Raw genomic sequence first — 230,686 nt, forward strand, 5'->3', positions numbered from 1 at the left:
ATTTACGTACCAGCGGCAAGACAAGCAGAATCAGTGGAAATGCCACCAGCCACGACAGTCCCCAAGCATGTAACCATAACGAGATAAAGGCATCGCTCCAGCCTTTATTCAGCAACATATTAAAGCAGGAAATCGCACCGCTCATAATGCCGGAAAGAATCAAGGGCATTAACCAGTTCAGATGTTTTAGGTGAAATTTTGGGAGATTGTTTTTCATAAATGACCTTTAGAATACTTACTTTTCTTCACTTTGGGCTTTCACTATCTGTTTCAGGGATTTCATAAACTGGGCAAATTGCGGCATGAATTCCTTGAAGAGTGGCAACTCTTTATTTTCCAGCATGACTTCACTAAACAGTTTTAAGCCAACAGCAAATGCCTTGGTACTCTCCCCATCCAACAACTGACTGGCTTGAAGTTTTTCCAGTATTTTAAAGATGTCATCGTGATTACCCACCTGAAACTGTAGCGCCTCAGTATAGGTGGATGGATTACCTTGAGCATCAGCCAGATGTTTAACAGTCACTTCATATTGATGTTGTTTCATGTCCTGCTCCTACAGTTGACGGATATTAATTGCAGCCTGTTCAATCTGGGCAGCAATATCACTGATCTGCTCTGGACGAAGTTCATTTTGCAGTTTGAATCGTAGTGAAGCTTTCAGGCTTTCCATTGAATTATGGATATCGATATAGCGCTCATCTTCTTGAATGCGGCGACGGGTTTCAAAACGGCTAAGAACTCTTTGTAGAGTTTCCTGATTATCTTTCAGATGCTCACGGCCTTTGCCTGTAATGTGGTATTGCTTGCGTTCATCAGCACTCATAACCACTTGGGTATATTGCTGTTCTTCAAGATAGTTAATCGTCGGGCAGATCGTGCCTGTACTCGGTTTATAGTTCCCCCCAACCAAAGCAGCAACATCTTTGATAATGTCATAGCTGTACTTAGGCGCTTGAGCAATAAAATGCAGCACGAGCAGTTTCATTTCACCTGCTTCAAAGAGGCGTTTACGAGGTTTTGGAGAGTTTTCTCGCTCTTCTATTAATGCAAAATCAGAAGTTCTAGACATAGCAAAGATATATCTTAAATTTAATATAAGATATATCTTATCATAGATAATATTGAATTTATTTCAAGTGAAGCAATAAAAGTTAAATTTAAGAAGAAAAATAGGCACGAAATACTTGTGAAAAACATCCTTCCTTATAAAGCCATTTTCTCAGTTGAGATTACAACAATTAACTAGGAACCTTTTGTATAGTTACTGTCTTATCTAAATGTATAAAAATAGATGCTTTATAATCTTAGTCCCTCAACTTAAATTTTAACTTTTATATTCTCGCACCATCCGATCACTGACATCTTCCGGATAGCAAAGTGGCGCATAACCTCCAGCACGATTATAAGCACTTCGTTTACCGCAACGACTACCATTACGCGCTGTATTATATGGACAAGGACAATTTCCCGGATAGCTTTCAATTGACTGTTGAATAATCTTCCGTTTAATTGCTTCCGCACTTTGGCTGCTCTGCTTGGCTTCTGCTCCAAAAGCTACACATAGTCCAATTAGTAATAATATTTTCTCATACCTTCCCTCCATCTACGGAGCATTGTATAAAGCTACATATAAATTGAAAGATCACATTTTGAATAACCGAATGATTTTCAAACATCCAAAATTCAGGCAATAAAAAACCCGCCTTACAGCGGGTTTTTCTTAAAATCAGTCCAGTCTTATAAACGAACCAATTCCACAATTTTCTCAGCCAATTCTTCAACTGCATCGGCTGTATAAGTTACATCTGTACCTTCTGCAAGGTCAGTAATGACTACTACACCAGTTTCACGAACAAGTGCAACCTGTTCAGCAGTCAGACCCGCTTTCGCAATTGCAACTACACCTTGTTGAATCAACAGGCTTTCAAGTGCTTGAGCATTTTCCAGAGCTTTCGCAGTTACAGTGACCACAGCAGGTTTTTGGCCTAAACGTGCAGCACGTGCTTCAGCAGTCACAGGTTCATCATGCGCAGTCCATTCAATCGCTGCTTCAACCATACCCGCACCGACTGTCACATTGCTTAAACGGTCGATGAAGATGAAAGAACCGGTGTAACGGCTTTCTTGATAACGGTCAAATACTACTGGAGCATCAAATTCGATAGTCACGTCTGCAATCGCATTCAGTTCCAGCTGTTCAACTTCCAGTTTTTCCAATGTGTTGACATTGGTACGGTAGTGAATTTTTTCAACTTTTGCAGGAATCGTTTGTGTACCGAACTTAACGTTATACAGCTTACCCACTACAAGCGGCTGGTCATTCATCCAAACCACAGATGCACGGGCAGAACGTGAAATTAAAGGCTGCTGGCCTGCTTTAACCAGCACGTTACCACGTGAAATATCAATCTCGTCATTCAGGGTTATCGTAATCGCCTGACCTGCAATTGCATGATCCAGATTGCCATCAAAAGTGACGATTTCTTTCACTGTTGATTTCTTACCAGATGGCAGTGCAACAATTTCATCGCCAACTTTCACTTCACCCAGTGCGATGGTACCGCAGAAACCACGGAAGTCGAGGTTCGGACGGTTGACATATTGAACTGGAAAACGGAATTCGTGCTTGCTGGTATCGTGTGCAATTTCAACGTTTTCCAAAGTCTCCATTAAGGTTTCACCTTGGTACCAAGGTGTATTTGGAGATTTGTTGACAACGTTATCACCATTTAACGCAGAGATCGGCGTAAAGATGATGTTGGCAGGTTTACGGTCACCTAACTGGTCCACGAACTTGTTGTACTCAGCCTGAATTTCATTGAAGCGTGCTTCAGAGAATTCAACCAGGTCCATTTTGTTCACTGCAACCACGATATTACGAATACCTAACAGGCTCGCAATAAATGAGTGACGACGTGTTTGAGTCTGAACACCGTAACGCGCATCGATCAGGATGATGGCAAGATCCGCAGTAGACGCACCAGTTGCCATGTTACGGGTGTACTGTTCGTGTCCCGGAGTGTCGGCAATGATGAACTTACGTTTTTCAGTAGAGAAATAACGGTAAGCTACGTCAATGGTAATACCTTGCTCACGTTCAGCTTGCAGACCATCGACCAGCAGCGCCAAGTCAGGTGCATCACCTGTAGTCCCGACTTTTTTCGAGTCACGTGTTACGGCTTGTAGTTGATCTTCATAAATCAATTTTGAATCGTAAAGTAAACGACCAATTAAAGTTGATTTACCATCATCCACATTACCGCAAGTCAAGAAACGAAGAAGGTCTTTGTTTTCGTGTTGTTTTAAATACGCCAAGATGTCTTGGCTAATTAAATCTGATTGGTGAGACATCGCTCAAACTCCACATATTCTTTTGAAATCGGTTTCTTTTAATCCCCCTGTTTCCCCCTTTGTAAAAGGGGGATTATCTCCTCTCTTTCTTAAAGAGAGGTCGGGAGAGATTAAATTAGAAGTAACCTTCCTGCTTTTTCTTTTCCATCGAACCTGCTTCGTCATGGTCGATCATACGGCCTTGACGTTCAGATGTGGTCGCTAAAAGCATTTCCTGGATAATTTCCGGTAAAGTTGTTGCAGTTGATTCAACCGCACCCGTTAATGGGTAACAACCTAAAGTACGGAAACGAACCGATTTCATTTGTGGCACTTCGCCTGGATTCAGGCGCATACGCTCATCATCAACCATGATCAGCGTACCATTACGCTCAACGACTGGACGTTCAGCAGCTAAGTACAATGGAACAAGTTTAATATTTTCAAGGTAGATATATTGCCAGATGTCTAGCTCAGTCCAGTTAGACAATGGGAATACACGAATACTTTCGCCTTTGTTCACTTTACCATTGTAAAGGTTCCAAAGTTCTGGACGCTGGTTTTTAGGATCCCAACGGTGTTTAGAGTCACGGAATGAATAAACACGTTCTTTGGCACGTGATTTTTCTTCGTCACGACGTGCACCACCGAAAGCAGCATCAAACTGATATTTATCCAGTGCCTGTTTCAGACCTTGGGTTTTCATAATGTCAGTATATTTAGAGCTACCATAGTCGAATGGGTTTACGTCCGCATCACGACCTTCTTTGTTCTGATGCACGATCAGATCAAAGCCATGTTCTTTGGCCATGTTATCACGGAACTTGATCATGTCTTTGAATTTCCAGCCGGTATCTACATGAAGTAGCGGGAATGGAAGTTTTGCAGGATAAAACGCTTTCAGTGCTAAATGCAGCATAACTGCTGAATCTTTACCGATTGAATAAAGCATAACCGGATTTTCAAACTCGGCAGCAACTTCGCGAATGATGTGAATACTCTCAGCTTCAAGCTGTTTAAGATGAGTAAGTCTTTCCTCATTTAATGACATGGACAACCTGCGTATTACACGTGTACTTATTACACTTTATAAAATTTATATTCATTATAGTGATTAACTTTTCATAACGATTGCTTGTTTTGTGATATTCATATATTAAAACGTCATATAAAAATTCACTAATATCAACTATCAGTTTTTATGAATCTGACAGTTCAGCTAAATAAAGACAATTGATTGTTTAGTAAAAGCACTCTGGAAGATTACTTTCAGCAATGAAATGATATATTAATCATCTAAATGCACAGTTCACATCTCGGCCAAAAAAAATTAGAGTAGGATTAGTTCCTCCAATTTAAAAACTATGTATGCCTTATAACGAATTTGATTTAGATACTTTAAAATCCCGTCTGAAACAGGCAAAACTTGCCGGTTTTATTTACCAGCACCAACAACATATTTTGGTTCTTCAGGAACCTTATACTGAAGATGGCAGTCCATTAAATATTTATATCCAGCATGAACTGACAGCGGATCAGATTGGCCTGCAGTTTGGCCTGCGTAAGCTGAATAATCAATGGGAATACCTGCTCGGTATGACTTATAGTAACCAGCAGGCAGGTTACGAAATAGGTGTCGGCAATCTGAGAGGCGATCAAAAAGCTTTTAACCTGCTTTATGCTTTCTATAACTATCCTAAAGCCTTCTTCTTGGTGGCCTTACCTTTGTCTGCAAATACTCAGGTATTGGAACAGGCTCTTGACGAACAACTATTTAATCAGCCTGAACTTAAATTTCTGGAGGCTGCAGTAAAAACCAATCCAATGGGCGAACAGGTGCAATGGATGAAAAACTATATTCTGCAACAAGCCCTAGAAATGAAAGTCCGTATCCAGACCGCCATCCTTTAATACTTTTATACATATAAATAGAGATAGAAAAGCAGACGTCCATCAATTGCTTTTCTATTCTTTAGATAAAACCTCAGATTCGCCCTACCTATATAAATAGTCGACATTTATTTGTAGCTAAGAAAAGCTCATCACATATTGTTAAATTTTAGATTTTATCAAGCTATCCCAATAGGGAATTTTGTTGTTTTTTGCTTACAATTTTATTAATAACTGTTATCTTTAACAGGGTCATAAAATTTCTATAAAACCATAATTAGAGACAGAAACTCATGTGGGAACTGTTCACTCATCCTTCCAACATTGTATTTAGTATCAGTTTAAGTCTGATGCTGATGTTTGCTGCCTTGGAATGTGTCTTGCTGATGCTGGGAGGTGGCTCCCAAAATATGTTCGAACAATTTCTGCCTGAAGAACCGCTTCACCCGGAAGTAGGTGTTGATCAGCATACTGGCCTGTTCAATAAAGTATTCGACTGGCTTTATCTGGGTCGCCTGCCTCTCTTTATCTGGCTCATTATTTTCCTGACCAGTTATGGTCTGAGCGGTTTATTGATCCAAGGCCTGTTCGAACGATTTACCAGTCAGCTTTTAAATGCATGGATTATTTCCCCTGCCTGTTTATTTTTATGCATGCCGATTGTACGTGGGCTGTCCGTGCTCGCTGCTAAAATTCTGCCCCAAGATGAAACCATCGCGATCTATAGCGATGAGCTGATCGGACGAACCGCCACGATTATTCTGGGAGATGCCAAAGCTAACTCCCCTGCTCAGGCCAAAGTTCAGGATCAGCATGGTAAGACCCATTATGTGCTGGTCGAACCTGAACGCAATGAAATATTTAATCAGGGTCAGACAGTAGTTCTGACTCAAAAAACTAAAAATGGCTTTCAGGCTATTGAACTTTAATTAAACCAATTTCCTATAAAAACTAAGCTTGCCCAAAGAGACTTTATAATAATGCTAAATTTTGATTTATATAATGTTTTGGTTATTGCGGGGATTATATTCGTTGGCCTTGTCACCTTCGGATTAATCATTGCACGTTTATACCGTCGTTCCAGTAAAGAAATTTCTTTTGTGCGTACCGGTTGGGGTGGTGAAAAAGTGATTCTAGGCGGCGGAGCTTTGGTGCTACCGGTGCTACATGAAATCATTCCAGTGAATATGAATACTCTGCGTCTGGAAGTTCGTCGTGCCGATGATCAGGCGCTGATTACCCGTGATCGCATGCGTGTCGATGTAATGGCTGAATTCTATGTGCGCGTAAAGCCTACTGCAGATTCGATTGCCACTGCTGCACAAACGCTTGGTCAAAAGACCATGTCACCAAATGAACTGAAAAATCTTGTGGAAGGTAAATTTGTCGACTCTTTACGCGCCGTTGCCGCTGAAATGGCGATGGAAGAATTGCATGAGAAACGCGTCGACTTCGTACAAAAAGTACAGCAAGTGGTATCTGAAGATCTACATAAAAATGGTCTGGAGCTTGAAACTGTTTCTTTAACAGGTCTGGATCAAACCGGCTTTAAATACTTCAATCCGCAAAATGCGTTCGATGCTGAAGGTTTGACCAAACTCACTGAAACCATTGAAGATCGTCGCCGTAAGCGTAACCATATTGAACAGGATACAGATCTGGCCATTAAAGCCAAAAATCTGGAAGCTGAACAAGCACGTCTGCAAATTATCCGTGAAGAAGAATATGCCAAACTGCAACAGGAACGTGAAATTTCAATTCGCCGTGCTGAACAGTTAGCCGAAATTGCCGCTCAGGAAGCTGCAAAAAAGCGTGAGGCGGAAGAAGCCCGTATTGCTGCTGAACGTGAAGTAGAACTGAAACGTATTTTGGCGGCTCGTGATGTTGAAAATGAAAACATCCAGAAAGCCCAGCTCATTCAAAAAGCTCAAGTTGAACAGAAGAAAACCATTGAACTGGCTGAACAGGATCGTGCGATTGCGATTGCAGAAAAATCCCGTGCTGAATCTGAAGCCAAAGCTTTAGCTGATCAGGCACGTGCTCAAGCGGTTAAAGCGGAAGAAGAAGTCGTCACTGTCCGTCAGATCCAGCAGGCTGAACGTCAAAAAGCGGTTGAACTGGTTGCAGCTAAAGAACAGGCTGAGAAAGATGCGATTGCTATTACCGTCGCAGCAGAGGCTGGCAAACAGGCAGCAGCTGATGATGCGGAAGCAGTTCGTATTGCCGCTGAGGCCGAAGCTGAAAAAGTTCGCTTGAAAGCCAAAGGTGAAGCGGATGCAAAAGTCTTACTTGCTCAAGCGATGGAGAAACAGTATCAGGTCGATGCTGAAGGTACTCGCGCTGTGAATGAAGCAAATAATGTACTGTCATCTGAACAGGTGGAAATGCAAATCCGCCTAGCCATGCTGAAATACTTGCCTGAAATCATTCGTGAAAGTGTTAAGCCTATGGAAAACATTGATGACATCAAGATTTTGCAAGTCAATGGTTTACATGGCACACATGCGGGTTCTTGTCAGGCAGATGCCCATCATGAAGGCAGCAATGTTGCCCTCTCCGATCAGGTGGTGAATAGTGCTTTGCGTTATCGTAGCCAGGCACCTTTAATTGATAGTCTGATGAATGAATTAGGCATTCAGGGCGGTGACATCAATGGCATGACCCAAAGCCTAAAAGCTAAAGCTGGTGTAGATAACTAAATACTCAATTTTCGAGTTATCATCTAGTTAGATTTTAATTTTCTTTTGTAGCAATTATAAAAAAGCCCTCAATAATGAGGGCTTTTTATCAGCTCAACAAATTAAGCCAAACCTTTTTCTTTCAATACCTGGAGCATGGTTGAACCCAACTCTGCAGGACTACGTGTATACGCCATTCCCGCGCGTTCAAAAGCTGCAAATTTCTCTTCAGCAGTTCCTTTACCGCCAGAAATAATGGCACCTGCGTGACCCATACGCTTACCTTTCGGCGCTGTTACACCAGCGATATACCCTACCACTGGCTTGGTCACATGTGACTGAATATACTCAGCTGCTTCTTCTTCCGCAGTACCGCCAATTTCACCAATCATGATAATGGCTTCAGTTTGCGGATCTTCCTGGAACAGTTTCAAGCAATCAATCTGGTTCATGCCTGGAATCGGATCACCACCGATCCCGATACAGGTAGACTGACCTAAACCAAGTTTTGTGGTTTGTGCAACCGCTTCATAAGTCAAAGTACCTGAACGTGAGATAATACCGATCTTACCTGGCTGGTGAATATGACCCGGCATGATGCCGATCTTACATTCACCTGGCGTAATGATGCCCGGACAGTTTGGACCAATCAGACGCGTGCCATTACCATTGGTCTCCAGATAACGTTTGGCTTTCAGCATATCCAGTGTTGGTACGCCTTCAGTAATCACCACGATCAGTTCAATACCTGAGTCAACAGCTTCTACAATAGAATCGAGGACAAAAGGTGCAGGCACATAAATCACAGAAGCATCAGCTTGAGTTTCTTGCACCGCTTCACGCATGGTATTAAATACTGGCAAATCCAGATGTGATTGACCGCCTTTGCCCGGTGTTACTCCACCAACCACTTTAGTGCCATAGGCAATAGCCTGTTCAGAGTGAAATGTACCGTTCTTGCCTGTAAAGCCTTGGACTAAAACTTTGGTGTCTTTATTAATTAATACGCTCATTGTGATACTCCTTAAGCTTTTACTGCAGCAACAATTTTTTCTGCAGCATCGGCCAGGCCATTTGCAGAAATCAATTTCAAACCAGATTCATCCAGTAACTTGGCACCAAGCTCGGCATTGTTCCCTTCAAGGCGAACAACTACAGGCACAGTGACATTCACTTCCTGAACCGCTGCAATAATTGCCTCAGCAATCATGTCACAACGTACAATTCCACCAAAAATATTAATCAAGACACCTTGTACAGAAGAATCTGCCAAGATAATTTTAAACGCTTCAATTACACGCTCTTTGGTTGCACCACCGCCCACATCCAGGAAGTTGGCTGGCTGGCCACCATACAGTTTGATAATGTCCATAGTTGCCATCGCAAGACCGGCACCATTGACCATACAACCAATATTGCCCTCTAAAGCAACGTAGTTCAGGTCAAATTCAGATGCTTTCAGTTCACGCTCATTTTCTTGTGATTTATCACGTAAAGCAGCAACTTCAGGCAGGCGGTACAGTGCATTCGAATCAATACCGACTTTGGCATCGACACAGAGAATGTCACCATTTTCACGTACAGAGAGTGGGTTAATTTCAAATAAAGCAAAATCATTTTCAACAAAAGCTTGATAAGCAGCTGTCATGACTTTAACAAATTGATTGATCTGGCTATCTTTTAACTTAAGTGCAAATGCCACTTCACGTGCTTGGAATGGCAATAAACCCACCAAAGGATCAACTTCTACTTTAATGATTTTTTCAGGATTTTCTTCTGCAACTTTTTCAATTTCGACACCGCCTTCTGTGGATGCCATAAAGGTAATACGACGGCTAGAACGGTCAACCACCGCACCCAAATACAATTCACGCTCAACCGGATACACATCTTCAGACACCAGAATGCTATTGACTGGCTGACCGTTTGCATCGGTTTGATAGGTCACTAAACGTGAACCAATAATCTGATTGGCATATTCAGCTGCTTCTTCAGCCGACTTTACCACTTTTACCCCACCCGCTTTGCCACGACCACCTGCGTGAACCTGCGCTTTTAATACCGCAAACTTCCCACCAAGCTGCTCAAAAGCATGTACTGTTTCCTCAGCATTGGTAGCAAGAATACCTTCTTGTACAGGCATCCCATATTTTTTTAATAACGCTTTTGCTTGATACTCATGTAAATTCATTGATTAACCTTTTACTACTTATTTGACTTTGTTATTACACGTATTCCCAATATTTCTTGGTTCACATCAATCAATATTGGTATTTTTGGATCTTAAATTTTACTTATCTTTATTTTTAGATGATTATTCATTCAAAAACAACCACCAAATGTAAAAAGAGCGGCCGGAGCCGCTCTTCGAAGAATTACTTACGCTTACGTTGGATCGCGTGAATCGCACGACCATCAACTGCAAGAGCAGCTTCATGTACGACTTCAGAGAACGTTGGGTGACCGAAAGTCATCAACTGTAGATCTTCAACTGAAGATACAAACTCAAGTGCGATCATACCTTGGTGAACGATGTCAGACGCAGCAGGTCCAATCACGTGCATACCCAGCAGACGATCAGTTTTTGCATCAGCAACAAACTTCACAAAACCAGCACCTTCACCAGCTGCCAAAGCACGACCATTTACAGCAAAACCGAATTGACCAGTTTTCACTTCATGACCTTTTTCTTTAGCTTGCTCTTCTGTTAAACCTACCCAAGCCGCTTCCGGGTGAGTGTAGATGACAGAAATGATAGTGTCGTAGTTCACTTGAGCAGCATGACCGTGGATACGTTCAACAGCCATTACGCCTTCTTCCATTGCTTTATGTGCAAGCATTGGACCACGTACCAAGTCACCGATTGCGTATACGCCTTCAACAGAAGTTGCACACCAGTCGTTTACTTCAACCAGACCGCGCTCAGTCAGTTTGATGCCTGAGTCTTCAGCTAATAGGCCTTCAGCATAAGCACGACGGCCTACACAAACGATAAGTTTATCGAAAGTCTGTTCTTTGTCTTCACCGCCCTGGCTGTATTTAACAGTCACTTCACGACCATTAACTTCAGTACCAGAAACTTTCGCACCGATACGGATATCAAGACCTTGTTTGGTCAGTAATTTTTGATAGTCTTTCGCCAATGCTTTGTCAGCCATTGGCAAGAATGCGTCCATTGCTTCAAATACAACAACTTCCGCACCTAGACGACGCCATACTGAGCCAAGCTCAAGACCGATTACACCGGCACCGATTACACCAAGACGTTTAGGCACTTCTGGGAATTCAAGCGCACCAGTTGAGTCTACGATCAGGTCTTGGTCTACAGGAGCAACTGGAATATTTACTGGTACAGAACCAGATGCAAGGATGACATATTTAGGCTCTAAAACCTGAGTTTCGCCTTCATGCGGTACGAACTCAACTTTTTTATCAGCAAGTAATTTACCAGTACCCTGTAACCATTCGATGCCATTACCTTTAAGTAACTGTGCAACACCACCAGTCAATTGCTCAACGACTTTGTCTTTACGCGCCAGCATTTTAGACAAATCGAAAGCAACTTCACCCGTTGTAATACCGTGGTCATCTAAATGCTTAACAGTATCTTCATAACGGTGAGAAGAATCTAGAAGTGCTTTGGAAGGAATACAACCGACGTTTAGGCAAGTACCGCCTAAAGAAGGTTTACCTTTATGAATACGTTTTTCGATACACGCAACTTTAAAACCAAGCTGTGCAGCACGAATTGCAGCTTCGTAGCCACCTGGGCCACCACCGATTACAACTAAATCGAATTGTTGAGACATTATTCTCTCCAAAAATGGGCCTAGAGGATCACCCTAAGCCCATGGATTTATTCTTTAGAATTAAAGATCAAGGATCAGACGAGCTGGTTCTTCTAACAATTCTTTGATTGTTACAAGGAAACCTACAGCTTCTTTACCATCGATTAGACGATGGTCATAAGAAAGCGCTAGGTACATCATTGGCAAGATTTCAACTTGACCATTCACTGCCATAGGACGTTCCTGAATTTTATGCATACCCAGAATCGCAGTTTGTGGAGTGTTCAGGATTGGAGTTGAAAGTAATGAACCGAAAGTACCACCGTTGGTAATTGTGAAAGTACCACCAGTCATGTCTTCAATCGCAAGTTTACCTTCACGCGCTTTACCAGCGTATGCACGGATACCGTTTTCAACTTCAGCATAGTTCATGCGGTCTGTATCACGAAGAACAGGAACCACTAGACCACGGTCAGAAGAAACTGCTACACCGATGTCATAGTAACCATGGTAAACAATGTCGTCACCATCGATCGATGCATTCACTGCTGGATAGCGTTTCAGTGCTTCAGTCGCAGCTTTAACGAAGAATGACATGAAGCCTAGACGCGCACCATGACGTTTTTCAAACGCTTCTTTATACTGGTTACGCATTTCCATGATTGGTTTCATGTTTACTTCGTTGAACGTAGTCAACATTGCTGTTTCTTGAGTTGCAGCAAGCAGACGTTCAGCAACACGTTTACGCAGACGAGTCATTGGAACGCGTTTTTCAATACGTTCACCAACCGCAACGCTTAACGGTGCAGCAGCAGGTGCTGCAGGTTTAGACTGATGGTTCGCAACATCTTCTTTAGTGATGCGACCGCCACGACCTGTACCAGATACGTCAGCAGCATTGATACCAGATTCAGTCAATGCTTTACGTACTGCTGGAGCCTGGTCTTGAACCTGTTGACGCTCAACGATCGGTGCATTACCCGCTTCAGTTTTTGCAGCAGCTTGCTCTACTGATGCTTCAGTTTCAGATTGAACTGCTTGAGTTTGAGTTGCGCCAGATACAGCACCCTCTTCAAACTGTGCAATCACTTCAGCAGAAAGCACTGTATCGCCTTCATTTTTAACGATTGATGCAATTGTACCGTCTGCAGGAGCAACAACTTCTAAAACAACTTTATCAGTTTCAATATCACAGATCACTTCATCACGTGATACTGCTTCACCTGGTTGTTTGTGCCAAGTTGCGATCGTACCGTCCGCAACTGACTCTGGAAATACCGGTGCTTTAATTTCGGTTGCCATTATTTAGAATCTCCTGGATTATTCAGCATCGATCGCTAGAGCGTCGTTAACGAGCTGAGCTTGTTGTTTTGCATGCAAGTATGGTGAACCACACGCCGGTGCAGCTGAAGCTTCACGGCCTGCGTAACTAATACGGATTTGTTTGCCCGCTTTCATCACATCGTCATATAAACGAGGCGCGATGAACAACCAAGCACCTTGGTTTTTCGGCTCTTCTTGTGCCCAAACTAGTTCTTTCACGTTTGGATACTGAGCAAGAACTTCTGCAAGACGTGCTTCTGGGTACGGATACAATTGTTCAATACGTACAATTGCAGTGTTGTTCAATTCTTTTTCACGACGTTTTTCAACCAGATCGTAGTAAACCTTACCACCACACAGTACCAGACGGGTTACGTCTGCTTTGTTGATGTTATCTACTTCGTCGATCACAGTCTGGAATGTACCGTCTGCCAGTTCTTCCAGGTTAGACACCGCTAACTTGTGACGAAGCAATGATTTAGGTGACATAATGATCATTGGTTTACGGATCGGGCGGATTGCCTGACGACGTAACGCGTGGAAGATCTGTGCAGGTGTAGTTGGAGTCATCACTTGCATGTTGTCTTCAGCACATAGTTGCAAGAAACGTTCCAGACGTGCAGATGAGTGCTCAGGACCTTGACCTTCGAAACCGTGTGGTAGAAGCATAGTCAGACCACATACACGTTCCCATTTGGTTTCACCAGATGAGATGAACTGGTCGATCACCACCTGTGCACAGTTTGCAAAGTCACCGAACTGAGCTTCCCAGATGATCAGGCTCTTAGGAAGAGTCGTTGCATAACCGTATTCAAATGCCAGTACTGCCATTTCAGACAATAAAGAGTCATAGATCGCAACACGCGGTTGGTTCTCTTTGATATGGCAAAGCGGGATATAAGTTGAACCATCTACCTGGTTATGCAGTTTTGCATGACGGTGTGAGAATGTACCACGACCCACGTCTTCACCAGTTAAACGAACCAGATAACCATCATCTAGCAGTGATGCATAGGCTAGAGTTTCAGCAGCACCCCAGTTCAGCGGCATTTCACCAGTTTGCATTTTCAGACGGTCGTCAATCACTTTAGATACCTGACGCTGCATCACGAAGCCTTCTGGAAGCTCACGCATTTTGCGGCCAAGCTCTTTAAGACGTTCTAGATCACAAGTAGTATCCCACTCATCTGTGTATTCATGACCCAGGTACGGTGTCCAGTCTACGAACATTTTTTTGTTCGGCTCTAGAACCAATGCATTGGCAACATGTTTACCTGCTTCAAGATCAGAACGGTATTGTTCAACCATTTGATCTGCAGTAGCGCGATCAAGCACACCTTCTTGAACCAGTTTGTCAGCATAAAGCGTACGAGTGGTCGCTTTTTTGTTGATCACTTGGTACATCATTGGCTGAGTTGCCGCTGGTTCGTCCGCTTCATTATGACCACGACGACGGTAACAGAACATATCAATCACAACGTCTTTACGGAAAGTATGACGGAAGTCATGTGCAAGCTGAGCAACAAACAACACAGCTTCAGGATCGTCACCATTTACATGGAAGATCGGTGCCTGAATCATTTTCGCGATGTCAGTACAGTATTCTGTAGAACGTGCATCACGTGGATCAGATGTGGTGAAACCAACCTGGTTGTTCACTACGATATGAACTGTACCACCTACTGTGTAACCACGAGTCTGTGACATCTGGAAAGTTTCTTGGTTTACGCCCTGACCTGCAAATGCAGCATCACCGTGAACAATCACTGGTAACACGTCATCACCGCCAATGTCTTTACGACGTACTTGACGTGCACGTACAGAACCTTCAACTACAGGTCCAACGATTTCAAGGTGAGATGGGTTAAACGCCAATGCCAAGTGAACTTCACCACCTGGAGTCATTACGTTAGAAGAGAAACCTTGGTGATACTTAACGTCACCAGAACCTTTCTTGTGTAGTGATTTGCCTTCGAACTCACCAAACAGGTCAGCCGGGTTTTTACCCATGATGTTAACCAGAAGGTTCAGACGACCACGGTGTGGCATACCGATCACCACTTCTTTACAGCCTACAGAACCGGCACGCTGGATCAATTCATTCACCATAGGAATGAAAGACTCACCACCTTCAACACCAAAACGTTTTGCACCTACGAATTTATTACCGAGGTATTTTTCCAGACCTTCAGCCGCAGTTAAACGTTCAAGAACATGTTTTTTCTGATCAGCACTCAGGCCATATTGACCACGTGCGCTTTCAAGACGTTGCTGGATCCAGCGTTTTTCTTTGGTATCCACGATGTGCATGTATTCAGCACCGATAGAGCTACAGTAAGTCGCTTCCATCGCTTGGACCATTTCGCCCAAAGTCGCTGCTTCCTTACCAATCGCAAGGTTACCGGTATTGAATATAGTGTCTAGATCAGACTGAGTTAAACCGTGCGCAGAAAGATCAAGATCTGGCACAACTTCACGCTTAGCCAGACCTAATGGATCCAATTTTGCTTTTTGGTGGCCACGGTTACGGTACGCAGCAATCAGCTGTAAAACGCCAATTTGACGACGTTCATGCTCTGAACTTACTGTCGATTGGATAACAGGCTGAATACGGCTTGAATTGCGACCTAAAAGTAGGAATTGCTCACGTACATTGCTGTGTGGTTGATCACCTTTTGGGAATTTATCGAAGTACGCTCTCCAGTCAGCACCCACTGAGTCTGGAGCAGTGAGGTACTGCTCATAAAGTTCTTCAATATACGCTGCACTATCAGCGGAAAGTTCAGTGTCAAGACGCAGAGCGTCAGCAACTTCTTGCATTTGTGGACCCATTTCCTATTGCAAAAACATTTTCAGGATGCTTTTTAAGCAAAACCCAGGATTAGTAATGTCAAATTGATAATTCAACATTAGTCCCCCATAAGGCATAAGCCATGAGGCGTTATCACCACACCAAGAAAATTCTTGATATGTTTAATGAACAATAACGCCCCTCAGCGGCATCATCACTCATTGAATACCCGATCGTGACCGAGCAATTTTTTGCAAATCGACTTAGAAAAAACAAAGATTTAAACTATATTTTTTCTAAAGCGACTTTGACTTACATTTATATACCAGTTTCTACTTTTTCCGTGTTTAAAAAATGTACATCGGCCCACACATTTTTTAAATATAGTCTTGTGCTAAATGCTATCACGATCTCGACTAATCAATTGATTTTTTTGACGAGGAACGCATGTTTTTTAGTCAAATACTTCCGTCAGAAATTACTCTAACATAGGGAGCTTTAAATGAAAAACACATTCAGCGTAGACTAAAGTCCTACATCTTTTTGATAAACAAAAAGAGAGTAAATCTTCCAATCCACTCCCTTTGCAACTTTGCGTTATATAATAACATTATTGAAAATCTTTTTCAGTCCAGAATTACATCTAAAAATCATAAATACCTCAAACAACATCATAATAGTGCATAAATCCGACCAGAATGCTCTGCAATGATTCATCACCCGATTTGATCACATGAGATACAGCCCCAATAACAGCAGTTTTCACTACCACTGTTCGTTTATGGAGCCCTATAAAGCAAAAAGCACACCAAGTGGTGTGCTTTTTGAAAAACTGTCTATTGCAGTCTAAATTAGCCAGCCATATCTAGAAGCATGTTACGGATGTGACCGATTGCTTTAGTAGGGTTCAAGCCTTTAGGACATACAGATACACAGTTCATAATACCTTTACAACGGAACAGAGAGAACGGATCGTCAAGACGAGCCAGACGCTCTTGAGTACCTGTATCACGCGAATCAATGATGAAACGGTATGCATTCAACAATGCTGAAGGACCCAAGAACTTGTCTGGGTTCCACCAGAATGATGGACATGAAGTTGAACAACATGCACAAAGAATACATTCATACAGACCGTTCAAGTGTTCACGTTCTTCAGGAGACTGCAGACGCTCTTTAGGAGGTGCAGGCTGGTTGTTGATCAAGAACGGATGAATCTTGTTGTACTGATCGTAGAACTGGTTCATGTCAACTACAAGGTCTTTGATTACTGGAAGACCAGGTAGTGGACGAATCGTGATTTCATTTGGTAAATCGTTCAGGTTCCAAAGACATGCCAAACCGTTTTTACCATTGATGTTCACGCCATCAGAACCACAGATCCCTTCACGGCATGAACGACGGAATGTCAAAGATTCGTCCTGTACTTTTAATGCAAGAAGCGCATCAAGCAACATACGGTGCTTATCAGTCAGTTCAAGCTTAAAAGTTTGCATATACGGTGCTTTATCCTTATCAGGATCGTAGCGGTAGATATGAAATGTACGAGTACCTCTACTCATCTTTAATCTCCTGATTAGAATGTACGTGGTTTCGGTGGAATTGCATCAACCGAAAGCGGTTTGTAACGCACTGGCTTGTACTCAAGACGGTTGTCAGCAGAGAACCACAAAGTGTGTTTCATCCACTCATCGTCACGACGGCCATATGGATACTCTGGGTGATCTGGTGGTAATTCGAAATCTACCACAGTGTGAGCACCACGACATTCTTTACGTGCAGCAGCTGAAATCAAGGTCGCTTTAGCAACTTCATACAGGTTTTCAACTTCTAGAGCTTCAATACGTGCAGTGTTGAATACTTTAGATTTGTCTTTCAAGTGAATGTTGCGAACACGCGGCTCAATTGCAAGAATTTGTTTTACACCTTCTTCAAGCAGCGCAGTTGTACGGAATACACCCGCGTGGTCTTGAACGATGTCACGGATTGCATCAGCAACTTCTTGAGCATTCTCACCAGTTGTTGATTCATCCAACTTACGAACACGCTTAATTGTGTTTTCAAGCACAGTTGTAGGAAGCGGTTCATACTCATCACCGTGGTGCTTAGTCACGTAGTCGATGATGTGCTGACCAGCAGCCTTACCAAATACAACCAAATCAAGCAGTGAGTTTGTACCTAAACGGTTTGCACCGTGTACAGATACACATGAACATTCACCGATCGCATAGAAGCCTTTCACTGGTTTAGTGAAGTTGCGACCTTCTTGGTTAGTAGAATAGGTATCAGTATTCTTGTCGTAGTTCGTTACTAGAGCTTCAGATTCTGGAGACTCAGGAACAACTACCTGACCATGAATATTTGTAGGAATACCACCCATTTGGTAATGGATTGTAGGTACTACAGGAATTGGCTCTTTAGTAATGTCAACGTTCGCGAATTTCTTGCCAATCTCGAATACAGATGGCAGACGTTTCATGATGGTGTCAGCACCCAAGTGAGTCATATCAAGAAGGATATAATCACCTTTAGGACCACAACCACGACCTTCTTTGATTTCCTGGTCCATAGAACGTGATACGAAGTCACGAGGAGCCAAGTCTTTCAGAGTCGGTGCATAACGTTCCATGAATGGTTCGCCGTCTTTGTTACGAAGGATTGCGCCTTCACCACGACAACCTTCAGTTAACAATACGCCTGCGCCCGCAACACCTGTCGGGTGGAATTGCCAGAATTCCATATCTTGTAATGGAATACCCGCACGAGCAGCCATACCAAGACCGTCACCAGTGTTGATATATGCGTTAGTCGATGCACGGTAAACACGACCAGCACCACCTGTAGCGAACAATGTTGCTTTTGCTTGGAATACGGCAATTTTACCTGTTTCTTGGTCAATTGCTGTTACACCAAGGACATCGCCTGCTTCGTTACGAATAAGATCAAGTGCGATCCATTCTACGAAGAATTGAGTACCCATTTTCACGTTGCTTTGATAAAGCGTATGAAGAAGCGCATGACCTGTACGGTCGGCTGCAGCACATGCACGTGGAACTGCTTTTTCACCATAGTTTGCAGAGTGACCACCAAATGGACGTTGGTAAATTGTACCGTCTGCGTTACGGTCGAATGGCATACCTAGGTGTTCAAGTTCGTAAACGACTTGTGGCGCTTCGCGAGTCATGAACTCGATCGCGTCTTGGTCACCTAACCAGTCAGAACCTTTCACTGTGTCATAAAAGTGGTAGTGCCAATTATCTTCTTGCATGTTACCAAGAGATGCACCAATACCACCCTGTGCAGCAACAGTGTGTGAACGTGTTGGGAATACTTTAGTCAGTACAGCAACTTTTAAACCAGCTTGAGCAAGTTGGTAAGATGCACGCATACCTGAACCACCACCACCAACGATGACAGCATCGAAAGTTTCGTGTGGAATATTTGTGTAATCTTCTTTAGGGTTAATTGCGCCCATGATCTCTTCCTATCAAGCCCAGAAAATCTGGATTGCCCAGATTGCGTATGCTAATACAGCGATAATCACTGCCGAAGTCAATACAATGCGTAAACCTGATGCTGATGGACCCATTTGACGAGTAGTCACATAGTCAGTGAATACTTGCCACATACCAATCCATGCATGTGCAACAAGAGAGAAAACTGCCAATAAAGACATAATCTTCATTGGAGTTGTCATCATAAAGCCATACCACTGTTCGAAGTTGAAACCACCATTACAAAGGATCCAACCAAAAACAACAACAGTATATACAGCCAATACAACTGCACTCACACGTTGAAGAAACCAATCGCGAGAACCTGAACCCGTTAAACCAGTAGCACTTTTCATTAGAGTACGATCCATACAAATGACGCAACGATACCGATTGCTGACAAGATTAATGCGATAGTAGCTGCAGTACGACCACTTTGCAGTTCTTCTGCTACACCAACGTCAGCAAGTAAATGCTTAACACCAGCGATGAAGTGGTAGATTAAACCAGCGACAAATACCCATACGATGAAGCGAACAATGAAACCATTCATGATTTCTTGCACTTGCGCAAAACCTTCTGGAGAAGACAATGACTTGTCCAAAATCCATAGAAGTACCGGTACGAGTAAAAATACGATGACACCTGAAAGACGGTGTAGAATTGATGCAATAGCCACGGGTGATTTTAAGTTTACTTCTAAAACTTGACCCATGGACAAATTGACAGGTCTGTTGCTTTTCACAGCGGGCATCCTGTAGTTAAAAACTCCATCCGGAGTTTGTTGGAATTAATTCGAAGGAAAGCTGGCATTATCAGGCAAATACATGCCTAAACATAAAACGACACTGAATTATAAAACGTGAACTATTAAAATACAAACAACTGTATTTTGCTTTTTAAATAAAAAACCTTTAAATAAGAATCATTAACAACAACTTTAAACTCTCCCCTACTTGCTTTATCTTTATATTTTCATTCTAGATATTTGTTTTTTAATAATTAACTTGATTAATTTAGTCTGTTATCTAGCCAAGCTTCGACTAAGTAGATTTAGACTAAAGATGAACAGCAAAAATGTAATTTCGCCTCTAAGTCCTTATTAATTCCAAGTAAAATCATAAGGATATATTTCACAAATAAATAATGACTATTTATATAAAGGCATCTCAATTTAGAATTTTTATACTAAAACCTACTTATCTCTTTGTAGATCATAGTTTTTTTGATGTTTTTAGACATTTTATATTCAAAAAAACACTTATTTATTTTTGTTTAAGTTGTATTAAACAAAGTGAAGCAAATTTACGAGCTATTTTTTAGCCGATTAAACAGAGCCAAAAAGAAAATTTATTGCTTTTATTTATAATTCAAGTTTGAAGTAAAAACTTAAGGAAATCGATGTAAGTTACGAGATTTATATAATTTTAAGTTTCAGCCTTAGAATATTTTCTCAATTTCTCCTTTATTTTTTGCTAGGAAAAAACGCTTACAAATACGGCAAAGACCATATTTTTTTCTGCACCTTCTGTTCAATTTGACTTATTATAGAGGTTTGGTACTGTGATTTTATTAAACTTTTTATACCAAGATAAATGACTAAACCACTGTGAGAATGTCATTTTTCATCCATAAGTATAATTGACAAAATTTCAGTAGCCACTAATCTTATAGCAAATTTTTGATCCGTCCGTTTTGTGCATTAAAAGATTGATAGGCAACTCGGATATACATTCACCAGGACAGGAGATCTATTGAATGTCTGAAGCAACTGGCAAGAAAGCCGTTTTACAGCTTGATGGCAAAGAAATTGAATTACCAATTTACAGCGGCACATTGGGCCCAGATGTAATCGACGTTAAAGATGTGTTGGCTGCAGGTCACTTTACTTTTGATCCTGGTTTTATGGCAACAGCTGCATGCGAGTCTAAAATCACTTTCATCGATGGTAATAAAGGTGTTCTTTTACACCGTGGCTACCCAATTGACCAGTTAGCAACTAAAGCTGATTACCTAGAAACTTGCTACTTACTTCTTAATGGCGAGCTTCCAACAGCTGAGCAAAAAGAAGAATTCGACGCTAAAGTTCGTAACCACACTATGGTTCACGATCAAGTAAGCCGCTTCTATAACGGTTTCCGTCGTGATGCTCACCCTATGGCAATCATGGTTGGTGTTGTTGGTGCGTTGTCTGCGTTCTATCACAACAATCTGGACATCGAAGATGTTAACCATCGTGAAATCACTGCGATTCGTTTAATCGCTAAGATTCCTACTTTGGCAGCTTGGAGCTACAAGTACACTGTTGGTCAACCATTCGTTTACCCACGTAACGATTTGACTTACGCTGAAAACTTCCTGTACATGATGTTTGCTACTCCAGCAGACCGTGACTACAAAGTAGATCCAATCCTTGCGAAAGCAATGGACCGTATCTTCACACTTCACGCTGACCACGAACAAAATGCTTCTACGTCTACAGTACGTTTAGCTGGTTCTACTGGCGCTAACCCATATGCATGTATCGCTGCTGGTATCTCTGCACTTTGGGGTCCTGCTCACGGTGGTGCGAACGAAGCTGTTCTTAAGATGCTTGATGAAATCGGCACTGTAGAAAACGTTGCTGGCTTCATGGAAAAAGTGAAAACTAAAGAAGTTAAACTCATGGGCTTCGGTCACCGTGTGTACAAAAACTTCGATCCACGTGCGAAAGTAATGAAAGAAACTTGTGACGAAGTTCTTGGTGCTCTTGGCATCAACGATCCACAGCTTGCTCTTGCTATGGAACTTGAACGTATCGCGCTTTCTGACGAATACTTCATCAAACGTAACCTTTACCCTAACGTAGACTTCTACTCAGGCATCATCCTTAAAGCGATTGGTATCCCAACAGAAATGTTTACTGTGATCTTCGCGCTTGCACGTACAGTTGGTTGGATCAGCCACTGGTTAGAAATGCACAGCGGTCCTTATAAGATCGGTCGTCCTCGTCAGCTTTACACTGGCGAAGTTCAACGCGACATCAACCGTTAATTCAGTTAGCGTTGAAAGACGTAAAAACCACCCTTCTGGGTGGTTTTTTTATAACTGACAAAAACTAACACAATAAAGATGTGAAAAAATTAAAATAGCAAGCCTGAAGAATTTTCAATTTCTGCAAATTTCTAGAAAGTACTCTTATATCGTTAAGGATTGAGTTTTAATGCTGTTTTACCTGCTTCCTTTTATCCTGAGAATGGTTCGTTTTGATCAATTTAAAAGCCGGAATTTGACTTCAGGGGAAATCAAGCTTTGCCAGCAAGTCTTTGCTGACCTGATTGACTATTCAACAGTCCGCGTCATGAATCACCCTTTCCTGCCCTGGCAATCCAAGCATGTGATCATGGCACCAAGTGGTTATATTCATGTGCGTAACCTGAATTATCGGGCTGATTATTCTAAAGAAAGCCGTTCTTATCAGGCGCTTTTCATTCATGAAATGGCACATATTTATCAATATCAGCGAAATATTAATGTGTTGTTTAAGGGTGCTTTTTTGCAGGCCGCTTATTTTTTAACTATGGGAAAATATAATCCTTACAAATATCAATTTAATCCCAACAAATCCTTTTTAGACTATAACATTGAACAACAGGGAGATATTGCACGCGATATTTTTCTAAAAAAAATCCCCAATATTATTTTAAAAAATCAGTTAAGCAGATGATATTGAATATTTTTCACTCAAGTATTCTGTTGATTTATATTTTTGGAAAATAAACTCATTTAAATCCAATTGAGTATTTTTGTGCATTTACCAGAATAAAAAAGCACCATAATAAGTCATTTCTGATCATATCTTTGTGTATCTGTTTCAATTCTCCTGAAACAGCTCTAGCATCTGCCTCAAATTTCGATAAAATAAGCCAAGTATGATATTTTTAGCTCGCAAATCAAGATTTAATGATCATGCGGTCATGACTTTTTTAATTTTGGCCATTTGGCATTTTGTTCGTATCAAACTGCACTCAGCTGGATAATTAGAATTTTAAAAATCAGTGATTTAGTGTATTCACCTATAGGAATAGGACTTAATTGGAATGAAAAGTTTTAAAATTGCGATTGCTCAATTCTCTCCACATGTGGGCAATTTAGATGCAAATACGCAGACAATGATAGATTTGGCAAATCAGGCCAAAAAAGATAATGCTGATCTTATTATTTTCCCTGAACTTTCAACTTTAGGTTATCCGGCTGAAGATTTATTAATTCGTCCAAGTCTGGCTAAACGTACAAAACTGGCGTTTGAGAAACTGACTGAAGTAAAAGATATCGTCATGGTCTTCGGTTTTGTCAATCAGACTGAAGATGGTGAACGTTATAACTCAGCAGCCGTCATGAAAGATGGTGAAGTTTTAGGGGTTTATAATAAGCAGACTCTGCCAAACTATGGTGTATTTGATGAGAAACGCTATTTTGGTGAAGGACATCAGCATCTGGTCTTCGAATATCTGGGACACAAGTTTGGTGTTCTGATCTGTGAAGATGTCTGGTCATTATCTACGGTTCAACAGCTGGCTCAATTGAATATTGATACTGCACTGGTTCTGAATGCTTCTCCATATGAAGTCGGCAAACCGCAACACCGTATCTATGCCATGGCTGCGCTGGTCAAACAGTTGAATATCAATCTAGTGTACTGTAACCAGGTAGGTGGCCAAGATGATCTAATCTTTGATGGTACCAGCTTTGTACTCAATAAATCAGGCGAAGTGGCTCTGCAAGCACCTAGCTTTGAAAAAGGCCTGTATATCGCTGAATATGATGCAGAAAAATTAGAGTTCAGCAAAGGCACGATTACTCCAGCCCTAGAAACTATGGCCGAGATTTATCAAAGTCTGGTGATGGCAACCCGTGATTATGTACAGCGTTCAGGTTTCCCAGGTGTAATTCTGGGTCTGTCTGGTGGTATTGACTCTGCCCTTACTCTTGCCATCGCAGCAGATGCGATTGGCCCTGACAAAGTTCAAGCAGTGATGATGCCTTATACCTATACTGCTCAGATCAGTGTAGAAGATGCCACTAAACAGGCAAAAACCATGGGTGTAACTTTCGGTATTGCCGAGATTAACCCGATTGTAAGTGGCTTCTTGCAAACCCTGTATCCCTTCTTTGGCAATGCCCCTGTAGATGCCACTGAAGAAAACCTGCAAGCACGTGCACGCGGTACGCTATTAATGGCGCTGTCTAACAAGTTCGGCAATCTGGTTCTGGCAACCGGTAATAAATCCGAACTTGCCGTTGGCTACTGTACGCTATACGGCGATATGGTCGGCGGCTTCGCGGTATTAAAAGATGTTTATAAAACCATTGTATTTGAACTGGCAAAATACCGTAATAGCATCGCCGAAACTCCAGTGATTCCTGAGCGTGTAATTACCCGTCCACCATCTGCAGAACTTCGTCCAGATCAGGTCGATCAGGATTCATTACCAGCTTATGAAGTACTTGATGCGATTCTTTATGCTTATATTGAAGAAGATCTGAGTCAAGATGACATCATTGCCAAAGGCTTTGAAGCTGAAGTTGTGAAAAAAGTGATTCGTTTGGTGGATATTAACGAATACAAACGTCGTCAGGGTGCGATTGGTCCACGTATCAGCTCGCGTTCTTATGGTCGTGAACGTCGGTATCCGGTCGTTAATGGTTGGAAAGCAGGTATCTAAGTTTTAACAAAACTAGATTAGCTATAATGCCCAAGTAAATGCTTGGGCATTTTTTTATCTTTAAGCAATAAATAGAGTTAAGAAATTAAAAGAAGATTCAAGAATTTAAACAGACAGATATTTAGAAGAACTTTCTCTTAATTTTTTATTGATATTTTTATGGCACAAAAAAAGAGACCAAGCTGAGAGCTTGGTCTTTTAAAATGGTGGCTATGACGGGACTTGAACCTGTGACCCCCGCATTATGAGTGCGGTGCTCTAACCAACTGAGCTACATAGCCGTAAACTGTGTGCGCATTATCGTAATTTCAGGTGCTATCGTCAAGCATTTTAAAACACAAATGTTCAGTCTTTATGCAAATGAAGAATAAACTCTTAAACTTTAAACAATATTAGATTTTTTATTTGGTATTTCACATATTCTTATGAAGAACTTTAATGATTGGAGCTTTCACCGATGTACAAAATTAACATACTGATTCTTTTGCTTAGCACTTTAGCAATCACCGCCTGCCAGGTGATTTCTCCTATTTTTGTCAACTACAATGGAGTACGTCGCGATGTGGCACAGTGGATTAATCATCAACAATTCATGAGCATGCAACAGAAACGCACCTTGGCGCAATTAAGTCGGGCTCAACAGCAAATCAAGCGTTATCCGGAATATGATCAGACTCAACGACTGGCCATTGCCAAAGAAAATCAGATTGCATTCTATTGTGCACGTTTGCATGTGAACGAACATAAAATCCAGCAACTGCAACAACAAATTTTCGCACCTGAGACGCAGGCGATTTTAAATCAATATGAACAACTGGCACCACAAATCAAATTGGACCCGGCATCCATTCAATGTGATTGACAATCAGCTTGAATATTTCTGTAAATCCATATAATTCAATTATTTAAAATCAATAAACCATGAAACTTAAAACTCAGAAACCTGCGTTTAACTGTTTAATCTATTAGACATTATACCTATGTATTTACTTGGTTTTATTTTTATACAATACAGGCTATGATCAAAGTATAAACAACAATTCGTACACGATTTTAACGCGTCATATTTTTATAAAACTTATTTCCGATAAGGAGAATTCTAATGTCATTTGAACATATTTTAGTACCTGTTGATGGTTCAGAAACTTCCTACGCTGCAGTCGATAAAGCCGTCGAAATTGCCAAAGCATTTAACAGTAAAGTGACAGTGGTTCAGGTGCTGGCACTTGATCCCTATATCGCAGCTGAATACATCACAGCAGCTCAAACCAATGACTTGGTTGAACGTGCCCGTACTGCGATTCTGAAGACACTTGACGAAGCAAAAGCAAAATTTGCTGCGGCAGGTATTGATGCAGAGACTCAGCTACTCGAAGGTCAGGTGATTTATAGCGAAATTGTCAAGGCGGCAGAATCCTTGAATACTGATCTGATTGTGATTGGTTCACATGGCCGCACTGGCTTCAAGAAACTGTTCCTAGGAAGTGTTGCGCAAAGCATCTTGGGACAGGCCAATGTTCCTGTAATGGTCATCCGTAAGTAATAAAAAATCCCCACTTCAATCAAGTGGGGATTTCTCTTTCAAACAAATCCATCCCATTGATACTGCTTTAAACTGACCCGATTTCCAGCACATAGAATCCCTTCTGCGCCTAACTTTTGCTGTTGAATATTATGTCCATATTCATCCAGTTTATTGAGACTGATCTTACCTTGAGCATTCAGGACACGATGCCAGGGCAAATCGGTTTCTGTATCAAGCTGACTTAAAACCCTACCCACCAGACGCGCATGTTTGGGTAAGCCAGCCAGTTTAGCGATCTGTCCATAGGTCGCTACCTTCGCATAAGGAATCTGGCTGACCACACTCAGAATCATTTGTGCCATTTCCTGGCTTGCACTTGATGTCATAGGCTTTCAGTCTTGATAGAAAATTCTAATAATTAGAAATTCTCCGGATTCTCTAAACGTTTCACTTCTTGTACTTTGTCAGGATGATGTACCGTTGCTACACCATCGGCATCTTTCTTATCAATCAGCATTTCAGGCTGGAAGATAGTGATGGTTTCATTTCCATTTGCATCCTCGCCTACAATATACTGAAAACCGCGACGGTTCATCTTGTGGCACATCCGCTGATACCAACCCTTAAAACCTTGGGTTTCTTCATTCGGGTTGTAATAAAAGGCATTCATCACGGCTGGCAAACCTAGGCCACAAACCACCCCGGAAAGAAGTACCACAATGAAGGTATATCCAATCAGAATACTGCTATACGCTTCCAGTTGTGGAATATTGGCCACTGCCAGAATCAGGGCTAAGGAAATCCCGCCACGTACCCCACCCCAAGACAGAATGGTTAAACTGCCGTTATAACTCTTCTTGCGCATTCTAGGGAATAATGCAAAAGACAGATGATTGGCCAGGAATCGCGCCAAATGCAGAATTATGAAAGCAACAATTCCGCCTAGAACCAGACTGGTACTTAGATCAATAATGAACAGTTCCAGACCAATCAAGGTGAACAGGAAGGAATTGATAATCCCCTCTACCGTATGCCAGAAATGGTTTACATCACCGATGTCTGCATCAGCCAGAATTTCTTTCCATTTATTACCGACGATCAAGCCGCCAATTACACAGGCAATTGGTGCAGAAGCATGCGCCAGTAAAGCAATCAGATATGAACCACAAGCCAACAGTGCAGTAGTTAATATCAGTGATTCCATTTCATGTTTACCGCGCAGAATACGTAGAATCGCCAGACCAAAACCGATCCCGATCAAGACTGCCACGACAATTTCATAAAGCAATGTTTGCAGGACGGCGAGTACGGTAAAGTTTTCACCTTGCAGTACATTCAGTAAGGTCATAAATAATGCAATACACATCGCATCATTAAACAGCGACTCACCTTCCAGCTTCACGATCAAATGATGGGGTGCGCGTACCGAACTGAGTACACCTTTAATCCCAATTGGATCCGTTGCTCCGAGCGCAGCACCCAGCAATAGTAGGACCAATATATCGACGTGGTTACCAATCAGGAACTGATAACCGTATAGCGCAATACCAAAGAAAACTGCACAGAAAACTAATGCCAGACTGGCCAGAATACCAATCGGCCGCCAGTGATTGCGTAAATCTGAAACCTTAAACTTCAATGCGGATGATGTCAGAATGAAACAGATCACCCCATTAATCAGGAAGTCATAAAAATCGACATGGCGGACTGCTTTCTCAATATTATCAATATTGATGCTAAAAAATGGATTACCCTGTAGCAGACTTGCACACCATTGCAGGATAAAAACAAAAATAGCGGAAACAATCGGCACACCAATGGCTTGAGGAAAACTTAGAACACGTTTGTTGAACATGGTAGTGGCAATTGACAGAGCAAAGACCACTGTCAACAGTTGTAAAAAAAAGAAACTTCCCATTAGGTTTCCTGAGGTTAGGCAATTTGCAGCCGTGAGCTGAAAGATTTACTTGAAATATAAATTTAAAAAAACAGTATATTTTAGCGGATCAAGTTTAGTCCCATTTTTTTTCGAATTAAGTTAAGTTTCTTTTCAATATTCACAACTGATGATTTAACATACAGCCTTAAAGCACTTTATTGCTCACTCCTCCTTTCTATTTAGAAATTTTCTCCCATGCATCAAACTGTCAAAACCATATTCCGTCTATGTCTCGCTGCTGTCATTTTTCTGGTCACACTCTCCTTGATGTTTACCTGTGTTGCCAAAGTTCAGGAAATCCTGAAAGCAGATCAATATTATCAGCAAGCCGTGAGCATTCCTTTAAAAAGCAGTGCCAAAGCGCAATATGTACTGGTGTCTAATAATCAACGTCCAGACAACGCGCTGTTTATCCTGATTGCCGGAAATGGTTATGTAGCAAAAATTAGCTGTGAGCATTATGCTGCCCTATGTACTGATGACTATAATCAGTCACATACCCGGCAGATTCAAAATGTTAATTTAGTAAAAGTGAGAAATTATTTTTATATTGAAAATATTCAGTTCCAAGATAGTCGAACTGGTCAGATCACTAAACTCAGCTATTCCAGAAATGAATTGAAGCAATTTTATAATAATGACATCAGCGATTTAAAATATATTCTCTTTGCGATTTCGCTATTTGCCTTGGCTGCCTTATTTGTCAGTATCAAGATTTTGAAAAACTTCCGTCGTTTTCTGGAAAAATAACTATTCAATCATTAGGGGAGCATTAGCTCCCCTTTTTTTGATCTTTAATTTTAGATATTTTGATTAAAAGTATCGCAAGCAGACATTTGTCCCGATTTCAAACCAGTATTAAACCATTTTACCCGCTGTGCACTGGTACCATGCGTAAAGCTATCCGGTACGACATGGCCTTGTGCCTTTTTCTGCAGATAGTCATCACCGATCTTGTGTGCCGCATCCATGGCTTCCTGCACATCACCCTGCTCCAGGAACTGAGTACGCTCATGGTTATGATAAGCCCATACCCCAGCCAGACAATCCGCCTGTAGTTCTTGACGTACAGAAAGCTGATTGCCCTGAGCTTGAGTGGCTTGTTGACGTGCCTGCTGTACCTCTGAAGAAATACCTAAAATGGTCTGGATATGATGACCCACCTCATGTGCTACCACATAGGCTTGAGCAAAATCGCCTGCCTGATCATTGCGAGATAACTCGGTTGAGTTCTGTTCCCCGCTGATTCCCATTTGAGTACGCATATCTTTAAAGAATGCCGTATCAATATAAACTTTCTGGTCTGCCGGACAGTAGAAAGGTCCCATAGCCGATTGCGCTGTACCACAACCAGAATTTACTACCCCACTAAATAGAACCAGTTTAGGCGGAGTATATTGCTGGTTCAGCTGCTGCTGAAATACTTGAGACCAGGTATCTTCTGTATCGGCAAGAACAGTTCCTACAAAATCGATCGCTTCTTGCTGCTCTGGCGTTGGATTTTCCAGTCCCCGTGTTTCTGCACTAGAAACACCTTGCGTGACCTGCTTGGTGGTTTGATAGGCTTGCTGTGGATCAACACCAAAAAATTTCCAGGCCACAAAAGCAATAATCAACCCGAGAATACTGATTCCACCGGCTTTGGCACCACCGCCACGACGGTCTTCTACATTGCTACTAACACGACGTCCTTTCCAGCGCATAGTGAGATTCCTTATAGTTTAAAGTCAGCTTATTTTAACGGGCCTGATTTATGCCTGCTTTGATTTTGATCTGATTTTTTGAATAAAGCCAATCAGGATAAATACGATTAATCCTGCCACAAAACCAATCACCAGATTAATCAGTGTAGGCGTAACAGCCCCTACAATACTGCCCAGACTAGGAATGTGCTCTACATAATCAACCGAATCTTCAGTGAAATGATGAAACCATGGAATGGTATGGGCAATAATCCCCCCACCGACCAGGAACATTGCAATCGTACCTACAATCGTCAGGGTTTTCATCAATTTAGGGGCAAAAGCCAGCAATCCACGGCCTATACTTTGCTTGAAGCTGGATGCCTGCTTAGTCAGGTACAAACCTAGATCATCAATTTTAACAATCATGGCAACGAAGCCGTACACCCCGACTGTCATTAATATGGCAATCCCTGCCAGTACGATGACCTTGGTGGTAAAAGCTGCGGCTGCCACGGTGCCCAAAGAAATCACTACAATTTCCGCTGACAGAATGAAATCAGTTCGGATCGCACCCTTAATTTTCTCTTTTTCAAATGTAGCCAAATCGGTTTCGATCGTAGTGAATTCAGCCTCAGCATCTTCTTCAGTCTTAGCTTTCTTATGCTTTAAGCTATGCAGGACTTTTTCTACGCCTTCATAACAGAGAAATAGACCACCAATCATCAGTAAAGGATTAATTAACCAGGGTGCAACCACACTAATAAGTAAAGCCAAAGGAACAAGAATCAGCTTATTAATAAAAGAACCTTTGGCTACTCCCCACACCACAGGAAGTTCACGTTCTGCCCGTACACCGCTGACTTGCTGGGCATTTAATGCCAAGTCATCCCCCAAGACACCTGCTGTCTTTTTTGCAGCCATCTTGCTCATCACGGCAACATCGTCTAAAACAGTCGCAATATCATCCAATAATATTAATAAGCTGCTCGCCATTCTTGTTATCCTTATCACCTTTAGACATATTTTAATGAAAATATTAAAAAAATATTGTATTCACTTGTTTAATTAATAAGATTTTTTACTACGGCTTTTTTTTCTGGCTGACATTCAAAAACAGAATGCCGTACAATGTGGCCATTCGTTAAAATATTGATGTAGTACAGACTACTTTTTGGAATAGATAATGAGTAATCAAGATAATCGTCCAGTAATCTTGACTGGCGACCGTCCTACCGGACAGCTTCACCTTGGCCATTTTGTCGGTTCATTACGCTCTCGCGTAGGTTTACAAGATTCTCACCATCAACATTTGTTACTCGCTGATGCTCAAGCCTTGACAGATAATGCAGATAACTTTGAAAAAGTACGTCGCAATATTATTGAAGTGGCGACAGATTATCTGGCTGTCGGCATTGATCCAACTAAAACTACAATCTGTGTTCAGTCTTGCCTGCCAGCCTTAAACGAACTGACTATGCTCTATCTGAACTTTGTGACAGTTTCACGTCTAGAGCGCAACCCGACTATTAAATCAGAAATTCAGATGCGTGGTTTTGAGCGTGATATTCCTGCAGGTTTCTTATGCTATCCAGTGGCTCAAGCAGCAGATATCACAGCCTTTAAAGCCACTGTAGTTCCAGTAGGCGAAGATCAGATTCCAATGATCGAACAAACCAACGAAATCGTACGTCGCCTTAACCGTCAGATTGGCCGTGAATTACTGCCTGAATGTAAGGCGCTGCTTTCTAATGTGGGACGCTTACCAGGTTTTGACGGCAAAGCAAAAATGTCTAAATCTCTAGGCAATACCATTGTGTTGGATGCTTCTGATAAAGACATCAAAAAAGCTGTCAATGCGATGTATACCGATCCGAATCACCTGCGCATCGAAGATCCTGGCCAGGTTGAGGGCAATGTGGTATTTACTTACCTTGATGCATTCGACACCAATAAAGAAGAACTGGAAGAACTGAAAGCACATTATCGCCGTGGTGGTTTAGGTGATGGTACGGTGAAAAAACGTCTGGAAGGTATTCTGAAAGAGTTGATCGGTCCGATTCGTGAACGTCGTATGGAACTGGCTAAAGACCCGGATTACATTATGGATATTTTGAAAACGGGTACAGACAAATGCCGTGATATTACACAGGCCACTTTAGATGAAGTGAAAACAGGCTTAGGTGTTTTCCATTTCTAAGCTAGACAATATTTAAAAAAAAGCCCTTCATATGAAGGGCTTTTTTTATTTAAGGCCAAAATGCGCAAAAATAAGGCAAATTTCCACACAGATTCTTCATAGTTTTAACCTTACTTAACATCTATTAACATGAATACTGATGAGTCACATGAGAATGAGTCCTACTATACTTACATACAGTAAGGAATCAAATTTAACTCTCTCCACAGTTAATCTTGATTTAGTTTTGAAAGAAACTTCCTTTTTCTACGCAATGACAACCCCAATCATTGCGTTTTTTTTGTCTGAAATTTTTGAAAAAATAAAAAATCCTGCCAGATGAGCAGGATTTTATTGTGTCTTGAATATTAATATTTGAACAAGCCTTTTTCTAATGGAATTTCAATTCCAATAGAGGCACCGCCATCCTGACCATTTACATCTGAGTCACTTATCCAGGCATTAATTTTAAGTGGCATTTCTGGTCGAATATAATGCGACCAGGTGACATCTAATGCTTTAATTTCATCATCAAAAGCAAAAGCAGCATTATTTGCACTTGCACGTTCGGACTGATTCACTTCAGCAAACAATACCCGCCCAGATAAACGGTTCATCGGATCAAAACGGATATCACCACCTACTGAAACCATCTGTGCATCGCCACCTAAAGCATGTGCCAGCGGATAACCATGCTGATAAAAACCATCAGTGTAAGTACTGTGATTATAAGAAACCCCACGTACTTTACCATTGGTACGTGTATCTGCCCATTCTGTATAAAGTTGATATGGCATATTTCTTACAGTTGCAGAATAGTCTATTCCAGCCAGATACATTTTCTTCGCAGGCAGACCACCCGCTTCATCTTCACCAACATATTGCCCATAGAAGCCCATAGGCACCTGTGTCAAAGGAAACAGATTCAAGCGTGCATCAAAACCCGCAATCTGGTTCGATGGGTCAGGTTCACCCGTACCACCATTATCTTTATTCCCGACAAAAGCATCCCATAATGAACTTAAGCTTTCAGGACGTCCTTCCCCACCCCATTGAATCGCACGAGAAGCACCTAGCTCCAAGTAAGACAAAGGTTGTGCTGTTACACGAAGACCAATAAGTTTGGCATCTGGAACGGCAGTATAATCATCCAATTGGCCTGCAAAAGCCTGATATTGCCACGGTCCAATCCAGGAAAGCCATTTAGTTTCAAAAGCCGTTTGTTCTGCACGCTGTGCCATAAAGCCATATACTGGGCGGCTAGCATCGCCACGAATCAAGCTGCCATCATGTCCTGGACCCCAATAGGTCGGAATTTGGCCAGCAATCAGCCATTGATTCCAGAGTTTCCCTGCTAGATAAGATCCTTCCAGATTCACATCCTGATCATTCTCAATTTGTCGATCTTTTTCGGCATTAACCCGGAGCTTGGCATCCCAGTTTTCGCCACCTGCATTAAACTCTAAAGCTGCCTGAAATTGTGCCTTTTGCTGATCGCCAAAGGCTTGAGGAATATCTTTTGGATCACTTTCCGCAAATAAGCCTACTTTGAGCTGCTGATTGTCTGCTGTTAATTTTGCCAGAACTGAATCAATAACACGTTGTTGTACTTTGTTACTCACTTGTGCATTGGATAGAGCTCGTTGAATTTCATCACCACTGAGCGGCCAGGTCGAGGTACTGATCTGGATCACCCCTTGCTGGTTTAACCAGTTCAAGTCAGTACGAAGATTTGCATCATTCAGAACCAGCCCTTGAGCAAAAACAGGAAGTGAAAGTGTCGTAAGAAGTACACTTAATAATGGTTTTTTTAGAAACATGGGATCAATATTCTCAAGTTTATTTTTGCCTAACCATAGATATTTCAAAAACAATATTCAATGGCGAAACTGTATCAGTATAATATGAAACCCTAGATTTAATTGACTTTTAAAATAATAAATCGCTTCGAAAAATGAGATAGAAATACAAAAAATGAAATCACTAATATAAAAAAAATAGATCTAAATAGTGCTGGGTTTTAATTTTATTTAAGATAAATACTGAACACATAAAAAAGGCAGTTTTAAAAACTGCCTTTTTTCGAATAAGTCATTAGTGTTTATGACGCATATGCGGGAATAAAATTACATCACGGATACTTGGTGCATTCGCAAAGATCATTACTAGGCGGTCAATACCAATCCCTTCACCTGCTGTAGGAGGCAGACCATATTCCAGGGCTTCAATAAAGTCAGCATCATAGTGCATTGCTTCATCATCACCCGCATCTTTCTCAGCGACCTGCGCCTGGAAGCGTTCAGCCTGATCAATCGGGTCATTTAATTCCGAGAATCCATTTGCCAGTTCACGACCACCGATAAAGAATTCAAAACGGTCTGTAATATGCGGGTTTTGATCATTACGACGTGCTAATGGGGAAGTTTCTGCTGGATATTCAGTCACGAATGTAGGCTGACGTAGTTGAGTTTCTACCGTTTCTTCAAACACGATCGTTTGCAGTTTACCCAGACCAAAACCTGGTTTTACCTGTTCTTTCAGTTCTTCCTGAATGAATTTCGCCAGGAACTCACGGTCATTGACATTTTCTGGAGTGAACTGTGGATTGTGCTCAAGAATGGCATCAAACATTGAGATCTTTTTGAATGGTCCTTTGAAGCTAAAGACTTCATCGCCATAAGGCACATCAGTGGTACCCAGAATATCAATTGCCAATTTTTCCAGCATTTGCTCAGTCAATTCCATCAGGTCTTTGTAATCTGCATACGCCTGGTAGAATTCAATCATGGTGAATTCAGGGTTATGACGAGTTGAAACACCTTCGTTACGGAAGTTACGGTTAATTTCGAACACACGTTCAAAACCACCCACAACCAGACGTTTCAAATAAAGCTCAGGTGCAATACGCAAGAACAATGGCATATCAAGCGCATTATGATGCGTTTCAAATGGACGCGCAGATGCTCCACCAGGAATTACGTGCATCATCGGGGTTTCAACTTCCATAAAACGTTTGTCGTTCAGGAAGCTACGAATACCGGCAACAACTTTGGCACGAACTTCAAAAGTTTTACGGGTTTCTTCATTTACGATCAGATCAAGATAACGTTTACGATACTTCACTTCAGTATCAGTTAAACCGTGGAACTTGTCTGGAAGTGGACGTAATGATTTAGTCAGTAATTCAAAATGCTCGATATGAACATACAGGTCGCCTTTACCAGAACGACCAATATAACCTTCAACCGCAATGATATCGCCCAGATCCAAGCCTTTGATCGTTGCAAGTACTTCTGGCTCAAGCTCTTTACGTGGAACATAAAGCTGAATACGACCGGTCATATCTTGAATCACGATAAATGAACCGCGGTTTAACATCACACGACCTGCTACTTTTACATGAACGTGTTCGCCAGCTTCAATTTCTTCTTTAGATTTATCAGCAAACTGGTCTTGTAAGTCTTGCGCATAATGTTCACGTTTAAATGTGTTTGGCCATGGGCTAACGCCAGTTTCTTTTGCGTGGTCTTGAATCTGCTTTAACTTGGCATGACGCTGTGCGATTAAATCGTTTTCGGAAATGATTTGTTCAGAAGTCGATTGAGCGTTATTTTGCGTCATCTCTGCCTCGGATAAGATTAGTTAAAAAATAGAAGTTGCATAGAATAGCAGAAATCTGCATCAAATCGTAGCGTAAAGACTTCCCACACGTGGCTTTTCTTGAGAAAAATTTCTGGATATATGAAATTCTTAAAGGCAAATGCTTTGCGTTATTTTCAGTTTCGAATTTTATGATTGGTTTTTTAGAATATTGCCAAACTTTTATTAGATGAAAGTCCAAGACCTCAACCTTCTGTACGAATTATGCCTTTTTATCCAGTATCAGCTTAGACCAATAGCTAACTGCTTCCTCGAAATAGACGTTTTACAATAATGACCATATTAGAAGGTGGTGTTTTAACACCCTGACCACGACTTTGCCATGTCCGATAAAAATGAGTAAAAATATGTCTAAAATATTGTTTTTTCATGGCTTGGATTCGTCAAAACAGTCCACGAAATTTCATGCAATCGATGCAATACATAAATATTGTATAGATGTGGATTATCGCAATCTGAGCTACCAGTCGGTAGCCGATTTCTACCACGAAATGGTTGAAACCATTAAACCGGATATTCTGGTCGGACACAGTCTGGGCGGATATTGGGCACTAAAAATGTCACAAGCTCATCAGATCCCTTGTGTGATCGCGAATCCTAGCTTGCAACCGAATTTTCGCGATGATTATCCTGCGATTTGTGACAGTGATTTGCAGCATGATATTCCGCAAATGGCCTATCTGGAATTAGGTGATGAAATTCTGGATATGCATGCAGCACAGGCACAGCTTGAAGACTATATGCAAATTCATGCCATTGAAGGTGGCCACCATCGTCTGGAACACCCTGAGCAGATTAACGACCTAATTCAGGAAATTGAATATCATTTTATCCGGCAATAAAAAAGCCCCAATAGTTGGGGCTTTTTGATCATCCAGACTTAAGCAACTGCAGCTTCAGGCTGAGATTTATCGTCAAGTACTGACCAGATATCTAAACCTAATTCACCGTGTAAATCTGGCAGATCAAGGAAGATACTCGCACCTAGAACCTGATGCTGACATTTTTCAGCCAACTCATGTACTGCTTTCAATGTACCACCAGTTGCCAGTACATCATCCACAATAATCACTTTTTGTCCCTGAACTTCTGCAGACATTTCCAGACGGTCCAGACCATATTCAAGGCTATAACCTACACCTACGACTGGAGGCGGCAATTTACCTGCTTTACGAACCAGTAATAAGCCTTTGCCAGTACGCTGCGCCAACAGGCTTGCCAGCACGAAACCACGTGCTTCTACTGCCACAAAGCTGTCTACTTCAGCAAGCTTTTCTTCAGGAATGCTGGCAATCAAAGCATCAGTTAATGGACCCAGATTATTCATGAATAATGGAGTCAAATCAAAGAAACAAATGCCTGGTTTTGGGAAATTCTGGACAGTACGAATGTGAGACCACAGAGAAGTAGACAAATTGCTCATGGGAGATCTTTAAACAAGGAAAGGAATAGGTGAATTTTAAACTAAATTAACAATGTGTAACAACAACGACTGTGCAATATTAAAGCAGAAAATAATAATAACCAATTGATTTAAATATATAAATTTATTTTAAAAAATATTTAATAAAGACTTTGCTAAGTCTAAGTTAACTGATTTTAATCATTTTTTCTGCCCGACTTTGGTCTACAGCTTAAAATCTAAGTCAGAAGCGTATTTTATAAAACTAAAAATACAACTCTTTGCCTAACCTTAAATATATTTCTAGTAATGAAATATCTAGAGACTGACCTTTCTGCTGTTAATTTCACTGATTAAACTTTTATTCGCTTTACTTTATGAATAGAACTGCGTAAAAATTTAGCCAAATATGTTTACTATTAAAAGTCATATTCTTTAGGGTCTTGCCATTTGTGGATTTTAAGCTGACAGCTACAGTTGGTCAGTTTTGGAGAGTTATATGAAAAAATATCAATGCATCGTTTGTGGATGGATTTATGACGAGGCAGAAGGTTGGCCTCAGGACGGAATCGTTCCTGGTACCAAATGGGAAGATATTCCTGATGACTGGACTTGTCCGGATTGTGGTGTTTCTAAAGTCGATTTTGAAATGATTGAAATCTAATCATGTTCTTTTAAAGACCATATTCAATGGTCTTTTTTATGTCCTTTATACCTGAAAAAAACTAATTTAAAAAAGCATGGAGAATCGTATGCATCCTATCGTCATCATTGGTTCGGGCATGGCGGGTTATGCTGTTGCCCGTGAGTTTCGCAAACTCAACCCAGACCATGAACTTGTCATGATTTGTGCTGATGATGCGACTAATTATGCAAAACCTACGCTTTCTAATGCTTTAGCAGGAAACAAAGCACCAGAACATATCCCTTTAGGTGATGCAGAAAAAATGTCAGCGCAGCTGAAAATGCGCATCGAAAAAAATACCTGGGTCAAAACGATTCATCCTGAACAGCATCAGCTCACTTTAGAAAAAGATGGTGAGGAAAGCACACAGGATTATTCTAAATTGGTGTTGGCTGTGGGTGCCAATCCGGTCCGTCTTGCCATTGCTGGTGATGCGAGCGATGACATTCATATGGTCAATAACCTGACTGACTATAAAGCTTTCCGTCATAATCTGGCAGCCCGTGAAGATAAACGTGTGGTGATTCTAGGCGCAGGCCTGATCGGCTGTGAATTTGCCAATGACTTGCAGCATACCAATCATCAGGTCACCGTGATTGATCTGGCACCTCAACCGTTGGGTCGCTTATTACCAGCTCATGTCGCAGATGCTTTCCAGCAAAATCTTGAAGAGACAGGCATTCATTTTGTACTGAGGACAACAGTCGAAAAAGTCTCTAAAGTTGAAAATGGTGATTATCTGGTCACACTTGCCAATGGCCAGTCGGTAGTGGCTGATGTGGTGCTGTCTGCTGTGGGCTTACAACCAAATATTTCTGTCGCAAAAGAAGCCGATATCCATACCAGTCGTGGGATTCTGACCAATACAAAACTAGAAACCAATCAGCCAGACATTTATGCAGTAGGTGACTGTGCGGAAGTAAATGGAATGCTTTTGCCATATGTCATGCCAATCATGCAGCAGGCTCGTGCTCTGTCTAAAACATTAAATGGCGAACATACTGCAGTCCACTATCCAGCGATGCCTGTAGCGGTCAAAACCCCAGCTGCGCCATTGACTGTCCTTCCCGCTCCGGTTAATGTCGAAGTAACTTGGGAAAATGAAGAGTTTGATGACGGTATGCTAGCCAAAGCCTTTGATGCTAGCGGTACTTTACGTGGTTTTGTCTTACTCGGGGCCACTGCTGCCAAACAACGTCTGGCATTGACCAAGCAGGTTCCTGACTTGATTCCAGCTACAGTTTAGATGTTTAATACAAAGGACATTTTTTAAGCGAAATGTCCTTTAATCAGGAAATACATCATGCATAGTGCCCTGCAGTTCAATCATTCTCCGTATACCGCTTTCATGCGTGAAACCAAGGTCGATCTTGGCAATGGCATCGAATTGCACGTAGAAGTCGGCGGAAATCCTGAACACCCGACTATTCTGCTGATTATGGGGCTTGGGGCACAGATGCTGTACTGGCCGGACTTCTTCTGTAAATCACTCATTGATCAGGGCTATCATCTGGTGCGTTTTGATAACCGGGATATTGGTTTATCTTCCAAGATTCACCATAAAGGGCCTCGCTTAAACACCTTAAAAATGATGAGCCGTTTTGTACTGGGTTTAGGCAATCAGGGCGCGCCTTATACGCTGTACGATATGGCAGATGATGTACATCTTCTGATTGAAAAAATGGGATTAGGTCAGGTCTATGTGCTCGGTGCCTCTATGGGCGGCATGATTGCCCAGATTCTGGCCGCACGTTATCCTGACAAAGTTAAAAAAATGGGTTTACTGTTTACCAGTAATAACCAGCCACTGTTACCTCCGCCTTTTCCAAAGCAACTCTTTAGTTTAATTGACAAACCCGCTTCCACAGATGAAGATGGCATTGTCGATCATAGCTTGAAGCTGTTTAATATTATTGGCTCGCCGGGTTATGTGAATCATCTGGAAGCGATTCAGACCGCCCGTAAGTTATATAAGCGAAGTTACCATCCAGCGGGTGTACTTCAACAGTTTTTAGCAATATTATGTACGGGTTCATTGCTGCAACTGGACAAGCAAATCCAACAAGAGACCCTGGTGGTTCATGGTGCTCGTGACAGATTGCTGCCTCCTAGTCATGGTAAGGCTGTTGCAAAAGCAATTTCAGGGGCTAAATTTGAATTAATTGATGGAATGGGGCATGATATCCCTCCGCATTTTATTCCATATCTTAGCGAATTATTTGCTGATCATTTTAAATCATAAACATTAGGACACTATGGCTGCATTACCATCCCTAAGACAGCTGTCATACCTCGTAACACTGTCTGAGACGCTGCATTTTACAGAAGCTGCTCGCCGCTCATTTGTTACCCAGTCAACTTTGTCTGGCGGTATTATGGAGCTGGAGCGTTTACTCGGTGGCGTTCTTGTTGAACGCGATCGCCAGAATGTACGTTTAACGCCGCTTGGTGAACAAGTGGTTGCACGTGCCCGTGTTCTACTGGCTGATGCTCAGGACTTAATGCGTTTAAGTCGTGAAATGAGTGAACCATTAACCGGTGATCTGCATCTTGGCGTTATTCCAACCATTGCCCCTTTCATCCTGTCGCAATTTCTGGATGAAGTGCATCAGCAGCTACCGAAAATTCAGCTACATTTACATGAAGCTCAAAGTGAGAAAATTGTAGAGAAACTGGAGCATGGTAATCTGGATATGGTGGTGCTAGCGCTGCCTTTCGATACCCGTAGCCTGAAAGTTGCTGAAATTGCCAAAGAGAATCTGTATCTGGTACATCACAAATCTGACCAGAATGCGGCTCAAGCCAAGTCTCTGGAAGATCTGGATCTGTCTCGCCTGATGCTGTTGGAAGAAGGCCATTGCTTGCGTGATCATGCATTGAGTGCCTGCCCGATTGGTGAGCGTAAAAATGATCATCGCCTGAAAGCAAGTTCATTACCGACGTTGATCGAAATGGTGTCTGCTGATCTTGGTTTTACCCTGTTGCCAGAAATTGCACTGCATACCAATATGATCAAAGCCAATCCGGATCTGCGCATCAATCCAATCAATGCTGCACCAAGCCGTACTCTGGCGCTGGTCACTCGTAAGAGCACACCGCTACAAAGCGAATTCGATGTGTTATTACAAATTTTGCAAAAAATTACTGCTCACGATGCAGCTTAATTAAGCCCTAATAAAGAAGGAGCACTTAGATTGCTCCTTTTTTTATTGCCTACGTCTTCTGATAAATTTAATTTTTATAAATTCAGTCAATTAAAATGATTCAAAACCAATTTTTAAACTTTAACTATTTATAATATATAAAAATTAAATCCCTATTTCTGGGGATTGGCATTGATAATAATTTAAGCCAAAATACATCTGTATATTAATTACTCTCAGGATAAGATTTCTTTGGCCTCATTTTTGCCTGCACCGGTATTATTGATGCAACCTTATCCACCCCCGCTCTCTTCCAATCCTGATCTTGCATTGCTACAGCTCGGTTATCAACCGGATATGCTGTCCTATACCGATCATCTGTCTGCTCAATCCCATATTGAACAGTATCTTCCCAATCTCGTGTTATATGAGATTCATGAGAAAGCACAACTTAAGAATCTTCATACAATTCAAGCACGAATCCAGATTCCTCATCTGATTGTAGTTTTAGCTGATGATTCAGCTGAAATGATTAATTTATTCTTGTCATCTGGCGTGGATCGATATCTGATTGCATCGCATCCTGTTTCAAAAATAGTAGCGAGCCTGAAAATTATCCTACGCGGTGGTGCCGATTTACATCCTGAATTAGCCCGTTATTTAGTGAGTCAGGAAACAAAAATACATTTTTTAAATCAGACTGAAGTACAGATTTTAAAGTATTTCAGCCAAGACCTGACTTTGGCCGAAATTCAAAACAGATTAAGTCTGCACGATTACCAGATTTATGCTGCTATTCGCAAAATCTATCAAAAACTCGCGAATCCATTTATCCATTCTCAAAATTAACAAAATATAAAAAAGGCTGAATTATCAGCCTTTTTAGTTTGCATAGAGTTATTTAAAGGTTTCCAGCAAGGTACGCTGTGCATTATGCGGTTGTTCACCTTCTGCAACTTGGGCACGCACCCAGGTTCCATCTCCTTGTAACAACCAGGCCTGCTGATTGTCTTTCAGGTAATTTAATAAACCTTGCTGGTAAATGCGTTTCTTTAATGCTTCGTCTTCAATCGGGAAACAAGCTTCTACACGATTAAACAGGTTGCGGTCCATCCAGTCCGCGCTTGAGCAATAAATCCGAGAATTACCATTATTGCTAAAATAAAACACGCGTGTATGTTCAAGGAAACGGCCGACGATTGAACGTACCCGGATATTCTCTGAAAGTCCCGGTAAGCCTGGACGCAGACAGCAAATCGAGCGGATAATCAGATCAATCTGTACACCTGCTTGAGAAGCTTCATACAGTTTATTGATCAGTTGCAGCTCAGTTAAAGCATTGACCTTCACGATGATCTGGGCTTTCTTGTCCGCTTTGGCATTGGCTATTTCATTATCAATATAGTTGATGAGCTGGGCATGTAAGGTAAATGGTGCATGGAGCAGCTTTTTCAGCTTGGCCATTTTCCCCATTCCGGTCAATTCCTGAAAGATACGATGCACATCTTCACACAGATCCTTGTCCGTGGTTAAGAGACCATAGTCGGTATAAATTCGCGCATTGCCGGCATGATAATTCCCGGTACCCAGATGTACATAACGCACCAGCTTGTTATTTTCTCGGCGTACCACCAGAATCATTTTGGCATGGGTTTTATAGCCGACAATGCCATAGACCACGACAGCCCCCGCCTCTTGCAGTACATTAGCAACTGCAATATTGGATTCTTCATCAAAACGAGCACGCAGCTCGATGACTGCAGTCACTTCCTTACCGTTACGGGCCGCTTCTGCCAGCACCTGCACGATCTCGGAATCTGGACCACTACGATACAATGTCTGCTTGATTGCCAGTACCTGAGGGTCACGTGCTGCTTCACGTAACAGCGTAATCACGGGTGCAAAAGATTCAAATGGATGATGTAGCAAAATATCCTGCTTCTGCATGGCACTGAAAACATTTTCAGATTTCTTCAGTACTTTAGGCAGAATTGGCGTATGTGAATCATAACGTAAATGTGGACGTTTGAAGTTGGACAGTAACCGCGCCAGATTAACCGGTCCTGCCACTTTATAGAGCTGTTCTTCATCCAGATCAAATTCTTCCAGCAGATATTCATAAATATGCTGCGGACAATTTTCAGTCACTTCCAGACGGACTGCACGACCAAAACGGCGCGAACTTAGCTCGCCTTTTAAGGCTTTGGCCAGGTCTTCAACATCTTCATTTAAGGCCAGATCGGCATTCCGGGTAACACGGAACTGATAGCAGCCAGTCGCGGTCATGCCCGGGAACAGGTCAGACACATGTTCATGAATGATGGCGGATAACATCACATGATGTTCTTTACCATCAGTCAGTTCATCCGGTAAACGCACAACACGTGGCAATGAACGTGGCGCAGGAACAACCGCAAGATCGATCTGACGGCCAAAGGCATCTTTCCCTTCGAGCGTCACAATAAAATTCAGGGATTTATTCACCAGACGTGGGAATGGATGGGCCGGATCAAGGCTAATAGGCGTAAGCACTGGAGCAACCTGTTCCTGAAAATATTTTTTCACCCAAGCCGATTGTGCCGGTGTTAGCTCTCCACGACGCAGAAAACAAATATCTTCCTCACGCAGTTTCGGCAAAATCTCTTCATTTAAAATACGGTACTGACGTTCAATGGCGGCATGCGCAGTTTCGGCAATCTGTTCTAATACTTGTTTTGGCGTCAAACCATCCGGACTGCGGCTTTCATTGCCCAAATCCAGTTGTTCCATGACGCCAGCCACACGAATTTCAAAAAACTCATCCAGATTACGTGAAAAGATCAGTAGAAAATTCATGCGTTCCAGCAAAGGATGCAATGGATCGACCGCCTGTTCCAGCACACGCAAATGGAAATCTAGAATAGACAGTTCACGATTAATGTAACGATCATTATAAGTATATTCGGTTGGTGCCGAAGTCGAACTGGCTGCCGTATTCATATCAAACCTACGCTATTTTCAAGTCTTGCTTATTTCTTTTAGTATGCTTCAAATTAATGACATTTTCATAAAAAAAGCCCAAATATTTGGGCTTTATCTTGATATTTTTATTTAAGGGATTTCAGCATAGCGCATATAACGTTGAATCATACGTTTACGTGCTTTTAGTGCGGATGCATTACGATGATCTTCAAAATATTTTGGATTGGTGAGAATCGCTGCCAGGAAGATGGCCTGATCACGGGTCAGGCTCTCTGCGGTCTTACCGAAATAATGTTTGGCTGCTGCTTCTGCTCCATAGATATTGTCTCCAAACTCAATCGAGTTAAGATACACTTCCAGAATACGCTCTTTAGACCACATGCGCTCCATCATCCAGGTCGCGACAGCTTCCTGACCTTTACGCAGGAATGAACGCTTGTTAACGAGGAACAGGTTTTTAGCCAGCTGCTGGGAAATGGTTGACCCCCCTGCCACGACACGACCTTCATTCTTGTTACGGCTGAGTGCAGTCTGAATACCATCCCAGTCAAAGCCATGATGGTGCATGAATTTTCCATCTTCTGCCGTAACAACTGCCCGTTTCAGATTGGTACTGATTTCATCATAAGGACGCCACTGATGTTGAATGGGCTTGGAGGGTTCAGTCCAGTAGTCAATTCGCATCATCATGGTGGTATTCACCGGATTGGTTCGCCACCAGGCTAAACTTGCAAAAATCCACAGTTGAACAAGTAGAATCACACTGACAATCACGAGAAGGGCGCGGGTCAGAAAGGCTTTCATGTCAGTGCGTTACTCCTGAAAATTCAATTTTTCGTGTTAAGCTTATTCGAAATATACAATCACAGCAAAAAATAGCATGCCTGAATATTCTCCCCCAACAACACATCACAAACTTGAAATGCAGCTCTGGTGGATGACCGCACTCCTGATCTGTATCAATGTCGGCCTGTTTGGCTGGCAAGTGCTGAATGGAATGGACATCACACAGCCAAGTTCTCCAGATGCAATTCGCTGGGGAGCAGATTATGCACCTTTAACGTATTTAGCGGAACCCATACGCCTGTTTAGTAGCATGTTTTTTCATTTTGGCTTAATTCACCTGATGTTGAATATGTGGGCACTGTATATTTTTGGTAGTATCGCTGAACAAATTTTTGGCCGGGTCTATTTCATAAGTCTTTACATTTGTGCCGGTCTGATGGGCAGTTTACTCAGTGGATATATGAGTATCCAGGACAGTTATGCCTTAATCGAAGGCGGTGTAGCCAATCCTGGCTTATTACCAGGTGTTAGTGCAGGTGCTTCGGGTGCAGTCATGGGTCTTGGTGCCTCTCTGACTGTTCTATCTTTACTGCCAATGTTGCCCCGTCAGCCTTTTATTCTGGATAAAAAGACACTGGTAATGATCATGGGTCTTAACCTGGCGATGGGCTTTATGATCAGCGGAATTAACAATGCCGCACATATTGGCGGCATGATCATGGGGGCCGGACTAACAGCGCTCTGGTATCTCGGTCAGAAAATGCAGCGTAGCCGTTTGGTCAGCCTGGTTGCCTTACTGTTCAGCGTTGCTGCCTGTGTCGTACTGTATCAATATAATCTGGCCCTGCTTGAACCGATCCGCCCACTCTGGCAAGAAATTTTACAAATGCTACAACAGCAGTTGGCGGATCAACCCGTAAGATAAATCTTATTGATTCATCTGACGCAGGCTTTGCAAGGGCGGAATCTCGGAAAGATAACTCAGACGATAACGCCCGATCAGGGTACATAACACAGTCATAAACACAGGCAGGATAATCCAGATTTCCCAATGGGGCTGAATGATCAGATCCATCTTATAGCTGGCAATGGCGCTGATCACTTCTGCAAACAGACATGAAACAATACCTGCGAATAGTCCGATAAAACCGATTTCCAGACTCATCATGGTTTTCAGCTTCTGTTTGGAACTGCCAAAAGACCGAAGCAAAGCCACTTCACGTTTACGTTCATCCATGAGCAAGTTTAAGCAAGCCATCAGTACCAGAAAACCGGATACGCTGACCAGCACAGCCAGAATGGTAATGATCTGCACCAGTACATTCACAATTCGTTTGATTTCTTCCAGAATCAGGCTGACATCAATGAATACCGTATTGGAAAAACGCTGAACCAGATTCACCAGTTTATCTTTATCTGTTTCCGGTACATAGAAGCTGCCCAGATAGCTGCCAGCATTGGCATCCATAGTATTCGGTGCAAAGATAAAGAAGAAGTTTGGACTAAAACTTTCCCACTCTACCGTTCTGAGATTCACCACTTTGGCTTCGAGTATGCCTTCAGGCAAGCTAAAGCTCAGCTTGTCCCCCAGTTTGATCCCGAGTTCCTGTGCAGTATTGGCTTCGACCGAAACTTCACCCGGCTGTTTCAATCCTGCCTCCCCCTGAACAATCACATTATCCTGAGGATAACGGTCCGACTGAGTCAGATTCAGTTCACGTCTTAAGGTATTACTCTGCTTGACCAGTTCAGCAGCAAAAGGATGATCATTTTTCGCCACCAGACGCCCACGAATATTGGGATACAAGGGCGTACTTTTCCAGCCATTCTGTTCTAACTGACTTTTTAAGTCAGGCATGTCAAAAGGCGGTAGACCATAGACAAACTGGTTGGGTGTCCCTTCCGGTAACTGTTGCTGCCAGCGATCGAGCAGATCGGTACGTAGCACAGCCAGCACACTGATCAAGCTGAGTCCAAGGGCTAAAGCAGTAATTTGTAAAGCGGTCTGATACGGTGTCCGCACATAGGCAGATAGATTGAATTTCAGATTACGCAGCAGTTTTAAAATACTCCAGACCGTAAAATACAGAACAGCACAAAGCAGAATAATGGCCCCAATCACCCAAGCTGTCAGCACGATATTTTCCGTTAAAATCACACTGAAAAGAATCAGACTTAAGGTTCCGGTCAGTAACATCCACAACATCGGATGGACGGATTTTTCCTGCTGACGAATGACCCGAATCGGAGGAGTATTTAAGAGTTGAAACAGACTCGGCATGACAAAGCCCAGTAACACCACTGCACTGGTCAGCATGGCAATTGGCAAGGGCCCCAGCAGCATCGCCGTAGCAGAGAACTCAAGCTGCAAGTTTGGAATCAGCTGTAGCATGAGCTGCAGCAAGCCATAACCCAATGCAACACCTATCACGCTACCAATCAGCATGGCGATTAAAAGCACTAAACCCAGCAAAGCCAGATAAGCGGCTAGAATCTGATTTTTAGTCGCGCCAATACAACGCATCAGGGCAATATGATCCTGGTTCTGCTGTACATAACGTTGTGCGGTTAAAGCAATGGCAATCCCGCATAATAAAATGGTGAGAATATTCGCCAGTTGCAGAAAAGTATCCAGATTGGCAATTGGTTTCATTAAACGGGTATTGCCTTCGCTGGCATTACGCAAGCGCAGACTGCCCTGCTGTTCCAGTTCTTGTCCCTCAACCTCAGCATCTGCTTCATCTGAAGTCCCATTTTCAGATTTTATCTTCTGCTTGAACCAGGTTTCATATTGCCGGGTATCGGCTGGATTACCCGCCATTAATAAACGGTAATCGATCCGGCTACCGACCTGAATCGCATTGGTGCGCGCCACTTCTGACTGAGCAATAATTACAGTCGGCGAAAAGCCAGAAAAGCCGAGCTCCTGATTCGAATCCTGCTCGATTTTTGCAGTAACCTTAAATTTAGCATCGGCAATATTCAGTTCATCACCCAGTTTGACCTTGAGTAGATCCATGGCCCGTGAACTCAGCCAGATTTCCCCCGCTTGGATTTTGTCTGCTGCAGGTTGAACCCGTAGCTCTCCTCGTAAAGGAAAAGCCCGATCAATAGCCTTAACATTGACCATGACAAACTGATCATTGGTATAAGCCATCGTACTGAAAAATGTGACTTCAGATTGTTGTAAATCGAGCTGCCTGGCCTGATCACGCCATTCCTGAGCTAGCGGCTCATTATCAGAAAGTACCAAATCTCCCGCCAGCATTTCAGCTGCCTGTAAAGCAACGGCGTTCTGAATCTGTTCATTACTGAACTTTAGTGCCGTTGTGGCACTAATCGCTAAGGTCAGCGCGATGATTAGCAGATAAATTCCTGTCGTATTAAAACTTTGTCTGAGTAAAGGACGAAACAGATGCTGCATATCAGCCTCCACTCGCATGTTCAATCAACTGACCATTGACCAGTTCAAAATGACGCTGGCATTGCCGGGCCAGATCAGGATCATGGGTAACCAGAATCAGCGTGGTGCTTAATTCACGATTCAACTGAAAGAGCAGCTGTTCGATTTCTTGGGCAGTTTCCCCGTCCAGATTACCTGTCGGTTCATCAGCAAAAATGATTTTGGGCTCACTGACCAGGGCACGGGCAATGGCAACACGTTGCTGCTCCCCACCCGACAGCACTTTCGGTGTTTGCTGAGCCTGACGGTCTAATCCGACTTTTTGTAGCAATGCCAGCGCCTTCTGCTCGGCATCACTATATTTAAAATCGGGCTGTAAACGTAAAGGCAGCATGACATTTTCAAGCGCAGTAAGATGAGGCAAAAGCTGAAAAGACTGAAATACAAAGCCAATATTTTTTAGCCGGACTAAAGCGCGCTGTTCTTCATTCAAGCTCGATACGAGCTCCCCACAGACCGTTAACTGCCCGGAACTGGCCTGATCCAAAGTGGCCAAAATGCCCAGTAAAGTCGACTTTCCTGAACCGGAACGTCCGGTAATGGCGACCTGTTCTCCAGTCAAAATTTCCAGCGAAAGATCTTCAAAAATAGTCAGTTGTTTTTGTGAAAGTTGTATCTTTTGTGTCAATTTCTGGGCAGAAATAATCGCTTGTGGCATGATGGTCGAATCGTTGCTGCTTTGAATCATACGTGTCCTATATGAAAGATCTAAATCAGAAAAATCGTGTATTGCCTTGCCTGGTATTCTTTGGACTGTGCCTGATTCCTTTTAGTCTGTCGGCAAAGACCATTATGATTGTGGGTGACAGTATAAGTGCTGGTTATGGCATGCAACCACAGCAAGGTTGGGTACATTTATTACAAAAGCGTTTGGACCAACACTATCCGAAACAGCATAAAGTGGTCAATGCAAGTGTGAGCGGTGAAACCACTAGCGGTGCCTTGGCTAGACTACCAAAACTGCTACAGACGCACCGTCCAGATGTTGTGGTGATTGAGCTTGGCGGGAATGATGGCCTGCGTGGGCAGCCACCCCAAATGATTCAAAAAAATTTAGCAGCTCTGGTACAACAAAGTCAGAAAGCCAAGGCGAATGTGGTTGTTTTTGGAATGAAAATGCCACCAAATTATGGCCAGGCATATAGCAAGGCTTTTGAAAATAACTATAAGGTGGTCAGTCAGCAGTATAAGGTCAAACTACTACCCTTCTTTATGCAAGGTGTCGCTGGCAATAAAAGTCTGATGCAACAGGATCAGATCCACCCTAATGCCAAAGCCCAGACTATTTTATTAAATAATGCTTATCCTTATATTAAAGGCGCCCTCTAAGGCACCTTTAACTAAATCAAATCTTAAAATTTTCTTAGAAGTCAAAGAAAGTTACTTCACCAGTTTCAAGTGAATATTCTGCACCAATCACCTGTAGCTTACCTTTAGCAATCAGACTTTCCAGAACTGCAGAACCATGACGTAACTGGTTTACTGATGCAAATACATTTGAGCGCACTGCATGTTTAGACAGTTTATTCAGGTCATCTTTCAGTTCAGTCTGCATTAGAATTTCAACTGATGGACGTACACGGTTCACAATGGACATCAGATTTGCAGATGGCGGCGTTGCCGGATTGGTTAATGCTTCAATTGTTGAATGAATAGCGCCACAATGCGTATGACCCAAAACAATCACAATCGGACAGCCAAAGCTTTCTGCTGCGAATTCGACACTGCCGACTTGAGACGGTGCAACAATATTACCTGCTACCCGAATGACAAACAGATCACCCAGACCCTGGTCAAAAACCATTTCTGCGGGTACACGTGAATCTGAACATCCTAAAACAATAGCAAATGGTTCCTGACTTTCTGCCATCTCAGCACGTTGCTGATGCGATAATAATTTTAAATGCTGCGTTTCACCATTGACAAAGCGCTGGTTACCCTTTTTAAGACGATCTATAGCTTCCTGAGCTGTGAGCATTCTTTTTTACCATCGATGTTTTTAGTGGGAATATCTTACTGCTAGATTTTTTGAATGTCACTTGCAAAAAAAATTAGCTGTAAAATTTTTAGCGCTTTGATGATTTCTTGTTCTGGGAATTTTTTCTGTGAAGTTCATCACGTTTTTTGGGCAGTTTTTCTGCTCCAGCTAATAATTAACAGATGTACAATATTAAGGAATGCTTTAAAATAAGTGAAAGATTACGATTTGATTCATCTATAAATTGCAAATCGATAACACGGAAGTATTTTGAGCGTTTTTGCTCAGTTTTTTCAGGGGACAGTGCTAATGAAGAAAATAATAAAATTGCGCTCAAAAATTATCTATTCCACTTTAGTCGCTCTGGGTCTTAGCCTATCTAGCCTGAGCCATAGCCAATATCTGTTTACGCCGCCGAAAGCCAAGTCTGCCGAAGTTTTACAGCTTTATCTGAGCCAGCAACGCATTCAGGCGGGTCTACAATCTAAAACCTTAAAAGTTGGTGAGGTGACCTGGAGTTATAGTGAAGGCGGGGCAAAAAACAAACCCTCGATTATCCTGATTCATGGTCTGGCAGGCACACGCGACAACTGGAACCGCGTCGCCCAGTTTTTGACCCCGTATTATCATGTCATCATTCCAGATTTGCCGAGCAATGGCGATACCCGGATTCCAGCAGATTTTGACTTGTCTGTACCCAATGTCACTTCGCAATTACGTACCTTTGTCGAAACTCTGAAGATTGAAAAAAATCTGCATGTCGCTGGCCATTCTCTAGGCGGTTCAATTGCGACAGTTTATGCATCCCAATACCCTTTCGATACCCAAAGCCTGTTTTTGGTGAATAGTGCTGGCATCTATAAAATGGGCAATACGCCTTATACCAAAGACCCGCATGCACTCAAAGACCTGATTGTCAGTAAACCGGGCGATCTGGAAGATGTCTCCAAACAGCTGATGCAGAATCCACCAGCGTTGCCTTACCAGTTAAGACATGCACAAGAAAAATTGCTGATTGCCCGTTCTGAGCAAACCAGCAAATCGATTGATCAGGTGGTGATGCTTAACCGGCTGTATACGCCTGATACATTTGCCCGTCTGACTCGTACAGTGGAAGCACCTACCTTGATTCTATGGGGAAAACAGGATCGAATTATTAATGTCGAAGTGGTGAAAGAGCTCTATTCACTGCTGAAACGTGCCGAAACTCCGGTAATTTTAAATAATGTCGGTCATATGCCGATTCTGGAAGCAGAAAAACAGGTCGCCCAACATTATTTGCCTTTCCTGGCCAAGACACAGACCCTAAAAAATCCACTAGCTGATAAACTCATTCCTTTCAATTAAGTTTCAGAGAAGTTATGCAGAAACACCCGATGATTGAGCAGTTGATTGATGCTCAACTTGATTTTCTTGATCAGGTATTTTCTCAATCTGAAACCATTCAAAGCGAGTTTCATGAGTTTTATCTCTGGTTGCGCAAGCAGTCGCTTAAAGATCTGTGGAGCTGTGAACTGATCAATCAGCTGCTACAAAAGCAGATTCTGGATACTGCTGCCAGTTCTTTTCTGATTGAGCAGATTGCCGAACATATCCGGTTCGCATTGGTTCATCCAGCCAATGATACAACCAAAATTGCAGATGTCATTCCGGTACTGACCATTGATAAAATTGCACAATATGTGGCCAGCAAAAGTGGTCACCGTCAGCGCCTGATCAAAGCGGTGGTGAATAACCCTGCTTTTTCAGCGATGATTACGCAACTGATCCAGCATTCAATTCAGGATTATCTGGACAATTCTGTAATAGCCAAGAGTGTGCCGGGCGTTTCCCGTTTTATGAAAATGGGAAAATCTGTTCTGGAAAATGTTACGGATACCAGTCTGGACAATACAGTTGCCCGTTATCTGCAAAAAAATATTTTAAAACTCAGCCAGATGAGTGAGCATGTGCTGAACCAGCACTTTGATGATGACAAGCTGTACCATTTTCAGGCCAATCTCTGGCATAAGATCAAAGACATGCCACTGTCCGTGCTTAAAAACTATATTGAAACCCAGGATCTGAACCAGACGGTGAGTTTAGGGCACGAGATCTGGGATCATATGCGCCAGACGGAATATATGCAGCAGCAACTGCATGACGGGATTTATACCTGGTATATACGCAATCAGGAACATACTTTTGATCAATTATTACGAGATCTGAATATTGATGAATCGCTGATCCAGACTGAACTGAATGAATTGCTGACACCGATTATTCAGCAGATGATTCATCAGGGCTATTTGCGTGAACGTGCCCGTGCCTATCTGGAAAAATTCTATTATGCTGAAAATACCTTAAAAATTTTAAAGATTGAAGACTAAAAAAAGCCGCTTCAAAGCGGCTTTTTTTACTTATAAAATTAGAAACGTGTCGTTAAACCAACGAAATAAGTACGACCTTGAATTGAATAATAATCTTCAGAACTATCGGTAGTTTCCATGGATTCATCAAATAAATTTGATATACCAGCACGCACAGTGACATTATCATTCAAAGTGTAGTTCGCATTCACACCATATAAGGTATAGGCTTTTGCCCACGCATTTGCATCTGTTGTTTCTGTTGTATATTGCTTACCAATATATTGCAGGTTCATTTGCAAAGCGAGTGCATCAGAAGCTTGTAAATCTAGTGCTGAATGAACTGACAGCTCAGGTGTACTGATTAATGCCGCACCAGTATCTAGATTTTTAGATTCAAAGAAATAAGTTGCATTTGTTGACCAGCGTGCATAATCAGTCAGATTAACTGCAAAGGTGCCTTCTAGGCCACGAATACGAGCTTTTTCAGCATTATCAGGTGCGATATACCATACGCCTTTCGGATAACGCGGGTCATTAATTTGTTCAGCAGGAATATGCTTAACAGGCATGTTCACCAGTTTGTTATCAAAATCGGTATGGAAATAAGTTAAACCACCTGAATATTTTTCGTCATCATATTGGAAGCCTAATTCATAGTTTGTTGATTCTTCTGCTTCCAGATTAGGATTACCAGTATTATAGCAGTTTACAAACGGATTAGTATTTGCATCATAGCTACTTTGGAAACCGGTAGGATTAGTTACAGGATCATATGTTCCAAATTGAGAAGTACAACCTTTACCACGTGAACCTGTACTGAAACCTGGCGCAGTTTGAACAAGATCAGGAGCACGGAAAGCCGTAGAAACGCCGCCTTTGAATGTTAATGCGTCATTGAAATGATATACACCGTATACACGTGGGCTGAAGTTCGCATCATAGCGTTCATCTTTATCCAGACGACCACCAATTGTCACATCAAAATTAGGTGTAATACTTAAAATATCTTCAAAGAATAGCGCCCAAACATCAGCCGCTACTGTTGAATCACCTGTGTAATCATTACCATCAATCGAAGGTGCACCATTTGAATCAATACCTAAAGTACGATCATTGGTTAATTCTTCAGAACGGAATTGACCACCTACAGTTAATTTATGCGGCACAACAAAATCAAACGGTAAATTCACTTTAGCATCAACAACAGTTAATTCTGTCTTTTGAACAGTTGGGCTAAATACCCCATCAACTTCTGTTGTAGTACTGCGATCATATTTATTTTGATAAACACTTAGATTTGAACTTCCCCAAGAATATATTCCATCCCAAGCCAGACCAAGACGTTGAGATTCTGTTTCATTTTTATCACCAGCTGAACCTAACCAGAATTCCCCATCAGAAACATTTGGTGCATAGGTCGGATTCGTATTGGTTTGACTACCATAACTACCAAAAAGCTCAAACTGATGATTATCTGTTGGGCGGTAAACAAGACTTCCTTCAACCGTATCATTACGCATACCAGTTGTTGAACTTTCAAGATCTTTAACATTCTGGTCAGCTTCACGTTCAGTACGACCTGCTGTAATACGAGCACTCACTGTATCTGTGATTGCACCACTCGCAGTTGCTGATATTTGAAGAGTATCGCCTTCTGTACTATCTGCAGGTTTTTCTAAATTGATAGTCGCTGAGCCACCCCATTCTTGAGCTGTCTTTTTGGTAATAATATTAATTACACCGCCCATCGCATCTGAACCATATAAAGACGACATTGGGCCTTTTACAACTTCAATTCGCTCAATATTCTCTGGATTAATCCAGTTTAAATCCTGGCGTTGTAAGTCTGTACGATACGCTGTACGTGATGAATTACCAATACGGCGTCCATCAACCAGAATCAAAGAGTATTCAGAAGGTAAACCACGAAGTTTAATTTTCGCACCTTCACCATTTAGACCCATACCACCTGATACACCAGGTACTTTTGCCAGAAGCTCAGAAATACTTTTTACTGGTTGCTTGGCAATTTCTTCTGCGGTGAGGACTGTAATAGAAGCAGGAGCATCTTTTACATTTACTTCAGAACCACTTGCCGTTACAACAATAGTCTGCAGTTTTGTAGCTTCAGACTGCGCGACTGGTTGTTGCTCTTCAACTGATTTATTTTGTGCTTGTACTGAAGCAGCCAATGTTGAAAGTACAGCAAAAGCTAAAGTCGATTTCATAAACGGCTTGTTCATATCCGAAGGTGCCCCACAGGTAATTTATGAATAAAAAGTGATGAATTTGTGAAGCATTGTAACGAAAAAACATATAAATGCAATTGTTATTAATAATTATTATCATTAACTTTATTATTGTTAAAAAAACCTCGAATATTCGAGGTCTTTTTTAAGTTAAACTTAAATAGCTTAAAGACTTATTTGAAATAAGCACCTTCAGCTTGGGTATGGTCAGTCTGGTCAACGACACGTGCCAACTCAGGAATGTGCTGTTTCAAGGTCGTTTCAACGCCTTGTTTTAAAGTCACATCAATTGCTGAACAACCCTGGCAACCACCACCAAATTTAAGAACCGCAGTTAAGCCATGCTCAGGATCTTCAACCACTTCGACCAGTGCACAGTTACCACCATGACCTGCAAGACCCGGGTTAATTTCTGACTGAAGCACATAGGTAATACGTTCTTCTACAGAGGCATCAGGACCGACACGTGGCACTTTAGAGTTTGGTGCACGGAAAGTCAGCTGACCACCAAAACGGTCTTTATTGTAGTCAATAACTGCATCTAGCAAGTATGGAATTGACGGAGAGTCAATATAGGCCGGAAAATCTGGATATTCCTGCTTATAGTCTGTAGGTACAACCTCATCAGGTGCACTATAAGCCATGCAACATTCAGCGCGCGGTGTACCCGGATTTTCTACAAACACACGTACGCCAATACCTGGTGTATTCTGTTTGTCCAATAGATCCTTTAAATACTCTTGTGCTGTCGGTGTAATCAAAAGATTTGGAATTTCTTCTGCAACCGGAGTGTTGCTGTTCTCAGTCGACATAACAATAATTTCCTCAAGCTGAAGCTGCTATTTTAACTGAAGATGCGGGGTAATTATAAAAATTCAACCAAAATTGTCGGATTTATTATAAAAGTCGCACTTTAGATTTGTTTTAATGGCATGATCATTGTCAAATAGATAGAACCAGAATTACTTATATGCTTGATTTACCTTTTAATCATACCGTCACTATTATTCTGATCACCTGTATTGTTTCTTTTATTGCTTTTTCAAAAGAACAGGTCATGAATCGTCTGATTTTCTGGCCGCCTGCCATGCAACGTGGTCAATATGACCGTTTCATTACCCATGGTTTTATTCATGCAGATGGCACGCATTTACTGTTCAATATGATCACGCTGTTCTTTTTCGGCAGTATTATTGAAAGTTTTTATCGGCAGTATTTATATGATCTGGGCTTTATCCTGTTTTATCTGGGTGGTCTGGTTGCAGCGATTCTGCCAAGTTATCTAAAACATAAAAATGATGCACGCTGGGCCAGCTTAGGTGCTTCCGGTGCAGTATCCGCGGTTCTGTTCGCTTACATTCTGTTTGAACCATGGAAACTGATTTTCGTGTTCTTTATTCCCGTACCTGCGATTATTTTTGCTGTTTTATATGTGGCCTATAGTATCTGGTCTGGCAAGCGCGGCAACAGCAATATCAATCACAGTGCCCATCTTTGGGGTGCAGCGTATGGTGTGGTGATGACGATTATTCTGGAACCACGACTTATTCCGCATTTCCTGAATAAACTAACCCAAATCCCTTTCTAAAGTTTTGAGTGATTAAGGGATAGCAATTATCCCTTTTTTTAATAATTCACATATGAAAATGATTTTCATTTCCAAAAATTATGCTAATCTTGTCGCGAATTTAGAGGAATAAACATGAAATTTAAGACTTTAGCACTTGCCACAATATTAGGACTGACAACTTCCTTTACAGTTTCTGCACAGGTCACTTTCGACTATAAAAACCAAAATATTCAACTTAAAAAAGCGCCAAAAAAGATCGCAGTGTATGACCTGTCTGCATTGGATACCTTGAATGCATTGGGACTCGAAGCACAACTGGTACCTTCTGCAAGTTTCGCAGGTGTTTTAAGCAAGTATCAGCAGGACAAATTTACCAAAGCTGGATCCTTGTTCGAACCAGATCTCAATGTATTAAAAGCTGCGAAACCTGATCTGATTATTGTCGGTGGCCGTTCGGCTTCCAAAGCAGAGGCTGTTAAAAGTATTGCTCCGACTTTAGATCTTTCTCCAGATACTAGCCAATATATTGCCAATCTGACGGAACGTGCCCATGTCTTGGCTCGTGCATTTGGTAAAGAGAAAATTGCTACTGAAAAGCTCGGTAAAATCGCAACGCTGCAGCAACAACTGAAAAAGCAGACTGAAGGCAAAACTGCACTGATGCTGTTTGCAGTCGGTGAAAATTTTATGCCACATGCAGAAAATGACCGTTTTGGCTTTGTTTATGAATTAGCAGGTTTTAAACCGGTATTGGATCCATCTGAACAGTCTGATGCACCCCGTCCAGAAGTCGGCTCTCCAGAAGCATTGAAAGCAGCTGAGAAAAATGTTCAGCGTATTACAGCAGCCGTTGAGAAGAATCCGGATTACATCATTGTCCTGGATCGTGGTGCGGTGAATACCCAGAAATACACTGCTCAGGATAATATTCAAAAACACCCTACCCTGAAAAATGCCAAAGCCTTGGCTGAGAAAAAAGTCATCTATGTGAATGCCGATGCCTGGTACATCACTGGTGCGGGTTTGGACAATACCGCTTTCATGCTGGAAGAACTCATTAAAGGCACAGCGAATTAATTTTTAACCTATTGCTAAAAAGGAAGCTTCAAGCTTCCTTTTTATTTGAAACATCTCGTAATAAATTAAGACCCAAGACTGGAATTTAATGCCAACCCAGGAAGCAACTTAGCAGCGATAATGTATACATCTGTATATTAATTGCTGTAAGTTGCGAGATATTTTGCATGTCCACTTCCCTAGACGGTCTTCAATTTCCCATTTCTGCTTCACAACAAAAACCAAGCACATCGAAAATCGGCCGTAACATTATTTCTGAAGCCTTAGGCGCAGTTGATCCTGTACATGCTACCGCAGCACAGCAGGAAAAGAACTGGCGTAAGCAATATCCAGTACACTTTAAACATCTGGTTGTAGATGGATTACGCTCCGCAGGTGCAGCACTAAGTATTGCCAAGCAAGGTCTAGAAACTGCACATGCCAGTTTTGAGTTTTATCGTGATGGTCAGAAGCATCTACTGAAAGATGTGATGTCCTTGCCTGCGCAGAACCTGAATACCTTCCAGCTGAAAGGCCAGTCTGAAAAAGCCCCAGAATGGTATGTGCCTTATCATGGCAAAAAACTGCAAGGACAAGAACTACTAGATCAGATTCAATCTTGGGAAGATCGTGGTATCGTCGAACCGAGTCATGCCAATGCCTTGCGTGAATGTATAGCCCATCCAGAATGGTTTGACCTATCCGATCGTACCACTGTTCTATTTGGAGCCGCTTCTGAAGCAGGTCCACTGACTTGGCTATCCAAATGGAAAGCCAATATCGTAGCGATCGATCTGCCAAATACTCGTGTCTGGGGCAAGATTCTAGATACAGTGAGTCAAGGCAACGCCACTTTATATGCACCATCAGTTGAAGCGCTGCCAACTGATACTTCACTAGATATTTTAAAAGAAAAACTGGGGGCTAACCTACTCACCCAGATTCCTGAAATTGCCCAATGGCTGATTCAGTTCAAACAGAATCTGGATCTTGCGGCAATTGCTTATCTGGACGGTGAAAGGCACGTACGTGTTTCTATGGCGATGGATGCCATTATGAAATATGTTAGCGAGCAGAAAGCCAATACCAGCCTGATGTATATGTGTACCCCGACCGATGTGTATGCAGTTCCAGAAGAAGTGGTTCAGGCTTCGCAAAGTAAATATCAGCAGCTTTCCAAAATTGAAAGTACCTTAACCAAAGGCATTTCACTGATTTCACGCAAGCATTTTTTCCAGAAAAATAAGCAGGATCTGTTTAAGGTTGGTGATAAGTCTTACGGTGTTTGCGACTGTCTGGTCGTTGAGCAAGGTCCAAACTATGCACTGGCTAAACGCATCCAGCAATGGCGTGCAACGCTAGCACGTGCCAATGGGCAGCAAGTGAGCATCAATATCGCTCCTTCAACAACGACTTATTCAGTGACCAAAAATCCACTGCTGAAAGCTGCGTTTAATGGTGCCAGCCTGTTTGATGTGGAAGCGTTTTCCCCTGAAACCACCAATGCGATTATGGCTGCGCTCTGGATTCACGACCTGCGTAATCCAGAATCTGTGGCCAATCCTGATGTAAAACTCAATCATCCACTTGAGTTAATGATGTCTGGTGCGAATCATGGCGGTTTATGGCGTGTGGCTTATCTGGCACGTACAGCATTGCCGTTTGCTGCGTTGTATGGTTTTGCAACAGATAAACTGCCGAAAGGATTATTAGGTAAGTTGAAGAAGTGATTTTTTCTGAAATAAAGATGAAACTAATTTTATTGGTCAGGCGACATGGATGTCGCCGTTAGGCTGTGATATAGGGACATATCATCAGCCTAACAAAAGATTTTTGTTACCTTGCGAAGTGCACTTCTCATCTTTCAAAAGTAAGACTAAGAAATACTCATTTTTTACATTTAGTTGAAATTAGCTATTAATCCTTCTATTGAAAATACTTTTAGCCTTCTGATTACCCTCCCCCCCTTGCGCAGCAATGCTACTCATCCCATAGAGAGAGCATCCCTTATAATTTTGAAAGTCATTAGATAACAAAAAGTCTCCTATTTCCAGAAAGCAAATCACTATTTCTTAAGGCTAAAACTTTTCTAGCACCCATAAAAAAACGCTGCATCAGCAGCGTTTTTTACATCGAATCTTCTTAGAAAACTTTCAGAAGAATCCAGTACAAACCACCAGATAAACAGATCGTTGCAGGTAGTGTAAACACCCAAGCCGATAGGATCGATTTCACCATCTTAAAGTTTAGGCCAGACTTGTTCGCCACCATGGTACCTGCAACTGCAGAGTTTAGAACGTGAGTCGTAGAGACTGGCATACCGAAACCATCCGCAGCGGCAATGGTCGACATCGCTACCAATTCAGCAGACATGCCCTGACCATAAGTCATATGTTCTTTACCGATCCGCTCACCCACAGTCACGACAATTCGTTTCCAGCCGACCATCGTTCCCAGACCAAGTGCCAAAGCTGTTGCCACTTTTACCCAGGTCGGAATGTATTGCAGGAATGAATCCAGATTGTCGCGATACTCATCAACGGTTTGTTCCTGAACCTCGCTCATTGCCGGTAAAGCTTGTGCTTTATCCAGACGTTTAAACGCTGTGGTGCTCAGGTACATGTCATTACGGAATTCTGAAACTTGTGCTTCTGGAACATCCTTGATGTTGCTGTAGCTACCAACTTTATCACCCAAATGATCGGTCAGACTTGCCAGTGCAGGAACAACCTCAGCATTCAATTCTTTGGTTTGAATGTATGTGGTAATGATGGCACGTGCTTTTTCGTCCGGAATATCTTCATGCTGCGGATAAATCGCATCAGCCGTTTGCGCAGACAACTGGCCAAAAGACTGGATATGAGCTGCATCCAGATTTTTGTTTAATGAATATGCTAAAGGTACACAGCCGATCAGGATCAGCATGATCAGGCCCATACCTTTTTGACCATCGTTTGAACCATGCGCGAAGCTTACACCAGTACAGGTAAAGATCAGAATGGCACGAATCAGCGGTGGTGGTGGCTTATTGCCTTCAGGTGGCTTAAACAGTTCAAGCTGCTTTCTGAAGATCTTTTTCACCAGCAGAAATAGTACCCCAGCAAAAGCAAAACCGATCAGAGGTGAAAACAGCAATGCTTTACCAACTTTCAGCACCTGTTCCATATCCACACCAGAAGCACCACCACCAGAATTCAGCAGGTAGTTCATGATACCTACCCCCAGAATCGAACCGATCAGGGTATGTGAACTTGAAGCGGGAATACCAAGGAACCAGGTACCCAGATTCCAGAGAATCGCAGCGATCAGCATGGCAAAGACCATAGCGAAACCGGCACCTGTGCCGACATTCATAATCAGCTCGACAGGCAATAATGCAATGATTCCGTATGCAACAGCACCACTGGCCACCATTACCCCGAGGAAATTACAAAAACCTGCCCACATGACTGCAACCGGTGCAGACAATGCATTGGTATAAATCACGGTCGCAACCGCATTGGCCGTGTCGTGGAAACCGTTGACGAATTCAAAGCCCAGCGCAATGAATAACGCCGTGCCTAAAAGAATCATTGAATACAGACCGATCGGTGGGACATGAGCTAAATCTGAAGTCAATTGGAAGCCGATATAGATCAGCGTGGAGATAATTAGAGTCAGAAACACCGGCATAAAAAATTTCGGTGTTGGCACATGAACATTGGCCGGCTTATCAGAAGGCGACTGTTGTGCTGAACCTAAGGGAGTTTGATTAGAATTCATGCAAGCAGGAATAGAGGATTCAAGAATCCCCATATTGTTCAGTTAAATTGTGACAATTATATGACAAAGTGCTGTCATATAAACCAGTTTTTTAGACTTTCTCGTTGCCGTTTATCCTGTAACCACATGCTCTAAATTTTAAAAATATACAAATATAATCAATTATTTATTAAAAGAAAAACACTTGAATCGCCCGGCTTTATTCATGTTTTGCAATATATCTGGTCATTCCTACCCGGCTGTCATATTTCCGAGCCTGTCATATTTGATTAAAGATTAGCTTTGTTATATGACACTCTGATGAAAGCTGCTTACATTTTATTTTCCAGTCGCACGCTTTTATCAAGAACTTTAATTTCCAGATTTCCATCTGTTTTCAGCTTTCTATACCGGCTTGAGTGTCTTTATCAAATTTTCAAATCAGGCATATCCAGCATTCTGTATAAGCACTACAGAAAACTGCGCACTAATCTGTTAAGATTGTTGCCGTTTTTGATGCTTACTGAGAAAGTTTGAATGTCTACACTTGCCACCTTAAAAGAACTTCTTGCCAAGAGAATTTTAATTATCGATGGTGCGATGGGTACCATGATCCAACGCCATAAATTGGAAGAAGCCGATTATCGTGGTGAGCGTTTTGCTGATTGGGCATACGACCTTAAAGGCAATAACGACTTACTTGTGCTGACTCAGCCACAGATTATTCAAGGCATTCACGAAGCTTATCTTGAAGCTGGTGCCGATATTATTGAAACCAATACCTTTAACGGCACCCGTGTTTCAATGTCTGATTATCACATGGAAGATCTGGTTCCGGAAATCAACCGTGAAGCAGCACGCCTGGCTAAAGAAGCTTGTGCAAAATATTCAACACCTGAAAAACCACGTTTTGTTGCAGGTGTGATTGGTCCGACATCACGCACGACTTCAATTTCTCCAAATGTAAATGACCCTGCCTTCCGTAATATCACTTTTGACGAATTGAAAGTGAATTACATCGAATCAACCAAGGCCTTGATTGAAGGCGGTGTCGATATCATCCTGATCGAAACCGTATTCGATACTTTAAACGCCAAAGCTGCGATCTTTGCAGTGAAGGAAGTATTTAAAGAACTAGGCACTGAATTGCCAATTATGATTTCTGGTACGATTACCGATGCGTCTGGTCGTACCCTGACTGGTCAAACTGCAGAAGCGTTCTGGAACTCAATGCGTCATGCAGAACCAATTTCGATTGGTTTTAACTGTGCCCTAGGTGCAGATGCCATGCGCCCACACGTAAAAACTGTATCTGACGTGGCTGATACTTTTGTGTCCGCCCATCCTAACGCAGGCTTACCAAATGCCTTCGGTGGTTATGATGAAACTCCGGAAGAGACCGCAGCATTCATTAAAGAATTTGCGGAAAGTGGTCTGATCAATATTACTGGTGGTTGTTGTGGTACGACGCCTGATCACATCCGTGCCATTGCTCAAGCAGTTGAAGGGATTGCCCCACGTCAAGTGCCAGAAATTGAGCCTGCATGTCGTTTAAGTGGTTTGGAACCATTTAACATTACCAAAGATTCATTGTTCGTGAACGTCGGTGAACGTACTAACGTTACCGGTTCGAAAAAATTCCTGCGTCTGATCAAAGAAGAAAACTTCGCCGAAGCGCTAGATGTTGCCCGTCAACAGGTTGAAGCCGGTGCACAGATCATCGACATTAACATGGATGAAGGCATGCTTGATTCGGAAGGCGCGATGGTGCACTTCCTGAATCTGGTGGCATCTGAACCTGATATTTCACGCGTGCCAATCATGATTGACTCATCAAAATGGGAAATCATTGAAGCTGGTCTGAAATGCGTCCAAGGTAAAGCGGTTGTTAACTCGATTTCCCTCAAAGAAGGTTATGACGAGTTTGTAGAACGTGCCCGCCTCTGCCGTCAGTACGGTGCAGCGGTGATTGTGATGGCATTCGATGAGAATGGTCAGGCCGATACTGCTGAACGTAAAAAACAAATTTGTAAGCGTTCTTATGACGTGTTGGTGAATGAAGTAGGCTTCCCGTCTGAAGACATCATCTTTGACCCGAACGTGTTCGCGGTAGCAACCGGTATCGAAGAACACAACAACTATGCTGTAGATTTCATTGAAGCTACTGGCTGGATTAAACAGAACCTGCCAAATGCGATGATCTCTGGTGGTATCTCGAACGTATCCTTCTCATTCCGTGGCAATGAACCGGTGCGTGAAGCGATCCATGCGGTATTCCTGTACTACGGTATCCAGCAAGGTTTAACCATGGGTATCGTGAATGCCGGTCAATTGGCGATTTATGATGACATCGACAAAGAGCTGAAAGATGCGGTTGAAGATGTGATTCTGAACCGTAACCAGGGTGAAAGTGGCAACGAAGCAACTGAAAAATTGCTTGAAATTGCTGAGAAATATCGTGGTCAAGGCGGCGCGCAAAAAGCTGAAGAAAACCTGGAATGGCGTAATGAACCGGTTGAAAAGCGTCTTGAATATGCGCTGGTTAAAGGTATCACCACTTATATCGATCAGGATACTGAAGAAGCTCGCCTGAAAGCCGTTCGTCCACTCGACGTAATCGAAGGTCCATTGATGGCCGGTATGAATGTGGTCGGTGACTTGTTCGGTGCCGGTAAAATGTTCCTGCCACAGGTGGTGAAATCTGCACGTGTGATGAAACAGGCCGTGGCCTGGTTGAACCCGTACATTGAAGCGGAAAAAACCCAAGGTGAAGCCAAAGGTAAAATCCTGATGGCCACCGTAAAAGGCGACGTACATGACATCGGTAAGAATATCGTTGGTGTGGTACTGGGCTGTAACGGTTATGACGTGGTCGATCTTGGTGTCATGGTGCCATGTGAAAAGATTCTGCAAACTGCGATTGATGAGAAAGTTGACATCATCGGTTTGTCTGGTCTGATCACCCCTTCTCTGGATGAAATGGTATTCGTTGCCAAAGAAATGCAGCGTAAAGGCTTTAACATTCCATTGATGATTGGTGGTGCGACGACTTCTAAGGCACATACGGCTGTGAAGATTGCCCCTCAATACCAGAATGATGGCGTGTACTACACAGCTGATGCCTCTCGTGCTGTAGGTGTAGCGACTCAATTGCTTTCTGCCGAGATGAAGCCAAAACTGGCAGCAGACTATGCAGCGGATTATGAAAAAATCCGTACCCGTCTTGCCAACAAACAGCCGAAAGCAGCGAAACTGTCTTATGCTGAATCGGTTGAAAATGGTTTCAAAATCGACTTCGACAAGAATGCGCCATTTAAACCAAACTTCATCGGTTCACAGACTTTCACCAACTATCCTTTAGAAACCTTGGTGGAATACTTTGACTGGACACCGTTCTTTATCTCTTGGAGCCTTGCGGGTAAATTCCCGAAAATCCTTGAAGATGAAGTCGTTGGTGAAGCAGCACGTGACCTGTATGCACAAGCACAAGCAATGTTGAAAGACATTATCGAAAATAAACGTTTCGATGCGCGTGCAACGTTCAGCATCTACCCTGCAAATCGTACCGGTTCAGATACGGTTGCAGTGACTGATGAAGCTGGTAACGTAACGCATACCTTCGAGCACTTACGTCAGCAATCTGACAAAGTAACCGGTAAAGCAAACTACTCATTGGCTGACTTTATTGCACCTAAAGATGTAGCTCAGGATTATCTGGGTGGCTTTACCGTTTCGATCTTCGGTGCGGAAGAATTATCTCAGGAATATAAAGCCAAAGGTGATGACTATAATGCGATTATGGTTCAAGCCTTGGGTGACCGTTTTGCCGAAGCTTTTGCTGAGCATCTGCACCAGAGGATCCGTAAAGAGTTCTGGGGCTATCAGGCAGACGAAACTCTAGACAATGATGAATTGATCAAAGAGAAATATGTCGGCATCCGTCCTGCGCCGGGCTACCCAGCTTGTCCTGAACATTCTGAAAAAGCGCCACTCTTTGACTGGTTAGGTACGACTGAGAAGATGGGTACTTACCTGACTTCTAGCTTTGCGATGTGGCCACCTTCATCAGTGAGCGGTTTCTACTATGCAAACCCTGAAACTGAATACTTTAACGTGGGCAAAATTTCTGGCGATCAGCTGGAAGATTATGCGAAGCGTAAAGGCTGGACACTGGATGAAGCGAAACGCTGGTTAGCGCCAAATCTGGATGATTCAGTGGTTTAATCCCCCCTCGATCCCCCTTTGATAAAGGGAGAAGAATCCATTCTTATCGAATATAAAAAATCCCCTCGAGTGAGGGGATTTTTTTGTTTTTAATCTCCCCTAACCCCTCTTTTTCAAAGAGGGGGATTTCACGTATCAAATTTATTACATGACAGCTCCTCCCTTTTTTAAAGGGAGGTTGGGAGGGATTAAATTGCTATAAATAAAATGAATATTTAGAATGCTTAAATCCATGAAAAATTTAAGATTGACAAATGGCAATAATAAAAAGTTTAGATCTTGGAAGCTTAGAAAGCATCTGTAAAACTTTAGGTGAAACTAATAATGGGCTTTCAGGAACAGAAATTACCAAGTATCTGGCTGAATGTAATATCAAAGATCTTCAATTAAATTCAACAAAATGGAAACGCTTATATGATGCTCTATACTCAAAACAAACTGAAGATCGCTGCTCCAATAATGTCTTAGCTTTTATTAAGTATGTTATGCGTCCTTCACGGCATATCCATAGAAAAGAATGGTTTGAAAATATACGAACTGAATTGAATTATATTTTGTCATTTGAAGGTTTTGAACTCACTGAAAGTGGCGAACTCAAGCAAGCAGACAAAGTTCAAACTTTTGATGAAGCTGAAGCACGAGCACAAAATTTAAGAAAAACTTTATTAGATAGAAAAATACATCCTGATGTCTTAGCCTTCTGTAGAGCAGAACTACTCGTAGATAATTATTTTCATGCGGTTTTTGAAGCTACTAAAAGTATTGCTGAAAAAATTAGAATTAAAACAAATTTAACTACTGATGGTGCAGAACTTGTTGATCAAGCCTTTTCTTATAAAGGTAAAATCCCTTATTTAGCATTAAATAAACTTACCACTGAAAGTGAGGAGAGCGAGCAGAAGGGTTTCATGAATTTACTTAAAGGTGTCTTTGGAACTTTTCGAAATACGACTGCTCATGCTCCCAAAATCACATGGAATATTGATGAACAAGATGCCTTAGATATTCTATCAACAGTATCATTAATTCATAGAAAATTAGATAAAGCCGCTGAAGCAAGAAAGATATATGAAAGTAGTTTTTAATCCCTCCTAACCTCCCTTTGAAAAAGGGAGGAACTACGTGATTCCATAACCGCCATCAAATTCGCGTGAAGTCCCCCTTTATAAAAGGGGGATTTAGGGGGATTCTTTAGGAAGTTCATTCAAACAATATTTATAAATTACATTTGCCACATCATCAATCTGCCCCATCACCTGCCTATTATCAAATCTCAATACTTTTAAACCTAGCTGAGCCAAGGCTTTATCACGAACCCGATCTGCCTCTAAACCACCATCTGTAAAATGCTGACTACCATCACATTCAATGACCAAATTCGCTGCTGGGCAATAAAAGTCCACTATGTAATTTAAAATTGGTTTCTGTCTATAAAACTGCAAACCTAAAATTTGCTTATTCCGAAGTCGTGACCATAATAATTTTTCAGCATCGGTCAGGTTGTTACGTAAGTCACGCGAGGCTTGTTTTAAGTTTTTATTGTAAGGTTTCATTTTTATTCTCATTTTTTAGAATCTCCCTTAACCCCTCTGTTCCAAAGAGGGGGACGCCATGTAAATAAATTACGTGACAGCTCCTCCCTTTTTCAAAGGGAGGTTGGGAGGGATTTAATTTATCAAATATGCGCCCCTTTTCTAACCCATCATTCCAAAATTGTTCGTTATTACATTTTTAAGTCTGCAAAAATCATCACTTTCATGAATAATAGACCAATAAATTTATCTCCCAAATCAATGACTATTGGTGTTCCAATGAAGAAACTCATGAACGGTGCTGAAAACATCGTTGTCGAAATGTGCAAAGGCTTTGTCCTGGCACATCCAGAACTGGCATTTAATGAATCTTATAAAATCATTTCCCGAAAGGAAAAACACCAAAATGTCGCGCTGATCAGTGGTGGGGGTAGCGGTCATGAACCTGCTCATGCCGGTTTTGTCGGTCAAGGCATGCTGGACGCTGCCGTATGTGGTGACGTGTTTGCCTCACCTTCACAGATTCAGGTTTATAAAGCCTTGCAGCAAGTAGCGACTGACAAAGGCGTGTTGATGATCATCAAAAACTATTCTGGCGATATGATGAATTTTCAAAATGCCGCTGTATTAGCAACTGAAGATGGCATCAAGGTTGATTACGTAAAAGTCGCAGATGACATCGCAGTAAAAGACAGCCTATATACCGTTGGCCGTCGTGGTGTAGCTGGTACAATCTTCGTGCATAAGATTGCCGGTGCTGCTGCCTCTAAAGGTTATGAGCTGGCACGTGTTAAAGAACTGGCACAAAAAGCGGCAGACAATGTAATGAGCCTTGGTTTTGCCTTTACCTCTTGTACCGTTCCAGCCAAAGGCACACCAACGTTCATTTTAGCTGAAGATGAAATGGAATACGGCGTCGGTATCCACGGTGAACCGGGGATCCGTCGTGAAAAGATTCTGCCTTCTAAAGAACTAGCTCAGCGCATTGTCGATGACCTGTTCCTGGATCGTCCAAACCTGACTGAAGTTGCAGTTATAGTAAATGGCTTTGGTACAACACCACTGCAAGAATTGTATGTGTTCAATAATGATGTATGTGAACATCTGGCAAGTAAAGGCATCAAAATTTACCGTACCTTTGTCGGCAACTACATGACCAGTATCGACATGGCAGGTGCATCAGTTTCGCTACTAGCTGTGGATGATGAACTGAAAACTTATCTGGATGCAGAAGCCAATACCCCCGCATTTAAAATGGATGGTTCACCTGCACTGCCATTTGAGTTTGCTGCCAAAGACCAAGCTGCTGTACGCACAGTAAATACAGATGTTGAAACACATCCTGAACATGCTGTGATTGCCAATGAACAATTCACCATTGAAAACATGCGCTATGTGGTGGATGTGATGAGTGCCTGTATCATTAAAAATGAAGTGCCTTTCTGTGAGCTGGATGCCCATGCAGGCGATGGCGACTTCGGTATGAGTGTTGCCAAAGGCTTTAAACAACTCAAACGCCAGTGGCATGAACTGGTTCAGGCTGAACAGATGGATGATTTCCTGCTGAACTGTTCTATGATTATCATGGAACATTGTGGTGGCGCTTCAGGTCCAATCTGGGGATCTGCTTTCCGTGCAGCCAGTAAATCCATTAAAGGCAAAACCACATTAACTGTGGCAGATTTTGCTGACATGCTGCAAGCAGCAGTCAAAGGCATTCAGATTACAGGCGAACGTTCATTTGGTCGTGGTGCAGTCGTTGGTGACAAAACCCTGATTGATGCTCTGGTTCCATGTGCAGATTCTTGGTCTGCCAATACTGACAAGACTTTTAAAGAAAACTTTGTTCTAGGTGCTCAAGCGGCAGTTCAAGGTGCAGAATCCACCAAAGACATCGTGGCGCGTATGGGTCGTGCCGGTACGGTCGGTGATCGAAGTCTGGGATATCCAGATGCCGGTGCATATGGTTTAGGTGTGATCTTTAGCGATATTGCTGAGCATATTAAGTAATTTTTTGACTTATCCCTCTCCCACAGGGAGAGGGTGTTTCATTTAATTAAATAGAGGGTTAGATTTCACAGTGAAATTCCCTCTCCTTTTAGAAGATAAGCAGCACTGCTGCGCAAGGAAAAGGTTATTTATACTTTTCCAAAAACTTCTCCAACTCCTCCGTCACCACGACTCTTTTTCTACCCTTTAATTGATCTTTATCCAGCAAACCTTCTGAGTCTATAATCAATACTTTATGCCCATCCTGTTTTAAGCGATCCACGCCTTCAAACAGCATTCGGGCACCGACATCATGCATCAGAGTGAGATTGGTTAAATCGAGGATAATGGTACTTTTACCTTCCGGTTCATCCTGCAAGATTCGTAGCAGCATTTCAGACTCAGTAAATTGCAGCACTCCACGCAGTTCATAAACCACGACGTTATTCTTTTTACCCACCGTATAACGGCTTTGCAGAATGGTCTGTGCTGACGGCGTACCTTCCATAAGGTGCAGCCCCATATCGTGCGACAGATTTTCAAAGATTCTGACCCCACGTACACTATTACCATGCTCATCGATTTTCGGTGAAAAGACCGCAATCCCCACTTGCCCTGGCAGTACTCCAATAATGCCACCTGCCACACCACTCTTGGCCGGAATACCGACTGTGGTCAGCCAGTCACCTGCAGCATCGTACATACCGCAGGTTAGCATCACACTGAGTAATTGCCGGACTAAAGCCCGATCCAGCAGCCGTTTTCCTGTCTTGGGATGCACACCACCATTGGCCAATATACTGGTGATCACCGCTAGGTCTTTGACTGTGACCTTAATTGCGCACTGCTTGATATAGCCATGCACGATTTCTTTAGGATCTTCATCCAGCACACCGACGGTACGTAGCATGTAGCCAATCGACATATTACGAAAAGCTGTTTTAATCTCAGAGTTATACACCTGCTCATCAAAGGACAATTCACGTCCAGCCAGTCCACTTAAAAAACGGCGTAACTGTTCAGCACGTGATACCGTTTTTTTGGCAGGAATCAGAGAATGTGTGGTAATCGCACCAGAATTAATCATCGGGTTTTTTGGAATATTGCGTTCTTTTTCCAACGAAATCTGGTTAAAGGCCTCTCCCGAAGGTTCTACACCCACTTTTTCCAGTACCTGTTTTAGCCCTAGTTCCTTGATTGCTAGCGCATAGGCAAAAGGCTTAGAAAGAGACTGCATGGTAAATTCAACGTCATCATCCCCGGCAGAATAGATGGTTCCATCTACTGTCGATAGTGCAAGTCCGAGCTTGTCAGGATCAACCGCAGCAAGTTCAGGAATGTAATCTGCCAGCGCGCCTTTTTTATTATCATGGCAAGCAGAAAGCACATGATTCAAATAATCCGGTACCGGCGTTTTCATGGCAAATGCTCCCATCTCAATCTTTTATATCATTTTTATTAAAACTGAATACTGAAGACGGTTTTGCTACTTTTATGCAGTTTTATGTTGTGAAAATGGGAGATGGGCAAAAGAGATAGGAGAAATAAATGAATTCCTTGGGCAAGATCAGAAAGCTTAAAATAGATAAATCATAAAGATGAGCACATTATTTTCAGATTACAGGTCTATTTCTATGGAGCAATAAACCTGTAACCGATAACAACCAGCTTGATGTTCCAGGCAGATTATTTCACTTTCGTTTTGCGAATCATCTTATACAACACTTTTGGCGATAGACGTGAAACTAAAACACCTAGTTTTTCTTTAGAGCCACCCACCACGATATATTCTTCGCCACGTTTCAATGCTTCTACAGTCTGACGGGCAAAATCAGCCGGTTCCAGGCCATTTTCAATCGCTTCATCTTGCTTGGCCTGAGGTTTGCCTTCCCCATTTAAGGCATTAAAAGACACATTGGTTTTAATAAAGCCCGGGAAAATCACGGATACCTGAATACCCTGATCTGCCATTTCAGCACGTAAGCTGTTCGCCCACATATGAATCGCGCCTTTGGCTGCTGAATAAGACGCCCGATATTGAGTTCCAAGTAGACCGGCTACACTGGAAATAAAGGCAATCCGGCCAGATTTCTGTTTTAAAAACGTCGGTAAAACCGTTTTGGTCAAAAACACCTGAGAGAAATAATCGACTTCCATAATGGCGCGTTCAGTCTGCATGGTGGTTTCCTGAATCAGGGCACGCTGACTGAGTCCAGCATTATTGATCAGCCAGTCAATGCGGCCTTTCTCACTTAGCACCTGTTCATAAGCCGTGCGTACCTGACTTTCATCAGTAATATCAGCCACCACTGAAATATGCTGATCAGGATTCACCAGTCCTGCACGGACTTTTTCCAGTTCTTCCAAACGTCGTGCGGTCAATACTATCTGTGCACCTTGGGCAGCACATTCTTCAGCCAGTGCCTTACCAATTCCTGAAGATGCTCCGGTAATCCAGACTACTTTTCCCTGTAAATTTTCTAGTTTTGCCATTAAATCCTGTCACCCTCTTTATATGAATGTGTGCCTGGCGGTATTTCATCTTCCAGAAATGCCAGCAACTGCTCAAAATAATAACTCATGGTATCCGCATCATAGAGGCTACCAAGTTTATCAAAACGTTTATAACCCAGTTGTGTGGTCAGGTGAATCACACCATTCAATGTTTTATCCACCACCACATTAAATTTCAGCATCTTTTTCGGTTCACGCACCAAATGCGTCACCCCCTGATCCACCACCTGAATAAAAGCCTTCAGTGCCGGTGATACATACTGATTATTGCCACCTTTCATTTGCTCTACACAGCCTAGCAGTTCCGTGATCAGCATGCGTTCTACCGGATAGCGAACAAAATATCCGTCCTCATTTTCATGGGTCATCTTATACAGATAGTTCACCATGGGAATTAGCCGATCATTACCAAAAAACGAAACCGACCACGGCATATATTTGCGAGTCGTTTCTAAAATCTGTTGAATGACTTTTTCAGATTCCTGATCTGGGGAGCTAGAGAGCTGCACCACACGACCAAAAATCTGGTCAATAATTTCACAGGCAATATCGGCCAGATTTTCACCGAGCAGTTTGGCCAGACTTTCCTGCTCGCCAGCATTAAATCGGGAATGCAGGTCTTTAAAGCGTTGATGGGTATCGGGGTGAATCTTGAGAGAAATGCTATAGCTCATCTTGTTATCCTTTTTTTAATCGTCTGCGATGAGTCGCGTTTTATCAATCTATCATACGTTGAGTTCAGGCAACTGCCAATTGGCGAAAGTTTGCTTTTGGTTAAGCTGCCGCATGCCTTGATTTTTTTGCTACAATAGATGCAATTTTTTATCCACTTTTGATCTGTTTAGACTATGACTGATTCAGCGCAAAATATTGCTACGACCTACGATCCGACCGAGATCGAGAAAAAATGGTACCAAACCTGGGAAGAGCGCGGTTACTTCAAGCCGTCTCAAAAAGGTGAATCATTCTGTATCATGATTCCGCCGCCAAACGTCACTGGTAGCTTGCACATGGGTCATGGTTTTAACAATGCCATCATGGATGCGTTGACCCGTTATAACCGTATGTCAGGCAAAAATACCTTATGGCAGCCAGGTACTGACCATGCGGGGATCGCAACCCAGATGGTTGTTGAGCGTCAGTTAGGTGCTCAAGGCGTAAGCCGTCATGATCTGGGCCGTGAAAAGTTCATCGAAAAAGTTTGGGAATGGAAAGAGCAATCTGGCGGTAATATTACCCGTCAAATCCGTCGTTTGGGTTCTTCTGTAGACTGGTCACGTGAACGCTTCACCATGGATGAAGGTTTATCCAACGCCGTTAAAGAAGTATTCGTGAAACTGCATGAAGAAGGCCTGATTTACCGCGGCAAACGTCTGGTGAACTGGGATCCTAAACTGCAAACCGCCCTGTCTGACCTTGAAGTAGAATCTGATAAAGAAGAACAAAGCTCACTGTGGCACTTCAAATATTTCTTTGAAGATAAATCACTGCGCACTCAAGATGGTAAAGACCATATTGTCGTTGCAACCACTCGTCCAGAAACATTACTCGGTGATACTGCGGTTGCGGTCAACCCTGAAGATGAACGTTATGCGCATCTTGTCGGCAAAAATATTGTATTGCCAATTACTGGCCGTACCGTTGCCATCGTTGCTGATGAATATGTTGAAAAAGAATTCGGTACAGGCTGTGTAAAAATCACACCTGCACACGACTTCAATGACTATGAAGTGGGTAAACGCTGTGGTCTGGCACTGATCAACATCTTCAACAAAAATGCCGAAGTTCTGGCTGAGTTTGAATATATCGAAAAAGCCGGTGAGCAGATTTCTAAAACTATCCCTGCGCCAGCAGACTACATTGGTTTAGAACGTTTTGAAGCACGTAAAAAACTGGTTGAGCAAGCGGAAGCTGAAGGCTGGTTAGATCAGATCCAACCATACACTTTGAAACCACCTCGCGGTGACCGTTCAGGCGTAATCGTTGAGCCACTTCTAACAGACCAATGGTATGTGAAAATTGCACCACTGGCTGAACCTGCTATTGAAGCGGTAAAAGATGGCCGGATCAAGTTCGTTCCTGAGCAATACAGTAACATGTATATGTCATGGATGAACAACATTCAGGACTGGTGTATCTCGCGTCAATTGTGGTGGGGTCACCGTATTCCGGCTTGGTACGATGCTGAAGGCAATGTATTTGTCGGTCGTAACGAAGAAGAAGTTCGCGCGAAACACGGTATTGCACCTGAAGTTGAATTAAAACAGGATGAAGATGTACTGGATACCTGGTTCTCTTCTGGTTTGTGGACATTCTCAACTTTAGGCTGGACTGGCGACGAAGCGAAAGATAAAGAAAACTATTTCTTGAATACTTTCCACCCGACTGATGTTCTTGTCACTGGTTTCGACATCATCTTCTTCTGGGTTGCCCGTATGATCATGATGACCATGCACTTCATGAAAAATGAAGATGGCACACCGCAAGTACCATTTAAAACTGTGTATGTACACGGTCTGGTACGTGATGGCGAAGGTCAGAAGATGTCTAAGTCTAAGGGTAACGTACTTGATCCATTAGACCTGATTGACGGTGTAGATCTGGAAACCTTGGTACAAAAACGTACTTTCGGTCTGATGAACCCTAAACAAGCTGCGAAGATTGAAAAATCCACCCGTAAAGAATTCCCAGAAGGTATTCAGGCTTACGGTACTGACGCAGTTCGTTTCACCTTCTGTGCATTAGCAAACACTGGCCGTGACATTAAGTTCGACATGAAACGTGTTGAAGGTTACCGTAACTTCGCCAACAAAATCTGGAACGGTACTCGTTTCGTGATGATGAACGTGGAAGGTCAAACTGTTGGTCAAACTGCTCGTCCTGATCTTTGGGAATTGCCAGAACAATGGATCGTGAGCCGTTTGCAAAAAGCGGAACAAGCGGTTCAGCAAGCATTCGCAACTTACCGTCTAGACTTAGCTGCTCAAGCGATCTACGAGTTCATCTGGAATGAATACTGTGACTGGTATGTCGAGCTGACTAAACCAGTTCTAAACGATGAAAACGTATCTGAAGAGCGTAAAGCTGAAGTTCGTCGTGTGTTATTGGCGGTGATGGAAGCATCTTTACGTCTTGCGCATCCAATCATGCCGTACCTGACTGAAGAAATCTGGCAAACGCTTGCACCGAAATTGGGGATCTCTGGCGAAACCATCATGCTGGCTCAGTATCCTGTTGCAGATGAAGCGAAGATCAACGAACAAGCTGAAGCAGACATGCAATGGCTGCAAGGTCTGATCGGTGCAGTACGTAACATCCGTGGTGAAATGGGCCTAGGTAATGCGCGTCTGTTACCAGTTCTCCTTCAGAACACGACTGAAGCTGAAAAAGCGCAGATCACACGTATTGAAGCGCTATTTAAAGCATTGGCGAAAGTTGAAAGCATCACTTTCCTTTCTGATGGTGAACAACCACCATTGTCTTCATCTTCAGTTGTTGGTCACGTGTCTGTATTCGTTCCAATGAAAGGTCTGATTGATCCTAAAGCAGAATTGGGCCGTCTGCAAAAAGACCTGGACAAAGTTCAGAAACAGCATGACCAAATTGCGAATAAACTTTCTAACGAAGGTTTCGTTGCGAAAGCACCTGCTGCTGTGGTTGAAGGTGAACGTGCGAAACTAGCTGAATTTGCTGATCAGTTAGCGAAGATTAAAGCGAATATGGAGCAGATTGCGGTGCTTTAATTTCTTATTAAATGTTTAAAAAATAAGCTAAAATCCTCTCAAATTTGAGGGGATTTTTTTTGAATCATAATGATATTTGATAGAATTATTTGATTAAAAATTTATAAATACCCCAACATGACAAATATAGATAAATACGCATTTTCTGCTGATAGACCAATTAGAAATTTAGAACAGGACTTATTAGGTCGAGCTGATTTTGCAAAAAACTTAAGTGATGCTATTTCTCAATGGAAAGGTGATGAAAGTCTAGTTATTGCGTTGCATGGAGATTGGGGCTCAGGAAAATCATCAATTAAAAATATGGCATTGTCTTATTCAAAAAAGCAAGACACCCCACCCACAATTATAGAGTTTTCACCTTGGGAATGGTCAGCTCAGGATAAGATTGTTCAAGCTTTTTTTGATGAAATATCAAAATCTATTGGAAGGAAAGACTCATCTAAAGAAGATCAAAATTTGGCAAATATATTTGCTAAGTATGGTAATCACCTTTCTACAGCTCACACGATTTTTAAAAGTGCTAATCTTTTCGTTCCTTTATTAACTACTGCAATTTTAGGTACAGGACTAGTAAGTAGCTATTTTACTGATAATATACAATTAGTGTTACTCATTACGACCTTAACATCACTCATTCCTATTCTTATGTCAGTTACTGAGAAAGGAAGTGACATACTAGGTAAAATGTCAGAAAATTCTAGTCAAAAGGCTAAGCTAAATGAAAAAACCTTAGTAGAAATTCGTGAGGAATTAATTACCGCTTTGAAGAGTAGGACAACTCCTCTTTTAATCGTTATGGATGATATTGATCGCCTAACAACTGTAGAGTTGCGAATGATCTTTCAATTAATTAAAGCAAATACTGATTTTCCTAATGTAATATTTTTACTTTTATTTCAGAAAGATATAGTTGAAAAAAAGCTCACTGATATAACGCAATCTGGCGAGAACTATCTAGAAAAAATTATTCAAATACCTTTTACAATTCCACAAATTCAATTAAAACAAGTCCATGGAGTTCTAGTTAATCTACTAGAAGGTGTGATAAATAGTCATACTGATGCAGACAAAAAATTTGATCAAAAAAGATGGGTGGAAATTTATCATAACGGTTTAAAAAACTATTTCAATAATTTAAGAAATGTTTATAGATTCAACTCGACTCTATGCTTTAACTTTAATCTTTTTAAAAATAATGATATTTTTGAAGCAGATCCAATAGATTTGATAGCCATTGAATGCTTAAGAGTATTTGAGCCGAATGTTTATAGCAAACTTTCCAACTCTAAAGAAGCTTTTACCTCTTTAGGTTCTGTCTCGAGTAACAATCAAACAGATAAAGTAAAATATTCACGAATAATTGAAGATATTTTCAAGAGCGCATCTGAGAAAAATAGAGAATCTGTCGAAGGTATTTTAAAAACCCTCTTTCCTACTACTCAGTGGATCATAAGTAACTATTATCATGATTATAGTTCATATCAAGAATGGTTTACTCAACTCAGAGTATGCCATAAAGACCATTTTGATAAGTATTTTAAACTTAGTTTTGATAGCGAAAGTTTTTCTACATCAGACTTTATAGATTTCTTGCAACAAGCAAGTAATAGAACACAACTTAAAGAGAAAATCCTTGCCTTAGATGCAAGAAACGTACTAGAAGATTTTTTATCTAAATTTGAAGCTTATAGCAAACAAGTTCCTAAAGAAAATTTCGAATCATACCTTTATGCAATGTTTGATACTTGTGAAGAGGTAAATATTGAATCAAGCAGTTCTATTTTCTTTACAGCACAAAGATGCTTATTCAGATTATCATTCTGGTGCTTAGAAAGTATTGAGAACAGACAAGAGAGAGCTAAACTTCTAATTAATTACATTAATCAATATTCAAATTTCTCTATTATTAAAGATATTCTAATTGAAGAACATAAATCTAGAGATAATAATGCTGATACCCTATTAGATGATTCAGATTTTGAACAACTCAAAAAAGATTTTATTCTTAAATTAAGTCAATTTTGTATCTCAAACCCTGACTCTATAATTAAAAACCCATCATTCCGTTCATTTATGTATCTTTGGATAGAATGGGGGAACTCTTCTGATACTCTTAATTGGTTTGAATCCGAAACTCAGGATATACAAGGCATTCTAAAGATACTTAAGACAATGATCCAAAGTACTACATCTTATGGCGGTTCCTATACTAAACCTCATGTCAAAAGATATATTAAAGCTGATACTGTTATAAAGTTCTTAAACATTCCTCGCATATCAAACATAATCAACTCTGCTGATTTTTCTATTCTTTCAGAAGAGGAAAATGACTTAATCAAAATGCTCAGAAAAGGATTCGAAAATAAAGCTAATGGAAGAGATGATGATTGGGATGGCTAACTCTCACCCCTTTGCGAAGCAGCGCTTCTCATCCCAAAGGGAGAAGTGCTTCTAATTAAGTTAAAGCATCCCATGCCTTAAAAACATTTCTAATCCACTCACCTTTTTGATATACATCAGGCGTTCTTTTTCTACTTTGATTTGCTGCTTGATAGTAGAAGTATCTTCATCAATCTGCTTATACAGATCAGCAATTTGAATCTTACCCTTTGCCTTTTTGACTGCAATTCTGGTTTTCGATGACCAGACCAATCTATGAATTAAGGTATCAATCTGTTCTTGTAACTTCTGGCTCTGCACATCCAAAGCCAGTTGATATAGCTTTACTTGCTCTGCACTTAAACTCTTTTGCGAAGGATCTCGATCTTGCTCAATCTGAAGCTGCATTTTTAGTAAGGCAAACAAATCCTGTTCTGCATAGGCTTCGTTGGCACGCTGCAATAATTCAGTTTTTTTAATCTTTTTTACATCATTCGCTTCACGATCTGGATGAATCGCTGCAGCAATCTTTAAATATACCGATTTCACTGATTGCTCTGCCATTGCGGCTGCCTGTTCCTGCTTTTCCTGCCGGCGTTTTAGTTTGGCCTGCTCGCGGACTTGCTGAAAATGATCAGAAGCCCATTCTTCAAATCCCTCAGCATCTGCCGGATCTGGGACATTTTCATTCTTAAAAAACCTTTCAAGTTCATTGGTCTTTTTTTGGCTTTTCCTGAATTGGGCATGTTCGGCACGCTGCTGATAATAGGTGAAGATTTCATTTACCTTATTGGCTTCTTGCGCTGACATCGCCTGAGAATCTTGCAGATAATCTGCCAGGTATTGAATCTTCTCATCCAGTACTACCAACTCGACCTTGGTAAAATCTGTTTCCTGCAAGTGCTTCCAGAGCTGTTCGAGCTGCTCAAACAGCACACCATGTAATTCATGATAGACCGGCATGAAAGTTTTATGCGTATATTGCTGTAGGTCTTCTTCAGCCTGTTGCCATTGTTTTAACTCCAGCTTCTGCTGTTCGATTTTATCAATCAGACGATCCAGCTTCTTCTGCTGTGGCGAAAGCGCTGTGAATGGCTGGATCATGGTTTTTAAGTCAAAGAGCATGGCAGCAGAAAGACCCAAGGAAATCTTATCTATATTAATTCTTTCAGCATTCGCTACAAAGTTCTTTTCACCTTAGGCTATTGAAATTTGTATCAGAATTAAAAAAAGCAGAGCTAAGTCTGCTTTTTTCACGCGGCTCTTTATTATTCCAGTACCACACGGCCATTTAAGGACTGCACTGGACGGTTATTTGGATGGCCCATTAGCTTGGAAAATTCTGAAATCTGTTTTTCTGAGGCCTGCTGGATTTCTTTCAGAATCAACCAGCGCACGCCTTCAGAACATGGCGGTGTTGTCAGTGATCCACTAAAGCGGTAATAATCCAGATTCTTAGGCAACATCTCATTTACAGGTTGTGGGTTCTTCAAGACAACTTTTTCACCTTGCTTTTTCGGCAGGCGATTCCACATACGTTTTAGCATCGGATTTTCTGTACCCTGCGCAAACATCATCGCCACTACAGCAAGTTCCCCTTGAGCATTGGCATGGACAAAATGAATCTCTAGAGGATAGCTCTTGCCTTTAATCAGGTTTTCACTTGGGCTATGCAGATGAAACTGTTTCAGCACAAAAGTTTCACCATCCAGCTGCAACTCTCCACCTCGGGCAAAGTCCACCTGAACAGTATGACCTTTATTTTCAATTGCGTGAATCATGGTGTTATAGCTAAACTTGAGCGGTTCCAGTTCGGCTTTGACTGTTCGCTCAATATTGATCGGTGACTGGTTCAGTCCATTACAGGCTGAATATTTCTGGTTTAGAGTCGACCATTGCTCAGGCTGCGTATAGTTCCAGTCTGCATCTGCAAATACTGCTGTACTTAAGCCCATAACCGTTAAAAGCGTGAATATCTTTTTCACAACACATCCTTTCTTGGAAGTCAAAATCAATATTTTTAATTTAAAAAACAGATTTTTAGCTTGATCTAATCGCTATATTTTTCAGGGCACAACATACAGAAATTTATAAGTTCCAAGTTATTTGATTACAAATCATTAAATAGTTCTTATTATTCCTAGGAAATTGCTCAGATTTTATCTTGATATATTTCAGCAGGATATTATTTGTACTGCTTAAAAGTTACACAGAGTAAAATGTAAACTGGTTCAAATTTAATTTGTTGAATAATCAATCAATATTTACATGAAATATCTATCTTATTTTCTTAAAATCGCTATATCTTTCACTCATAGCAATCATATTCAAAAAACATAATTTATTTTTATTCAAAAACTTACATAATTACAGCAGCAAACTAACAGCCGAGATTGCTAGACTCGGAACAAAGAGTGATCTGGAATAATAACAATGGACTGGGCCACCATATTTATAAATGATACGACCTGGGAATTTGCCACAGAGATTTTGCTGCGCTGTGTAGTCATGTACGCGATGATTATCCTGTTTCTACGGCTGACAGGTAAGCGCGGAGTACGACAACTTTCGATCTTTGAAGTCACTATCATTCTTGCTTTGGGTTCTATTGCCGGCGATCCGATGTTTACAGAAGATCTTCCCCTGATTCAGGCGGCGCTGATCATGTCAGTGATCATTTTCCTGTATCGTCTGACTACTTGGCTCATGATGAAATTTCAATGGTTTGAAGACCTGCTTGAAGGCAAACCGATTCATATTGTGGAAGATGGTTTACTGGTCATTGATGAAATTAAAAAAGGCAAAATGTCGCATGATGAATTCTTTGCTGAAATGCGTCAGCAAGGCATTGAACATTTGGGTCAGGTGCGTTTAGGTTTACTGGAAACTGACGGTAAATTTAGTATTTTGTATTTCCATTCAGATGATGTTCGGCATGGGCTCCCGCTTTTCCCTAAATCCTGCTGCATTGTCAAAGAAGTCAGACCAGAAGAGCTTTATGCCTGTATTTATTGCGGTCAAGTCCAGCATTTAAAAGAAGCAAAACAAACTTGTCCACGCTGCCATTCTCACCAATGGGCAAAAGCCATGAATAGCCACCGGATTACTTAGAGCTGCTTAAGTCGTTGCAAATGGTCAAAGATTTCTGGCAGTTGCTGAATTTTGTATTGAATATGCCCGGCATCCGGATGGAAACCTTGCATCCATAAAGCATGCATACCCGCGGCTGTTGCGCCTTGAACATCATTAACAGGATGATCACCAATATAAAGACACTGCTTTGGTTGTACACCTAAACGCTCTGCGGTAATCTGGAAAATTTCCGGCTGCGGTTTATTAAAGCCGACCAATCCTGAACTGACAATCTCATCAAAATAATCTGCAATACCTAAACCGCGAAGGGTATTTAATCGGGTCTCATGTCCTCCATTGGATACAATGGCCAAGCGATAACCTTCAGTTTTAAGCCGTTTTAATACTTGTCCTGCTTGCGGCATCTCTACGGCAAAACGGCCAAACTGGTTGAACCAGAACTGCGCTAGCTCATCTAGAGCTGGTGGAGTTAACCAGGATAATTCCTGCAACAATGCATATGCGGCTGAAGCACCAATACTGCCATGGGTGAGCAATTCCTTTTTCGGATAACCGCCATTATCAATGCGTCGTACAATCTCGATAATTTTCTCAAGTTCAACCTATGCTAGTGCCGAAGCATAATACTCTGCCAGATAATGGCTATAGGCCTGTGTCGTCAGGTCACGGTGCGTCAAGGTATTGTCAAGATCGAATAGAACAGCTTGAATGGTCATAATTTAAAAAGGAATAGAATGGTTTCTGTCATGGTAACAGCTGGAAACTTTCAGGATTAGACTTAAAATTGCTAAGTTTTGTTGTTTCAGGCATAAAAAAAGCGATGCCGAAGCATCGCTTTTATTTTGTTATAAAATTAGAACTTATATTCGAAGCCTGTACCAACAAGTAACTGCTTGTCTTCGTCAGAACCTTGTTCAATAGTCAGGTAGCCTGCTGTACCGTACACTTTGACTTGCTTAGATAAAGCGTAGTCCACGCCAGCAAGAAATTGCTTAGCTTCAAAGTCTGAACTTGCATTGTTGAAAGTCACATCGCTATAGCTATATTGGCCTTTTACTGTCCATTTTTTAGCATTTGGCAGGTTATATTCTGCACCAATTAACCATGCTTGCGCATCGTCGATAGTTGCTGCTGCGGCTTGGTTTGCTGTTGGACTAGCAGAAGCATTTTCAATATCAGAAGTTTGATACAATGCACGAAGTGATAGACCATTCTCTAAGTTGACACGACCAATTGCACGAACTGTATTTGCTTCTGCAACAACATTACGGCTTGCTGTAACATCTTGGCCTAAACGAGGAGCTGTATTGTCGGCATTTAGGAAACCACGACCTAAGAAACGAGATGGAATTGCTTTGTCATAACCCAGACCTGCGACAAAAGTTTTGTCTGAGTAAACGACTGAAGAAGACCAAGAGTCACCTAAACCACGGCCAGCGACTGTATAACCGCCTTTAGTAGATTTAATTGTGTCATTACCTTCACCAGTTGCAAGTTGAAGTTTTGCTTCAACTTTACCTTCGCCAACATTGAATACAGGAGTTTCATAAACCAATACGTTATCGATACGGTTTTCACCTGCCATAATACCGTTTACGTCAGCATTGTTTGCTACATAGTTGTTGAAAGTATCCACTACAGCAGAAAGCTGTTTTACAGGCGTATCAATCTTACCGACTTTTAACGCACCTAATTTCTCATCTTTTAAACCAATGAGAATATTACGCGGTACGAATACGTCATTGCTGCTATTTGAACCTTCATCACTATAAAATGTGAATTCAGCTTGGTACAACGCGCTTAAACGGTCGGTTAATTTTTCGTCCCCTTTTAAACCCAAGAATGAGTTATTAGAGTTCAGGTCAGTAATATGACGATCTTCTACGCCATTTTTATTATCTGCTTGTACATGATCTAGAGAAAGATCGATTTCACCATAGAAAGTTGGTGCTGCAAATGTAGTTCCCGCTAAAAGGCTGAGTGCGATTGCTGTTGCTAACTTAGTTTTCATTAAAAAATCCTTTAACTTATTTTGTTACAAATAATACACACGGTGCCTATATTACAAAATTATTAAAAAAATATTTATATATTCTTTTTAATACTTTAGGTGGGGAGTCAATTAACCTATTTATTCATAAGAGATTTTAAATATTTTTTGCTACTTTCATCCATCGGAAAATAGGAATCAGGCAAAAAATCGCGATGATTACGATCAAATTTAGATAGTTTTGGTAACCTAAAGCGTCCCCTAGTAGCCCGCTCAGGCTATAAAGTCCCCCGCTTATAGTAGCCATCAAGGCGACCTGAAAAGTGAAATCAGTCCCTGCCAGATGCTTGCGACTGTATTGCATCACCAAGGTCAACATAACGACTAAGAGCATGGCCGATATCATATCCTCGGCAGCATTAATGAGATAAATGATCCAGTTTGCCACTTTGTTTTGGGCTTCATACTGTGCAGCCAGCCAGGCATAAGCAATTAGACTGAGTATTTTCAGAATAGAGAAAATCATTAAACTCCAACTGCGCGACCAGTATTTCAAACACCAGCCTGCTAGCCCTGCGCCAATCAACGCTGCAAAAGCGCCGAGCATGGTGACATAAATACCAATCTGACTAAAACTCAGTCCCAAATCGACCATCAAAGGCTTTAATAAGGGCCCAGACAGACCATCCGCCACTTTAAGGGTCAGTAAAACCAGCAGCCATGTCGCCAAGGTAGAATCAGCTAAAAAATATTGAAAATAAGCTTTGATTCTAGTCCGAGCAGGTAATTTCTCAGATGATGAAGAAATCATCTTTTGATGATCTGGTTCTTTAAACCATAACACCGGTAAAGTATTCAGAAAGACCAGAGCTGCCAGTAGCAAAAAGGTCATCTGCCATTGCAAAAAGTCGAGTAACCACAGGATTGCCCCGCCTCCAACAATAAAGCCCAAGCGGGAGCCAATCACCTGAAAGGTATTGCCCCAGTGTTGCTGTTCATTTTTCAGAATATTGACTGCCAGTCCATCCGTAGCAATATCCTGAGTAGCACCGATCCCATTCATTACTAACAACGTGATAAAAAAGATCAGCAGATAAAACGGCTGGTTTAAGGCCTGAATTGGCAAGAAGGACAGTCCAATCAGTACAACGACAGAAAGCCATTGCAAAGGGATAATCCAGCTTCGATAATGACCTCGAGATTTTGATCCATGGCGATCAACTAAAGGTGCCCAGAAGATTTTAATCGACCATGGCAGCATGAGTAGGCCAAAGCCACCAATATGTGCCAGAGATACGCCTTCAGCCCGCAGAATGACCGGCAAGGCATGGGTCATAAACCCGACCGGAAGCCCCTGTGCCCAATATAGGGAAAACAATAAAATATAAGTATTCCGCATATTCAGCGCAGGTCCTTAAGGTAAAAATGCTAAAAGCATCCATCATCGCTATACATTTTGCCAATGATCCGGATTTTACAACAGTCTAATATGATAAAAAATAAAGAAAAATACGTTTCAGGATGAGACATCGATGAGTACAACACGTTTCCCCAAACTTCCTCCCCTAGTTCCTTCTCGCGGAGGTAAATTGAGCCAAACCCTGTTTAAACAGCTATTTCTGGCTCAGGGCTGGCAGCTCAAAGGCGAGTTCCCTAACCTGCCTAAAGCAGTAGCGATTATTTCTCCGCATACCTCGAATATCGATGCCTGGCTAGGTTTTAATGCCCTACTTGGTTTGGGTATTCAGATTACGATTTTTGGTAAAGACAGCCTGTTTCGTACTCCACTTAAACCCATTCTGGAATGGATCGGTGTAGTTCCTGTAGTACGCGATACACCGCAAGGTCACACCCGACAAATTGTTGACGTGATTAATAAGACAGACCGGATCTGGGTAGGTATGGCACCGGAAGGTTCTCGCAAGGCGCCAGAAAAAATCCGCAGTGGTTTTTATCATATTGCCAAGGCAGCCAATTTGCCGATTGTGATGTTTTCCTTTGACTATGACATCAAGACCATTCATATCCTCGGTGTATATCACCTGACAGGTGATTATGAATATGATCTGGAACAGATCTATAAGCATTATGAAGGTAAATTTTCGGCCAAAAATCCGGATTGGGTCGCCAAGCCGTTACAAAAGCTTTTGAAAAAAGACTAGGCAAAACTGGCTTTTTTTGATGTGATAGCCTGAATTTTGTTGATTTAATCGCCAGTTTTTTATAATGAAATTAGCTCGTTATGCTCTGATTGGCTGCATAGGTTTAAGCCTTGCAGCATGTGATAAAGCTACTAAAACCCCAACAACCTCTACTCCTCTTCAGGCTCGTGAACCTGTGGTGGCTATTGCGCTCGGTGGTGGTGGTGCCAAAGGCTTTGCCCATATCGGGGTACTCAAAGTTCTCGAATCGCATGGCATCAAACCGAAGATTGTTACTGGAACCAGTGCCGGAAGCTTCGTGGGTAGCCTGTATGCCAGCGGCAAATCTCCTTATCAGTTGCAGCAAATTGCCCTGAACTTTAAGGAATCTGATATTCGTGATTTAACCTTGAACCGTCAAGGGATTATTGCCGGACAGAAACTGCAGGATTTCGTCAATAAAAATGTGGCGAATAAACCGATTGAACAGTTCCCGATTCGCTTCGCGGCAGTGGCAACCCGCCTGGACAATGGCCGTAAAGCTGACTTTATTAAAGGCAATGCCGGACAAGCCGTGCGTGCCTCTTGCAGCATTCCGAATGTCTTTGTACCCGCTGTAATTGGCGGTACAAAATATGTCGATGGCGGTCTGGTTAGTCCAATTCCGGTAAAAACGGCCAAAGATATGGGAGCTGATATTGTTATTGCCGTAGATATTTCTGCACGTCCGGACAGCAATAAGGCGCTCAACATGTGGGGTGTATTGGACCAGACGATTAATATCATGGGTCAGCAAAGCATCAACAAAGAACTCAGTCAGGCCAATATCGTGATCCAGCCTAAAGTAGGCCATATTGGTACGCTGGATTTAAAAGCCAGCAATGAGACCATTCTTGAAGGTGAAAAAGCCGCGCAACTGAAAATCCGTTCAATTGAAAAAGCCATCAGTGATTTTAGGCAGTCTCCGGCTGCATTCAAGCCTGCACGACCGGCAAAATTTTAATCAGAAATTTTTTATATTCATCTGCTGCAGCATCTGCTACATTGGAAGTAAATCATATAAAGATGATGATTAATTAAATACTTAGCAATATAGGTCACGATATGGAATTAGTTCTTGAACCTTGGCACTGGTTTGTATTGGGAATACTTCTTATTCTTTCAGAATTACTCCTGCCCGCTTTTGCTGCCCTCTGGTTCGGGATTGGTGCCATTATGGTCGGCATTCTGTACTGGATGTTCCCGATGATGGGACTGACCACCCAGATCCTGACCTGGATCATCCTGTCTGTTCTTTGTACCTTGCTCTGGTTTAAGTTTATCAAGCCGCTTTCTATCGACAAGACCAAAGCCGGCCTGTCGCGCGAAGCCACCATTGGCCAAATTGGCATGGTGATTCAGACCGATCTTGAACAGGATCAGATCCGGGTCCGTTTTCCGCTGCCTGTTTTAGGCTCAGATGAATGGGATTGCCGCGCTCTGGATAAAGTCCAAGTCGGAGATCGTGTCCGTGTTGTCGATATCTTGGGAAATGACCTGGTTGTACAGCCCCACAGCACTCAATATCAAAACGAAAAAGGTGAATAAATTATGTCTGCTGGCACTATCATTGTTATTGCGTTCTTGGCCTTTGTTGCGATTACCATTTTTAAAGGTGTACGAATTGTTCCACAAGGCTATAAGTGGATCGTGCAACGTCTGGGTAAATACCACACCACGCTTAATCCTGGCCTGAATTTTGTCATTCCTTACGTAGATGAAGTGGCTTATAAAGTCACCACCAAAGATATCGTTCTGGATATTCCTTCTCAGGAAGTAATTACCCGCGATAACGCCGTCTTGCTGATGAATGCGGTGGCTTATATCAACCTGACAACTCCTGAAAAAGCGGTATACGGGATTGAGAACTACTCATGGGCAATTCAGAACCTGGTACAAACTTCGCTACGTTCAATCGTAGGTGAAATGGATCTGGATGATGCCTTATCTTCGCGTGATCATATCAAGGCACGTTTAAAGTCCAGCATTTCTGATGATATTTCAGACTGGGGTATCACCTTAAAGACGGTTGAAATTCAGGATATTAAACCTTCTGTGACCATGCAGACGGCGATGGAAGAACAGGCAGCGGCAGAGCGTCAACGTCGTGCAACCGTGACTAAAGCTGATGGTGAAAAACAGGCTGCCATTCTGGAAGCTGATGGTCGTCTGGAAGCATCACGTCGTGATGCAGAAGCGCAAGTCGTACTGGCAGAATCTTCCCAACGTGCGATTGATATGGTGAGTCAGGCAATTGGCGATAAGGAAATTCCTGTGGCTTATCTGTTGGGTGAACAATATGTCAAAGCCATGCAGGATATGGCCAAGTCTCCAAATGCCAAGACTGTGGTCTTGCCTGCCGATGTGCTGAATACCATTCGCGGTGTGATGGGACGTCACTAAATTTCAGAGATACTTCACAATAGGCAGCCAACTGGTTGCCTATTTTCTTTCAAAATAAGAAAATCTCAGCAAAGATTGTGAATTTATGGTTAAATTTCGCGTTTATTTTTGAAATCCTCTGGATTCGATGTTGCCTGACTTTCGGATTAAAGTCTTTCGCATCTGTCATAATCCTTGTTTCGATCTACTGTCCAACTTAAAAATGGATACCGTATGAGCTCCCTAAATCCAACCTTAATTACCTTTCTTTTTTATATTGTCGGCATGGTCGTGATTGGCCTGATGGCATACCGTGCGACAAACAACTTTTCTGATTACATCTTAGGGGGCCGACGTTTAGGTAGTTTCGTAACTGCACTTTCTGCAGGGGCTTCCGACATGAGTGGCTGGCTGCTGATGGGCTTGCCGGGTGCAATTTATCTTTCAGGCCTGTCTGAAATGTGGATTGCGATTGGTCTGATTATCGGTGCCTGGCTGAACTGGCTGCTGGTTGCGGGCCGTTTACGGGTCCATACCGAAGTCCAGCACAATGCTCTAACCCTACCGGACTATTTCTCGAACCGTTTTAATGATCAGAAAAAAGTACTGCGTGTGGTTTCCGCCTTCGTCATTCTGATTTTCTTTGCAATTTATTGTGCTTCAGGCATGGTGGCAGGTGCGCGGCTGTTCGAAAGTATGTTCGACATGTCTTATAGTACAGCGCTCTGGATCAGTGCGATTGCAACCATCAGTTATGTGTTTATTGGCGGCTTCCTGGCAGTTAGCTGGACCGATACCATTCAGGCTACCCTGATGATCTTCGCCCTGCTCCTTACGCCAATCGTAACCATTCTGACTTTTTCAGATATGTCCCAAGTTACACTCGCTTTGGAAGCGGCACGTCCACAGGCCATGAACTTGGTCGGTGATCTGAGTACCATCGCGATCCTGTCATTAATGGCATGGGGTTTGGGTTATTTTGGTCAGCCGCATATTTTAGTGCGTTTCATGGCCGCCGATTCAGTGAAGTCGATTCCGAATGCACGCCGTATCGGGATGACTTGGATGACCCTTTGTCTGGGTGGTGCAGTGGCCGCAGGTTTCTTTGGTATTGCCTATTTCCAGCAACATCCGGAACTCGCTGCTGTGGTGAATGCCAATCCTGAAACCGTATTTATGGAACTAACTAAAATCCTGTTTAACCCATGGATTGCTGGTGTGGTTCTGGCGGCAATTCTCGCTGCAGTGATGAGTACGCTTAGCTGTCAGTTACTGGTGTGTTCAAGTACCTTGACTGAAGACTTCTATAAATCATTCCTGCGTAAAAATGCCTCACAAAAAGAGCTGGTGTGGGTCGGTCGTTTGATGGTGCTTCTCATTGCTTTACTGGCAATCTGGATGGCTGGTAATCCTGAATCTAAAGTACTGGGTCTGGTGGCGTATGCCTGGGCAGGTTTTGGCGCTGCTTTTGGTCCATTGATTATTCTGTCTCTGTTCTGGAAACGTATGACTTTAAATGGTGCTTTGGCAGGTATGGTTGTCGGTGCATGCATGGTGATTCTGTGGAAAAATACTATTGGTGGAACAGGTCTTGGTTTTATTCCAGCCGGCATTTATGAAATTATTCCAGGCTTTATCTGTTCATGGATTGCGATTGTAGTTGTAAGTCTACTCGGCAAAGCGCCAACAGCTGAAATTACCACACGCTTTGAACAGGCAGAACGTCTGTATAATGAAAGCAAATAATTTAATATAAAAGAAAAGAGGACTTTAAGTCCACTGCTGTCCCATAGTTTACTTTAAATAAAAAAACCTGAGTCCTAACAGTTAAAATATGAGTGCAAACAAACACTTTAACGACCAGGATTCAGGTTTTGTCACATCAGAATACCGTATTTCATGAGCTAATTAAACCTGTTGTGCGACAGGATTTTGAACAACTTGCTAAAGTACACCATGTTGGACAGAAATTTAGAGCAGCTTCCCGGTGGGATCAGTTTATTGCCATATTGATGTCTCAATTCTCTTGTAGGCAAAGTCTGAGAGATATTCAATCCAATTTGGAGTGCCAACAGGAAAAGCTAAGTCATCTCGGAGCAAAGTCTATTCCCCGAAGCACGCTGGCACGAATCAATGAGCAGCAGCCTGCTGCCTTGTATCAACAGCTATTTTACAAGTTGCTTAAATACTATGACCACTCAAAAGTCGCTCATAAATTTCGCTTTAAGAATCCCTTGTATTCCTTGGATGCCAGTCATATTGACCTGTCGCTTTCCTTATGTGAATGGGCCAAAGTTCACGACTCAAAAGCCAGCATGAAACTCAGTATAGGATTGAATCACAGCAATGATATTCCTGAGTTTGTTGCAGTTGAAAATGGCAAAGAAAATGACATGGTACAAGGCCGCAAATTCCAGTTTCCTGCTGGCAGCATTGTAGTTTTTGATAAAGGCTATGTCGATTACCAATGGTATGCAAATCTGACTGCTCAAAACATTGGATTTGTCACACGTTTTAGGCCTAAATCTGTGTATCAGGTGATCCAGCAACATCCAGTGCTTGAATCCAAAGGTATTCTAAAAGATGAAACCATTCAGCTGAATAGCGCACATGCCCTAAAAAGAAAAGCCCCAGTGTTAAGAAGAATTGAATATAGAGATCAGCAAAGTGGCAAGCACTTTAGCTTTCTCAGCAATAACTTTCATTTAGCCGCCTCCACCATTGCGGCGATTTATAAAGATCGTTGGAAAGTTGAGCTGTTCTTTAAGGCGATTAAGCAGAATCTCAAATTAAAAGCGTTTCTAGGCCGCAGCAGGAACGCAATTCAGACACAAATCTGGATTGCGATGATCGCCTATTTATTGGTGAGTTTCGCTCAACATTTAGGAAAAACAGGTTGGACAGTTCAACGTTTACTCAGAATAATTCAAGTGAATTTGTTTGAAAGAAGAACTTTAAAAGCTTTATTTTCACCCGATAAAATACCCATAAAACAAGAGGAAGCTCATTTGAGCTTCCTCTTGTGAAAAATTGTGGGACAGCAATGACTTTAAGTCCTCTTTTTTATGCTCGTTTTAAGCTAATTTCAGGAAGATTAATTTATTTAAATCAGCTCTTACGTGTTAGCAGGAACTGGGTAATCTGCATCAGGTCATCAGCTTGACCTTCAAAATGATTCAGTGCAGTCATCGCCTGATCATGTAACTGCTGTGCATAGTCTTGAGCTTTCTCTAAACCCATCAATGCAGGATAAGTTGACTTCTCCACTTGTTCATCCTTGCCCGCCGTTTTACCCAGCACTTCTGTATCAGAAATAATATCCAGAATATCGTCCTGTACCTGGAAAGCTAGACCAATCGCTTGCCCGAATTCACGCAGTTTTGGAATGGCCACATCAGCCCCTTCAAAGATCGTCACCGCTGCCATCATAATCGCTGCACTGATCAAGGCTCCGGTTTTATTTCGGTGAATGGTTTCCAATGCTTCCTGATCAATTTTTTTGCCTTCGGCCTGTAAATCCAGTACCTGACCATTGACCATTTTCGAGGAAGCAGTCGCCAGAATCTGCATCTGCTTCAAGACAATCGCTGGTTCTACTGCAGGCCCCTGATCAAATAGACGACTACCCAGAATTTCAAACGCCATAGATTGCAAAATATCACCTGCCAGAAGAGCCGTATCTTCACCAAAAGCAGCATGACAGGTTGGCTGACCACGACGTAACAAGTCATTGTCCATACATGGCAGATCATCATGGGCTAGCGAATAGCAATGAATAAACTCGATCGCAACTGCGGCACGGCGTACCGCAGCATTATTCTGATTTGGTTTTAATGCGGCAGTGGCATAACAGAGTGCTGGACGTATCCGCTTTCCTCCTAGCATTACGGCATGATGTACTGCCGACTTTAACGGTTCCGGAATGGAAAAGGCTTCCAAAGCAGTCAGTAAATCGTGTTGAATCCGTTGTTGTGCTTGAGTTAGTGCATGGGTTGATACGTCAGTGATAGATGACACATTCGCCTCGAATACGTAGCCAGAATAATAAAATGACAGTTTATAAGTGCCTGTCTGTTATCAGGCATTGTACCTAGAATTGCTTTGAATTTTCAGTCTTAAATCCAAATGTTGTTTCATAATTCTGTATAGAGACTGAAAATAATCAAATCAGAAATATCTTTTTTAATAAAAAAACCACCAGAGAACTGATGGTTTTACTTAGGCTAATTTTCTCAAGGAATAATTTTAAGAGAGAACATCTTCAGGGACACGCACCCAACCTTCCATTAGCACACGAGCACTACGACTCATAATGGCTTTTTTCACTTTCCATTCCCCATTTTCCTGCACTGCTTGCGCACCCACTCTTAAGGTACCGGAAGGATGACCAAAGCGGACTGATTCACGCTCCCCGCCACCTGCAACACGATTGACCAAGGTTCCCGGAATTGCAGCAGCGGTTCCAATCGCGACAGCCGCTGTCCCCATCATGGCATGATGCAACTTACCCATCGATAAGGCACGGACCAGAATATCGCTATCTGCTTCAGTGACTTCCTTACCACTAGAGGATGTATAAGTCTTTGGCTGAGCCACAAAGGCGATCTTTGGCGTATGCTGACGTGTAACAGCTTCACTAATGTCCTGAATCAGACCCATCTGTTGAGCAGCATAGGCTCGGATAGTTTCAAACTTCACCAAGGCAGCTGCATCATTATTGATATGGTCCTGTAACTCGGTACCGTTATAGCCTAGATCTTCTGCCTTTAAGAAAACTGTCGGGATCCCGGCATTAATCATCGTCACTTCAAAGCTGCCAATATTCGGTACTTCCAGCGTATCGGTTAAATTTCTGGTCGGAAACATTGAACCGCCCTCGGCATCATCATCGGCAGGATCCAGAAATTCAATCTGTACTTCGGCTGCTGGGAAAGTTACGCCATCCAGCTCAAAATCGCCTAGTTCCTGAACCTGACCATTCTGCATCGGTACATGGGCAATAATGGTTTTCTGAATATTCGCCTGCCAGATTCGCACCGTACACAACCCATTTTCAGGAATACGTGCAGGATCGACCAGACCATTGGAAATCGCAAATGCCCCAACTGCAGCAGTCAGATTGCCACAATTACCACTCCAGTCTACAAAAGGTCGATCAATAGATACCTGTCCAAACAGATAATCCACATCATGATTTTCCTGCTGGCTTTTAGACAAAATCACGGTTTTGCTGGTACTTGAACTGGCACCGCCCATACCATCAATCTGTTTGCCATATGGATCCGGGCTGCCGATCACTCTTAATAATAGCTGATCCCGAATTCGACCTGCCTGCTGTGCAGCAACAGGTAAATCGTCCAGTTTAAAGAACACCCCCTTACTGGTACCTCCGCGCATGTAAGTGGCTGGGATTTTGATTTGGGCAGCGAAACTCATGAATACTTTCTTCCTCTGGCTTGTCTTTATTCTGATCAAAATTATTGAATATTTGTGAGACGAGTATAATCGGTTTAAAGCCAAGTAGCTGCCTTGCCCGACCTAAGTATAAAAAAACAGCATTTGTGTCGAGTTAAAAAAACAGCAAACTCATCAGTTACATTTTCAATAAAATTAATATATTGATTCACATATCTTTTATTCTATTTATTTTTATAATTTTTTTTTATAAATACGATAATAATATTTCATCCAGACGGGCGCTCTAGGCTTCTTATCTTTGTTCCATTACAATCTTTATACCTATTTCTTACATTGTCGGGCTGAACACTTTGAATAACGAGTCTTCACAACTTCAGCGTGGCTTAAAGAACCGTCATATTCAGTTGATCGCCATGGGCGGTGCAATTGGCACAGGCTTATTCTTAGGTTCCGCACAGGTGATCCAATCTGCGGGCCCTTCTATTATTCTTGGCTATGCCATTGGTGGCTTAATTGCATTCTTAATCATGCGTCAATTGGGTGAGATGATTGTTCATGAACCTGTAGCAGGTTCATTCAGCCATTTTGCTTATAAATATTGGGGTAAATTCCCTGGTTTCCTTGCGGGTTGGAACTACTGGATCTTATATATCCTGGTGGCTATGACCGAGCTCACCGCCGTTGCAAAATATATTAATTACTGGTGGCCTCATATTCCAGCCTGGACCTCAGTCCTGTTTTTCTTCATCGTAATTACGCTGGTCAATCTCGGCAATGTGAAATTCTACGGTGAATCAGAATTCTGGCTATCCATTGTGAAAGTGACTGCGGTCGTTTCCATGATTGTCTTTGGTCTCTATCTGATCCTGACCGCTGATGCATCTTCAGGGGCTTCTTTCAGTAACCTTTGGACAGCGGGCGGCTTCTTCCCGAATGGTTTCGAAGGTCTATTCTATATGCTGGCCTTCCTGATGTTTGCCTTCGGTGGAATTGAATTGATCGGAATGGCAGCAGCAGAAGCTGAAAATCCAGAAAAAACTATTCCAAAAGCGATTAATCAGGTTGTATTCCGTATTCTGGTGTTCTATGTAGGTGCATTGACGATTCTGTTGTCTTTGGTACCTTGGAACCAGTTAGAGCTTGGCGGTCTGGATAAAAGCCCGTTTGTAATGATCTTCAGCCAGCTGGGGATTGACTGGGCAGCACATCTGCTGAACTTCATCATCCTGACAGCGGCACTCTCTGTTTATAACAGTGGTATGTATGCTAATAGCCGTATGCTTTATGGTCTGGCACAGCAAGGTAATGCCCCTAAAATCTTCAAGACTGTGAACAAACAAGGCGTTCCAATTCCTGCAGTTTTGTTCTCTGCCCTGCTGATTTTCGGCTGTGTACTTCTAAACTACTTTGTTCCTGAAGATGCCTTAAGTCACCTGATTTATGTGGTGGTAGGTGCATTGGTACTGAACTGGGCCATGATTAGCTTGACCCACTTCAAGTTTATGCAAAGCATGAAGCAGTTAGGACAAAAGACCAGTTTCCCTGCATTGTGGTCACCTGCAAGTAATATTCTGGTTTTAGCTTTCATTGCAACCATTCTTTACATCATGTGGACACAAGGCTTTAAAGAATCAGTACTGATGCTTCCGATCTGGGTAGTGATCATGTTTATTCTGTTTAAGGCACTGCGCCCTAAGAATTAATCAAAAAATCTTTTAATCGATGATTTTTAAAGTTATTGCTTCGGCAATAACTTTTTTTTTGCGTTTTTTACAGTACAATAGCCTTCTTTTCGCGCCCTTAGCTTAACTGGATAGAGCAGTTGCCTCCTAAGCGACCGACGTGGGTTCGAGTCCCGCAGGGCGCACCACCCTTTCAAAATGTGATCTATACTTCAAAAAATTAGCGTTAATCTTCATATTTTTAGAATATTTTTTATACAAAAAATCATTTTTTCTCCATTATTTTATTTCTTTTACTTTCAAATACTTATTTCAAAATAAGGCCATTTTTTGGTGCAAAAACTCTATTTTGGTGCTTTTTTAGACTAATTAGTTTTTTCTAGAGCATTTACTCTTATTTTAATTGTGCTATTTTTGTCACATGGAGTAACAAATGATTGCGGATAAATACCCGAAATCTCCAAGAATTTAATAAGTGCAAACAACAACGCTAGATATAAATTTGTACCTCAAGGAAAGACGTAAATGAAATTAAAAACATTAACTACTGCAATGATTCTTGCAACTGTGCCTATGACAGGCGCATTTGCAGCAGCACTAGATCGTTCAGGCCAATCAATGGCGGCCTTCCTGCAACCAGGTAATTATTTTGAAGCAGGTATTTCAGTCCTAGATCCAGATGTATCTGGTAAAGAAGCTGGTACAAGTGAAACACGCCGTAATATCGAAGATATGGCTGGTGATTACTATTTCCCAAGCGCAGCCTTAAAATTCCAACCTACTGAAAAATTCTCAGTCGGTATTTTATATGACCAACCATATGGCGCTGATGCAGAATACCAAGGTACCAATGTCTTTACTTCAAACCCAGGTACAGACACTATTTTATCAACTGGTGCAATAAATAATATTGTACGTGCTAGAGCAGTTGAAGCTCTTGAAGCTCTAGGAGCGCCAGTAAATGAGCAAACTCTAGCAGGTGCTGAAGCACAAGTTAGAAATAGCGCTGAATTCCAACAATTGTCTGGAGCTTTGGCTGCAGGTAATAATTTCTTAGGCGAAGGCAATACTAAAGTTGAAGTAGATACTCAAAACCTATCTTTAGTTTTTGGTTACCAACCGACTGAAAACTGGAATATCTACGGTGGTGGTGTCTATCAAACCGTTAAAGGGAATCTAAGCTTACGCGGTCAAGCATATAGTCTTTTCAATGGTTATGATGCGACATTTAAAGAAACAAGTGGTACAGGCTGGTTAGCAGGTTTAGCCTTCCAAATCCCAGATATTGCTTTAAAAGCTTCTGTAACTTATCGTTCAGAAATTGACCATGATGTTTCAGCTTCTGAAGACTTATCACTTTTAAACTTCCCTTTACTAACAACTGTATTAGGTGGTTTAGGTGTTTCTCCTGCCCAGCTTGCTACTTTAGATGATTCAGGCAAAACTAAAATTACTACACCTCAATCTGTAAACTTGGATTTCCAAACAGGTGTAATGGCAAATACTGTAGCTTTCGCTAATGTACGCTGGGTAGACTGGTCAAACTTTTCTATTCGCCCTTACCAATTTGGCAATGTAAGTGAAGCTGTAGGCCCTCTAGTAGGTCGTCCAGATGGCTTTAATCTGGTTGAATATGAAGATGACCAAATTTCAGCAACTGTAGGTGTAGGTCGCAAGTTTAATGACCTATGGGCTGGTAACGTATCAGTAGGTTGGGATTCTGGTGCAGGCAACCCTGTATCTACACTTGGTCCAACTGAAGGTTACTGGAATGTTGGCCTAGGTCTTCAATACAGCCCAACACCAGCCACTTTCATTGCTGGTGGTGTAAAATACTTCATGTTAGGTGATGCAAAAGCACAAACAGGTGCACAAGCCGGTGGTCCTGAATATGTTGCTGAATTCGAAGATAACGATGCATGGGCATACGGTCTGAAAATCGGCTACCGTTTCTAATTCCTGATAGTTAATAAAGACCACCTTCGGGTGGTTTTTATTATCCCAATTATATTTTTATACACCTGTATACTATTCGATGCTTTTATCACCAATCAAATTTTGCCTAAATTCAGTTTTGAATATATTTTAATAAAAATTATTATTTGTTTATTTTCATTAAGTTAATCAAAGAAATATAGTATAAATACTCTAAGCAATCATTTTTTATAACCGCCATAGTTCATTTCTTGGACGAAGTGGAGCATTTACTCTTTTTAAATTTGTGTTACTTTTCCACAACTTTTATTAATATTTATGCAACATTGTCAAGGATGAGCCATGAAGCTTAAGCCAATCTCTATCGCTATTCTTCTTTCTAGCCTGCCTACTTCTCTCGTGTTCGCTGCCGGTTTAGACCGTTCAGGCCAGTCTATTCAGGCTTTTTTACAACCTGGTAACTATGCAGAAGCAGGAATTTCTGTTCTTGATCCAACTGTGAAAGGGACATCTAAAGTATCTGCTTTTGAAGGTGAAAAAATTAACGACATGGGGGAAGATTACTATTTCCCCTCTGCTGCAATTAAAGTTCAAGCAACAGACAAAATTTCTTTAGGCTTGATCTATGATCAACCTTTTGGAGCAGATGCAACATACGCTGAAACTGCTGGTTCTTTTGGTAATGGTGTAGAAGGTACATCAGTTGATGTTGACACACATAATTTAACTGCCCTCATTGGTTATCAACCTACAGAAAACTGGAATTTCTATGCTGGTCCAGTGTGGCAAACTGTTGAGGCTGATATTAAATTACGGGGGGGTGCTTATTCTTTATTAAGTGGCTATAACATTCAGCTTAAACAAGAAGAAGCCTTTGGATGGCTTGCTGGATTTGCTTATCAAATTCCTGAAATTGCATTAAAAGCTTCTGTTACCTATCGTTCAGAAATTAAGCATAAAGCAAAATCTTCTGAACAGTCTGATTTAGCTCTTTTAGGACAACAACTTCCTGATGCAGGTCATCCTTTAAGTCCAGCAAAACCATTATTGGCGACTTTAGGTGAAAGAGAAAGCACTGTTGAGGCGGTTACACCTCAGTCGGTAAATATTGATCTACAGTCAGGTATCGCTCAAAATACTATTGCTTTTGCAAATCTTCGTTGGGTTCATTGGGACCAATTTGCTGTGACACCATCTTTACTCGCTCAAGCTTCAGCCTTGGCAAAAGGAAAAGCACAAAATCTGATCGATTACTCTAATGATCAATGGTCAGCAACAGTCGGTGTAGGTCGCAAATTCAATAATAAATGGTCAGGTTCAGCTTCTGTAGGTTATGACTCAGGTGCAGGCAACCCTGTAACGACTTTAGGTCCAACTGAAGGTTACTGGAATGTAGGCTTAGGTGCTCAATATAGCCCTGCTGAGAATTACTTTATTCAGGCTGGCGTAAAATATTTCTGGTTAGGCGATGCCCAAGCACAAACTGGCGGTACTATTGTAGGTGATTTTGAAGACAACCATGCCATGGGTTATGGCCTAAAAATCGGCTACCGTTTCTAAGCAATAAAGAGTTTTACTCTAATAAAAAAAGGCACCCTTTGGTCATTGCTGTCCCACAATTTTTCACAAGAGGAAGCTCAAATGAGCTTCCTCTTGTTTTATGGGTATTTTATCGGGTGAAAATAAAGCTTTTAAAGTTCTTCTTTCAAACAAATTCACTTGAATTATTCTGAGTAAACGTTGAACTGTCCAACCTGTTTTTCCTAAATGTTGAGCGAAACTCACCAATAAATAGGCGATCATCGCAATCCAGATTTGTGTCTGAATTGCGTTCCTGCTGCGGCCTAGAAACGCTTTTAATTTGAGATTCTGCTTAATCGCCTTAAAGAACAGCTCAACTTTCCAACGATCTTTATAAATCGCCGCAATGGTGGAGGCGGCTAAATGAAAGTTATTGCTGAGAAAGCTAAAGTGCTTGCCACTTTGCTGATCTCTATATTCAATTCTTCTTAACACTGGGGCTTTTCTTTTTAGGGCATGTGCGCTATTCAGCTGAATGGTTTCATCTTTTAGAATACCTTTGGATTCAAGCACTGGATGTTGCTGGATCACCTGATACACAGATTTAGGCCTAAAACGTGTGACAAATCCAATGTTTTGAGCAGTCAGATTTGCATACCATTGGTAATCGACATAGCCTTTATCAAAAACTACAATGCTGCCAGCAGGAAACTGGAATTTGCGGCCTTGTACCATGTCATTTTCTTTGCCATTTTCAACTGCAACAAACTCAGGAATATCATTGCTGTGATTCAATCCTATACTGAGTTTCATGCTGGCTTTTGAGTCGTGAACTTTGGCCCATTCACATAAGGAAAGCGACAGGTCAATATGACTGGCATCCAAGGAATACAAGGGATTCTTAAAGCGAAATTTATGAGCGACTTTTGAGTGGTCATAGTATTTAAGCAACTTGTAAAATAGCTGTTGATACAAGGCAGCAGGCTGCTGCTCATTGATTCGTGCCAGCGTGCTTCGGGGAATAGACTTTGCTCCGAGATGACTTAGCTTTTCCTGTTGGCACTCCAAATTGGATTGAATATCTCTCAGACTTTGCCTACAAGAGAATTGAGACATCAATATGGCAATAAACTGATCCCACCGGGAAGCTGCTCTAAATTTCTGTCCAACATGGTGTACTTTAGCAAGTTGTTCAAAATCCTGTCGCACAACAGGTTTAATTAGCTCATGAAATACGGTATTCTGATGTGACAAAACCTGAATCCTGGTCGTTAAAGTGTTTGTTTGCACTCATATTTTAACTGTTAGGACTCAGGTTTTTTTATTTAAAGCAAACTATGGGACAGCAGTGACCCTTTGGTGCCTTTTTTTATTTCAAACTTAAAAATTAAGCTGGAATATTACGTACTGATGCGTTACGGATTGCTTCTTTCAATGCGTCATAACCATGAATTGGCGGGAATTGCGGGAATTCTGCAATCACATTCGCTGGCGCATCGAACAGGAAGCCATGATCTGCTTCACCTAGCATCGTGGTATCGTTATATGAATCACCGGCTGCAATCACACGGAAGTTCAAGCCATGTAATGCTTTTACGGCTTGACGTTTTTGGTCCGGCTGACGAAGTTTATAAGCAGTGATCATGCCCTCTTCATCAGTTTCCAGCTTATGACAGAAAATCGTTGGCCAGCCTAGTTGCTTCATTAGAGGATGAGCAAATTCATAGAAAGTGTCAGACAGAATAATCAGCTGAAAATGAGTACTTACCCATTCTACAAATTCCTTGGCGCCTTCAAATGGCCCCATATCCGCAATCACAGCCTGAATATCATTTAAACCTAAACCATGCTGTTTTAAAATATTCAAACGCTGGGTCATCAACACATCATAGTCAGGAATATCACGTGTCGTTGCTTCGAGCTCTTTAATACCTGTTTTTTTAGCGAAATTGATCCAGATTTCTGGAACCAAAACGCCCTCTAGATCTAGACATACGACTTCCATGAAGCATCCCCTCAGTTGTATTGAAAAAATTTTGCCCTATCATAGCTGAAGAAAAAGATTTTGCACTGTTCTTTTTTAAATCTGTTTTTTTCATAAGTATTTATTTTTTAGTGATAAGTAGCTTTGGGCATTTCTATTAAAATAGAATAAATCTGAAATAAATTCATATAGGCCACGTCATTTCCAAGCCTATGTCGCCAGGACTCATATGACCAAAATCCCCACTATTGCTATGGTAGATGCGCTCGCATCTGAATATGCAGATAAATCACCAAGTGAAATTTTAGCGCTTGCTCTCGACCAGGAAGGCGAAATTGCAATTTCATTTTCTGGTGCAGAAGATGTTGTACTGATTGATATGGCATCGCATTTAGGTAAACCTTTCCGGGTATTTAGCCTGGATACAGGGCGTCTGCATGCTGAGACTTATCAATTTATTGAAAAGGTTCGCCAGCACTATAATATTGATATCGAAATCTGCTTCCCGGAAACAGATGCAATTCAACAACTGACGACTGAAAAAGGCCTGTTCAGTTTCTACCGTGACGGCCATCAGGAATGTTGTGGAATCCGCAAGGTACAACCTTTACGTAAAAAACTGGCAACTTTAGATGGTTGGATTACCGGTCAGCGTAAAGACCAAAGCCCGGGAACACGTAATGACATTCCAGTGGTTCAATCTGATGAAGGTTTTTCTGGTCCAGGCAAACAGCTGATTAAATATAATCCCCTTGCCAACTGGTCTAGTGCAGATGTGTGGAATTATATCCGAATGATGGAAATTCCATACAACCCACTACATGAAAAAGGTTTTATCTCCATTGGCTGTGAACCTTGTACCCGTTCTGTGCTGCCAAATCAGCATGAACGTGAAGGACGCTGGTGGTGGGAAGAAGCCACCCATAAAGAATGTGGCTTGCATGCCGGGAACTTGAAAAAATAATCTTAAAAAACCATCCGTTCGTCGGGTGGTTTTTTTGTGAACCAATCGGCTACAGAAAAATCAGTACCTTTATGCGACAAAATCGCTATACTTTGTAATGTGATACCAATAATTCTAACAAGGTTGCTTATACATGAGCAGCTGAAGAAAATGCAGTGAGGCAATCTACGCTATGCGTCCATTACATCCGATTGACTTTATTTTTTTGTCTTTAGAGAAACGGCAGCAGCCTATGCATGTAGGCGGGTTATTTTTGTTTCAAATTCCTGACAATGCACCAGCCTCTTTTATCCGGGATCTGGTGACTGATATTCGCAATTCCAAATCCTCACCGATTCCTCCATTTAATAACTATTTAAACGGTTTATTTTGGGATGAAGATGAAGAGTTTGATTTAGATCATCATTTTCGTCATATTGCCTTACCGAAACCTGGGCGTATCCGCGAGCTGCTGACTTATATTTCCCAAGAACACAGCGCACTGATTGACCGCGCTAAACCTTTATGGACCTGTCATATTATTGAAGGCATTGAAGGCAACCGTTTTGCCATGTACTTCAAGATTCACCATGCGATGGTAGATGGTATTGCAGGCATGCGTCTGGTAGAAAAATCACTTTCCCATGATCCACATGCGAAAAGTATTGTGCCACCTTGGTGTGTAGAAGGTCCACGAGCAAAACGTCTGAAAGCGCCGAAAGTCAGCCGCATGAAGAATGTTCTACAGGCGATTAAAGGCCAGCTGGAATGTACGCCACGAGTGGCTTATGAATTATCGCAAACCGTACTGAAAGATATGGGGCGTAATCCGGATTATGTGTCCAGCTTTCAAGCACCAAGTTCTATTTTAAATCAGCGTGTCAGTGCCTCACGTCGTTTCGCAGCCCAATCTTTTGAATTCTCACGTTTACGTCATATTTCTAAAGCTTTAGGTGTAACGATTAATGATATCGTGTTAGCGATCTGTTCAGGTGCCTTACGCGAATATTTACTCACACAAAATGCCTTGCCGAAAAAACCATTAATTGCAATGGTGCCCGCTTCTGTACGTAGCGATGACTCCGATGTTTCCAACCGTATTACCATGATTCTGGCGAATCTGGGCACGCATAAGGATGATCCTTTGGAGCGTCTTAAAACGGTACGTCGCAGTGTACTCAGTGCTAAAGAACGCTTTAAGCGCATGAATGCCAATCAAATTCTGAACTATAGTGCCTTTGTCTACGGCCTTGCAGGATTCAATATTGCATCTGGCTTAATGCCAAAACGTCAGGCATTTAACGTGATCATTTCCAATGTCCCTGGTCCTCAGGAACCTCTGTACTGGAATGGTGCGCGCTTGGAAGCCTTATATCCGGCTTCGATTGTACTGGATGGACAAGCATTGAATATCACCATGACCAGTTATATGGACAAACTTGAAGTAGGTCTTACCGCTTGCCGTAATGCTTTACCCAAAATGCAGAACCTGCTGACTCATCTTGAAGAAGAAATTCAACGCTTCGAATGGATTGTGAATGGTGAATCCGTCCCAAAGTTGAAAGCGGTCAGTTAGCCGCGGACGAATAAAATCTGGCAATGGACTGCTAAAAAGTGTGTGAGCACTTTTGCCAATCATTTAGTAAAAAATAAAGGGGCAATTTAAGCCCCTTAATTTTATTCTTTTTACAGTTTGAATGAAATTTACACAACTGCAATCTATTTTGGTTTAATTAACTTTTAATAGTACGACACTGTTTTAATAACTGATGGCAAACAGAGCGAATCATAGAAGCTGTAATCTGAACTTCATTCCCGCGTTCATCCACAATATACCCTGCATGCACAGCCTTTGGTTCTAATACGTGTTTCAAGCTTTTATTGATTACAACTTTACTCATACTCATCATAGACTCCTTTTGCTAAGCCTAGAACTGGGAGAAAGGCTTTGGCTAATTTGATGTTTCTAGTATTGTAAATATCAGTAGAGTTGTAAAATTTCAGATGTAACAAGTGTTTAACGATATTCTGTTACAATTTCAGCTGAGAATGATATCGTATTGCTCTTGCGTGTATAAATTTTCGACCTGGAATTTAATTACACGATTAATAAAGTGTTCCAGATCCGCCACAGCCGGGGCTTCTGCAGTCAACAGCCGATCAATCACTGCCGGATGGGCAACCACAGTAAAGCCACTTTGTGATTCATAAGCGCGAGCATAGCGCAAGATTTCCCGAAAGATTTCGTAACACACTGATTCTGCTGTTTTCACATATCCACGTCCCTGACAGGTCGGACAGGACTCGCATAACAAGTGTTCCAAAGACTCACGGGTACGCTTACGCGTCATCTCCACCAGCCCCAGTTCAGACACCTGGGTGATCTTGGTTTTGGCATGATCACGTTCCAACATTTTCACAAACTGGTTCATCACTTCTTCACGGTGCTGGGCTTCCTGCATGTCAATGAAGTCGATGATGATAATACCGCCCAGATTACGCAGACGCAGCTGACGTGCAATGACCTGTGTGGCTTCCATATTGGTTTTAAAAACCGTATCTTCTAGCGAGCGACCACCGACATAGGAGCCGGTATTGACGTCAATCGTAGTCATGGCTTCGGTCTGATCAATCATCAGATAACCACCGGACTTCAGTGCTACACGGGTTTGTAAAGCTTTTTGCAGATCTTCTTCGACATTGTACAAATCGAAAATTGGTCGCTCGCCCGGATAATGCAGTAAACGATCTTTCATATTCGGCACGAACTCATCCACAAACTCTTTCAACTTGCCGTGAATTTCGCGTGAATCGATATAGATCTTTTCGGTTTCTTCATTGGCAAGATCACGAATAACACGCTGTGGCAAAGGCAGCTCTTCAAAGATCAATGAAGGCACTGCGATGACTTTTTGTTTGCGCTGAATGTATTCCCAGAGTTTAGCCAGATAAGCCATATCCTGTGCAATCGCTTCTTCCTCAATGCCGTCAGCGGCAGTACGGACAATGACGGAACCTGGCAGCTTGTGTTCTGCCTGAATACGCTCAATGATCGAGCGTAAACGATTGCGTTCATCTTCGGATTCTATGCGCTGCGATACGCCAATATGATTGCCATATGGCATCAGAACTAAATAACGTGAAGGAATAGAAAGATCAGTAGACAGACGTGCGCCCTTGGTGCCGAGCATGTCTTTCATCACCTGAACGGTAAGAATCAGACCCGGCTGCAACAGCTCGAATACATTCGGTGTTGGCTGGTTACGTGGCCAGACCATGTCATTGATATGCAAAAATGCCGTTCTGGACAGGCCGATATCGACAAAAGCGGCCTGCATGCCCGGCAAGACCCGGACCACTTTACCTTTATAGATATTCCCGACCAATCCGCGCTTGGCCGTACGCTCGACAAACAGTTCATTCACCGTGCCGTTTTCAATCAACGCCACCCGACACTCCATCGGTGTGACGTTAATCAACAACTCGTCAGACATAACAACACTCAAAACATTATAAGAATTCTTTTTCAGCAGTTAATTTAGTGCCTTAACCGTCTGCAATAACTGTACTGTTTCATATAGTGGCAACCCCACTACATTAGAATAACTACCTTCTATTCTTGGAATATAACGCGCTGCAATTCCCTGTATTGCATAGGCGCCTGCTTTCCCAAGCGGCTCACCTGTTGCCCAGTAACTTTCCATATCATGGCTATTTAGTGGCTGAAATTCAACCTGTGTACGGACTACTATACTGTATTTTTCTTCTTTTGTGCGGACGCACACCCCAGTATACACATCATGCCATCTTCCTGAAATTTTCTCCCACATTTCAAAGGCATGCTGTTTGGATTCAGGTTTCCCCAAAATCTCATTATTAACCCCTAAACTGGTATCCGCAGCAATAATAATGGCATCCGGATACAGCCTGGCCACCGCTTCCGCTTTGACTTGCGCCAGACGTTCGACATAGGCTGCAATGGACTCATTTTCCAGTACAGATTCGTCTACATCTGGGCTACAGATCTCAAAGTTCAGCCCGAGTTGCTGCAAAAGTTCACGGCGTCGGGGTGAGCTGGAAGCGAGGATTAAATGCGCCATTTTCTCAAAAAGTAATAAAGCACTGGCCATATGATGACACTAGTCAGCATGGGAATCCAATGTCGTGCAAATGAGAATTGTACGCCGGTCGAAATCTGGGCAAAAAAGATAATCATCAAATGTGCCAGAATCGCAATTGTCGTGATGACCCATAAATTAGCAAAGGTCAGAATACGGCGCTCACGGGTCAGGAAGCGTGCCACAAAAGCAATGATGATAAAGCTGAGTGCATTGAGACCTAAGGGCGCATCAAGTAGTAAATCAATGAAGATCCCGGTGGCAAATGCAAACCAGATCCCGCACCAGGTCGGTTGACACAATACCCAGAACAGCATGACCATTAACATAAATAATGGACGCCATCCCGAGGTCTCGTAAGACAGTGGATAGACTGAGAGGACAGAAGCCACAATCACTGAAATGACAATAGCAAATAAAGGATCACGATGTGTTTTAGGTCGCATCTTAGCGATTGACATGCGGTTGCTCCATCGCTAATGAGTCAGAGAACAGCACGACGACATGATGACCACCCGCCAGTTGCGCAGCTGGTGTCACATCAATTTGGGCAAATTCCCCTGAATTATGCCGTTTCACGTTGGATACCGTTCCCACCAGATAACCTGCCGGAAAATGCTGTCCCAGACCTGAACTGTAAACTTTTTCACCAACTTTGATATTGGCGCTGGTCGGTACATATTCCATTTTCAAGCGTCCCAGATCCCCGGTTCCCGAGACAATGGCACGCATGCCGGTATGTTCCAGACGTACAGACAAGGAGTGTTCTTTATCAGAGAGCAGCATGACCCGGCTACTATGCGGATAGACATCAATAATCTGTCCCATAATCCCCATGTCATCCAGTACGGTCTGACCGACTTTCAGCTTGTTATTGGAACCACGGTTGATCACGATGATATGGCGCAACGGATCAGCATCGGTACCAATCACCTCAGCAATTTCCATACGTCCATCAAGAATCAGAGGGGTATCTAAAAGACCGCGCAAACGGGTATTTTCTGCAGAAAGCTCTGCAATTTTTTGTAGGCGAACTTGCGCCTGCAATAGCTCAGCCCGCATCGCGGTGTTCTCACGACGCAGTTGTGCTTCAGATTTGGTTTGTTGATTCAGCCATTCTCGCGACAGTACCGGATAGCTGGCCACGGCATAAATGGGATTATAGGCCGCGTACAAGACATCCCTTGCAGGTTGAACAACATGTGGCATGCGCCAGTCAAAGAATAGCACCACCAGACATGTTATCAGTGCAATGATAAAAGAGCGAAAAGATGGCGGTTGTCGAGAAAACAGATGTGCTTGCACCCGCCGAATCCTTGTCTTAGCCTACAAATAACATGTCATGATTTGGATTGTCGAAGAATTCGAGTACCTTACCACCACCACGAGTCACGCAAGACAGTGGATCTTCAGCAACCACCACAGGCAGACCTGTTTCTTTTGCAAGTAGCTTGTCCAGGTTACGCAGCAATGCACCACCACCGGTCAATACGATCCCGCGTTCAGCGATGTCAGAAGACAGTTCAGGAGGTGTTTGTTCCAGTGCAGATTTCACCGCAGACACGATGTTTTGTAGCGGATCAGAAATCGCTTGAGTGACTTCATCCGAGTTCACCACAATCGCGCGAGGCACACCTTCAGCCAGGTTACGGCCACGGACTTCAATTTCCAGCGGTTTTGCACCTTCATCTGGAAGTGCCATGCCGACTTCTTTTTTGATCACTTCAGCTGTGGTTTCACCGATCACGCAACCATGTGCCTTACGCACGTAGTTAATGATCTGTTCATCAAATACATCACCGCCAATACGCAGCGAGTCTGCATATACACAGCCCTGTAATGAAATTACTGCAATCTCAGTTGTACCGCCGCCCACATCAACAACCATCGAACCACACGCCTGCTCAACCGGCATGCCTGCACCAATTGCAGCTGCCATCGGTTCTTCAATCAGACGTACTTCACGTGCACCCGCATTATAAACTGCTTCACGGATCGCACGGCGTTCAACCAGTGTCGATTTACATGGCACGCAAACCACCACGCGTGGCGCTGGCGGGAATAAACGTTTTTCGTGTACCTTACCAATGAACTGATTTAACATGGTTTCGGTCACTTCAAAATCCGCAATCACACCGTCTTTCATCGGACGGATTGCAGAAATATTTGCTGGGGTACGACCAAGCATTTGTTTCGCGTCAAGACCTACGGCAGCAACAATTTTATGTGAACCACTGTGACGGATGGCTACAACCGTCGGTTCATTTAATATAATGCCTCGTCCTGGCGCATAAATAAGTGTATTTGCAGTACCTAAATCAATAGCGAGATCTGGCGAAAACAAGCCTATTAGTCGTTTTAGAATCACGGGGACGTTCTCAGTTAAACTTTATATGGACGCAAGGTGGCCACTTTAACTAAATGTGATGATTTGGACAAGTCAATCGCTTATCATAACGCATGATAATTTGAATTTTTTTAATACTGATTAGGTAATATTATGTCTACATCGGATGCACAGTCTTCTGCAGATTTAAATGCAGAAACAGTTTCAGCTATTGCCAACCTCGCAAGGTTATCTCTTAATGATACGCAATCTGCTGAATATGCTCAAAGTTTAAATAAAATTTTAGGCATGATGGAAACCCTGAAAGGCATCGATACTGACGGTGTTGAACCACTGAAAAGCCCTTTCGACCACCCACAGCCTTTACGTGAAGATGTCGTGTCGGAAAGCAATCATCGTGAGGAATACCAAGCAGTTGCACCTGCTGTACAGGACGGTTTGTATCTCGTCCCACGCGTGATTGAGTAATTACTACCCAGTTCATTCTTTTTATTAAATTAAACGTAAAGAATTATTTCTCATGACAGATTTACACCGCTTATCCATTCGTGAACTGACTGAAGGTTTGGCAAATGCTCAATTTTCATCCCGCGAATTGACTCAACACTATTTAAAGCGCATCGAAAAAATTGATGCACAGGTCAAGGCTTATGTGACCGTGACTGCTGAACAGGCATTGGCTCAAGCTGATGCTGCCGATGCTGCAATCAAAGCCGGCAATGCGACTGCCCTGACTGGCGTGCCCATTGCACATAAAGATATTTTCTGTACCCAAGGCATTAAAACCACTGCCGGTTCTAAAATGCTGGACAATTTTATCTCTCCTTACGACGCGACCGTTGTAGCGAAAGGTAAAGCTGCGGGCTTAGTCACACTTGGTAAAGTGAACATGGACGAATTCGCCATGGGTTCAACTTCCGAGTCATCTTACTTTGGCGCGACCAAAAACCCTTGGGCACTTGATCACGTTCCAGGCGGTTCTTCAGGCGGTTCTGCTGCGGTTGTTGCTGCGGATTTAGCTCCATTTGCAACCGGTACTGATACCGGTGGTTCAATCCGTCAGCCGGCTTCTTTTTGTGGTCTGACTGGTCTAAAACCAACTTATGGCCGTGTATCACGTTTCGGTATGATCGCTTACGCATCATCTCTAGACCAAGGCGGCCCAATGGCACGTTCGGCTGAAGACTGTGCTTATCTGATGAATGTCATGGCCGGTCATGATGCCAAAGATTCAACATCAATGGACAAAAATGTTGATGACTACGTTGCCAACCTGACCGGTACTTCTGTAAAAGGTCTGCGCATCGGCATTCCAAAACAGTACTTCAATGTTGAAGGTCTGGATGCAGACGTGAAAGCACGCGTTGAAGAATCACTGAAAAAACTGGAAGAAATGGGCGCCATTCTGGTTGAGATTGATCTCAACATGACTGAAGCTTATGTTCCAACTTACTATCTGATCGCACCTGCGGAAGCATCTTCTAACCTGTCTCGTTATGACGGCGTACGTTATGGCTACCGTTGTGAAGAGCCAAAAGATCTTCTCGACCTTTACAAACGTTCCCGTTCAGAAGGGTTCGGTGCTGAAGTTCAGCGTCGTATCCTGATCGGTACTTATGCCCTGTCTGCTGGTTATTACGATGCTTATTATGTAAAAGCACAAAAAGTACGTCGTTTAATCCAGCAAGATTTTTTAAAAGCATTTGAATCTGTAGATGTCATCGCTGCACCTTCTGCACCGACTACTGCATACCGTATCGGTGCAAACCTGTCTCCGGTTGAAATGTACTTAGGTGACATCTACACCATCGCGGTCAACCTTGCAGGTCTTCCTGCGATTAACGCGCCTGTTGGTTTTGATAAAGACAACTTGCCAGTTGGCTTACAGTTGATTGGTAACTACTGGTCAGAATCTCAATTGTTGTCTGTGGTACACCAGTATCAACAAGCAACGGATTGGCATACAAAACGCGCTGCAATTGCTGAGGAGAATGCATAATGGCTAAAAACGCTGCTAAACCAAAATCTAACCTGATTGATGGTTGGGAAGTCGTTATTGGTATCGAGATTCACACTCAGCTTGCGACGAAATCAAAAATTTTCTCTGGCTCATCAACTGAATTTGGTAATGATCCAAACACTCAGGCAAGCCTTGTTGATTTGGCAATGCCGGGCGTGTTGCCAGTATTGAATAAAGAAGTGGTTGATCTTGCGATTCGCTTTGGTCTGGGGATCGATGCTTATATCGACCAGGCTTCTGTATTTGCACGTAAAAACTACTTCTACCCGGATTCTCCAAAAGGCTACCAGATCAGCCAGATGGATAACCCGATTGTAGGCCTGGGTCATATCGACATCCAGCTTGAAGATGGCACAGTTAAACGCATTGGCGTGACTCGTGCCCACCTTGAGGAAGATGCGGGTAAATCGATCCATGACCAGTTCGAAGGCATGTCAGGCATCGACTTGAACCGTGCCGGTACGCCGCTTCTAGAAATCGTATCTGAACCGGATATGCGTTCGGTTGAAGAAGCTGTTGCTTATATTAAAGCGATTCACACGTTAGTACGCTGGTTAGGCATTTCTGACGGTAACATGGCAGAAGGTTCGTTCCGTGCGGACTGTAACGTGTCTTTACGTCGTCCGGGTCAACCGTTCGGTACACGTTGTGAATTGAAAAACCTGAACTCATTCCGTTTCATTGAACAGGCGATCAATGTTGAAATTGAACGTCAAATGGAAATTCTGGAATGGGACGGCACTATTGATCAGGAAACCCGTCTGTTCGACCCTGTGAAGATGGAAACCCGTTCAATGCGTTCTAAAGAAGAAGCGAACGATTACCGCTACTTCCCTGATCCAGACTTGTTGCCTGTGGTGATTCCAGATGCGCAAATCGAAGCGATTAAAGCGCAAATGCCTGAGCTGCCTGCGGCACGTCGTGCGCGTTTCGTGGCTGACTTCGGTGTGACTGAGTATGATGCTCACGTACTGACACTGACTCGTGAAATGTCAGAGTTTTACGAAGATGTGGTGAAAGCTGCTGGCGGCGCTGCACAAGGTAAAATTGCTGCAAACTGGGTAATGGGTGAATTCTCCGGTGCTTTAAACAAAGCTGGCCTAGACCTTGCCGACTCTCCTGTGTCGAGTGAGAAATTGGGCGGTATGATCGCGCGTATTGTTGATAACACCATTAGCGGTAAGATCGCGAAACAGGTGTTCGGCTTTATGTGGGAAGAAGGCAAAACTGCGGACGAAATTATTGCTGAGAAAGGCTTGAAACAGGAAACTGATACAGGCGCAATTGAAGCAATTATTAAGGAAGTGCTGGCTGCCAACGAGAAGATGGTTGAAGAGTATAAATCTGGTAAAGAGAAAGCTTTCAACGGTCTGGTGGGTCAAGTGATGAAAGCGTCACGTGGTAAGGCTAACCCTGCTCAAGTGAATGAATTGATGAAGAAATTGATTGGTTGATCTGATCTTTCTTTAAAAGAAAACCCGCTTTAGAGCGGGTTTTCTTTTTATTTATCACTTATAATTAAGGTAATAATTTTTTCGAGAACTAAAATAATGCAAAGAGGTATTATTATTCCTCCAGCCTTAATGAAATGTGATGTAGAAAAAAATAGTGTCTTTATTGAAAGGTCATATAACACTCAAGAATTACAATACTTTTCTTTGTATTGGGACAAAATAGCGATACCTGAACAACGAGCTATAAAATTAGGACTTCCTTTCGAACAGGATTATGTTGAAGCAGGGATTTTAGAGCTTGTTAAGTCCCCATTTAACTCAGGCGAAATGGCAAATATACTTCAAAAATCTCATACATATGTGGCTAATATAAAACTTCAAGATCCTGAAAATGATTGGACTCTCGTAAATATGCTCGACTCCAAAGACAATGATCCAATTCAATATAGTAATAAAGATGTTTTAAAAGTTGAGCTAAGAAAATTATTACCTGTTCCGCGAAAAGATATAGCTATTCACGATTTATTAGATTTCAAAACACAAAGAAATGCTGAATTGATAGCATTACATAATTCTTTAGATGAGATATATGAAAAAATATTAAATAGCGAAGATAAAGACTTAAGAAGGAAAAAAGAATTTTATGATCTAAAAGTAGCAATTCATAACTTAGACAGAACTCTCACTGAACGTTTTCGCTTTACCTCTCGAGTCGATCATTCAGTAAGTTTAGAATTTAATGAAAGTGTATTAGCTGAAATGATAAAAACTGGGATTATTGATATTGCTTCAACTACATTTCCTGTTTTAACTATTGCTAATACATTAAGATCAATGCTCAAGTTTAAATTTTCAAAAGAATGGACTTTAAAATCTGCTGAAGGCAATTTAAAACTCGATTACTTAGTTAGAGCTAAGCAAAATAATATTATTTGAGTTGGGTAATTTTTATGGCCATCAAAAAAGTAACCTCAATCGCCAAACTCGAAGACTTAGGACGCATTCAGCTGTCTAAATCCTTTTTCATGCGTGATTTCCTTTATAGCGAAATCGCCAATTGGTACGGTGTACCCAACTTCCCAGATCATCCTGACATCGCCATTCGTACAGGAACAGAACTCTGCCAACAACTGCTCGAGCCACTACAACAAAAGTTTGGACGTATTGCCATTCGTTCAGCTTATCGCTCACCAAGCGTGAATCAACTCGGCAATGAAAAAGGACATAACTGCGCAACTAATGAGAAAAACTTTGCCAGTCATATTTGGGACTATCCCGATGTAAAAGGCTATGGTGCGACGGCGTGTATCGTTATTCCATCATTCTTAGAATTGTATGAAAAAGACCAAAGTAATTGGCAACAACTTGCTTATTGGATTCATAACCATTTGAACTATAACCATCTGCAATTTTTCCCAAAACTATGTGCTTTCAACATCGGTTGGCATGAACAGCCAGTACGGGAAATTTATAGTTATATTCAACCGAAAGGTTATTTGTTGCGGGGTGAAGCTATAAATCCGGAGTTTGAGAAGTTTTATCCTGTTTTTTTGTAATTCTCCCTCACCCCCTTGCGAAGCAGTGCTTCTCATCCCATAGGGAGAGGGAGCATCAAATAATTTTATGACTGCATTAATTTAATAGTGAATAATCTCCTCTCCTTTTAGGAGAGGGTTAGGGAGAGGTGAATTTAAAGAATCCCTCTAAATCTCCCTTTTAAAAGGGAGACTTTGTCACCTCATCATTTTGATACGTGTAGTTCCCTCTCCTGAGGAACTTTTAAAGCATTACTTTAAAACGAAGCGTAAGAAAGGATGAGGACTAGGGAAAAGATTTAAAACATGCTATAAAATCAAAAACAAACCGAAGAAAAATAAAAACATGTCAAATTACATTATCTTATTCAGCATTATCCTGATCATTCTTATATTCATCATTGGCGCATATCAGTCAAGACAATGCAAACCCATCAAACCACGGAGGCACACAGCCAGAGAAAGCAAACTTGCCAACCTTGCCGATGGTATCGAGCTAATTTTCACGCCCATTTTCTGGATCATTAAACTCATGATCGGGATATTCAAATCATAAAGCCGTTGTTAACGATTTTTTTGAATTTGCTCATAAAATCGTGTCTGTCCCATATTGAAAATCACTCAACAGGAATACAATCTGCACATTCTCCCATCCCGCCCTTACCATGTCGAAAAACCTCGCTACGCTGATTGGCTTAAGTGCCATTTTACAGTGGTCATCTATCGTGGGATTGCTCAAAAAGATCAGTTTTAGTATTGGACCTGACCTGGCTGTACTTATGATGTATAGCTTAAGCACCCTGCTCTTACTGGCTGTTTTTGGCGTTCCCAAACTCAAAACCATACCCAAATTTTATCTGCTAAGTGCAGCTGCATTATTTCTGGTGTATGAAATCTGTTTTGCCTATGCCGTAGCACTTGCACAAACTGCACAGCAAGCCATTGAAATTAGTTTAGTGAATTATCTTTGGCCGAGTATGACCATCGCCATGCTGATTTTATTTCATGAACTGAAATTTCACAGCTTAGTGGTGGTGGGGCTCAGTATTAGTCTGGCAGGTATTTTTTATATCCAGACAGGCAACGGCGATATTCATTTAGCAACCGTCATTCACAATATACAAGCCAATCCAACCAGTTACATTTTGGCATTTATTGGGGCGAGTTTATGGTCGTTATATTGTGTATTTACCAAAAAATACAGCCAAGGACATAACCCGATCGTGTTCTTTTTCGCGATGGTAAGTGTGGTTCTCTGGAGCAAGACGCTGCTGTTAGATCACGAACAACTGCCACAACTTCTTAATATTGACTTGAATATTATGCTGTATATGTTGCTGGTTTCTGTCGTAACTGGCTTGGGTTATGCAGCGTGGAATATCGGAATTAACCAAGGTAATATTGCGATGCTGGTCGCGTTATCTTATTTTAGCCCGATCTTTTCGTCTGTCATTTCGATGTGGGTACTGAATACCAGTCTATCCCACACCTTTTGGATCGGTACGATGATGGTTACCTTAGGTTCATTTATTTGCTGGCTGTCGACCAACTGGGATGAAATTCGGGACCGACTGTTTCCAGGCAAGCTCTATAAAACTTAAACCACATTTTTGCGGTTTAAGTTTGGCTGCATCTGCAATCCATTAACGGGTGATGCCTAGTTTATTCCACACGTCAGGGGTCAAAAATGTCGTGACCAGTTTGCTCATATCGATATATTTGAGTACACCATTCAGCTGACTTTTGATTTCGGGATTTTTCAGTATTTCCTCACCTGTGACCTGCCCAAGCTCCTGGAAACTTTCACCCACTGCTTGTACTCCTTCAGCCTGAATCACCGCTTTGGTTTGGGTTGGACATTGCTCAACCAGAATCCGCTGTAAAACTGTCGCTAAATTTCTGTCGAGTGTTTCCTTTTGAGTTGCAGTTACATTGCTAAAAGCTTTCAGATCGGGATGATTACCCAATGCCACAAAGGTCCATTGCAAGACTGTGGTTTTATCAGTGGCTGTCGTCGATTTCATCAAACAGTCACTAAGCTGATCAATCGTTGGACCGGCTGTCACAATCTGAGTTGTACCCAGCAATGCTGTGGTCATGAAGACTGCCCGAAGACCCGATAAAGCTTTGAACCCCATATTCCTTTCCTTTTTCACCCGTTCAAACTGCTTGAACAATGCAGTTTCTTTGTAGCATGTAAAAGGCTGGAAAACCTGTAGAACTCTGTAACCTGAGAGATAAAAAAAAATCCCGACATCAGTCAGGATTTTTGGAATCGAATGAGGAAATCAGACTTACCAGATTTTTACCCGTTTATCTTCTTCCAGATACATTGGATCTTCTTGCTTGACGCTAAAAGCTTCATAGAAAGGTTTCTGGTTAAGTAAGGTTGCACGGCCACGAATAGCCGCTGGTGAGTGTGGGTCTGTTTTTAATAGCTGCAATGCCAGTTCTGGACGAACTTTGGCACGCCATGCCTGCGTCCAGCCAATATAGAAACGCTGATCTCCAGTATAGCCATCAATCACCGGAGCAGGCTTTCCATTCAGTGACAGTTTATAAGCTTCATAAGCAATTGCCAGACCTGAGTTATCGGCAATATTTTCACCTAAGGTCAGTTCACCATTGACGTGATAGCCCGGTATCGCTTCATAGGCATTGTATTGCTCAACCAGAGCTTTGGTTTTTTCCTTGAACTTTTTATCGTCTTCTTCAGTCCACCAGTTTTTCATATTGCCATCTGCATCAAAACGGCTGCCCTGATCATCAAAGCCATGACTGATTTCATGCCCAATTACTGCCCCGATCGCCCCATAGTTCACGGCATCATCGGCATTCATATCGAAGAATGGCGGCTGTAAAATCGCAGCAGGGAAAACAATTTCATTGCCCATCGGATTGTAGTAAGCATTTACCGTTTGCGGCAGCATATGCCATTCTTCACGATCAACCGGTTTACCCAGTTTATCCAGCGCGATGTCATAATTGAAACTGTTGGTACGACGCAGATTACCAATCAGGTCGCCATCTTTAATTTCCAGCTTGCTGTAGTCACGCCATTTATTCGGATAGCCGATTTTTACTCTAAAGCTTTTCAGTTTACGATGTGCCTGTGCTTTGGTTTCTGCCCCCATCCAGTCCAGTTTTTCCAGATTCTGTTCAAATGCCAGCAACAGGTTTTCTACCAGTTTTTCCATACGCTGTTTCTGTTCAGGCTGAAAATGTTTTGCGACATAGACTTGTGCCAGACTTTCACCGAGTACAGCATTGGTCATATCAACCCCACGTTTCCAGCGTGCCCGTTGCTCGGTCACACCGCGTAAGGTTTTGCTGTACATTTCAAAGTTTGCATCAGCAAATTCCTGGCTTAAGTAAGGCGAAGCACCATCAATCAGATGGAATTTGAAATAGGTCTGCCATACCTCCAGTGGTGTGCTGCTTAAAATCTTGTTTAAATCTTCAAAATAACTTTTTTGCGCCACAATCACGGTTTTGGTTTTTTTGTCTAAACCCGTCGCTTTAAAATAGGTTTTCCAGTCAAATTCTGGCACCAGGCTTTTGACGTCTTTTAATGTATAGACGTTATACATTTTTTCGAGATTACGGTTCTGCACGTTATCCCACTGAATTTTGGCAATTTCAGTTTCTAAGTTCAGGATAGATTGTGCATGTGCAGCCGCTTCTGCTTCCGTTTCACCCGATAGCGTCAACAGCTTAGCAATATGTTTAACATAAGTTTCACGGGCACTTTTCAGTTTTTCATCGTCTTTTAAATAGTAGTCACGATCCGGTAAACCTAAACCACTTTGGCCCAAAAACACCGCCATTTGATCAGACTTTTTCAAGTCAGGAATCACGCCAAATTCAAAAGGTGTAGTGACACGGTTTTTTGCATAGTCTGCAAGCAACAAAGTGAAATCTTTCTTGCTTTTTATGGCCTCAATTTTGGCCAGATTTGCTTTGAGCGGCTGGATGCCTTTTGCATTTAAAGTTTCCGTATCCATAAAGCTGGCATATAAGCTTCCCACTTTCTGCTCATTGCTGCCATATTCCGATTTGGTTTTCGCCAGCTCTTCTACAATATCATGTAATTGCTGGGTCGAGTTTTCACGCAAAATTGTGAATGCACCCCAGTTTGGCATATCAGCCGGAATTTCCTCATGCTCTAACCAGTGCCCATTTACATGCTGATAGAAGTCCTGTTGTGGTGCGATTTTTTTATCAAAATGTTGAAGATGAATCCCCGAGCCAAGTGCTGCAATAGCGGTTTGATCTGAAGCATAATTTGCAGAGGAAATGGCTAATAAAGCACTTACCAATGCGGTTTTTAGAAAAATTTTCAAAGCTTGCTATCCTCGCGCTTCACTGCGCAGTTGAATTTATCAATGCGTGTTGACCTAATAATCAAACACTTAAATCTTTATAAGCAGCATATATGCCAATTTTTAAACTGGTCTTGGCTCTGCATGTTAGTCGTTTAGATAAAAAAATAGGCCTGTCTCTTTTCAGATGAGCAGACCCGTTTTTTTAAATCCTGTTACCAAATGGAGATTCGTTTTTCAGGTGATAAATACATCTTGTCCCCTTCTTTAATCTCAAAAGCTTCATAGAAACTTTGCTGATTGCGGACAGCGCCATTGCCACGTACATGACCGGGTGCATGGCTGGCAAGATTCAGACTATTTAACAGATATTCAGGATTACTTTTGCTACGCCAGACTTGTGCCCAACCCATATAAAAACGCTGATCTCCACTAAAGCCATCAATAACAGGTGCTGTCTGACCCTTGAGCGATAAGCGGTAAGCCATATGAGCGATCCCTAAGCCTAGGTTGTCAGAGATATTTTCACTTTTATTTAATTCTGCATTCACCTTATGCCCTGGCAGAGCTTCGTATTGTTTATATTGCTCGACTAAGGCTTTGGTACGTTCATTGAACTTTTTACGATCGTGCTCGTTCCAGGTTTCTTCACCCTTGCCTTTGGCATCGAAGCGGCTTCCTTTATCGTCAAAACCATGACTAATTTCATGTGCGATAACAGCCCCGATGGCACCATAATTCACTGCAGGATCATGACTATCATCATAATAAAATGGTGCCTGCCAGATGGCCGCAGGTAATACGATTTCATTCAGCTTGACATTATAGTAAGCATTGGCTGTTTGTGGCGACATGTGCCAGGCTTCTGGATCGATCGGTTCTCCCACCTTATCCAGTTCACGCTGGTAATTGAACAGCCGGGTCCGCTGGATATTCCCAATCAGATCATCCTTACGAATCTCTAGGGCTGAATAATCCCGCCATGTTTTCGGATAGCCGATTTTGATATTGATGCTATCCAGTTTATGCCGCACTTGTTTTTTAGTATCCGAACCCATCCAGTCTGCCTGATCCAGTTTCAGATGAAAGGCTTTACGGACATTTTCCACCATTTCCAGCATGGCCGGGCGCTGGCTTTCATTAAAGTGCTTTTCTACATAGAGCTTGCCAAGCACATTACCTAAAATACCGTTAGTTAGTTCCAGAGCGGACTCTTTCCGTGGAGAACGTGCTTGTACACCCTCTAGCGTTTTGTCATAAAATTCAAAATGATGATTTTGAAAAACTTCTGTTAAAAATGGCGAATAACTATTGATCAGGTTGAATTTCAAATAGGTTTGCCAGGTTTCAATTGGAACGACCTTCCATAACTGATCCAGCTGACGCAAATAATTAATCTGCGAGATCGCAACCTCTTTTCTTGCACCTTTTAAGCCCAGTTCTGAGAAATAATTCATCCAGTCAAAAGAAGGCATATAGTTAATAATATTTTTAGTTTCAACGAGATAGGTTCTCACCTCATCATTGCGCAGCTCCACAGCGGACCAGCTAATTTTTGCCAGTGCCTTTTCCAAAGCCAGGATAGTACGAGCATCTTCAATCGGCTTAGGCTGACCGGCAAAATTCAGGGTATTGGCGATATAAAGCAGATAAGTATTGCGAATTTCCTGTTGTCGAGGCTGCTCACTCAGGTAAAAATCACGGTCAGGCATCCCCAAGCCACCTTGCCCTACATACATCATCGCCTTGGAAGAAGCTTTACGGTCCTGATAAAAACGGGTAGAGAATGGCAAATTCAGATTGATTTTTTCCGCATAGGCAAAAAATTCTGCCAGATCTTTTTTGGTCTTGATTCTTTCAATCCGCTGCAGGTCTTGTTGCAATGCCTCAAGTCCGAGCTGTTCAAGCCGATTAGTATCCATATAACTGGCATAGAGATCTGCGACCTTTTGTTCATTGCTACCTTGCGGATGCTGTTTTTTGGCCAGCTCATTAAAAATGTCAAATAGCTGCAGGGTTGATTTCATACTCACTTCAGCAAATGCACCCGACAATGCCTGATCTTCTGGAATCTTTGCGGTTTTTAGCCAGTTTCCATTCACAAATTGATAAAAATCCTGCTTTGGATCAACCGTCCGATCAATCGCATTCAGATCAATTGCCGATTTTAATGAAGTTGTACTCACTGCATGGCTCACAGGTGAATGTAGAAATGCACCCACAAGAATCAAATGACTTAAAATATGTTTTCTCAAGCGATAAATCTCATTATTGTGTATGTTAAAAATCAATTAGTTTTTCTTGCTCTGTCCATAAGCACAAAACTGATAATTTTTAAGCAAAAGATGTACCAATAATTTTTAAAATATGCCGTTGAATGGGCTTGTATTTAACAAGAGAGATAGAGGAGAAAATCTGAGATGGAGGTGGGAGATTTACTCTGAAATAAGGTTCGATTTGCAATCTAATAATAATTAATTTTTATTCCTATCAATAGGATAACTATTTATCTTCTATCATTGATCTTCAAAAGAAAAATATTATTTTTAAATTCTCCTATACTTAAGAAATACTATTTTCAATATCACTAATACTTAAAGTAGATGACTTTTCATGTGCATCTACTCTGCCAAATAAATGATCAAACTGAATGTGAAAATAATAGACTTATTTTAACTGTCTCAACTGATTCTTTGCCCCAGTATGGTTATAGTTGGTGGCCAGATTCTGCAGTACTCGTTTGGCCTGAACCTTGGAATTTGGAATACGGTTGGCATAGGCTGGAATACTGTTTAAACAGCGTGCCACTAACATGCCGGATTCGGTATAGACACGTGTTCCTTCTGTACCCTGTAATTTGCCATAGTTATAGGCACGCTGGGCATTATTACAGGCATTGTTCAGGTTCTTACCGCTATTGATATCACGGCGTGCAGCTACATACAATTTCATCTGTTGCTGTTGTGGCGTTTCGATACTAGTTGTACGAGCGGCAGGAACAGCAACCACTGCCGGTTCAACAGCAGGTATTTTTAGCTCTTTCTTATCAGCTTCTTTTTTATCTAATTCCTTTTTCTCATCTTTGACTGAGGTTTTGGCTGCATTCTTTTCAGCAATTTTATTAGACTTAGTTGTAACCTTATGGCCCTGATAGAAATGACGCGCTTCAGCTGAGCTTTGAAGTTTGCTCAAGATCCGGACTACACGGGTAGTATTATTCTTATATGGCTGACGTTCAGAAATCGGCTCAATAGAAACAACCCAATTTTGCCCTTGGGGCATCGTACATTGATAGGCACCAATACCCTGAGTGACATAACGGTTTTTGTTTAAACGGTTCTTCTGGGCAGAATCTTTTACTGAAGCCAATTGGCTCTTATACAGTAGAGAAAACTTGCCGCCCCGTTCATGACAGTACTGGCTTAAAGTGGTTCGTGGATAGAGGGATTGTGGCTCTAAATGCTGCTTGGATTTTTCCCATGAATAAACATATTCTTTTGCCGAACCGTCAGCCTGATTCAGGTTTCTTTTAACGATCAGTTCTTGAGGACTTGCATAAGGATGCTGCATATCTGATTTCATTTGCTGAATACTGTTACAGCCAGCCAGACTTGCTACACATATTGTTGGAATTATTAATTTTAGCTTCACTGCTTATCTCCCCCAGGCCTCTATAACATATAGCAAATGTGCTAAAACAACAATCTCAACAGATTGATAAATATAAAAATATAGCGAGACCTATCACTAAAAATAGGAAATAGAATGCCTAATCCATCTAGCTTATAGCCGGATAAATTGATCGAATTAACATTCTCCAAGCCAGTAAATACGCTGGATTATTCGCCAATTAGAAGATAGAGCAGTAGAAAAAAAGATATAAAAAAACCGAAGAAACAGATCAGTTCTCCGGTTACTCATTCAACAAAAATTAGAGATATTATTATCATGGATGATAACGGCAATTATGCTCTCTATCGCTGTCTGAATGAGATTATAATTTGAATAATTTCCTTTACGTACACTAATTATTTTTATACGCCATATTATTGGAAATTAAACACCACCCTGGCTGGCTTTTAAAATTGTCGATGAATATAAGAAAAAATTAATCGAGATGGGATTCAAATGCTTTCAAACGTTTATAGATGGAGAGCAATTCAATAATCGTAGGCCAAGATAAAATCAAATACTGGAAAGATTCACGAACCTTACCGAAAACATTCAGGATCTGCATCATCAAACCGAGTGTAATCGCACCCGCGGCAATACTTGGAAACAAAATAAATAATCCGTAAATATTATCCAATTGCAAATACCAGATGCGGACCATATTGAAATAGGCATAGTGGAAATACAGCCGGAAATAATTCTTACGTACCCGGCTAAACAGTTCTTGCAAGGTAAGCGGGTGAGCACGATCGGCATAATCTTCACCATAAACCAGCTCTTTACGATAAGCCGCTTCTACTTTCTGATTATTGAATTCCAGTCCAGGGAGTTTCATCCCGACAATCATTAAAATCACGGTACCCAGAACTGCCCATCCGATCGACGCCCACATTAATGCATGCGGTATTTCACCGACAATCGGCAGTACTTTTACATGACTAGATAACTCATACAGAATTGGCAGGAATGCCATTAATAGCATCAGAGATTCGATGAGCGAGACACTGAGCTGTTCCGTAGTTTTGGCAAAGCGCATAGTATCTTCCTGAATACGCTGTGAAGCCCCTTCAATATGACGTAACTTTTCCCAATGCGCCGTATAGTAATTATTCATCGCCGTACGCCAGCGGAATACATAATGACTGACAAAGAACAGGTTAAATACCGCCAGCGTGACATAGACCATGGCAATATAAATAAAGGTCAATGCACCTTGATATAATAGGCTGACATCTCCGCCCCCTTGGGTGAGCATATTCTGGATCTGATCATAGAACGGGCTATACCATTCATTTAATACGACATTAACCTGCACCCCAAACCAGATATTGAACAGGATAAAAGCCGAGCCCCACACAGACCAGCGCTGCCAAGGATGTTTCGTTTTAAAGTACCAGAAGGTCGCGAATATCGCGGTACTCACAAAAAACCAGAGATAGAACCAGAGAAATTTTGGCGCCCAGAAGCGGCTGATTCCTATCGGCATTTTAAGATCATGATAACCTTCAGTCATACCCAAATAGACACCCCAGCCTGATCCACCACTATGCCAAAGGCCAAGATTGATCAGAAACCACAGTACCAGACTACTAAAGAACCACACTGGTTGTGGAAAAAATGACTTAAACATTGGGGCTTAATTCTCCTTATAGATGTACGGGTCATCCAAATGACGCACAGTTTATTCTTATTTTCAGACTTTCAACGAACTGCAGCATAAATTTGCAATTCAATGTAAAAAATTACATACAAACACAAAATCGCTAAAGCCGAATTAATATCAGATTATATGATTCTTGCTTTAATACTAGCGCATAACGTACGCAATATAATGGAGGAGATCATGACTGGCCTGTCAAAAAGTGACAAGTAGATTTTGCGTTAGATTGACTATTTGGTACCGTTTGTCTTTTTCTCTTCTTTTCGTCGGTAAATAGACTGAAAATATTCAAGTTTAAGAAACACAAATCGTTTGAAAATTAAATCTTAATCTTTAGCCCTTTAATTTACTGACTTAAGCGCTTTTTAAGAAAAATTGACCGACTTGTTGACTTATGTCTCGGTTTTTCAAAAATTAGTTAAATTTGCAAAAATCATGTTAAGATTAAAAAACAGCGAAGTATCAATATTTGGGAATAAAAATATGGAAAGTTCTGTGATTGAATTACTTAAGCCAGTGACCTTGGAAAAGGAAAACTGTCACCCGATTATTTTTGAAGCTGGTACTGTTTTAAAAGTTGTGATGCAAACGCCTACTAGTCTTTTGGTCAGTAATGATGATGACTTTAACTTTACTATTCCATTGAAAGATGAGAACGATGTCTGGAGAGAGCTATAAGCGATCTGCTCTCCTCTTTATGGGGTTATGTCTACCTAGTCTCTTCAATGATATAACCCTAACTCTTCTTTGTAGCACCAAGATTTTATAATTTATCCTTCCTTTCAAAATTGGCTCTAATAAAAAATTAATAGGCTGCGCTATATTCCTATTTTATATTAAATGTGTTTTTTAATATTTCTAATTTAATGCCTATTATTTAATAGAAAAGCTGATAAATTAATTTTTAAAAATATAAATCAAAACCATTTTTTACATTAAATAATCAAAATAATCTTATTTATAGCACTCAAAATTACTCAATCACTTAATATGCACAACCTTAAATATCATTATTAATATATTAAAAATCACTGAAAAATTATTTTACAAATATACAAAGAATATCAACCTTTCCTGCTGAATATTTCCAAATTTTACAAAGTAACTTTACATGTCAAAAGTGTTTCTTTTCTGCGCCTAAAGCCATTTTGAAAAATAGAATATGTTATAAAACTAATTAGAATAAAAATCACACAGTTTAACTCTAAATTTTAATCTATTTTATATCATGTACTTAGGTGAATTTATGTCAGGCATACATAGGAAAAAAGATCTAGAAGATTCATCTAGCTCATCTTTTTATATATCGCCAAAGATGATTTTAAATGATTGCAACCTGAATATGGACTCAGATCAGGTTGTTTTATTTCTTGATATTGACGGAACAATCTCTGAATTTCACCCAGATCCAGATAAAAGTATAATTCATCCTGAAATTATAAATATATTGGAAAATTTACAACAATATATTCAGCTGATATTAGTTACTGGTCGTTCTATTTTACAAGCTCAAAAACTTATTTACCCTTTGCAATGGAATATCGCTGGATCACATGGTCTGGAATTAATCTATCAAGCTGATTTAAAGACATTAATCTCTTTAAATAAGCCGCAGCTACAAGCCCTAAAACAGTATATTCAGGAACAGGCAGCTCAAATCCCTGATCTGCGTATCGAGGTCAAAGATTATTCTGTTGCGCTACATTTTCGTGAACATCCTCAACTAGAAGATCATGTGCATGCTTTTGCGCTGGAATGTCTCAACCAGTTTTCCAACTTTGAGTTAAAAGCTGGCAAGTATGTTTTTGAACTGGTACCCAAAGGCGCCAATAAAGGTTCAGCGATTCAACAGATTATTCAGCAATACCATCTCACTGATCATTATCCCATGTTTATCGGCGATGACCTGACTGATGAAGCCGGATTCAAGATCATCAATGCCCTTCTCGGCTGCTCAATCAAAGTAGGTTCTGGCCAGACCCTGGCACGGTACAGACTGGAAAATGTCTCTCAAGTTCAGGCCTTCCTGAAAGAATTTTTAAATGTAATTGAAGTACAAGAACAAAAACGATTGGAGAAATCACATGTCTAAACTCATTGTGTTATCAAACCGTGTGAATCTACCTAACCCAGAAAGTACGAAGGCTGGTGGATTGGCTGTTGCATTGCAGGATGCATTGCAAGATATAGGCGGTATCTGGGTTGGATGGAATGGCTCCAGAGTTGACCAGAACAAGGAACAGAAATTTCAGATTCTGAAACATCAGAATGTGGAATATCATACCAGTGCACTAAGCGAAGCCCAGTACCAAGGTTATTATTGTGGTTTTTCTAATAATGCTCTATGGCCATTAATGCATGACCAGCATCAACGTGTTGAATATCAGCCGCAGGATTTTAAAACCTATAAAGATGTCAATTTGCGTTTTGCCAAACACCTGAAACAGGTGGCTTCACCGCATGACATCATCTGGATTCATGATTATCATTTTCTGAGTGTTGCGCATTACTGCCGTAAACTAGGCATGCGTAACCGGATTGGGTTCTTCTTGCATATTCCTTTCCCGGAACTGAAACTTTGGCAAACGCTACCTCCTTATCAGGAACTGGCTCGACATCTGGCAGATTTTGATGTCATCGGTCTGCAAACTCCACGCTATCAGGCCAATTGTATTGATTTCCTGGAACAGGTATTAAATATCCAGCATCGCAATGATGAAATCCTGAGTTATCAGTCTAAACGGATTTATGTGAAGGCTTATCCAATCGGTGTACACCCGGCGCAGATTCAGAAGCAGGCTGCTGAGAGTCAAGTCACTGACCTGCCCTTTGATCTGGATAAAGCACATGCTCATAAGACCATCATTTCGGTTGACCGGATTGATTACAGTAAAGGGCTACTGGAGAAAATTCATGCATTCCAAGAGTTGCTGGATGAACAACCTGAATTTAAAAATCAGTTCCAGCAATTGCAGATTGCCTGCCCATGCCGACTGGATGTTAACAGCTATAAAAAACTCTATGAACAGTTCCAGGCTGCAGTGCAGAATTTAAACCATCAGCATGGCAATGCAAACTGGCTGCCTTTTGACTGTAGCTATTACACTTTGGGCCATGAAGCCCTGATGCAGCTCTACCGTAAGGCGGATATTTGCTGGGTGAATTCAATCCGTGACGGGATGAATCTGGTCGCCAAAGAATATATTGCTGCGCAAGATCCATTAGATCCAGGCGTATTGATTCTGTCTAAATATGCCGGGGCTGCCGAGCAAATGAAGGAAGCCTTACTGGTCGATCCTTATGATCAGGACAGTATGGCCAAAGCCTTGAAAAGAGCCTTGCGTATGCCGAAGTCGGAACGTTTGGAACGTTACCGCTATTTACAGCAAGGCTTGAAGAATTTCGATATCATTCGCTGGCGTGATCAGTTCCTGTCGGACCTGAAAAAATCACAAAGCCTGCGAATTTATCGACCAGTGGCCAAAGGCATCTCAACCCAGTTCAATATGCATGCCTAAGATCTAGAAACCTATAAAAAAACACCAGCTTTATGCTGGTGTTTTGTGGTCTAGGCCGGCAATAAGACCTTCTGCTTTTTCTGATTCTTTATGACCGGCAGTCAGATGGTTCAAGATTACAATACTCATTAAAGCACCTGCAATGACTGTAAACACTAAACGCAAGCCAATAATTTCACTACCGAAACCTACCAGCGCTGGTCCGATCAATGAACCGGTATAAGCAAATACCGATACATAGGATAATGCTACATGGGAAGCCATAGATTTTTGACGGCCCGCACGAGAGAACATTAACGGAACGATGTTAGCGCTACCTAGACCCAAGATCGCATAACCAGTTAAAACGACTTGCCATACTGGTGCAAAGATCACCATAAATAAGCCTGCTGCAGCCAGCAAAGCACTTAGTAAGATAGTAGTTTTTTCACCCAAGCTTTGAATGATGAGATGACCGCTAAAACGTCCAAGTACCATCAAGCCAGCAAAGAAACTATAAGCCAAACCGGTATGCGCCGCAGGTACGTTAAACTGGGTTGCCAGATAAATACCGCTCCAGTCCATCGCTGCGCCTTCAGACAGGAAGGATACAAAACAGATCAGACCAATACCTAAAATTGCGAATGTTGGTAGCGCTTTTTTCGCAGGTTTTGCAGTAGCTGTATTAGTTTCTTCTGTAGTTGATGACTGACCACCTAAGCAAAATGGAATTGCCAGCATCGCAATCGCAAGCAACATCACACTTACGACCAGTGCGCCAGTTAAAGGTGCCAGACCAAATCCCATTAACGTGGTCATGCCCAATACACCAACCAGACCACCCAAGCTACATACGCCATGGAAACCCGACATCAAGCTTTTATCCATGAGTTTCTCAATCTGGGCAGCCTGAATATTTACAGTCACACCCAAAGCACCAGCACTGGCACCAAAGAAAAACAAGGTAATTGCCATCATCAAGCTGGTAGGGCTAATCGCTAGCGCTGGCAAGATGAACAGAAATGCAGCCAAAATAACAGCCAGCACTGTACGGCAGCCAAACTTACTTGCCATACGACCTGCCAATGGCATTGCCAGCATTGAGCCAACTCCGGCACATAGCAAAAGCAAACCAAAGTCAGCATGATTCAGTAATAAGCGCTGCTGCGCATAAGGAATTAATGGCGCCCAGGCAGCTGTACTAAAACCTAGACTAAAAAAACACAGTGCAGTGGCGATTTTCTGCCAGAGATACGGTGATGGAGACTGAAGACGAGAAATTAACTGTGAATTTAACATTGTCATTCCAAAAGAAAGAGCTCAGGCATCCATTACCGATCATCCATAGAAAAACCCCGCGGACTTATAGCTGAAAAATATAAGTAGCAGGGCTTAATTTGTGTGAATTATAAACAGAATTTTTCTAAATGAAATAGCTTTTAGAGATGAATTTTTAAATTTTTTACAAGTAATTGATTGTATAAAATTTATAATTTTATAGTTTTATTTGGCTTTGTTGCACAAAGATTTGAAATGCAAAGCAGTTATTAAGTAGATAATTTAAATATATTATTTTGTTATTGTGTTATGGGGTTTAGATCTTTTATTCAAAAAAACAGTATAATTTCTCTAATACTTCTAGGTTTATATAGAGGTTTATACTTAAGGATACAATATGACTTCTTTTTATAATGGAGGCACCAGCCAAGAGATTTTTAATCTGATTGGTCAAGCTGCTGCCTTAGAGGATATCATAGATGCGATTACCGCATGGTTAGGGGACAAAATCCCGGATGCACTGGTATCTGTCATGTTGTATTCGGAACAGGAACAAACGCTTAATTTAATAAAAGAACCAGCCTATTTTTCCAGAGAATATGTAGAAGCTTTAAAAGATCTAAAAATCGGCCCGAATGTTGGCGCTTGTGGTGCAGCTGCATATCATCGTCGTTTAGTGGTCTGTGAGGATTTACTCAATGATCCGAACTGGGTCGCATATAAAGATCTGGTTAAACAAAATGGTTTAAGAGCCTGCTGGTCGGTACCAATTGCCAACGGGAGTGGCAAACTTTTTGGCTCTTTTGGTACTTATTATCGTTCGATCAAGTCTCCTACTCCCAATGAAATTGACCTGCTGCAATATGCAGCTTCGCTGATTGCCTTAACTTTTGAGCTGTATGAAGAACGCAAAAAAAGAAATCAGCTCAAAGATAAATATCAGTCATTTTTCTCTTTTCATCCCGATGCAATTTTTGAGCATAATCTGGATGGCAATATTGTAGATGCCAATCTGGCCACCAAATTTTTTAATGAGGTTGGTGTTAAATCGCATATCGGAACTAAAATTGACCATTTTATTGAACCAGAGCATCGCCCTCTTGCCTTAGAAGCCTTTGAGCAGGCCAAGCATGGTTTGACTGGACACCTTGAAGTTCAGGTACATAACTCGGCAGGACAGAAATACTGGCTCGATTTAACTTTTTTGCCAATTAAAGTGAATGGTGAAATTGTCGGTATTTTTAGCGTGGCACGCGATATTACTGAACGCTATCAAAACAATGAAATGCTGAGATTAATGAAACGTAGTGTCGATGCAAATCCGCATGGCATTATTTTAACCTCGGCAGAAAATGACCAGCCTATTGAATATGTTAATCCGGCCTTTGAGCAGATTACCGGTTATAGCCTGGAAGAACTCAAAGGGAAAAATTGCCGCATCTTGCAGGGACCCGATACTTCAGCGGAAAGCGTCCAGCAAATCAGCGAAGCCATTCAGAATAAATCTGAAATCAAGATTGTCCTGAAAAATTATCGTAAGGATGGGCACTGGTTCTGGAACAAGCTGAATCTCGGCCCGGTCTTTGATGAAAATCATAAATGCACTCATTTTATTGCCATTCAACAGGATGTGAGTCAGCATGTTGCCCAGCAAGAACTAATCGCTTATCAGGAATCACATGACCATTTAACCGGCTTTATTAACAATAAGCTGTTTGAAGAAGTGATACAGGAAAAACTGCATTTAGCTCAGACAGGTTCTGCAAATCTGGTGCTTTTATATCTGGATCTGGATGATTTTGAACCTTTGAATCAAAGCCTCGGTCATGATATTGGCGATAAAATTTTAAAACTGGTGGGCAATCGTCTGAGTCAAAATCTGCAGCCTGAAGATGTGATTTCCAGATTTTCAGGGGATGAGTTTGCAATTTTATTAACTCAAATGACTGATCTCAAGCAAGTTGCTATACGTGCCGAAGAAATCATCGCTGGATTATCTCAGCCTTTTCACGTAGATGGTTATGACATTCATCTGAGTGCCAGTATTGGTGTCGCTGATGCTGACCCAGATATTAAGTGTGTTAAGCAGTTTATCAATGCTGCTAAAGATGCCATGCGTGACGCCAATGCTGAAGGGGGTAATACCTGGCACTGGTATAATTTCACGAAAGAGCCTTTACCGAAGATAGATTATGTACAGCTTCGTCATGAACTGATGGTCGCTCTGCATGAACAGCAGTTTAAACTGTTTTATCAGCCGATTCTGGACAGTGAAACGGGCAAGGTCAAATGTCTGGAAGCTTTGATCCGCTGGCAACATCCAGAAAAAGGCTTTATTTCTCCTGCCGATTTTATTCCTTTTGCAGAAAGGACCGGTCAAATCGTCTCGATTGGCGAATGGGTACTTAGACAGGCTTGTGAGGAAGTGAAAGCCTGGAATATGCAACATGAGACTCAAATTTCGGTTGCCGTCAATCTGTCTCCCTTACAGTTTAAAAGAAGTGGATTCCTGAGCGATCTGCAGCAACTCTTGGCGGAAATTGACTTCCCGCATGAGTTACTAAAACTCGAAGTGACTGAAAGCATGCTGATTGCCAGCGGTGATAAGTCGATTGAGATCTTAAAAAATGTCCGGGTTTTGGGCATTAAAGTGTCGGTGGATGACTTTGGCACTGGTTATTCGAGTTTAAGTTATTTACGTAGTCTTCCGATCGATGAGATCAAATTGGATCGCAGCTTTGTCCAGCATTTACCCGGCAATCCACGAGATGAGGCCATTATTGAAGCCATGATTACCTTAGCGCATAAGCTGGATCTGGAAGTTGTTGCGGAAGGAATTGAAAATCCTGAACAGGCTGAGTGCTTAAAGTCACATCATTGTGATTATCTGCAAGGTTTTTACTATGCAAAACCTGCCCGACTCAATCAATTGGAGTTAATCAGTTCCTGATGAGTATGCCCTGTTTGAGCTGTACAGTTTCAGCTTCTAAGTAAGCTAACTCTTCTAAATGATGGGTCACATAAATCATGGGTAGATTTAACTCATCTTTCATCCGTTTTAGAAAAGGTAAAATCTGTTGTTTTAACTGCTGATCCAGGCCTGTTAAAGGTTCATCCAGCAATAAAAGATTCGGTGAAGACAGTAATGCTCGACCAATAGAAACGCGCTGCGCTTCTCCACCTGAGAGCTGGTGTGCTCTACGATATATTAAAGGTTTTAATTCTAATAATTCTACGATGTCTTCAAACTGGAATTTTCGATCTGCTCTAGATACCAGTTTTTCTGCATAACATAGATTCTGCTGCACGTTCATATGTGGAAACAGCAAAGCATTCTGGAAAACTAATGCAATCTTGCGCTGATGCATTGGAATATTAATTTTCTTTTCTGTATTGATTAAATCCTGCTGATTAAACTGAATATATCCTTGGTCAGGTTTCAATAACCCGACAATATTTTTAAGCAAAGTACTTTTTCCACTTCCAGATGTACCGACGATCCCTAACAGTTGCTGCGACATTTCCAGTTTAATATTCAACCCGAAATCGGCTTGTTGATAATGAAAATTACATTTCAACATTTCAGCCTCCCAATTTCCGTTGATAGTTTTGCAAAATAAAATAATTGGCAATTAAAGCAATAAATGCCAAGAAAATAGATAAAGCCACCAGACGCATCGCCATTTCCTCACCATTCGGTTGTTGCAGTAAGGAATAAATTGCGATGGGAATAGTGCGGGTTTCATCCGGAATATTGCCCACAAAAGTAATGGTGGCGCCAAACTCACCCAGACTTCGGCTAAAACATAAGATGCTGCCAATCAGCATACCGGGAATTGACAGAGGTAAATTGATACTCCAAAACACTTTCCACGGTGCTGCGCCCAATGAACCTGCAATGTGTTCGAGTTGTTGATTCATGAGCTGAAATGATAAACGGATCGGTTGCACCATCAATGGGAATGCGACAATCATCGAGGCTAGTACTGCTCCTTTCCAGTTAAATGCCAGTTGCAGCCCGAGTGTATTGAGATATTGGCCAATCATGCCTTGATTGCCAAACAGCACCAGAAGCAGATAACCCAAGACCACAGGTGGCAGCACCATCGGCAATTGCAAACATGCTTCAACCACAAACTTAAGCCGAAATTCATATCTGGCCAAAACCCAAGCCAATGCTACTGCAAAAGGTAAGCAAAATAAGGTCGCAAAGCTGGCCACCTTGGCAGACAGGTAGAGCGCACTGAGTTCTTCTGGACTTAACATCTTGCAGTTATTTCTCCAGCCATTGTCTAGGGGTTCAGCCTAAATCCATATTTTTGAAAGATGGCTTTGGCCTGCGCACTTTCTCCTATAAATTGCTCAAATTGAACTGCTTCTTTATTCTGTGCGCCTTGCCGTGTCAAAGCTAAAGGATAGACAATCGGACTATGTGAATTTGCTGGGAAAGTACCGATGATTTTCACTTTTCGACTGATCAAGGCATCAGTTTTATAGACAATCCCCACTTCACATTCACCGCGTTCGACGAAAGCCAAAGCCGAGCGTACATCATCCGTTCCAACAATTCGTCCTTTCAAGCCATTTAACCAGTTCAGTTTGGTCAGACTTTGCTTGGCATATTTCCCGGCAGGCACTGACTCCATTTGCCCGGTACATACATAACCTTTAAAAGATTGGGCAAAATTAATATTAGATTGGGGTTTAAAATGAATAGTCAGATGTTTGGGACTAATGGCCACCAACTGATTTAACAGGATGGGATGAACTGAACTGGAATTTATCAGTTTCTTTTGTACCAGATAATTCATCCAATCCTGATCAGCTGAAAAGTATAGATCACTACTGGCTCCTGCTTCGATCTGTTTGGCTAAAGCAGAAGATGCACCAAATACGGAAATAATCTTAGTTTGCGGATGTTGAGCTTGGTAAATTCTGGAAATTTCGGTCACAGCATTATTTAGACTCGCTGCGGCGTAAACCTTCACTGTTCCTGCATGGACTGAGGACAACATCGTGGCAATGCACATGGTTAAAAACAGAGATTTTTTCATGTGCATCTACCCTCATCAGTGAATAAATAAGCCTTGAACAATATCCCCTTCTTTCAGGCTTTTCCCTGCCGGAATTCGAACCAGACAATTGGCCTGCATGAGATTGCTCAGCATATGTGATTGCTGTTTGGACAGACTTTTAACTTGTAAAACCGATTGCTCAAAACTGGCGGACATTCTTAAAAAACGTTCTCTAGTATCCATTTTCAGATCATGGGTGAGTACAGCATTAAACCAGTTCGGCTGAGATTTGTGTCCTTGTAAGGCATTTAATAAAGTTGCAGTGTAGATCTGCATGCCGACATACACTGCTGCGGGATTGCCCGGCAAACCCAGCAGATAACAATGTGAACTATCATTGCGCTGTAACTGGGCAAAGAGCATCGGCTTGCCCGGCTTCTGTTTTACTTTCCAGAATATCTGGTCGAAACCTAAATTTAGTGCTACAGGCCGAATGAAATCATAATCTCCGACAGATACACCGCCTGTGGTTAAAATCAGGTCATGGCTTGCAGATAATTCTTGAATGAGCTTCCGTACTGCCGCCTCAGTATCTGCAACATGAAAAATTTCAACCTGCTGCCCGGCTTGCTGAAACCAGGCTTCAATCAAGGGACCGTTGGCATCAAAAATTTTACCCGCTACAAAGTCTTCTATACTTTCAGCAACTTCATCACCTGTAATGACTACAGCCACTTTAGGATATTGAAAAACCTCAACAGTATTGATCCCCGCCATGCTTAAAGAGGCAATTGCACCGACTGACAGTTGCTGACCTTTATTGGCCAATAATTGCCTGACTGAAATTTCTTCGCCCACATCGCGAATATCAGCATGAGCTTTGAGCTGTTCCATAATTTTGATTCTGGATGAATCGATCACTTGAACAATTTCCTGACGTGCGACCGTAGTAGTCCCAAGCGGAATTTTAGCGCCAGTAAAAATCCTGAGTGCCTGACCATCCTGAAGTTGCAGTTCACCCTGTTGTCCTGCCCGAATTTCACCAATCAGTTGGAATTCGCGTTCTGGTTGAATTGCAGATTGGGTACACAGTGCATAACCATCTACGGCACTTTGCGAAAATAACGGTAGATTAATCCCAGAATAAATATCTTCTGCCAGATAACGATTTAAGGCCTGATTCAACTTCAGTCGTTCAGTTGCTAACACTTGAGTATGCTGCAAAATTAATTCCAAAGCCTGATCTACTGTAATCAGACCATGTTCTGCTCCGCATCCAGACATTATTGATAACCGCCTTGATGTGGAATATTTTTTTGCACATCAAATAAATGTACCAACGCTGGTAGTACAGCAATTAAAGATTCTTTGGCGCCCTGTCGGCTGCCCGGTAAAGTCATTACCAAACTGTTATCAATATAGCCAGCAACGCCACGACTTAAAGCCGCATACGGCGTGCGTTTCTGTCCAAAACTGCGTGAAGCTTCCATGAGTCCAGGAATTTCCCGTTTCAGTAAAGGCTGTAAAGTTTCAACCGTTAGATCTTTAGGACCTAGGCCTGTTCCACCCACAGTTAAAATCAATGGATAATCATTTTTCTGTTGATGAACCAATGCCAATAACTGTTCAGGCTCATCTGGAATTACCTGATAGGCAATATTTTCAAAATTGGCTTCTTGTAATATTTCTAGGACATTTTGCCCTGCTGTATCCGGTTTTTTACCGGCCGCGACTGTATCTGAAAGCACAATGATGGATGCTGGCAATGTTTCTTTTAAGACACGGGTAAAATGCGATTTACCGCCTTTTTTCTTTTGCAATTTACATTGATCCAGACATAAGTCTTCCGGTTCACAATGCGGTTTGAGCATGTCGTATAAAGTCAATCCAGCCAGACTAACGGCAGTCAAGGCTTCCATTTCCACACCGGTTGGACCAATAGTTTCTACTGTGGCAATAATTTCGACATGTGCATCAAACAGTTCATATTCTACATCTGCACGATAAATTGGTAAGGGATGACAAAGTGGAATCAGTTCATCAGTACGTTTAGCCCCTAAAATCCCGGCGATACGAGCTGTCTTTAGTGCATCACCTTTTTCTGTATTGCCATTCCGTAATAATTCAATGCAATGTGGCGGTGCGTGCAGAATCCCTGTAGCTACTGCAGTCCGATAACTTTCTGCTTTCATCCCGACATTTTTCATTGCATGTTCCTATAGTTCATTTCTTCTCTAAACGTATGTCTGTTCTGACTTATATCGGCCATTGATAGATGAATGGCGTATTCTCTTTGGCATGATGACAATGTTGATGCGTCTCATCTGAATGTTTTGGATGATGATGCATGTGAGTAGGTTCTACATCTTTACGGATACAACACCCCTCAACATATTGACTGCTGCCATCCATATAAAACTCTTCTTTCCAGACTGGCACTTCATGTTTAACCCGCTCCACTGCTTCCTCACAAGCAGCAAAAGCTTCACGTCGATGTGCAGCATAAGCAATTGCAATAATGGCTTTTTCGCCAATATCTAGTGCCCCAATTCGATGAATTACCCGCACATAGGACACACCGTATTTGGCCTGGATTTCCTGTTCAATCTGGCGAATCATTTTTTCTGCAACAGGTGCATAGGCCGTATATTTCAGTGCCTTGACTGCTTTACCTTCATGGTGATTGCGTACTGTTCCAATAAATACACCGACTCCACCACATTCAGGAAAAGACTGGATCGAATCAAAACTTTCCAGATCTAAAGCAGTATTCTGAATCCTAGAAAATTGCTTGAATTCGCTCATTTCAACCTCCTGCGACAGGTGACAACAGCACCAAAGTACTGTCAGCATTAAGAGGTGTCTGACGTGAAATGATGTCTTCACCCATGGCACAGGCACAGCGTTCGATCATGGCAAAAGCTTCAGGATAATCTTGCCCCACCTGATTCAAAACCTCAGATACAGTACTTTGAGGTTTGCAGATAATTTCGAGATCTTGCGGTAACTGTCGTTCTACCGCACCGAAGGCTTCAATTCTGACTCTGATCTGTGACATCTTAGCCTCCTATCATGTGCATACTAATTTTGCGGCTGCTTTGATTCATACTTTGATTTTTCAAGCGCTGCTCTATGGCATGAAAGCCCTGTTCTTTGTTCCAGATATATCGGGATAAAGCACCATACAAATTCAACTCACTTAGAGCTACAGATGAATTTAGTGATTTGATTTCCTTTTTAAGATTCAAGCCTTGAGGTGCAAACAGGCAGTTATAAAATTCACCTTGTGCAGTCAATCGCAAGCGGTCGCAGCTACCACAAAATGAATTGGTAATAGTTGAGATAATTCCAATCGGATGGCCATCAATCAGATACTGGCGTGCGGGTTCCGAAGCTGATTGGGCAGAATTATTAGTTTTTTGAGTGAGCGTAAATTCAGTCGCCAAAGTTTCTAAAATGTATTGTTCACTGACTACATGCTCAGTAGACCAATTGTGATCACCATCAAGTGGCATAAATTCGATAAAGCGCAGGACAATGTTTTGCTGAACTGACCAGCGCGCCAATGGCAGGATCTGATCGTCATTTATACCTTGCATCAATACGGTATTGATCTTAATCGGTAATTCAGCAACTTGTGCTGCCTGTATCCCTTCCAGCACAGGTGCTAAATCTTTTTGAGTGAGCTGCTTAAACTGATCAGCATCCAGACTGTCCAAACTAATATTCAGGTCATCTAGTCCCGCCTGCTTTAAGGCTTGTGCATATCGTTTTAAGTAATGCGCATTGGTGGTTATGGAAATGCGTTGTAGTCCCAGCTTTTTCAGCGCTTGCAGTTGTTCAACAAAATGCACCACGCCCTGACGCATTAAAGGCTCACCACCGGTAATGCGGATATACTGGATGCCATGACGCACCATAAAATCGCAAAATTGATACAGCTCTTCAAAACTGAGCAGATCGTGTTTTTTCATCCATTCCGGATGTTCAGGCATACAATAAACACATTTAAAATTGCAGCGATCAGTCACTGAAATCCTTAGCTTGCGCTTGCCACGACCGAACTGATCGACAAACAAGGCATCATTTTTAAGCTGTGTCATCATATTCATGTTGAACATCCATCTTCAGGCATTGGGTGGGTTGTTGCACACATGCAGTGCGCGAAACTCAAATCGCCCAATCTTGTAATAATTAGATTTGCAATAAGTGTTCCAACTTTGTGCCAAAAGTGAAATATTCAGTTTTTAGTGCAGAAATTTGAGCTGTTGATACTGTTGCAGTTCATCCAGCGAGTTAATACTGTGAAAAAATAGCGCACGATTTTTAAAACGTGCCACTTGTGCGTGCAAATCAGCAAAACAGTGTTTAAGGCTGCGCTGTTCCTGTTCAAGATGTAATTTCAGGGTTGCCAGACTGCTGCGTTTAACCAGACAAAATGGATAAAGTGGCTTGCCGTTAATTTCCACATAAGCCACTTCAGCCAGACTGTTTTTGGCTAGAGCCTGATGCAACTTGAGCAATACTCTGGAAGGAATATAAGTTAGGTCACAAGGGACAAACAGCACATAATCCGACTGCACATGCGACCAGGCACTTTTCATGCCCATTAACGGCCCCTGAAATCCCGGCTCATCATCTTGATAATAATGAACACTGGGAATAAGTTTCTGATAAATGGAATAGTCGCGATGGCTGTTAATCCAGACCTGTGCAACATTCGATTTCAGCTGTTGGTGAATTTTGATCAGCTGAATCTGGTCATCGAATTTCTGCAACAGTTTATTGATGCCATTCATGCGTCTTGCCTGTCCACCCGCCAGAATCACCAGATCGGTACGCGGATAGGCTGTTTTATTATTTTCTCTATCGGCTCCTTTTTTCATTCTACCGTCTCCAATTGACATGTTTTAATCAGGCCACGGATTTCAGGTAAACACGAACCACAATTCCCTCCGGCTTTTAAACATGCGGTCACCTGTTTTTCATCCGTAATATTTTTAGTTTTAATGGTTTCAATGATGCGGTTTTTACCGACTTTAAAACAGCTACACACCAGTGGACCTTCATTATTTGCCATCAACATCGGCTGTCCGGCAAGTAGAGCCTTACGGTGCATAGCGCTTAAACGTTCACGTTTAAACAGACTTGCTACCCAGTCGCGGTCCGGCAATAAAGCCTTCGGTGCAATATATAGGCTGGCAATCACATGACCATCCTGAAGTATCACGCTATGACTGATGTGGGCGGTCTGATCTTCGAGATTCAGCCATTCAAAACTTTCATCCTGAAATGGCAATAATTCTTTTAAATGCTCAGTGGTGTAGCTAAATTTTTTCCGGTCCGCCAGTTCATAACGTATTGCATTGCTGGTAGTGATTTTAGTCCACCACACGGTAGCTTCAATCGACGGCTGTACGATTTTTTCAAAGCCTTGACGCACATAAAATACGCCTTGCCACTGGCTATAAAATGGATGGATGATAACCGGAGTATGCTTGAATTCTGGCTCACCCGAAATAGCATCCACTACCGGATTCACCACCTTGCCAATCCGGGCATCGGATGCGACCTGATCATTCCAGTGAATCGGGGCAAAGACCTGTCCACGGCGGATATTGTCACTAATAGTCGCACGCAAGACACAATTGCCCCACTGCGATTTCACCTCAACCAATTCACCATCCTGAATCCCGTATTTTAGTGCATCATTCGGGTGAATTTCACAGTAAGGTTCGGCACGGTGCGTACTCAAATTCGCCGATAAACCGGTACGGCTCATGGTATGCCATTGGTCACGAATCCGGCCAGTATTCAAAATTAAAGGATATTCACTAGAGGTTTGATGAACCGGATTGACTGCTGAAATTGCAATGAATTTGGCTTTACCATCTGCATGGCTATACTGGCCTTCGCTATAGAGTCGAGCTACTGAATCTTCTGCCTGATCTTTTCTCCATACTGGCCACTGTACCGGTTTCAGTTCATCATATTCAGCTAGGCTTAAATCGGTTAGGCCTTTTAAATTAAAATAGCGGAAATATGGCGTTTCAGATCGCTGACTTAAATCAGAGTTTTGCTCAGCAGATAATTGGGCATGCTCCAGAAAAATGTCATGGCTATTATTAAAATCAAAACCTGTGAAACCCATCTTCTGAGCCACTTGACTGATCGCCCACCAGTCAGCTTTGGCTTGCATCGGTGCATCTAAAAAAGCACGCTGTCTGGAAATACGACGTTCTGAATTGGTCACGGTGCCATCTTTTTCCCCCCAACCTAAAGCAGGTAACAAGACATCAGCATATTGTGTGGTATCCGTATCCTGACAGATATCAGACACCACCACGAATTCACATTTGTCCAGGGCGCGTTTGACCTGATCGGCATCTGGCAAGCTGACCACCGGATTGGTGGCCATAATCCAGATCGCCTTGATCTTGCCGCTTTCAACGGCCTGGAATAAATCGACTGCTTTCAGTCCTGCTTGTTTAGCAATATACGGGCTTTGCCAGAAATTTTGTACCAGCTGCTGATGTCCCGGATTTTCTAAATCCAGATGTGCAGCCAGCATATTCGCCAGCCCACCCACTTCACGACCACCCATCGCATTTGGTTGACCGGTCATGGAAAATGGCGCTGCACCGAGTTTGCCGATTTTACCCGTGAGCAAATGACAGTTAATAATACTGTTGGCTTTATCGACGCCACGTGATGACTGGTTTACGCCCATGGAGAACAACGTTATTACTTTGTCTGTCTGGGCAAACTTTTCAAAGAATTGAGTGAGTTTAACTTCTGAAATACCGGTACGTGCAGCCACATCCTCAATCGAAGCTTCAGTAGAACTGCTCGCTAAAGCCTGTTCCAGCCCCTGGGTATGTGCCGCAACAAATGCTTGATCAACGTAACCATGCTGATGCAAGTACTGTAATAAACCATTAAATAGCGCCACATCCTGACCCGGCAGAATTGGCAAATGCAAATCTGCTGCTTCACAGGTGCTGGTAAAGCGTGGATCAACCACGATCACAAACAGGTCGCGCTGTTCTTTGGCTTTCATGATACGCTGATACAGCACTGGATGGCACCAAGCGGTATTGGAACCGACCAGTACCACCATGTCAGTATGTTCGAAATCTTCGTAACTGGCTGGAACCAAATCTTCGCCAAAGGCACGTTTATGTGCCGCAACCGCAGAGGACATGCAAAGACGTGAATTAGTATCGATGTTTGCCGTACCGAGATAGCCTTTGACGAATTTGTTCACCACATAATAATCTTCGGTTAGCAACTGACCGGAAACATAAAACGCAATACTGTCTCGGCCATATTGATCGATGCATTGCTGGAATTTATTGGCAATGGACGAAACTGCAGTATCCCAACTCGTGACTTCACGTGAGCCTTTACGTCCGATCATCGGTTCTAATACACGAGTTTCAAGTCCTAGGGTATCGGCCAGATTACTGCCTTTAATGCACAGCTTGCCGAAATTGGAAGGATGGTTGGCATCGCCTTCAACAGTCACTTTCGGGCCTGATGTGGTCGGTGTTACATGTGCAGTCACACCACAACCCACGCCGCAATATGGACAGGTGGTTTGAGTCGTCATCGTTTTTAATTCTGTGGAGCTATGCAGTTCCACCACTGGGATACTATTCATTGCTGCTGTGCTCCTAAATTATCTAAGTTCACTTATCTCGCCAAATCTATAATGTCTAGCTTTTATAAGTTTGATTTAAATTTTTTCTTGGTATAAAAGCTTTAATCCTCCCCAACCCTCCTTTGTTAAAGGAGGGAGGTTCCCCTCTTTTTAAAGAGGGGTTAGGAGAGATTTATGTGATGAATTACCCTGCTTTCTTTAATGCAAAATCCCGACCAAACAGCAGTTTATTTCGAATCGAAGTGATCGGTGTCTGATCTGCAATCAGCTCGGCATACCATGCACCATCCTCAGTATCGCCAAACAGCACTGCACCAATCACTTTATCCTTTTGAATAATAATGCGTTTATAGATCTGACGTTTCTCGTCATTCAGTACGATATCTTCAAAATCATCTTTTGGTTCGAAGTCACCTGCAGAGAACACATCACAACCACTCACTTTCAGCTGCGTCGGAACCGTTGGTGCCTTAAAGGTCAAGCTGCCATGCTCGGCCAGATGTGATGCACAAATAAACGCCTGGCCCCAAAGTGGTTCAACCAGACCAAAGGTTTGACCACGGTGCTCGATACATTCACCCACCGCATAAATACTTGGGTCAAAAGTCTGCATGGTGTCATTTACCAGCACACCGCGATTACAACGCAGACCAGCACTTTGCGCCAATGCAATATTTGGACGAATACCCACTGCGAAGACCACCAAATCAGCAGCCAGCACGGTGCCATCTTTTAGTTTCACCTGGGTCACATGACCTTCTTCACCCATCAGGCATTCGGTATTCGCTTCAGTCAGAATAGTGATACCTTTCTGCTCAATTGCAGTTTTCAGCATCTGGCTGGCTTTGCTATCCAGCTGACGATCCATAATGCGATCCATCAGATGCAATACTGTGACATTCATGCCTTGCTGTTTCAGGCCATAAGCAGCTTCTAGGCCCAGTAAGCCACCGCCAATCACCACCGCATTTTTCTTGGTTTTGCAGTAGTCCAGCATGGTATTTACATCATAGATGTCGCGGAAGCTGAGTACGCCTTTTAAGTCGCTACCTGGAATTGGCGGAACGAATGGCTTGGAACCCGTCGCCAGAATCAAACGGTCATAACTGATCACTTCGCCTTTTTCGGTATAAACCTGCTTACGCGGACGGTCGATGCGAACCGCCGGATCACCTGCAATCAGACGGATACCTTTGTCGGCATACCAAGCATGCGGATGCAGCATAATGTCATCAATGGTTTTTTCACCAGAAAGCACTGGCGACAACATGATGCGGTTGTAGTTACCCCAAGGCTCTTCACCAATCACAGTAATTTCATAACGGTCTGGTGCCATATCCAGCAGGTCTTCCAGACAACGCATGCCTGCCAGACCATTACCGACCAGTACCAGTTTCATTTTTTCCGGTGAAACACCGTTATTGGTGATATAGGTTTTTTGTGGCACTGGGCTAATGAATACTTTGCCGTTTTCAATCTTGCTTGGAAAAACCAGTAGTTTCTGGTCTTTATCTTCCAGACAGCGGCCAGTCGCCAGACTGAAATGCTGCTTGTAAATTGGTGAAGCGACAACACGCTCGCCTTGCAGATCACCAATGATGCCGCGCGACATCACAAATGCTTTACTAAATGGATCCTGGTTACTGAGTGCATAAACACGCTTTTCTGAACCCACACGGAATATCGCAATTTGCTGACCTTCCACCAAGGCTGCAACGCCAGTATTAGGCGTGATGTCATCCAGTGCACACACTTCAACCCAATTCAGTTCATTCATATCTTTAAACATTGTCATATTCTTGCTCCTTTATTCTTTGAATCAGGCCTCAACTACCGGAATACGGCTGGCATCACGTTCAACCTCAGTTTTTGGACGAATCTGTCCGCGCACTTGTGCAAACTGGATATGAGGATCGTTTTGCTGTTCAGCTTTGGCATTGATAAAGGTTTTAAAGCGTTTACGCACTTCAGGATCTTCAATCGCAGTACGCCATTCGTCTTGATAAGTGCCCACCACATGCTCCATACGGCGTTCTAATTCCGCTGCCAAACCAAGTGAGTCATTCACAACGACATCTTTCAGGTAATCTAAGCCACCTTCGAGGTTGTCACGCCATACCGAAGTACGTTGCAGACGATCAGCCGTCTGGATATAGAACATGAAGAAACGGTCGATATAGCGGACTAAAGTTTGTGTATCCAGATCTGATGCCAGTAGTTCAGCATGACGCGGTTTCATACCGCCGTTACCACAGACATATAGGTTCCAGCCTTTTTCAGTGGCAATCACACCGACGTCTTTGCTTTGTGCTTCGGCACATTCACGAGTACAGCCAGATACCGCCATTTTTAGTTTGTGTGGAGAACGCAGGCCTTTGTAGCGGTTTTCCAGATAGATCGCCAAGCCCACAGAATCATCTACACCATAACGGCACCAAGTGCTACCAACACAAGATTTAACAGTACGCAGCGATTTACCGTAAGCATGCCCCGATTCAAAACCGGCATTGATCAGTTTTTCCCAGATTTCTGGTAATTGATGGAGTTGCGCACCAAACATATCGACACGCTGGCCCCCAGTCAGTTTGGTATACAGACCATATTCTTTAGCAATTTGACCAATGACGATCAGACCATCTGGTGTGACTTCACCGCCTGCCATACGAGGAACGACAGAGTAAGTACCATCTTTTTGAATGTTACCGAGGTAGTAATCGTTACTGTCTTGCAGGCCGGCATGGCTTGGTTTCAGGACAAAGTCGTTCCAGCAAGATGCCAGGATGTTTGCCACTGTTGGCTTACAGATATCGCAGCCCAGACCATGACCATGTTGCTGGATCAAGTCATCAAAGGTCTTGATTTCATTGACACGAACCAGGTGATACAGCTCTTGGCGTGAATAAGCAAAGTGTTCGCAGAGATGATTGTTTACGGTAACGCCTTGACGTTGTAACTCAGATTTCAGAACTTGCGTCACTAGCGGTGCACAGCCACCACAAGCCGTTGCGGCTTTGGTGCATTTTTTCAGAGCGCCGAGTGAAGTTGAACCATCGGCAATCGCTGAACAGATATCCGCTTTAGATACGTTATTACATGAACAAATGGTTGCGCTATCTGGAAGTAGATCTACCCCGCTGCCACCCGTTTTCGCTGTTGCCTGATCAAATCCTGGCATGATCAGACTTTCTGGATTTTCTGGAATTTCCAGACCATTTAGCATCATTTGCAGCAGGTCGTTATATTCTTTGGCACAACCCACCAGCACTGCACCCAGCAGTTTGGTTTTTTCTGCGTTTACGACAATTTTCTTGTAAATCTGTGCTGCTTCATCGGCATAGAAATAGCTCAGTGAACCTGGTGTCATGGCATGTGCATCGCCAACTGATGCAACATCCACACCCATCAGTTTCAACTTGGTGCTCATGTCTGCGCCAGCAAATGCTGCACATTCTTCTTGCAGGACATGTTTCGCAGCAATACGTGCCATGTCATAGCCTGGAGCAACTAGACCAAAGGTTTTATTTTGCCAAAGCGCACATTCGCCAATCGCATAAATGTCCGGATTTGATGTCTGGCAGTAATCATTGATCACGATACCACCGCGCTCACCAATCGCCAGACCGTTTTGACGTGCCAATTCATCACGTGGACGAATACCGGCAGAGAACAGGATGATGTCAGTTTCCAGTTCAGCACCATCGCCGAACTTCATTACGTGTTTAGCATTGACACCATCTTCAATTGACGAGGTTGCTTTTTGGGTATGGACTTTAACACCCAGATCTTCGATTTTGGTGCGTAATACTTTACCGCCAAGATCATCAACCTGAACTGCCATCAGGCGTGGTGCGAATTCAACCACATGTGTTTCCAGATTCAGGTCACGCAGCGCTTTAGCTGCTTCCAGACCCAACAAACCACCACCAATCACGACACCGTTTTTGGCATTCAGACTCGCTGCACGGATTGCATCCAGATCTTCAATGGTACGGTAAACAAAGCAGTTTTCACGGTCGTTGCCTGGAATTGGTGGAACAAAAGCATAGGAGCCGGTAGCTAAAACCAGTTTGTCATAAGCAATCACATCGCCATGATTAGTGGTGACTGTTTTATTAACAGTATCGACTGCAGTCGCTTTGGTACTTAAACGCAGATCAATTCCATACGCATCTGCAAAGTCGTTACGGCAAAGGGTTAAATCCTTGGCTGATTTTCCAGTGAAATATTCAGTTAAATGCACACGGTCATAAGCCAGACGCGGCTCTTCTGCCAGAATCGTGATTTCAACGTCATCACCCGCATGCTCAAGCACAGATTCAATAAATTTGTGTCCTACCATGCCATGGCCAATCATTACCAGTTTCATATTCCTTCTCCTAAATTTTCTAAATCTTGTATCTTGTGTTTTAAGCCAGGTTGTTTCGTTCAAGGACAGCTTCTTCATACAGCTTTTGCTCTTTGGCCTTATGCTCAACCGAGAAGCGAATCATCAGAACAAAACTTGCTGCAATCACGACCAGGCCGCCAAGTGCCATCAGACAGGTTTGAATATCCAGCATGCCTTTGAGTAAGAATCCTGCTGCGACCGCACCCACGTTACCGCCTGCACCGATAATGCCGGCCACACCGCCTAAAGCATCACGGTCAATAAATGGCACCAGCGCATATGTTGCACCACATGCCATGTGGGTAAATAATGCGAAGACAGTCATTGTGATGATGGCCAGCATGGCACTGTTCATTTGCGAGAATAAAATCAGGAATAAACCTTCCATCAAGATCATGGCAAACAGTACTTTGGTACGTCCGTCCAGGCCTTTTTTGATGGCAACTTTGTCTGAAACGATGCCACCCAGTGCACGGGCAAATAGTGCTAGCAGACCGAAGATCCCGGCCGTCATGCCTGCTTCTTTTAAACCAAAGCTAAAGTTTTCTACGTAGTACATGGCTACGATGTTATGAATGAAGATTTCGATACCGAAACAGGCCGCATAAGCGCCAAATAGAATCCAGACACGGTAGTTACGTGCAGCATGCATCAGAATTGCCATGCCACCTTTTTTCTCGCTCCCAACCTGAATTCCTGCTGCGCGCAGTTCTCTAAAATTGCCTTGTGGACAGTCCTGAGTGAATTTCCAGTACAATGCACCGACAATTAGCATCATCAGACCAGGAACGATCAGGGCAATTCTCCAGCCCATCGCCTGTTCAACACCGAACATCACCAGCGCAGCCAGAAGTAATGGCATCAAGGCTTGAGTCGCACCACCACCGGCATTGCCCCAACCTGCACTTGCTGCATTGGCTGTACCGACCACATTCGGCGCAAACATGATGCTGGTGTGATATTGGGTAATCACGAAACTGGCACCAATGGCACCAATCAGTAAGCGGAAAAACAGGAAGGATTCATAGCTATTCGCAGAGGCCACACCAAAGACCGGAATACTGCCGAGTACGAGTAATGCAGTATAGGTTTTCCGTGGACCATATTTGTCACATAGGGGACCGACAATCAGTCGAACCAGAATGGTGATCGCGACTGCTGCAATATTGATATTGGCGATTTGATCTTTGGTTAAGCTGAATTCACCCGCGATCACAGGCATCAGCGGTGCACAGGCGAACCAGGCAAAGAAGCAGACAAAAAACGCGAGCCAACTCATATGGAAGGCTCTCATTGCTGCGCTGCTGAAATTCAAAAGACTTATTTTTGTTGCTTTCTTTTCATATAAATTTGAAGACATCACCATCTCCTTCCAGAACTGAACGTATAGGCTTATCTGCTATGCGAATCGCTGCACACCAGATGCGATCAGAACGGACGTCATTGGCCGTCTTACAAATTTCTTTAGAGTCGTCTTTGACTCAAATTCTATTAAGCACAAAGCGTGCCAATAAAATAATTCTATAAATAAGTATTTGTATTTATATTGTTTATCTAAAAATACTTTTATATTTTTTCTAAATTATAGTGACTTCGAACCAAGCTCTCTCTTATTTTTCTCAGCATATTTATATCTGGGTTTTAAAATTGCCACTTCACTGCACTATTTGGCACAGCTTTAGTGCAAGGAAGAACATAATCAAACTAGATATTTTTTAATTAAAGAAAAACTTGTAGTTAAATCTTAAACTTTTTAAATGAGTTAGCTAATTAAGAAACCTAATATGTCTAATACAATTAAATTTGGAAATTTTAATTTCAGATTGTCTACTTCACTTGAATTTCGGACATATAGAGAAAAATATAAATTTATTCCATATTTTTTAAATGATTAGGTGGTAGCAACATTAAATAGAGAGCCAATCCAGAAACTGAATAGCATGGCAACGATGCCCCAAATCATGACACGCAGTGCGCCTTTCCACATGCCACCACCACCCGCATAACTGGCTAATGCTCCCATCATTCCCAGACTAAGTACTCCCACCAGCATCACGCCCTGATCTAGCAGGTGTGAAGGCAAAACTAAAATGGATACCAATGGAAATAAAGAACCCACCGTAAATGCTAATGCTGAAGAAAATGCCGCCGTAAAGGGCCGGGCAGCCGTCTGTTCCAGAATCCCAATTTCATCACGCGCATGCGCATCCAAGGCATTATGTGCAGTAAGCTGTTTTGCTACTTCTTCGGCCAGATCAGCTTCTAAACCTCGCTTGATATAAATGTTTTTCAGCTCTCTTAATTCATGTACGGGATGCAGATTTAATTCCCGCTCTTCCATGGCGAGATCATTTTTTTCAATATCCTGTTGCGACTTGACCGAGATATATTCCCCAGCTGCCATCGAAGCTGCACCAGAAATCAGGCTAGCAACACAAGCAATCAAAAGTGTTTGTGACGAAGCACCACTGGCTGCCATCCCGACAACCAGACTGGTCACGGAAATAATTCCATCATTGGCACCAAGCACGGCAGCACGTAACCAGCCAGAACGTTGTATGTAGTGTTTTTCATGATGATGGGAATGAGGCATGTTTTTCTCGTTCTTCTAGCGGATGAAATAAGATTTTAAATTTTAGTCACTTATTATTTTATCATCTTACTTTAAGCTAAATATTTCAAATATGAATGTTCACTTTCAGAGATATTTTCGAGTTTTATTTACTTATTTTTAAAAAATAAAAATTATTTATAGAGAAAGCTTAAATAGATTTTAGCCAGCGGCCGCCATAAGCAACTCACTGGCTATACCTTAAAGGATGAACTTCTGATTATTATCAATGACCTCTCACTTTATATAAGTAATAAGGCCAAACGCTTAAACTAAATACATGGCATTAATCACTGATATCAAGACCATGCCTTAGCCTCGGATGGCAGCTTCAATTGCAGCGACATCAATTTTCTTCATGGTCATCATGGCATCAAAAGCTCTTTTAGCAACACCACGGTCTGAACTGTATGATGCTTCAAGCAAAGCTTTAGGGATGATTTGCCAAGATACCCCCATTTATCCTTACACCATCCGCATTCGCTTTCCTGACCGCCATTATTGACGATCGCATTCCAATAGCGGTCAGTTTCTTCCTGATCCTCTGTGGCAACTTGAAATGAGAAAGATTCATTATGTTGAAATACAGGCCCTCCATTTAAACCAATACATGGAATACCCAGTACGGTAAAGTCTACTGTGATGACATCACCTGCTTTACCAGAGGGATAATCTCCAGGTGCAAGAACGATGGCACCTATAGATGAATTTGGAAAAGTTTCTGCATAAAATCGTACAGCTTCTTCAGCATCATGATCGTACCAAAGACAGATGGTATTCTTTGCGATATTCATGATCTCACTTTTTCTTTCAGAATAGGTTTTAGAATACTTAAGAACTCTTAAATATCTCATCTATTAGTTGAGTCCTACTCTTCCCATCTTTCACCTAAAACGAGAATAAGCCTGTTTTAGAATTGTATATTTATCAATCTAATTGACTGAAAGCGTCATCAAAAAGAATAGTTTTAAAGAGTCAAGAGGAAACCTTTATCACCACTTAATCATAATATGTGATTCTCTTTTTTGAGAATCGATCAAGCTGCTTTAAAAATCCTTCGAAATAATCTTTCTGCTTTTCTTCAGTTCGATAACCTGCATATAAAGTCCGGCGCAGTCCATTCGGTGCTACACACTCCAAACGGCATGAAGTCACCCAGCCCTTTTGTTCATATTCATTCACTACCCAATCTGGCAAGGCTGCAATTCCCCGACCACTGGCAACCAGCTGAATCAACATTTGAGTTAAGTCGGTGGTTCGAATCTGTTTCGGTAAAATATTCGCTGGAATAAACAGATGTGACATGATGTCCAGACGGTGCTTATCCACTGGATAAGTAATCAGTGTTTCTTCTGCCAATTCCTGGATGCTAATGTTTTGAGCACGCACTAAAGGATGGGTATTAGAAAGAACCAGACGCGATTCATATTCAAAAATCGGGAAATACTCTATGCCCTTTAGTTCAATCGGATCGGCGGTAATAAGTAGATCGAATTCCCCAGTTTGTAACAGTTCATGCGGATTGGCCTCAAAGCCAGAAGCGAAATCCAAATCTACATCTGGATATTGAATACGATATTGATTCAGTAAAGGCATCAACCAGTCGAAACAGCTATGGCATTCGGAAGAAAAAATGATCCGTCCAGTCTGCCCATGCACAATACGAGTAATATCACTCTGCGCAACATGGACTTGAGGCAAAATATCATCTGCCAGCTTCAGCAAGCGCTGCCCGACATTGGAAAAACTCACCGGGCGACTACGGCGATTAACGACTTCGACTCCGAACCATTGATCCAATTCACGAAGCTGATGGGACAAAGCTGAAGGCGTGAGACAAAGATCTCCTGCTGCTGCAACCAGTGAACCATGTTCCCGTAGCGCGACTAAGGTTTTTAAATGACGAAGTTCTAACATGAATGACCTGAAACTATCTAATCTGATCCAATCTTAATTAAATAAGCTTACCCTATTTTGAACTTTAATATTATTAAATTTCATTTTAAAATTTATAGGATGAATTTTTCTCAACCAGTAAAATCTACCACTCTTATCGATACAAAATAAAAACCTCCGAAATTAGGAGGCTTTTACTTCAGTTAGAGTTGGCTTTGTTGCACAAAGATTTGAAATGCAAAGCGCCCCTAATTGAGCCAAATTTAAGGCGTAATTTGGGTAAGTGGTCGACCTAATTCCGTAAATCGGTTGAGGACTGCTACACGTGCATGAATTTCATTCACCTGACTAGGAAAGCTTCTTGCCATTAATTTATCGCCTAATAATTTGATGCAATGCATCTTGGTTTCCACCAAACTGCGGCGATGATAGCCTGACCATTTTTTCCATAATGTCCTGCCTAAACGTTTAACTGTTCGAAGTAATTCATTTCGCTCTAGCGAGCTACTCTTTCTATCTTTCCATGGTTTCGCATTTTTTCTAGGTGGAATCACCGCATGTGCTTGCCGATCTGCAATGACCTGACGGCATTGCTTGGTGTCATAAGCTCCATCGGTATAAACAGAGTCAATCTGCTCATCTTGTGGAATCTGATTAAGTAAATCACCAAGCACCTGTGAATCACTGACATTATTGGTCGTGAGCTGAATAGCGCGTATTTGTAGGGTTTTGGCATCTATACCAATATGTAGTTTACGCCATTGGCGACGATATTCAGCTCCATGTTTCTTGCGTTTCCATTCGCCCTCACCTAGAAACTTCATGCCTGTAGAGTCTACAAGTAGATGCAGCCCCTCGCTACTTTTTTGGTAGCTGATTGCAATATCAATATGCTTTTGTCTTCTACAAAGCGTACTGTAATCTGGTGCGGTCCAATTTAATCCGCAAAGTTCAATCAGACTTTGCACAAAGCCAGTGACCAGACGTAAAGATAGACGGAATAAGGATTTAATCATTAAGCAGCATTGGATAGCTGCGTCGGAGTAGGTTTGATTTCGCCCTTGTTTGCCTTTTGATGGAGCATACCATTGCGTAGCAGGATCAAACCAAATGGCAATATTTCCGCGACTCATGAGTACTCGGTTATATGCGGGCCAATTGGTTGTGCGGTAGATTTTATGTGTAGGCTTCTTCATTTGAAAATTATATCGCTGAAAAAGCCTTTACAGATAGGTTTGTGCAACAAAGCCGTTCTTAATATAAAAAAATGTGGTACATAAAAAAGCCACTTATATAAGTGGCTTTTTTATAACAAGAATTTTGGTGGAGATGGCGGGAGTTGAACCCGCGTCCGCCAACACTACGCTCGAGAATACTACATGCTTAGATATCGTCTATTGTTTTAACACCAAGAGACCCGACGAACAGGGTTCAAGGTGCGATCCTCTAGATTTGGTATAAAGCCCCGAGGCTTGACTCTATACGGACTTGTGTGCGTTCGCTTCAGTCGGGATCTCTAACCACAAGTATTCAGAGATGCGGACAAGCAGCCCTTAGGCTGCTAGAGCGTAAGTTTCGTCGTTTGCGACTATTTAAATGCAAATTTTATTTACGAGAGAAAATGCGCTCTCGGCATGCATCTATGAGTTTCATCATCGGCGTCGAAGCCAAGAACATCCCCAAAGTACAAGCTCATCATAGCATAACTGGCAAAAAATACGATGCATTTTCTACACAAATACACTTTTGAATGCGCCTGATTACATAATTGCGCTAATATTTCATAATTCAAGTCAGCATTTAAAAAAATTATGAGCTATTTATTGGCACTCGACCAGGGAACGACGTCTAGCCGTGCAATCATCTTTAATGAACACGGACAGATTCAGGCAACAGCTCAACGCGAAACCCATATCCAGACCCCACATTCCGGCTGGGTTGAGCAGGATGCACAGGAAATCTGGAGCTCGCAAATTGCAGTGGTACAACAGGCGCTTGCTACTGCCCGGATTCTGGCCAAAGATATTAAAGCGATTGGCCTGACCAACCAGCGTGAAACGACTGTGGTATGGGATTGTCGTAATGGGAAGCCTCTTGCACCAGCGATTATCTGGCAGGATCGTCGTGCAACAGACTGGTGTAATCAACTGATACAGCAAGGTCAAATGGATCAGGTCCAACAAAAAACCGGTCTACGGATTGATCCTTATTTTAGTGCCGGGAAACTGGTCTGGTTATTAGAACATGTGGATGGCTTACGTGAACTTGCAGAACAAGGTCATGTCGCTTTTGGCACTATTGATAGCTGGCTGATCTGGAACCTGACTCAAGGTGCTGAGCATATTATTGAAGCGAGTAATGCTTCCCGCACCATGTTGATGAATCTGCATACTCAACGCTGGGATGAGGAACTACTCGACCTATTTAATATCCCTTCTTCAGTCCTGCCACGAATCATCAGTTCCGATTGTCATATTGCAGATACAGCACCGGGTTTGTTAGGAGCCACCATTCCCATTACCGGCATTCTGGGTGATCAGCAATCTGCCTTGTTTGGCCAGTCTTGTTTCGAACCCGGTATGGCAAAAAATACCTATGGCACTGGCTGTTTTATGCTATTTAATACCGGCCATGACATTCAGCTCAGCCAGAATAAATTGCTTTCTACCCTCGCCTGGCAGGCACAGGAACAGACCAGTTATGCCTTAGAAGGTAGTGTTTTTATGGCCGGTGCAGTGGTGCAATGGCTACGTGATGGGCTTGGCATCATTCAGAAAAGCAGTGATATAGAGAAGCTGGCCTGTAAAGTAGAAGATACTGACGGCGTGGTCTTAGTTCCTGCCTTTACCGGACTGGGTGCACCGCATTGGGATAGTGAAGCGCGTGCCCTGCTTTGTGGTATGTCACGAGGAACCAATAAGGCTCATATTGCCCGTGCTGCATTGGAATCGATTGCCTTTCAGGTCTCCGATGTACTGACTGCCATGCAATCGGATATTGCTCACCCTTTAAAAGAGCTACGCGTCGATGGTGGCGCCAGCTGTAATGATATGCTGATGCAGTTTCAGGCTGACCTGCTGAATGTGCCTGTCTTGCGTCCAAAAATGCTGGAATCCACCGCTTGGGGTGCAGCAGCGATGGCAGGTTTAAAGTCAGGGGTATTTTCTAATTTAAATGAAATTTCTCAATCCTGGCAGCTAGATCGCGCCTTTGAACCGAAAATGCAGTCCGATGAACGTGAAGCCCATTTGGCCAAATGGCAAAATGCCTTAAAACGGGCCAAATCAGATTTATAATCCTATAAAAAACCGCTAAATATTTAGCGGTTTTTTTTAATTTTGGAAAATATTAATGTGATGGCATTCCACCGACACCCGCTTTCGGTCGTGGAGCTAGCCAGACAATTAAGGCTGCAAAAATAAAAACCATCGCCAAAATCAAAAATAGATGATTGGCTGACAGGGTTAAGGCTTCTTTATCCACCAGACTGGAAATATAACCCAAGGCACTGTCTGAACTCATGCCCTGAGCTATTAGGGTATTTTGAGTTTCTTCAACATTCAGTTTACCGACCAGCTCACTGCGGGCCACTTTACTATGATCATCCCAGATCGTGACTGCAATTGAAGCTCCGATCGCTCCAGCCATAGTCCGCAGAAAGTTCATTAAACCAGCCGCTGAAGCCATTTCCTGAGGCTGGACTGAGGCCAATGCCATATTGGAGAGTGGAATGAAGAAGAATGGCACCGCAAAACCTTGCAGAATCTGTGGCCAGGCCAATGCCATAAAATCCGCATCCGTGGTCCAGAATGCCCGCATCAAAGTCACAACGGCAAGCAAGGTCAAACCGAAACTGGCCAGAATGCGCTGGTCATATTTGGTCGCCATCTTCGCCACAATCGGTGACATCAACAGGCTACCAAAACCCATGGTCGCAGTCAGATAACCTGCCCAAGTGGCCGTATAACCCAGATTGATCTGCACCCATTGCGGAATAAGAACAATACTGGAAAAGAAAGCACCGAAGGCAAAGGCCAACGACAGCACAGCAAAGGTAAACCCGCGATATCGGAAAATCCGGATATCTACAATCGGATGCCGTTCGGTCAGTTCCCAAATGGTAAAGATGATTAAACCGACTATGGCAAGCACCGCCAAGGTCCCAATAAAGGAACTGCTAAACCAGTCATGTTCATGACCGAGATCTAACATTAATTGCAGCGCACCAATCCAAAGAATCAGTAAGAACAAACCACCTTTATCAATCTTCAAAGCATTGGTTTCAGTTTCGGCTGGTTTTAATAGCTTCAATGCAGCCAGACCACAGAACAGACCCACCGGGATATTAATAAAGAAAATCCAGTGCCAGGATAGGTTATCACTAATCGTACCGCCAAGAATTGGACCAAGAATTGGACCGACTACGGTGGTCATCGCCCACATACCCATCGCTTGGGATTGTTTTTCAGGTGGGAAGATGCGTAGCAATAGAGTCTGACTCAGCGGCATGATTGGACCGCCAAACAGCCCCTGCCCGATCCGGCAAAATACCAGCATTTCCAGACTGGTTGAAATCCCGCACAGAATTGAAAAAATGGTAAAACCCAGCAGGCAGACACCAAACAGGCGCACGCTACCAAAGCGACCCGCCAGCCATCCTGTCAAAGGTACACAGATCGCTTCTGCGACTGCATAAGACGTAATGACCCAGGTGCCTTGCGAGCTGGAAACTGCCAGACTACCGGTAATATGCGGCACCGAGACATTGGCAATGGTCATGTCCAGCACGACCATGAAATTGGCCAATGCCAGCACAAAGGCCGCCAGCATCAGCTTGCCGCCAGTCAGATTCCCATATGGAACATATTTATTCATCGGGAATTACTTCTTGAAGTGGATTTCAGCTTCCATCGACAGACCCACACGTAGCGGATGCTCAGCCAGCTCTTTCGGATCCAGCTGAATACGCACTGGCAAACGCTGTACCACTTTGATCCAGTTACCCGTTGCATTCTGAGCCGGAATCAGAGCAAAAGCTGAACCTGTACCGCCAGAGAAGCCAACCACAGTGCCGTGATATTTCACCGATTTACCATACAGATCAGACGTCAGTTCAGCTTTCTGCCCGACACGGACTTTTTCCAGCTGGCTTTCTTTGAAATTGGCATCAACATAGAGCTGATCTACTGGTACGACCATCATCAGCATTGTACCTGGCGCAACACGTTGACCCACCTGAATTGAACGGCGTGAAACCACCCCATCAAAAGGTGCTTTAATTACAGTACGTTCTAAGTCTAGCTCGGCCTGTTTCAGTCTGGCTTCAGCCACAAGTACATCAGGAGTCGAATTTTCATTCGCACCTTGAATCAAGGCTTCATTCGCCGCTAAATTGCTTTGTGCGGCTTTCTGGCTGGATCTTGCTTGTGCCAGACCCGCTTCAGCAGAAGCTACGCCAGCTTTGGCCGTATCCAATGCAGATTGTGCTGTACTGAGTTCTTCTTTAGACACTGCACCGCTCGCACTGAGTTTTTCACGACGCGTATATTCATCTTGTGCTTTATGTAAAGCTGCCTGAGCCTGAGCCAGCTGGGCTTCGGCACTGCGAATTGCATCATCACTAACCCCAATCTGTGAGCTTAAAGCCCCGCTATTGGCCGCTGTCTGTTTGTACTGGCGCTTGGCTTTGGTTAGCTCTGCACGTGCCTGAGACACTGCAATTTTGGCATCACGGTCATCGATTTTGGCAAGGATATCGCCCTGTTTGACTGCTTGAGTATCATGGACAAGTACTTCAGCGACCTGACCACTCACCATAGACGTAATAGAAGCCGTTTCAGCACCCACATAGGCATTTTCAGTACTGACTGAATTGTTCAGGAAGAATTTCCAAACCAGAAATAGCACCAGTGCAATCACTATAAGAATGGCAACAATACTCAGGGCCTTTTTACGTTTATTTTTTAAAGCTTGATCCGAAGTTGTATCTGATGCGTTTTCTGGCAGGGTGTCTTGTACATCTGTCATTGATTTTTTCCTAAATCCAACAGACTTGGTCACGCAGCCACACTGACCAGTACTGACATGAATGTATAGATTCACATCCCGTTTATTGATCAATGGGTAAAATGAGAAAGCCGTATTAATTTAATTTTCATGCATTCTAATAATAAAAATTAGAAAATATGCAAAAAAATATTACTCGGAAGTTTAAAAAACTAAGCCCCTATTCCAGGAATAAGGGCTTAGTTCGGGCCCAGAGTGAGCCAAAATCGAGAAGATAAATTTAATTAATAGGCATATGAAGCAATCGCTGTAGCAATCGGCTTGTCATCATCATTGACCATGGTCATGCGCATGGTGCAACCCTTACGCCCCAAACGTAAGGTTTCTGCACGGGCAATAAAATATTTGCCACGACCGGGCGCCAGATAATCCACGCGCATATCTACCGTCGCCAGACGTGATACCTTTTTAATCGTATCGGCAATGGTTTCCGGTTCGGCTTTCTTGTACAGTTCCCCCATCGCCACAATTCCGCCAATACTGTCGAGTATGGTGGCTGCAAGACCGCCATGCAGAATCTGAAAAGCCACATTGCCAATCATGAAATCCTGCATTTCAACATATGCTTCGATCTGACCATCAACCACCCGCATGGTCATGCCATTATGCTTAAAAAAAGGAGAGGTATTAAAAGCGTGTACCAACTGGTTTAAGACCACTTCAATATCCACTTTTGCACCTAAATGTATATTACCTGTCCAATTTCTTTCTGTCTTAGTCATAAGTCTGCCCGAAGCTACAACAATAAAAAACCGCTAATTTATGCCCAAAAAATTCAGATAGGGTTACAATAGGGGCCTAGTTTAATACTGATTACTGAGATTTTTATGACCTATACGTTCAATCGTCCCGCGTTTCCTGCAACTCGCATGCGTCGTATTCGTAAAAATGAGCATTTACGTTCTATGGTACGTGAAACCCATCTCAGTGCTGATCACTTGATTTATCCAGTATTTGTGCTGCCGGGACAAAACCAGACCCAAGACATTCCAAGTATGCCAAATGTGCAGCGCCTGTCTGCTGACTTGTTGTTAAAAAAATCAGAACGTTTACTGGAACTGGGTGTTAATAAGCTGGCGCTGTTCCCGGTTACACCACAAGAAGATAAAAGCCTGACTGCAGAAGCGGCTTGGCATGAAGATGGTCTGGTACAGAAGACTGTTCGCCTGCTGAAAAAAGAATTACCGGAAATGGTGCTGATTACCGACGGCGCGCTAGACCCTTATACCACGCATGGCCAGGACGGCATCATTGATGAAACCGGTTATGTGCTGAATGATGAAACGGTTGAAGCACTGATCAAACAGACTTTAAGCCATGCCGAAGCCGGTGCTGATATTGTCGCGCCAAGTGACATGATGGATGGCCGCATCGGTGCAATTCGTCAGGCCTTTGAACAGAATGGCCATATCTATACCTCTATTATGGCTTATTCAGCCAAATATGCGTCTAGCTTCTACGGTCCATTCCGTGATGCGGTTGGTTCTGCCAGCAACCTGAAAGGCGGCAATAAATACAATTACCAAATGGATTTCGGTAACCGTGCCGAAGCACTGCATGAAATTGCCCTCGATATTCAGGAAGGTGCAGATATGGTCATCGTTAAACCGGGCATGCCTTATCTGGATGTGGTTCGTGAAGTCAAAGATACCTTCGGCATACCCACCTTTATTTATCAGGTTAGTGGTGAATATGCCATGCTGGCTGCTGCGATTCAGAATGGCTGGTTATCTGATAGCGTGATTCTTGAATCCTTGATGTGCTGCCGCCGTGCCGGTGCAGATGGTATCTGGACGTACTTCGCGGAAGAAGCTGCGCTCAAACTGAAAGACATGAAATAAAATAGAAGGACCTTGGCGCAATGCATATCGCCATTATCGGAGCAGGCATCACCGGCTTGATGTCAGCTCTGGAATTGCTTGAACAGGGATGTTCTATTACGATTTTTGATCAACACGCGGCTGGACAGGCAGCTTCTTGGGCCGGAGGTGGCATTCTCTCCCCGATGTATCCCTGGCGTTATCCCGATGCCGTCAATGCCCTCGCCCGCCATGCCAAACCCTTGTATCAAGCCTGGAACCAGAAACTGCAACCGATCACCGGGATTGATTTCCAGATTCATGAAACCGGTATGCTGATTTTTGATGAAACGGATTTTGAAATCGGACTGCGCTATGCCGAGCAATATCAGGATCCACAGCAACATGCCGAATATCTGAATCAGCCTCAAATCCAGCAGATTAATAGTAAAGTAGATCCAAAATTTAAACAGGCGATCTATTTTCCAGAACTTTCCAATATCCGCAATCCGCGACTATTACAGTCCATTATTGCTTACCTCAAGCAGCATCCGCGTGTCAGCTGGCAAGAGCATTGCAAAATCACTCAGCTAAGTATCCGGCAAGATCATGTGCACAGTGTTTCTACTGAAAATGGCCTGAGCTTTAAAGCAGATCAGTTCGTCATTGCCACCGGTGCATGGTCTGCACACTGGTCTGAACAGCTCGGTCTGGATATTCCAGTTCATCCGGTTCAAGGACAAATGCTACTGTTTAAAACACCAGAAAACTGGCTGCCAACCATGTGCATGAACAATGTCATGTATCTGATTCCACGTCGTGATGGTCATGTACTGTGTGGTTCCAGCATGCGTCAGGTCGGTTTTGATACTTCGCCTTCTGCTGAAATCCGTCAGGATATTTTGGAAGCCTGCCTGGAAATGGTACCAGAATTGGCTGATTTCCCAATTGTGAAACAGTGGGCTGGTCTACGACCAAGCTCTCCTCATGGCATTCCCTATATCGGCAAAATTCCTCACCTAGACAATCTCTGGACCAATTTCGGCCAGTTCCGTAATGGCTTATGTATGGGCGCTGCTTCTGGAAAACTGCTGTCTCAGTTAATCCTGGAACAACCGACTATCGTAGATCCACAGCCTTATAGTCCGATACAGCGTTTACAGCTGCACTCTTTAACGGTTTAAAATTTCAATCAAGGCTTCTTTCAGGGTCGGATAGCTAAATTCAAATCCGGCTTCCTGCAAAGCTTTGGGCTGGACATATTGACCATTCAGAATCAGTTGTGACTGTTCACCCAGCATCATTTTCATACTGCAAGCTGGTAAGGGCAATAAAGGTTTTCTTTTCAGCACCTGTGCCGCGATCCGGGCAAACTGCGCCTGACTGACTTTTTCTGGAGCAACTACATTAAATACCTGTTGCTGGGTTGGCTGCTGCATCAGAAATTCAATCGCACGCATGACATCCTGTAGGTGCACCCAGGTCACCGGTTGGCGCCCATGGCCAATCCGGCCAAACATATTCAGCTTAATCGGCAATAACATCTGCGGAAGAATCCCGCCTCCTTGACCAAACACCACAGCAAAGCGAACAATTTTGGTGTCCTGCCCGGTATAGGACAAGGCCAGTTTTTCCCATTTCTCACACAGTTCTGACATAAAAATGGATTGTGGTGGACTTTGTTCAGTACACACCGTATCCCAGCGTTCTTGCGGATCGATTCCGTAGTAGCCAACCGCTGAAGTCGAAATAATACGTTTGGGCTTGATCTGATTTTTCTCCAGATAGTCATATAACTGCTTGGTGGTATTTAATCGACTGTCCAGCAATTTCTTTTTGCGTGCAACTGTCCAGCGACCCTGACCGATACTTTCACCGGCCAGATTAATCACATAGTCAATTTGATGTTTTTTCAGTTCTTCCAGATCATTAATCCAGTGAAAATCAGGATGTTCTTCTCGCAATTTTTTCTGTCGGGTCAGGCCGATCACTGCATAATCACGAGCCAGTAAAAATTTCACCAGATGGCTGCCAATAAAACCGCTGGCGCCTGTCATAAGGACTACAGGTTTATACATGGTTATTCTGAGCCATTATTATTGTATTGCCCAAATTATACGTCACTTATGAATCAGAATGTTGGATGAAATAGGCTGGATCGGTAAATGAGGAATTGTTATCAGGCTATACGGAAAACTTCTGATTTTCTATCAGCCTGATTTAGCATCTTGAATTTGATCTCAACGATTTTGATATAAAGCGTAGGAAATTTTAGCCAAACATTTTATCAGCCATACGCTGTGCCTGTTTGCCATAAAACCAGTAGGTCAGCAGATAAAGCGGAATCGCGATGAGCAGGAACATAATCACGACAATGCTCATAAATTGTGGCTGTTGCAGATATAGTAAAAAGTCCTGCCAGGCATTCGGATTGGAACGCGTCGCAATGGCAATCCCTAAAATTAAAAATGCCAGGTTATAGCCCCAATAAATCAGGCTAAATCCCAAGGTGAATTTTTTACGCTCTACCTGGGTGGGCGCCCGTTGTTCCTTTTTTAAAAACTTAAACAGTACCCAGATCATCGCCACCAGATAAGGCACAATGGTTAATACTGCGCCCATGCCAGTCGGCATCAACGCCGCCACAACCCCGCAAATGCAGGTAAAAATAAAGCATAGGAAGAAAAACCAGAGAAAATAGCGAGTTAGAGACACCATCAGCAGGACTCAAGGACGATTAATCAACTAGTATAAAAAAAATTAATTTTTTTTTCATTTTATTGTCAACCTAAAGCGAGATGCTGACGTTATATAGGGTACAAGGTTCGGAAATTTGGACTGGCATCCACAAATTTTCGTTCTCTTTGCTAAAGCAATAAGTCCAGTGTTTTAGAAAATTTTGAATAGCAGCCAAAATTTTCACTATACACAAATCTTTGACCGACGATTTCATCATCACTCGAATCGTCGGTTTTTATTTTTTGGACGAACCGTTTTTAGCAATTCGCCTGCAAATTTTTATCAGTTTCTTATGCAGCATAAAATAATGATCGGCTGCATTTTTTCAAGTCTGTTTTTAGCAATTTTTATAAAAAATATTGGTTCTGCGATTCAGATGTTATGAAATTGCCTGAAGTAAAATTTAAAATAAAAACGCTGTATTCAATACTTTATATATGAACATCACATTTTATTGATTTCACTAGTATTATTCTGATATTCAAAACTACGCTGAAAATAGTTTCAATGACGTGTAGCAATGAAATAGATCAAAATATTTTTTTCAAGTAGATTTTTAGCTGGGCTTTTTTCTATAGTAGGAAGGCAAAAATAAAGGTGGGTATACATGGCAGTTCATTTTCTACATACTTCTGATTGGCATTTGGGACAGTTTTTCCATAACCATGACCGTGAATTTGAACATGCACAATTCCTGAATTGGCTCCTTGAACAAATCAAGGAAAAACAGCCACATGCCCTACTGATTGCTGGTGATATTTTTGACGTCATCAATCCTGCTTCCAGTGCCCAAAGACAGCTATACCAGTTTCTTGCTGATGCCCATGAACTGGCACCGTATATGCAAACCCTGATGATTGCCGGCAACCATGATTCAGGTTATCGAATTGAACAGGTTCAGCCTTTATTGACCAAATTTAATGCCAAAGCGGTGGGTATTGTCGGCCGGACTGCGGACAATGCTCTTGATCTGGATCGTTTGCTGGTTCCGATTTATGACCAGCAGCAAGAGATTATTGCCTGGTGCCTAACCTTGCCTTATTTACGCAGTGCCGAAATTACCGGCATTAATGAACATACCCATAATAGCCAGAATGCCATCAGCTATCTGCACCAACAGTTGATTGCCGAAGCCAAAGCACGTAAGCAGCCACATCAGGCACTGATTCTCATGTCACATGCGCATATGCAAGGCGGTGAAACTTCCGATTCCGAACGCCCCATTATTGTCGGCAATGAAGAAGCTCTCTCAACGGCGTTATTTGATGAAGTCATTGACTATGTCGCTCTGGGACATCTGCACAAACCACAAAAAGTCGGTCAGCCGCATATCCGCTATAGTGGCTCCCCGATTCCCTTATCCTTTAGTGAGATCAACTATTCGCATCAGGTCGTTGAAGTCAGAATCGATCCTGAGCAAAATGCTGAACAGCGTTTTCAGTTTGAAGCACTGAAAGTTCCTCGTACTGTCGAGCTGTTTAGAATCCGGGAAAATCTGGAAAATCTGCTCAGCAAATTAAAAGCACTGCCGACTGGGGAAATTGAGCATCTGGCAGCACGACATTTTCTGGAAATTGAATACACTACCGATGCACCGCCACCGGTAGATTTACGTCAGCAGATTGAACAGGCACTGCCGCCAAATCGTTATCGTCTGCTACGCATCAGCCGAATTTATCAACGACAAGCAGAAGATCAGGCTGATAGCTCTAAAATTGACTTGGCACCTCCAACACCTGAATCACTGTTTTTCAATATCTGGGAAAAAATGGGCTATAGCCAGGATCATTCGGTGCAGCAGGATTTTCAGCAGTTACTGGTCGAAGCCCAACATGAACTTGCACAAAAACAACAAGCTTAGGATCAGCCATGAAAATTATCCGTCTGAGCCTAAATAACCTCGCCTCTCTCGCTGGTACACATCATATTGATTTTGAATCGAATCCACTGGCACATGCCGGACTGATTGCGATTACCGGAAAAACCGGTGCTGGTAAATCTACTCTGCTCGATGCCATGTGCCTGGCGCTGTATAACGAAATTCCACGTTTAAAAGGTGCCACAGGTAGTCTGAAAGATGCAGGTGGACAGGATGTCTCGATCAAGGATTCCAAAAATATTCTGCGCCGTGGTTGCGTACAGGGTTTTGCCGAGCTTGAGTTTATTGCCTTAGACCAAAAACGTTATACCGCACGTTGGGAAATTCGTCGTGCCCGGCAGAAAGTGGATGGTAATTTAAAGGTCGATCGTGCCATTACCTGTCTGGATGATCAACGGATTCTAAACCAGAAGATTTCTGAATGCACGCCGCTGATTGAAAAACTGGTCGGCTTGAGTTTCGAGCAGTTTACCCGTGCGGTTCTATTAGCACAGTCTGAGGTTGGTGCCTTTTTAAAAGCCAAAGATAATGAACGTGCCGATTTACTCGAATATCTGACCAATTCTCAGATTTTCAGTCTGGTCAGCCAGAAAGCATTTGAAAAACACAGTGAAGTGAAGCAGAAACGCGCTGACCTGGAAAAATTAATCGGTCATCTGGAACTATTATCTGAAGAAGATATTGCTGCCTTACAGCAGCAACACACTATTTTAAAACAGGCGGTTGAGCATCTAAACCAGAGCGAAAAGGTACTGGAAAATGACCTAAAATGGCATCGCCAACAGCATTATCTCTATACTGAAATTCAGGCCAAAAAAGAAATCTATACGGTTCAGCTGGATGCTGAACAGAAAATGGCACCGCAAAAACAGTTATTAGATCAACTGGACCAGTTTCAGCAGATTCGGGAACAGTTTGTCCAGCAACATCAGTTTCAGAAGCAGCGTAGCCATTTACTGACTGAGCAACAAAACTTTGTTGCCGAATTCACGTCAGTGCAGCAGCAGCGTGATAGTGAACAGCACAAGTTGCACCACATTCAGCAACAGCAACAACAGCAGCAACAAGACTTTCAGAAGATCAAACCTTATCTGGATCAGGGACTCAAGCTGGATCATGAAATGCTGTCGATTGGCGAGCAGTATAAACAGCTTCTAGCTGAACAGCAGACCTATAGAACCCAGCAGATTCAGCCTGTTCAGAATCAACTGGTGCAGACTGAACAGCATTTACAACAGGTTCAGGCTCAATATCTACAGATTCAAAAGCAACTGGAACAACAGGGCTTCTTAGCGGTTTTCGATGACGAACCGCAGGCGACTCTGCAACGCTTACAGGATTATCAGGAACTGCACCAGAAATTCATGCGGCAGCACCCGGCACTTTTCCAATCCAGCCGGCCTGAATTGGAACAGCAGCAACAGGCTTTATCTGCTAGCTTGCAGGAACTCACTCAGCGTTATACTCATCTGGATCAGCTTGAACAGCAGATCCAACAGTTCCAGACCCAACAACAGCAACTCAGTACCCAGCATTCGAAGCTTGAAGCTTTAATGCGCACCGCACAGCAAATGGTTGGCTTAGAAGCTGAAAGCCTGCAATTGAACCGAGATTTAAAAAACCATCATGATCGCTTAAAGCAACTAGAAACTGAACTTGTTCAATTACAGCAACAACGCCAGGAAGCAGAACAAGCCTTCGAACAGTTGCAACAAGTACTGGCTCAGCAACGTTTATTACAAGCACAAAGTGTGCAGGAATTACGTGCACAGCTGAAACCAAATAAACCTTGCATGGTCTGTGGCAGTCATGAGCATCCTTTTGTACAGCATCAGGAACTGCTAGAAAATGCTTTGCAACAGCTACATGATCAGCAGCTTCAGGAAGCTCAGAAAAAACTACAGCAACTGACTCAGGCATATCAGCAAGCACAAATCCAGCAATCTCAACTACAAACCCTAATTGAGCAACATCAGCAACGCAGCAGTCAACTCAATACGACCCTTGCACAGCAAAAGGCTCAACTGAGTCAGGATTTGCAACACTTCGGTTTACAGTTTGATCTAAGCCAGAGCACAGATCATTTGCAGCAACAGCTTGGCCAGCATGTGCTTCAACTTCAACAAGAACAACAGCAGCTAGCACAAACCCTGCAAAATCAGCAAAGTGACTGGAAACAATGGCGCCAGCAACAGCAACAGCTGGATCAGCTACGTTTTAGCATGCAGCAGCATTCACAGTTAGAACAAATGATTCAGCCGGTTGTTAATTTACTGCCTGAGTCCTTGCAGAAATCCTGGATTACTGATACCTCATCAAGTTGTCAGCAGTTATCTCAACAACTGCAACAACGTCAGAAACAGTCTCAGGAATTCAAAACCCTAGAGACTCACATGCAAAGCTTAAATCAGCAGATTGAAAAGGCACGTGATCAGCTCAGCCTGCATCAACAATATGATGGACAGTTACAGCAAAAGATGAATACGGCGCTGAATATGGGTAAAGCGCTACGTGAACAGCTCAACCACCTGACCCTTACCCATGCCGGACAGATTTATCCTAAGGCACAGGAATGGCGTGACCGTTTGGAGCAACAACAACAGGCGTTGGATGAACAGCTACGGGCACAGAGTCTGATGACCCAGCGGCATGATCAGCGTTTACAACAGGCTGAGCTGAAAAAGCAGAGTTTCATCACCCAGATTCAGCAACTGGAACAACAGATCAAGCAATGCCAGCAATCTATTCAGGACTGGCAAAATACACATCCTGCGTTTGACGCTGAACATATCCAGCATTGCCTGAATATTGACTTGCAACAGCATCAGCAAATTCGTCAGCAATTACAGGCACAACATCAGGCGGTTGAAAATGCCAAAACAGCTTGGGACATTCTGGAAGAACAATATCAGCATCATTTGAAATCCAAGCCTGAACTTAGCTTTGAAGAAGTTGAACTGCGCTTAAGTAGTCTGGCACAGGAAAAAGCTGAACAGGAAAATGCCTGTAATGAAGTAGCCACCAAATTAAGAATACATGCCAATAACCAGTCGACCTTACAACGCTACCAGCATCAGATTGAACAGGTCAAAGCTGAAGAATATCGTTGGGGCCGGATCTATGATCTGATCGGCCATAAGGAAGGCACCAAATTCCAGAAAATCGCGCAGGAACATCATCTGGATATTCTGGTCGAATATGCCAATCAGCAACTACAGCCTCTGGCTCCGCGTTATCAGCTGTACCGGATTCCAGACAGTTTGAGTCTGGCGATTATCGATCTGGATATGAACAGCGAAGTGCGTCCCGTCCTGTCACTCTCTGGCGGTGAAACCTTCCTGGTCTCTCTGGCTCTGGCCTTGGCGATTGCCAATATGGCTTCCGGCTCAATGAAACTAGAATCGCTATTTATTGATGAAGGTTTTGGTACTTTAGACCCGGCTTCCTTACATATGGTCATGAATGCACTGGATCATTTGCAGAGTCAGGGCCGTAAAGTAGTGCTGATTTCACATGTGCAGGAGATGCATGAACGGATTCCGGTTCAGATTCAGGTTAAACCGGTCGGTGCCGGTGCCAGTACCATTCAGATTATAGGTTAAAGCATGAACTCCACCCCGAACAAGCTCTCGCCCCATTTCAGCTTACAGCTCGAGAGCTTGCGGGGGATCAGCGCCATTGTGGTGCTATTTAGTCATAGTTTTCAGGCCTTTATTGCACCTTTTGATCTGAGCTTATATTCCTGGGTACGTCTATTAGGCCAGGCTGCTGTGATGATCTTTTTTGTGCTTAGTGGCTATTTAATCGGGACTTCGGTCCAGAACAACATCCAAAAACATGAAAATTTTAATCTGCGGCAGTATATACGGCAGCGTTATCGCCGTATTTTACCGCCCTTTCTGTTTGCATCCGCTTTCAGTCTGATTCTATATGTACTAGCACCTACATTTTTTGCTTCACATAGCCATGAGTTCCAGAACAGTTTCGGCATGATGATACGGACTGCCTATAACATTGATACTCAGGATTTTTTGGGTTCTTTATTCTTTCTAAACGGCTTTATTACACCGACGGTATCTGCCAATGCACCGCTCTGGAGCCTGAGCTTTGAAGTCTGGTTTTATGTGCTGGCCGGATTTCTGCCTTTTTTAAAAGATTCTGGAATCGCTAAAATCGGCTTTTTTATCTTGCTTCTAGGGCTTTCCATACTGAACTTTCAGTTTCTGTTTTATTTTCTGCTCTGGCTGGTTGCCTTTGCCAGTTCATTCCGGCAGATCCAGCTGCGTTTTTTGAGTCGACTACAACCCGTTAAATTAGTGCTCTTTGGTTTGGCGTTTATGATTGCCTGTGCGGATGCTTACCAGTTTCATGTCATTGAACAGGCTGACTTATATCGTGTAAATTATTTTGTGCCGTTTAACCTGTGTATGGGACTCGCCTTTGTCTGCTGGATTGTGCAGCTGCAACATCAACAAAGCCAATTTCAACTAGTTTGGCCTCAGTCTGCAAATTTCTCCTATACACTCTATGTCACCCATTTCCCTTTACTGCTTTTTATTCTAGGCTGCTTTCCTGCAACGCTTGATCATGGTCTTGAAGGTGCCGTTTTATCCTTATTTATGAGCATGTGTAGCTTAATTTTCTTTGCCTGGCTCATGGCCCTATGGCTGGAACCCCAAAGAAAAAAAGCGTTATCAACTACTCTGCAATAACGCTTTTCCATAACTCAATTGTCTGTATACATCAGTCCGTTTTTTTAGGACGTGCGCCAAACAAGGCTGTTCCCACACGTACCATGGTAGAACCTGCTGCAATCGCCTCGGTCATGTCGGCAGACATCCCCATACTTAAAGTATCCCAGTCTTCAGGTTTTGCATGATGGCTTTTGACCTGTTCGAACAAGGCTTTGGCATCTGCAAAGGCCTGGGTATTTTCTGGCGCAGGAATAACCATCAGACCACGTAAGCGCAAATTCGGTAATTGACTGATCTGTGCGACCAGATCAGCTACTTCCTCAGGTTGACAACCGTCCTTGCTATCCTGTCCATCAATATTGACTTGCAGACAGATATTAAGCGCAGCTTGAGAATCACTACGCTGATTAGATAAACGTTCAGCAATAATCAGACGATCCACCCCATGCACCCAGGCAAAATTTTCTGCCAGATGTTTGGTCTTGTTGCGCTGCACATGCCCAATAAAATGCCATTCAATATTCAGATCTTTGAGTGCCGTGATTTTTTCCAGTGCTTCTTGTAAATAGTTTTCACCAAAGGCACGCTGACCAGCCTGATACATTTCTGCCAGCACAGGGCTAGGCTGAGTTTTGGAGACGGCCAGAAGTTGCACCGAATCCGGCTCACGCCTCGCCAGAGCACAGGCGGACTGGATCTGAGCTAAAACCTGATTTCGTGACTGTTGCAGCATTTTCATTGATGGGGTTCTCATTTCGTGCGGATTTTTTTCCCTTGCTCATCAACTAAGTGTTGGTTAAGCTGTGGGAAAGCCTTATTATTCTAGCAAAATAAATAATATTTTAATGAACTCGGGGACCTTATGGATATTACAGAACTGTTAGCCTTTTCTGCTAAAAATGGTGCGTCGGATTTACACTTATCAGCAGGTTTGCCACCCATGATTCGTGTGGACGGGGAAGTACGTCGCATCAACCTGCCTGCACTGGAACATAAAGAAGTACACAAACTGGTGTACGACATCATGAACGACAAGCAACGCCGTGATTATGAAGAAAATTTGGAAACTGACTTCTCTTTTGAAGTTCCAGGCGTGGCCCGTTTCCGTGTGAACGCATTTAACCAGAACCGCGGTGCAGGCGCAGTATTCCGTACCATTCCATCTAAAGTGCTGACCATTGAAGATCTAGGCATGGGCCAGATCTTTAAAGATATCTGCGAATATCCACGGGGTATTGTACTGGTAACAGGACCAACCGGTTCGGGTAAATCAACGACGCTGGCGGCGATGCTGGACTATATCAATGACAACCGCTATGACCATATCCTGACCGTCGAAGATCCAATCGAATTTGTACACCAATCAAAAAAATGTCTGATCAACCAGCGTGAAGTGCATCGCGATACGCATGGATTTAATGAAGCATTACGTTCCGCATTACGTGAAGACCCGGATATTATTCTAGTCGGTGAGATGCGTGACCTTGAAACCATCCGTCTGGCATTGACTGCTGCGGAAACCGGTCACTTGGTCTTCGGTACCCTGCATACTACCTCAGCAGCAAAAACCATTGACCGTGTGATTGACGTATTCCCGGCCGAAGAAAAAGACATGGTCCGTGCCATGTTGTCAGAATCTCTACAAGCCGTTATTTCACAAACCCTATTGAAGAAAAATGGGGGTGGTCGTGTGGCTGCACACGAAATCATGATCGGTATTCCAGCGATCCGTAACCTGATCCGTGAAAACAAAGTGGCACAGATGTACTCTGCGATTCAAACCGGTGCCAACTATGGCATGACCACGCTGGATCAAAGCCTGAAAACGCTGGTATCGAAAGGCATTATCAGTCCGCAAGTCGCCCGTACTGCAGCAAAACAGCCTGAATCATTCTTATAAAAATAATTAATTTTTTGGGGTTTTATCATGGACTTTAACGGCTTACTCAACTACATGGTAGAGAAAAAGGCCTCGGATCTGTTCATCACAGCCGATGTTGAACCCTCTATCAAAATTAATGGTCAGATTGTACCGATTGGCTCGGTGAAATTACCGGGCGCGGCTGTGGGACAGCTACTTAACTCGATCATGACCGAGAAGCAGCGCAAGGAATTTGCTGACACACGCGAATGTAACTTCGCCATCAGCAACCCGGACAAATCAGCACGTTTCCGTGTCAGCGCTTTTCAGCAACGCGATCAGCCAGGCATGGTATTGCGCCGTATTGAAACCGTCATTCCGACTATGGATGAGCTGAAGTTACCGCCTATTCTAAAAGAACTGGCGATGACCAAACGCGGAATCATTATTTTTGTGGGTGCAACCGGTACGGGTAAATCGACTTCCCTCGCCTCTTTGATTGGTTACCGTAATGAAAATTCCAAAGGTCATATCATTACTATTGAAGACCCGATCGAATTTGTGCACCAGCATAAGGGTTGTATCATTACTCAGCGCGAAGTCGGTATTGATACCGACTCCTTTGAAGTGGCATTGAAAAATACCTTACGTCAGGCACCAGACGTGATTCTGATCGGTGAGATCCGTTCTCGCGAAACCATGGACTATGCGATTGCCTTTGCAGAAACTGGTCACCTGGTTTTTGCGACCCTGCACGCCAACAACGCCAACCAGGCCATCGACCGCATCATTCACTTCTTCGAAGCCGACCGTCACAGCCAGCTGTTTATGGATCTGTCCCTAAACATGAAAGCCATTGTGGCACAGCAGCTAATTCCAACTATCGATGGCAATGGCCGCCGTGCAGCGATTGAAATCCTGATCAATTCGCCATTGATTGCGGATCTGATCCGTAAAGGTGATGTGCATGAGATCAAGGACCTGATGAAGCGTTCCCGTGAACTGGGCATGCAAACCTTCGATCAGGCACTGTATGACCTGTATAAGGCCAAGCAGATCAGCTATAAAGATGCGCTGAAACATGCGGATTCACCCAATGACTTACGTCTGCAAATCAAACTGGCAGAAGAAGGCGGCAGTCATTTATTACGTGCACATTCCAATATCACCTTTGATGGCCAGTCCTGATCAGATTGAGCACATAAAAAAACAGGCTTCAAGAAGCCTGTTTTTTGTTTCAACCGGAGTGCAAATTATTTTTTACGAAACACTTCCTGACAGGCCGGCGCATCGCAGTAGCCATACAGATTCAGAGAGTGACCGGTTAATTCAAAACCAAATTTTTCAGCAACATCATGCTGCTCTTTTTCAATCGTATCATTGATGAATTCAACGACTTTGCTGCAATTCAAACAGACCAGGTGATCGTGGTGATCTTCCTGCATGATCTCGAAAACGGAATGATTGTTTTCAAAATTATGACGCTCAATAATACCCGCGGCTTCAAACTGTGTTAACACACGATACACAGTTGCTAAACCTACATCTTCACCCTGATCGAGTAAAGTCTTGTAAATATCTTCCGCACTTAAATGATGTTGTCTTGAATTTTCTAATAGTTCTAATATTTTAATTCGTGGAAGGGTAACTTTCAGTCCAGCTTTTCGTAAATCTTGGTTTGAAATAGTCATGTAAAAAGGTCTCTCAACAAAATCAAAGTTGGAATAGGCAACAAAGTTTAGATGCAGTATGATCTATCCTTGGATCAAATGCATCATAATTAATTTGGGATAGTGTAGCAAAATGCAAAAAATCATGCTGACGTTATTCGTCACTTCATTGCTTGTCGGCTGTTCGACATTAGGTGTGTACAAAGTTGATATTCCTCAAGGAACACCTTTAACTCAAGCACAAGCCTCTAAAATTCAGGTAGGAATGAGCCACCAACAGGTGCGTTTCCTGCTCGGTAGTCCAACAGTATCTGATCCGCTCAATCCGCTACGCTGGGACTACATCTACAACTATACCCCAGGAACCTATGCTAAAAAAGCCAAGATCCCAGCAGCCCAAGGCCAGCATCTAAAAATTTACTTTAATCAGTCTGGTATCGTAGAGCGTATTGAAGGTCTGGAAACCATTCCAGAATCTCAGCCAGGTCTACCAGGTTCCAAAGAAGCGATCTTAAATGCCCCACCACTATAATCGGTTTTGCATAAAAAAACCCCTGTATGATCAGGGGTTTTTTTAATTAAATAGATTGATTTATCAAATAATCAGACCATCTGTTCAATAAAGCCACATTCCACTAATCTGAACGTTTATTTTGCTTGAAACGGTTACCTTTGGCATAACGACCCACCGGATTCTTTTCAGCGCGCTTACGGCGGATATCCTTGGGGTTGATGGTTAAAGCACGATAAATTTCTACCCGATCTCCTGCTGCCAATGGCTGGGTATGATCCTGTAGCTTAACGCCAAAAATGCCCAGACTCAGAGGTTCAGGCAATTCCACCTGTGCACGGATGCCACTTTGGTCAATTGCATCCAGTGCAGTCATGCCGGGCTGGAAAGGTACGGCAATATGAAACTGTTGTTCCAGGGTAGCATAGGCTACCCAGATCATTGCCTCAGTCATCAGAAAAATTGTCCTAATACAGCAACAATCGCCAGAATAATTGATACTGGCAAGACAATACGAACCGCAATACGCCAGATGTTATATACCGCTTCTGAGCTGAAGTTCATCGATTTACGCAAATGACTAATCTTCATGATCCAGCCAGCAAACAAGGCATAAATCAGACTGATCACCAGTCCCCAAAGAATCAGCAGATTATTGAAAATCGGTGCAACATTTGGAATTAACCAGACCAAGGTGGCAGCGATCACAATCGCCCACTGAATGATGATATTCATTTGGCGTTGCTGTAACTGCTCACGTGCCATTTGCATAAGCAAAGCAGCGGCTGCGACAATGGCTGCGATTAAAGCAAATGCAGGGATTTCAGCTTTTACTGCAAAGAAACCAAAGGCGATGATCGCTAATAGCTGCGCGACCCAAATCGGTAAGGCTGTTTTAGTCGCAACATCCTGCTGTTTTACGACAGCCAGACTTGATTGCCAATACAGCCCCATACCTAGACCACTCGCCACCAAAGCCAATACAGTGGCATTGCCCCACTCTACGAATTGGACGGGTGTTACCTGCCAAGCCGGTAATTCAGTTCCCATCACATTCGCCATAATCAAAGATGCAAGTACGCCGATCGCAGTGATCCCAACCAGAATTAAACGTGGCACCAGCGATAATATAAATGCAGCAATTGCCAGCACCGCAAAAATCACTGGCTGCTGAACATCAAGATTAGCAACTGCAATCACATTAGAAGCATGATTAAGCATCGCACCCGCGAGGAATGGAATAAATACAACTGCCAGCCAGCCGACGATCCGCCAGCGCTGAGAACTATCAGCTTCACGGGTAAGGCTCGACAATGCCTGTAGTGCAGTGGTTTTTGAGCGTTTCGCCAGAGCAATTTCCAGATAACAGACTGGAAGGGCCAGAATTAGCATGGTCGCTAACCACAACATCCAGAAATCAAGCTGACGGTCAATCTGAATACCTGTTATCGGTGCGAGTGTCGCAATAATAAGAAAGGATAAACAGAAAGCCATCAGAGGCGATAACCATTTTGACATAGCATTGTCCTGCATGATGTATTCCTATAAAAATCTAGCGCTATTTTGCCTTGTGAGGCGATGAAAATCAAAAACAAAAAAGCAAACCACCATGCCCGTGATTTGCTGCGCAAATTTATTATTAAGCTTTATTTTTTATTTTCCCGATTTGTCTTTATTCTAAGAACAATCGAGTTATGAGAAGAAACGGGCAAACCAGTTTTTACCCTTTTTCTTTTCTTTATCTTTAATGATTCCCATCATATTTTCTTTTACCGCACCGACATAATCCGCGTCATCGTGCTGAATATGATTGATCAGCCATTTAGATAATACTTCATGTAATTCCGCTTCAATAGATTGGCCCAATTCAAAACGGTCACGATAAGATTCAATCTTTTTAATAAACAGGTCATGCACACGTTTATGCGGCACACGATATTTATAGCCCGCTTCTTCCTGGAGTGATTCTTCAAAGGTAAAATGCGACTGGGTATAATCAATAATATTTTCTAGAATCTGTTTAATACGAGCACGATCGGTATTGGCATCAATTCCATCAATCTCATTGATATAATCGAGAATTCGTTTGTGCTGATCGTCAATCACATCGATACCAGTATTATAATCTGGAACCCATTTCATTTTCATTACGACCACCTATTGATATTAATGATTTATCGCTTGAAAAAGATCATATATCTAATTGATTTAAATAAAAATGAAGTAAATCGGTTGGTTTTCAGTTTATTTTCTATTTAATTAATGTAAATCATTGTTTATCCAGTCAATTATATTTTAAACCCGACCACAAGAATAAAGTATTTTTTGATCGATTTTATATTTCATGGTTTATTTATTTTAATGATTTCACTATAAAATAAATATCAAATTCAAAAAAAAACAGGAGCGATATCCTGTTTTTTAATATCGAATTTTAACCAGATTTAATATAAATCTGCTTTAGTCACCCGTTTTAGCGAAGGATTCAGACGCTCTCGTTCCAGACGGGCGACATGGGTCAATTGGGAACGATATTTGGCCCCATCTCTGAACAAAATCATTTCACCCTCCTGAAAGGCTGTCCATTCTTCATTCTGCGTTAGCGGCTCTGTGGTAATCACAGCGACCCGATCTTCAGGCGTGGTGACCTGACTAAAATCCACTTCAACTTCGATATCAATCAGTTGAGCTGGCTTAAATGGATATTCACGAACCAGCCAATGCAGTTTAGTCGTTGCATAGGTAAATAATGCCTGACCATTGGACAGACAGAAATTAAAAGTGCCATGCTCTGCAATGGATGGAGAAATCTCAGCCAGCAAATCAAAGACCTGATCCAGCTTCGGTTCATCATAACCAAAACGTTTCACCAGCTGATCCAGCAAATAACAGAAAGCACGCTCACTATCAGTGTTACCGACTGGCGTAAAACGTCCCGAAAGTTCAGGTAAAAAATCTTTTAAATCACCATTATGAGCAAAGATCCATTGTCGTCCCCATAATTCACGGCTAAACGGATGCGAATTTTCCAGATTAATCTTGCCCTGTGTAGCCTTACGGATATGCGCAATTACATTACGGGATTTGATCGGATAATTACGCACCAATTCTGCAATCGGTGATTCAACAGCTGACTGATTATCAACAAATAATCGGCAGGCCTTATCCTCAAAGAAAGCAATTCCAAAACCATCAGAATGATCTGAGGTAATCCCCGCCCGCTGAGAAAAACCTCGAAATGAAAAGGTAATATCTGTTGGTGTCGCACAATTCATTCCCAGTAGCTGGCACATAATCTTCATTCAGGTCACAGAGTATTCTTAAGGTTATTGTGCATCACAGGCTGAACCTTTTCAAATCTCGATCATTGCAATGCTATGCGCTAAAAATGCTAATAAACTATTTTTTTATATTTAATTTAGCAAAAGGAGTTTCAGTTTTAAAGCTCAGCTTAAAAATGCATATCTTAAATTTAACTTTAATATTTATAGTGATCAAAATATTAAAATAAAAGAAATAAAAAAGAGCCTCAAGTGAGACTCTTTGATATTCAATTTATCTTTATGGACGATGTGGATTAGAACGATTGGTAATTAAAGTTCCCACACCATGATCAGTAAAGATTTCTAACAGGCTGGCATGTGGTACGCGACCATCCACGATATGTGCACTGATCACGCCGCCTTTTACTGCGTCAAGCGCACAGCCGACTTTAGGAATCATGCCGCCATAGATCACACCTGTTTCGATCAGACGATCAACCTCCTGAGTCGTTAAACCGGTCAGCAGATTTTTATTTTCGTCGAGCACACCGGTAATATTCGTCAGAAGAATCAGTTTTTCTGCCCCTAATGCTTCTGCCACTTTACCCGCGACTAGATCGGCATTGATATTGTAGGTATTGCCTTCTTCATCGACACCGAGTGGTGCAATCACTGGAATGAAGTCACTGTTGGTAAACATTTCCAGTACGTCAGTTTTTACACCCACCACTTCACCGACCATACCCAGGTCTACTTTCTGGATTGAACCGTCTTCAGCCGTCTTTTCCATTAATAGCTTTTTGGCACGCAGCAAGTTGCCATCTTTACCAGTTAGACCAATTGCACGACCACCATGTTTGTTGATCAGGTTCACAATTGATTTGTTTACGCTACCGCCTAGAACCATCTCAACCACTTCCATGGTTGCCGGATCTGTCACACGCATACCGTCAATACGGTCAGATTCACGACCTAGCTGTTTCAGCATAGAATCTACTTGTGGACCACCGCCGTGTACCACAATCGGGTTCAAACCCACGGTTTTTAATAAAACGATATCACGTGCAAAAGAGCTTTCCAGCTCAGGATCCGTCATCGCGTTGCCACCGTATTTTACCACCAGGGTTTTACCCGCAAAGCGTTGGATATACGGCAAAGCTTCAGTCAAAATTTGTGCTTTGTCGATGCCTGTATGCTGATTTGGCATTCGCCTCTCCTTATTGAGCATCTAAAATGTCTTGAGCGATCTGTGGATAACGGTCACGCAACATGGATACAAACAGATGTCGAATTTCATTCAGGCCCTGTGCATCATTGGCATCAAAGCGCACCGTGAAATATTCACCTGTATTGGATGCTCGAATGATGCCAAAACCATCATCAAAATCAAGACGTATCCCGTCAATTTTACTGATTTGTGCATTTAATTGCGTAGATTGCTGCTCAACAAAGTTTAAAAGCTCAGCAGGCTGCACCTGATGAGTGGAAATATATAAGTCTTCTGTTCCATGACGTTTTGGATAAGCACGCAAGGCTTCACTTAAAGTTACACCTTTCTGGTCCAGATATTCCATGACCCGAAGCGCCGCATAAAGACCGTCATCATAGCCCCAGCCACGTCCGTCATTAAAAACATAATGCCCCGCATATTCACCACCAAAAATGGCCTGATGCTGGGACTGTGCCAGATATTTTCGCAGGAATGAGCTGCCAGTACGAATCATCACCGGTTTTCCGCCCAGGCGTTGAACTGTATCGCGAATCAGGGTTGAACATTTAACGTCATAAACAAACTGACATGCTTCTGTCCCAGTCATACAAATTTCTGCGAATAAACAGAGAAGCTGATCAGCACTAATAATGACACCCTGCTCATCCACCAATACCAACCGGTCCCCATCACCATCTAGGGCAATACCCAGATCCGCCTGCTGTTGCATGACAACCTGACGCAAGGTTTGTAAATGTGCTTCCTGAGAAGGATCAGGCGCATGATCAGGAAAATGCCCATTTGCTTCACAACGTAAGGCGGTAACTTCACAACCTAGTTTTTGCAGTACCAAGTTGGCACAGCGTCCTGCTGAACCGTTCAGACCATCCAGCACCACTTTAAAAGGACGCTTCAGCTGAATATCTTCAAGCATTTCCTGCTGATACTGCAGACAAAATTCGGGAATAATTTGGTGAGGCAAATCATTCAAACACGATGAAGAACTATTTACATGAAGTTTTGCTTTTTGTGCGACCTGCTGAATCATCTCGGGACAAGGCGGCTCCCCTGCAATAATCCATTTAATTCCATTATCTTCTTTAGGATTATGGCTGGCCGTGACCATCACACCATTACCATCAAACTGACGCGCTGTGTAGTACAGCATCGGACTGGAACAACAGCCGATAATGGCGGCTTCAATAGCATAGTCCTGAAAAATACAGCGTATGGTTTCAGCAAAAGCCGGACTGCTGATTCGGGCATCATAGCCAATCGCAACCCGAGTCTGTCCCGCAGCTTGATATTGCTGAGCCAGACCATGCGCAATAGCATCAATCACACCTGTACTCAGTAAACTGACTTTACCCCGGATATCGTAGGCACGAAAAATGTGAGCCGGAAAGGGTTGATTCATGGATCCCATAAACTGTTCTTTTCACTATTGAATATAAGGAGATAAAATAATGATTAAGCAATCATCATGACTTTAAACATTTGTTTTTGTTTTAAGACTCTGTATTTTTATATGAATTGAATGTGACAATCAATTATAAAAGTATAATTATTAATCTTTTATGTATTTAATTTGTATAACTAGTAAAATAAATAAACCCAACTAAAAATGATTTCTTGCATTATTTATCACCTATTTTCTTAAATTCTAAATGATTTTATTTTTCTATTTAAATGATACTAAAAATTTATTTAAATATTTTTCATTAAAATTAAATTCAAGAATAAAGTTTATTAAATAGCTCTGTCATTTTTTTATTATTTTTATGATTAAAACTACAAAAAAATGACTTAACCCAGAACATCTAAGTTAAGTCATCCTTTAATTTTAGTTTTTACCAGTATGACCGAAACCGCCCGCGCCACGCTCGGTTGCTTCAAACTCATTCACCAGATCAAACTCAGCCTGTACCACAGGGACTAATACATATTGGGCTAAACGCTCACCAGGTTCCAGGCTAAATGCAGTCTGACTGCGGTTCCATACAGAAACCATCAGTTCGCCTTGGTAATCTGAATCGATCAAGCCAACCAAGTTACCTAAAACGATACCATGTTTATGACCCAAACCAGAACGTGGCAAGATCAAGCCAGCAAATGCTGGATCTTCAATATAAATCGCCAAGCCAGTTTTCACTAAAATCGTTTGCCCTGGTTCAATCACAGTCGTTTCGTTGACACATGCACGAAGATCGAGTCCTGCTGAGCCAGTCGTTGCATAAGTCGGCAATGGCCATTCCTGACCCAGACGTGAATCAAGGACTTTCACCTGAACTTTCATGTATTTATTCCTGTTGTTTAATATCAAAAAATTTAAAGAATCAAAATCGTAGCGTTCTGTTACTTTTACCGTTTAATCAAGGCACGTAAATTATCCAGATAATGCTGAGCCTGCTGTTTTGGGTCGATATTACCAGCCAGTTTTTTCTTGCGGCCTAACCATTCCAGTTCATCTTCTGGAAGCTCATCCAGAAAGCGGCTTGGGGTCATCTGTTTCATCTGACCACCCGCCTTACGTTGCTCAGCCAAGGTAATAGTCAAGCCCTGACGCGCACGGGTAATTCCCACGTACATTAGACGGCGTTCTTCCTCGACTGTTTCCGCAGCAATCGAGTTTTTATGCGGCAGAATTTCTTCTTCCAGTCCAATTAAGTAGACATAAGGAAATTCCAGACCCTTGGATGCATGCAAAGTCAGCAAGTTTACCTTATCGGTATCTTCCTCTTCCTGCTGCTGTTCCAGCATATCGAGAAGCACCATCTTACGAATAACACTTTCGATATTTTTTTCATCAACATCTTCTGCACGATTAATCAGGCTCTGAATACTGCTATACAGCACTTCAATATTATCAAGCTTGGTTTTTTCCTGTGCCGGAGTCGCTGCGGATTCCTTGATATAGTCAATATAGCCTGCTTCAACCATCATCTGACGGATTATTGGTACGGGTTCATCATCTTCCAGCAAGTTACGGGTAAAGTTATTAATAAAATCTGAAAATTCTGCCAGTTGTGTGGTTGCTTTCTTTGGAATCGCCATCGTCAGCCGCTGATCGCCTGCCGCTGACAGTAGAGACAGATTATTTTCCTGGGCAAACAGACCGAGTTTTTCCAGCGTCACCGGGCCAATGGCACGTTTCGGCGTATTAATAATCCGCAGGAAGGCACTGTCATCTTCCGGGTTAATGATCAGACGCAGGTAACTCATGATGTCCTTGATCTCTGCACGCGCAAAGAAAGACTGGCCACCTGAAAGTTTGTAAGGAATCTGCATCTGGCGCAACTGGGTTTCCAGAATACGTGCCTGGAAATTACCGCGATACAGAATCGCGTAATCTTTCCAGTTTTTACCATTCATCAGCTTATGCGTGATCAGGTCTTTGACTACGCGTTCTGCTTCATCATCATCATTACGACAGGTGATGACCCGAATCACTTCACCGTGACCTTTATCTGACCAAAGCTTTTTATCAAAGATATGCGGGTTGTTGCCAATCACGGTATTGGCAGCTTTCAGAATACGGCTAGTGGAACGATAGTTCTGTTCCAGCTTGATCACTTTCAGATTCGGGAAATCCTGTTGTAACAGCGCCATATTTTCAGGTTTAGCACCACGCCAGGCGTAAATCGACTGATCATCATCCCCTACAGCGGTGAACTGCCCCATGACCCCGACCAGTAATTTCACCAGAATATACTGTGCAGTATTGGTATCCTGATATTCGTCGACCAGCAAATAGCGTACACGGTTCTGCCACTTATCCCGAACTTCGGCATTTTCCTGTAGCAGACGCGTTGGCATAACAATCAGGTCATCAAAATCGACGGCGTTATAGGCACGCAGATTACGCTCATAAAGTTGGTATAAATGCGCGAACTGAACATCTTCCGGGGTTTCACAAGTCGTGTGAGCCTGTTCTGGTGGAATCAGATCGTTTTTCCAGTCCGAAATCATCTTCATGGCTTTAGCAATCAGTTCTTTGCTTTCTGCACCTGAAAGATTATCGCGATGCATCAGATCCATCAGAATCCGCTTACAGTCATCGGCATCCAGAATCGAGAAATTATTTTTTAGCGGTGTGTGTTTGAGCTCTAAACGTAATAAATTTAGACCAAAAGTATGGAAGGTCGAGACTGAAAGGCCTTTGGCTTCTTCTCGGGTCAGCAATTTGGTGACACGCTCTTTCATTTCACGTGCTGCCTTGTTGGTAAAGGTCATTGCCGTGATCCGGTGGGCCGGAATACCACAATGCTTGACCAAATACGCGATTTTTCTTGTAATTACCGAGGTCTTGCCTGAACCCGCTCCGGCAAGTACTAACAAGGGTCCTTGAGTATATTTCATGGCTTCAAGTTGCTTGTCATTTAACTGACTGGCGAGTGACATATGGCTTCCTCTTCTAGATTCGGCTCCGATTATAGTCATCTCATGCCCAGATGCCTAATTGAAAATTCATTTTCCTGCGTCATCTTTCAGACATAAAAAAACCACCCGAAGGTGGTTTTTCTGCAAAATCAGTGATTACTGAACGGCATATACTGCGATTTCAACACGACGGTTTTGTTCTTTACCAGCCGCAGTTGAGTTGTCTGCGATCGGGTTCGCTGAACCAAGACCTTGTGCATTAATACGAGTACGTGCTACGCCTTGACCAGCAAGGTAGTTCGCAACAGATTGTGCACGTGCTTGAGACAATGGAATGTTGATTGAGTCATTACCAGTGCTATCTGTATAACCAGTTACCAAAATACCGCTTTGGCTGTCTTCAGTCAGAACTTGAGCAACTTTGTTCAATGTTGCATAGAAGTTTGGTTTGATGTTTGACTTGTTAGTGTCAAATGTAATCGCACCAGGCATTACCAGGTTGATTGAACCATCTGGATTACGGTTAACGTCTACGCCTGTACCCGCAGTAGCCTGACGTAATTTTTTCTCTTTATTGTCAAGATAAACACCAGCAGCACCACCTACAATTGCACCAATTGCAGCTGCACGGTTGTTTTGACGGCTAGTATTGGCATTACTTTTAGAAATACCATAACCTGCAGCAGCACCAATTACTGTACCCAAAGCTGTTTTGTCGTACTCAACACCACCCAGGTTATTGCCAGTAGTTTGACAACCTGTAAGTGCTACTGCCCCTGCTACAGCTGCTGAAATTAATAGTGCACGCATTGCATGCCTCCTTTGTAGTGTAATTTGTATCTTAGATCAGATAATGATTTAAAAATAATGGGATAACCATTGAATTTTTGTTAATAATAAATCTTTTAGTAATATTTTGTAATGTTTATGTGTAACCAATTTCCTGAATTTCATCATAGTTTCTTCATAGTTTAACGATCAGACTTTCCTATTCGCTCAACTCCCTCTATATTGTTCAAAATGTGATGAAATTTAGACGATTATTCTCTGGGACTGTTTTTATATGTCATCTAAAAGCAAGCAACAAACGACTTTAAAAAAACTTACCCGTGGCCTCACGGTGACATCCGTCATGACTGGCAGTACTTTTTTCCATGGGCCACCCGTACTGGCTTTGGGGCTGACCAAACTTTTTAAGAAATCTTCTAAGATTGATGAAACCAATATCAAGATTACCAATAGCTGGTTAAGCGTAAATAACTGGCTGATTGACAATGTCCTGAAAAATACCAAATGGCAAATCAGCATTGACGAATCTCTGGATCTGAACATGCAGGGTCGTTATTTAATGACCTGTAATCATCAGAGCTGGGTAGATACCACAGTAAACCAGTATTTCGGTTTAACGCGTATGCCTCTCACCCGCTTCTTTACAAAATGGGAACTAATTTTTATTCCATTTGTAGGTCAAGCCTTTAAAATTCTGGGCTTCCCGATGATGAAACGGCATAGCAAGGAACAGATTGCCAAAAACCCTGCCCTGAAATACCGGGATATGGAAGAAGCACGCAAGGCATGTGAACAACTGGTTAGCCAGCCATTTACCTTGCTGAATTATCTGGAAGGCACACGCTTTACCCCAGAAAAGCATGAACAGCAAAAATCGCCTTATAAGCATTTATTGAAGCCCAAAGCAGGTGGTCTTGCGCTGGCACTGAACATCCTGGGGGACAAAATTGATGCACTGGTGGATATGACTATTGTTTATCCTGACGGTGTGCCAGGTTATGGGGAATTCTGGTTAGGCGAAGTTCCGCGTATTGCCGTGAACTTAAGAAAAATTGACATTCCGGACTGGGTACTCGGCGGCAATTATGAAGATGATGCAGATTACCGTGCACGTTTCCAGCAATGGGTAGACCAGATCTGGACTGAAAAAGACCAATTAATTGAGCAAATGCAGCAGAATCTGATTTCCGCTTCTGCCTGACATTTGCCAGAGAGACTATGAAGAACGACAACCCGGACCTCGTGTCCAGCTCATTTAAGTTTATTCGCAAAGGTACCTGGGGCTGGAAAATTGCACTGATTTACGACATTTTCATGATGGTTGTCATCATCATCAATTTGTTCTGTCTCTGTGCCAATGCCATTCTGATGAGCGATTTTGGGCACTGGTTGTTTGATTTCATTCGTCTGCCTGATGTCCTGCAGTTTTATAAAAGTGAATTACGTCCCTGGGTAGTGATTACCGAGGGATGGTTTACCACCTTCCTGATTATTGAGCTCATCGTTCGCTGGTTCATTGCCATTATTATGCGCCACCATGCCCGCTGGTGGTTCTTTCCCTTTGTGCACTGGTATGAAATTTTATCCATCATCCCCCAGCTACGTTTTTTGCGTTTGTTACGTGCAGTCGCGATTGGCTACAACCTACATAGCCATGGATACAAAGTCATACCGGCAAGCTGGTATAGACGGGGTAATTTCTACTATAACCTGCTGATGGAAGAACTTTCGAGCCGTGTAGTATTGACGGTACTGGATGGCATTAAACGTGAACTCAGCACCAGCACATCACATAAACAATTAATTGATGATTTGGTGGAACATCACCGTAAATTACTGGCTGTTGCTTTGGCAGATATCTTGCAAGAGTCTTTGGGCAAGGAATTACAGGCACAGCGCTTCATGATTTCAAAAAATGTCGGGCAAGTCGTCAATCAGGCCATTGAAGATACACCTGAACTCACCCAGCTTCTGCGTCTGATTCCCATTGTAGGCGGGCGGCTGGAACGTCAGATCCAGAGTATTGGTCAACGTCTGGGAGAAAATATCACCCAAGGTCTGATCGATCCTTTTACACATAACGGATCACAAGAAAACCCGACTTTTGCCATGATTTCAGATAAGATTAGCCAGATTCAGATTGAACATAATCCACATATTGATAAATTGGTCGAATCGGCTGTTTTTGAGACACTTGAAGCCATTCAAAAACAGGTCAAAGTGAAACAGTGGCAACAGATTTTAGAAGAACACGAACAAAATCAGGGCTCAATCGATAGATAAGTTTTCATTTGTGGAATCGGCTAAGATAAGTGGATTCTATTCGTATAAAAAAATAACTTGGATCGCTAGAGAATTAACGAAATTTGTTCTAGGATTTGCACTATTTACAACATCGCTTCGACATAAAACAGCAAGTCAGAAGTATTAAGGAAAAATTATGGCTGACATACGGATAAAAGGCAGAATGGTCAATGCGCTACGCATTAGCCTCGATACCAATGATCATGATGCAATCCGCCAGCAACTGAAACCAAAATTACAAGCGGCTTTTCCGCCAGGCACATTGGCGGTGATTGAAAGTTCAGTCGACCAGGAACTGATTGCCCTGATCCAGTTACTGATTGATCTCGAAGTTCAGCCTATGGCAGTGACTGAAGGGATTCTAGGGGATCAGGCTCGTGCAATTCAGTTCCCTGTTCTGCCACCTGACCGTCAGTTGCAGGAAATTAAGGCGACCAAAGAACAGGTCGTGGAAGTCAAAACTGAATCTACTGCTGATGATGAAAAAGCTGATGCTGTACCGATCGTCGCGCATGTGACTTCTTATCATGATGAAATTCTGCGCACCGGCCAATGCATTGTGCAGAATCAGGGTGACATTATTATTACGGCTGGAATAAACAGTGGTTCAGAAGTGATTGCTTCAGGCAATATCCATATTTATGGCAGTGCGCGCGGCCGTGTGATTGCAGGTGCGGGTGGCAATACTGCAGCGCGTATTTTCTGCCATGCGCTGGAAGCCGAACTGATTTCTATTGCAGGTACTTACTGTGTGGCCGACGACATTCCACCGAATGTTGCGAAAAAACCCGTGCATATTTACTTGAATGATCAACAAGAGCTTGTATTTGAAGCTCTACAATTTTAATGTATAAATAAACACCAAAAACCCCATTTTATAGGGGATTTGAACCATAACAGGAGTGGATTCGGTGGCGAAAATTGTTGTCGTAACATCAGGCAAAGGTGGCGTAGGTAAGACTACAACAAGTGCATCTTTTGCAACAGGTTTAGCCCTACGTGGCCACAAAACTGTGGTAATCGATTTTGATGTAGGCTTGCGTAACCTTGATTTGATTATGGGCTGTGAACGCCGTGTAGTATATGATTTTGTAAATGTTCTCAATAACGAAGCACGATTACAACAAGCACTGATTCGCGATAAAGATATTGAAAATTTATATATTTTACCTGCTTCACAAACACGTGATAAAGATGCTTTAACTGATGAAGGCGTAGAACGTGTAATGGATGAGCTTTCACAGGAATTTGATTATATCGTGTGTGACTCACCTGCAGGTATTGAACGTGGTGCCATTTTAGCCATGTACCATGCAGATGAAGCCATCATTGTGACTAACCCTGAAATTTCTTCAGTACGTGACTCTGACCGCATCATTGGCATGTTAGATAGTAAAACTAAAAAAGTAGAACAAAACGAAGGTCGCATCCGTAAACACCTGTGCATTACCCGTTTCAATCCGGAACGTGCCGATAAACAGGAAATGTTAACGATTGACGATATTTCTAAAGATATTTTACGTGTTCCAACCTTAGGTGTTATTCCTGAGTGTCCAAGCGTTCTACAGGCATCGAATGAAGGTAAACCAGTGATTCACTTTACCGAATCTGCCGCAGGTCAGGCTTATGATGACCTTGTAGCACGTTTCCTGGGTGAAGAGCGTCCTTACCGTCATATCGAAGTAAAACCTAAGGGCTGGTTAGCACGATTATTTGGAGCGTAAACATGGCTGGATTCTGGAGTAAACTTTTTAGTAGTGAGGATAAACCATCAAGCGCACAAACCGCGAAAGACCGTTTGAAAGTCATTGTTGCTTCTGAACAGGGTTTAGGGCGCCGTTTGAGTCAGGATAAAATTGACCAGATGAAGACAGAAATCATGCAAGTGGTAAATCGCTACGTCCGCGGGGTTGATGAACAGCACATTCAGATGCAGGTACGTTCTGAAGCAAATATTGAAATGCTTGAAATGAATATCAATTTACCTGAAGAGCGATAATCTGAATTTTGATTAGTCAAGTAAATTGATTCAAGGCAAAATATGAGCCTCAACAAAGCGCCGCTTTGTTGAGACGCAAGACAAGAAGTTTGGCTTCGCGTTGACTTGATAGTAATTACTATTTTACCTAGTCTCAAAACGTGAAGTGATACTTCGAATGGACAAAGTGCATGATAAGACTTTGCCTCTTGCGAACTCATATTTTGCCTTTTTTCATGCCGAAGAATTACATCAAGGAGATTGCGATGGCATTATCTCAACCAGCGACCTTTAACGAAGAATGGTCAGATGAGCGTGTATATGCCTACCTGAATCAGCTTCCTCCTGCAGGCGTCAATGCAGATTTCCATGTGCTTTATCATGCATTCAAGCATATGCGCCCTTTTGACTATGAGCGCCTGCTAACCAAATTTGTCGCAGACGGTCGCGATCTTAACGCCACCAATCCTGAAGGACAGCGCATTCATGACGTAATTGCCACTTATCCACGTCAAAGTGCCGAGTTCCTGGCAGTATTAGAAAAATTTGCATAAGTTGAAATGCATAAAAAAGCCTGCTTAAAGCAGGCTTTTTTATCACTCGAGATTCTGGATTTAAACCAGAATCTCGCGCTTACCATTGGCACCCATTGAGCTGACAATGCCATTTTCTTCCATCTGGTCAATGATCCGTGCAGCACGGTTATAACCTAGACTGAACTTACGCTGCAAAGATGAAGTTGATGCTTTGCGGGTTTCCAAAACAAAAGCCACACACTGGTCATACAGCGCATCTCGATCCGATCCACCATCTCCACCATCTTCAAAACCACGACTAGACGGTTCTTCATCAAATGGAGTCAGGATCTCATCCACATAGTTAGGCGCTCCACGTTCACGCCATGCATCACAGATCCGGTTCACTTCATCATCGGCAATAAAGGCCCCGTGTACGCGCTCCGGCTCAATTTTACCCGGGCCAAGGAACAGCATATCACCATGACCGAGCAAGTCTTCTGCACCACCTGCATCGAGAATGGTACGTGAGTCAATTTTCGAGTTCACACGAAGTGCGACACGTGTTGGAATATTGGCCTTAATCAGACCGGTGATGACATCTACCGATGGGCGCTGAGTTGCCAGTAACAGGTGAATACCAGCAGCACGGGATTTCTGTGCCAGACGGGTAATCATTTCTTCGGCTTTTTTACCAACCTGCATGATCATATCTGCGAACTCGTCCGCTACGATCACAATTGAAGGTAGTGGTGTCAGACGTGGCGCACGCTCCCCTGCCACAGATTCACTGGCTTTCCAGGTTGGATCAAATAGCTCTTCACCATTGGCAAGCGCCTCTTCCACCTTACGGTTATAGTCGCTGAGCTTACGGATTTTCAGGAAAGACATCAGTTTGTAACGACGTTCCATTTCATTGACACACCAGTTCAAGGCACTGACCGCATCTTTCATATCGGTCACAACTGGGGTTAACAAGTGTGGAATATCATTATAGTTGGCCAATTCAAGCTGTTTTGGATCGATCAGGATCAGGCGTAACTGGTCTGGTGTGTACTTCAATAACATCGATAGAATCATCGAGTTAACCGCCACCGATTTACCAGAACCTGTAGTCCCTGCCACCAGCATATGCGGTGCTTTACCCAGTTCAGTAATTACCGGATTGCCCGAAATATCCTTACCCATGGCCATCGACAAAATGCCATCGGGATCATTGAATTTTGGAATCTGTACCAGTTCAATCAAACGCACCATTTCACGGCTGCTGTTCGGAACCTCAATCCCGATATAAGGCTTACCTGGAATGACTTCGACTACACGTACTGAAGCCATTGACATCGAACGGGCCAAGTCACGTGAAATATTAGTGACTTTGGAAGCTTTCACACCAGGCGCAAGGTCCAGTTCAAAACGTGTCACGACTGGGCCTGGTTGAGCCTCGACCACTTTGGCTTTAACGTTAAATTCCTGAAGTTTGATTTCCAGAAGTTCTGATAAACGGGATAATTGCTCTTCAGTGAAATTCACTTTTTTGTTCGGATCGACTTTATCCAGCAATTCCAGACCCGGCAATGGTGACAGGTCTTTACGGCGCTCAGCGACCTGCATGGCGCGTGACATTGGACGTCCAGCGGCATCCGTCAATGGCGCATCGAAATCAAACTCGTCTTCATCCTGAGGCTTACCGGCAGTTTCATGCCAAGCTTCAATAAATTCTTCTTTGGACAATGCTTCCCGAACTGCTGCATTAGTCGCTGCGGTTTGAGCTGTTGTCTCTACACGCTGAATCGGTGCCTGAACAAAAGCAGAAGACTGGGCATAGCTTGACGCACGTACAGGTGCGGGTTTTGGCTCATCGGCTTCAACAAGCAAGTCGTCCAGATCATCAAAATCTGCTTCCAGGCTGGTATTTTTAATCGCATGTGCAGCCATGAGCGGAACAGCAGCAGTGGAACTGACCGTTCCAGCATTTTCTACAATTCGAAGGGATTTTTCAGCTGCTGCTGAATTAAACGGACTATGCACATCCGTTGCTGTTTTACCTTGCGGAACTGCGGCCAATAACTCATCAAAAATTTCATCATCATCCCAATCCAGATTATTCTTAGCTGTAGCGGATGATGTCACTTCATGAGCACTATGATTCGTTGGTGCAGCTGCAAATGCGTCAGGAGAAAAGTCAGCTTGCTCTTCTTCTGCAGCTTTAAGTAAGGCATCGATATCCTGCTTGTGACGCTGGTCTTCATTGGAATGTAACGCACGCCACACCTCCCCTGTTGCCACCACACGATCCGGCTCTACTGTTCGCGGTGCTTGTTCCTGAACAGGTTCTGAAGCTGATGTCTGTACAGGTTCAGAAATATCTTCTTCATAGTGGTGAGGCTGGTGCGATTCTTTATCTGCAAAATCCTCAAACAGGCGTTCAGCGACATGATCGCGAACTACAGGGTCGACTTCTACCAGATCATGTTCAGGTGCGGCAGTGACTGGTACTGTCACTTTTTTGGCAGCTGCTTTTACCGCTTCTTTTTTCATTACAGGCGCAGTACGGTCAAAATCCGACATGCCTTCTGGTACATTACGATAGAACAGATCTTGCAGATAAGCAGGCGTTGCCTTGAGACTGCTCCAGGTCTTGTTCCATTTCACACCAAATGCCAAGGTAAACAGAACCACCCAAAGCACCAGCAAGAAAAAAGCTGCGCCATAGACGGTTAGTAATTGTTCAAGACTTTGGCCCAGCTCATAGCCAATAATGCCGCCTGAAGAATTATCCAGCGTATCGGCTGGAACTTGCCAGAACAGAAACAGCAACGCCGATGTAGTCAATAACAGGAAGAATTGGGCAGCATAACGGAATGGGCGGTTCAGGAAGCTGCGCGGCCACCAGACCTGGATTGCTTCCATAAACAGATACACAGGGATCAGCAGGCTTGCCCAACCGAGAAAACCAAATAACAGGTCTGAAATCCAGGCCCCCGCAACCCCACTCGCATTTGAAACTGTCTGCGTATCACTAGAGATATGCATCCACCCCGGATCAAATGGTGTATAGGTCACTGTTGCAAGAAACAGATAAATCCCAAATGAGACTAAAAATAATGTCATTACTAAGCGCTGTGCATAGGCACTCGACACCGCTGTCATATACTGTCCTGTAACCAATTCTTCATGAATATTCTTTTGCTGGTATGCTTCAAAAAAAGCGTCGCAATAAAATGCATATTATGCACCTGTTGCATCAAAAAAGATGCATTATTGTGTACTTCTTCTATATAGCCCAAATCGATTTCGATGATCAATAATATCGACTTTAATCTCACACCACTGTTATACAGTTTCACGTATAATTCAATAAATTTCTAAATAAAAAAGGATACAGCGAATGAGCGCACGTCACTCACGACTGATTATTTTAGGTTCTGGCCCTGCTGGCTATAGCGCAGCAGTCTATGCAGCGCGTGCAAACTTAAAACCGACCCTGATTGCAGGTCTGCAACTGGGTGGTCAATTAACCACAACGACTGAAGTAGATAACTGGCCTGGCGATCCTGAAGGTCTGACTGGTCCAGCTTTAATGGAACGTATGCAGGCTCATGCAGAACGTTTTGGTACTGAAATTGTTTATGATCATATCAATGAAGTTGACCTTAACGTTCGTCCATTCCTCCTGAAAGGCGATATGGAAGAGTTCACTTGTGATGCCCTGATCATTTGTACTGGTGCAACTGCGCAATACCTGGGTCTGGAATCAGAAGCTGCATTTATGGGTCAAGGCGTGAGCGCATGTGCAACCTGTGACGGTTTCTTCTATAAAGAGCAAAAAGTCATGGTTGTGGGCGGTGGTAATACTGCTGTTGAAGAAGCGTTATATCTCTCTAACATCGCTTCTCATGTGACTCTGGTTCATCGTCGTGACACGTTGCGTTCTGAAAAAATCCTGCAAGACCATCTTTTTGAAAAAGAAAAAGAAGGCAAAATCAGCATTATCTGGAATCATCAGGTAGAAGAAGTGTTGGGTGATACCACTGGCGTCACTGCGGTACGTTTAAAATCAACTCAAGATGATTCAACTCAGGATGTTGAAGTTTCAGGTCTGTTTGTTGCTATTGGTCATAAACCAAATAGCACCATGTTCGAAGGCCAGCTAGAACTGCGTGATGGCTATATTCAGGTACAAAGCGGTACAGCGGGTAATGCCACTCAGACCTCTATCCCGGGTGTATTTGCTGCAGGCGATATCGCAGACAGCATCTACCGTCAGGCGATTACCTCTGCAGGTTCAGGCTGTATGGCGGCATTGGATGCAGAAAAATATCTCGACGCAATGGGTAAATTAGACTAAGCATCGAAAATAAAAAGACCGTCCATCATGGGCGGTTTTTTTATGTATGATAAAAACAGTCTATTACAAGATCAGGGTTCTGCATGCATCTTCTTCCTCCTTCACAGTACATTTTCCCCAATCCTGAAGAAGCGGATCTTGAGGGCGAAGGCCTGATTTGTATCGGTGCAGACCTCTCCCTTTCTACTTTGTATGAGGCCTATACCCATGGTCTCTTCCCTTGGTTTTCTGAAGGTGATCCGATCTGCTGGTGGAGTCCGGAACCACGCTGCATTATTCGACCAGAGGATTATCATCCCAGCAAATCCCTGCTTCGCAGTATGAAAAAACGGGATTATAAAATTACGGTGAATCATGCTTTTGAAAGAGTCATCCGTTCCTGCTCATTGCCTCGCGCTTACGCAGATGAGACCTGGATTAGTGAAGAGATCATTCAAGGTTATTGCGATTTGTTCGACGCAGGCTATGGCTATAGTATTGAGGTTTGGGATGAAGATCGCGTAGTAGGTGGACTTTACGGGGTGACCATTGGTAAAGGCTGTTTCGGTGAATCCATGTTCAGTACCCAAACCGATGTTTCTAAAATGGCTTTTTATACCCTGATGCTGATTGGCAGAGAAAATCAGTTGCCCTGGATTGACTGTCAATTGGTGAATGATCACTTGATGAGTCTAGGTGCCTGTACAATTTCTCGCCATACATATCTTAAATCGTTACAAGATGTGATAAAACAGCCTGCGATCAATTGGAAAAAGTATCAAGACGGTGTATTTTCAAGTAAAACAATAGCGCAGTCTGCGCGATTAAGTGAATGAAAATAACAGAGGGCACTTGTTATGAACTCTTATCAACCACAGTCCCTACTGAACGATTTACAGTATTATATTACGCCGCCGCATGACTGTAGCTATCTGCTCAACAAGTCCGCGCGCATGGTTTTTCTTGATCCAGCGCACCGTATTGATGTAGTGACGCTGTCCGAGCTTTCTCGTACCGGTTTCCGTCGTAGTGGTGATTTTGTCTATCGGCCTGAATGCCACCTGTGCCGTCAATGCTTATCTTCACGTATTCCTGTTCATGAATTCCAAATGAACAGCTCGCAAAAAAAAGCCTGGAAACGTAATCAGGATTTGACGGTTAAAATTACCCATCCTGAACAGGCCACAGATATACATTACGCCCTCTACGAACGTTATATTAATGAACGCCATGCAGATGGTGATATGTACCCACCTAGCCGTGACCAGTTCGAAAAGTTTTTACTACAAAGCTGTACCGATAGTTTCTTTCTGGAATTATGGAAAGATGACCGTCTGATCAGCGTATCGACTTGTGACCTGCTCGATGATGGCGTTTCAGCGGTGTATACTTTCTTTGATCCTGATGAGAACCGCCGTTCCCTGGGTGCCTTTGCGATTCTGAAACAGATTGAGCACACTCAAAAACTTGGTTTGCAGTTTGTGTATCTGGGCTACTGGGTTCCACATTCAGCCAAAATGAACTACAAGTCTCAATACCTGCCACTTGAATTATTAATTGACGGGCAGTGGCGCCGATTAAACCGCACCCTTACTCCGGTGGAGATTGAACATCTGGGAAACTCCTTGATGACGACCTTGCCTAGCGGATGGAATAATCCCATCATCAAGTAAGTTAGTCGTCAAATAAGAGCTGGAATATTATTTAAACAGGCTGGCAAAATCATCAGTACAGGACTTCACCATAATAATGGCATGTTCCCGAGTGCCATTCGAATTCGGATAATAGTTCTTGCGCAGATCAATCTGATGAAAACCGGTTTTTTCATACAGTTTAATTGCAGCAGTATTGCTTTCCCGTACTTCCAGAAAGATTTGTACTGGACTATTTTTCAATAATGCAATTGAGGCATCTAGCAACTGATAACCTAAACCTTTGCCCTGTTGCGCAGGATCAATTGCCATCAGTAATAAATTGGCTTCATCCAACACCGGCTGTAAAATGCAGAACCCTACGACTTGCCCTGCTTGTTCAATCACAGTGCTTTGATAAGCAGTAACAGCATCTTCAAATTGTTTAAAGGTCCAGGGATGGGATTGTACTTTGGTTTCAATCTTGGCAACGGCTGGTACATCCGCAGCTTGCATCAAACGAATCATCTTCGTTCATCTTATCTAGAATTAACCTCCGCATTATAGAAACTTTATTTAAAAAATCGAGCAAAAAAAAAGAGCAACTTAGGTTGCTCTTCAGTCTTTTAATCTAGTTTTAAATTAAAGGCCCAGTTTTTGTTTCCAGCTTTGTAATAAGCTATGGGTGTCATGATCATTTGGATGAAAACTAGGTTTAAAGTACATCAGCATTTCTTTACCCATACCGGTAATAATTCCTTTAGATGGGCTATAACCATAAGTATAAATTTCTTTTAAAGCTCCGAGACTTAACTGACGGTCTTCTTTCAATAAACGCAATACAAAGTAGCTTTGTACAAAGAATAGGGTGACCATTGCAGCGACTAATGAAGTGGTACGCAGCAGATAAGATTTTAAGCCTTTACCGAAAACACCTTCGAATACATCATAGGCCACGGCCTTGTGTTCATTCTCTTCAATTGCATGCCAGAGCCACATGGTTTTCATGGTGTCATCTTTCATCAGTTCCTGAATATGATGATTGGTCAGTAACTGAGATGCAATGGTCGCAGTAAAATGTTCTAGTGCAGTCGTCGCAGTGAGGTCCACCATTTCCTGGGTAATACCGACTGGCTTACCGACTGCCGCAAAGATTTTGCGTGCAGTTTGAATGACTCGGTCAGTATAACGATCTAGCGTATCAACATCATGACCATGACGTTGCGCTGAAGCATTAAAACCCACATGTTCCTGGGTATGCATGGCTTCCTGACCAATAAAGGCAGAAATTTCCTTTTGCAACGCCTCATTATCTTTAATGGCTGGATGCTGACGTACAGCACGAACAGAATCAATAAAGAATTTTTCGCCTGCCGGGAATAGTGCAGAGAGTGCAGTCATAAAGTGAGTCAGTCCTGCTGAACCATTCATCCAGTATTCTGACACTTGATCAAAATCAAAACTCATACGACGTACCGGAAAACTTGCGCCTGCACGATTGGTAATTTTCACTTGAGCATTCATACACTTACTCCCCTCAGTTCTATATAGAGCTGAAATCTAATTATTAAAATTCTTATAGTTATATTACTGCGTTGAATTTTTCACATAAGTGCAGATAAGGTCAGTGAAATATCACTTAAGGACAGCTTATAAATATATTGTTAGACAATTTAAATATGCTTGAAAATGAGTAAGTTGAATTTACAGATATAAAAAAAGCGTCCCAAAGGGACGCTTTTTTCACACAATCAGCGATTATGCAGTTACTTTAGCAACTACACCAGCACCAACTGTACGACCACCTTCACGGATCGCAAAACGTAGACCTGGGTCCATTGCGATTGGGTGGATTAGTTCTACTGACATTTCTACGTTGTCACCAGGCATAACCATTTCAACGCCTTCTTTCAAAGAAATCGCGCCAGTTACGTCAGTTGTACGGAAGTAGAACTGTGGACGGTAACCGTTAAGGAATGGAGTGTGACGACCACCTTCGTCTTTAGAAAGTACGTATACTTCTGCATCGAATTTAGTGTGCGGTTTGATAGAACCTGGTTTAGCAAGTACTTGACCACGTTGTACGTCTTCACGTTTAGTACCACGAAGCAAGATACCACAGTTCTCACCAGCACGGCCTTCGTCAAGAAGTTTACGGAACATTTCAACGCCAGTTACAGTAGTCTTAACTGTGTCTTTGATACCCACGATTTCAACTTCTTCACCAACTTTGATGATACCAGTTTCAACACGGCCAGTTACAACTGTACCACGACCAGAAATTGAGAATACGTCTTCGATTGGCATCAAGAATGCTTGGTCGATTGCACGTTCTGGTTCTGGGATGTAAGAGTCAAGCGCTTCAACAAGTGCTACTACAGCTGGTTCGCCGTATTGACCAGCTTCACCGTTAAGTGCAGCAAGTGCTGAACCACGGATTACAGGAGTGTCATCACCTGGGAAGTCGTAAGTAGAAAGAAGTTCACGAACTTCCATTTCAACCAGTTCAAGAAGCTCTTCGTCGTCTACAAGGTCGCATTTGTTCAAGAATACAACGATGTAAGGTACACCTACCTGACGAGAAAGCAGGATGTGTTCACGAGTTTGTGGCATTGGACCGTCAGTCGCAGCACATACAAGGATCGCGCCGTCCATCTGAGCAGCACCAGTAATCATGTTTTTAACATAATCGGCGTGGCCCGGGCAGTCTACGTGAGCGTAGTGACGAGTTGGAGAATCGTATTCTACGTGTGAAGTATTAATTGTAATACCACGTGCTTTTTCTTCTGGTGCAGAGTCGATTGCAGCGTAGTCTTTCGCTTCACCACCGAATGTTTTAGCACATACAGTTGCAATCGCAGCTGTTAAAGTTGTTTTACCATGGTCAACGTGACCGATTGTGCCCACGTTAACGTGTGGCTTATTACGTTCGAACTTAGCCTTAGCCATGAGATCTTCCTTTTTAAACTGCCTGTAGGGGGTGAGCCCTACAAGCGATTTTGGTTTTTAACTATGAATTAGTTTGGGCTTATAGTAATCGAAAGATTACTCGTCGTCACCTTTTTTACCGCCAGACTGGAATTTAGCGATAATGCCTTCAGCCACGTTACGTGGAGTTTCAGCGTACTTAGCGAACTCCATAGAGTAAGTCGCACGACCTTGAGACATAGAACGCATATGAGTTGCGTAACCAAACATCTCAGAAAGTGGAACTTCTGCACGAATCGCTTTAGTACCGCCAGGTAAATCGTCCATACCTTGAACAAGACCACGACGACGGTTTAAGTCACCCATGATATCGCCCATGTAGTCTTCTGGAGTTTCTACTTCAACTTTCATGATAGGCTCAAGCAAGATAGGATCTGCTTTCATGAAACCATCACGGAAGGCATAAGAACCTGCCATTTTGAACGATAATTCGTCAGAGTCGACATCATGGTAAGAACCGTCGAACAATGTCGCTTTGATGCCAACTACTGGATAACCAGCAAGGACACCATTCTTCATACGTTCTTGGATACCTTTGTCAACCGCACCAAAGAATTCTTTAGGTACTACACCACCAACAACTTCTTCAGCGAACTCGTAGTCTTTACCAGTTTCAGGGTCAAGCGGCTCTAAACGTACGTATACGTGACCGAATTTACCTTTACCACCAGTTTGACGAACGAATTTACCTTCTTGCTCAACAGATTTCTTGATCGTTTCGCGGTAAGCAACCATTGGTTTACCAATGTTCGCTTCAACGTTGAACTCACGCTTCATACGGTCAACGATGATGTCAAGGTGAAGCTCACCCATACCAGCAATAATTGTTTGACCAGATTCTTCGTCAGTACGTACACGGAACGATGGATCTTCTTTCGCCAAACGACCTAAAGCAACTGACATTTTTTCTTGGTCAGCTTTAGTTTTAGGTTCAACTGCAAGTGCAATTACTGGCTCTGGGAATTCCATACGCTCAAGTGTAATGATGTTGTTTTCATCACAAAGCGTATCACCAGTTGTCGTATCTTTAAGACCTACACACGCTGCGATGTCACCTGCACGAATTTCTTCGATGTCATGACGGTCATTTGCGTGCATCTGTACGATACGGCCAACACGTTCACGTTTCATTTTTACTGGGTTATAACACGGGCTACCCGCTTTAAGAACACCAGAGTAAACACGTACGAATGTCAAGTTACCTACGAATTTGTCGTTCATGATTTTGAACGCAAGCGCAGAGAACGGAGCATCGTCAGACGCTTCACGAGAACCTTCAGTTTCGTCTTTGTCGTCTAAGATACCTTTAATTGCTTCAACGTCAGTTGGCGCTGGCAAGAACTCAATAACAGCATCCAACATACGTTGAACACCTTTGTTTTTGAACGCTGAACCACAAAGCATTGGTTGAATTTCATTCAACAATGTACGTGCACGCAGACCAGAAACGATTTCTTCTTTAGTCAACTCGCCTTCTTCAAGGTACTTGTCCATGAGTTCTTCTGATGCTTCCGCAGCAGCTTCAACCATGTTAGTACGCCATTCGTTAGCTAGCTCAACTAAGTCAGCAGGGATTTCACCATATTCGAACTTCATACCTTGAGACGCTTCGTCCCAGATAATCGATTTCATTTCGATTAGGTCAACAACACCTTGGAAGTTTTCTTCAGCGCCAACTGGAATCACGATTGGCACAGGGTTACCGCCAAGACGTGTTTTTACTTGTTCCACAGCACGGAAGAAGTTCGCGCCAGTACGGTCCATTTTGTTTACGAACGCAATACGAGGCACTTTATATTTGTTTGCTTGACGCCATACAGTTTCAGACTGAGGTTGTACACCACCTACAGCACAGTAAACCATACATGCACCGTCAAGAACACGCATAGAACGCTCAACTTCGATCGTGAAGTCAACGTGTCCCGGGGTGTCAATAACGTTAATACGGTGTTGGTCGAACTGGTTAGCCATACCTTTCCAGAAGCATGTTACTGCTGCTGAAGTAATGGTAATACCACGTTCTTGCTCTTGTTCCATCCAGTCAGTTGTTGCTGAACCTTCGTGAGTTTCACCTAGTTTATGGCTCTCACCTGTGTAGAACAAAATACGTTCAGAAGTCGTTGTTTTACCAGCATCGATGTGCGCGGAAATACCGATGTTACGGTAACGAGAAATTGGGGTTTGACGTGCCATGATTTCTAGCATTCCTAAATTTTGTTGTTTAAAACAGGACGCTTTAAGTTGCTAGCAACTTAAAGCGTTTTGATGACGATTGGATGAAACCCATATCATCACCGTCCTGATAAGGGCCTGTTTTATGTGCTTAGAAACGGTAGTGAGAGAAGGCTTTGTTGGCTTCAGCCATACGGTGCACATCTTCACGTTTTTTAACCGCTGCGCCTTTACCTTCAGCTGCATCAAGCAACTCGCCAGCAAGACGTAAAGCCATAGTTTTTTCAGAACGCTTAGCAGCAGCATCTACTAACCAACGCATAGCTAGGGCAGTACGACGGGATGGGCGTACTTCCATAGGTACCTGGTATGTAGCACCACCAACACGGCGTGCTTTTACTTCGACCATTGGACGAACTTTTTCAAGAGTAGCCTCAAAAAATTCAACTGGGTCTACTTTAGATTTTTCTTGAACGCGGTCCAAAGCACCGTAAACGATACTTTCAGCAATAGATTTTTTACCATCTTGCATTACGTGGTTCATGAATTTAGCGATTGTTTGGCTGCTGAACTTAGGATCCGGAAGGATTTCACGAGCAGCGACTACGCGACGTCTTGGCATTTTAAAACTACCTATAAATATGACACTTCAGGTTTATCCAGCATGAGTACAAAGTGTCATGTACATTCGCTGGCCTTACTACACGTCGCTTGAATTTCACAAAATAAATGCAGAAATCAGACAAGCGAGACGATAAAGGATTGCAGTTCTACGAACTAAGAAATTAATCTCGAAAGATCAATTATTTCTTAGGACGTTTAGTACCGTATTTAGAACGAGACTGGTTACGATCTTTAACACCAGCACAGTCTAAAGAACCACGAACGGTATGGTAACGTACACCTGGTAAATCTTTAACACGACCACCACGGATAAGAACAACACTGTGCTCTTGTAGGTTATGGCCTTCACCACCGATGTAGCTTGATACTTCAAAACCAGAAGTTAAGCGAACACGGCAAACTTTACGCATTGCTGAGTTAGGTTTTTTAGGTGTAGTTGTGTAAACACGTGTACAAACACCACGACGTTGTGGACAAGCCTTCAACGCAGGAACTTTAGATTTTTCAACTAAAGTCGTACGACCCTTACGGATCAACTGATTTGTTGTTGCCATGTGGCAATTCTCCCGTTAATAAAAAGCCCCAAAAAACTACTACTTTTTGAGGGCATGCAATTGTAAGTCAAGATGTATAATTGGTCAACACACTGAAAGCACTCAAATGCACATCAGCTATCGCTTACAATTATTTAATCGGTTCAAATATCTACTATTTTTCCTGAGACGGATCTGCATCTTTAGTAACATTTTTTGTTTTATTTTTCGCCGTGCTTTTAGCAGTGGCTTTAGGCTGCTCCGGCGCATCTGCAGTTTGTGCATCTGCTTGCTGTTGATCTTCATTTTCGGAGCCTGAATCATGCTCCTGTTCAGCTTCTGCCAGAGTATCCTCTATATCTTCAGGGACAGGTTCACTCAGCGCAGGTTGCTGCACATGTTTATCTGCTACCGGCTCCACCAGTTGGTCTGCCAACGTATTCAAGCCCTCACTGACCTGCTCGTCTTTTTCTTCCTCGGCGACCGGTTGATCCGTCTTTTTGACTACCTTGACCTGGGTAATATTTTTATTACCTTCAATCGGAATCTCCTGATCCAGAATCGGCTCTCCTGGCGCGCTCTTATCTGCTTGAGCGGCACCATTCAGCAATTTAGGTGCAGCCTGTTGCAAGAGTTCTCTCGATTTTTGATAGGCTTCTAGTACCGAAACAGAGCTATCACGATGCTGTAATAGATATTGACGGGCATTCGAGAATACTTCTTGAGCTTTCTGGTTCACGTCATTCACAAAGCGATGACTATAGACTGCGCCAATCCCTGCACTCGCCAATGGAGTCAGTTTGGTTAACTGCTCTAATAAAGACAGTTTCGGGAAATGGTTCATCCATACCCACTTCATGCTACCATCCTGATTGCTGAGCCATTTTTTCAGTGTTTCCACATCATTGCTTGATCCAAGCATAGTCTGCAACTGGGAAAGGTCATGTGTTTTCAAAGTACTGCTCAGCGCTTTAAGCCCCATCAACAGCGCCTGTTTTTCTGCAATCAGACTGAGATCAATCTGTCTAAAGATATGCTGTACAATTTCCTGATCGTCTTCCTTGCTCAGGTCAAAACCATAAGAACGTCCCACTTGATAGATGGTACGCAGTGCCATCAGTAAAGAAGCTGGAATATCAATCGCAGTTCCCAATACCCCAGTGACACCACTTACAGCGCCTTGTACCGTCGCCATCCATTTATTTTGTTCAGCAAATGCCTGAGAAATGCGTTGAGAACGCGTAGTGTCCTGAGTTAATTCTTCCAAATCCTTCGCCCCTGCTTCATTCAGGATGGCATCAACCGAACTCATCTGGTTGCTGAACTGATTCAGGTGATTATAAAAGTAGTCAGATACTTTGTCGGCCAGCTGGGGAGAAACAAAATGCGCGACATTATTCACGGTATTAAAACGACGGCCCAGCAGCTGACGGGAAACATTTGGAAGATGTTCGCGTAGCATGTCTTTGGGATTTTCATATTTTTTTGAAGCAAAAGGGCTTTTGACTTTTGCCGAGCCATCAACAGCATGATCGGTATTATCAACAGCATGATCGGTATTGAAGGTTTTAGTCACAGAATCGGGTGCAACATGATTTAACAGTTCCAAACCTGTTGAACTGAACTTTTTCGCCACTCCAAAGGCATTCGAAATCAGACCATTAGATTGTTTATTATTAGCATTTACCATTTTTACCTCAGCATGCACGTGCTTGTATTTGGTATAAATACTAGGTGTAGTCAGCATTTATCTCAACCTTATTCTGTTTCATTTAGTAAAAGCTCTACACAGTACTTTATAAACTCAACCTACTGTCACACGGCATAACATTTGCCATAAGATTTCAAAAATCTTTCTGCTATGATGTTCTGCATTGTGAAATAGGGGTTAGCGCTATATTTTGCTGTCTTATCAATGCCGAGTATCTCCCGCTGCCCCAGAGATAAACTATAAGGATCTGTAGATGAAACGTGTTGTCATCACTGGTATGGGTATTAACTCGTGCATTGGTAATACATTAGAGGATGTGAATCACTCTTTACAAAACGGGATTTCAGGAACACGTTTTAATCCGACTTATGCTGAACTGAATTTCAAGAGTCATGTTAGCGCTGCTGCTGAACAGGATTTTGATGGTATTGACCGTAAGCTGAAACGCTTTATGGGCGTGTGTGCAATGTATGCCTACAATGCTGCTGTTGCAGCCGTTGAGCATGCAGGTTTAAAACAGGAAGATCTGGCGAATAATCCACGTTATGGTATTGCCGGTGGTTCAGGTGGCAACTCGACAGCTTCTGTAGTAGAAATGACAAAATTGCTGGAAGAAAAAGGCGCACGCAAAGTTGGTCCATTCTTCGTACCACGCAACATGTCGAATACCATTACAGCAAACGTCGGTGTCGCATTTAAATTACAAGGGATTGCACACTCGATTACTAGCGCTTGTGCAACTTCTGCCGATGCCATTGGTTATGCTTATAATCTGATCCAACTGGGTAAACAGGATTTAATGCTTGCCGGTGGTGGTGAAGAAGATCACTGGTCTCAAAGCCTGCTATTTGATGCGATGGGTGCACTGTGCTCTAAATACAACGACACACCTGAAACAGCTTCTCGTCCATATTCAGCAGACCGTGACGGTTTCGTGATTGCTGGCGGTGGCGGTTTCGTGGTGCTTGAGTCTCTAGAACATGCTCAGGCACGTGGCGCGAATATTCTGGCTGAAGTTGTGGCTTATGCAGCTAACTCTGATGGTGCTGACATGGTTGCTCCATCTGGCGAAGGGGCAACACGTTGTATCCTGATGGCTCTAGAAGAAGCCAAACAGCATGGTGTAGATAAAATTGACTATGTGAATACACATGGTACTTCTACTCCAGCAGGTGATGTTACTGAACTTAAAGCTATGGCACGTGCCTTCGGTGAAGGTCACGTTCCTCCACTCAGCTCGACTAAATCTATGACAGGTCACAGCCTGGGTGCTGCAGGTGTTCAGGAAGCGATCTACTCTATCCTGATGATGCAAAATGACTTTATTGCACCAAACATCAATGTGACTGAACTGGATGAAGGCGCAAAACCATTTGATATCGTACTTGAAAAACGTGACGCAAAATTGAATACTGTGATGAGTAACAGTTTCGGTTTCGGCGGCGTAAATGCTTGTCTCGTTTTCAAAAAATGGGAAGGCTAAGCCGCCCATTTTAGGGTGACTTGATGGATGCTCCTTCTGATGCTTTCTTGTGGGTAAAAGCATTACATATTATTGCTGTGGTTTGCTGGTTTGCTGCATTGTTCTATCTGCCACGGCTTTATGTCTACCATGCCATGAGCGAAGATGTCGTAAGTCATCAACGCTTTGAAATTATGGAACGCAAGCTGTATCGCGGGATTATGTGGCCAGCTATGGTCGCCACGCTGATCACAGCACACTTTCTGGTCGATTGGGGTGATGCAACGCGTCATTACCATGAAGCCTTATGGTTCTATCTGAAAGTCGGCTTGGTTGGCTTGCTAGTCATTTACCATTTGGTATGTGGTTATTACCGCAAGAAACTGATGGAAAATGCCCATTACAAGTCACACAAGTTCTGGCGCTTCTTTAATGAAATGCCAACGCTGATTTTATTTGCTGTGGTGATTTTAGTGGTTGTAAAACCTACTTTCTAAGATTCCCTAAAATTAAAAGATCCCCGATTGATCGGGGATTTTTTATGTCTGTACTTTATTCTCCGGAGAGAAGTTGCTGACGTTTACGAAGACGTGGTTTATACAAAGTGTGATAGGTGGCGAACAGAATTACTAACCACAGCGGACTAATCATCAGTGCTTTCATGGTATCTACTTCGAGACTTAAAATAACTAAGGCAAAGAACAAGAAGATCAGCACCAGATAGGACATCCAGATTCCGCCCGGCATCTTGAAGGTCGAAGTGGCATGTTTTTCAGGTTGCTGTTTACGGTAACGGATATAACACACCATAATCAGCCCCCAGATACTGATAAACAGAATCACACAGAGTGAACTGGCCAGCGTAAAGGCTTCCATCGTGTTCGGCACAAAATACTGGAAAGCCGCACCTGCCATAATAAAGGCACAGGAAAATAACAGACCTTTAGCCGGAACTGCACGACTTGAAAGCTCAGCCAAAGCCTGAGGTGCCTGACCATCACGTGCCAAACCAAACAGCATCCGACTGGTAGAGAACACGCCACTATTCATGGAGGACATCACAGAAGACAGTACCACCAGATTCATGATAATGGCTGACACCGGAATACCCGCATGCAGAAACAGTGTTACAAAAGGACTTTGATCAGCAGGAATTTCTACCCACGGTGTTACAGACATAATGACCAGCAGAGACAACACATAGAACAGGATGATCCGTGTAGGAATCGCATTCACTGCTTTAGGCAAGTTCTTTTCAGGATCCTTGGTTTCAGCCGCCATCGTACCCAGCAGTTCTACACCGACGAAAGCAAACATCGCAATCTGGAAGCCAGCCAGAAAGCCCATTGTGCCCTTAGGGAACATACCATCATAGGCCCAGACATTGGTCAGGCTGGCAGCCGATCCACCTGGTGCCTGGAAGTCGCTGAAGATCATATATCCGCCAATCGCAATCAGGCCTAAAATCGCCAGAATTTTAATCAGTGCAAACCAGAACTCGATTTCACCAAACAGCTTAACGGTCAGCAGGTTAATTCCCAGTACCAGCAGTACACAGCCAGCACTGATCATGGCCTGCCCCATGGGTGTAAAAGCCATATCGGGTGGCAGCCAGAAATTCAGATAATTGATAATTGCCGCTAAGTCGGCAATACCGACCAGAATCCAGCCCAGCCAGTACGACCAGCCAATATAATAGCCAGCCCCCGGACCAATCAGGTCATGCGCCATATCAATGAAGGATTTGTAGTGCAGATTGGACAGTAAAATTTCCCCTAATGCACGCATTAGGAAAAAGAACATGGCTCCAATAATCATGTAGATAAATAAGATTGAAGGCCCTGCCAGTGCAATCGTTTTACCAGAACCCATAAACAGGCCTGTACCAATGGCACCACCAATGGCAATTAACTGCAAATGGCGGTTAGAGAGCTTACGCTGTAATTCATGGGGAGATGATGATGCATCATCTTTGGAGGAGGCTGTATTCATATTCGGTTCCTTTTTCCCATCAGGCCCTCGCTCATCTGATCGGATTTCTTCCTGAAATCCTGATTGCAGATACAGTTTCATTTAATGAATTAAATGATCAGGCCTGATGTGCTTACAAAATCAAGTTGGGAGATATAAAAATCTGAAGCAACTTAAGGGAGGGCTGCAATCACTGCAATTTCAATTAACCAGACGGGATTTACCAGATCCGCCTGAATGGTTGCGCGTGCTGGTGTGCCATATCCCTCGAGCCATTCAATCCAGAGTGCATTGACGGTTTGAAAGTCTTCCAGGTTTTTAACAAAGAGCTGTGCAGATAACAGACGGCTTTTGTCTGTACCTGCCAGTTTAAGGAGTTGATCAATCTTCAAGAGCACTTCACGCGTTTGACCACGAATATCCAGACTGGTGCTGTCTGGCACCTGCCCTGATAAATACACGGTTTGATTATGAATGGTGACAGCACTCATGACCTGATTGCTGTTCAAACGCTGAATATGTGCATGTTCCGTCATAATTTTATCCTCTCTTATTTCTAATATTTGTTTAATCTTTAGCTTTCAATCTGTACAGGCACACGTTGGGTGATGGCACACATCAGCTCATAGCCAACCGTACCCGAACCCGCGGCCACTTCATCAATCGGCAATACTGTGCCGTGTATGGATTGTCCCCACAGCACAACTTCGCTACCAATCTGCGCATCCGGGACAGAAGCTAGATCAACCGCCAGCATATCCATACTGATGCGACCGATCGTTTGGGTTCGAATCCCATCTACCAAAACTGGTGTTCCAGTTTGTGTGATTCGCTGATAACCATCCGCATAACCACAGGCTACAATTCCAATCTGCATCTCTTGCTCAACTACAAAAGTAGAGCCATAACCAATGCTGTCTCCTGCCCGAACCTGCTGAATCGCGATCAGTTCGCTACGCAGACTCATGGTCGGCTTTAAGTTCCAGTGATCAATCGTATGGGTAGGATAGTCAGGTGAGCTGCCGTAAAGCATGATGCCGCTACGTACAATGTCTGACTGTATATGCTGATGATGACGCAGAATGGCAGCACTATTACTGAGTGAAGTTTTGCCCGGCAGATTTTGAATGGTTTCGGTAAAGACCAGCTGTTGATGTTCAATACCTTCCTGTCCAAGGCGCATGCCATCCGCATCGGAAAAATGTGTCATATGACTGATGGAGCATACTTGCTTAATATTTTTTAATTCCTGAAAAGCGACACGATACTGCTCAGGTAAAAAACCGAGCCGGTTCATTCCGCTATTCATTTTTAAAAAGACATCAAACTGTACGTCTGGTTGTAATTGGACAAAGGTTTTTAACCATTCCAGTTGATGCTGGGCATGAATTGCAAAACTTATCTCATACTTGGCGCAGTCGAATAAATCTTCAAGGCCAAAAATGCCTTCCAGCAACAATAAGGGTTTGTCACAGCCTAAGGCACGCAAACGCTTTCCTTCAATAAGATCCAGAAAGGCAAAACCATCGGCACTTTTTAATGCGGGATAAACCCGCTCAATACCATGCCCATAAGCATCAGCTTTGACGATTGCAAAGACCTGGCTTTGAGGTGCGCAGGAACGTGCAACTTGCAGGTTATGTTGCAATGCCTGTTGATGAATCACCGCGTGTATTGGACGTGGCATAAATTTCTTCCCTGAAACTGATAATCCTTAAAAGCTTAAGCAACCTGCTGATAACGATTCAGTGATAAACCTTCAGTACTAATCTCAGGTGCTTGACCCAGTACCAGATCACTGATCAGCTTTCCTGAACCACAGGCCATGGTCCAGCCTAAGGTACCGTGCCCAGTATTCAGGAACAGATTGTTAAAGCGTGTCGATCCAATAATTGGTGTGCTATCCGGAGTCATTGGACGTAAGCCGGTCCAGAAACTGGCCTGCGCCATATCGCCGCCCGGAAACAGGTCACGAGTGACCATTTCCAAGGTTGCACGGCGATCCTCATTCAGGCCCAAATTAAAGCCTGTTAGCTCTGCCATACCACCGACACGGATGCGCTGATCAAAACGAGTCAATGCAATCTTGTAAGTTTCATCCAGCACAGTCGATTGTGGTGCATGAGTCTGATCCACAATTGGAATGGTCAATGAATAACCTTTGACTGGATACACCGGCAGATCCAGATGTAGCGGCTTCAGGAAATCACGGGAATAGCTGCCAAAAGCCAGCACATATTTATCTGCGGTCAATACCTGACCATTAACCAGTACACCTTTGATCTGGTCACCTTCAAACAGCAGTTTTTCAACCTGCTGGTTAAACTTGAATTGTACGCCCATGCCTTTGGCGTAATTGGCCAGTGCATTGGTAAACAGGTAGCAATCACCGGTTTCATCATTTGGCAGATGCAAACCACCCACCAGTTTATCTTTAGCTTCTGCCAGTGCCGGTTCAACTTTGGCTAGCTGCTCACGATCCAGCAACTCAAAATCCACGCCGGTTTCTTTCAGCACTTCGATATCACGTTGCACTGCATCGAGCTGTGCTTCCTTACGGAAAATCTGCAAGGTTCCTTTAGAACGGTTTTCATAAGAAATGCCGATATCACGACGTAGATTACGTAAACAGTCACGGCTATATTCGGCGACCCGCACCATACGTTCTTTATTCACTGCATAATGTTGAGCATTACAGTTTTTCAGCATCTGGGCCATCCACTGTAACTGCCACAGACTACCATCAACATTAATCGCCAATGGTGCATGATGCTGGAACATCCATTTCACTGCTTTAAATGGAATGCCAGGTGCTGCCCATGGTGTCGAATAACCAGGAGAAATCTGGCCCGCATTACCAAAACTGGTTTCTTCAGCCGGACCTGCCTGACGGTCAAGGACAGTCACTTCTGCTCCCTGCTGCGCAAGATAGTAGGCACTTGTTACACCAATGACACCACCACCCAATACAATTACGCGCATGACATTACCCTCAATGACATTTATAGTTTATTTCACCAGTATATTTTTGGATCAATAGTGAATTTCACTGTTTTAAACTGATATATTCAGCAAATTCACTAGATTCTTCGCGTCATTTTTAAAAATTAAGGGAATAATAGATGCGCAAATTAGACCGCATTGATCGCATGATTTTAGATATCCTGCAGCGCGATGGACGCATTGCAATCAGTGAACTCGCTTCCCGGGTCAACCTCTCTACCACACCTTGTTCCGAGCGGGTCAAGCGGCTAGAACGCGATGGAATCATCATGGGTTATCATGCCCGACTCAATCCGGAAAAGCTGGAAAAGAACCTGTTAGTGTTTCTGGAAATCAAACTTTCTGCCAAATCCGGTGATGTATTTGAACAGGTCGCGCGTGACTTAAGCGAAATTCCTGAAGTGCTGGAATGTCATCTCATCTCGGGAGATTTTGATTATCTGGTGAAAGCCCGCCTAAAGGAAATGAGTGCTTACCGGCGTCTGCTTGGGGATTTATTAAAAAAGCTCCCCTCTTCTGCTTCCTCACATAGTTATGTAGTGATGGAAGAAGTAAAGGAAAGTTCATATCTGGATGTAGGAATCTAATTCTGACAAGGGTTCAAGTTGTAGACACAACAAAACCCCATAAGGGGCTTTGTTGTGAACCGTTTATCTGAATTAGATAAGTTTAAAGTAAAATTTTATTATTTATATGGATGATTATCTAAGACTAGGCAGGAATACGTAGTACTTGCCCCGGGAAAATATCATCGGCATTTTTCAGTAAAGGGCGATTTGCCTCGAAAATCTTATTGTACTGATTGGCATCACCATAAAACTCTTTCGAAATTTTAGATAAGGTATCACCCGATTTAACCGTATAGAACTTACTTTCAGGTTCCGGATTCGCCACAGTCAGCTGGTCATCCACTTTAGCGACATGATCAACATTTCCTACTGCTAAAATAATCTTTTCACGATCCGCCTGACTTTGTACCTGTCCGCGTACGGTTGCCAGATCTGAGGTTGAGTTATAGCTGATCGACAATCCTGTAATTGGCAGTCCTAGGCTTTTAACATGGCCTAATAATTTGTTCGCTATTTCCTGTGCAGAAGGTTCAGCCGATGCTGCTTTAGATGCAGCGGCAGGCGCTTGCTGAGTTGCTGCCGGTGTTTGTTGTGGCTCCGCAGCTGCAGTGTTCTTTTTACCAATGCCTTTTACAAAATCAAAAAGACCCATAGTGGACTCCATTCTTGTTATTCATCAGATCATTCTTATTTGTACAAGGAAAGCAGCAGATACAAAGTTAGTCATTGGTAAGCAAAAGGTTATCGATTGTAAAATCACCCTATATCTATTCTATAGGCACAAAAAAACCACCTTGCGGTGGTCTTTAGGTTCAGCAAAGCTGAAAATCAGCATTAACCAAGTTTTTTAGTAACATAGTCAATAGCAGATTGAACAGTTGTGATTTCGTTAGAATCTTCATCAGGAATAGTGATGTCGAAGTCATTTTCGAAAGACATAACAAGTTCAACTAGGTCTAGAGAGTCAGCACCTAAGTCATCCATGAAAGATGCTTCGTTTTTAATCTCTTCGACTTTGATACCAAGTTGTTCTGCAACCGCTTGTTTAACGCGTTGTTCGATATCGCTCACAGGAATTCTCCTCATTGCTTGTGGCGTTTTTAATGCCGTTAGTTTAATTGAATCTATAAAATTTGGAAAGTTAATACATGTGCCGTTTAGCTCATGTATAAACCACCATTAACGTGAATGACTGTACCTGTAATGTAACTGGCTTTGTCCGATGCCAGGAAACTTACGGCATTCGCGATATCTTGTGGGTCACCTAAACGGTTTAAAGCCACTTGATCACTCATTTTCTTGCGAATTTCTTCACTTAACTGTTCAGTCATTTCAGTCGCGATAAAGCCTGGTGCAACAGCATTGACTGTAATCTGACGACTACCCATTTCTTTAGCCAGACTGCGACCAAACGCCTCAATACCTGCTTTGGCAGCTGAATAGTTCGCCTGACCTGGGTTAGCAAAATGCGCCACCACAGAACTGATATTGATGATACGGCCGAAACGTGCCTTAGTCATACCTTTCAGCACACGTTTAGATAAACGATAAACGGCTTTCAGATGGATGTTTAAAATATCATCCCAGTCGTCTTCCGACATGCGTAATAACAGGTTGTCTTTGGTAATACCGGCATTATTCACCAGTACCAGCACAGGGCCATAGTTTTGCTCAATATCGCTGACCAGTGCATCAATCGCAGCACCATCACGTACATCTAAAACCTTACCGGCACCATTTTCAGCAAATTGTGCGTTAAGTTTCTCTGCACCCGCTTCAGAAGTCGCAGTACCTACGACAAAATAACCGTCTTGAATTAATTGTTGTGCAATTGCAGCACCAATGCCGCGGCTTGCACCTGTCACCAAGGCAACTTTACGTTCCTGTGTCATGCAATTTTCCCTTCTGCCACCAATACGGTGTTCAACGCATCTTCCAGACGAGATTGAGTATCTAATGGAAGTGCTTTTTCGATATTCGGTAAACGTTTTGCCATATTGGCCAGTACATTACCTGGGCCACATTCTACAATGTACTCAACGCCTTCATCTTGAAGGAATTGTAGTGTTTTAGTCCATTGCACTGACTCATACAGCTGCTCAGTCAAAGCCTGACGAAGTTCAGTCACGTCCGCAGCTGCTTTTGCGCCTACATTTTGTAATACAGGTATGCGTGGCATCTCAATGGCAGTTTGTTCCAAAGCTGTTGCGAACTGCTCAGCGGCAGGTTTCATCAGTGAACAATGTGAAGGAACTGAAACTGGTAGTGCAATCGCTTTACCGCCATTTTCTTTGGCCAGTGCCATCACGGCTTCTACACGTTCTTTATTACCAGCAACTACGACTTGCCCCTGAGCATTATAGTTGGCTGCTTCAACTGAACCTTCGCCTGCTGCTGTTGCTTGTGCACAAAGCTCGATCACTTTGGCATCATCCAGACCCAGAATCGCTGCCATTGCACCTACGCCTTGAGGTACAGCAGTTTGCATCAACTTACCACGCAGGTTCACCAGCTTGACTGCATCACCCAGACTTAAAGCACCCGCTGCAACTAACGCGCTGTATTCACCGAGTGAATGGCCCGCCATATATTTTGGTGCTACTCCACCCAGCTCTAACCATACACGCCATAAAGCGATTGATGCTGTTAATAGTACCGGTTGAGTAAATTCGGTTTGATCCAGACCTTCACCCGTCTGTGCAATCTGCCACAGATCAAAACCCACCGCTTCAGATGCTTCAGCAAATGTATCGCGGATACCACTAAACTGTTCTGCAAGTTCAGCGAGCATGCCGACTTTTTGTGAACCCTGACCTGGGAACACAAATGCAGTTTTAGTTGCTTGAGCTGCTTGTTCGAGTTGTTTAGCAGACATAAATAAAATCCTTTCATTCAAGAGGTGCGAATCTTTTCTTAGACCTAAAAGTTGGCCGATCAGATCACCTTACCCATTGTGGAGCGCAATTTAACACGTAATTTTGGCTTGGGTAATTGCCAAATACAACAAAAACCGCGACTTCACATGATGACCGCAAAACCTATGTATAAAATCAAGCATAAAAAAAGGGAGCTTAACGCTCCCATTTTTTCTACTAAGCTTTAACGCTTAATACATCATCAATTATTCAGCAGATGCTTTAGCGAATAATTGACGACCACGGTAGATACCATCTTTAGATACGTGGTGACGACGATGAGTTTCACCAGTAGTTTGGTCTACAGTTAATGCATTCTCAGTTAAAGCGTCATGTGAACGGCGCATGTCACGGCGAGAGCGACTTTTACGGTTTTGCTGAACGGCCATGATGGCTCCTTACAAATATCGAAAAAATGGATCAGAACAAATTCGATTGTCTTATACGCATGAGTATAACACAAAAATTAGTTAAGTTTACCCTTCAAAGCTGCCAAAACTTCAAACGGATTATCCCGTTTTTCTTCAACAACTTCTTCTGCGGCAGGTTGATGCTTATGCTCACAAACATCATGCTTAGGAGACAGCGGCATCAACAATAACAATTCATCTTCTATCAGTGCGAGCAAGTCAGCGGTGGCAGGTGCATCATATGAACCTTTCGTCGTTGCTTCACTTTCACCTAAGACGATGAAATCAGCATCCTCATCCAAGCGCTCTATCAGTGACTCATCATCCACAAGAGCTAGATGAAAATCTGAAACGAGTTCGATTTCAACAGTCTCCAGACAACGCTGGCATTCCATTGGAACTTTCGTTTCAACATGACCATCCAACCATGCAATGCGATGATAGGCATCCATTGATAGCTTACAGTCTATGTTAATCAATTGATCATCAATTGATCCAACAGCTTCACGAGCAATACGAACAAAGCGAGATAATGGCAGGTTTCCTGACCATACAAAGCCCTGTTCAGCCCATTTAAACGGCTCAATCTGTGCCGGAAAGGTATTTGCTGACATAATTAAGGCGGCAATTCTACAAATTCATCAGAACTCTGTCAAAGATTAAGATACAATTTTGTACTTATTTTTAGACAGACCAATTGGGTAATTTCAGTCATGCATCTGTTGCAGCCGCAAACAGAAGTGAATGTTTCATCACTCGTTAGCACACTTTCAACCTCCGATTCTGACAGCTCACTACAGCAAGTGCAACGCTTACCGTGGGCGAATTTATCCTCAGAAGCGGAACAGGTTGATTGGCTCATCTTACACTTTAATCACTGGTTTTCCCACCTAAATGTCACTTTAGTCCGTGGTGATTTTGAACCGGAGTATTTCCCGGCAACAAAAGATAGCCCTGCCCGGATCCAGTTTGCGCATGGCTTCTTTAATAGTGCTCTGCATGAAATCAGTCACTGGACTATTGCCGGTGACAAGCGCCGTCTGCTGCCAGATCTGGGCTACTGGTATGCGCCAGATGGCCGCACCAAGGAACAGCAGGCATTATTTGAGCAGGTCGAAATCAAGCCACAAGCGATTGAATGGATGTTCTCCAAAGCATTTGGCCGTAAGTTCCGTGTGTCTCTGGATAATTTAACCGGTGATGGTGGCGATGGTTCCAGCTTTAAAGATAATGTCTATACCCAGGTGCAACGCTATTTTAGTGGTGAAGCCAAACTGCCACGTGATGCCAAACGCTTCATTGATTGTATCTGTGTCTGCATCCGTGCGGGCAAAAGTTTACAATCTGATGAATTTCAACGTGAAATGCTTGATTAAATTACACAAATCTACCTGTTTGTTATTGTTACTTTATACAAAGGCATTTCATAATAAGTTTAAGGCAGGTTGGGAGGAATATTTATGCTGCATTTACGTGTACACCCGGATAATCCGCAAGCTCGTCTGATCAGTCAGGCGGTAGAACGTATTCGTGCCGGTGATGTTATAGTTTATCCGACCGATGCAGCCTATGCGATTGGCTGCCAGATTGGGAATAAACATGCGATGGAGCGAATCGCGCAGATTCGTGGTCTAGGCCCAAAGCACCAATATGCCATTATCTGCTGTGACTTATCCGATCTTGCGACTTATGCCAAAGTCGACAATGCTGTCTATCGTTTGCTGAAAAATAATACACCTGCTGTGACCACGTTTATTCTTCCGGCAACCAGCGAAGTGCCTAAACGTTTAATGCATCCGAAGAAAAAAACTATTGGTTTACGTATCCCGACCAATCCTGTATGTCAGATGCTGCTGAAAGAACTCGGTGAACCGCTGCTAACTTCAACACTCATCCTACCAGACCAGACGGATCCTTTAGATGATCCTTATGACATTGAGATGCAACTCGGTAAGCGTATTGATGTGTTTATCGACAGTGGTCTGGGCACATTAAGTACGACTTCTATTGTGGATTTATCAGGAGATCAGCCTGAAGTGATCCGTCGTGGTGTCGGTGATGTGAGTGCTTTTGAATAAATAAAGCTGCTTCTAATGAAGTCTCAGAAGAAAATAAAATGGATTTGTTTTATATCCTCCTGAACCTGAATGAATTTCCTGCCAATTATCTGATCTACGCTGAACTGCCTTGGACACTGGAATCCAAGGCAACATCTATCGATAAAAATTCCAAGCCAGAATTAAATCTGAATATCAACAATATTGAATACGCATACTTTCTTGAGATCGCGATGGCAAGAAAGCTTTTACAAGTTTATTCAACGAACAATGTTTGTCTGGCAGATACCTGCCAACGTATCATCGAATATGTATTGCGAGAGCAGAATTAAAATAACCTTATCACGCATGCCAAGATTTAATAGCTCGCTGCACGATCCTGAGTAGATGTACTGACCGCTGGTGCAACCGAAGGAACCTGATTATTCAAACTTGGCATTGGGGGTAACGGATCACCTTCTTTATAATATTTTAACTGCAAGAAGTTTGGACATTCCGACAGTTTTTGCTGATGAGTTGCCAGTTCAGCACCAAACCTGTTTTTGACTGAAACATGAAAAGTGATTTGATCCTCTTCAAGCACATTCAATAACGCAGTCCGGGCTGTGGATTCCATAGTCCTAAAAGAATCAATAGAATTACAGCTCATGGTTTTGACCATTGCAGTAACACCGTCGGGTAAATCTTTGCCCGTATAAAGCGTATTACGCATATAGAAACGAATATGGGGATACTGATCCAGTACGCTAAAATCCAGTTTCATGGCCTGCATCATTGGTTTGGCCTGCTCAACAAAGCTGGAAAAGCCGCCAGACTTCAGATTGGTACGCATTTCATTTTCAAGCTGCATAAGCTGATATTGAGGATAGCCCCAGAATCCCCCTAAGCCGATGACGCCGATTAACACAAGTATGATTGGCATTTTTATAATTAACCTGATCTATGATTGTTATTTATCAATATTTTTTTGGCTACATTAGTTTATTTTTTAGGCGATAGATAACTGTTTTTTCTTATTTTTATCACATATTTCCTGATGAGCTTTCACACATTCACTATTTAATAGGTGCTGAAAATCTTTTAAAAATTTTCTATATGAAGTTACAGTTGCTTAAGCCACCCAGGCTATATTGCATTTAATTTTAGCTAATATGCTGTTTAATATCAGACTTGTGCGTTTTACCCAATTAAAAAAATAAAATTTCTCCTAAAATAAATATGGTTTTTTTGCTTTTGAATGCATATCTATTTTATTTAACGACAATTTTCCAGTACAATGCCAACTACTAAATTATGTGCTTTTTCTCCTGACAAAAGCTCGGAGGAATAAGCCATTTCATGCCTTTGAAAATTCGCGTGGCTTATAATTGTAATGACTCAAATGCCCCATAACGCTATGGAATCTGCTCCAAACATCCGGGTTCTGGATGAATGGCAAAATACGATTCCAGAGGATCTGTATATTCCTCCAGCAGCGTTTGAAATTCTGTTAGAACATTTTGAAGGCCCCCTCGACTTTTTAATCTACCTGATCCAGAAAAATGGTTTTGACCTGTTGCAGGTTGATATCGCGCCCATTGCCTCCCAATATCTGTCCTATATGGATGCGATGAAATCCCTGAATATTGAGCTGACTGCGGATTATATGGTGATGGCTGCTTTACTAGCCGATCTCAAATCCCGTTTATTGCTGCCTAAACCGAAAAGCGTGGCTGCGGTTGAACAGGATCCGAAACAGGATCTGATTGAGCGTCTGGAAAATTATTTAAGGATCAAGCAGGCTGCAGAACGTCTAGGTCAGATGACAATTCTGGAACGTGATACCTTTCAGACCAATGTTCACTTAGGCGAGTTTATCCAGCCCAATGAAGGTCATAGTGCTGATCTGCTGCGTGATGCCTTGCTTTGTGTCTTTAACCGCCCTGAACCGGTCATTCATCAAGTACAACAGGAACCGGTATTACTGGAAGAACGGATTGCCTATATTGAAAGCTGTCTGGAATCCGGTGAAGTCTTGTCTTTTGATCATTTACTCAAGCCAAGTCAGGGACGCATGGGTGTAGTCGTGACCTTTATGGCCGTACTAGAACTTACCCGCCAGCAAAAAATTCAAATTATTGCCTCAGGCATTGAGGCACCGCTCGCAATTCAAGGAGCACACGCATGAACACAGAACATAATATCTCCTTGTCTGCGGAAGATAATCTGCATGAAATGCTGATGCAGCTGGAAGCGATTATTTTTGCCAGTGATTCCCCGGTTTCCTTAGCTCGACTGAAAGAAGCATTTCAGGATCGCTATAGTAAGCAGGAGCTGCGCCAGTATTTACAGCAACTTTCCATGCTGATGCATGGCCGTTCTATTGAACTGGTTGAAACTGTGCAAGGTTACCGTTTTCAAGTGCGTGTAAAATATCGTAATATTATTGCACAGACCTGGCCTGAGCGACCGACACGCCTGTCACCTTCATTACTGGAGATGCTTGCGGTGATTGCTTATCATCAGCCAGTGACCCGAGCTGATATTGAACAAATTCGTGGTGTCACGAATAACAGTCAGATTTTGCGTACGCTATTTGACTGGAACTGGATTAAAGAATCCGGCTTTCGTGAACTCCCTGGAAGACCTGCGTTGTTAGTGACAACGCCACAATTTTTAAATGCGTTTGGCTTAAATTCTTTAGGCCAATTGCCTCCCCTGCAGGATGCCAAGGAAGCTTTTATGGCGCTCGATGCGAATGCACCGAAGTCATAAATAGGTGAACTGTTGAATAATTATTTCTAAGGTTATGCTGTCATGAGTGAAAAGTTGCAAAAGGTGCTTGCACGTGTTGGTTTGGGTTCTCGCCGTTATATGGAAGAAGTCATTGCCGCAGGTCGTGTGAGTGTGAATGGGCAGATTGCCCAAGTGGGTGAACGAATCGAACCAGGTGATGAGCTTCGCATCGATGGTCGTAAAGTGCAGTTCCAGATTGAAGACGAAATCCGTCGTCGTGTACTGATTTACTATAAGCCAGAAGGTGAAATCTGTTCACGTAACGATCCTGAACAGCGTCCAACAGTATTTGACAACCTGCCATCAATTCAAGGCGATCGCTGGGTAATGGTCGGCCGTCTGGATATTAACTCGACCGGTCTGTTACTGTTCACAAATGACGGTGAACTGGCAAATCGTTTAATGCACCCATCCAATGAAATCGAACGTGAATATGCGGTTCGTGTCATGGGTGAAGTAACTCCACAACTGAAAAACAACATGCTGAAAGGCGTGGTGCTAGATGATGGTCCTGCGAAGTTTGAATCATTCTCTGAACTGGGTGGTGACGGGATCAACCGTTGGTATCAAGTTGTCGTGAAAGAAGGTCGTAACCGTGAGGTTCGTCGTATCTTTGAATCACAAGGCCTGAAAGTCAGCCGCTTGCTACGTACCCGTTACGGTACCGTGATTCTGCCACGTGAACTTCGTACAGGTCGCTGGATTGAACTGGATAAACAGGATATCGACAACCTGACCAAATCAGTTGAGCTGAAACCGCGTCAAGGTACCGGCTTATTCGGCATGGCGAAACGTCGTAATGAACGTATGCAGGAAAAACCGATGGCAGCGCGCCGTGGTGGTTACCTGCGTCAGCAACGCCGTGATACCGATGAGCAGCAGCCACAATACAACAACCGTGAACGTCGCGATGATCAGGGCTTTGGTCGTCGTGAAAACCAGAATGGCACCCAGTTTGCACGTCGTGAAAACCGTGAAGACAACCAGTTTGGTCGCCGCGAAAATCGTGAAGGCAATGCACCACGCGGTTTATATGGCGTGAATAAAGGCTTCAAAAAGTTCTAAGCTTTGAATAAGAGAGAGTCACTTCGGTGGCTCTTTTTTTTGCAAGAACAATAATAATGACTCAATTTTATCTATCCCTGGTCTTCTCAATAGAACCCGATATAAAAGGCGAGTATCTCCTTCCTATTTCCTGAAAGTGAATTCCCGTCATAAAAAATGCCCAGCAATGTGGACATTTTTTACTTCGTACTTTAGCAAGTTACTGCGGAATACCCTGTGGAATCGCACTTAACAAACGCTTGGTATAGTCGTGTTGTGGAGATTGATACAGATCATCTGAATTGGCAATTTCCACCAGATCACCATGATTTAGCACCATGATCTGATCAGAAATATATTTCACCACTGACAAATCATGCGAAATAAAGATATAACTCAGACCAAATTCATCCTGTAAATCCTGCAATAGATTCAGCACCTGCGCCTGTACCGATACATCCAGTGCGGACACCGATTCATCACAGATCAGAATCTCAGGCTTTAAAGTCAGGCAGCGTGCAATTGCAATCCGCTGACGCTGACCACCTGAAAACTCATGTGGATAACGATAGAAGGCCTGAGCCGGTAAGCTGACCCTTTCCAGTAAATCGAGTGCCATCTGTTTACGTTCTGCGTCATCTTTACCGATATGATGAATCTGCATCGGCTCCATCAGGATTTGTCCCACGGTAAAACGCGGATTCAGCGAAGCATACGGATTCTGGAAAATGATCTGGATTTTACGTTGATAGGCCGTAAACTCTTTTTCCGTCATCGACAAGATATCTTTGCCCTGAAACAGCGCCTTGCCGCCTGTGGCCTGCTGTAGACGCATCAAAAGCAAACCAATCGTGGTTTTACCAGAACCTGATTCACCAACCAGCCCTAAGGTTTTGCCTTTAGCCAGCTGAAAAGACACCCCTTTCACGGCCTGAAATTCATCTTTGCCAAATAGGCCTTTACGGCTATAGAAGGATTTTTTCAGATCACGTACATCGAGAATAATCTCTTCATTACCTTTTAGACCACGAGAACGTTCCTTTTGTGGCGGAGCGTTCGCATGCAGGTCATGCGCCAGACTATCCTGTTTCATAAAGTCGCTAATCACCGGCAAACGCAAAGGACGGTGCGACAGCTGTGGACGGCAATGCAACAAGGCTTGGGTATAAATATCCTGAGGATTGTTCAGGACTTCTGTCACCGAACCTTGCTCACGAATCTCGCCATAACGCATTACAATGACCTGATCCGCAATTTCACCAACTACCGCTAAGTCATGGCTGATGAATAACATCGACATTTGACGGCGCTGACGCAGGGATTCAAGCAGGTCCAGAATCTGTTTCTGGATAGTCACATCTAGTGCTGTCGTTGGCTCATCGGCAATCAAGAGCTTCGGCTCACAGGCAATTGCCATCGCAATCATGACCCGTTGCTGCTGTCCACCAGACAACTGACTCGGATAAGCATCAATCTTGGTTTCTGGAGAAGGAATACCGACTTCCTGCAAAAGTTCCAGTGTTCTTTGACGGGCCTGCTTTTTATTCATACCCAAATGCAGACGTAGAATTTCCGAAATCTGCATCCCCACGGTAAATACTGGATTCAATGAAGACATTGGCTCCTGGAAGATCATGGCAATTTCTTTGCCACAGATCTGACGCATTTCACTCGACTTGAGTTTTAGCAAATCACGCCCTTCAAACAGAATCTGACTGTCTTCAGCGACCTTCGAGTTCTCAGGTGCTAATAGTCCCATCACTGCTAATGAAGTCACAGATTTACCACTTCCGGATTCGCCAACTAACGCCACTGTGGTATTGGCCGGAATTTCAAATGAAATTCCTTTGACCGTTTCCACATACTGTTTATTTTCACCTTTAAAACTGACGCGTAGGTTGTCTACGCGAAGTAACGCGGGTGCTGTGCTTGGATTCATTTCAGACATCGCTGCGCTCCTATTTCAGTTTTGGATCTAATGCATCACGTAATGCATCAGTAAACATTGAGAAAGCTGTCACCAGTACCGCCATCGCCACCGATGCCGCAGTCAACTGCCACCATTTACCTAAAATCAGCTCGCTTTGTGCTTCATTCAGCATACTACCCCATGACACTACCCCAATCGGTACGCCAAAGCCTAAGAAGCTCAGAATCACTTCGGACTTGATAAAGGCCACTGCAAGAATGGACATTTGAACCAAAGCGATATGGCTGACATTCGGGAAAATATGCACGAAGATACGGCGCATATTGCTTACCCCAATGGCTTTAGCCGCCAGTACATATTCACGCGCAGTATGCTTCATATATTCAGCACGAACCAAACGGAACACCCCGGTCCAGCCAGTCAGACCCAAAATCAGGATAATCGATAAAATCCCTTTTTGTTGCAGTACTGCTGCAATCGCTAACACCAGCAACAGATAAGGAATCGAAGTAAAAATATTATAGAACCAGTTCAGCACATCATCGACCCAGCCACCGAAATAGCCAGCAATCGCACCCAGTACAGTACCAATCACCACCGCAACCAGCGCAGCAATCAGGCCAACTAAAATCGAAGTTTCTGCACCTTTAATGGTTTTTAGTAATACATCCTGACCCCATTTATCCGCACCAAAGAACAGGCTTTGCTTTAATTCACTGCTCTGATCCAGTAACTGACCACCTAATTCCTGATCAATGGCTTTCATATCTTCAGCCAGCGGATCAACTACACCATAATAATCAATCGCACCTGCACCCTGTTCGGCGGCAATTTCTGCTTCCAGTTCGGCAATCACATCTTTTAAAGGATCGACTGGATTAACTGGTACTACGGCAGATTCCGTACTTTGATCTTCACTTGCCGCTCCAGACACAGACGGGGTATAGATAAAACTTGGAGGTGCATAACTCACCGCTACTTCCTTATTCCAGTCCTTGGCAATTATACCGGTCATGGAAAGCAGCAACATCAGCAGATAAAACAGCACCACAAATAGGGAGAACATCGCAATACGGTCACGTTTCAGACGACGCAACGCCAGCTGCCATAATCCGGTTGAAGCAGACTCATGCACTGCTGAAGCATGTTGCTCTTTTTTAAATATCGCACTCAGCATAATTCACCTACTTCAACTGTACACGTGGATCGACCCATTTATAGATCAGATCGGCAATCAGGTTAAATAACATGGTCGCAGCCGCAACATAGACCGTAATCGCTTTAATTACCGGAAAGTCAGAACGCTCAACTGCGATAATCACTTCACGGCCAATGCCGGGAATACCAAAGAAACGTTCAATCAGGAAAGCACCGATCAGTAAAGCCGGAAGTCCCGCCATGACATCAGTAATGATTGGAATCGAAGCATTGCGCAGTACATGCACTCCCAGAATGCGGCTTTCGCCCAGACCTTTGGCACGTGCGGTACGGACATAATCCTGATTGACTTCATCCAAGACAAAACTACGGTAGAGACGTAAAGTCGGTGCAATACTCACCACCAGCATGATTAATACTGGCAATAGTGCATATTTGAATAAATTTTCAGTAAAGTTATCGCTCCAGCCCTGTACCGGGAACCAGCTCAGTTCATAAGCCAAGACGTACTGGAATACGATGATATAGACCAGAATACTGATCGACATACCGATAGTACACAACATCATGATCATGCGGTCAGTCAGCGAACCGCGCACTGAAGCTACCCCGAGCGCCAGAATGATTGAAACAATCGTTTGCAGGATAGTCAGTGGAATCAGAATGGTCAGTGACGGCCCCAAGCGGGTAGTAATAATCTGTGATACCGATTCTCCGGTACTCCAGCTCACGCCATAATCAAAGGTCAAAATCTGCTGGATAAAAATCCACAGTTGTACGTAATAGGGCTGATCGACCCCGAGCTGCTGACGGATGTTTTCAATCTGCTCAGCATTGGCCATTTTACCGGCCAGGATATAGGCCGGATCTCCCCCGACCCAGTTAAATAACAGGAATATCAGCAGAATCACCCCCAGCATGGTGGGGATCATTTGCCAAATCCTTCGAATAATATATGCCAGCATCGCTTTCCTTCCTTGACTTAATGTCCTGAAATTTCATTAAAGAAAGCTTTGCTGTCCGGTTCGCGGCCCAGAAAATCTTTAACCATCTGATCGCCCGGTTTTTGTCCGCCTTGTGCCAGTACAGTCTCACGATAATGCATGCCGACTTTCGGATCCATCAGATGATCACCATAAGCAGACAACATATCGAGTGCCAGCACTTCAGACCACATATAGCTGTAATAACCCGCCTGATAGCCACCCATCAAATGTCCGAACTGACCCGGGAATTGCTGACCTGGAACAGAACCCAACGCAGTTTTACTTTCCATATCCTGCCAGAGTTTTAATGGATCAATACTTTTCGCATCTTTACCGTGCAGGGCCATGTCGTACTGAGCATATAGGGTCTGACGGGCATAATGCAGGCCGCGACCATAATTCTTCACGTTCTTTAAGCGCTCGGTCATGGCTTCATCGACACGCGGACAAGCAGGTTCACAGTAATCTGCTACTTTAGATAAAGTCTCGAAACGGCGCGCCCACTCTTCATACATTTGTGAAGGTGCTTCAACAAAGTCACGCTCTACCGATGTGCCTGACTGCTCGGTATAACGGGTTTTCGATAAAATTCCGTGCAGCGCATGACCCATTTCATGTACAAAAGTTTCCAGTTCATTACTGTTCAGACCTTTACGGTTGAAGTTAGTCACCAAAACAGAGACCGGACGGCGATGATTTAAACGGCTGCCACCATAAACACCCCAGACTGCAGCATGGCCATATTTGCCTTCACGTGGGTATTTATCGACATAAAGTCCGCCCATAAACTCACCGGTGGCTTTGTCATGCACGGCATAATATTCGACTTCATCGTGCCAGGCTTTGACTTTTACCGGCTTGAATTCAATCCCATATAAATCGGAGGACACGGCAAATAACCATTTTTGAGCCGCTTCAGTCGGGAAATAATCACGCAGTTTTTCCTGATCCACTTTGTATTTGGCCTGACGCAGTTTTTCACTCCAGTAGCCTTGGCTCCAACGCTCAATTTCTGATTTTTCCAGAGGAATTTTTAAGGTTTCTGCCTTGAACTGACGTAATTCTTCAACATCCTGCTTTTCTAATGGTGCAACTTTGGCATAAACCTCATCCAGAAAACTATTGACTGCTTCTGGGGTTTTGGCCATACGATCTTTTAAGGCAACATACGCATAGCTGTCTTTATCGAATAGCTGAGCCAGTTCATAACGCAGATCAATGGCCTTTTTCATGTATTCGAGATTTTTCTCGGTACCACGACGGGTATAGGCAGTCTGATAGCGTTTACGTGCTTCATCACTCTCTGCCAGCTCCATAAATGGCTGATATTCCGGATAGTCAAAGCCGAGCAGATAATTGCCCTTTTCATTTTTCTTTAGACCGGCGATATAGCTCGCAGGTAAACCTTTCAGTTCCGCAGCAGTGAATTCAACTTTTTCAGGATTATCACGTACATTCTTGGAATAGTCCTGCCCCAGTTTGGTACTTTCTTCAATAATTTCCTTCAGACGCTTCTGCTTCTCTGCGCTGAGTTGTACCCCGGTTTTTTCAAACTGATTCAGAATATCTTTCAGGAATTTTTCATCGACCGGATCTGTGGCTTTCAGCTTCTTGAACTGGGCATACAGTTTTGGACTCTGATACATGGAAGTCAGGTATTTACTGATTTTCAGTTCACAGTCATCTGCCGCCTGACGCAAGGCTGGATCAGGATCGACATTACTATATAAACCGATTGGCGAAACAAAATCACCGATCGATGCCTGCAATGTATCCCAAGCTGCCAGATAAGGACGGGCTTCAGCCTTGTTTTTGATTTTCTGGCTTTCAAATTTCTGGATATCTTTTTGCATTTTATCCAGATTGGCATCGCACAATGCCGGAATTTCTGCAGCCTTGAATAAAGGCAAAAGCTGGGTTTGGGTCTCTGCCATGACGGTTTGAGATCCCCCGATCATCGCCAGACAGAGTGTGGTAAATTTCAAGTGTTTTAATGTCATCATCATCTCCAGCTTTTTCTTACTTTTTAGTATCAATATCGATATACATCCATTCTGTAGACAGAATCGGATGGGACTTGTGTCCAATAACATGAGGTTGCGCTAATGCATTACGGTAGGTGCTATACAGCATCATGGTTGGCATATTGACCTCTAGAATACGGGTCATTTTGCGATAAACCAGATCCCGTTCAGGACCCGGTGGCATGCTCTGACTCTGTTCATATAAACGGTCATATTCCGCATGCTTGAAACAGGCATTATTGGTGACATTGACGTTTTTGCCATAGAACAGCTGCATGAAGTTGTCAGCATCCGGATAATCGGCAATCCATGCAGAGCTTTTAAACATGGTTTTACATTGCTTTTCCAGCTTAATGCCTTCAGCAAATGGCATGGCCTTACTGGTCAGTTTGATATGAATATTATCTAGGGTCTTTTTCCAGAATTCGCCCTGTTGCTGACCACGACTGGTATTGGCCGTAATCAGTTCAATCACCAGAGGTTTGCCTTCAGGAGTTCTCCGCCAGCCATCCGCACCGATCTTGTAGTTATAGCGATCCAGCAACATGTTGGCTGCCTTGACCGAATATGGCGTACTGGTTTTATAAGCGGGTGAATAGCCTGCAACTCCTGGCGGAATAGGCATGTGCAGTTTTGCGCCATCTCCTTTTAGTAATACGCTAATCATGTTTTCAACAGAAAAAGCCATTGCCATCGCACGACGTAAGGCTATTTTTTCTGGCGTAAAGCCACCCACCACCGGGTCTTGCATATTCCAGTAATGGTAGTTAATCGATGGCTCCAACATGCGTGAAAGCTTGATGCCTTGCTTGACCAGCTCAGGTTTTAACTTGTCACCATCCAATGCCTGCACGACCAGATCGCCGTCGATTTCCACCAGATCCAGTTCATTTTTCTTAAATGACAACATCCGTGATTGTGCTTCTTCAATGATACGCACATCAATGGTGCCGATTTGAGGCATTTTTTTGCCCTGCATCGCACTGACAATCGCCTGGTCTCCTGCACTATTGGCTTTATAATTCCAGACAAAACCACGGTAAGCCGGATTTGGCTTTAAGATAATGCGTGATCCCGGTGTCCAGCGACTAAGTACATAAGGCCCTGTACCGACCGGCTTACTCATCACCCAGCCAGCTTTGTCTTTATACTTTTCAATGACTTCGCGTGCGACTGCGGCAGCTGGACCGTGTGCCAGCAACATCGGAAAATTCTGATCCGGATTATTCAGCTTGAGTACCAAGGTATAGCGATCTGGAGTCTGAATGCCTTCAAATGGATTTTCATAGACTTTGCCATTCTTTTTGGCCATGGCTGTCCATGCTTCCAGCCCTTTGATCCGACCATCCAGCAACCAGCTATTTGGTGAATTAAGCTTTGGATCTAAGAGACGCTTTAGAGAATAGGCATAGTCATAGGCGGTCAGTTCACGTTTTTTACCGCCAAAGACCGGATCATCTGCAAAGTAAATGCCCTTTTTAACTTTAATGGTATAAGTCAAACCGTCTGCACTGACTTGAGGCATATCTACCGCAGTTAATGGCACCAGTTTCGCTGGTGAGGCCAGATAATCATAGGTATATAAGGTTTCGAAAATCGCCGAGTTAATCTTGGCAGAATAACGGTCATGGATATAACCGGGATCAAAACCGGTTTCAGCCGCGGGAAAGACCGTTTTTAAGACTTTATTCGGATTGGCGGGATTGGCAGCCCATGTGGGTGCAGCACCTGCCATCATTAAACTGGCTATTAAAACCCCACTGGCCAGCTTTTTTAAAGCGTTTGTATTCACATTCATACTGGTTCTTAATCTTCTCAAGTTATTTTTTAACAGGTTCAATATCCAGATATTGCCAAACTGCTCTAGTCACCGGATGTGCCTTAAAGCCCTGTACCTGTGGGTGAATCAGCCAGTTACGTACCCGGGTATTGTGTAGAATCCACGGATTATCTGCCTCCATCTGGCGGTTCATCTGCTCATAATATGGAGTACGTTGCTGTGGCGGCAGTTTCATCGCAGTTTGATACAGCGCATCATAGGCTTTAGAGGTATAGCAGCTCAGGTTACCTTGCTGGGCATTTGGGCCATACAGCAACTGGGCAAAGTTTTCCCCTTCCGGATAATCTGCAATCCAGGCACCACCCCACATCATATGTTTGCACTGGGTAGCTTCTTTTAAATTGTCGGCAAAATTACTGACTTTAAATTCAACTTTTACCCCGATTGCATCCAGGTTCTTTTTCCATAGCTCCGCAGAAATGACGGAAGAACTTGAGCTAGTCGAGTTCATTTTCAAAACCAATGGTTTGCCATCAGGCAAAGTGCGGTAACCGTCGGCGCCTTTCTTGTAGCCAAAGCGATCGAGCAGTTTATTGGCAAGCAAAGGGTTGTAGGCAATGCTACTTCTATAATTCGGGTTATATCCGCCCACGCCTTCAGGAAGAATCATTTCAGCTTTAACGGCATGCCCCTTGTATAATTGCTGGATGGCTTCTTTCTGGTTATAGGACAAAGCAATAGCACGGCGTAGTGCAATTTTTTCCAGGGAGTCCCCACCAATCACCGGATCACGCATGTTCATGATGGTATAGGTGATTTCTGGTTCTTTATTCGGATAATGCAGGATGCCTTTTTTCTTGTATTCACTTTTCAGCTGCTTATTTTCCAGTGCCTGTTCAGCACCGCTTGCAGTCAGTTTGTCATAGTCTAATTGTCCAGATTTTAAGGCCAGCCAGCGCGATTGCTCTTCTTCAATGATGCTGATTTTAACCTTACCAATTTGTGGCATCTGCTTGCCTTGCATGGCTTTGACAATCCGTTGATCCCACTCTGAACCATCTCCCTTAAAGTTCCAGACAAAACCGCGATAATTTGGATTGGCAGTTAATTCAATACGGCTACGCGGCACATATTTATGTAACTGGTATGCCCCTGTTCCAACTGGATGCTGACCTACCCGATCGCCATAATATTCGATGACTTCGCGTGCAGTACCAGCAAAAGCGACATAGGCCAGAATGTAAGGAAAGTTCAGGTCGGAACGGGTCAGGGTAATTTGTAAGGTATATTTATCTAGGGCTTTTAAACCGGCAATCGGAGCATCATAGTTAAATTTGCCCGTTTTTTTGGCCTGCTGAATGACTTGATCTGCGCCAAGAATTTTGCCTTCGATAAAGGAAAAAGAAGGCGAATGGTTTTTCGGATCCATCACCCTTTGCATGGAATAAATATAATCCCGGGCAACCAGTTCACGCTTCTTGCCCTGAAAGGCTGGATCCGGACTGAAATAAATTCCTGGCTTGATTTTAAAGGTATAAATTTTGCCATCCTGTTCAACCACGGGTAAAGACTCGGCGGTATTCGGAGCCAAAATTGCAGGCCGGGCCAGATAGTCATAACGCAACAAAGGCTCGAAAATGGCCTCAGCAACGCTACCACTATAAAAATTATAGGTTTTGACCATATCAAAACCATCATCAGGTGCTTCGAAAGCCAGGTTTAAGACTTTATCCGGATGTGCAGATGATTTTGCCCAGGCAGTTTGCCCCGAGCTCATAGCCAAGGCCAAAATCGTCATGCTAAAAAGTGCTGATTTCAAATTTGTACCTATTCTTTATCTTGAAGTTTTATTGCTATAGGAAGTTTTAAATACATCATCCCATATTTGCTTCAATGGATGGGTCAAAGCTGGACAGATGGAATAAACTGAACAAAGCGAATTTCATGCCATCCTTGCAAAAAATAGGGATTTCTTCCTGTTTTTAACTGAAAAAAGTTTATTTTTATTAATTATTTAAAACATTATGAATAACATAATATTTTCCATGAATCATTAATTAAATTTTTATCCTCAAAATTCTTACTGAAGTTCATTTCGCACAAAAATAACTCAACCCTGTTTCATCTTATTGCACTATTGTATACCTTTAGGTAAACAATAAATAAACACAAGTAATTGTATTATAAATAATTTATTTTAAAAAAATATTGTATATTTTATGTAAAAATTATGCACCATGATTAAACTTTATTCAATTTCCCTCTCATTTTTGGACTACTTTCTTATTCATTAAATATTTATTTATTGCTTTGACAGGGGTCTCACTTCCTTCTTTCTTCAGATTCGATACACAGACTTCTTAATTTTTCTTCAGTATCGCTCGATAAATTTAAACCTCACTCAATTAAATCAATATTTTTCAATAAGTTAAAAATATAAAAATATAAAATTTTATAAGTTGGCATCCGCCTTGCTTAGATCAACCCAGCACTACTTCACATAACAAAAGGGTGAAATTTACGATGAAAAAAAATAAATTGGTCGGATCTATGGGGGCTCCAACCGTCAGCAAAAGACTACTCAAGTTAAGCGCACTCAGCTTAAGTATGATGTGTCTGCCGCTGGCCCATGCCGAAGAAGCTGCATCTGCTGAACAGCCAACTAAAGTTCAGAAAGTGACAGTGACGGGTTCATCAATCAAGGGGGTTGCTGCACAAAGTTCTTCACCAATCACCGTCATTAAAGGTGAAGATCTTGCGAACCAGGGTGTAACTACTGTTGAAGAAGCTTTAGTAAAAGTAAGCGCGAACCAGGCTGGTTTCTCTACTGCTCAAAACGTAGGTGCAAGTAATACTTCAGGTTCTACAGCCAACTTACGTGGTCTAGGCTCAGACAAAACGCTTGTGCTTTTAAATGGCCGCCGTCTTGCCTATAGTGCATTCAGTACAGATAGTACCAACTTAAACATTATCCCTATGGCGATGATTGACCGTATTGAGATTTTACGTGATGGTGCTTCTGCAGTTTATGGTGCAGATGCGATTGCGGGGGTAATCAACTTCATCACCAAATCTGAATACAATGGCTTAGGCGTTACCGGAGCCTTGCATGAAACTGAACATTCAGGTGGTGAGAAACAACAGGCTGCGATCTTCGGGGGTTTTGGTGACCTGGATGAAAATGGCTTTAACGTCATGGGTGTCTTGGACTACCGTAAATCTAACCAGATTCATGCTCAACAGCGTAAAGTCAGCCGCCGTGGTGGTGTAATTCCTGAATTAGGCATTGATGCAGGCTCTGCAAGTGGTTTCCCGGCAAACATCTATGATCCAACAAGTGGTTATTTAGGTAACCCATATCCAGATGACTGTAACAATATTCCTTGGTCTTCTCCAGATGACGGCTTCTGTTATCTGAATACGCAGGCTTTGATTGCCATCAAACCACAGGTTGAAACCCTGTCTGCATTAGGTAAAGGGACATTCAAACTTAATGATTCATTAAATGCGGTTGGTGAATACGTGTTTACACGTTCTGAAGTATCCACTTCAATTGCACCAGACGTTTATGGCCGTACTGTGACTTTACCTTCAAGCAGCCAATACTATCCAGGTAATGGAATTACTCCGGCTATTACAGATGGAGATTTGAGCGGTGACCCACTTGAACTTTACCTCCGTTCTCAGGCAGGTAACCGTCAAAGTATGTCAACCAATGACTCACACCGCTTCTTTGCCGGTATTGAAGGTGAGGCATTAGGCTGGGATATCAACGCAGGCGTGTCATACGCGAAAAGCGAAGCAACTGATGAATTTACAGGTGGTTACTTACACCGTAGCAACCTGCAAACTGCATTGAATGAAGGTCGTATTAACCCATTCGGTCCAGCACGTCCAGGCGATACCCCTTGGGAATCATTTGTAATTAATGGCGAAACTAACATCGCCTCTTTAGAATCTACAACTGCAGACTTTACGATTAGCCGTCCAATTTTTGAATTACCTGCAGGTGATGTTGGCTTTGCCTTCGGTGGTAGCTTCACGACTCAGGACTGGGAAGCAAAAGTAAACTCTGAAATTGTGGCTCAAGTACCAGGTTCTGGTATTGATCCGAGCAAACCAATCAGTAAGGGTGACCGTGACATCACAGCATTCTTTACTGAATTCCAGATCCCAATCTTGCCAAGTCTGGAAGCTCAAATTGCTGCCCGTTATGATGACTACAGCGACTTCGGTGATACCTTCAACCCGAAAGTTGGTCTTCGTTGGGAACCAATGAAGGAAATCATGTTCCGTGCATCTTATAGCACCGGTTTCCGTGCACCAAGCTTGTACGAAATCAACGCGCCTATCAGTGAAACCTGGACAGGTGCGAAATACAATGACCCTGTGTTATGTCCAGGTGGCACGCCAGTTGAACCTAAATACCAGGTTGAATGTAATACCCAGTTCAAGCGTACCCAAGGTGGTTCACCTGATCTGCAACCAGAAGAATCTACATCGTTCACTGCTGGTTTAGTATTTGAACCAATCAAAAACCTGGTCTTCACTGCTGACTACTTCAATATCGAGATCGATGGTCTGGTAGGTACAGTGGGTGAATCATCAATCTTTGGTGATCCAGACCTTTATGCTGACCGTTTCGTACGTGATAGCGAAGGCCGTATCCAGCACATCCGTACTACCCTGATGAACTCTGGCGGTTTAAAAACTTCAGGTGTAGACCTGAGCCTGAACTACCTGACACCTAAAACTTCTACTGGTCGTTTCGGTTTCGGTATTGATGGTACTTACGTGATCAATCTGGACTACCAAAGTGAACCAGGCGGTGAATGGTCTGGTCTGGTAGGCAAATATGAAGACCCGGCAGTAGTTCGCTGGAAACATGTTGCCAACCTGAACTGGTCTTATGAAGACTGGAAAATGATCTTTGAACAACAGTTCACTCGTGGTTATGAAGACTACTCTGGCGAACGTGATGTGGGTGACTACACACTTTATAACTTCGCAACAACTTATAAAGGCTTCAAAAACCTAGAGTTGACTGGCGGTATCCTTAACATCTTTGATGAAGAGCCCGCTGCATCTGATGTTCTGGATAACTTCCAATACGGTTATGACCCTCGTTACTCAGATCCTACAGGTCGTACTTACTACATCCGTGGTACTTACAAATTCTAAGACAAGCTTTCTGCAAATACAGCGTCATGCTGTATTTGCAGTATTCATATCATTTTAGCCAAACAAAAAATAATGCAGCTACCTCACCTTTGAAATAAACCGTTATTTCTTGTTTGTCTTAAATTCCAGGAGTCATGATGAGCACAACGTTTGAAGACATAGAAAAAAGCTCCGCCAAAAAGTTGACTGGAATTGGTGTCGTGATTTTCTTGCATATCCTGGTGGGCCTGGTGCTAATGGCAGGTATGGCAAAAGACATCATCAAACCGTCAGAAGAACCGGTTGAATTGATGATTATTCAGGATATTAAACCACCAGAACCAGAGCCACCTAAGGAAACCCCACCTGAGCCACCAAAAATGGTAGAAAAAGTGGCACAGGTTCCTGAGGTTAAACCGGTAGAAAAAGTGGTTCCGGTACAGAAAACACAGCCTACACCAACAGTCACTCAACCGGTTGCAGAACCAACACCTGTAGCTGCAGCAACACCATCCCCAAGTCCGGTGGCTGCACCAGCCCCAGTTGTTGCAGCAGCACCTGCTGCTCCACCGCAACCAACTGGCGTTACACGCGGCGTATCTCAAGGCGAAGCTGGCTGTAAGAGTCCAGAATATCCACGTGATGCACTAATGAATGAAGAGCAAGGTGAAGTGCTGATCTCTGTATATGTAAATACTGCTGGCAAGGTCCAGGATGCAAAGGTGAAAAAGTCCAGTGGCAGCCGTTCACTCGACCGTGCAGCGTCCAAGGCTTTCAGTTTATGTACCTTCAAGCCGGCAATGAAAAATGGCGAACCGCAAGAATCTTGGTATGACATTCCATATGAATTTGTCCTTGACTAACAGATACAACAGATAAAGAAAAAAATCAGGAGATCTATGATGAAAAAATCACTAAAACCTTTAAAAAATATGACTGCTGCAAGTGTCATTGCGGCAAGTATTTTACTCCCTTTGCAAACCGTATTTGCTGAAGAATCCCCTACACCTGCCACGACAGTGACTGAAACTGCAGAAACCACACCAGCGACTGTCGCAGAACCTACACCGCCAGCACCTGCTGCAGCTGAAAAACCTGCCAGTAATCCTTATGGTCTGGAAGCCATGTGGAAAGAAGGCGACATGGTGTCTAAAGTGACCCTGTTCATTCTGGTGATCATGTCGATCGGTACATGGTACATCATGATCACTAAGTGCTTGCAACAAGGCAAGATTCGCAAACAGGCCAAAGAAGCAGAACATCAGTTCTGGGAATCTTCTTCACTGGATAATGCAGCGCAAAATCTGGATGAAGCCAGCGTATATCGTTTTATCGCTGAAAAAGGCATCAAGTCAACCAAAAATCATGGCGGTACTTTACTTGAGCGTATCGACTTTAATACCTGGGTCACGATTTCTATTTCACGCGCAGTCGACAAGATTCAAAGCCATCTGAGTGGTGGTCTGGCATTCCTTGCAACCGTAGGTTCTACTGCACCTTTCGTAGGTCTGTTTGGTACCGTTTGGGGCATTTACCATGCCTTGACTGCAATTGGTATTTCCGGTCAGGCATCAATCGATAAAGTTGCTGGTCCGGTCGGTGAAGCACTGATCATGACTGCAATCGGTCTGGCAGTGGCAGTTCCTGCAGTACTTGGCTACAACTGGTTAACTCGCCGTAATAAAGCGGTGATGGAAGAAGTCCGTACCTTCGGTTCTGACCTGCATGCTGTACTGCTGAGCGGCGAAATCAGCTCAAATAATCCTGTTCACCGCGACACAAAATAAAAATGGGGGTCAACCATGGGAATGATGGTCAATTCAAACGACAGCGATGATGAGGTCATTGGTACCATTAATACCACGCCTCTGGTTGATGTGATGCTGGTACTGCTGATTATTTTTCTGATTACAGTACCGGTTGCAATTCATACCGTACCGGTCAATCTGCCTGAAGAACGTAATGTCCCGTATGAAACCAAGCCGGAAAATATCCAGCTGGCAGTCAATAAAAATGGCGATATTTTCTGGAATGAATCCTATATTCCGGACAAGGCAATTTTATTGACCCGTTTACAGGCAGAAGCCCAGAAACGTCCTCAGCCTGAAGTGCATATTCGTGGTGATCAAAGAACAGCTTTTGAAGCGATTGATCAGGTCATCAGTACTACCCAGCAAGCAGGTATTGGCAAGATTGCATTTGTCACGACCCCGCCCGCTTCACCTTAAGATTGAGAGAGAATCCAGTTATGGGAATGAATGTTGGCTCAAATCAGGATGATGATGTAATGCTGGACGTCAACATGACACCATTGATTGATGTCATGCTGGTCTTGCTGATTATGTTTATTATCACTATTCCATTGCCGAATAATTCGATTAATATCAACCTGCCGAATGGTACACCACCACCGACTGAGGAAAAACCGCCAGAGATTGTGAATTTGCGTCTCGATGCTCAAGGCCAGATCTTCTGGAATGATCAGCCGGTGGCGAATGCCCAAGCGCTAGAAGCCTTATTCAAGACCGTGGCGCAAAAAGCCGATCAGGATCAGATTAAAATCAAGGCTGATCGCGCAACTGAATATAAGCATATCGCCATGGTGATGGCTGCGGCTCAGCGTCTGGAAGTGAAAAAAATCGGGATTGTCAGCAACAACAATTCTTGAATCTACAGAATCAAAAAACCCAGCATGTGCTGGGTTTTTTATTATTCAATATCTTACATTTGCGACTGGATATAGTTTTGCAGGCCAATCAGCTCGATTAAACGTAACTGTTTTTCTAACCAGTAAGTATGATCTTCTTCCGTATCTGACATTTGCTGGCGCAGCATGTCACGGGTCACATAATCGCCCTTCTCTTCACAAAGTTTTACCCCTTGAGCCAGCTTTTCACGGACATGATACTCAAGCTTCAGGTCAGCTTTCAGGCAGGTCACCACATCTTCACCAACTTCGATGTCATCACGCTGCATATTTGGCGTACCTTCAAGGAACAGGACACGACGAATCAGGGCATCTGCATGCTGTGCTTCTTCCTGCATTTCATGGTCGATGCGTTCAAAGATTTTCGTCAGACCCCAATCTTCATACATACGAGAGTGAATCAGGTATTGATCACGAGCAGCCAGTTCGCCACCGATCAGCATATTTAAATAATCTACGACTTCTGGATTACCGCGCATTTGAATTACTCCCTGCTTTTATCATCTTATTATGGAGAAAAGATGTTTGTTTTGCAAAAACAAAATTATGGTAAATGTCTGATTTTTATATAATTAAAATGAGAAGCACTTGCATTTACGCTCTCTGTTCGACCAAATCCCATTTATAAAACAATATCTTGCATTTTTCATTCCGTTTTTATTCAATCCAGCAAGCTGGAATATTCAAACGTTAATTTTTGTAAATATTAATAAGCACTTATCTTGTTGCTTA

At 42.8% G+C, this 230,686-nt stretch carries 194 protein-coding genes, 2 tRNA genes, 1 other RNA gene and 2 pseudogenes (1 of these 199 cut by a window edge); 83 read left to right on the forward strand and 116 right to left on the reverse strand.

The annotated features are described in order from the left end of the window. The 6 genes from AC4MCC_RS10470 to cysD all read right to left on the reverse strand — a co-directional run. Positions 1 to 217 carry the 5' portion of a DUF2798 domain-containing protein gene (locus tag AC4MCC_RS10470; RefSeq protein ID WP_419363287.1) on the reverse strand. It extends 44 nt beyond the left edge of the window, so only the first 217 of its 261 coding nucleotides appear in the window; its start codon is at positions 215 to 217; the stop codon falls past the left edge of the window. 18 nt (positions 218 to 235) lie between these two features. After that, a complete protein-coding gene (locus AC4MCC_RS10475) occupies positions 236 to 547 on the reverse strand; it encodes a DUF3861 domain-containing protein (protein ID WP_419363285.1) in 312 nt (103 codons plus the stop codon). A gap of 9 nt (positions 548 to 556) precedes the next feature. Continuing rightward, positions 557 to 1,072, reverse strand: a complete 516-nt coding sequence (locus AC4MCC_RS10480; RefSeq protein ID WP_419363283.1) for a PadR family transcriptional regulator — start codon at positions 1,070 to 1,072, stop codon at positions 557 to 559. 255 nt (positions 1,073 to 1,327) lie between these two features. Next, positions 1,328 to 1,606, reverse strand: a complete 279-nt coding sequence (locus AC4MCC_RS10485; protein WP_419363281.1) for a hypothetical protein — start codon at positions 1,604 to 1,606, stop codon at positions 1,328 to 1,330. Between the two features lie 134 nt (positions 1,607 to 1,740). Beyond that, a complete protein-coding gene (gene cysN / locus AC4MCC_RS10490) occupies positions 1,741 to 3,354 on the reverse strand; it encodes a sulfate adenylyltransferase subunit CysN (protein WP_491885238.1) in 1,614 nt (537 codons plus the stop codon). Between the two features lie 115 nt (positions 3,355 to 3,469). Continuing rightward, positions 3,470 to 4,384 (reverse strand): sulfate adenylyltransferase subunit CysD, encoded by a 915-nt coding sequence (gene cysD, locus AC4MCC_RS10495; protein ID WP_491885239.1) that lies wholly within the window; start codon positions 4,382 to 4,384, stop codon positions 3,470 to 3,472. A gap of 317 nt (positions 4,385 to 4,701) precedes the next feature. Here cysD and AC4MCC_RS10500 point away from each other — a divergent pair, with 317 nt between their 5' ends. The 3 genes from AC4MCC_RS10500 to AC4MCC_RS10510 all read left to right on the forward strand — a co-directional run bounded on the left by AC4MCC_RS10500 (position 4,702) and on the right by AC4MCC_RS10510 (position 7,922). Continuing rightward, positions 4,702 to 5,244, forward strand: coding sequence for a hypothetical protein (locus AC4MCC_RS10500; protein ID WP_491885240.1), 543 nt, complete (start codon positions 4,702 to 4,704; stop codon positions 5,242 to 5,244). 272 nt (positions 5,245 to 5,516) lie between these two features. Then, positions 5,517 to 6,152: a YqiJ family protein gene (locus tag AC4MCC_RS10505; RefSeq protein WP_419363275.1), complete on the forward strand. Its 636-nt coding sequence runs from the start codon at positions 5,517 to 5,519 to the stop codon at positions 6,150 to 6,152. Between the two features lie 51 nt (positions 6,153 to 6,203). Then, positions 6,204 to 7,922: a flotillin family protein gene (locus AC4MCC_RS10510; protein ID WP_491885241.1), complete on the forward strand. Its 1,719-nt coding sequence runs from the start codon at positions 6,204 to 6,206 to the stop codon at positions 7,920 to 7,922. Between the two features lie 101 nt (positions 7,923 to 8,023). Here AC4MCC_RS10510 and sucD read toward each other — a convergent pair whose 3' ends face one another. The 9 genes from sucD to sdhC form a co-directional block, all read right to left on the reverse strand. Further along, positions 8,024 to 8,914, reverse strand: coding sequence for a succinate--CoA ligase subunit alpha (sucD, locus tag AC4MCC_RS10515; RefSeq protein WP_005234623.1), 891 nt, complete (start codon positions 8,912 to 8,914; stop codon positions 8,024 to 8,026). An 11-nt stretch (positions 8,915 to 8,925) separates the two neighbouring features. Next, positions 8,926 to 10,092: an ADP-forming succinate--CoA ligase subunit beta gene (sucC, locus tag AC4MCC_RS10520; RefSeq protein ID WP_004782971.1), complete on the reverse strand. Its 1,167-nt coding sequence runs from the start codon at positions 10,090 to 10,092 to the stop codon at positions 8,926 to 8,928. A gap of 184 nt (positions 10,093 to 10,276) precedes the next feature. Next, on the reverse strand, positions 10,277 to 11,710 hold the full coding sequence (gene lpdA / locus AC4MCC_RS10525) for a dihydrolipoyl dehydrogenase (RefSeq protein WP_491885242.1): 1,434 nt from the start codon (positions 11,708 to 11,710) through the stop codon (positions 10,277 to 10,279). Positions 11,711 to 11,770: 60 nt separating this feature from the next. After that, positions 11,771 to 12,991, reverse strand: a complete 1,221-nt coding sequence (gene odhB, locus AC4MCC_RS10530; protein ID WP_005234619.1) for a 2-oxoglutarate dehydrogenase complex dihydrolipoyllysine-residue succinyltransferase — start codon at positions 12,989 to 12,991, stop codon at positions 11,771 to 11,773. A gap of 18 nt (positions 12,992 to 13,009) precedes the next feature. Further along, positions 13,010 to 15,832 carry a 2-oxoglutarate dehydrogenase E1 component gene (locus tag AC4MCC_RS10535; RefSeq protein ID WP_491885243.1) on the reverse strand — a complete coding sequence of 941 codons (2,823 nt, stop codon included), beginning with the start codon at positions 15,830 to 15,832 and terminating at the stop codon, positions 13,010 to 13,012. Between the two features lie 822 nt (positions 15,833 to 16,654). Continuing rightward, a complete protein-coding gene (locus AC4MCC_RS10540) occupies positions 16,655 to 17,365 on the reverse strand; it encodes a succinate dehydrogenase iron-sulfur subunit (RefSeq protein ID WP_004782977.1) in 711 nt (236 codons plus the stop codon). Positions 17,366 to 17,379: 14 nt separating this feature from the next. Then, entirely contained in the window at positions 17,380 to 19,278 is a 1,899-nt protein-coding gene (locus AC4MCC_RS10545; RefSeq protein ID WP_419363269.1) for an FAD-binding protein, read from the reverse strand. A 12-nt stretch (positions 19,279 to 19,290) separates the two neighbouring features. After that, on the reverse strand, positions 19,291 to 19,653 hold the full coding sequence (gene sdhD, locus AC4MCC_RS10550) for a succinate dehydrogenase, hydrophobic membrane anchor protein (protein WP_067728971.1): 363 nt from the start codon (positions 19,651 to 19,653) through the stop codon (positions 19,291 to 19,293). Then, positions 19,653 to 20,051, reverse strand: coding sequence for a succinate dehydrogenase, cytochrome b556 subunit (gene sdhC / locus AC4MCC_RS10555; RefSeq protein WP_419363266.1), 399 nt, complete (start codon positions 20,049 to 20,051; stop codon positions 19,653 to 19,655). Before sdhC ends, sdhD begins: the two co-directional genes overlap by 1 nt. A gap of 1,004 nt (positions 20,052 to 21,055) precedes the next feature. On the opposite strand from sdhC, the gene gltA reads away from it, so the two are divergent. The 3 genes from gltA to AC4MCC_RS10570 all read left to right on the forward strand — a co-directional run bounded on the left by gltA (position 21,056) and on the right by AC4MCC_RS10570 (position 25,002). Next, positions 21,056 to 22,330 (forward strand): citrate synthase, encoded by a 1,275-nt coding sequence (gene gltA / locus AC4MCC_RS10560; RefSeq protein WP_004782984.1) that lies wholly within the window; start codon positions 21,056 to 21,058, stop codon positions 22,328 to 22,330. Positions 22,331 to 22,499: 169 nt separating this feature from the next. Beyond that, on the forward strand, positions 22,500 to 23,003 hold the full coding sequence (locus tag AC4MCC_RS10565) for a hypothetical protein (protein ID WP_419363264.1): 504 nt from the start codon (positions 22,500 to 22,502) through the stop codon (positions 23,001 to 23,003). 373 nt (positions 23,004 to 23,376) lie between these two features. Next, positions 23,377 to 25,002 (forward strand): NAD+ synthase, encoded by a 1,626-nt coding sequence (locus tag AC4MCC_RS10570; protein WP_491885244.1) that lies wholly within the window; start codon positions 23,377 to 23,379, stop codon positions 25,000 to 25,002. 204 nt (positions 25,003 to 25,206) lie between these two features. Here the strand turns inward: AC4MCC_RS10570 and AC4MCC_RS10575 are convergent. Next, a tRNA-Met gene (locus AC4MCC_RS10575) sits at positions 25,207 to 25,283 on the reverse strand. 176 nt (positions 25,284 to 25,459) lie between these two features. Here AC4MCC_RS10575 and AC4MCC_RS10580 point away from each other — a divergent pair. Beyond that, positions 25,460 to 25,864 (forward strand): hypothetical protein, encoded by a 405-nt coding sequence (locus AC4MCC_RS10580; protein WP_005171986.1) that lies wholly within the window; start codon positions 25,460 to 25,462, stop codon positions 25,862 to 25,864. A gap of 240 nt (positions 25,865 to 26,104) precedes the next feature. After that, the gene (locus AC4MCC_RS10585) at positions 26,105 to 26,545 is read left to right on the forward strand and encodes a universal stress protein (protein ID WP_004782991.1); all 441 of its coding nucleotides are present in this window, start codon (positions 26,105 to 26,107) and stop codon (positions 26,543 to 26,545) included. Positions 26,546 to 26,583: 38 nt separating this feature from the next. On the opposite strand, the gene AC4MCC_RS10590 is transcribed toward AC4MCC_RS10585, so the two are convergent. Then, the gene (locus AC4MCC_RS10590; RefSeq protein ID WP_125278749.1) at positions 26,584 to 26,880 is read right to left on the reverse strand and encodes an MGMT family protein; all 297 of its coding nucleotides are present in this window, start codon (positions 26,878 to 26,880) and stop codon (positions 26,584 to 26,586) included. Between the two features lie 65 nt (positions 26,881 to 26,945). Next, the gene (locus AC4MCC_RS10595; protein ID WP_179992115.1) at positions 26,946 to 28,445 is read right to left on the reverse strand and encodes a cation:proton antiporter; all 1,500 of its coding nucleotides are present in this window, start codon (positions 28,443 to 28,445) and stop codon (positions 26,946 to 26,948) included. A gap of 216 nt (positions 28,446 to 28,661) precedes the next feature. Between AC4MCC_RS10595 and AC4MCC_RS10600 the strand changes: the two genes are divergently transcribed. Continuing rightward, a complete protein-coding gene (locus tag AC4MCC_RS10600; RefSeq protein ID WP_491885245.1) occupies positions 28,662 to 29,216 on the forward strand; it encodes a hypothetical protein in 555 nt (184 codons plus the stop codon). A 50-nt stretch (positions 29,217 to 29,266) separates the two neighbouring features. Here the strand turns inward: AC4MCC_RS10600 and ypfJ are convergent, their stop codons facing one another. Together ypfJ and AC4MCC_RS10610 are read right to left on the reverse strand one after the other, a co-directional pair. Continuing rightward, a complete protein-coding gene (gene ypfJ / locus AC4MCC_RS10605; protein ID WP_284879837.1) occupies positions 29,267 to 30,169 on the reverse strand; it encodes a KPN_02809 family neutral zinc metallopeptidase in 903 nt (300 codons plus the stop codon). Positions 30,170 to 30,217: 48 nt separating this feature from the next. Next, positions 30,218 to 31,144, reverse strand: a complete 927-nt coding sequence (locus AC4MCC_RS10610) for a DUF808 domain-containing protein (protein WP_180053152.1) — start codon at positions 31,142 to 31,144, stop codon at positions 30,218 to 30,220. A 190-nt stretch (positions 31,145 to 31,334) separates the two neighbouring features. Here AC4MCC_RS10610 and trpS point away from each other — a divergent pair, with 190 nt between their 5' ends. Continuing rightward, on the forward strand, positions 31,335 to 32,348 hold the full coding sequence (gene trpS / locus AC4MCC_RS10615) for a tryptophan--tRNA ligase (protein ID WP_005234596.1): 1,014 nt from the start codon (positions 31,335 to 31,337) through the stop codon (positions 32,346 to 32,348). 347 nt (positions 32,349 to 32,695) lie between these two features. On the opposite strand, the gene AC4MCC_RS10620 is transcribed toward trpS, so the two are convergent. Together AC4MCC_RS10620 and lysS are read right to left on the reverse strand one after the other, a co-directional pair. Then, on the reverse strand, positions 32,696 to 34,147 hold the full coding sequence (locus tag AC4MCC_RS10620; RefSeq protein ID WP_491885246.1) for a capsule assembly Wzi family protein: 1,452 nt from the start codon (positions 34,145 to 34,147) through the stop codon (positions 32,696 to 32,698). A 274-nt stretch (positions 34,148 to 34,421) separates the two neighbouring features. Then, positions 34,422 to 35,948, reverse strand: coding sequence for a lysine--tRNA ligase (lysS, locus tag AC4MCC_RS10625; RefSeq protein WP_034704199.1), 1,527 nt, complete (start codon positions 35,946 to 35,948; stop codon positions 34,422 to 34,424). Between the two features lie 386 nt (positions 35,949 to 36,334). Here lysS and AC4MCC_RS10630 point away from each other — a divergent pair, with 386 nt between their 5' ends. Next, positions 36,335 to 36,829: a YqiA/YcfP family alpha/beta fold hydrolase gene (locus AC4MCC_RS10630; protein WP_416656831.1), complete on the forward strand. Its 495-nt coding sequence runs from the start codon at positions 36,335 to 36,337 to the stop codon at positions 36,827 to 36,829. 38 nt (positions 36,830 to 36,867) lie between these two features. On the opposite strand, the gene AC4MCC_RS10635 is transcribed toward AC4MCC_RS10630, so the two are convergent. Next, on the reverse strand, positions 36,868 to 37,410 hold the full coding sequence (locus AC4MCC_RS10635) for an adenine phosphoribosyltransferase (protein ID WP_004783009.1): 543 nt from the start codon (positions 37,408 to 37,410) through the stop codon (positions 36,868 to 36,870). A 478-nt stretch (positions 37,411 to 37,888) separates the two neighbouring features. Between AC4MCC_RS10635 and rubA the strand changes: the two genes are divergently transcribed. The 5 genes from rubA (at position 37,889) to AC4MCC_RS10660 (ending at position 42,066) form a co-directional block, all read left to right on the forward strand. Next, complete coding sequence (gene rubA / locus AC4MCC_RS10640) at positions 37,889 to 38,053, forward strand: rubredoxin RubA (RefSeq protein WP_004783011.1); 165 nt, start codon at positions 37,889 to 37,891, stop codon at positions 38,051 to 38,053. An 88-nt stretch (positions 38,054 to 38,141) separates the two neighbouring features. Continuing rightward, a complete protein-coding gene (gene rubB, locus AC4MCC_RS10645; protein WP_491885247.1) occupies positions 38,142 to 39,320 on the forward strand; it encodes a rubredoxin reductase RubB in 1,179 nt (392 codons plus the stop codon). A 57-nt stretch (positions 39,321 to 39,377) separates the two neighbouring features. Next, positions 39,378 to 40,316 (forward strand): esterase EstB, encoded by a 939-nt coding sequence (gene estB / locus AC4MCC_RS10650; protein ID WP_034704187.1) that lies wholly within the window; start codon positions 39,378 to 39,380, stop codon positions 40,314 to 40,316. Between the two features lie 13 nt (positions 40,317 to 40,329). Then, entirely contained in the window at positions 40,330 to 41,238 is a 909-nt protein-coding gene (gene oxyR, locus AC4MCC_RS10655) for a LysR family transcriptional regulator OxyR (protein WP_005234587.1), read from the forward strand. A gap of 231 nt (positions 41,239 to 41,469) precedes the next feature. Then, positions 41,470 to 42,066 carry a DNA-binding response regulator gene (locus tag AC4MCC_RS10660; RefSeq protein WP_491885248.1) on the forward strand — a complete coding sequence of 199 codons (597 nt, stop codon included), beginning with the start codon at positions 41,470 to 41,472 and terminating at the stop codon, positions 42,064 to 42,066. A gap of 48 nt (positions 42,067 to 42,114) precedes the next feature. On the opposite strand, the gene ppk1 is transcribed toward AC4MCC_RS10660, so the two are convergent. Together ppk1 and mtgA are read right to left on the reverse strand one after the other, a co-directional pair. Further along, a complete protein-coding gene (gene ppk1 / locus AC4MCC_RS10665; RefSeq protein ID WP_419374360.1) occupies positions 42,115 to 44,196 on the reverse strand; it encodes a polyphosphate kinase 1 in 2,082 nt (693 codons plus the stop codon). A gap of 111 nt (positions 44,197 to 44,307) precedes the next feature. Beyond that, positions 44,308 to 44,982, reverse strand: coding sequence for a monofunctional biosynthetic peptidoglycan transglycosylase (mtgA, locus tag AC4MCC_RS10670; RefSeq protein WP_419363241.1), 675 nt, complete (start codon positions 44,980 to 44,982; stop codon positions 44,308 to 44,310). Positions 44,983 to 45,058: 76 nt separating this feature from the next. Here mtgA and AC4MCC_RS10675 point away from each other — a divergent pair, with 76 nt between their 5' ends. After that, positions 45,059 to 45,889: a rhomboid family intramembrane serine protease gene (locus AC4MCC_RS10675; protein WP_491885249.1), complete on the forward strand. Its 831-nt coding sequence runs from the start codon at positions 45,059 to 45,061 to the stop codon at positions 45,887 to 45,889. Between the two features lie 3 nt (positions 45,890 to 45,892). Here AC4MCC_RS10675 and AC4MCC_RS10680 read toward each other — a convergent pair whose 3' ends face one another. Beyond that, the gene (locus AC4MCC_RS10680) at positions 45,893 to 48,388 is read right to left on the reverse strand and encodes an ABC transporter permease (protein ID WP_491885250.1); all 2,496 of its coding nucleotides are present in this window, start codon (positions 48,386 to 48,388) and stop codon (positions 45,893 to 45,895) included. 1 nt (position 48,389) lies between these two features. Further along, on the reverse strand, positions 48,390 to 49,115 hold the full coding sequence (locus AC4MCC_RS10685; protein ID WP_491885251.1) for an ABC transporter ATP-binding protein: 726 nt from the start codon (positions 49,113 to 49,115) through the stop codon (positions 48,390 to 48,392). An 11-nt stretch (positions 49,116 to 49,126) separates the two neighbouring features. Here AC4MCC_RS10685 and AC4MCC_RS10690 point away from each other — a divergent pair, with 11 nt between their 5' ends. After that, positions 49,127 to 49,756, forward strand: coding sequence for an arylesterase (locus AC4MCC_RS10690; protein ID WP_180104498.1), 630 nt, complete (start codon positions 49,127 to 49,129; stop codon positions 49,754 to 49,756). A 34-nt stretch (positions 49,757 to 49,790) separates the two neighbouring features. Here the strand turns inward: AC4MCC_RS10690 and AC4MCC_RS10695 are convergent, their stop codons facing one another. Next, entirely contained in the window at positions 49,791 to 50,405 is a 615-nt protein-coding gene (locus AC4MCC_RS10695; protein WP_004783034.1) for a carbonic anhydrase, read from the reverse strand. Positions 50,406 to 50,714: 309 nt separating this feature from the next. On the opposite strand from AC4MCC_RS10695, the gene AC4MCC_RS10700 reads away from it, so the two are divergent. Together AC4MCC_RS10700 and AC4MCC_RS10705 are read left to right on the forward strand one after the other, a co-directional pair. Next, complete coding sequence (locus tag AC4MCC_RS10700) at positions 50,715 to 51,752, forward strand: alpha/beta fold hydrolase (protein WP_419374356.1); 1,038 nt, start codon at positions 50,715 to 50,717, stop codon at positions 51,750 to 51,752. A gap of 14 nt (positions 51,753 to 51,766) precedes the next feature. Further along, positions 51,767 to 52,774, forward strand: coding sequence for a hypothetical protein (locus AC4MCC_RS10705; protein ID WP_491885252.1), 1,008 nt, complete (start codon positions 51,767 to 51,769; stop codon positions 52,772 to 52,774). A 38-nt stretch (positions 52,775 to 52,812) separates the two neighbouring features. Here the strand turns inward: AC4MCC_RS10705 and AC4MCC_RS10710 are convergent, their stop codons facing one another. Beyond that, positions 52,813 to 54,999: a TonB-dependent receptor domain-containing protein gene (locus tag AC4MCC_RS10710; protein ID WP_491885253.1), complete on the reverse strand. Its 2,187-nt coding sequence runs from the start codon at positions 54,997 to 54,999 to the stop codon at positions 52,813 to 52,815. A 179-nt stretch (positions 55,000 to 55,178) separates the two neighbouring features. Continuing rightward, positions 55,179 to 55,817 carry a Fe-S biogenesis protein NfuA gene (gene nfuA, locus AC4MCC_RS10715; protein WP_004783039.1) on the reverse strand — a complete coding sequence of 213 codons (639 nt, stop codon included), beginning with the start codon at positions 55,815 to 55,817 and terminating at the stop codon, positions 55,179 to 55,181. Positions 55,818 to 55,975: 158 nt separating this feature from the next. On the opposite strand from nfuA, the gene AC4MCC_RS10720 reads away from it, so the two are divergent. From AC4MCC_RS10720 to AC4MCC_RS10730, 3 genes are all read left to right on the forward strand, one after another. Next, positions 55,976 to 56,593, forward strand: a complete 618-nt coding sequence (locus AC4MCC_RS10720) for a rhomboid family intramembrane serine protease (protein WP_419363224.1) — start codon at positions 55,976 to 55,978, stop codon at positions 56,591 to 56,593. Between the two features lie 114 nt (positions 56,594 to 56,707). Then, positions 56,708 to 57,652 carry an ABC transporter substrate-binding protein gene (locus AC4MCC_RS10725; protein ID WP_491885254.1) on the forward strand — a complete coding sequence of 315 codons (945 nt, stop codon included), beginning with the start codon at positions 56,708 to 56,710 and terminating at the stop codon, positions 57,650 to 57,652. A gap of 167 nt (positions 57,653 to 57,819) precedes the next feature. Then, positions 57,820 to 59,361, forward strand: coding sequence for a hypothetical protein (locus AC4MCC_RS10730; RefSeq protein WP_491885255.1), 1,542 nt, complete (start codon positions 57,820 to 57,822; stop codon positions 59,359 to 59,361). 412 nt (positions 59,362 to 59,773) lie between these two features. Here the strand turns inward: AC4MCC_RS10730 and AC4MCC_RS10735 are convergent, their stop codons facing one another. Continuing rightward, a complete protein-coding gene (locus tag AC4MCC_RS10735) occupies positions 59,774 to 61,393 on the reverse strand; it encodes an inorganic phosphate transporter (protein WP_419374349.1) in 1,620 nt (539 codons plus the stop codon). Between the two features lie 516 nt (positions 61,394 to 61,909). Here AC4MCC_RS10735 and metH point away from each other — a divergent pair. Both metH and AC4MCC_RS10745 read left to right on the forward strand, forming a co-directional pair. Continuing rightward, on the forward strand, positions 61,910 to 65,596 hold the full coding sequence (gene metH / locus AC4MCC_RS10740; RefSeq protein WP_419374348.1) for a methionine synthase: 3,687 nt from the start codon (positions 61,910 to 61,912) through the stop codon (positions 65,594 to 65,596). Positions 65,597 to 65,850: 254 nt separating this feature from the next. Next, positions 65,851 to 66,681, forward strand: a complete 831-nt coding sequence (locus AC4MCC_RS10745) for a TIGR02391 family protein (RefSeq protein WP_419363214.1) — start codon at positions 65,851 to 65,853, stop codon at positions 66,679 to 66,681. Between the two features lie 93 nt (positions 66,682 to 66,774). On the opposite strand, the gene AC4MCC_RS10750 is transcribed toward AC4MCC_RS10745, so the two are convergent. Further along, on the reverse strand, positions 66,775 to 67,149 hold the full coding sequence (locus AC4MCC_RS10750; protein WP_419363212.1) for an endonuclease domain-containing protein: 375 nt from the start codon (positions 67,147 to 67,149) through the stop codon (positions 66,775 to 66,777). A gap of 258 nt (positions 67,150 to 67,407) precedes the next feature. Between AC4MCC_RS10750 and dhaK the strand changes: the two genes are divergently transcribed. Continuing rightward, positions 67,408 to 69,138, forward strand: coding sequence for a dihydroxyacetone kinase subunit DhaK (dhaK, locus tag AC4MCC_RS10755; protein ID WP_491885256.1), 1,731 nt, complete (start codon positions 67,408 to 67,410; stop codon positions 69,136 to 69,138). Positions 69,139 to 69,262: 124 nt separating this feature from the next. On the opposite strand, the gene AC4MCC_RS10760 is transcribed toward dhaK, so the two are convergent. The 3 genes from AC4MCC_RS10760 to AC4MCC_RS10770 all read right to left on the reverse strand — a co-directional run bounded on the left by AC4MCC_RS10760 (position 69,263) and on the right by AC4MCC_RS10770 (position 72,305). Beyond that, on the reverse strand, positions 69,263 to 70,537 hold the full coding sequence (locus tag AC4MCC_RS10760; protein WP_491885257.1) for a glutaminase: 1,275 nt from the start codon (positions 70,535 to 70,537) through the stop codon (positions 69,263 to 69,265). 266 nt (positions 70,538 to 70,803) lie between these two features. After that, positions 70,804 to 71,610, reverse strand: a complete 807-nt coding sequence (locus AC4MCC_RS10765) for an SDR family oxidoreductase (protein ID WP_432209236.1) — start codon at positions 71,608 to 71,610, stop codon at positions 70,804 to 70,806. Beyond that, positions 71,610 to 72,305: a hypothetical protein gene (locus tag AC4MCC_RS10770; RefSeq protein ID WP_491885258.1), complete on the reverse strand. Its 696-nt coding sequence runs from the start codon at positions 72,303 to 72,305 to the stop codon at positions 71,610 to 71,612. The genes AC4MCC_RS10765 and AC4MCC_RS10770 overlap by 1 nt, the downstream gene beginning before the upstream one ends. A 174-nt stretch (positions 72,306 to 72,479) precedes the next feature. Between AC4MCC_RS10770 and AC4MCC_RS10775 the strand changes: the two genes are divergently transcribed. Further along, positions 72,480 to 75,374 carry a valine--tRNA ligase gene (locus AC4MCC_RS10775; RefSeq protein WP_491885259.1) on the forward strand — a complete coding sequence of 965 codons (2,895 nt, stop codon included), beginning with the start codon at positions 72,480 to 72,482 and terminating at the stop codon, positions 75,372 to 75,374. A gap of 117 nt (positions 75,375 to 75,491) precedes the next feature. Next, positions 75,492 to 77,777 (forward strand): KAP family P-loop NTPase fold protein, encoded by a 2,286-nt coding sequence (locus tag AC4MCC_RS10780; protein ID WP_491885260.1) that lies wholly within the window; start codon positions 75,492 to 75,494, stop codon positions 77,775 to 77,777. Between the two features lie 60 nt (positions 77,778 to 77,837). Here the strand turns inward: AC4MCC_RS10780 and AC4MCC_RS10785 are convergent, their stop codons facing one another. Both AC4MCC_RS10785 and AC4MCC_RS10790 read right to left on the reverse strand, forming a co-directional pair. Then, positions 77,838 to 78,881: a molecular chaperone DnaJ gene (locus AC4MCC_RS10785; RefSeq protein WP_491885853.1), complete on the reverse strand. Its 1,044-nt coding sequence runs from the start codon at positions 78,879 to 78,881 to the stop codon at positions 77,838 to 77,840. Positions 78,882 to 79,024: 143 nt separating this feature from the next. Continuing rightward, positions 79,025 to 79,711: a carbonic anhydrase gene (locus AC4MCC_RS10790; protein ID WP_491885854.1), complete on the reverse strand. Its 687-nt coding sequence runs from the start codon at positions 79,709 to 79,711 to the stop codon at positions 79,025 to 79,027. Positions 79,712 to 80,189: 478 nt separating this feature from the next. Here AC4MCC_RS10790 and AC4MCC_RS10795 point away from each other — a divergent pair, with 478 nt between their 5' ends. Next, positions 80,190 to 80,867: a DUF421 domain-containing protein gene (locus AC4MCC_RS10795; RefSeq protein WP_491885261.1), complete on the forward strand. Its 678-nt coding sequence runs from the start codon at positions 80,190 to 80,192 to the stop codon at positions 80,865 to 80,867. Here the strand turns inward: AC4MCC_RS10795 and AC4MCC_RS10800 are convergent. From AC4MCC_RS10800 to AC4MCC_RS10810, 3 genes and pseudogenes are all read right to left on the reverse strand, one after another. Then, positions 80,864 to 81,565, reverse strand: a pseudogene (locus tag AC4MCC_RS10800) (HAD family hydrolase). The gene AC4MCC_RS10795 and the pseudogene AC4MCC_RS10800 overlap by 4 nt on opposite strands. 137 nt (positions 81,566 to 81,702) lie before the next feature. Then, positions 81,703 to 82,860: a porin gene (locus AC4MCC_RS10805; protein WP_491885262.1), complete on the reverse strand. Its 1,158-nt coding sequence runs from the start codon at positions 82,858 to 82,860 to the stop codon at positions 81,703 to 81,705. A 136-nt stretch (positions 82,861 to 82,996) separates the two neighbouring features. Further along, positions 82,997 to 84,238, reverse strand: a complete 1,242-nt coding sequence (locus AC4MCC_RS10810; protein WP_491885263.1) for an MFS transporter — start codon at positions 84,236 to 84,238, stop codon at positions 82,997 to 82,999. 133 nt (positions 84,239 to 84,371) lie between these two features. Here AC4MCC_RS10810 and AC4MCC_RS10815 point away from each other — a divergent pair, with 133 nt between their 5' ends. From AC4MCC_RS10815 to AC4MCC_RS10840, 6 genes are all read left to right on the forward strand, one after another. Next, positions 84,372 to 85,001 carry a 1-acyl-sn-glycerol-3-phosphate acyltransferase gene (locus AC4MCC_RS10815; protein ID WP_180131566.1) on the forward strand — a complete coding sequence of 210 codons (630 nt, stop codon included), beginning with the start codon at positions 84,372 to 84,374 and terminating at the stop codon, positions 84,999 to 85,001. A gap of 64 nt (positions 85,002 to 85,065) precedes the next feature. After that, positions 85,066 to 85,983 carry a patatin-like phospholipase family protein gene (locus AC4MCC_RS10820; protein WP_491885264.1) on the forward strand — a complete coding sequence of 306 codons (918 nt, stop codon included), beginning with the start codon at positions 85,066 to 85,068 and terminating at the stop codon, positions 85,981 to 85,983. A gap of 101 nt (positions 85,984 to 86,084) precedes the next feature. Continuing rightward, complete coding sequence (locus AC4MCC_RS10825; RefSeq protein WP_004783073.1) at positions 86,085 to 86,567, forward strand: NfeD family protein; 483 nt, start codon at positions 86,085 to 86,087, stop codon at positions 86,565 to 86,567. Between the two features lie 3 nt (positions 86,568 to 86,570). After that, a complete protein-coding gene (locus AC4MCC_RS10830) occupies positions 86,571 to 87,422 on the forward strand; it encodes an SPFH domain-containing protein (protein ID WP_005234507.1) in 852 nt (283 codons plus the stop codon). Between the two features lie 213 nt (positions 87,423 to 87,635). Further along, positions 87,636 to 89,147, forward strand: coding sequence for a sodium/proline symporter PutP (gene putP / locus AC4MCC_RS10835; RefSeq protein ID WP_200229996.1), 1,512 nt, complete (start codon positions 87,636 to 87,638; stop codon positions 89,145 to 89,147). 128 nt (positions 89,148 to 89,275) lie between these two features. Then, positions 89,276 to 90,427 (forward strand): IS4-like element ISAbe18 family transposase, encoded by a 1,152-nt coding sequence (locus tag AC4MCC_RS10840; RefSeq protein WP_194088144.1) that lies wholly within the window; start codon positions 89,276 to 89,278, stop codon positions 90,425 to 90,427. Positions 90,428 to 90,509: 82 nt separating this feature from the next. Here the strand turns inward: AC4MCC_RS10840 and AC4MCC_RS10845 are convergent, their stop codons facing one another. Beyond that, positions 90,510 to 91,418 carry a polyprenyl synthetase family protein gene (locus tag AC4MCC_RS10845; protein WP_419363184.1) on the reverse strand — a complete coding sequence of 303 codons (909 nt, stop codon included), beginning with the start codon at positions 91,416 to 91,418 and terminating at the stop codon, positions 90,510 to 90,512. Positions 91,419 to 91,646: 228 nt separating this feature from the next. After that, positions 91,647 to 92,837, reverse strand: a complete 1,191-nt coding sequence (prpF, locus tag AC4MCC_RS10850; protein ID WP_491885265.1) for a 2-methylaconitate cis-trans isomerase PrpF — start codon at positions 92,835 to 92,837, stop codon at positions 91,647 to 91,649. A 332-nt stretch (positions 92,838 to 93,169) separates the two neighbouring features. Here prpF and AC4MCC_RS10855 point away from each other — a divergent pair, with 332 nt between their 5' ends. From AC4MCC_RS10855 to AC4MCC_RS10870, 4 genes are all read left to right on the forward strand, one after another. Beyond that, the gene (locus tag AC4MCC_RS10855; protein WP_166139632.1) at positions 93,170 to 94,522 is read left to right on the forward strand and encodes an amino acid permease; all 1,353 of its coding nucleotides are present in this window, start codon (positions 93,170 to 93,172) and stop codon (positions 94,520 to 94,522) included. A gap of 91 nt (positions 94,523 to 94,613) precedes the next feature. Beyond that, a tRNA-Arg gene (locus AC4MCC_RS10860) sits at positions 94,614 to 94,689 on the forward strand. Between the two features lie 337 nt (positions 94,690 to 95,026). Further along, complete coding sequence (locus tag AC4MCC_RS10865; protein ID WP_491885266.1) at positions 95,027 to 96,457, forward strand: outer membrane protein transport protein; 1,431 nt, start codon at positions 95,027 to 95,029, stop codon at positions 96,455 to 96,457. 321 nt (positions 96,458 to 96,778) lie between these two features. Further along, positions 96,779 to 97,996 carry an OmpP1/FadL family transporter gene (locus AC4MCC_RS10870; RefSeq protein WP_180002473.1) on the forward strand — a complete coding sequence of 406 codons (1,218 nt, stop codon included), beginning with the start codon at positions 96,779 to 96,781 and terminating at the stop codon, positions 97,994 to 97,996. 63 nt (positions 97,997 to 98,059) lie between these two features. Here AC4MCC_RS10870 and AC4MCC_RS10875 read toward each other — a convergent pair whose 3' ends face one another. Then, positions 98,060 to 99,211: an IS4-like element ISAbe18 family transposase gene (locus tag AC4MCC_RS10875; protein ID WP_194088144.1), complete on the reverse strand. Its 1,152-nt coding sequence runs from the start codon at positions 99,209 to 99,211 to the stop codon at positions 98,060 to 98,062. A gap of 133 nt (positions 99,212 to 99,344) precedes the next feature. Next, a complete protein-coding gene (gene thrH / locus AC4MCC_RS10880) occupies positions 99,345 to 99,962 on the reverse strand; it encodes a bifunctional phosphoserine phosphatase/homoserine phosphotransferase ThrH (RefSeq protein WP_432241978.1) in 618 nt (205 codons plus the stop codon). A 208-nt stretch (positions 99,963 to 100,170) separates the two neighbouring features. Between thrH and AC4MCC_RS10885 the strand changes: the two genes are divergently transcribed. Together AC4MCC_RS10885 and AC4MCC_RS10890 are read left to right on the forward strand one after the other, a co-directional pair. Beyond that, positions 100,171 to 100,905, forward strand: a complete 735-nt coding sequence (locus tag AC4MCC_RS10885; protein WP_491885267.1) for a phosphoadenylyl-sulfate reductase — start codon at positions 100,171 to 100,173, stop codon at positions 100,903 to 100,905. 172 nt (positions 100,906 to 101,077) lie between these two features. Continuing rightward, complete coding sequence (locus AC4MCC_RS10890) at positions 101,078 to 102,460, forward strand: WS/DGAT/MGAT family O-acyltransferase (protein ID WP_491885268.1); 1,383 nt, start codon at positions 101,078 to 101,080, stop codon at positions 102,458 to 102,460. Between the two features lie 157 nt (positions 102,461 to 102,617). Here the strand turns inward: AC4MCC_RS10890 and AC4MCC_RS10895 are convergent, their stop codons facing one another. The 6 genes from AC4MCC_RS10895 to AC4MCC_RS10920 all read right to left on the reverse strand — a co-directional run bounded on the left by AC4MCC_RS10895 (position 102,618) and on the right by AC4MCC_RS10920 (position 107,370). Beyond that, the gene (locus tag AC4MCC_RS10895) at positions 102,618 to 102,791 is read right to left on the reverse strand and encodes a PA1571 family protein (RefSeq protein WP_004783090.1); all 174 of its coding nucleotides are present in this window, start codon (positions 102,789 to 102,791) and stop codon (positions 102,618 to 102,620) included. A gap of 132 nt (positions 102,792 to 102,923) precedes the next feature. Further along, positions 102,924 to 104,378 (reverse strand): ribonuclease G, encoded by a 1,455-nt coding sequence (rng, locus tag AC4MCC_RS10900; RefSeq protein ID WP_005234484.1) that lies wholly within the window; start codon positions 104,376 to 104,378, stop codon positions 102,924 to 102,926. Between the two features lie 39 nt (positions 104,379 to 104,417). Continuing rightward, the gene (locus tag AC4MCC_RS10905) at positions 104,418 to 104,984 is read right to left on the reverse strand and encodes a Maf family nucleotide pyrophosphatase (protein WP_159122853.1); all 567 of its coding nucleotides are present in this window, start codon (positions 104,982 to 104,984) and stop codon (positions 104,418 to 104,420) included. Beyond that, a complete protein-coding gene (mreD, locus tag AC4MCC_RS10910; protein ID WP_004783095.1) occupies positions 104,972 to 105,463 on the reverse strand; it encodes a rod shape-determining protein MreD in 492 nt (163 codons plus the stop codon). The genes AC4MCC_RS10905 and mreD overlap by 13 nt, the downstream gene beginning before the upstream one ends. Beyond that, a complete protein-coding gene (mreC, locus tag AC4MCC_RS10915; protein WP_004783097.1) occupies positions 105,450 to 106,307 on the reverse strand; it encodes a rod shape-determining protein MreC in 858 nt (285 codons plus the stop codon). Before mreC ends, mreD begins: the two co-directional genes overlap by 14 nt. Positions 106,308 to 106,323: 16 nt before the next feature. Then, a complete protein-coding gene (locus AC4MCC_RS10920; RefSeq protein ID WP_005234480.1) occupies positions 106,324 to 107,370 on the reverse strand; it encodes a rod shape-determining protein in 1,047 nt (348 codons plus the stop codon). 132 nt (positions 107,371 to 107,502) lie between these two features. Between AC4MCC_RS10920 and gatC the strand changes: the two genes are divergently transcribed. The 6 genes from gatC to yddG all read left to right on the forward strand — a co-directional run bounded on the left by gatC (position 107,503) and on the right by yddG (position 113,959). After that, complete coding sequence (gene gatC / locus AC4MCC_RS10925; protein WP_005234479.1) at positions 107,503 to 107,817, forward strand: Asp-tRNA(Asn)/Glu-tRNA(Gln) amidotransferase subunit GatC; 315 nt, start codon at positions 107,503 to 107,505, stop codon at positions 107,815 to 107,817. 52 nt (positions 107,818 to 107,869) lie between these two features. Then, a complete protein-coding gene (gene gatA / locus AC4MCC_RS10930) occupies positions 107,870 to 109,348 on the forward strand; it encodes an Asp-tRNA(Asn)/Glu-tRNA(Gln) amidotransferase subunit GatA (RefSeq protein ID WP_491885269.1) in 1,479 nt (492 codons plus the stop codon). Beyond that, positions 109,348 to 110,823 carry an Asp-tRNA(Asn)/Glu-tRNA(Gln) amidotransferase subunit GatB gene (gatB, locus tag AC4MCC_RS10935; RefSeq protein WP_004783102.1) on the forward strand — a complete coding sequence of 492 codons (1,476 nt, stop codon included), beginning with the start codon at positions 109,348 to 109,350 and terminating at the stop codon, positions 110,821 to 110,823. The genes gatA and gatB overlap by 1 nt, the downstream gene beginning before the upstream one ends. Positions 110,824 to 110,919: 96 nt before the next feature. Continuing rightward, a complete protein-coding gene (locus AC4MCC_RS10940) occupies positions 110,920 to 111,759 on the forward strand; it encodes a DUF6236 family protein (RefSeq protein ID WP_100357576.1) in 840 nt (279 codons plus the stop codon). A 14-nt stretch (positions 111,760 to 111,773) separates the two neighbouring features. Next, positions 111,774 to 112,379, forward strand: a complete 606-nt coding sequence (locus AC4MCC_RS10945; RefSeq protein WP_491885270.1) for a hypothetical protein — start codon at positions 111,774 to 111,776, stop codon at positions 112,377 to 112,379. Between the two features lie 644 nt (positions 112,380 to 113,023). Then, positions 113,024 to 113,959 (forward strand): aromatic amino acid DMT transporter YddG, encoded by a 936-nt coding sequence (yddG, locus tag AC4MCC_RS10950; protein ID WP_491885271.1) that lies wholly within the window; start codon positions 113,024 to 113,026, stop codon positions 113,957 to 113,959. 42 nt (positions 113,960 to 114,001) lie between these two features. On the opposite strand, the gene AC4MCC_RS10955 is transcribed toward yddG, so the two are convergent. The 5 genes from AC4MCC_RS10955 to sbmA form a co-directional block, all read right to left on the reverse strand. Beyond that, positions 114,002 to 114,496 (reverse strand): hypothetical protein, encoded by a 495-nt coding sequence (locus AC4MCC_RS10955; RefSeq protein ID WP_491885272.1) that lies wholly within the window; start codon positions 114,494 to 114,496, stop codon positions 114,002 to 114,004. Positions 114,497 to 114,652: 156 nt separating this feature from the next. After that, positions 114,653 to 116,701 carry a M13 family metallopeptidase gene (locus AC4MCC_RS10960; RefSeq protein WP_491885273.1) on the reverse strand — a complete coding sequence of 683 codons (2,049 nt, stop codon included), beginning with the start codon at positions 116,699 to 116,701 and terminating at the stop codon, positions 114,653 to 114,655. A 194-nt stretch (positions 116,702 to 116,895) separates the two neighbouring features. Then, complete coding sequence (locus AC4MCC_RS10965; protein WP_491885274.1) at positions 116,896 to 118,935, reverse strand: M13 family metallopeptidase; 2,040 nt, start codon at positions 118,933 to 118,935, stop codon at positions 116,896 to 116,898. Between the two features lie 412 nt (positions 118,936 to 119,347). Further along, the gene (locus tag AC4MCC_RS10970) at positions 119,348 to 120,331 is read right to left on the reverse strand and encodes a hypothetical protein (RefSeq protein WP_491885275.1); all 984 of its coding nucleotides are present in this window, start codon (positions 120,329 to 120,331) and stop codon (positions 119,348 to 119,350) included. A 457-nt stretch (positions 120,332 to 120,788) separates the two neighbouring features. After that, a complete protein-coding gene (gene sbmA, locus AC4MCC_RS10975; protein WP_419363160.1) occupies positions 120,789 to 121,982 on the reverse strand; it encodes a peptide antibiotic transporter SbmA in 1,194 nt (397 codons plus the stop codon). A 513-nt stretch (positions 121,983 to 122,495) separates the two neighbouring features. Between sbmA and AC4MCC_RS10980 the strand changes: the two genes are divergently transcribed. From AC4MCC_RS10980 to AC4MCC_RS10990, 3 genes are all read left to right on the forward strand, one after another. Then, positions 122,496 to 122,690 (forward strand): hypothetical protein, encoded by a 195-nt coding sequence (locus tag AC4MCC_RS10980; protein ID WP_004783113.1) that lies wholly within the window; start codon positions 122,496 to 122,498, stop codon positions 122,688 to 122,690. Between the two features lie 568 nt (positions 122,691 to 123,258). Further along, entirely contained in the window at positions 123,259 to 124,104 is an 846-nt protein-coding gene (gene otsB / locus AC4MCC_RS10985; RefSeq protein ID WP_491885276.1) for a trehalose-phosphatase, read from the forward strand. Next, positions 124,097 to 125,530, forward strand: coding sequence for an alpha,alpha-trehalose-phosphate synthase (UDP-forming) (locus tag AC4MCC_RS10990; RefSeq protein WP_491885277.1), 1,434 nt, complete (start codon positions 124,097 to 124,099; stop codon positions 125,528 to 125,530). The genes otsB and AC4MCC_RS10990 overlap by 8 nt, the downstream gene beginning before the upstream one ends. Before the next feature lie 30 nt (positions 125,531 to 125,560). Here the strand turns inward: AC4MCC_RS10990 and AC4MCC_RS10995 are convergent, their stop codons facing one another. Then, the gene (locus AC4MCC_RS10995) at positions 125,561 to 126,808 is read right to left on the reverse strand and encodes an MFS transporter (protein ID WP_491885278.1); all 1,248 of its coding nucleotides are present in this window, start codon (positions 126,806 to 126,808) and stop codon (positions 125,561 to 125,563) included. A 376-nt stretch (positions 126,809 to 127,184) separates the two neighbouring features. Between AC4MCC_RS10995 and AC4MCC_RS11000 the strand changes: the two genes are divergently transcribed. After that, complete coding sequence (locus AC4MCC_RS11000) at positions 127,185 to 129,737, forward strand: bifunctional diguanylate cyclase/phosphodiesterase (RefSeq protein ID WP_491885279.1); 2,553 nt, start codon at positions 127,185 to 127,187, stop codon at positions 129,735 to 129,737. Here the strand turns inward: AC4MCC_RS11000 and AC4MCC_RS11005 are convergent. The 18 genes and pseudogenes from AC4MCC_RS11005 to ssrA form a co-directional block, all read right to left on the reverse strand. Continuing rightward, positions 129,727 to 130,368, reverse strand: a complete 642-nt coding sequence (locus AC4MCC_RS11005) for an ATP-binding cassette domain-containing protein (protein ID WP_491885280.1) — start codon at positions 130,366 to 130,368, stop codon at positions 129,727 to 129,729. The genes AC4MCC_RS11000 and AC4MCC_RS11005 overlap by 11 nt on opposite strands. A 1-nt stretch (position 130,369) precedes the next feature. Further along, positions 130,370 to 131,053 (reverse strand): molybdate ABC transporter permease subunit, encoded by a 684-nt coding sequence (gene modB / locus AC4MCC_RS11010; RefSeq protein ID WP_323713860.1) that lies wholly within the window; start codon positions 131,051 to 131,053, stop codon positions 130,370 to 130,372. Positions 131,054 to 131,079: 26 nt separating this feature from the next. Next, a complete protein-coding gene (gene modA, locus AC4MCC_RS11015; protein WP_419374317.1) occupies positions 131,080 to 131,841 on the reverse strand; it encodes a molybdate ABC transporter substrate-binding protein in 762 nt (253 codons plus the stop codon). A gap of 15 nt (positions 131,842 to 131,856) precedes the next feature. Continuing rightward, positions 131,857 to 133,086: a molybdopterin molybdotransferase MoeA gene (locus AC4MCC_RS11020; RefSeq protein ID WP_491885281.1), complete on the reverse strand. Its 1,230-nt coding sequence runs from the start codon at positions 133,084 to 133,086 to the stop codon at positions 131,857 to 131,859. Continuing rightward, on the reverse strand, positions 133,086 to 134,009 hold the full coding sequence (moaCB, locus tag AC4MCC_RS11025) for a bifunctional molybdenum cofactor biosynthesis protein MoaC/MoaB (protein WP_491885282.1): 924 nt from the start codon (positions 134,007 to 134,009) through the stop codon (positions 133,086 to 133,088). Before moaCB ends, AC4MCC_RS11020 begins: the two co-directional genes overlap by 1 nt. 49 nt (positions 134,010 to 134,058) lie before the next feature. Further along, positions 134,059 to 134,607, reverse strand: coding sequence for a molybdenum cofactor biosynthesis protein MoaE (locus tag AC4MCC_RS11030; RefSeq protein WP_491885283.1), 549 nt, complete (start codon positions 134,605 to 134,607; stop codon positions 134,059 to 134,061). 1 nt (position 134,608) lies between these two features. Further along, a complete protein-coding gene (locus tag AC4MCC_RS11035; protein WP_491885284.1) occupies positions 134,609 to 134,860 on the reverse strand; it encodes a MoaD/ThiS family protein in 252 nt (83 codons plus the stop codon). Position 134,861: 1 nt separating this feature from the next. Continuing rightward, positions 134,862 to 135,914: a GTP 3',8-cyclase MoaA gene (gene moaA / locus AC4MCC_RS11040; RefSeq protein ID WP_491880671.1), complete on the reverse strand. Its 1,053-nt coding sequence runs from the start codon at positions 135,912 to 135,914 to the stop codon at positions 134,862 to 134,864. A gap of 135 nt (positions 135,915 to 136,049) precedes the next feature. Further along, positions 136,050 to 136,688, reverse strand: coding sequence for a molybdenum cofactor guanylyltransferase (mobA, locus tag AC4MCC_RS11045; protein WP_180131675.1), 639 nt, complete (start codon positions 136,686 to 136,688; stop codon positions 136,050 to 136,052). Then, positions 136,685 to 139,465, reverse strand: a complete 2,781-nt coding sequence (locus AC4MCC_RS11050; RefSeq protein WP_491885285.1) for a molybdopterin-dependent oxidoreductase — start codon at positions 139,463 to 139,465, stop codon at positions 136,685 to 136,687. The genes mobA and AC4MCC_RS11050 overlap by 4 nt, the downstream gene beginning before the upstream one ends. Positions 139,466 to 139,649: 184 nt before the next feature. Next, positions 139,650 to 141,260, reverse strand: coding sequence for a nitrite reductase small subunit NirD (nirD, locus tag AC4MCC_RS11055; protein WP_491885286.1), 1,611 nt, complete (start codon positions 141,258 to 141,260; stop codon positions 139,650 to 139,652). Positions 141,261 to 141,284: 24 nt separating this feature from the next. Then, positions 141,285 to 143,831, reverse strand: a complete 2,547-nt coding sequence (gene nirB, locus AC4MCC_RS11060; protein WP_491885287.1) for a nitrite reductase large subunit NirB — start codon at positions 143,829 to 143,831, stop codon at positions 141,285 to 141,287. A gap of 40 nt (positions 143,832 to 143,871) precedes the next feature. Next, complete coding sequence (locus tag AC4MCC_RS11065; protein WP_491885288.1) at positions 143,872 to 145,212, reverse strand: MFS transporter; 1,341 nt, start codon at positions 145,210 to 145,212, stop codon at positions 143,872 to 143,874. Positions 145,213 to 145,743: 531 nt separating this feature from the next. After that, positions 145,744 to 146,445: a VIT1/CCC1 transporter family protein gene (locus AC4MCC_RS11070; RefSeq protein ID WP_491885289.1), complete on the reverse strand. Its 702-nt coding sequence runs from the start codon at positions 146,443 to 146,445 to the stop codon at positions 145,744 to 145,746. A 330-nt stretch (positions 146,446 to 146,775) separates the two neighbouring features. Then, positions 146,776 to 147,257 (reverse strand): annotated as a pseudogene (locus AC4MCC_RS11075) (VOC family protein). A gap of 205 nt (positions 147,258 to 147,462) precedes the next feature. After that, entirely contained in the window at positions 147,463 to 148,380 is a 918-nt protein-coding gene (locus AC4MCC_RS11080; RefSeq protein ID WP_491880666.1) for a LysR family transcriptional regulator, read from the reverse strand. 242 nt (positions 148,381 to 148,622) lie between these two features. Beyond that, the gene (locus AC4MCC_RS11085; protein ID WP_491885290.1) at positions 148,623 to 149,555 is read right to left on the reverse strand and encodes an IS5-like element IS17 family transposase; all 933 of its coding nucleotides are present in this window, start codon (positions 149,553 to 149,555) and stop codon (positions 148,623 to 148,625) included. 125 nt (positions 149,556 to 149,680) lie between these two features. Continuing rightward, positions 149,681 to 150,040, reverse strand: a transfer-messenger RNA (tmRNA) gene (ssrA, locus tag AC4MCC_RS11090). A 130-nt stretch (positions 150,041 to 150,170) separates the two neighbouring features. Between ssrA and glpK the strand changes: the two genes are divergently transcribed. Next, complete coding sequence (glpK, locus tag AC4MCC_RS11095) at positions 150,171 to 151,655, forward strand: glycerol kinase GlpK (protein ID WP_491885291.1); 1,485 nt, start codon at positions 150,171 to 150,173, stop codon at positions 151,653 to 151,655. Between the two features lie 52 nt (positions 151,656 to 151,707). On the opposite strand, the gene AC4MCC_RS11100 is transcribed toward glpK, so the two are convergent. From AC4MCC_RS11100 to AC4MCC_RS11110, 3 genes are all read right to left on the reverse strand, one after another. Continuing rightward, positions 151,708 to 153,234: a DHA2 family efflux MFS transporter permease subunit gene (locus AC4MCC_RS11100; protein WP_340810552.1), complete on the reverse strand. Its 1,527-nt coding sequence runs from the start codon at positions 153,232 to 153,234 to the stop codon at positions 151,708 to 151,710. A gap of 6 nt (positions 153,235 to 153,240) precedes the next feature. Beyond that, entirely contained in the window at positions 153,241 to 154,386 is a 1,146-nt protein-coding gene (locus AC4MCC_RS11105; protein ID WP_491885292.1) for an HlyD family secretion protein, read from the reverse strand. A 263-nt stretch (positions 154,387 to 154,649) separates the two neighbouring features. Next, positions 154,650 to 155,147, reverse strand: a complete 498-nt coding sequence (locus tag AC4MCC_RS11110) for a thioesterase family protein (protein WP_034703122.1) — start codon at positions 155,145 to 155,147, stop codon at positions 154,650 to 154,652. A gap of 105 nt (positions 155,148 to 155,252) precedes the next feature. Between AC4MCC_RS11110 and hemB the strand changes: the two genes are divergently transcribed. Both hemB and thiO read left to right on the forward strand, forming a co-directional pair. Continuing rightward, positions 155,253 to 156,266 carry a porphobilinogen synthase gene (gene hemB / locus AC4MCC_RS11115; protein ID WP_034171477.1) on the forward strand — a complete coding sequence of 338 codons (1,014 nt, stop codon included), beginning with the start codon at positions 155,253 to 155,255 and terminating at the stop codon, positions 156,264 to 156,266. A 20-nt stretch (positions 156,267 to 156,286) separates the two neighbouring features. Beyond that, a complete protein-coding gene (gene thiO / locus AC4MCC_RS11120) occupies positions 156,287 to 157,408 on the forward strand; it encodes a glycine oxidase ThiO (RefSeq protein WP_491885293.1) in 1,122 nt (373 codons plus the stop codon). On the opposite strand, the gene AC4MCC_RS11125 is transcribed toward thiO, so the two are convergent. Next, a complete protein-coding gene (locus AC4MCC_RS11125; protein WP_491876109.1) occupies positions 157,397 to 158,302 on the reverse strand; it encodes a TIGR01777 family oxidoreductase in 906 nt (301 codons plus the stop codon). The genes thiO and AC4MCC_RS11125 overlap by 12 nt on opposite strands. A 193-nt stretch (positions 158,303 to 158,495) precedes the next feature. Next, positions 158,496 to 158,942: an ABZJ_00895 family protein gene (locus AC4MCC_RS11130; RefSeq protein ID WP_419363095.1), complete on the reverse strand. Its 447-nt coding sequence runs from the start codon at positions 158,940 to 158,942 to the stop codon at positions 158,496 to 158,498. A gap of 628 nt (positions 158,943 to 159,570) precedes the next feature. Between AC4MCC_RS11130 and AC4MCC_RS11135 the strand changes: the two genes are divergently transcribed. The 3 genes from AC4MCC_RS11135 to AC4MCC_RS11145 are packed head-to-tail and all read left to right on the forward strand — an operon-like array spanning position 159,571 to position 165,554. Further along, complete coding sequence (locus tag AC4MCC_RS11135; RefSeq protein WP_491885294.1) at positions 159,571 to 160,824, forward strand: exonuclease SbcCD subunit D; 1,254 nt, start codon at positions 159,571 to 159,573, stop codon at positions 160,822 to 160,824. 8 nt (positions 160,825 to 160,832) lie between these two features. Next, positions 160,833 to 164,444 carry an SbcC/MukB-like Walker B domain-containing protein gene (locus AC4MCC_RS11140; RefSeq protein WP_491885295.1) on the forward strand — a complete coding sequence of 1,204 codons (3,612 nt, stop codon included), beginning with the start codon at positions 160,833 to 160,835 and terminating at the stop codon, positions 164,442 to 164,444. A gap of 3 nt (positions 164,445 to 164,447) precedes the next feature. After that, on the forward strand, positions 164,448 to 165,554 hold the full coding sequence (locus tag AC4MCC_RS11145) for an acyltransferase family protein (protein ID WP_491885296.1): 1,107 nt from the start codon (positions 164,448 to 164,450) through the stop codon (positions 165,552 to 165,554). 31 nt (positions 165,555 to 165,585) lie between these two features. Here the strand turns inward: AC4MCC_RS11145 and AC4MCC_RS11150 are convergent, their stop codons facing one another. Further along, positions 165,586 to 166,275: a YggS family pyridoxal phosphate-dependent enzyme gene (locus AC4MCC_RS11150; protein WP_491885297.1), complete on the reverse strand. Its 690-nt coding sequence runs from the start codon at positions 166,273 to 166,275 to the stop codon at positions 165,586 to 165,588. A 123-nt stretch (positions 166,276 to 166,398) separates the two neighbouring features. On the opposite strand from AC4MCC_RS11150, the gene AC4MCC_RS11155 reads away from it, so the two are divergent. Then, on the forward strand, positions 166,399 to 167,436 hold the full coding sequence (locus AC4MCC_RS11155) for a type IV pilus twitching motility protein PilT (protein WP_004783232.1): 1,038 nt from the start codon (positions 166,399 to 166,401) through the stop codon (positions 167,434 to 167,436). Between the two features lie 27 nt (positions 167,437 to 167,463). Then, positions 167,464 to 168,585, forward strand: coding sequence for a PilT/PilU family type 4a pilus ATPase (locus AC4MCC_RS11160; RefSeq protein WP_491885298.1), 1,122 nt, complete (start codon positions 167,464 to 167,466; stop codon positions 168,583 to 168,585). Between the two features lie 65 nt (positions 168,586 to 168,650). Here the strand turns inward: AC4MCC_RS11160 and fur are convergent, their stop codons facing one another. Beyond that, the gene (gene fur, locus AC4MCC_RS11165; RefSeq protein ID WP_005096051.1) at positions 168,651 to 169,088 is read right to left on the reverse strand and encodes a ferric iron uptake transcriptional regulator; all 438 of its coding nucleotides are present in this window, start codon (positions 169,086 to 169,088) and stop codon (positions 168,651 to 168,653) included. Between the two features lie 112 nt (positions 169,089 to 169,200). Here fur and AC4MCC_RS11170 point away from each other — a divergent pair, with 112 nt between their 5' ends. Beyond that, positions 169,201 to 169,599 (forward strand): outer membrane protein assembly factor BamE, encoded by a 399-nt coding sequence (locus AC4MCC_RS11170; RefSeq protein ID WP_004783238.1) that lies wholly within the window; start codon positions 169,201 to 169,203, stop codon positions 169,597 to 169,599. A 103-nt stretch (positions 169,600 to 169,702) separates the two neighbouring features. On the opposite strand, the gene AC4MCC_RS11175 is transcribed toward AC4MCC_RS11170, so the two are convergent. From AC4MCC_RS11175 to AC4MCC_RS11215, 9 genes are all read right to left on the reverse strand, one after another. Beyond that, positions 169,703 to 170,032: an RnfH family protein gene (locus AC4MCC_RS11175; protein WP_180179926.1), complete on the reverse strand. Its 330-nt coding sequence runs from the start codon at positions 170,030 to 170,032 to the stop codon at positions 169,703 to 169,705. Next, the gene (locus AC4MCC_RS11180; RefSeq protein WP_180179925.1) at positions 170,032 to 171,111 is read right to left on the reverse strand and encodes a hypothetical protein; all 1,080 of its coding nucleotides are present in this window, start codon (positions 171,109 to 171,111) and stop codon (positions 170,032 to 170,034) included. Before AC4MCC_RS11180 ends, AC4MCC_RS11175 begins: the two co-directional genes overlap by 1 nt. A 159-nt stretch (positions 171,112 to 171,270) precedes the next feature. After that, the gene (locus tag AC4MCC_RS11185; RefSeq protein WP_004783243.1) at positions 171,271 to 171,726 is read right to left on the reverse strand and encodes a bacteriohemerythrin; all 456 of its coding nucleotides are present in this window, start codon (positions 171,724 to 171,726) and stop codon (positions 171,271 to 171,273) included. Positions 171,727 to 172,022: 296 nt separating this feature from the next. Beyond that, positions 172,023 to 172,871 carry a class II glutamine amidotransferase gene (locus AC4MCC_RS11190; RefSeq protein ID WP_180179934.1) on the reverse strand — a complete coding sequence of 283 codons (849 nt, stop codon included), beginning with the start codon at positions 172,869 to 172,871 and terminating at the stop codon, positions 172,023 to 172,025. Between the two features lie 268 nt (positions 172,872 to 173,139). Beyond that, a complete protein-coding gene (argB, locus tag AC4MCC_RS11195) occupies positions 173,140 to 174,048 on the reverse strand; it encodes an acetylglutamate kinase (RefSeq protein WP_159123314.1) in 909 nt (302 codons plus the stop codon). Positions 174,049 to 174,058: 10 nt separating this feature from the next. Continuing rightward, positions 174,059 to 175,477: a phosphomannomutase/phosphoglucomutase gene (locus AC4MCC_RS11200; protein ID WP_491885299.1), complete on the reverse strand. Its 1,419-nt coding sequence runs from the start codon at positions 175,475 to 175,477 to the stop codon at positions 174,059 to 174,061. Positions 175,478 to 175,894: 417 nt separating this feature from the next. Continuing rightward, positions 175,895 to 176,347, reverse strand: a complete 453-nt coding sequence (gene dut / locus AC4MCC_RS11205) for a dUTP diphosphatase (RefSeq protein WP_313483909.1) — start codon at positions 176,345 to 176,347, stop codon at positions 175,895 to 175,897. Positions 176,348 to 176,412: 65 nt separating this feature from the next. Continuing rightward, a complete protein-coding gene (rep, locus tag AC4MCC_RS11210; protein WP_253171965.1) occupies positions 176,413 to 178,452 on the reverse strand; it encodes a DNA helicase Rep in 2,040 nt (679 codons plus the stop codon). Positions 178,453 to 178,587: 135 nt separating this feature from the next. Continuing rightward, the gene (locus AC4MCC_RS11215; RefSeq protein WP_416657008.1) at positions 178,588 to 179,241 is read right to left on the reverse strand and encodes a YiaD family glycine zipper/OmpA-like lipoprotein; all 654 of its coding nucleotides are present in this window, start codon (positions 179,239 to 179,241) and stop codon (positions 178,588 to 178,590) included. Between the two features lie 253 nt (positions 179,242 to 179,494). On the opposite strand from AC4MCC_RS11215, the gene yihG reads away from it, so the two are divergent. The 6 genes from yihG to AC4MCC_RS11245 all read left to right on the forward strand — a co-directional run bounded on the left by yihG (position 179,495) and on the right by AC4MCC_RS11245 (position 184,056). Further along, complete coding sequence (gene yihG, locus AC4MCC_RS11220) at positions 179,495 to 180,421, forward strand: 1-acylglycerol-3-phosphate O-acyltransferase, YihG family (RefSeq protein ID WP_180130115.1); 927 nt, start codon at positions 179,495 to 179,497, stop codon at positions 180,419 to 180,421. A gap of 17 nt (positions 180,422 to 180,438) precedes the next feature. Beyond that, a complete protein-coding gene (locus AC4MCC_RS11225; protein ID WP_491876115.1) occupies positions 180,439 to 181,503 on the forward strand; it encodes a preprotein translocase subunit SecA in 1,065 nt (354 codons plus the stop codon). A 157-nt stretch (positions 181,504 to 181,660) separates the two neighbouring features. After that, a complete protein-coding gene (minC, locus tag AC4MCC_RS11230) occupies positions 181,661 to 182,371 on the forward strand; it encodes a septum site-determining protein MinC (RefSeq protein WP_491885300.1) in 711 nt (236 codons plus the stop codon). 64 nt (positions 182,372 to 182,435) lie between these two features. Further along, entirely contained in the window at positions 182,436 to 183,248 is an 813-nt protein-coding gene (gene minD, locus AC4MCC_RS11235; RefSeq protein WP_166137968.1) for a septum site-determining protein MinD, read from the forward strand. A gap of 2 nt (positions 183,249 to 183,250) precedes the next feature. Beyond that, on the forward strand, positions 183,251 to 183,523 hold the full coding sequence (gene minE / locus AC4MCC_RS11240) for a cell division topological specificity factor MinE (protein WP_004783265.1): 273 nt from the start codon (positions 183,251 to 183,253) through the stop codon (positions 183,521 to 183,523). Positions 183,524 to 183,768: 245 nt separating this feature from the next. After that, complete coding sequence (locus tag AC4MCC_RS11245; RefSeq protein WP_004783267.1) at positions 183,769 to 184,056, forward strand: PA4642 family protein; 288 nt, start codon at positions 183,769 to 183,771, stop codon at positions 184,054 to 184,056. 60 nt (positions 184,057 to 184,116) lie between these two features. On the opposite strand, the gene AC4MCC_RS11250 is transcribed toward AC4MCC_RS11245, so the two are convergent. Further along, positions 184,117 to 187,167, reverse strand: coding sequence for a DNA translocase FtsK (locus AC4MCC_RS11250; RefSeq protein ID WP_491885301.1), 3,051 nt, complete (start codon positions 187,165 to 187,167; stop codon positions 184,117 to 184,119). A gap of 238 nt (positions 187,168 to 187,405) precedes the next feature. Here AC4MCC_RS11250 and trxB point away from each other — a divergent pair, with 238 nt between their 5' ends. From trxB to AC4MCC_RS11265, 3 genes are all read left to right on the forward strand, one after another. Then, complete coding sequence (trxB, locus tag AC4MCC_RS11255) at positions 187,406 to 188,365, forward strand: thioredoxin-disulfide reductase (RefSeq protein WP_419363078.1); 960 nt, start codon at positions 187,406 to 187,408, stop codon at positions 188,363 to 188,365. Between the two features lie 83 nt (positions 188,366 to 188,448). Continuing rightward, positions 188,449 to 189,180: a leucyl/phenylalanyl-tRNA--protein transferase gene (aat, locus tag AC4MCC_RS11260; protein WP_491876118.1), complete on the forward strand. Its 732-nt coding sequence runs from the start codon at positions 188,449 to 188,451 to the stop codon at positions 189,178 to 189,180. Positions 189,181 to 189,201: 21 nt separating this feature from the next. Next, complete coding sequence (locus AC4MCC_RS11265; RefSeq protein WP_491876119.1) at positions 189,202 to 190,017, forward strand: arginyltransferase; 816 nt, start codon at positions 189,202 to 189,204, stop codon at positions 190,015 to 190,017. A 27-nt stretch (positions 190,018 to 190,044) separates the two neighbouring features. On the opposite strand, the gene rimI is transcribed toward AC4MCC_RS11265, so the two are convergent. The 7 genes from rimI to AC4MCC_RS11300 all read right to left on the reverse strand — a co-directional run bounded on the left by rimI (position 190,045) and on the right by AC4MCC_RS11300 (position 197,982). Beyond that, entirely contained in the window at positions 190,045 to 190,503 is a 459-nt protein-coding gene (gene rimI / locus AC4MCC_RS11270) for a ribosomal protein S18-alanine N-acetyltransferase (protein ID WP_180002414.1), read from the reverse strand. 114 nt (positions 190,504 to 190,617) lie between these two features. Next, positions 190,618 to 191,499 carry a metal-dependent hydrolase gene (locus AC4MCC_RS11275; protein WP_491885302.1) on the reverse strand — a complete coding sequence of 294 codons (882 nt, stop codon included), beginning with the start codon at positions 191,497 to 191,499 and terminating at the stop codon, positions 190,618 to 190,620. Between the two features lie 234 nt (positions 191,500 to 191,733). Further along, entirely contained in the window at positions 191,734 to 192,924 is a 1,191-nt protein-coding gene (gene tuf / locus AC4MCC_RS11280) for an elongation factor Tu (RefSeq protein ID WP_491885303.1), read from the reverse strand. Positions 192,925 to 193,020: 96 nt separating this feature from the next. After that, entirely contained in the window at positions 193,021 to 195,156 is a 2,136-nt protein-coding gene (gene fusA, locus AC4MCC_RS11285) for an elongation factor G (RefSeq protein WP_067728661.1), read from the reverse strand. 130 nt (positions 195,157 to 195,286) lie between these two features. After that, positions 195,287 to 195,757, reverse strand: a complete 471-nt coding sequence (gene rpsG, locus AC4MCC_RS11290) for a 30S ribosomal protein S7 (protein ID WP_067728659.1) — start codon at positions 195,755 to 195,757, stop codon at positions 195,287 to 195,289. A gap of 181 nt (positions 195,758 to 195,938) precedes the next feature. After that, positions 195,939 to 196,313 carry a 30S ribosomal protein S12 gene (gene rpsL / locus AC4MCC_RS11295; RefSeq protein WP_002050319.1) on the reverse strand — a complete coding sequence of 125 codons (375 nt, stop codon included), beginning with the start codon at positions 196,311 to 196,313 and terminating at the stop codon, positions 195,939 to 195,941. Between the two features lie 154 nt (positions 196,314 to 196,467). After that, entirely contained in the window at positions 196,468 to 197,982 is a 1,515-nt protein-coding gene (locus AC4MCC_RS11300) for an EcsC family protein (protein WP_491885855.1), read from the reverse strand. A 274-nt stretch (positions 197,983 to 198,256) separates the two neighbouring features. Here AC4MCC_RS11300 and AC4MCC_RS11305 point away from each other — a divergent pair, with 274 nt between their 5' ends. Continuing rightward, entirely contained in the window at positions 198,257 to 199,486 is a 1,230-nt protein-coding gene (locus AC4MCC_RS11305) for a beta-ketoacyl synthase N-terminal-like domain-containing protein (protein WP_034701624.1), read from the forward strand. Between the two features lie 23 nt (positions 199,487 to 199,509). Beyond that, on the forward strand, positions 199,510 to 199,962 hold the full coding sequence (locus AC4MCC_RS11310) for a CopD family protein (RefSeq protein ID WP_004783286.1): 453 nt from the start codon (positions 199,510 to 199,512) through the stop codon (positions 199,960 to 199,962). 55 nt (positions 199,963 to 200,017) lie between these two features. On the opposite strand, the gene AC4MCC_RS11315 is transcribed toward AC4MCC_RS11310, so the two are convergent. The 4 genes from AC4MCC_RS11315 to AC4MCC_RS11330 all read right to left on the reverse strand — a co-directional run bounded on the left by AC4MCC_RS11315 (position 200,018) and on the right by AC4MCC_RS11330 (position 204,418). After that, a complete protein-coding gene (locus tag AC4MCC_RS11315; protein ID WP_419365627.1) occupies positions 200,018 to 201,457 on the reverse strand; it encodes an amino acid permease in 1,440 nt (479 codons plus the stop codon). 152 nt (positions 201,458 to 201,609) lie between these two features. Continuing rightward, positions 201,610 to 201,972, reverse strand: a complete 363-nt coding sequence (locus tag AC4MCC_RS11320) for a RidA family protein (RefSeq protein ID WP_491885304.1) — start codon at positions 201,970 to 201,972, stop codon at positions 201,610 to 201,612. A gap of 38 nt (positions 201,973 to 202,010) precedes the next feature. Beyond that, positions 202,011 to 203,123 (reverse strand): alanine racemase, encoded by a 1,113-nt coding sequence (alr, locus tag AC4MCC_RS11325; RefSeq protein WP_491885305.1) that lies wholly within the window; start codon positions 203,121 to 203,123, stop codon positions 202,011 to 202,013. Positions 203,124 to 203,158: 35 nt separating this feature from the next. Beyond that, positions 203,159 to 204,418: a D-amino acid dehydrogenase gene (locus AC4MCC_RS11330; protein WP_491885306.1), complete on the reverse strand. Its 1,260-nt coding sequence runs from the start codon at positions 204,416 to 204,418 to the stop codon at positions 203,159 to 203,161. Between the two features lie 140 nt (positions 204,419 to 204,558). On the opposite strand from AC4MCC_RS11330, the gene AC4MCC_RS11335 reads away from it, so the two are divergent. Continuing rightward, entirely contained in the window at positions 204,559 to 205,026 is a 468-nt protein-coding gene (locus tag AC4MCC_RS11335; RefSeq protein ID WP_004783295.1) for an Lrp/AsnC ligand binding domain-containing protein, read from the forward strand. Positions 205,027 to 205,150: 124 nt separating this feature from the next. On the opposite strand, the gene lysM is transcribed toward AC4MCC_RS11335, so the two are convergent. The 6 genes from lysM to AC4MCC_RS11365 all read right to left on the reverse strand — a co-directional run bounded on the left by lysM (position 205,151) and on the right by AC4MCC_RS11365 (position 208,947). Next, positions 205,151 to 205,660 carry a peptidoglycan-binding protein LysM gene (lysM, locus tag AC4MCC_RS11340; RefSeq protein ID WP_419374999.1) on the reverse strand — a complete coding sequence of 170 codons (510 nt, stop codon included), beginning with the start codon at positions 205,658 to 205,660 and terminating at the stop codon, positions 205,151 to 205,153. A gap of 182 nt (positions 205,661 to 205,842) precedes the next feature. Then, complete coding sequence (gene acpP, locus AC4MCC_RS11345; RefSeq protein WP_004783299.1) at positions 205,843 to 206,079, reverse strand: acyl carrier protein; 237 nt, start codon at positions 206,077 to 206,079, stop codon at positions 205,843 to 205,845. Positions 206,080 to 206,165: 86 nt separating this feature from the next. Beyond that, entirely contained in the window at positions 206,166 to 206,900 is a 735-nt protein-coding gene (gene fabG, locus AC4MCC_RS11350) for a 3-oxoacyl-ACP reductase FabG (RefSeq protein ID WP_004783301.1), read from the reverse strand. Next, positions 206,897 to 207,883 (reverse strand): ACP S-malonyltransferase, encoded by a 987-nt coding sequence (gene fabD / locus AC4MCC_RS11355; RefSeq protein ID WP_175966821.1) that lies wholly within the window; start codon positions 207,881 to 207,883, stop codon positions 206,897 to 206,899. Before fabD ends, fabG begins: the two co-directional genes overlap by 4 nt. 246 nt (positions 207,884 to 208,129) lie before the next feature. Then, positions 208,130 to 208,312 (reverse strand): 50S ribosomal protein L32, encoded by a 183-nt coding sequence (gene rpmF, locus AC4MCC_RS11360; RefSeq protein WP_004783304.1) that lies wholly within the window; start codon positions 208,310 to 208,312, stop codon positions 208,130 to 208,132. Between the two features lie 77 nt (positions 208,313 to 208,389). Continuing rightward, on the reverse strand, positions 208,390 to 208,947 hold the full coding sequence (locus AC4MCC_RS11365) for a YceD family protein (protein WP_180070283.1): 558 nt from the start codon (positions 208,945 to 208,947) through the stop codon (positions 208,390 to 208,392). A gap of 99 nt (positions 208,948 to 209,046) precedes the next feature. On the opposite strand from AC4MCC_RS11365, the gene AC4MCC_RS11370 reads away from it, so the two are divergent. From AC4MCC_RS11370 to AC4MCC_RS11380, 3 genes are all read left to right on the forward strand, one after another. Further along, positions 209,047 to 209,709, forward strand: coding sequence for an elongation factor P hydroxylase (locus AC4MCC_RS11370; RefSeq protein ID WP_180047969.1), 663 nt, complete (start codon positions 209,047 to 209,049; stop codon positions 209,707 to 209,709). A gap of 84 nt (positions 209,710 to 209,793) precedes the next feature. Further along, the gene (locus tag AC4MCC_RS11375) at positions 209,794 to 210,411 is read left to right on the forward strand and encodes an L-threonylcarbamoyladenylate synthase (protein WP_491876126.1); all 618 of its coding nucleotides are present in this window, start codon (positions 209,794 to 209,796) and stop codon (positions 210,409 to 210,411) included. Positions 210,412 to 210,449: 38 nt separating this feature from the next. Further along, on the forward strand, positions 210,450 to 210,722 hold the full coding sequence (locus AC4MCC_RS11380) for a hypothetical protein (RefSeq protein WP_491885307.1): 273 nt from the start codon (positions 210,450 to 210,452) through the stop codon (positions 210,720 to 210,722). A 26-nt stretch (positions 210,723 to 210,748) separates the two neighbouring features. On the opposite strand, the gene AC4MCC_RS11385 is transcribed toward AC4MCC_RS11380, so the two are convergent. Further along, positions 210,749 to 211,312 carry a hypothetical protein gene (locus tag AC4MCC_RS11385; RefSeq protein WP_491885308.1) on the reverse strand — a complete coding sequence of 188 codons (564 nt, stop codon included), beginning with the start codon at positions 211,310 to 211,312 and terminating at the stop codon, positions 210,749 to 210,751. Between the two features lie 450 nt (positions 211,313 to 211,762). Here AC4MCC_RS11385 and AC4MCC_RS11390 point away from each other — a divergent pair, with 450 nt between their 5' ends. Genes AC4MCC_RS11390 through rluB form a run of 3 tightly spaced genes read left to right on the forward strand, consistent with a single transcriptional unit; the run spans position 211,763 to position 214,230 of the window. Continuing rightward, entirely contained in the window at positions 211,763 to 212,557 is a 795-nt protein-coding gene (locus tag AC4MCC_RS11390) for a segregation and condensation protein A (protein ID WP_491885309.1), read from the forward strand. Then, positions 212,554 to 213,144, forward strand: a complete 591-nt coding sequence (gene scpB / locus AC4MCC_RS11395; protein WP_419365634.1) for an SMC-Scp complex subunit ScpB — start codon at positions 212,554 to 212,556, stop codon at positions 213,142 to 213,144. The genes AC4MCC_RS11390 and scpB overlap by 4 nt, the downstream gene beginning before the upstream one ends. Before the next feature lie 42 nt (positions 213,145 to 213,186). Further along, a complete protein-coding gene (gene rluB / locus AC4MCC_RS11400; protein WP_419374995.1) occupies positions 213,187 to 214,230 on the forward strand; it encodes a 23S rRNA pseudouridine(2605) synthase RluB in 1,044 nt (347 codons plus the stop codon). Between the two features lie 199 nt (positions 214,231 to 214,429). On the opposite strand, the gene AC4MCC_RS11405 is transcribed toward rluB, so the two are convergent. Genes AC4MCC_RS11405 through AC4MCC_RS11430 form a run of 6 tightly spaced genes read right to left on the reverse strand, consistent with a single transcriptional unit; the run spans position 214,430 to position 223,885 of the window. Beyond that, the gene (locus tag AC4MCC_RS11405) at positions 214,430 to 216,157 is read right to left on the reverse strand and encodes an ABC transporter ATP-binding protein (protein WP_004783320.1); all 1,728 of its coding nucleotides are present in this window, start codon (positions 216,155 to 216,157) and stop codon (positions 214,430 to 214,432) included. 10 nt (positions 216,158 to 216,167) lie between these two features. Beyond that, a complete protein-coding gene (locus AC4MCC_RS11410; protein WP_491885310.1) occupies positions 216,168 to 217,316 on the reverse strand; it encodes an ABC transporter permease in 1,149 nt (382 codons plus the stop codon). 7 nt (positions 217,317 to 217,323) lie between these two features. Further along, a complete protein-coding gene (locus AC4MCC_RS11415) occupies positions 217,324 to 218,262 on the reverse strand; it encodes an ABC transporter permease (RefSeq protein WP_004783323.1) in 939 nt (312 codons plus the stop codon). A 17-nt stretch (positions 218,263 to 218,279) separates the two neighbouring features. Next, on the reverse strand, positions 218,280 to 220,283 hold the full coding sequence (locus AC4MCC_RS11420) for a M3 family metallopeptidase (RefSeq protein ID WP_491885311.1): 2,004 nt from the start codon (positions 220,281 to 220,283) through the stop codon (positions 218,280 to 218,282). Between the two features lie 19 nt (positions 220,284 to 220,302). Continuing rightward, positions 220,303 to 222,105 (reverse strand): ABC transporter substrate-binding protein, encoded by a 1,803-nt coding sequence (locus AC4MCC_RS11425; RefSeq protein ID WP_491885312.1) that lies wholly within the window; start codon positions 222,103 to 222,105, stop codon positions 220,303 to 220,305. A 22-nt stretch (positions 222,106 to 222,127) separates the two neighbouring features. Next, a complete protein-coding gene (locus tag AC4MCC_RS11430; RefSeq protein ID WP_491885856.1) occupies positions 222,128 to 223,885 on the reverse strand; it encodes an ABC transporter substrate-binding protein in 1,758 nt (585 codons plus the stop codon). Between the two features lie 725 nt (positions 223,886 to 224,610). Here AC4MCC_RS11430 and AC4MCC_RS11435 point away from each other — a divergent pair. From AC4MCC_RS11435 to AC4MCC_RS11455, 5 genes are all read left to right on the forward strand, one after another. Beyond that, positions 224,611 to 227,268: a TonB-dependent receptor gene (locus tag AC4MCC_RS11435; protein WP_491876132.1), complete on the forward strand. Its 2,658-nt coding sequence runs from the start codon at positions 224,611 to 224,613 to the stop codon at positions 227,266 to 227,268. A gap of 137 nt (positions 227,269 to 227,405) precedes the next feature. After that, entirely contained in the window at positions 227,406 to 228,110 is a 705-nt protein-coding gene (locus AC4MCC_RS11440; protein ID WP_491885313.1) for an energy transducer TonB, read from the forward strand. Positions 228,111 to 228,146: 36 nt separating this feature from the next. Beyond that, positions 228,147 to 229,034: a MotA/TolQ/ExbB proton channel family protein gene (locus AC4MCC_RS11445; RefSeq protein ID WP_419365640.1), complete on the forward strand. Its 888-nt coding sequence runs from the start codon at positions 228,147 to 228,149 to the stop codon at positions 229,032 to 229,034. A 15-nt stretch (positions 229,035 to 229,049) separates the two neighbouring features. Next, positions 229,050 to 229,475, forward strand: coding sequence for an ExbD/TolR family protein (locus tag AC4MCC_RS11450; protein ID WP_419365641.1), 426 nt, complete (start codon positions 229,050 to 229,052; stop codon positions 229,473 to 229,475). 20 nt (positions 229,476 to 229,495) lie between these two features. Continuing rightward, positions 229,496 to 229,915, forward strand: a complete 420-nt coding sequence (locus AC4MCC_RS11455; protein ID WP_004783336.1) for an ExbD/TolR family protein — start codon at positions 229,496 to 229,498, stop codon at positions 229,913 to 229,915. 53 nt (positions 229,916 to 229,968) lie between these two features. Here AC4MCC_RS11455 and ftn read toward each other — a convergent pair whose 3' ends face one another. Then, positions 229,969 to 230,433, reverse strand: a complete 465-nt coding sequence (ftn, locus tag AC4MCC_RS11460; RefSeq protein WP_004783337.1) for a heteropolymeric bacterioferritin subunit Ftn — start codon at positions 230,431 to 230,433, stop codon at positions 229,969 to 229,971. Positions 230,434 to 230,686: the final 253 nt, after the last annotated feature.

The sequence above is a fragment of the Acinetobacter sp. CAU_H_56 genome (assembly GCF_058599425.1).

Coding starts and splice junctions, on each gene's coding strand:
- fusA (WP_067728661.1), bottom strand. CDS start 195,156: ATGGCACGTCAAACCCCAATTTCTCGTTACCGTAACATCGGTATTTCC.
- AC4MCC_RS11085 (WP_491885290.1), bottom strand. CDS start 149,555: ATGAAGAAGCCTACACATAAAATCTACCGCACAACCAATTGGCCCGCA.
- AC4MCC_RS10885 (WP_491885267.1), top strand. CDS start 100,171: ATGACCAAAATCCCCACTATTGCTATGGTAGATGCGCTCGCATCTGAA.
- AC4MCC_RS11425 (WP_491885312.1), bottom strand. CDS start 222,105: ATGAATGTGAATACAAACGCTTTAAAAAAGCTGGCCAGTGGGGTTTTA.
- rubB (WP_491885247.1), top strand. CDS start 38,142: ATGCATCCTATCGTCATCATTGGTTCGGGCATGGCGGGTTATGCTGTT.
- AC4MCC_RS10500 (WP_491885240.1), top strand. CDS start 4,702: ATGCCTTATAACGAATTTGATTTAGATACTTTAAAATCCCGTCTGAAA.
- AC4MCC_RS11435 (WP_491876132.1), top strand. CDS start 224,611: ATGAAAAAAAATAAATTGGTCGGATCTATGGGGGCTCCAACCGTCAGC.
- AC4MCC_RS11225 (WP_491876115.1), top strand. CDS start 180,439: ATGAAGAACGACAACCCGGACCTCGTGTCCAGCTCATTTAAGTTTATT.
- nirD (WP_491885286.1), bottom strand. CDS start 141,260: ATGACAATGTTTAAAGATATGAATGAACTGAATTGGGTTGAAGTGTGT.
- thiO (WP_491885293.1), top strand. CDS start 156,287: ATGCATATCGCCATTATCGGAGCAGGCATCACCGGCTTGATGTCAGCT.
- nfuA (WP_004783039.1), bottom strand. CDS start 55,817: ATGTCGACTGAGAACAGCAACACTCCGGTTGCAGAAGAAATTCCAAAT.
- AC4MCC_RS10695 (WP_004783034.1), bottom strand. CDS start 50,405: ATGCTCACAGCTCAGGAAGCTATAGATCGTCTTAAAAAGGGTAACCAG.
- AC4MCC_RS10815 (WP_180131566.1), top strand. CDS start 84,372: ATGAGTACAACACGTTTCCCCAAACTTCCTCCCCTAGTTCCTTCTCGC.
- AC4MCC_RS10795 (WP_491885261.1), top strand. CDS start 80,190: ATGGACTGGGCCACCATATTTATAAATGATACGACCTGGGAATTTGCC.
- AC4MCC_RS10870 (WP_180002473.1), top strand. CDS start 96,779: ATGAAGCTTAAGCCAATCTCTATCGCTATTCTTCTTTCTAGCCTGCCT.
- AC4MCC_RS11135 (WP_491885294.1), top strand. CDS start 159,571: ATGGCAGTTCATTTTCTACATACTTCTGATTGGCATTTGGGACAGTTT.
- metH (WP_419374348.1), top strand. CDS start 61,910: ATGTCTACACTTGCCACCTTAAAAGAACTTCTTGCCAAGAGAATTTTA.
- AC4MCC_RS10565 (WP_419363264.1), top strand. CDS start 22,500: ATGCTGTTTTACCTGCTTCCTTTTATCCTGAGAATGGTTCGTTTTGAT.
- AC4MCC_RS11035 (WP_491885284.1), bottom strand. CDS start 134,860: ATGTCACAGATCAGAGTCAGAATTGAAGCCTTCGGTGCGGTAGAACGA.
- scpB (WP_419365634.1), top strand. CDS start 212,554: ATGAACACAGAACATAATATCTCCTTGTCTGCGGAAGATAATCTGCAT.
- sbmA (WP_419363160.1), bottom strand. CDS start 121,982: ATGTTTAAGTCATTTTTTCCACAACCAGTGTGGTTCTTTAGTAGTCTG.
- AC4MCC_RS10585 (WP_004782991.1), top strand. CDS start 26,105: ATGTCATTTGAACATATTTTAGTACCTGTTGATGGTTCAGAAACTTCC.
- sdhC (WP_419363266.1), bottom strand. CDS start 20,051: ATGCCCGCTGTGAAAAGCAACAGACCTGTCAATTTGTCCATGGGTCAA.
- AC4MCC_RS10810 (WP_491885263.1), bottom strand. CDS start 84,238: ATGCGGAATACTTATATTTTATTGTTTTCCCTATATTGGGCACAGGGG.
- AC4MCC_RS10720 (WP_419363224.1), top strand. CDS start 55,976: ATGCTTGATTTACCTTTTAATCATACCGTCACTATTATTCTGATCACC.
- AC4MCC_RS11150 (WP_491885297.1), bottom strand. CDS start 166,275: ATGAAAATGCTGCAACAGTCACGAAATCAGGTTTTAGCTCAGATCCAG.
- AC4MCC_RS10825 (WP_004783073.1), top strand. CDS start 86,085: ATGGAATTAGTTCTTGAACCTTGGCACTGGTTTGTATTGGGAATACTT.
- minC (WP_491885300.1), top strand. CDS start 181,661: ATGGCTGACATACGGATAAAAGGCAGAATGGTCAATGCGCTACGCATT.
- minE (WP_004783265.1), top strand. CDS start 183,251: ATGGCTGGATTCTGGAGTAAACTTTTTAGTAGTGAGGATAAACCATCA.
- AC4MCC_RS11160 (WP_491885298.1), top strand. CDS start 167,464: ATGGACTTTAACGGCTTACTCAACTACATGGTAGAGAAAAAGGCCTCG.
- AC4MCC_RS10995 (WP_491885278.1), bottom strand. CDS start 126,808: ATGTTAAATTCACAGTTAATTTCTCGTCTTCAGTCTCCATCACCGTAT.
- AC4MCC_RS11380 (WP_491885307.1), top strand. CDS start 210,450: ATGGATTTGTTTTATATCCTCCTGAACCTGAATGAATTTCCTGCCAAT.
- AC4MCC_RS10820 (WP_491885264.1), top strand. CDS start 85,066: ATGAAATTAGCTCGTTATGCTCTGATTGGCTGCATAGGTTTAAGCCTT.
- AC4MCC_RS10955 (WP_491885272.1), bottom strand. CDS start 114,496: ATGGGGTTCAAAGCTTTATCGGGTCTTCGGGCAGTCTTCATGACCACA.
- AC4MCC_RS10780 (WP_491885260.1), top strand. CDS start 75,492: ATGACAAATATAGATAAATACGCATTTTCTGCTGATAGACCAATTAGA.
- AC4MCC_RS10610 (WP_180053152.1), bottom strand. CDS start 31,144: ATGGCGAGCAGCTTATTAATATTATTGGATGATATTGCGACTGTTTTA.
- AC4MCC_RS10990 (WP_491885277.1), top strand. CDS start 124,097: ATGTCTAAACTCATTGTGTTATCAAACCGTGTGAATCTACCTAACCCA.
- AC4MCC_RS10475 (WP_419363285.1), bottom strand. CDS start 547: ATGAAACAACATCAATATGAAGTGACTGTTAAACATCTGGCTGATGCT.
- tuf (WP_491885303.1), bottom strand. CDS start 192,924: ATGGCTAAGGCTAAGTTCGAACGTAATAAGCCACACGTTAACGTGGGC.
- AC4MCC_RS10905 (WP_159122853.1), bottom strand. CDS start 104,984: ATGGCGCATTTAATCCTCGCTTCCAGCTCACCCCGACGCCGTGAACTT.
- fabG (WP_004783301.1), bottom strand. CDS start 206,900: ATGACACAGGAACGTAAAGTTGCCTTGGTGACAGGTGCAAGCCGCGGC.
- AC4MCC_RS10620 (WP_491885246.1), bottom strand. CDS start 34,147: ATGTTTCTAAAAAAACCATTATTAAGTGTACTTCTTACGACACTTTCA.
- AC4MCC_RS10545 (WP_419363269.1), bottom strand. CDS start 19,278: ATGGGCGCAATTAACCCTAAAGAAGATTACACAAATATTCCACACGAA.
- AC4MCC_RS11320 (WP_491885304.1), bottom strand. CDS start 201,972: ATGACGGAACATGCACATATTCAGCGTTTGAACAGCAATCAGGTCATG.
- rpsL (WP_002050319.1), bottom strand. CDS start 196,313: ATGGCAACAACAAATCAGTTGATCCGTAAGGGTCGTACGACTTTAGTT.
- AC4MCC_RS10485 (WP_419363281.1), bottom strand. CDS start 1,606: ATGGAGGGAAGGTATGAGAAAATATTATTACTAATTGGACTATGTGTA.
- AC4MCC_RS11080 (WP_491880666.1), bottom strand. CDS start 148,380: ATGTTAGAACTTCGTCATTTAAAAACCTTAGTCGCGCTACGGGAACAT.
- AC4MCC_RS11065 (WP_491885288.1), bottom strand. CDS start 145,212: ATGTCTTCAAATTTATATGAAAAGAAAGCAACAAAAATAAGTCTTTTG.
- AC4MCC_RS11405 (WP_004783320.1), bottom strand. CDS start 216,157: ATGTCTGAAATGAATCCAAGCACAGCACCCGCGTTACTTCGCGTAGAC.
- AC4MCC_RS10980 (WP_004783113.1), top strand. CDS start 122,496: ATGGAAAGTTCTGTGATTGAATTACTTAAGCCAGTGACCTTGGAAAAG.
- AC4MCC_RS11245 (WP_004783267.1), top strand. CDS start 183,769: ATGGCATTATCTCAACCAGCGACCTTTAACGAAGAATGGTCAGATGAG.
- AC4MCC_RS10680 (WP_491885250.1), bottom strand. CDS start 48,388: ATGCAGCATCTGTTTCGTCCTTTACTCAGACAAAGTTTTAATACGACA.
- cysN (WP_491885238.1), bottom strand. CDS start 3,354: ATGTCTCACCAATCAGATTTAATTAGCCAAGACATCTTGGCGTATTTA.
- nirB (WP_491885287.1), bottom strand. CDS start 143,831: ATGAAACTGGTAATGATTGGCCATGGCATGGTAGGACACAAATTTATT.
- AC4MCC_RS11000 (WP_491885279.1), top strand. CDS start 127,185: ATGACTTCTTTTTATAATGGAGGCACCAGCCAAGAGATTTTTAATCTG.
- AC4MCC_RS10865 (WP_491885266.1), top strand. CDS start 95,027: ATGAAATTAAAAACATTAACTACTGCAATGATTCTTGCAACTGTGCCT.
- AC4MCC_RS11105 (WP_491885292.1), bottom strand. CDS start 154,386: ATGACAGATGTACAAGACACCCTGCCAGAAAACGCATCAGATACAACT.
- glpK (WP_491885291.1), top strand. CDS start 150,171: ATGAGCTATTTATTGGCACTCGACCAGGGAACGACGTCTAGCCGTGCA.
- AC4MCC_RS11335 (WP_004783295.1), top strand. CDS start 204,559: ATGCGCAAATTAGACCGCATTGATCGCATGATTTTAGATATCCTGCAG.
- AC4MCC_RS10895 (WP_004783090.1), bottom strand. CDS start 102,791: ATGAGTATGAGTAAAGTTGTAATCAATAAAAGCTTGAAACACGTATTA.
- gatA (WP_491885269.1), top strand. CDS start 107,870: ATGACAGATTTACACCGCTTATCCATTCGTGAACTGACTGAAGGTTTG.
- AC4MCC_RS11250 (WP_491885301.1), bottom strand. CDS start 187,167: ATGACAGCGGTGTCGAGTGCCTATGCACAGCGCTTAGTAATGACATTA.
- AC4MCC_RS11005 (WP_491885280.1), bottom strand. CDS start 130,368: ATGTTGAAATGTAATTTTCATTATCAACAAGCCGATTTCGGGTTGAAT.
- fur (WP_005096051.1), bottom strand. CDS start 169,088: ATGACTATTTCAAACCAAGATTTACGAAAAGCTGGACTGAAAGTTACC.
- putP (WP_200229996.1), top strand. CDS start 87,636: ATGAGCTCCCTAAATCCAACCTTAATTACCTTTCTTTTTTATATTGTC.
- rluB (WP_419374995.1), top strand. CDS start 213,187: ATGAGTGAAAAGTTGCAAAAGGTGCTTGCACGTGTTGGTTTGGGTTCT.
- AC4MCC_RS10750 (WP_419363212.1), bottom strand. CDS start 67,149: ATGAAACCTTACAATAAAAACTTAAAACAAGCCTCGCGTGACTTACGT.
- ppk1 (WP_419374360.1), bottom strand. CDS start 44,196: ATGAATACGGCAGCCAGTTCGACTTCGGCACCAACCGAATATACTTAT.
- AC4MCC_RS10945 (WP_491885270.1), top strand. CDS start 111,774: ATGGCCATCAAAAAAGTAACCTCAATCGCCAAACTCGAAGACTTAGGA.
- AC4MCC_RS10535 (WP_491885243.1), bottom strand. CDS start 15,832: ATGCAAGAAGTTGCTGACGCTCTGCGTCTTGACACTGAACTTTCCGCT.
- AC4MCC_RS10570 (WP_491885244.1), top strand. CDS start 23,377: ATGAAAAGTTTTAAAATTGCGATTGCTCAATTCTCTCCACATGTGGGC.
- oxyR (WP_005234587.1), top strand. CDS start 40,330: ATGGCTGCATTACCATCCCTAAGACAGCTGTCATACCTCGTAACACTG.
- lysM (WP_419374999.1), bottom strand. CDS start 205,660: ATGGGTCTTTTTGATTTTGTAAAAGGCATTGGTAAAAAGAACACTGCA.
- AC4MCC_RS10480 (WP_419363283.1), bottom strand. CDS start 1,072: ATGTCTAGAACTTCTGATTTTGCATTAATAGAAGAGCGAGAAAACTCT.
- AC4MCC_RS11430 (WP_491885856.1), bottom strand. CDS start 223,885: ATGACGATTTTGGCCTTGGCTATGAGCTCGGGGCAAACTGCCTGGGCA.
- AC4MCC_RS11410 (WP_491885310.1), bottom strand. CDS start 217,316: ATGCTGAGTGCGATATTTAAAAAAGAGCAACATGCTTCAGCAGTGCAT.
- AC4MCC_RS11420 (WP_491885311.1), bottom strand. CDS start 220,283: ATGACATTAAAACACTTGAAATTTACCACACTCTGTCTGGCGATGATC.
- gatB (WP_004783102.1), top strand. CDS start 109,348: ATGGCTAAAAACGCTGCTAAACCAAAATCTAACCTGATTGATGGTTGG.
- rng (WP_005234484.1), bottom strand. CDS start 104,378: ATGTCTGACGAGTTGTTGATTAACGTCACACCGATGGAGTGTCGGGTG.
- AC4MCC_RS11125 (WP_491876109.1), bottom strand. CDS start 158,302: ATGTATAAACCTGTAGTCCTTATGACAGGCGCCAGCGGTTTTATTGGC.
- modA (WP_419374317.1), bottom strand. CDS start 131,841: ATGAAAAAATCTCTGTTTTTAACCATGTGCATTGCCACGATGTTGTCC.
- lpdA (WP_491885242.1), bottom strand. CDS start 11,710: ATGTCTCAACAATTCGATTTAGTTGTAATCGGTGGTGGCCCAGGTGGC.
- cysD (WP_491885239.1), bottom strand. CDS start 4,384: ATGTCATTAAATGAGGAAAGACTTACTCATCTTAAACAGCTTGAAGCT.
- otsB (WP_491885276.1), top strand. CDS start 123,259: ATGTCAGGCATACATAGGAAAAAAGATCTAGAAGATTCATCTAGCTCA.
- AC4MCC_RS10735 (WP_419374349.1), bottom strand. CDS start 61,393: ATGAATTCTAATCAAACTCCCTTAGGTTCAGCACAACAGTCGCCTTCT.
- AC4MCC_RS10700 (WP_419374356.1), top strand. CDS start 50,715: ATGAAGAAAATAATAAAATTGCGCTCAAAAATTATCTATTCCACTTTA.
- rimI (WP_180002414.1), bottom strand. CDS start 190,503: ATGATTCGTTTGATGCAAGCTGCGGATGTACCAGCCGTTGCCAAGATT.
- moaCB (WP_491885282.1), bottom strand. CDS start 134,009: ATGAAAAATGTCGGGATGAAAGCAGAAAGTTATCGGACTGCAGTAGCT.
- AC4MCC_RS11200 (WP_491885299.1), bottom strand. CDS start 175,477: ATGGGATCCATGAATCAACCCTTTCCGGCTCACATTTTTCGTGCCTAC.
- ftn (WP_004783337.1), bottom strand. CDS start 230,433: ATGCGCGGTAATCCAGAAGTCGTAGATTATTTAAATATGCTGATCGGT.
- AC4MCC_RS11385 (WP_491885308.1), bottom strand. CDS start 211,312: ATGCCAATCATACTTGTGTTAATCGGCGTCATCGGCTTAGGGGGATTC.
- ypfJ (WP_284879837.1), bottom strand. CDS start 30,169: ATGCGCTGGAAAGGACGTCGTGTTAGTAGCAATGTAGAAGACCGTCGT.
- AC4MCC_RS11265 (WP_491876119.1), top strand. CDS start 189,202: ATGAACTCTTATCAACCACAGTCCCTACTGAACGATTTACAGTATTAT.
- AC4MCC_RS11365 (WP_180070283.1), bottom strand. CDS start 208,947: ATGTCAGCAAATACCTTTCCGGCACAGATTGAGCCGTTTAAATGGGCT.
- dhaK (WP_491885256.1), top strand. CDS start 67,408: ATGAAGAAACTCATGAACGGTGCTGAAAACATCGTTGTCGAAATGTGC.
- AC4MCC_RS11180 (WP_180179925.1), bottom strand. CDS start 171,111: ATGCAGGACAATGCTATGTCAAAATGGTTATCGCCTCTGATGGCTTTC.
- AC4MCC_RS10705 (WP_491885252.1), top strand. CDS start 51,767: ATGCAGAAACACCCGATGATTGAGCAGTTGATTGATGCTCAACTTGAT.
- moaA (WP_491880671.1), bottom strand. CDS start 135,914: ATGAATATGATGACACAGCTTAAAAATGATGCCTTGTTTGTCGATCAG.
- AC4MCC_RS11050 (WP_491885285.1), bottom strand. CDS start 139,465: ATGAATAGTATCCCAGTGGTGGAACTGCATAGCTCCACAGAATTAAAA.
- AC4MCC_RS11390 (WP_491885309.1), top strand. CDS start 211,763: ATGACTCAAATGCCCCATAACGCTATGGAATCTGCTCCAAACATCCGG.
- AC4MCC_RS10540 (WP_004782977.1), bottom strand. CDS start 17,365: ATGAGTAGAGGTACTCGTACATTTCATATCTACCGCTACGATCCTGAT.
- AC4MCC_RS11445 (WP_419365640.1), top strand. CDS start 228,147: ATGATGAAAAAATCACTAAAACCTTTAAAAAATATGACTGCTGCAAGT.
- AC4MCC_RS11370 (WP_180047969.1), top strand. CDS start 209,047: ATGCATCTGTTGCAGCCGCAAACAGAAGTGAATGTTTCATCACTCGTT.
- dut (WP_313483909.1), bottom strand. CDS start 176,347: ATGAAAGTTCAGGTGAAAGTCCTTGATTCACGTCTGGGTCAGGAATGG.
- AC4MCC_RS10590 (WP_125278749.1), bottom strand. CDS start 26,880: ATGATTCTGAGTGTGGTCAGCCAGATTCCTTATGCGAAGGTAGCGACC.
- AC4MCC_RS10595 (WP_179992115.1), bottom strand. CDS start 28,445: ATGGGAAGTTTCTTTTTTTTACAACTGTTGACAGTGGTCTTTGCTCTG.
- AC4MCC_RS11315 (WP_419365627.1), bottom strand. CDS start 201,457: ATGAATACAGCCTCCTCCAAAGATGATGCATCATCATCTCCCCATGAA.
- odhB (WP_005234619.1), bottom strand. CDS start 12,991: ATGGCAACCGAAATTAAAGCACCGGTATTTCCAGAGTCAGTTGCGGAC.
- AC4MCC_RS10505 (WP_419363275.1), top strand. CDS start 5,517: ATGTGGGAACTGTTCACTCATCCTTCCAACATTGTATTTAGTATCAGT.
- AC4MCC_RS11375 (WP_491876126.1), top strand. CDS start 209,794: ATGCTGCATTTACGTGTACACCCGGATAATCCGCAAGCTCGTCTGATC.
- lysS (WP_034704199.1), bottom strand. CDS start 35,948: ATGACGCAAAATAACGCTCAATCGACTTCTGAACAAATCATTTCCGAA.
- mobA (WP_180131675.1), bottom strand. CDS start 136,688: ATGAAAAAAGGAGCCGATAGAGAAAATAATAAAACAGCCTATCCGCGT.
- sucD (WP_005234623.1), bottom strand. CDS start 8,914: ATGAGCGTATTAATTAATAAAGACACCAAAGTTTTAGTCCAAGGCTTT.
- AC4MCC_RS11450 (WP_419365641.1), top strand. CDS start 229,050: ATGGGAATGATGGTCAATTCAAACGACAGCGATGATGAGGTCATTGGT.
- AC4MCC_RS11020 (WP_491885281.1), bottom strand. CDS start 133,086: ATGTCTGGATGCGGAGCAGAACATGGTCTGATTACAGTAGATCAGGCT.
- AC4MCC_RS11030 (WP_491885283.1), bottom strand. CDS start 134,607: ATGAGCGAATTCAAGCAATTTTCTAGGATTCAGAATACTGCTTTAGAT.
- AC4MCC_RS11330 (WP_491885306.1), bottom strand. CDS start 204,418: ATGCGCGTAATTGTATTGGGTGGTGGTGTCATTGGTGTAACAAGTGCC.
- thrH (WP_432241978.1), bottom strand. CDS start 99,962: ATGGAAGTCGTATGTCTAGATCTAGAGGGCGTTTTGGTTCCAGAAATC.
- AC4MCC_RS11415 (WP_004783323.1), bottom strand. CDS start 218,262: ATGCTGGCATATATTATTCGAAGGATTTGGCAAATGATCCCCACCATG.
- AC4MCC_RS10765 (WP_432209236.1), bottom strand. CDS start 71,610: ATGGCAAAACTAGAAAATTTACAGGGAAAAGTAGTCTGGATTACCGGA.
- rpsG (WP_067728659.1), bottom strand. CDS start 195,757: ATGCCAAGACGTCGCGTAGTCGCTGCTCGTGAAATCCTTCCGGATCCT.
- yihG (WP_180130115.1), top strand. CDS start 179,495: ATGTCATCTAAAAGCAAGCAACAAACGACTTTAAAAAAACTTACCCGT.
- AC4MCC_RS10940 (WP_100357576.1), top strand. CDS start 110,920: ATGCAAAGAGGTATTATTATTCCTCCAGCCTTAATGAAATGTGATGTA.
- AC4MCC_RS10725 (WP_491885254.1), top strand. CDS start 56,708: ATGAAATTTAAGACTTTAGCACTTGCCACAATATTAGGACTGACAACT.
- AC4MCC_RS10760 (WP_491885257.1), bottom strand. CDS start 70,537: ATGAAAACGCCGGTACCGGATTATTTGAATCATGTGCTTTCTGCTTGC.
- AC4MCC_RS11185 (WP_004783243.1), bottom strand. CDS start 171,726: ATGAAAATGAAATGGGTTCCAGATTATAATACTGGTATCGATGTGATT.
- AC4MCC_RS11175 (WP_180179926.1), bottom strand. CDS start 170,032: ATGACTGAGGCAATGATCTGGGTAGCCTATGCTACCCTGGAACAACAG.
- trpS (WP_005234596.1), top strand. CDS start 31,335: ATGAGTAATCAAGATAATCGTCCAGTAATCTTGACTGGCGACCGTCCT.
- AC4MCC_RS11305 (WP_034701624.1), top strand. CDS start 198,257: ATGAAACGTGTTGTCATCACTGGTATGGGTATTAACTCGTGCATTGGT.
- AC4MCC_RS11310 (WP_004783286.1), top strand. CDS start 199,510: ATGGATGCTCCTTCTGATGCTTTCTTGTGGGTAAAAGCATTACATATT.
- estB (WP_034704187.1), top strand. CDS start 39,378: ATGCATAGTGCCCTGCAGTTCAATCATTCTCCGTATACCGCTTTCATG.
- fabD (WP_175966821.1), bottom strand. CDS start 207,883: ATGTCTGCTAAACAACTCGAACAAGCAGCTCAAGCAACTAAAACTGCA.
- mreD (WP_004783095.1), bottom strand. CDS start 105,463: ATGTCAATCGCTAAGATGCGACCTAAAACACATCGTGATCCTTTATTT.
- AC4MCC_RS10805 (WP_491885262.1), bottom strand. CDS start 82,860: ATGAAAACTAAGTTAGCAACAGCAATCGCACTCAGCCTTTTAGCGGGA.
- gatC (WP_005234479.1), top strand. CDS start 107,503: ATGTCTACATCGGATGCACAGTCTTCTGCAGATTTAAATGCAGAAACA.
- AC4MCC_RS10685 (WP_491885251.1), bottom strand. CDS start 49,115: ATGATTCAAAGCAGCAACGATTCGACCATCATGCCACAAGCGATTATT.
- rubA (WP_004783011.1), top strand. CDS start 37,889: ATGAAAAAATATCAATGCATCGTTTGTGGATGGATTTATGACGAGGCA.
- AC4MCC_RS10730 (WP_491885255.1), top strand. CDS start 57,820: ATGTCCACTTCCCTAGACGGTCTTCAATTTCCCATTTCTGCTTCACAA.
- AC4MCC_RS10775 (WP_491885259.1), top strand. CDS start 72,480: ATGACTGATTCAGCGCAAAATATTGCTACGACCTACGATCCGACCGAG.
- AC4MCC_RS10630 (WP_416656831.1), top strand. CDS start 36,335: ATGTCTAAAATATTGTTTTTTCATGGCTTGGATTCGTCAAAACAGTCC.
- hemB (WP_034171477.1), top strand. CDS start 155,253: ATGACCTATACGTTCAATCGTCCCGCGTTTCCTGCAACTCGCATGCGT.
- AC4MCC_RS11190 (WP_180179934.1), bottom strand. CDS start 172,871: ATGTGCCAGCTACTGGGAATGAATTGTGCGACACCAACAGATATTACC.
- mtgA (WP_419363241.1), bottom strand. CDS start 44,982: ATGAAAGCCTTTCTGACCCGCGCCCTTCTCGTGATTGTCAGTGTGATT.
- AC4MCC_RS11100 (WP_340810552.1), bottom strand. CDS start 153,234: ATGAATAAATATGTTCCATATGGGAATCTGACTGGCGGCAAGCTGATG.
- AC4MCC_RS10580 (WP_005171986.1), top strand. CDS start 25,460: ATGTACAAAATTAACATACTGATTCTTTTGCTTAGCACTTTAGCAATC.
- AC4MCC_RS11140 (WP_491885295.1), top strand. CDS start 160,833: ATGAAAATTATCCGTCTGAGCCTAAATAACCTCGCCTCTCTCGCTGGT.
- AC4MCC_RS11300 (WP_491885855.1), bottom strand. CDS start 197,982: ATGGTAAATGCTAATAATAAACAATCTAATGGTCTGATTTCGAATGCC.
- AC4MCC_RS10790 (WP_491885854.1), bottom strand. CDS start 79,711: ATGGGCTTAAGTACAGCAGTATTTGCAGATGCAGACTGGAACTATACG.
- AC4MCC_RS10635 (WP_004783009.1), bottom strand. CDS start 37,410: ATGAGCAATTTGTCTACTTCTCTGTGGTCTCACATTCGTACTGTCCAG.
- modB (WP_323713860.1), bottom strand. CDS start 131,053: ATGTTAAGTCCAGAAGAACTCAGTGCGCTCTACCTGTCTGCCAAGGTG.
- AC4MCC_RS10890 (WP_491885268.1), top strand. CDS start 101,078: ATGCGTCCATTACATCCGATTGACTTTATTTTTTTGTCTTTAGAGAAA.
- AC4MCC_RS11215 (WP_416657008.1), bottom strand. CDS start 179,241: ATGCGTGCACTATTAATTTCAGCAGCTGTAGCAGGGGCAGTAGCACTT.
- AC4MCC_RS11130 (WP_419363095.1), bottom strand. CDS start 158,942: ATGGTGTCTCTAACTCGCTATTTTCTCTGGTTTTTCTTCCTATGCTTT.
- gltA (WP_004782984.1), top strand. CDS start 21,056: ATGTCTGAAGCAACTGGCAAGAAAGCCGTTTTACAGCTTGATGGCAAA.
- aat (WP_491876118.1), top strand. CDS start 188,449: ATGCATCTTCTTCCTCCTTCACAGTACATTTTCCCCAATCCTGAAGAA.
- AC4MCC_RS10600 (WP_491885245.1), top strand. CDS start 28,662: ATGCATCAAACTGTCAAAACCATATTCCGTCTATGTCTCGCTGCTGTC.
- alr (WP_491885305.1), bottom strand. CDS start 203,123: ATGCCACGTCCAATACACGCGGTGATTCATCAACAGGCATTGCAACAT.
- AC4MCC_RS10710 (WP_491885253.1), bottom strand. CDS start 54,999: ATGAACAAGCCGTTTATGAAATCGACTTTAGCTTTTGCTGTACTTTCA.
- AC4MCC_RS10745 (WP_419363214.1), top strand. CDS start 65,851: ATGGCAATAATAAAAAGTTTAGATCTTGGAAGCTTAGAAAGCATCTGT.
- AC4MCC_RS11440 (WP_491885313.1), top strand. CDS start 227,406: ATGAGCACAACGTTTGAAGACATAGAAAAAAGCTCCGCCAAAAAGTTG.
- AC4MCC_RS10675 (WP_491885249.1), top strand. CDS start 45,059: ATGCCTGAATATTCTCCCCCAACAACACATCACAAACTTGAAATGCAG.
- AC4MCC_RS11110 (WP_034703122.1), bottom strand. CDS start 155,147: ATGACTAAGACAGAAAGAAATTGGACAGGTAATATACATTTAGGTGCA.
- argB (WP_159123314.1), bottom strand. CDS start 174,048: ATGCCAAATCAGCATACAGGCATCGACAAAGCACAAATTTTGACTGAA.
- AC4MCC_RS10770 (WP_491885258.1), bottom strand. CDS start 72,305: ATGAGCTATAGCATTTCTCTCAAGATTCACCCCGATACCCATCAACGC.
- AC4MCC_RS11275 (WP_491885302.1), bottom strand. CDS start 191,499: ATGAATGCTCAAGTGAAAATTACCAATCGTGCAGGCGCAAGTTTTCCG.
- AC4MCC_RS11155 (WP_004783232.1), top strand. CDS start 166,399: ATGGATATTACAGAACTGTTAGCCTTTTCTGCTAAAAATGGTGCGTCG.
- AC4MCC_RS10785 (WP_491885853.1), bottom strand. CDS start 78,881: ATGCTCTTTGACTTAAAAACCATGATCCAGCCATTCACAGCGCTTTCG.
- AC4MCC_RS11070 (WP_491885289.1), bottom strand. CDS start 146,445: ATGCCTCATTCCCATCATCATGAAAAACACTACATACAACGTTCTGGC.
- AC4MCC_RS10690 (WP_180104498.1), top strand. CDS start 49,127: ATGAAAGATCTAAATCAGAAAAATCGTGTATTGCCTTGCCTGGTATTC.
- AC4MCC_RS11145 (WP_491885296.1), top strand. CDS start 164,448: ATGAACTCCACCCCGAACAAGCTCTCGCCCCATTTCAGCTTACAGCTC.
- sucC (WP_004782971.1), bottom strand. CDS start 10,092: ATGAATTTACATGAGTATCAAGCAAAAGCGTTATTAAAAAAATATGGG.
- trxB (WP_419363078.1), top strand. CDS start 187,406: ATGAGCGCACGTCACTCACGACTGATTATTTTAGGTTCTGGCCCTGCT.
- yddG (WP_491885271.1), top strand. CDS start 113,024: ATGTCGAAAAACCTCGCTACGCTGATTGGCTTAAGTGCCATTTTACAG.
- rpmF (WP_004783304.1), bottom strand. CDS start 208,312: ATGGCCGTTCAGCAAAACCGTAAAAGTCGCTCTCGCCGTGACATGCGC.
- sdhD (WP_067728971.1), bottom strand. CDS start 19,653: ATGAAAAGTGCTACTGGTTTAACGGGTTCAGGTTCTCGCGATTGGTTT.
- AC4MCC_RS11170 (WP_004783238.1), top strand. CDS start 169,201: ATGCAAAAAATCATGCTGACGTTATTCGTCACTTCATTGCTTGTCGGC.
- rep (WP_253171965.1), bottom strand. CDS start 178,452: ATGTCACTCGCCAGTCAGTTAAATGACAAGCAACTTGAAGCCATGAAA.
- AC4MCC_RS10510 (WP_491885241.1), top strand. CDS start 6,204: ATGCTAAATTTTGATTTATATAATGTTTTGGTTATTGCGGGGATTATA.
- prpF (WP_491885265.1), bottom strand. CDS start 92,837: ATGAGTTTCGCTGCCCAAATCAAAATCCCAGCCACTTACATGCGCGGA.
- AC4MCC_RS10830 (WP_005234507.1), top strand. CDS start 86,571: ATGTCTGCTGGCACTATCATTGTTATTGCGTTCTTGGCCTTTGTTGCG.
- AC4MCC_RS11455 (WP_004783336.1), top strand. CDS start 229,496: ATGGGAATGAATGTTGGCTCAAATCAGGATGATGATGTAATGCTGGAC.